197 protein-coding genes, 2 tRNA genes, 1 rRNA gene and 1 pseudogene are annotated in these 212,439 nt (G+C 65.8%); 133 read left to right on the top strand and 68 right to left on the bottom strand.

All coding sequences use genetic code 11. The annotated features are described in order from the left end of the window. Positions 1-448: 448 nt before the first annotated feature. From CKJ85_RS06295 to CKJ85_RS06285, 3 genes are all read left to right on the top strand, one after another. Positions 449-658, top strand: coding sequence for a helix-turn-helix domain-containing protein (locus CKJ85_RS06295; protein WP_095276254.1), 210 nt, complete (start codon positions 449-451; stop codon positions 656-658). Between the two features lie 104 nt (positions 659-762). Then, positions 763-2,436, top strand: a complete 1,674-nt coding sequence (locus CKJ85_RS06290; RefSeq protein WP_233126972.1) for an FAD/NAD(P)-binding protein — start codon at positions 763-765, stop codon at positions 2,434-2,436. Then, positions 2,423-3,616, top strand: coding sequence for a YbfB/YjiJ family MFS transporter (locus CKJ85_RS06285; protein ID WP_095276256.1), 1,194 nt, complete (start codon positions 2,423-2,425; stop codon positions 3,614-3,616). The genes CKJ85_RS06290 and CKJ85_RS06285 overlap by 14 nt, the downstream gene beginning before the upstream one ends. A 385-nt stretch (positions 3,617-4,001) precedes the next feature. Here CKJ85_RS06285 and CKJ85_RS06275 read toward each other — a convergent pair. Then, positions 4,002-4,391, bottom strand: a pseudogene (locus tag CKJ85_RS06275) (DDE-type integrase/transposase/recombinase); the annotation flags it as partial. Between CKJ85_RS06275 and CKJ85_RS06270 the strand changes: the two are divergent. Together CKJ85_RS06270 and CKJ85_RS11845 are read left to right on the top strand one after the other, a co-directional pair. Beyond that, positions 4,300-4,713, top strand: a complete 414-nt coding sequence (locus CKJ85_RS06270; RefSeq protein ID WP_133065213.1) for a hypothetical protein — start codon at positions 4,300-4,302, stop codon at positions 4,711-4,713. The pseudogene CKJ85_RS06275 and the gene CKJ85_RS06270 overlap by 92 nt on opposite strands. A 40-nt stretch (positions 4,714-4,753) precedes the next feature. Beyond that, positions 4,754-5,191, top strand: coding sequence for a hypothetical protein (locus CKJ85_RS11845; RefSeq protein ID WP_133064687.1), 438 nt, complete (start codon positions 4,754-4,756; stop codon positions 5,189-5,191). A 103-nt stretch (positions 5,192-5,294) separates the two neighbouring features. On the opposite strand, the gene CKJ85_RS06265 is transcribed toward CKJ85_RS11845, so the two are convergent. Then, positions 5,295-5,813, bottom strand: a complete 519-nt coding sequence (locus CKJ85_RS06265; RefSeq protein ID WP_095276260.1) for an antirestriction protein ArdA — start codon at positions 5,811-5,813, stop codon at positions 5,295-5,297. 131 nt (positions 5,814-5,944) lie between these two features. Here CKJ85_RS06265 and CKJ85_RS12290 point away from each other — a divergent pair, with 131 nt between their 5' ends. The 22 genes from CKJ85_RS12290 (at position 5,945) to CKJ85_RS06160 (ending at position 29,554) form a co-directional block, all read left to right on the top strand. Next, a complete protein-coding gene (locus CKJ85_RS12290) occupies positions 5,945-6,067 on the top strand; it encodes a hypothetical protein (protein WP_255396001.1) in 123 nt (40 codons plus the stop codon). A gap of 272 nt (positions 6,068-6,339) precedes the next feature. Then, complete coding sequence (locus CKJ85_RS06260; protein WP_095276262.1) at positions 6,340-6,915, top strand: copper resistance protein CopC; 576 nt, start codon at positions 6,340-6,342, stop codon at positions 6,913-6,915. Positions 6,916-6,925: 10 nt separating this feature from the next. Continuing rightward, a complete protein-coding gene (locus CKJ85_RS06255; RefSeq protein ID WP_095276264.1) occupies positions 6,926-7,552 on the top strand; it encodes a copper chaperone PCu(A)C in 627 nt (208 codons plus the stop codon). Positions 7,553-7,574: 22 nt separating this feature from the next. Further along, positions 7,575-8,759 (top strand): Dyp-type peroxidase, encoded by a 1,185-nt coding sequence (locus tag CKJ85_RS06250; RefSeq protein ID WP_095553765.1) that lies wholly within the window; start codon positions 7,575-7,577, stop codon positions 8,757-8,759. 166 nt (positions 8,760-8,925) lie between these two features. Next, on the top strand, positions 8,926-11,016 hold the full coding sequence (gene thrS / locus CKJ85_RS06245) for a threonine--tRNA ligase (RefSeq protein ID WP_095545809.1): 2,091 nt from the start codon (positions 8,926-8,928) through the stop codon (positions 11,014-11,016). Beyond that, entirely contained in the window at positions 10,997-11,632 is a 636-nt protein-coding gene (locus CKJ85_RS06240) for an HIT domain-containing protein (protein ID WP_233126971.1), read from the top strand. The genes thrS and CKJ85_RS06240 overlap by 20 nt, the downstream gene beginning before the upstream one ends. Continuing rightward, the gene (gene pgsA / locus CKJ85_RS06235) at positions 11,610-12,245 is read left to right on the top strand and encodes a phosphatidylinositol phosphate synthase (protein ID WP_095553763.1); all 636 of its coding nucleotides are present in this window, start codon (positions 11,610-11,612) and stop codon (positions 12,243-12,245) included. The genes CKJ85_RS06240 and pgsA overlap by 23 nt, the downstream gene beginning before the upstream one ends. Then, positions 12,246-13,202: a phosphatidylinositol mannoside acyltransferase gene (locus CKJ85_RS06230; RefSeq protein ID WP_095553762.1), complete on the top strand. Its 957-nt coding sequence runs from the start codon at positions 12,246-12,248 to the stop codon at positions 13,200-13,202. Positions 13,203-13,214: 12 nt separating this feature from the next. Beyond that, on the top strand, positions 13,215-14,327 hold the full coding sequence (locus CKJ85_RS06225; RefSeq protein WP_276289691.1) for a glycosyltransferase family 4 protein: 1,113 nt from the start codon (positions 13,215-13,217) through the stop codon (positions 14,325-14,327). Next, positions 14,324-14,824 (top strand): hypothetical protein, encoded by a 501-nt coding sequence (locus CKJ85_RS06220; RefSeq protein ID WP_095276279.1) that lies wholly within the window; start codon positions 14,324-14,326, stop codon positions 14,822-14,824. The genes CKJ85_RS06225 and CKJ85_RS06220 overlap by 4 nt, the downstream gene beginning before the upstream one ends. Before the next feature lie 11 nt (positions 14,825-14,835). Then, positions 14,836-15,741, top strand: coding sequence for an acyl-CoA thioesterase II (locus tag CKJ85_RS06215; RefSeq protein WP_095553761.1), 906 nt, complete (start codon positions 14,836-14,838; stop codon positions 15,739-15,741). 88 nt (positions 15,742-15,829) lie between these two features. Then, positions 15,830-16,582 (top strand): YebC/PmpR family DNA-binding transcriptional regulator, encoded by a 753-nt coding sequence (locus tag CKJ85_RS06210; protein WP_095276283.1) that lies wholly within the window; start codon positions 15,830-15,832, stop codon positions 16,580-16,582. A 123-nt stretch (positions 16,583-16,705) separates the two neighbouring features. Continuing rightward, entirely contained in the window at positions 16,706-17,263 is a 558-nt protein-coding gene (gene ruvC / locus CKJ85_RS06205; protein WP_095548135.1) for a crossover junction endodeoxyribonuclease RuvC, read from the top strand. Next, on the top strand, positions 17,260-17,859 hold the full coding sequence (gene ruvA, locus CKJ85_RS06200) for a Holliday junction branch migration protein RuvA (RefSeq protein ID WP_095276289.1): 600 nt from the start codon (positions 17,260-17,262) through the stop codon (positions 17,857-17,859). Before ruvC ends, ruvA begins: the two co-directional genes overlap by 4 nt. Positions 17,860-17,866: 7 nt before the next feature. Then, entirely contained in the window at positions 17,867-18,943 is a 1,077-nt protein-coding gene (gene ruvB, locus CKJ85_RS06195; protein WP_095553760.1) for a Holliday junction branch migration DNA helicase RuvB, read from the top strand. A 31-nt stretch (positions 18,944-18,974) separates the two neighbouring features. Continuing rightward, the gene (gene yajC / locus CKJ85_RS06190; protein ID WP_095553759.1) at positions 18,975-19,271 is read left to right on the top strand and encodes a preprotein translocase subunit YajC; all 297 of its coding nucleotides are present in this window, start codon (positions 18,975-18,977) and stop codon (positions 19,269-19,271) included. Positions 19,272-19,466: 195 nt separating this feature from the next. Next, positions 19,467-21,329, top strand: coding sequence for a protein translocase subunit SecD (secD, locus tag CKJ85_RS06185; RefSeq protein WP_095553776.1), 1,863 nt, complete (start codon positions 19,467-19,469; stop codon positions 21,327-21,329). Positions 21,330-21,331: 2 nt separating this feature from the next. After that, positions 21,332-22,549, top strand: coding sequence for a protein translocase subunit SecF (gene secF / locus CKJ85_RS06180; RefSeq protein ID WP_095553758.1), 1,218 nt, complete (start codon positions 21,332-21,334; stop codon positions 22,547-22,549). Between the two features lie 118 nt (positions 22,550-22,667). Beyond that, positions 22,668-24,260: an ABC transporter substrate-binding protein gene (locus CKJ85_RS06175; protein WP_095553757.1), complete on the top strand. Its 1,593-nt coding sequence runs from the start codon at positions 22,668-22,670 to the stop codon at positions 24,258-24,260. Positions 24,261-24,318: 58 nt separating this feature from the next. After that, positions 24,319-24,876 (top strand): adenine phosphoribosyltransferase, encoded by a 558-nt coding sequence (locus CKJ85_RS06170; protein ID WP_095545803.1) that lies wholly within the window; start codon positions 24,319-24,321, stop codon positions 24,874-24,876. A gap of 76 nt (positions 24,877-24,952) precedes the next feature. Next, positions 24,953-27,232, top strand: coding sequence for a bifunctional (p)ppGpp synthetase/guanosine-3',5'-bis(diphosphate) 3'-pyrophosphohydrolase (locus tag CKJ85_RS06165; RefSeq protein WP_095553756.1), 2,280 nt, complete (start codon positions 24,953-24,955; stop codon positions 27,230-27,232). Between the two features lie 162 nt (positions 27,233-27,394). Continuing rightward, entirely contained in the window at positions 27,395-29,554 is a 2,160-nt protein-coding gene (locus CKJ85_RS06160) for a 5'-nucleotidase C-terminal domain-containing protein (RefSeq protein WP_095553755.1), read from the top strand. Between the two features lie 384 nt (positions 29,555-29,938). On the opposite strand, the gene CKJ85_RS06155 is transcribed toward CKJ85_RS06160, so the two are convergent. Then, positions 29,939-30,307 (bottom strand): hypothetical protein, encoded by a 369-nt coding sequence (locus CKJ85_RS06155; RefSeq protein ID WP_095553754.1) that lies wholly within the window; start codon positions 30,305-30,307, stop codon positions 29,939-29,941. Between the two features lie 212 nt (positions 30,308-30,519). Further along, a complete protein-coding gene (locus tag CKJ85_RS06150; RefSeq protein ID WP_095553753.1) occupies positions 30,520-31,488 on the bottom strand; it encodes a peptidylprolyl isomerase in 969 nt (322 codons plus the stop codon). 146 nt (positions 31,489-31,634) lie between these two features. Here CKJ85_RS06150 and tpx point away from each other — a divergent pair, with 146 nt between their 5' ends. From tpx to hisS, 3 genes are all read left to right on the top strand, one after another. Then, positions 31,635-32,132 carry a thiol peroxidase gene (gene tpx / locus CKJ85_RS06145; RefSeq protein WP_095553752.1) on the top strand — a complete coding sequence of 166 codons (498 nt, stop codon included), beginning with the start codon at positions 31,635-31,637 and terminating at the stop codon, positions 32,130-32,132. Between the two features lie 67 nt (positions 32,133-32,199). After that, positions 32,200-32,880 (top strand): MBL fold metallo-hydrolase, encoded by a 681-nt coding sequence (locus tag CKJ85_RS06140; protein ID WP_095553751.1) that lies wholly within the window; start codon positions 32,200-32,202, stop codon positions 32,878-32,880. Between the two features lie 11 nt (positions 32,881-32,891). Then, complete coding sequence (gene hisS, locus CKJ85_RS06135) at positions 32,892-34,175, top strand: histidine--tRNA ligase (protein WP_095553750.1); 1,284 nt, start codon at positions 32,892-32,894, stop codon at positions 34,173-34,175. Here the strand turns inward: hisS and CKJ85_RS06130 are convergent. From CKJ85_RS06130 to CKJ85_RS06110, 5 genes are read right to left on the bottom strand one after another with little or no spacing between them, the layout of a single operon-like run. Further along, a complete protein-coding gene (locus tag CKJ85_RS06130) occupies positions 34,172-35,569 on the bottom strand; it encodes an L-serine ammonia-lyase (RefSeq protein WP_095553749.1) in 1,398 nt (465 codons plus the stop codon). The genes hisS and CKJ85_RS06130 overlap by 4 nt on opposite strands. Before the next feature lie 26 nt (positions 35,570-35,595). Next, positions 35,596-36,258 (bottom strand): FMN reductase, encoded by a 663-nt coding sequence (locus CKJ85_RS06125; protein ID WP_095553748.1) that lies wholly within the window; start codon positions 36,256-36,258, stop codon positions 35,596-35,598. 34 nt (positions 36,259-36,292) lie between these two features. Then, a complete protein-coding gene (locus CKJ85_RS06120; protein WP_095276333.1) occupies positions 36,293-37,435 on the bottom strand; it encodes a CE1758 family FMN-dependent luciferase-like monooxygenase in 1,143 nt (380 codons plus the stop codon). 31 nt (positions 37,436-37,466) lie between these two features. Next, positions 37,467-38,204 (bottom strand): CBS domain-containing protein, encoded by a 738-nt coding sequence (locus CKJ85_RS06115; RefSeq protein ID WP_095553747.1) that lies wholly within the window; start codon positions 38,202-38,204, stop codon positions 37,467-37,469. A gap of 51 nt (positions 38,205-38,255) precedes the next feature. Further along, the gene (locus CKJ85_RS06110; protein WP_095276752.1) at positions 38,256-39,176 is read right to left on the bottom strand and encodes a neutral zinc metallopeptidase; all 921 of its coding nucleotides are present in this window, start codon (positions 39,174-39,176) and stop codon (positions 38,256-38,258) included. Between the two features lie 160 nt (positions 39,177-39,336). On the opposite strand from CKJ85_RS06110, the gene aspS reads away from it, so the two are divergent. The 16 genes from aspS (at position 39,337) to CKJ85_RS06030 (ending at position 56,728) form a co-directional block, all read left to right on the top strand. Further along, positions 39,337-41,127: an aspartate--tRNA ligase gene (gene aspS / locus CKJ85_RS06105; RefSeq protein WP_095553775.1), complete on the top strand. Its 1,791-nt coding sequence runs from the start codon at positions 39,337-39,339 to the stop codon at positions 41,125-41,127. A 103-nt stretch (positions 41,128-41,230) separates the two neighbouring features. Continuing rightward, a complete protein-coding gene (locus tag CKJ85_RS06100; RefSeq protein WP_095545792.1) occupies positions 41,231-42,490 on the top strand; it encodes a phosphotransferase in 1,260 nt (419 codons plus the stop codon). Between the two features lie 11 nt (positions 42,491-42,501). Next, entirely contained in the window at positions 42,502-43,905 is a 1,404-nt protein-coding gene (locus CKJ85_RS06095) for a replication-associated recombination protein A (RefSeq protein ID WP_095536646.1), read from the top strand. A 96-nt stretch (positions 43,906-44,001) separates the two neighbouring features. Next, complete coding sequence (gene alaS, locus CKJ85_RS06090) at positions 44,002-46,671, top strand: alanine--tRNA ligase (protein WP_095545790.1); 2,670 nt, start codon at positions 44,002-44,004, stop codon at positions 46,669-46,671. A gap of 162 nt (positions 46,672-46,833) precedes the next feature. Next, on the top strand, positions 46,834-47,331 hold the full coding sequence (ruvX, locus tag CKJ85_RS06085; RefSeq protein WP_095553746.1) for a Holliday junction resolvase RuvX: 498 nt from the start codon (positions 46,834-46,836) through the stop codon (positions 47,329-47,331). Then, the gene (mltG, locus tag CKJ85_RS06080) at positions 47,328-48,479 is read left to right on the top strand and encodes an endolytic transglycosylase MltG (protein ID WP_095276351.1); all 1,152 of its coding nucleotides are present in this window, start codon (positions 47,328-47,330) and stop codon (positions 48,477-48,479) included. The genes ruvX and mltG overlap by 4 nt, the downstream gene beginning before the upstream one ends. A 12-nt stretch (positions 48,480-48,491) precedes the next feature. After that, entirely contained in the window at positions 48,492-49,346 is an 855-nt protein-coding gene (locus CKJ85_RS06075) for a shikimate dehydrogenase (RefSeq protein WP_095553745.1), read from the top strand. A 61-nt stretch (positions 49,347-49,407) separates the two neighbouring features. After that, positions 49,408-49,881: an A24 family peptidase gene (locus tag CKJ85_RS06070; RefSeq protein WP_095548154.1), complete on the top strand. Its 474-nt coding sequence runs from the start codon at positions 49,408-49,410 to the stop codon at positions 49,879-49,881. 12 nt (positions 49,882-49,893) lie between these two features. Further along, positions 49,894-51,159 (top strand): chorismate synthase, encoded by a 1,266-nt coding sequence (gene aroC, locus CKJ85_RS06065; RefSeq protein ID WP_095553744.1) that lies wholly within the window; start codon positions 49,894-49,896, stop codon positions 51,157-51,159. Continuing rightward, on the top strand, positions 51,149-51,760 hold the full coding sequence (locus tag CKJ85_RS06060) for a shikimate kinase (protein WP_095553774.1): 612 nt from the start codon (positions 51,149-51,151) through the stop codon (positions 51,758-51,760). Before aroC ends, CKJ85_RS06060 begins: the two co-directional genes overlap by 11 nt. Before the next feature lie 90 nt (positions 51,761-51,850). Further along, a complete protein-coding gene (aroB, locus tag CKJ85_RS06055) occupies positions 51,851-52,927 on the top strand; it encodes a 3-dehydroquinate synthase (RefSeq protein ID WP_095553743.1) in 1,077 nt (358 codons plus the stop codon). Positions 52,928-52,929: 2 nt separating this feature from the next. Further along, on the top strand, positions 52,930-53,367 hold the full coding sequence (gene aroQ, locus CKJ85_RS06050; protein ID WP_095276369.1) for a type II 3-dehydroquinate dehydratase: 438 nt from the start codon (positions 52,930-52,932) through the stop codon (positions 53,365-53,367). 34 nt (positions 53,368-53,401) lie between these two features. Then, the gene (locus CKJ85_RS06045) at positions 53,402-54,493 is read left to right on the top strand and encodes an aminopeptidase P family protein (protein ID WP_095553742.1); all 1,092 of its coding nucleotides are present in this window, start codon (positions 53,402-53,404) and stop codon (positions 54,491-54,493) included. An 84-nt stretch (positions 54,494-54,577) separates the two neighbouring features. Then, complete coding sequence (gene efp / locus CKJ85_RS06040; protein WP_095276375.1) at positions 54,578-55,141, top strand: elongation factor P; 564 nt, start codon at positions 54,578-54,580, stop codon at positions 55,139-55,141. Then, complete coding sequence (gene nusB / locus CKJ85_RS06035) at positions 55,141-55,770, top strand: transcription antitermination factor NusB (protein ID WP_095536637.1); 630 nt, start codon at positions 55,141-55,143, stop codon at positions 55,768-55,770. The genes efp and nusB overlap by 1 nt, the downstream gene beginning before the upstream one ends. Before the next feature lie 115 nt (positions 55,771-55,885). Then, the gene (locus CKJ85_RS06030; RefSeq protein WP_095536636.1) at positions 55,886-56,728 is read left to right on the top strand and encodes a PPK2 family polyphosphate kinase; all 843 of its coding nucleotides are present in this window, start codon (positions 55,886-55,888) and stop codon (positions 56,726-56,728) included. Here the strand turns inward: CKJ85_RS06030 and CKJ85_RS06025 are convergent. The 3 genes from CKJ85_RS06025 to CKJ85_RS06015 are packed head-to-tail and all read right to left on the bottom strand — an operon-like array spanning position 56,725 to position 59,083. Further along, positions 56,725-57,183, bottom strand: coding sequence for a YbjN domain-containing protein (locus tag CKJ85_RS06025; RefSeq protein WP_095536635.1), 459 nt, complete (start codon positions 57,181-57,183; stop codon positions 56,725-56,727). The genes CKJ85_RS06030 and CKJ85_RS06025 overlap by 4 nt on opposite strands. Beyond that, complete coding sequence (locus CKJ85_RS06020; protein WP_233125449.1) at positions 57,173-57,724, bottom strand: YbjN domain-containing protein; 552 nt, start codon at positions 57,722-57,724, stop codon at positions 57,173-57,175. Before CKJ85_RS06020 ends, CKJ85_RS06025 begins: the two co-directional genes overlap by 11 nt. Before the next feature lie 24 nt (positions 57,725-57,748). Then, positions 57,749-59,083 (bottom strand): TIGR01777 family oxidoreductase, encoded by a 1,335-nt coding sequence (locus CKJ85_RS06015; RefSeq protein ID WP_095553741.1) that lies wholly within the window; start codon positions 59,081-59,083, stop codon positions 57,749-57,751. A 171-nt stretch (positions 59,084-59,254) separates the two neighbouring features. Between CKJ85_RS06015 and pyrR the strand changes: the two genes are divergently transcribed. The 25 genes from pyrR to secG all read left to right on the top strand — a co-directional run bounded on the left by pyrR (position 59,255) and on the right by secG (position 87,359). Then, entirely contained in the window at positions 59,255-59,863 is a 609-nt protein-coding gene (gene pyrR, locus CKJ85_RS06010; RefSeq protein ID WP_095553740.1) for a bifunctional pyr operon transcriptional regulator/uracil phosphoribosyltransferase PyrR, read from the top strand. A 1-nt stretch (position 59,864) separates the two neighbouring features. Next, positions 59,865-60,785, top strand: a complete 921-nt coding sequence (locus CKJ85_RS06005) for an aspartate carbamoyltransferase catalytic subunit (protein WP_095553739.1) — start codon at positions 59,865-59,867, stop codon at positions 60,783-60,785. Further along, a complete protein-coding gene (locus CKJ85_RS06000; protein ID WP_095553738.1) occupies positions 60,786-62,102 on the top strand; it encodes a dihydroorotase in 1,317 nt (438 codons plus the stop codon). A 9-nt stretch (positions 62,103-62,111) separates the two neighbouring features. Next, positions 62,112-63,305 (top strand): glutamine-hydrolyzing carbamoyl-phosphate synthase small subunit, encoded by a 1,194-nt coding sequence (gene carA, locus CKJ85_RS05995; protein WP_095553737.1) that lies wholly within the window; start codon positions 62,112-62,114, stop codon positions 63,303-63,305. Between the two features lie 33 nt (positions 63,306-63,338). Then, positions 63,339-66,695, top strand: a complete 3,357-nt coding sequence (carB, locus tag CKJ85_RS05990) for a carbamoyl-phosphate synthase large subunit (RefSeq protein WP_095548161.1) — start codon at positions 63,339-63,341, stop codon at positions 66,693-66,695. Beyond that, positions 66,685-67,509, top strand: a complete 825-nt coding sequence (pyrF, locus tag CKJ85_RS05985) for an orotidine-5'-phosphate decarboxylase (RefSeq protein WP_095553736.1) — start codon at positions 66,685-66,687, stop codon at positions 67,507-67,509. Before carB ends, pyrF begins: the two co-directional genes overlap by 11 nt. Positions 67,510-67,811: 302 nt before the next feature. Continuing rightward, on the top strand, positions 67,812-68,135 hold the full coding sequence (mihF, locus tag CKJ85_RS05980) for an integration host factor, actinobacterial type (protein WP_095276401.1): 324 nt from the start codon (positions 67,812-67,814) through the stop codon (positions 68,133-68,135). 2 nt (positions 68,136-68,137) lie between these two features. Further along, a complete protein-coding gene (gene gmk / locus CKJ85_RS05975) occupies positions 68,138-68,731 on the top strand; it encodes a guanylate kinase (protein WP_095553735.1) in 594 nt (197 codons plus the stop codon). A 16-nt stretch (positions 68,732-68,747) separates the two neighbouring features. Beyond that, entirely contained in the window at positions 68,748-69,047 is a 300-nt protein-coding gene (gene rpoZ / locus CKJ85_RS05970) for a DNA-directed RNA polymerase subunit omega (RefSeq protein ID WP_144717015.1), read from the top strand. Between the two features lie 100 nt (positions 69,048-69,147). Beyond that, a complete protein-coding gene (gene coaBC, locus CKJ85_RS05965; protein ID WP_095553734.1) occupies positions 69,148-70,374 on the top strand; it encodes a bifunctional phosphopantothenoylcysteine decarboxylase/phosphopantothenate--cysteine ligase CoaBC in 1,227 nt (408 codons plus the stop codon). Between the two features lie 141 nt (positions 70,375-70,515). Then, positions 70,516-71,730 (top strand): methionine adenosyltransferase, encoded by a 1,215-nt coding sequence (metK, locus tag CKJ85_RS05960; RefSeq protein ID WP_369825027.1) that lies wholly within the window; start codon positions 70,516-70,518, stop codon positions 71,728-71,730. A 19-nt stretch (positions 71,731-71,749) separates the two neighbouring features. Next, entirely contained in the window at positions 71,750-73,759 is a 2,010-nt protein-coding gene (locus tag CKJ85_RS05955; RefSeq protein ID WP_095553732.1) for a primosomal protein N', read from the top strand. 108 nt (positions 73,760-73,867) lie between these two features. Further along, positions 73,868-74,800, top strand: a complete 933-nt coding sequence (fmt, locus tag CKJ85_RS05950) for a methionyl-tRNA formyltransferase (RefSeq protein WP_095553731.1) — start codon at positions 73,868-73,870, stop codon at positions 74,798-74,800. Then, positions 74,797-76,302 (top strand): RsmB/NOP family class I SAM-dependent RNA methyltransferase, encoded by a 1,506-nt coding sequence (locus tag CKJ85_RS05945; RefSeq protein ID WP_095553730.1) that lies wholly within the window; start codon positions 74,797-74,799, stop codon positions 76,300-76,302. Before fmt ends, CKJ85_RS05945 begins: the two co-directional genes overlap by 4 nt. 10 nt (positions 76,303-76,312) lie before the next feature. Then, complete coding sequence (rpe, locus tag CKJ85_RS05940) at positions 76,313-76,990, top strand: ribulose-phosphate 3-epimerase (protein WP_095553729.1); 678 nt, start codon at positions 76,313-76,315, stop codon at positions 76,988-76,990. Between the two features lie 125 nt (positions 76,991-77,115). Further along, positions 77,116-77,601, top strand: coding sequence for a 6,7-dimethyl-8-ribityllumazine synthase (ribH, locus tag CKJ85_RS05935; RefSeq protein ID WP_095536189.1), 486 nt, complete (start codon positions 77,116-77,118; stop codon positions 77,599-77,601). A 78-nt stretch (positions 77,602-77,679) separates the two neighbouring features. Then, a complete protein-coding gene (locus CKJ85_RS05930) occupies positions 77,680-78,213 on the top strand; it encodes a PH domain-containing protein (protein ID WP_095553728.1) in 534 nt (177 codons plus the stop codon). A gap of 36 nt (positions 78,214-78,249) precedes the next feature. After that, the gene (uvrC, locus tag CKJ85_RS05925; protein WP_095536618.1) at positions 78,250-80,322 is read left to right on the top strand and encodes an excinuclease ABC subunit UvrC; all 2,073 of its coding nucleotides are present in this window, start codon (positions 78,250-78,252) and stop codon (positions 80,320-80,322) included. 65 nt (positions 80,323-80,387) lie between these two features. Beyond that, the gene (rapZ, locus tag CKJ85_RS05920) at positions 80,388-81,269 is read left to right on the top strand and encodes an RNase adapter RapZ (RefSeq protein WP_095276437.1); all 882 of its coding nucleotides are present in this window, start codon (positions 80,388-80,390) and stop codon (positions 81,267-81,269) included. A gap of 94 nt (positions 81,270-81,363) precedes the next feature. Continuing rightward, complete coding sequence (gene yvcK, locus CKJ85_RS05915; RefSeq protein WP_095536186.1) at positions 81,364-82,338, top strand: uridine diphosphate-N-acetylglucosamine-binding protein YvcK; 975 nt, start codon at positions 81,364-81,366, stop codon at positions 82,336-82,338. A 78-nt stretch (positions 82,339-82,416) separates the two neighbouring features. Further along, positions 82,417-83,427, top strand: coding sequence for a DNA-binding protein WhiA (gene whiA, locus CKJ85_RS05910; protein WP_095536616.1), 1,011 nt, complete (start codon positions 82,417-82,419; stop codon positions 83,425-83,427). A 446-nt stretch (positions 83,428-83,873) separates the two neighbouring features. After that, entirely contained in the window at positions 83,874-84,884 is a 1,011-nt protein-coding gene (gene gap, locus CKJ85_RS05905) for a type I glyceraldehyde-3-phosphate dehydrogenase (RefSeq protein ID WP_095553727.1), read from the top strand. A 106-nt stretch (positions 84,885-84,990) separates the two neighbouring features. Next, the gene (gene pgk, locus CKJ85_RS05900; RefSeq protein WP_095553726.1) at positions 84,991-86,208 is read left to right on the top strand and encodes a phosphoglycerate kinase; all 1,218 of its coding nucleotides are present in this window, start codon (positions 84,991-84,993) and stop codon (positions 86,206-86,208) included. A gap of 26 nt (positions 86,209-86,234) precedes the next feature. Continuing rightward, on the top strand, positions 86,235-87,017 hold the full coding sequence (gene tpiA / locus CKJ85_RS05895) for a triose-phosphate isomerase (RefSeq protein WP_095553725.1): 783 nt from the start codon (positions 86,235-86,237) through the stop codon (positions 87,015-87,017). Positions 87,018-87,122: 105 nt separating this feature from the next. Next, entirely contained in the window at positions 87,123-87,359 is a 237-nt protein-coding gene (gene secG, locus CKJ85_RS05890) for a preprotein translocase subunit SecG (protein ID WP_095276455.1), read from the top strand. 92 nt (positions 87,360-87,451) lie between these two features. On the opposite strand, the gene pgl is transcribed toward secG, so the two are convergent. From pgl to tkt, 5 genes are all read right to left on the bottom strand, one after another. After that, entirely contained in the window at positions 87,452-88,186 is a 735-nt protein-coding gene (gene pgl / locus CKJ85_RS05885; RefSeq protein WP_233126969.1) for a 6-phosphogluconolactonase, read from the bottom strand. Between the two features lie 22 nt (positions 88,187-88,208). Beyond that, positions 88,209-89,153, bottom strand: a complete 945-nt coding sequence (locus CKJ85_RS05880; protein WP_095553723.1) for a glucose-6-phosphate dehydrogenase assembly protein OpcA — start codon at positions 89,151-89,153, stop codon at positions 88,209-88,211. A gap of 16 nt (positions 89,154-89,169) precedes the next feature. Then, positions 89,170-90,717: a glucose-6-phosphate dehydrogenase gene (zwf, locus tag CKJ85_RS05875; protein ID WP_233126968.1), complete on the bottom strand. Its 1,548-nt coding sequence runs from the start codon at positions 90,715-90,717 to the stop codon at positions 89,170-89,172. Between the two features lie 53 nt (positions 90,718-90,770). Further along, the gene (tal, locus tag CKJ85_RS05870; RefSeq protein WP_095553773.1) at positions 90,771-91,862 is read right to left on the bottom strand and encodes a transaldolase; all 1,092 of its coding nucleotides are present in this window, start codon (positions 91,860-91,862) and stop codon (positions 90,771-90,773) included. Positions 91,863-91,970: 108 nt separating this feature from the next. Next, positions 91,971-94,052, bottom strand: a complete 2,082-nt coding sequence (gene tkt / locus CKJ85_RS05865; RefSeq protein ID WP_095553721.1) for a transketolase — start codon at positions 94,050-94,052, stop codon at positions 91,971-91,973. Between the two features lie 236 nt (positions 94,053-94,288). On the opposite strand from tkt, the gene CKJ85_RS05860 reads away from it, so the two are divergent. Beyond that, positions 94,289-95,320, top strand: a complete 1,032-nt coding sequence (locus CKJ85_RS05860) for a heme o synthase (RefSeq protein WP_369825028.1) — start codon at positions 94,289-94,291, stop codon at positions 95,318-95,320. On the opposite strand, the gene CKJ85_RS05855 is transcribed toward CKJ85_RS05860, so the two are convergent. The 5 genes from CKJ85_RS05855 to mptB form a co-directional block, all read right to left on the bottom strand. Next, a complete protein-coding gene (locus CKJ85_RS05855) occupies positions 95,317-96,276 on the bottom strand; it encodes a zinc-binding dehydrogenase (protein WP_095553719.1) in 960 nt (319 codons plus the stop codon). The two genes, CKJ85_RS05860 and CKJ85_RS05855, sit on opposite strands and share 4 nt — an antisense overlap. Before the next feature lie 40 nt (positions 96,277-96,316). Next, positions 96,317-97,180, bottom strand: coding sequence for a heme A synthase (locus CKJ85_RS05850; RefSeq protein WP_095553718.1), 864 nt, complete (start codon positions 97,178-97,180; stop codon positions 96,317-96,319). Between the two features lie 281 nt (positions 97,181-97,461). Continuing rightward, the gene (locus tag CKJ85_RS05845) at positions 97,462-98,163 is read right to left on the bottom strand and encodes an ABC transporter permease (protein ID WP_233126977.1); all 702 of its coding nucleotides are present in this window, start codon (positions 98,161-98,163) and stop codon (positions 97,462-97,464) included. Positions 98,164-98,314: 151 nt separating this feature from the next. Beyond that, a complete protein-coding gene (locus CKJ85_RS05840; RefSeq protein ID WP_233125446.1) occupies positions 98,315-99,259 on the bottom strand; it encodes an ABC transporter ATP-binding protein in 945 nt (314 codons plus the stop codon). Between the two features lie 6 nt (positions 99,260-99,265). Further along, positions 99,266-100,930, bottom strand: coding sequence for a polyprenol phosphomannose-dependent alpha 1,6 mannosyltransferase MptB (gene mptB / locus CKJ85_RS05835; protein WP_233126967.1), 1,665 nt, complete (start codon positions 100,928-100,930; stop codon positions 99,266-99,268). 175 nt (positions 100,931-101,105) lie between these two features. On the opposite strand from mptB, the gene CKJ85_RS05830 reads away from it, so the two are divergent. The 9 genes from CKJ85_RS05830 (at position 101,106) to CKJ85_RS05790 (ending at position 109,451) form a co-directional block, all read left to right on the top strand. Continuing rightward, positions 101,106-101,846 (top strand): metalloregulator ArsR/SmtB family transcription factor, encoded by a 741-nt coding sequence (locus CKJ85_RS05830; protein ID WP_095553717.1) that lies wholly within the window; start codon positions 101,106-101,108, stop codon positions 101,844-101,846. Next, positions 101,833-103,278 carry a Fe-S cluster assembly protein SufB gene (sufB, locus tag CKJ85_RS05825; protein WP_095276483.1) on the top strand — a complete coding sequence of 482 codons (1,446 nt, stop codon included), beginning with the start codon at positions 101,833-101,835 and terminating at the stop codon, positions 103,276-103,278. Before CKJ85_RS05830 ends, sufB begins: the two co-directional genes overlap by 14 nt. A 5-nt stretch (positions 103,279-103,283) precedes the next feature. Further along, a complete protein-coding gene (sufD, locus tag CKJ85_RS05820) occupies positions 103,284-104,456 on the top strand; it encodes a Fe-S cluster assembly protein SufD (protein WP_095536607.1) in 1,173 nt (390 codons plus the stop codon). A gap of 69 nt (positions 104,457-104,525) precedes the next feature. Continuing rightward, positions 104,526-105,281 carry a Fe-S cluster assembly ATPase SufC gene (sufC, locus tag CKJ85_RS05815; RefSeq protein ID WP_095276490.1) on the top strand — a complete coding sequence of 252 codons (756 nt, stop codon included), beginning with the start codon at positions 104,526-104,528 and terminating at the stop codon, positions 105,279-105,281. Then, a complete protein-coding gene (locus CKJ85_RS05810; RefSeq protein ID WP_095548176.1) occupies positions 105,281-106,540 on the top strand; it encodes a cysteine desulfurase in 1,260 nt (419 codons plus the stop codon). Before sufC ends, CKJ85_RS05810 begins: the two co-directional genes overlap by 1 nt. Beyond that, positions 106,537-106,989, top strand: coding sequence for a Fe-S cluster assembly sulfur transfer protein SufU (gene sufU / locus CKJ85_RS05805; RefSeq protein WP_095276496.1), 453 nt, complete (start codon positions 106,537-106,539; stop codon positions 106,987-106,989). The genes CKJ85_RS05810 and sufU overlap by 4 nt, the downstream gene beginning before the upstream one ends. A gap of 3 nt (positions 106,990-106,992) precedes the next feature. Further along, a complete protein-coding gene (locus CKJ85_RS05800; protein WP_095276499.1) occupies positions 106,993-107,433 on the top strand; it encodes a metal-sulfur cluster assembly factor in 441 nt (146 codons plus the stop codon). Positions 107,434-107,541: 108 nt separating this feature from the next. Further along, a complete protein-coding gene (locus tag CKJ85_RS05795; protein WP_095276503.1) occupies positions 107,542-109,170 on the top strand; it encodes an ABC-F family ATP-binding cassette domain-containing protein in 1,629 nt (542 codons plus the stop codon). 32 nt (positions 109,171-109,202) lie between these two features. Then, positions 109,203-109,451: a PLDc N-terminal domain-containing protein gene (locus CKJ85_RS05790; protein WP_233126966.1), complete on the top strand. Its 249-nt coding sequence runs from the start codon at positions 109,203-109,205 to the stop codon at positions 109,449-109,451. Here CKJ85_RS05790 and CKJ85_RS05785 read toward each other — a convergent pair. After that, positions 109,448-110,818 carry a PFL family protein gene (locus tag CKJ85_RS05785; RefSeq protein ID WP_095553716.1) on the bottom strand — a complete coding sequence of 457 codons (1,371 nt, stop codon included), beginning with the start codon at positions 110,816-110,818 and terminating at the stop codon, positions 109,448-109,450. The genes CKJ85_RS05790 and CKJ85_RS05785 overlap by 4 nt on opposite strands. A 10-nt stretch (positions 110,819-110,828) precedes the next feature. Continuing rightward, a complete protein-coding gene (locus CKJ85_RS05780) occupies positions 110,829-111,098 on the bottom strand; it encodes an ACT domain-containing protein (RefSeq protein ID WP_095545754.1) in 270 nt (89 codons plus the stop codon). Between the two features lie 84 nt (positions 111,099-111,182). On the opposite strand from CKJ85_RS05780, the gene CKJ85_RS05775 reads away from it, so the two are divergent. Continuing rightward, a complete protein-coding gene (locus tag CKJ85_RS05775; RefSeq protein ID WP_095545753.1) occupies positions 111,183-111,926 on the top strand; it encodes an NAD(P)H-binding protein in 744 nt (247 codons plus the stop codon). Positions 111,927-111,956: 30 nt separating this feature from the next. On the opposite strand, the gene CKJ85_RS05770 is transcribed toward CKJ85_RS05775, so the two are convergent. From CKJ85_RS05770 to acnA, 3 genes are all read right to left on the bottom strand, one after another. Next, a complete protein-coding gene (locus tag CKJ85_RS05770) occupies positions 111,957-112,712 on the bottom strand; it encodes a hypothetical protein (protein ID WP_095553715.1) in 756 nt (251 codons plus the stop codon). Positions 112,713-112,736: 24 nt separating this feature from the next. Next, positions 112,737-113,303: a TetR/AcrR family transcriptional regulator gene (locus CKJ85_RS05765; RefSeq protein WP_095276521.1), complete on the bottom strand. Its 567-nt coding sequence runs from the start codon at positions 113,301-113,303 to the stop codon at positions 112,737-112,739. A gap of 115 nt (positions 113,304-113,418) precedes the next feature. Then, complete coding sequence (acnA, locus tag CKJ85_RS05760) at positions 113,419-116,199, bottom strand: aconitate hydratase AcnA (RefSeq protein WP_208636479.1); 2,781 nt, start codon at positions 116,197-116,199, stop codon at positions 113,419-113,421. 375 nt (positions 116,200-116,574) lie between these two features. Between acnA and CKJ85_RS05755 the strand changes: the two genes are divergently transcribed. The 3 genes from CKJ85_RS05755 to CKJ85_RS05745 all read left to right on the top strand — a co-directional run bounded on the left by CKJ85_RS05755 (position 116,575) and on the right by CKJ85_RS05745 (position 120,553). Continuing rightward, positions 116,575-117,048, top strand: a complete 474-nt coding sequence (locus CKJ85_RS05755; RefSeq protein ID WP_143340164.1) for a DUF6676 family protein — start codon at positions 116,575-116,577, stop codon at positions 117,046-117,048. A 559-nt stretch (positions 117,049-117,607) separates the two neighbouring features. Further along, positions 117,608-119,455 (top strand): DIP1281 family NlpC/P60 protein, encoded by a 1,848-nt coding sequence (locus CKJ85_RS05750; RefSeq protein WP_095553712.1) that lies wholly within the window; start codon positions 117,608-117,610, stop codon positions 119,453-119,455. Between the two features lie 51 nt (positions 119,456-119,506). Beyond that, entirely contained in the window at positions 119,507-120,553 is a 1,047-nt protein-coding gene (locus CKJ85_RS05745; RefSeq protein ID WP_095545748.1) for a ferrochelatase, read from the top strand. Positions 120,554-120,556: 3 nt separating this feature from the next. Here CKJ85_RS05745 and CKJ85_RS05740 read toward each other — a convergent pair whose 3' ends face one another. Then, positions 120,557-121,342, bottom strand: coding sequence for a hypothetical protein (locus CKJ85_RS05740; protein WP_095276540.1), 786 nt, complete (start codon positions 121,340-121,342; stop codon positions 120,557-120,559). 52 nt (positions 121,343-121,394) lie between these two features. On the opposite strand from CKJ85_RS05740, the gene CKJ85_RS05735 reads away from it, so the two are divergent. The 3 genes from CKJ85_RS05735 to CKJ85_RS05725 are packed head-to-tail and all read left to right on the top strand — an operon-like array spanning position 121,395 to position 123,901. Next, complete coding sequence (locus CKJ85_RS05735; RefSeq protein ID WP_095276543.1) at positions 121,395-122,240, top strand: DUF3097 domain-containing protein; 846 nt, start codon at positions 121,395-121,397, stop codon at positions 122,238-122,240. Between the two features lie 20 nt (positions 122,241-122,260). Further along, a complete protein-coding gene (locus tag CKJ85_RS05730; protein WP_095536160.1) occupies positions 122,261-122,689 on the top strand; it encodes an NfeD family protein in 429 nt (142 codons plus the stop codon). Beyond that, on the top strand, positions 122,690-123,901 hold the full coding sequence (locus CKJ85_RS05725) for an SPFH domain-containing protein (RefSeq protein ID WP_095536159.1): 1,212 nt from the start codon (positions 122,690-122,692) through the stop codon (positions 123,899-123,901). It abuts the gene before it with no gap. A gap of 4 nt (positions 123,902-123,905) precedes the next feature. Here CKJ85_RS05725 and CKJ85_RS05720 read toward each other — a convergent pair whose 3' ends face one another. From CKJ85_RS05720 to CKJ85_RS05710, 3 genes are all read right to left on the bottom strand, one after another. Then, entirely contained in the window at positions 123,906-124,460 is a 555-nt protein-coding gene (locus tag CKJ85_RS05720; RefSeq protein ID WP_095536158.1) for a MarR family transcriptional regulator, read from the bottom strand. A gap of 10 nt (positions 124,461-124,470) precedes the next feature. After that, complete coding sequence (locus tag CKJ85_RS05715) at positions 124,471-125,172, bottom strand: TVP38/TMEM64 family protein (protein ID WP_233126965.1); 702 nt, start codon at positions 125,170-125,172, stop codon at positions 124,471-124,473. A 59-nt stretch (positions 125,173-125,231) separates the two neighbouring features. Beyond that, positions 125,232-125,317 (bottom strand) — tRNA-Leu (locus CKJ85_RS05710). 232 nt (positions 125,318-125,549) lie between these two features. On the opposite strand from CKJ85_RS05710, the gene CKJ85_RS05705 reads away from it, so the two are divergent. Then, on the top strand, positions 125,550-126,086 hold the full coding sequence (locus CKJ85_RS05705) for a YbhB/YbcL family Raf kinase inhibitor-like protein (protein WP_095276558.1): 537 nt from the start codon (positions 125,550-125,552) through the stop codon (positions 126,084-126,086). An 11-nt stretch (positions 126,087-126,097) separates the two neighbouring features. Further along, positions 126,098-126,454, top strand: coding sequence for a hypothetical protein (locus tag CKJ85_RS05700; RefSeq protein WP_095276562.1), 357 nt, complete (start codon positions 126,098-126,100; stop codon positions 126,452-126,454). A 12-nt stretch (positions 126,455-126,466) separates the two neighbouring features. Here CKJ85_RS05700 and CKJ85_RS05695 read toward each other — a convergent pair whose 3' ends face one another. Beyond that, a complete protein-coding gene (locus tag CKJ85_RS05695) occupies positions 126,467-127,618 on the bottom strand; it encodes a quinone-dependent dihydroorotate dehydrogenase (protein ID WP_369825026.1) in 1,152 nt (383 codons plus the stop codon). 2 nt (positions 127,619-127,620) lie between these two features. Further along, the gene (locus tag CKJ85_RS05690) at positions 127,621-128,712 is read right to left on the bottom strand and encodes a hypothetical protein (protein ID WP_233126964.1); all 1,092 of its coding nucleotides are present in this window, start codon (positions 128,710-128,712) and stop codon (positions 127,621-127,623) included. 85 nt (positions 128,713-128,797) lie between these two features. Here CKJ85_RS05690 and CKJ85_RS05685 point away from each other — a divergent pair, with 85 nt between their 5' ends. From CKJ85_RS05685 to CKJ85_RS05645, 9 genes are all read left to right on the top strand, one after another. After that, positions 128,798-129,655, top strand: a complete 858-nt coding sequence (locus CKJ85_RS05685; RefSeq protein WP_095553711.1) for an undecaprenyl-diphosphate phosphatase — start codon at positions 128,798-128,800, stop codon at positions 129,653-129,655. Between the two features lie 67 nt (positions 129,656-129,722). Further along, positions 129,723-130,943, top strand: coding sequence for a cysteine--1-D-myo-inosityl 2-amino-2-deoxy-alpha-D-glucopyranoside ligase (mshC, locus tag CKJ85_RS05680; protein ID WP_095548236.1), 1,221 nt, complete (start codon positions 129,723-129,725; stop codon positions 130,941-130,943). Between the two features lie 9 nt (positions 130,944-130,952). Continuing rightward, entirely contained in the window at positions 130,953-131,357 is a 405-nt protein-coding gene (locus CKJ85_RS05675) for a hypothetical protein (protein ID WP_095553710.1), read from the top strand. Then, positions 131,350-132,036: an HAD family phosphatase gene (locus tag CKJ85_RS05670; RefSeq protein WP_255395999.1), complete on the top strand. Its 687-nt coding sequence runs from the start codon at positions 131,350-131,352 to the stop codon at positions 132,034-132,036. The genes CKJ85_RS05675 and CKJ85_RS05670 overlap by 8 nt, the downstream gene beginning before the upstream one ends. A gap of 11 nt (positions 132,037-132,047) precedes the next feature. Beyond that, positions 132,048-132,311, top strand: coding sequence for a phosphoribosyl-ATP diphosphatase (locus tag CKJ85_RS05665; RefSeq protein WP_095553708.1), 264 nt, complete (start codon positions 132,048-132,050; stop codon positions 132,309-132,311). A 33-nt stretch (positions 132,312-132,344) separates the two neighbouring features. Then, positions 132,345-133,193, top strand: a complete 849-nt coding sequence (gene hisG, locus CKJ85_RS05660) for an ATP phosphoribosyltransferase (protein ID WP_095536152.1) — start codon at positions 132,345-132,347, stop codon at positions 133,191-133,193. A gap of 61 nt (positions 133,194-133,254) precedes the next feature. Continuing rightward, positions 133,255-134,679, top strand: a complete 1,425-nt coding sequence (gene aspA, locus CKJ85_RS05655) for an aspartate ammonia-lyase (protein WP_095553769.1) — start codon at positions 133,255-133,257, stop codon at positions 134,677-134,679. A gap of 187 nt (positions 134,680-134,866) precedes the next feature. After that, positions 134,867-136,174: an anaerobic C4-dicarboxylate transporter gene (locus CKJ85_RS05650; protein ID WP_095546372.1), complete on the top strand. Its 1,308-nt coding sequence runs from the start codon at positions 134,867-134,869 to the stop codon at positions 136,172-136,174. A 50-nt stretch (positions 136,175-136,224) separates the two neighbouring features. Then, a complete protein-coding gene (locus tag CKJ85_RS05645) occupies positions 136,225-137,925 on the top strand; it encodes a formate--tetrahydrofolate ligase (RefSeq protein WP_095553707.1) in 1,701 nt (566 codons plus the stop codon). On the opposite strand, the gene CKJ85_RS05640 is transcribed toward CKJ85_RS05645, so the two are convergent. Next, positions 137,922-138,746 carry a RecB family exonuclease gene (locus CKJ85_RS05640; RefSeq protein ID WP_369801144.1) on the bottom strand — a complete coding sequence of 275 codons (825 nt, stop codon included), beginning with the start codon at positions 138,744-138,746 and terminating at the stop codon, positions 137,922-137,924. The genes CKJ85_RS05645 and CKJ85_RS05640 overlap by 4 nt on opposite strands. A gap of 26 nt (positions 138,747-138,772) precedes the next feature. Between CKJ85_RS05640 and CKJ85_RS05635 the strand changes: the two genes are divergently transcribed. The 4 genes from CKJ85_RS05635 (at position 138,773) to CKJ85_RS05620 (ending at position 143,470) form a co-directional block, all read left to right on the top strand. Beyond that, positions 138,773-139,996, top strand: a complete 1,224-nt coding sequence (locus tag CKJ85_RS05635) for a M18 family aminopeptidase (RefSeq protein WP_095536589.1) — start codon at positions 138,773-138,775, stop codon at positions 139,994-139,996. 15 nt (positions 139,997-140,011) lie between these two features. Then, a complete protein-coding gene (locus CKJ85_RS05630; RefSeq protein WP_095276590.1) occupies positions 140,012-140,845 on the top strand; it encodes a tRNA (adenine-N1)-methyltransferase in 834 nt (277 codons plus the stop codon). Between the two features lie 30 nt (positions 140,846-140,875). Then, positions 140,876-142,426 (top strand): proteasome ATPase, encoded by a 1,551-nt coding sequence (gene arc / locus CKJ85_RS05625; RefSeq protein ID WP_095553706.1) that lies wholly within the window; start codon positions 140,876-140,878, stop codon positions 142,424-142,426. 99 nt (positions 142,427-142,525) lie between these two features. Beyond that, a complete protein-coding gene (locus CKJ85_RS05620; RefSeq protein WP_095553705.1) occupies positions 142,526-143,470 on the top strand; it encodes a bile acid:sodium symporter family protein in 945 nt (314 codons plus the stop codon). Position 143,471: 1 nt separating this feature from the next. Here CKJ85_RS05620 and CKJ85_RS05615 read toward each other — a convergent pair whose 3' ends face one another. After that, positions 143,472-144,836, bottom strand: coding sequence for a PLP-dependent aminotransferase family protein (locus tag CKJ85_RS05615; RefSeq protein ID WP_095553704.1), 1,365 nt, complete (start codon positions 144,834-144,836; stop codon positions 143,472-143,474). Positions 144,837-144,915: 79 nt separating this feature from the next. On the opposite strand from CKJ85_RS05615, the gene pdxS reads away from it, so the two are divergent. Continuing rightward, a complete protein-coding gene (gene pdxS, locus CKJ85_RS05610; RefSeq protein WP_095536145.1) occupies positions 144,916-145,800 on the top strand; it encodes a pyridoxal 5'-phosphate synthase lyase subunit PdxS in 885 nt (294 codons plus the stop codon). 106 nt (positions 145,801-145,906) lie between these two features. Here pdxS and CKJ85_RS05605 read toward each other — a convergent pair whose 3' ends face one another. Beyond that, the gene (locus CKJ85_RS05605) at positions 145,907-147,394 is read right to left on the bottom strand and encodes a peptide MFS transporter (RefSeq protein ID WP_095553703.1); all 1,488 of its coding nucleotides are present in this window, start codon (positions 147,392-147,394) and stop codon (positions 145,907-145,909) included. A 67-nt stretch (positions 147,395-147,461) separates the two neighbouring features. On the opposite strand from CKJ85_RS05605, the gene dop reads away from it, so the two are divergent. From dop to CKJ85_RS05570, 7 genes are all read left to right on the top strand, one after another. Then, entirely contained in the window at positions 147,462-148,973 is a 1,512-nt protein-coding gene (gene dop / locus CKJ85_RS05600; protein ID WP_095553702.1) for a depupylase/deamidase Dop, read from the top strand. Between the two features lies 1 nt (position 148,974). Then, positions 148,975-149,163, top strand: a complete 189-nt coding sequence (locus CKJ85_RS05595) for a ubiquitin-like protein Pup (RefSeq protein WP_186439360.1) — start codon at positions 148,975-148,977, stop codon at positions 149,161-149,163. A gap of 5 nt (positions 149,164-149,168) precedes the next feature. After that, positions 149,169-150,560, top strand: a complete 1,392-nt coding sequence (gene pafA, locus CKJ85_RS05590; protein ID WP_095553700.1) for a Pup--protein ligase — start codon at positions 149,169-149,171, stop codon at positions 150,558-150,560. Positions 150,561-150,592: 32 nt separating this feature from the next. Next, entirely contained in the window at positions 150,593-152,548 is a 1,956-nt protein-coding gene (locus CKJ85_RS05585; RefSeq protein ID WP_095553699.1) for a YafY family protein, read from the top strand. A gap of 83 nt (positions 152,549-152,631) precedes the next feature. Then, a complete protein-coding gene (gene tatA, locus CKJ85_RS05580) occupies positions 152,632-152,919 on the top strand; it encodes a Sec-independent protein translocase subunit TatA (protein ID WP_095553698.1) in 288 nt (95 codons plus the stop codon). Positions 152,920-152,997: 78 nt separating this feature from the next. Then, positions 152,998-153,978: a twin-arginine translocase subunit TatC gene (gene tatC / locus CKJ85_RS05575; protein WP_095276786.1), complete on the top strand. Its 981-nt coding sequence runs from the start codon at positions 152,998-153,000 to the stop codon at positions 153,976-153,978. A gap of 5 nt (positions 153,979-153,983) precedes the next feature. After that, positions 153,984-156,863 carry an RNA helicase gene (locus CKJ85_RS05570; RefSeq protein WP_095553697.1) on the top strand — a complete coding sequence of 960 codons (2,880 nt, stop codon included), beginning with the start codon at positions 153,984-153,986 and terminating at the stop codon, positions 156,861-156,863. Here CKJ85_RS05570 and CKJ85_RS05565 read toward each other — a convergent pair. Then, entirely contained in the window at positions 156,860-157,483 is a 624-nt protein-coding gene (locus CKJ85_RS05565; protein WP_095545727.1) for a trypsin-like peptidase domain-containing protein, read from the bottom strand. The two genes, CKJ85_RS05570 and CKJ85_RS05565, sit on opposite strands and share 4 nt — an antisense overlap. 33 nt (positions 157,484-157,516) lie before the next feature. Here CKJ85_RS05565 and CKJ85_RS05560 point away from each other — a divergent pair, with 33 nt between their 5' ends. The 6 genes from CKJ85_RS05560 to CKJ85_RS05535 all read left to right on the top strand — a co-directional run bounded on the left by CKJ85_RS05560 (position 157,517) and on the right by CKJ85_RS05535 (position 163,812). Beyond that, positions 157,517-158,617 carry a Xaa-Pro peptidase family protein gene (locus CKJ85_RS05560; RefSeq protein WP_095536137.1) on the top strand — a complete coding sequence of 367 codons (1,101 nt, stop codon included), beginning with the start codon at positions 157,517-157,519 and terminating at the stop codon, positions 158,615-158,617. Positions 158,618-158,621: 4 nt separating this feature from the next. After that, positions 158,622-159,398: an SDR family oxidoreductase gene (locus CKJ85_RS05555; protein ID WP_095553696.1), complete on the top strand. Its 777-nt coding sequence runs from the start codon at positions 158,622-158,624 to the stop codon at positions 159,396-159,398. 5 nt (positions 159,399-159,403) lie between these two features. Next, positions 159,404-160,603 carry a lipase family protein gene (locus tag CKJ85_RS05550; RefSeq protein WP_095553695.1) on the top strand — a complete coding sequence of 400 codons (1,200 nt, stop codon included), beginning with the start codon at positions 159,404-159,406 and terminating at the stop codon, positions 160,601-160,603. A gap of 9 nt (positions 160,604-160,612) precedes the next feature. Next, positions 160,613-161,197 (top strand): FxsA family protein, encoded by a 585-nt coding sequence (locus tag CKJ85_RS05545; RefSeq protein ID WP_095553694.1) that lies wholly within the window; start codon positions 160,613-160,615, stop codon positions 161,195-161,197. Next, entirely contained in the window at positions 161,198-162,730 is a 1,533-nt protein-coding gene (gene lnt, locus CKJ85_RS05540; protein ID WP_198947145.1) for an apolipoprotein N-acyltransferase, read from the top strand. It abuts the gene before it with no gap. Between the two features lie 95 nt (positions 162,731-162,825). Continuing rightward, a complete protein-coding gene (locus tag CKJ85_RS05535) occupies positions 162,826-163,812 on the top strand; it encodes a polyprenol monophosphomannose synthase (protein ID WP_095553693.1) in 987 nt (328 codons plus the stop codon). A 67-nt stretch (positions 163,813-163,879) separates the two neighbouring features. Here the strand turns inward: CKJ85_RS05535 and CKJ85_RS05530 are convergent, their stop codons facing one another. Then, a complete protein-coding gene (locus CKJ85_RS05530) occupies positions 163,880-164,251 on the bottom strand; it encodes an RNA polymerase-binding protein RbpA (protein WP_095276641.1) in 372 nt (123 codons plus the stop codon). Positions 164,252-164,726: 475 nt separating this feature from the next. Between CKJ85_RS05530 and CKJ85_RS05520 the strand changes: the two genes are divergently transcribed. Then, positions 164,727-165,461 carry a YceI family protein gene (locus CKJ85_RS05520; protein ID WP_095553691.1) on the top strand — a complete coding sequence of 245 codons (735 nt, stop codon included), beginning with the start codon at positions 164,727-164,729 and terminating at the stop codon, positions 165,459-165,461. Positions 165,462-165,573: 112 nt separating this feature from the next. Here CKJ85_RS05520 and CKJ85_RS05515 read toward each other — a convergent pair whose 3' ends face one another. Continuing rightward, positions 165,574-166,872, bottom strand: coding sequence for a class I SAM-dependent methyltransferase (locus CKJ85_RS05515; protein WP_233126963.1), 1,299 nt, complete (start codon positions 166,870-166,872; stop codon positions 165,574-165,576). 141 nt (positions 166,873-167,013) lie between these two features. On the opposite strand from CKJ85_RS05515, the gene CKJ85_RS05510 reads away from it, so the two are divergent. The 5 genes from CKJ85_RS05510 (at position 167,014) to CKJ85_RS05490 (ending at position 173,378) form a co-directional block, all read left to right on the top strand. Further along, entirely contained in the window at positions 167,014-168,414 is a 1,401-nt protein-coding gene (locus CKJ85_RS05510; RefSeq protein WP_095553689.1) for an NAD(P)/FAD-dependent oxidoreductase, read from the top strand. A 303-nt stretch (positions 168,415-168,717) separates the two neighbouring features. Then, positions 168,718-170,829, top strand: coding sequence for a formate C-acetyltransferase (pflB, locus tag CKJ85_RS05505; protein ID WP_095547060.1), 2,112 nt, complete (start codon positions 168,718-168,720; stop codon positions 170,827-170,829). A gap of 93 nt (positions 170,830-170,922) precedes the next feature. Next, positions 170,923-171,174, top strand: a complete 252-nt coding sequence (gene grcA2, locus CKJ85_RS05500; protein WP_095536570.1) for an autonomous glycyl radical cofactor GrcA2 — start codon at positions 170,923-170,925, stop codon at positions 171,172-171,174. Positions 171,175-171,268: 94 nt separating this feature from the next. After that, positions 171,269-172,144, top strand: coding sequence for a pyruvate formate-lyase-activating protein (gene pflA / locus CKJ85_RS05495; protein WP_095276661.1), 876 nt, complete (start codon positions 171,269-171,271; stop codon positions 172,142-172,144). A 160-nt stretch (positions 172,145-172,304) separates the two neighbouring features. After that, positions 172,305-173,378: a magnesium and cobalt transport protein CorA gene (locus CKJ85_RS05490; RefSeq protein WP_095536569.1), complete on the top strand. Its 1,074-nt coding sequence runs from the start codon at positions 172,305-172,307 to the stop codon at positions 173,376-173,378. A 3-nt stretch (positions 173,379-173,381) separates the two neighbouring features. Here CKJ85_RS05490 and CKJ85_RS05485 read toward each other — a convergent pair whose 3' ends face one another. Next, complete coding sequence (locus CKJ85_RS05485) at positions 173,382-173,834, bottom strand: PaaI family thioesterase (RefSeq protein WP_095536568.1); 453 nt, start codon at positions 173,832-173,834, stop codon at positions 173,382-173,384. Positions 173,835-173,881: 47 nt separating this feature from the next. Here CKJ85_RS05485 and gndA point away from each other — a divergent pair, with 47 nt between their 5' ends. Beyond that, positions 173,882-175,351 (top strand): NADP-dependent phosphogluconate dehydrogenase, encoded by a 1,470-nt coding sequence (gndA, locus tag CKJ85_RS05480; RefSeq protein WP_095276670.1) that lies wholly within the window; start codon positions 173,882-173,884, stop codon positions 175,349-175,351. Between the two features lie 8 nt (positions 175,352-175,359). Here the strand turns inward: gndA and CKJ85_RS05475 are convergent, their stop codons facing one another. Continuing rightward, positions 175,360-176,436: an HNH endonuclease signature motif containing protein gene (locus CKJ85_RS05475; protein ID WP_158221623.1), complete on the bottom strand. Its 1,077-nt coding sequence runs from the start codon at positions 176,434-176,436 to the stop codon at positions 175,360-175,362. Between the two features lie 147 nt (positions 176,437-176,583). Here CKJ85_RS05475 and CKJ85_RS05470 point away from each other — a divergent pair, with 147 nt between their 5' ends. The 5 genes from CKJ85_RS05470 (at position 176,584) to CKJ85_RS05450 (ending at position 182,720) form a co-directional block, all read left to right on the top strand. Continuing rightward, positions 176,584-177,876: a DEAD/DEAH box helicase gene (locus tag CKJ85_RS05470; protein ID WP_095553687.1), complete on the top strand. Its 1,293-nt coding sequence runs from the start codon at positions 176,584-176,586 to the stop codon at positions 177,874-177,876. A gap of 12 nt (positions 177,877-177,888) precedes the next feature. Further along, complete coding sequence (locus CKJ85_RS05465) at positions 177,889-179,283, top strand: hemolysin family protein (protein ID WP_095553686.1); 1,395 nt, start codon at positions 177,889-177,891, stop codon at positions 179,281-179,283. After that, complete coding sequence (locus CKJ85_RS05460; protein WP_095553685.1) at positions 179,280-180,332, top strand: hemolysin family protein; 1,053 nt, start codon at positions 179,280-179,282, stop codon at positions 180,330-180,332. Before CKJ85_RS05465 ends, CKJ85_RS05460 begins: the two co-directional genes overlap by 4 nt. Then, complete coding sequence (locus CKJ85_RS05455) at positions 180,319-181,194, top strand: 3-methyladenine DNA glycosylase (RefSeq protein ID WP_095553684.1); 876 nt, start codon at positions 180,319-180,321, stop codon at positions 181,192-181,194. The genes CKJ85_RS05460 and CKJ85_RS05455 overlap by 14 nt, the downstream gene beginning before the upstream one ends. Before the next feature lie 65 nt (positions 181,195-181,259). Beyond that, positions 181,260-182,720: a VWA domain-containing protein gene (locus CKJ85_RS05450; RefSeq protein WP_095553683.1), complete on the top strand. Its 1,461-nt coding sequence runs from the start codon at positions 181,260-181,262 to the stop codon at positions 182,718-182,720. Between the two features lie 78 nt (positions 182,721-182,798). On the opposite strand, the gene CKJ85_RS05445 is transcribed toward CKJ85_RS05450, so the two are convergent. The 4 genes from CKJ85_RS05445 to secA2 form a co-directional block, all read right to left on the bottom strand. Beyond that, positions 182,799-183,374 (bottom strand): MerR family transcriptional regulator, encoded by a 576-nt coding sequence (locus tag CKJ85_RS05445; protein WP_095536560.1) that lies wholly within the window; start codon positions 183,372-183,374, stop codon positions 182,799-182,801. 299 nt (positions 183,375-183,673) lie between these two features. Then, complete coding sequence (locus tag CKJ85_RS05440; RefSeq protein ID WP_369825025.1) at positions 183,674-184,420, bottom strand: MerR family transcriptional regulator; 747 nt, start codon at positions 184,418-184,420, stop codon at positions 183,674-183,676. Between the two features lie 80 nt (positions 184,421-184,500). Continuing rightward, the gene (odhI, locus tag CKJ85_RS05435) at positions 184,501-184,932 is read right to left on the bottom strand and encodes an oxoglutarate dehydrogenase inhibitor Odhl (protein WP_095276690.1); all 432 of its coding nucleotides are present in this window, start codon (positions 184,930-184,932) and stop codon (positions 184,501-184,503) included. Positions 184,933-185,092: 160 nt separating this feature from the next. Then, on the bottom strand, positions 185,093-187,384 hold the full coding sequence (gene secA2 / locus CKJ85_RS05430) for an accessory Sec system translocase SecA2 (RefSeq protein ID WP_095553682.1): 2,292 nt from the start codon (positions 187,382-187,384) through the stop codon (positions 185,093-185,095). Between the two features lie 218 nt (positions 187,385-187,602). Here secA2 and CKJ85_RS05425 point away from each other — a divergent pair, with 218 nt between their 5' ends. From CKJ85_RS05425 to CKJ85_RS05415, 3 genes are all read left to right on the top strand, one after another. Beyond that, a complete protein-coding gene (locus tag CKJ85_RS05425; RefSeq protein WP_095553681.1) occupies positions 187,603-188,808 on the top strand; it encodes an alpha/beta fold hydrolase in 1,206 nt (401 codons plus the stop codon). 40 nt (positions 188,809-188,848) lie between these two features. Continuing rightward, a complete protein-coding gene (locus CKJ85_RS05420; RefSeq protein ID WP_095553766.1) occupies positions 188,849-189,214 on the top strand; it encodes a YchJ family protein in 366 nt (121 codons plus the stop codon). 85 nt (positions 189,215-189,299) lie between these two features. Then, a tRNA-Pro gene (locus CKJ85_RS05415) sits at positions 189,300-189,373 on the top strand. A gap of 82 nt (positions 189,374-189,455) precedes the next feature. Here the strand turns inward: CKJ85_RS05415 and CKJ85_RS05410 are convergent. The 4 genes from CKJ85_RS05410 to CKJ85_RS05395 all read right to left on the bottom strand — a co-directional run bounded on the left by CKJ85_RS05410 (position 189,456) and on the right by CKJ85_RS05395 (position 192,681). Continuing rightward, entirely contained in the window at positions 189,456-190,043 is a 588-nt protein-coding gene (locus CKJ85_RS05410) for a DUF3558 family protein (RefSeq protein WP_095553680.1), read from the bottom strand. After that, on the bottom strand, positions 190,044-190,622 hold the full coding sequence (locus CKJ85_RS05405; protein WP_095536116.1) for a hypothetical protein: 579 nt from the start codon (positions 190,620-190,622) through the stop codon (positions 190,044-190,046). A 121-nt stretch (positions 190,623-190,743) separates the two neighbouring features. Then, positions 190,744-191,697 carry a diacylglycerol kinase family protein gene (locus tag CKJ85_RS05400; RefSeq protein ID WP_233126975.1) on the bottom strand — a complete coding sequence of 318 codons (954 nt, stop codon included), beginning with the start codon at positions 191,695-191,697 and terminating at the stop codon, positions 190,744-190,746. Positions 191,698-191,730: 33 nt separating this feature from the next. Beyond that, entirely contained in the window at positions 191,731-192,681 is a 951-nt protein-coding gene (locus CKJ85_RS05395) for a PHB depolymerase family esterase (RefSeq protein ID WP_095553679.1), read from the bottom strand. 40 nt (positions 192,682-192,721) lie between these two features. On the opposite strand from CKJ85_RS05395, the gene CKJ85_RS05390 reads away from it, so the two are divergent. Next, entirely contained in the window at positions 192,722-193,522 is an 801-nt protein-coding gene (locus tag CKJ85_RS05390; protein WP_095553678.1) for a class I SAM-dependent methyltransferase, read from the top strand. A gap of 27 nt (positions 193,523-193,549) precedes the next feature. Here CKJ85_RS05390 and der read toward each other — a convergent pair whose 3' ends face one another. The 19 genes from der to rrf all read right to left on the bottom strand — a co-directional run bounded on the left by der (position 193,550) and on the right by rrf (position 212,431). Then, positions 193,550-195,145: a ribosome biogenesis GTPase Der gene (gene der, locus CKJ85_RS05385; RefSeq protein ID WP_095553677.1), complete on the bottom strand. Its 1,596-nt coding sequence runs from the start codon at positions 195,143-195,145 to the stop codon at positions 193,550-193,552. Then, positions 195,142-195,849: a (d)CMP kinase gene (cmk, locus tag CKJ85_RS05380; RefSeq protein WP_095553676.1), complete on the bottom strand. Its 708-nt coding sequence runs from the start codon at positions 195,847-195,849 to the stop codon at positions 195,142-195,144. The genes der and cmk overlap by 4 nt, the downstream gene beginning before the upstream one ends. Beyond that, on the bottom strand, positions 195,849-196,787 hold the full coding sequence (locus CKJ85_RS05375; RefSeq protein WP_095553675.1) for a pseudouridine synthase: 939 nt from the start codon (positions 196,785-196,787) through the stop codon (positions 195,849-195,851). Before CKJ85_RS05375 ends, cmk begins: the two co-directional genes overlap by 1 nt. A 90-nt stretch (positions 196,788-196,877) precedes the next feature. Next, entirely contained in the window at positions 196,878-197,438 is a 561-nt protein-coding gene (gene scpB / locus CKJ85_RS05370; RefSeq protein WP_165765347.1) for an SMC-Scp complex subunit ScpB, read from the bottom strand. Between the two features lie 65 nt (positions 197,439-197,503). Continuing rightward, the gene (locus CKJ85_RS05365) at positions 197,504-198,286 is read right to left on the bottom strand and encodes a ScpA family protein (protein WP_233126974.1); all 783 of its coding nucleotides are present in this window, start codon (positions 198,284-198,286) and stop codon (positions 197,504-197,506) included. A gap of 81 nt (positions 198,287-198,367) precedes the next feature. Then, positions 198,368-199,249, bottom strand: a complete 882-nt coding sequence (locus tag CKJ85_RS05360; protein ID WP_095276720.1) for a ParA family protein — start codon at positions 199,247-199,249, stop codon at positions 198,368-198,370. A 110-nt stretch (positions 199,250-199,359) separates the two neighbouring features. Beyond that, positions 199,360-200,487 carry a hypothetical protein gene (locus CKJ85_RS05355; RefSeq protein ID WP_143340163.1) on the bottom strand — a complete coding sequence of 376 codons (1,128 nt, stop codon included), beginning with the start codon at positions 200,485-200,487 and terminating at the stop codon, positions 199,360-199,362. A gap of 105 nt (positions 200,488-200,592) precedes the next feature. After that, the gene (gene xerD / locus CKJ85_RS05350) at positions 200,593-201,507 is read right to left on the bottom strand and encodes a site-specific tyrosine recombinase XerD (protein WP_095553672.1); all 915 of its coding nucleotides are present in this window, start codon (positions 201,505-201,507) and stop codon (positions 200,593-200,595) included. Beyond that, positions 201,507-202,184 carry an NUDIX hydrolase gene (locus CKJ85_RS05345; protein WP_276289729.1) on the bottom strand — a complete coding sequence of 226 codons (678 nt, stop codon included), beginning with the start codon at positions 202,182-202,184 and terminating at the stop codon, positions 201,507-201,509. Before CKJ85_RS05345 ends, xerD begins: the two co-directional genes overlap by 1 nt. Before the next feature lie 10 nt (positions 202,185-202,194). Continuing rightward, a complete protein-coding gene (locus tag CKJ85_RS05340) occupies positions 202,195-203,070 on the bottom strand; it encodes a copper transporter (protein WP_095536105.1) in 876 nt (291 codons plus the stop codon). A 12-nt stretch (positions 203,071-203,082) separates the two neighbouring features. Further along, positions 203,083-204,279, bottom strand: coding sequence for a putative cytokinetic ring protein SteA (gene steA / locus CKJ85_RS05335; RefSeq protein ID WP_095553671.1), 1,197 nt, complete (start codon positions 204,277-204,279; stop codon positions 203,083-203,085). A gap of 53 nt (positions 204,280-204,332) precedes the next feature. Next, positions 204,333-206,060 (bottom strand): DNA repair protein RecN, encoded by a 1,728-nt coding sequence (gene recN, locus CKJ85_RS05330; RefSeq protein ID WP_095553670.1) that lies wholly within the window; start codon positions 206,058-206,060, stop codon positions 204,333-204,335. Positions 206,061-206,100: 40 nt separating this feature from the next. Further along, positions 206,101-207,021: an NAD kinase gene (locus tag CKJ85_RS05325; protein WP_095547083.1), complete on the bottom strand. Its 921-nt coding sequence runs from the start codon at positions 207,019-207,021 to the stop codon at positions 206,101-206,103. Then, positions 207,018-207,848 carry a TlyA family RNA methyltransferase gene (locus tag CKJ85_RS05320; protein WP_095536542.1) on the bottom strand — a complete coding sequence of 277 codons (831 nt, stop codon included), beginning with the start codon at positions 207,846-207,848 and terminating at the stop codon, positions 207,018-207,020. The genes CKJ85_RS05325 and CKJ85_RS05320 overlap by 4 nt, the downstream gene beginning before the upstream one ends. Before the next feature lie 14 nt (positions 207,849-207,862). Next, positions 207,863-208,030, bottom strand: coding sequence for a hypothetical protein (locus tag CKJ85_RS11840; RefSeq protein WP_233125703.1), 168 nt, complete (start codon positions 208,028-208,030; stop codon positions 207,863-207,865). A 1-nt stretch (position 208,031) separates the two neighbouring features. Next, positions 208,032-209,027, bottom strand: coding sequence for an HAD-IIA family hydrolase (locus CKJ85_RS05315; RefSeq protein WP_095553669.1), 996 nt, complete (start codon positions 209,025-209,027; stop codon positions 208,032-208,034). A 17-nt stretch (positions 209,028-209,044) separates the two neighbouring features. Beyond that, positions 209,045-209,905, bottom strand: coding sequence for a tetratricopeptide repeat protein (locus CKJ85_RS05310; RefSeq protein WP_233126962.1), 861 nt, complete (start codon positions 209,903-209,905; stop codon positions 209,045-209,047). Between the two features lie 161 nt (positions 209,906-210,066). After that, positions 210,067-210,708, bottom strand: coding sequence for a hypothetical protein (locus CKJ85_RS05305; RefSeq protein ID WP_095554852.1), 642 nt, complete (start codon positions 210,706-210,708; stop codon positions 210,067-210,069). Positions 210,709-212,313: 1,605 nt separating this feature from the next. Next, positions 212,314-212,431 (bottom strand): 5S ribosomal RNA (gene rrf, locus CKJ85_RS05295). Positions 212,432-212,439 lie beyond the last annotated feature (8 nt).

Raw genomic sequence — 212,439 nt, 5'->3', positions numbered from 1 at the left:
TGGCTGGAGTGGTGGACCTTCATGTTGCAAGCCAGGAATCCCGATTCGACGAGCACTTTCCCGCCGTAGCCGGAGGTAAGACCGGGAATCTATAGCTCAAAAAGCACACATTTTGTCGCTTAACCCGCGGTTGCCGTGGTACCTACGTGGTACCTCTGCGAGCCAGGGGGTTGTGTGGAGGAGTGGCAATCGCGGGTTAAGCGACAAAATGTGTGCTTTTCTCGGCGTCGTACACCCAGTCGGATCGCGCCTACACACCCGGCGCCTCGGCTGAGTAGTGAATGGTGAAGTCAGCAGTGAATGTCGCCAACTGGGCATGGTGATCTGCTGGGAGAGTTACAGTTGGCGTGCCGCTCCGATATCCGAGTGCGCTTTGCGGGACTAGGCAGACATGCCCCCGCGAGATAGGTAATGGTGCTCATCTCCTAGTCAAAGGAGTTGGGTTTTCATGCCTAATTTATCTTCCGTGGGCTCTACGCACGACGAGCTGCGAGCGCTAACTAAGCAAGATATAGCCGATCGCCTCCAAATCAGCATTCGGTCTGTTGAGCGCCTTATCGAGCAAGGCGAACTGAAAACAGTACGCCCACCTAAGCGCGGTGTGCCCGTGCGCATTCCTGTGGGATCGCTTCGTGCTTACCTCTACGGGGCGGTGTAGTGCGGTGACAAATATCACACCTAGCGATGGTCTGTGGTTCGGGGGGGGGGGAATCGTGTACCATGAATCACGCCGTGAATCTCACTGAGTAAGGATTTTCATTCATGATCACCTTGAAGCGACCCTTGATTTTGGCGCCAATGGCAGGGGGGCCTTCTACTCCTGAACTTTGTGTCGCGGTAACGAATGCCGGCGGTTTGGGAAATATTGCTGCAGGTTACTTAACTCCAGAAAAGCTGATATCGGCAATTCAACAGGTTGAAAGTGAAGCGGACGGCCCGTACGGGATAAATATATTCTGCCCGCCTCCGGATCGAGAGCGTTCTTCTAAGGATCAGGACCTATGGAAGCGGTACCGCGTCTTACTCGAAAAGGATCCCCAGATACTTGCGGAGTTACCTGATCAACCCTTTACGGGGGACGACTTTTATCGGGAAAAGATAGACATTGCTTTAAGCTCGCAGGCTCAAGTAGTTTCTTTTACGTTTGGCTACCCTAATGAAACGTTGATCCATGAGTTTCAAGAAGCGGGGAAAAGTGTTGTTTTAAATGCGACAACGCCTCATGAGATCGACTTTCTTGCAGCCACCTCGTGTGACGCTATATGTGTTCAGGGGGCAGAAGCTGGAGGCCATCGAGCGACTGTGCTCTCTACCGAGAGTGAGGGATCGGCTCATTCTACTTTTGAACTGCTGGAATATGCCTTATCTAAAGTAAGTAAGCCTGTTATTGCTGCAGGTGGTATCGCGACTGCAAAAGAAGCCCTCACACTCCTACGCCGGGGTGCATGGGCCATACAGGTAGGCACCCATTTTCTTCTCGCAGATGAGGCGGGGACGAAACAGACCCACAAGATTGCTCTGAAAGAGTTACGCGGTCGACCGACCACCCTTACTAAGGCGTTCACCGGAAGACCGGCTCGCACCATCACCAATACTTTTACTGAAAAGTACTCCCAGTCCGCTCCGTCGATGTATCCGGAACTTCACCATTTGACTTCAGAGTTAAGAGCAAATGCTAATTCCGCTGGCGATGTAGAAAGCCTTAACCTTTGGGCGGGAGTGAACTACGGGTGCGCCCATTCGGCACCCGCGGCCGATATTGTTGATGAGCTGACCCCATATTCTACTTCTCTAGGCGTCGGTCGAGCCGTTCCTCTGGCTGCCCAGGTAGCTGTTGTGGGCGGGGGGCCGAGAGGGCTGGCGGTCATCGAAAGAACCCTGGACCGGTTGGCGCACAGTAATGATCGAGAAGAAACACCCGTACTGGTCTGGTTTGATGATTCATCCTTCGGATCCGGCAAGGTGTGGAATCCTTATCAGACCCCTGCTCTCCTCATGAATACTGTGGCATCTCAGCTCAGTGGTTTCCCTGATTCCAGCGCCGGTATCGAGGGGAGGTATCTCGAAGGTCCCACATTTTACGAATGGCTGAAATCTGAGAATGCCTCTGCCTTCCTACACTCAGATCCTGTCCTTTTGGAAGAGGCTCTGCAAACGGGGCCAGACACCTATACATCCAGGGCTCTCTATGGTGCTTATCTTCACTGGGCAGCTTCTCAGGTAGTTACTGCCTATCGAGATTATGTAGATATTCACTTAGTGCCCACGCGAGTGCTATCTATTTCCGATCAAGAGGGAGCATACGCTCTCATGGACTCTGATGGGCACACAGTAGTGGTCAAAAATGTTGTGTTGGCGGCTGGAATGCCGGCTGCAGTAGAAGGAGCAAAAATCGGCCAGGGCATTGCACGAGAGGAAAACAATGGGGAAGCCTGAAGGAGACGCTCACTCCGCTGCGACTGAAACTACCCACCGGGATGCTCTTTTGGTGTCGCGTGGTACCGCCGGCCTAGCAGTAGCCATGGGCTTGGGTAGATTCTTTTATACCCCCATTTTGCCTTTGATGGTAGGTTCCCTGGGTTGGTCGGGACAGTCCAGCGCGTGGATCGCCACCTCCAACTACGCCGGGTATTTTGCGGGTTCTTTGGCGGCCTCCCGAGGGTGGGTGCCGATTTCTAGAAGGTTACACAGGGCAGCCCTTGTGTTGACGACAGTGCTTCTGGCGGCGGTTGCTTTCTCTGGCTCACCGTGGTGGCAAATAGCGGTCCGCTTTTTTGCTGGTGCCATCTCAGCTCTAGTTTTCGTCTCGGTGACGCAGAATATTCCCGTGGTCAAACGCCGAGCCCATGATGGTGGAATAATTTACGCTGGGGTTGGGTTAGGCATTCTCATCTCCGGAGGAATTGTCCTCATGGGGGGAAGCGTTATCTCATGGCGGGCACTGTGGCTTATCTGCGCAGCAGTGAGTGCAGCACTTTCGCTTCTTGCATGGAATTGGCCAATACGTGAGAATCGCTCCGATTCTTCTACTCGGCCACGAAGTGACCAAGGACAGGAATCTTCGCTTGAACCATTGCGGTGGTTATCTGCTGGATATCTCTTCCAAGGCGCAGGCTACATCATCATCGGTACATATCTGGTGGTTCTAGCGCAGCCGGTTTTCGGGCAAACAGCCGCCGCCTCGACGTGGCTGGTAGCTGGATGCGCCACCGCTCCATCCCCGTTGTTTTGGTCGTATGCGGCAAACCGGGTGGGAACCTTCAAAGCGCTTGCTGGATGCTATTTCCTGCAGGTTACTGGTGCTGTCGTGGCAGTCTTCAGCTCTGGGCCCGGTCTTTTGTTTGTGTCGGCGTTTTTGTTCGGAGCTACCTTCATGGGGGTAACGATGCTGACTATTGAAGCGGGTCTCAAAGCGGGGAGCCCAGTTGCGGCGGCTTCCCTGACGACATGGTACAGCTTGGGGCAAATTATGGGCCCTGCGGTTATCGCTGTGGTGTTTAGTAACTCAACTACCTTGAGTTTCGCAGTGGCGGCTGGTTCATTGATTGTCGGGATGTTTTTCACGCTGCGCGGCGCCCACCTTACTGTTTCCGGCACCGGTAGAAAGCAGGGGTGAAAATGGATAGCACAGAGCATGCCGATTTTCTTCACGTGAGGTTTTATCTAACTGTCTAACGGCAGGGGAACCGTATAATTGCGAGCCTTTCAGCTTCTCTTTGAGGCTGGTGGCTAAGCTTAGAAGTTCATCTGGGTTATCTTCGGATCGCTGTTGAGACAGATTTCGTTGTGCTGCGCGTACGAACTTGGCGAGTATGCCGGCGTCGCGGGCCAGTGGGGAAGTGGCAGGCAACTCCGCTTGTATTACCTGCAGGTGCTTGGCGGCACTGTTGGCGGGGTCAAGCGCGTACTCGCAGTCTCCACCTGGTGTTGTTGCAAAGTTGGGCGGAGATCAGCGAAGACTCAGTTTCTCATTCCCTGACGGCCGCTGCGTATGGGCGTTGTTAGGCCGTCTCGAAGACCCGGTTGACGATCACCGCATCCGGGTTCGGTTGCCCGTAGGCAAACATCGCGCCTTGCCCTTTCCGCAATGAGTGCATCGCCTCCATCCCTTTCAACGTCCGATATGCAGATGTCCGGTTCTTAAACGCGCCTTTCGGACCGAGGATCCGCTTCAGTCGACCATGGTCGCCTTCCAGGATGTTGTTGAGGTATTTCACCTGCCGGTGTTCCACTGTTGGCGGGCAGATTCCCTCTGACTTCAACTCGGCGATTGCCCTGGCTAGGGAGGGTGCTTTATCAGTGTTGATCACTCTGGGATACCCGGCTGACGCATTGGATCTGACGGCCTTGGCCAGGAAACGCTTCGCTGCGGCCACGTTCTGCTTCGGAGTGAAGCGTCTGCTCAGTCAGGCGCAGCTGAAGCGTGAACAACTGCTTCAAGAGGCACAAGAGATGCGCGATCAGGTCGATGCCGAGGCGCAGCAAATTCGTGCCGAGGCGAGGCGTGCGCGCGATGCTGCTCTGGAAAAGGGCTGGCAGGGGGGATTTGGTCAGGCCTCTCAAGCGGTCGACGAGATCGTTGACGAGTTCCGTAACGACTTGGTTTCTGATCGCCTCCGGGAGCGTTACCAGTCGGTGAGTATGAAGATTCGCAAACGCCAGCAGTCTTCGCCACATCAGCAGGTCCGGCCTAGCTTTCAGCCGGATCTGTAGCCGGATCTGTAGAATGACAATCGAGTAATTAGGAGAAAATATGGCTAACGAAAATCTGCGGCAACCCCACAATTATTCAGCGGGTGTCTACAATGAAGCCGAGAAGACAAGGGCTTCGACCATTCCTGTTGAGAAAAGGTACCTAGAGTTGGAAGACGATAAAAACGTAGAGAACTTTGTGGACTGCCGTGAAATCCGTACGGTTTTCAAACCAACTTGGGTGAGCTGGTGGTTCCACAAGATTTTTACGTTCCCGCGCGTTGAGTGCGATGGGATCGTAAGCAATTGTCACTGGGGAAGAGACAAAGCGTTAGTGAGGGATGGTGGGACGGTTACGGTTGGATTTAGTTATCGTATTTTCCATGATACGAAAATTAGATGTAAGAGCTCCCCTATCGAGGTTTCCCCTTCACATGCTGAGTTAGAAGCCAAGACAGCCATAATTAACAACTCCCCGATGACTGCCGTGCTCTACTAGCATTCGTCTCGAGCCCATCGATGGTTCGGGCGCGTACTTCCCCACGACGTTGTGAACGCGTTGCATAGGAAAATTCCCGCACCGTTATGGTGCGGGAATTTTCCTATGCGTAGGCGTTGTAGATCCAAACGTGCCCGCTGCGGGCTGCAGGGTGGACATGGAAGTCCATCTCGTAATCGCTGGCCCACTGCTCAAAATTGAAGTAACGCGCTTGTTCTTCTGTCATGCCGTCGGTGACTCCGAGTTCTTGGAATTGCTGCCAGGCGAAGTCGCTGAAGTCTACCCATTCTCCCCGCCATGCAATGCGGAATTCCTCGGCATCTGGTGGCGTGGTGGTTTCGTGGAGTACGTCGGTACACCAGCGCAGGTATGGTTCCCACTGGCTGTCTTCGAGTTCTTCATAACGCTCGCCCCATGCGACAGCGTCGTGCGGTGCGATTTCTCCACTCATGGGTAAGCAGTCGTGATCGAAGCACCACAGCTCGTCGTGACTGGCATTGTTGCGATACGCTGCCAGCTCCGGGTGTTTGTGCACCGTGGCTTGGTCAACTTCATCGGCATCAACCGCGTCAACCCAATCGCCGACCAGGCGACCTTCGTTGTAACAAGCAAGGCATCCAATCCATACTTAGGGTTTATTAGCGCTTGTAAGCCTTTGGGTGGGTGAAATGGACATGAGTGTACCTCCTAGAGTTCCAGTCGTTCACACACCGACCTGGGCGCGTTATACGCGCCATTTGGAGATGACACACTGTGGCCCAGATGTCCATCGCGGGCGTTTCCGACTTTGTAGAGAACGTCTCTGCAGATCTGGAGCGTGCAAACTCTCAGATCCAGAGCAACCTGGGCATCCTGAACCCGCAGGAAACCTTGTAAACCGCGGGTAATACCGCGAAGTGCAGCACTGGGGCACCATCCCCGCTGAAGGGGAAGGTGTGCCGGTGCTTTTTCATCTCCTCAGTGTCGGGGAGACAGGGAGACGGGGAGACCGGGTACGATCCTGATGCAACGCTGTGGATCCTTAGCCCCGCATTGGGGTATATCAACCGAAAGTTGGGGTGCCGGGAACCTTATGGCAGCTCTGCGCGACTACTCTCCCATGAACGTAAACAACCCGTTACGTTCGCGTGACGTCAAAAGGAGAGCTTATGCAACGCACCATCACAGCCGCCGCCGCTGTCATCGGAACGTTGGCGCTGGCAGCACCAACCGCCTACGCCCATGACTCGGTGATCAGCGGCACTCCCGACAACGAGTCCACCGTCCAAGCTTTCCCCGACACCATCTCGCTGGAGTTCTCGGGGCAGCCGCAGGAGGGCTTCAACACCGTAGCGCTTTCCCGTGCGTCGGACGGCGAGGTGCTCTTTACCGGCGAGCCGGAGATCGACGGTCGCGTTGTCACCATCGACGTCCCCGACGAGGTTGAAACCAACGCCGAGCCGGGGGAGTACACGGTCGGCTATCAGATCATTTCCTCCGATGGTCACTCGACGAAGGGGATGTCCAGCTTCACTTTCGAGCCGGGCGCGTCCGACGCCGCAGACAACGCCGACAACACCGAAGCCGCCGACGAAGAGGGCGGCAATTCGGGCCTGCTGACCATTCTGGGCATCCTGCTCGGCGTGCTCGTCTGCGCTGGTGCCGCCGTCGCCGCGCTGGCGAAGTCCCGGAAGTTCCGTGCGTTGAATGATGACGGCGCGGCGTCGACAAGCGAAAAGCGATAAGGAGCAGACCATGAAGTTCACGCGTACAGCTGTAGTCGCGCTTGTCGCGGCGACCGCCCTCGGAGTTGCGGGCTGCAGCCCCTCAAACCAGGAGGAGTCGACGCGGCCAAGCACAACTGCGGCGTTGAGCGCGGCGACGGAGCCGAGCATGGCGGATGACGCCGAGGCGCAACTGCAGGGCGCGGGCGACATCAAGCTCGAGGACGCCACGGTGCGCGCGAAGGCGGCGGCCGATAGCGCCGAGGGCTCGGACATGACCGCGGTCTTCGGCACCATCCACAACACCTCGGACCACGACATCACCATCACCGGGTTCTCCACCTCGCTGGGGGAGGCGGACTACCAGATCCATGAGACCGTCGACGGGACGATGCAGCAGAAGGAGGGCGGCATCACCATTCCGGCCGGCGGGTCCGACGAGCTCGCGCCCGGCGGCGATCACCTCATGATCATGGGGTATGCGCCCGAGATCGCTGCAGGTGACACCGTGGACGTGTTCTTTGAAACGTCCGACGCGGAGGGCGGCGAGCAGGGCATCGTTGTCCAAGGCGTGGCCGTGCGCTCCATGCTGCCCGGTGGTGAGGAGTACGGCGACGGCGGCGAGATGACCGCCCACGAGCACGCGGACAGTCACTAGGCAAGAAGGGGCAGGCACGACGATGGAGGTTTCGCGGCGCGGGTTGTTGGTGGCTGGTGCGGGAGGGGTCGGTGTGGCGTCGATAGGCATGCTCTCCTCCTGCGCCGAACAACCGGGGGCCGCGCCGCAGGAGCCCCCGCTGCGCAGCGCCTCCATTGCCTTCGACGGCGCGCACCAGGCAGGCGTGCAACAGCCCGCGCAGGCGAGCCTGAACCTCATCGGTTTCCGCTTGAACCAAGGCGTGGACGCAAAGGCAATCGTGCGGCTCATGCGCCTGTGGACGGAGGACGCGCGGCGGCTGACCGCGGGGCAAAACCCGCTGGGAAGCCTCGAGCCGGAGCTCACCACGTGGCCGGCGAACCTCACCATCACCTGCGGGTTTGGTCCGCGGATCTTCCAGGTCGCGGCGCCGCATGTCGCGCCCGCATGGATTCACGGCATCCCCGCGCTATCTCGCGATCAGCTCGACCCACAGTGGGGGCAGACTGATCTGGTGCTCCAGATCTGCTGCGACGACCCGGTGATGGGCGCGTGGGCGATGCGGCACATGACGCGCGCCGGCGTAGATTACGTGCGTACCGCCTGGGTGCAGCAAGGGTTTGTCAACGCGCACGGGGCAACGCCGGAAGGCGAGACCCCGCGCAACCTCTTCGGCCAGGTCGACGGCACCGTGAACCCGCGCACCGACGAGGATTTCGCGCAGCAGGTGTGGATCAACGAAGGCCCGCTGGCAGGTGGGACCTCGCTGGTGGTGCGCAGGATCGCGATGCACCTTGACACCTGGGAGCTGCTGGACCGCCGCTCTCGCGAAGAGGTCGTCGGCCGCACTCTGGCCACGGGCGCACCGCTTACCGGTGGCGACGAGTTCACCGATCCCGACCTTCAGGCCCGCGACGCCTACGGGCTGCCGGTGATCGACCCGAACTCGCACATGGCCCGCGCCCGCGCCACCGGCGCCAAGATTCTGCGCCGCCCATACAACTACAGCCTGCCGCCGGAGCCGGGTGCGACCGAGCTTTCCAACGTCGGCCTTATCTTCATGGCCTACCAGCAGGACCCGGACGCGAGCTTCACCCCGCTGCTCACTCACCTCAATGAGGCGGACCGCCTCAACGAGTGGATCACCCACATCGGCTCTGCCGTCTACTTCATCCCGCGCGGCACGGCGGCGGGCGAGTACTGGGGCCAGGGCCTGCTCCAGGGCTAGTTTGCTTATCGACGCCCACTTGCACCCCACCCACCCAGTCCAACCAACCCCGGCGGGGTAGTATTACCAACGATGTGCCGGGCCCGCTGCGCCCGGCACAGGACGGAACAAACACGTGGGGTGCGTCCAGGTATGGCGGACCCCTTTGACGCGCAAAGGAGCGCCAATGGCCACCGATGTAACCGACGTAGCCGATGAGGCCGATGAGAATGTACAGGTAGAGTTCGCCCCCTTCGAGGTCCCCGCTGGGACCCCGGTCGGTGCCGCAATGCGCGAGCTAGACCTGCCCAACAAGGGCGACAACGCCATCGTTGTTGTCCAGGACGAGGCGGGGGAGCTCAAGGACCTCTCGCACGTTCCGTCCGAAACCGCCACCTTCACGCCGGTCCCCGCCAACACGGAGCTGGGCCGCTCGGTGATCCGCCACTCTTGCGCGCACGTGCTCGCGCAGGCCGTGCAGGCGGAGTTTCCGGGCACCAAGCTGGGCATCGGTCCGGCGATCAATGACGGCTTCTACTACGACTTCGACGTTGCCGAGCCCTTTACGCCGGAGGACCTGAAGAAGCTGGAAAAGCGGATGAAGAAGATCATCAAGCAGGGCCAGAAGTTTGTCCGCGGGGTGTACGAGTCCACTGACGTGGCGTCGGAAAAGCTCGCGAACGAGCCCTACAAGCTCGAGCTGATCCAGGACAAGGGCAACGTTGACCCGGATTCGGACGAGGCGACCGAGGTCGGGGCGGGCGAGCTGACGCACTACGACAACGTCAACCCGCGCACGGGCGACGTCGAGTGGTTTGACCTCTGCCGCGGCCCGCACGTGCCCACCACCAAGTACATCCCGGCCTTCGCGCTCACCCGCTCGTCTGCGGCGTACTGGCGCGGCGACCAGAAGAACGCTGGCCTGCAGCGTGTCTACGGTACCGCCTGGGAGTCCAAGGAGAAGCTGGCCGAGTACATGACCATGCTGGAGGAGGCGGAGAAACGTGATCACCGCCGCCTGGGCAACGAGATGGACCTGTTCTCCTTCCCCGACGAGGTCGGCTCCGGCCTGCCGGTGTTCCACCCGGACGGCGGCATCGTCCGCATGGTGATGGAAGAGCACTCGCGCCAGCGCCACCTGAAGGCCGGTTACTCCTTTGTAAACACCCCGCACGTGACCAAGGGCGACTTGTTCAAGAAGTCGGGCCACCTGGACTGGTATGCGGATGGCATGTTCCCGCCGATGCAGCTCGACGGCGAAGTCGACGAGGATGGCAATGTGACCAAGCAGGCCGTTGACTACTACGTCAAGCCGATGAACTGCCCGATGCATAACCTCATCTTCGACTCCCGCGGCCGTTCCTACCGCGAGCTGCCGCTGCGCCTGTTCGAGTTCGGCACCGTCTACCGCTACGAGAAGTCCGGCGTGGTCCACGGCCTGACCCGTGCGCGCGGCTTCACGCAGGATGACGCCCACATCTACTGCACCGAGGACCAGCTGGAAGAGGAGCTGACCAGCGTCCTGGAGTTCATTATCTCGCTGCTCAAGGACTACGGCCTTGATGACTTCTACCTGGAGTTGTCCACCAAGGACCCGGAGAAGTACATCGGCGACGACGACATCTGGGATCGCTCCACCAACATCCTGCGCTCCGTGGCGGAGAAGTCTGGCCTGGAGCTCGTTCCGGACCCGGCGGGCGCGGCCTTCTACGGCCCGAAGATCTCCGTGCAGGCGCGCGACGCCATCGGCCGCACCTGGCAGATGTCCACCGTGCAGCTGGACTTCAACCTGCCGGAGCGCTTCAACCTGGAGTACACGGGCCCGGACGGCGCTAAGACCCGCCCGGTGATGATCCACCGCGCGCTCTTCGGCTCCATCGAGCGCTTCTTCGGCGTGCTGCTCGAGCACTACGCCGGTGCGTTCCCCGCCTGGCTCGCACCGCACCAGGTGGTGGGCATTCCCGTGGCCGACGAGTTTGCGGACCACCTCGAGGGCATCGTGAGCAAGCTGCGCGAGTCCGGGATCCGGGCTGAGGTCGACCACTCCGACGACCGCATGCAGAAGAAGATCCGCACCCACACCACCGGAAAGGTGCCCTTCATGCTGCTCGCTGGCGCACGGGACGTGGAGGCCGGCGCGGTCAGCTTCCGCTTCCTGGACGGCACCCAGGTCAACGGCGTGCCGGTGGACGAGGCCGTCGAGCTGATTACCAACTGGGTTGCTGAGAAGCTCAATGCGCAGCCGAGCGAGGAAGCCATTGCAGCGCGCCGAGGGTAGGGACGACGTGGCGTCGGCAAGCTCGAGCCCGCGCGACTACGTGGACTCGGGAGCCGGCGACGCGGACCGGCTGCAGCGACTTTGGGCCCCGTACCGGTCCAACTACATTGCAGCGATGCCGGAGCGCAGCGCGGACCCCTTCGTGGAGATCCCGAAGGGGAGCGACGAGGACGGGCTGATCATCGCACGTGGTGAAACCGTCTACGCGCTGCTCAACCTCTACCCCTATAACGCGGGCCACCTGATGGTGGTGCCGTACCGCAAGGTTGCGGCGCTTGAGGCGCTGACCGACACGGAAACTGCGGAGCTCATGGTGTTTGCCAAGCGCGCCATCCGCACGCTCAAGTCTGTGTCCAACCCGGAGTCCATCAACGTGGGCCTGAACTTGGGCAAGGCGGCGGGCGGATCGGTGAGCGATCACCTGCACCTGCACGTGGTTCCGCGGTGGGCGGGAGACTCGAACTTTATGACTGTGATCGGCGGGACGAAGGTGCTGCCGCAGCTGCTGCGCGAGACGCGCGCAGTCCTCGCGGACGCCTGGGTGGCGCTCGAGCGCGACACCGACTCCGCCGAGGCGCCGGAAGGAGGCGACGATGCTGAGCGTCCACGGGCGTAAACCCGCTGCCGTGGTGGTCAAACCGGTTGCCAAGGCGCTGCTCAAGGTCGGGATGACCCCAAACGTCACCACGCTTGTGGGCACCGCGGCGACCGTGCTCGCCTCCGTTGTGCTCATCCCCGCCGGCCACCTCGTTTGGGCTGCGTTGCTGTCTATCTTCTTCGCCGCGTTCGACATGGTCGACGGCACGATGGCGCGACTGCGCGGCGGGGGCACCGCGTTCGGGGCGACGCTGGACGCCAGCTGCGACCGCATCACGGACGGTGCGCTCTTCGCCGCCATCGCCATGTGGCTCATCTACGTGGACAACGCGCAGCCGTACAATGTGGCCGTCTGCCTTGCCGTGCTGGTGCTCTCGCAGGTGATTAGTTACGTCAAGGCGCGCGGAGAGGCCGGCGGGCTGCGCATCGTCGGTGGGCTCATCGAGCGCCCCGAACGGCTCATCATCGCCCTGGCGGGGCTTTTCCTCGAGGGCTTCGGCGTGCACCACGCCATCGAGGTGTCGCTGTGGGTCCTCCTCGTCGGCTCCGTATTCACGGTGGGCCAGCGCCTGCTGTACGCGGCGCGCGACCCCAAGTCCGACGGCAAGCTGGCACCACCCGCGGGGGCGTAGATGGCAGTACTCGACCCGGTGACGGCGGGGTACCTCGCCGGTTGGAAGCTCGTGGGACGGCTGCCCGAATCCGTCACTGGCCGGGTGTTCGCGCGGGGCGCCGATTGGGCGTCCGGCAACGGGGCGGGGCCGGAGATGCTCCGCCGCAACCTCACCCGCGTCGTCGGCCCCGAGCGCGTGACGCGCGAGCTCGTACGCGATGCGATGCGTTCCTACGCGCGCTATTGGCACGGGGCGTTCCGCTTGCCGCAGCTCGCCGGACAGCCCGGGCTGCTCGCCGAGCTCGATGCAGGCGTGCAGGGGCGGGCGCTTATCGACGCTTCTCTGGACAAGGGCCACGGCTTGATCCTCACCCTGCCCCACACTGGGAACTGGGACATGGCCGGCATGTGGTTAGCGCAGCGCTACGGGGGATTCACGACTGTCGCTGAACGGGTCAAGCCGGAGGCCTTGTTTGATGCGTTCGTGGACTTTCGGGAGCAGCTCGGCTTTGAGGTCCTCCCGCTCACCGGCGGGCAGCGCCCTCCGTTCGCACGGCTGAAAGAGGTCCTCCGCGGGAACGGGATCGTCTGCCTCATGGGCGAGCGCGACCTTACCGGGAAGGGCATCGCAGTGAACTTTTTCGGCGAGGAAACCACCATCCCCGCGGGGCCGGCGAAGCTCGCCCAGGAGACGGGGGCAGCGCTGTGTGTCGCCCACTCGTGGTTCGAGCGAGACCCGACGCTGCCGCGATGGGGGTTCAGCGTCACCGGCATTGAGGTGCCGGAGGCGACGCCGGGCGCCGGCCAGGAGGGGCTCGCGGTCACCGCGCAGCGGGTCGCGGACGTATTCGCCGCGAACATCGCTCAGCACCCGCGGGATTGGCATGCGCTGCAGCCCATTTGGCCCGCGGATGCGGCGTGGCGCAAGCAGGCACACCCGCGGCGGGAGCCTATTGCACAGGGCGGGGAGGCGTAAGTGCGCATTGGCATGGTTTGCCCTTATTCCTTTGACAAGCCCGGCGGGGTGCAGTCGCACGTGCTCGATCTCGCGCGCGTCTTCCGCGCCCGCGGGCACGACGTGCGGGTGCTGGGGCCGGCGTCGGCGAGCACTCCACTGCCAACATGGGTGAGGCGCGGCGGGCTTGCGGTACCCCTGCGCTACAACGGTTCGGTGGCGCGCATCGCCTTCGGGCCGCAGGTGAGCCGAGTGACCCGAGAATTCCTGCGGAACGGCAACTTCGACGTCCTGCACGTGCACGAACCGAACTCTCCCAGCTACTCCATGGTGGCGACCCGACTGGCGCGGGGGCCAATTGTTGCGACCTACCACGCGTCCGCCCGTAGCTCCTACGCGCTGAGGTTCGCGCTGCCCATGCTGCGCGGAAATTTGGAGAAGATCCGCGGCGGGATCGCGGTGAGCGAGCTTGCGAGGCGCTGGCAAGTGGAGCAAGTGGGGACGGACCCGATTGTCATCCCGAACGGGGTGGATACGGCGCTGTTCCGTGGAGCGCGAGAATCGGCGGACAGGTGGAAGGCCAACGCCCACACGGACGCGATGGAAATCGTGTTTCTGGGCAGGCTGGATGAACCGAGGAAGGGGTTGGGGACCTTTTTGGGTGGTGTGGAAAAGCTTGGTCTTCCGGTACGGGTGACGGTGATGGGTGCGGGGCACCACCGGCCGGTGCCGGGGGTGCGGTTCGTCGGCGCGGTGAGCGACGCGGAAAAGGCGGCGATCCTCGGGCGCGCGGACATTTTCGTCGCGCCAAACACGGGCGGGGAGTCCTTCGGCATCGTGCTGGTAGAGGCGATGGCCGCCGGCTGCGCCGTGGTGGCGAGTGACTTGGAGGCATTCGCGCGCGTGTGCGGCGCTGATACTGCGCACCCCGCAGGGGTGCTGTTTCCCGTCGGCGACGAGGACGCGCTCGCAGACTGCCTTCGCGCGCTCGTTGCAAACCCGCAGCTGCGCAGGCAGTTGGTTGCGCGCGGCACGCAGCGAGCCCGCGAGTACGACTGGGCTACCGTGGCCGATCGGATCATGGCGGTCTACGAGACGGTGGCGCCGGTCGGGCCCGGGGCGGCAGAGAAGGTGTCGGTGCGATGACCTGGCTAGCAGTGTGCGCTGCGGTGGCGGTCACCGCGTTCCTTGCCTGGGCGTACTTCACGGCGCAGCGGCTTGACCGGTTGCACATGAGGGTGGACCGCACCCGTGACGCGCTGCAGGCGGCGCTCGACAGGCGGTGCGCTGTCGTCGCGGCGACACTGCCCGCGCTGCGCGATCAGGCGCGGGCAACGGAGGAAGTGCGGCTGGACCCGCGAGACATTGCACACCGTCTCCGGCGGGAGGACGCGCTGTCCGTGGCGCTCACGCGCGTGCAGAAAGAGTGCGCGGGGAGCGCACCGGAGGTTGCACACTCCCTCCGTGACGCGGAGACCCGCGTCTTCCTCGCGCTGCGTTTTTACAACGAGGCGGTGTCAGACACGCGGGCGTTGCGGCTGCGTCCACTTGTGCGCGCGCTGCACCTCGGCGGTACCGCGGCACTGCCGGAATACGCAACGATGACCGAGCTGGAGGGCCCCGCCCCCGCGCGAAATGCGTAAGGTCGTGTCACATGAGCGCTACACTTTCGAACCTTTCGGAGTCCCCGACCTACATCCAGCGCATCCTGGATCTTGAGCGATGTGACGGAAACGAGCCAGACACCTTCCGCGGTGCGGCAATGCACTCGGACCATTTCGTCCGCACGTTTGGAGGACACGTCGCTGGTCAAGCGCTCGTGGCCGCCACGCGCACAGTGGAGGGTAAAAAGGTCCACTCGCTGCACGGATACTTCCTGCGCCCCGGGGACGCGAACGCGGAAACCGAGTATCGCGTCGGCCGCCCGCGCGACGGCCGCAGTTTTGCCACCCGCACCGTCGAGGCACTCCAGGGCGGGGAAGTGCTCTTCTCCATGCAAGCCAGCTTCCACCGCGCCGGCGATGAAGGCCCGGAGCACTCGGACGAGATGCGAGCGGTTCCCGCGCCGGACGAGCTGCCCGCCGAGGCGACAGTGCCCAACCTTGGGCCAGGGTCGCGCCACGACCTCAACGAGTGGGACATCCGCGTGGTGCCGCCGGAGATGTACTCGCCGAACCAATACACCACGAGCCAACAGGTGGTGTGGTTCCGATCGACGAGGAGGTTGCCGGACGAGGACACGTTCCACGCGTGCACGCTGACCTATATGTCAGACATGACGCTGCTGCACTCGGCGCTCGCCGCGCACCCCGGCCACCAGGTCCAGCTGGCCTCGCTGGACCACGCGGTGTGGTTCCTGCGTCCGTTCCGGGCCGACGAGTGGCTGCTCTACGACCAGATCTCGCCGTCTGCGCACGCCGGCCGGGCCTTGACCCACGGCCGCATCTTCGACCAGCAGGGGCGCCTGGTCGCCGTGGTGGTGCAGGAGGGGCTGACGCGCAACCTTCGCGAGGGCGCCCACGCCGTGCCCGAGCGGGATCCTCGCCCGGAACCAAAGTAGCGCCCCAAGCAGGCCCCCGGAACGGGGTGAGCGGGAGACACGTATACTAAGCCAAGTTCATCTACTCGCGACGAAAAAGGGGTGCCAGATGTCGGGCCACTCAAAGTGGGCTACTACCAAGCACAAGAAGGCTGCGAACGACGCGAAGCGTTCCAAGCTGTGGGCGAAGTTGATCAAGGACATCGAGGTGGCCGCTCGTACGGGCGGCGGCGATCCTGCAGGCAACCCAACGCTCGATGACATGATCAAGAAGGCCAAGAAGGCCTCGGTGCCGGGCGACAACATCGAGCGCGCCCGCAAGCGCGGCTCCGGTGAGGAAGCTGGCGGCGCGAACTGGGAGTCTGTGATGTACGAGGGCTACGGCCCGAACGGCATCGCGCTGCTCATCGAGTGCTTGACCGACAACCGCAACCGCGCGGCTACTGAGGTCCGTACCGCGATGACCAAGAACGGCGGCAACATGGGCGATTCCGGCTCCGTTGCTTACATGTTCAAGCGCACCGGCATCGTCACCATGAAGAAGGGCGAGCTGACCGAGGACGATGTGCTCATGGCTGTGCTCGACGCTGGCGCCGAGGAAGTCAACGACCTGGGTGAGGAGTTTGAGGTCGTTTGCGAACCCTCCGATACGCAGGCCGTGCGCGACGCGCTCAAGGCTGAGGGCATCGAGGTCGAAGGCGCGGATCAGGACTTCCGCGCAGACATCGAGGTCGACGCCGACGTCGCCGCCGCGAAGAAGACCCTCAATCTCATCGATGCGCTCGAGGATTCGGACGACGTGCAGAACGTGTACACCAACATGAATATCTCCGACGAGGTCGCCGCCCAGCTGGACGACTAGCCTCCGCAGCGCAGCCCCGCCGCGCGCCCGACTCGTACGGGTGCCCGGCGGGGCTTTCGCGCTTATCGACGCCCTGTGGTAGAACATTTGTGTTAGATGGTTCATTGCTCGTGGGAGGTTGGAATGCAGCTCGAGGGGCTCCGCGTCATGGGGATTGACCCAGGCCTGACCCGGTGCGGCCTTTCCGTGGTGCAGGCCGGGCGAGGTCGCCAGATCTTTCCCATCTCGGTAGGAGTGGTGCGCACCCCGTCCGACGCGGACCTCTCCGAGCGCCTGCTGCGCCTGTCGCGCGCGGTCTCGGAGTGGATGGACGAGTACCGCCCAGACGTGATCGCCATGGAACGTATTTTTGAGCGCGGCAACGTCTCCACCGTCATGCACACCGCCCACGCGGTCGGTGTCCTCGTCCTCGCGGCGGCGGAGCGTGGCATCGCCGTGCATATGTACACCCCGTCCGAGGTGAAGAAGGCCATTTCCGGCAACGGACGCGCGGACAAAAAGCAAATGACGGTAATGATTACCCGTATCCTTGGGCTTTCGGAGCCGCCGAAGCCCGCGGACGCGGCGGACGCGCTGGCCATCGCGGTGTGCCACTGCTGGCGGGCCCCGCTGCTCGCACGGAGCGCGCACGCTGAGCGGCTGGCCCAGGCGCAGCGCACAAGGACAAAGGAGAAGGCATGATTGATTCCCTCAACGGCGAGGTCATCTCGATCGGGTTGGACCACGCGGTCATCGAGTGCGCCGGCGTCGGCTACCGCTTCTTGGCAAGCCCACCCACGCTGGCTGCGCTGACCCGCGGCGAGCAGCGCCGCGTGCTCACCTCCATGGTGGTCAAAGACGACGGCGTGACGCTCTACGGCTTCGCTGACGACGACGCGCGAGAGATGTTCCACCGCATGCAAAGCGTCACGGGACTCGGGCCCAAGTTGGCGCTCGCCGCGCTTTCCGTCTTCAGCCCCGCTGAGTTGGCCACCCACATCGCGGAGCAAAACGCCAAGCGCATCCAAACGATTCCCGGCGTGGGGAAGAAGATGGCGGACCGCATCGTGCTCGAGCTCAAGGACAAAGTTGCCACCCTTGCTGCTCCCGAGCAGGAGGCACCCGCCCCCGCCGCCACAACCTCGTTCGCCACGGAGCAGGTCGTCGAGGCGCTCGTTGGACTCGGATTCCCGGAGCGCAGCGCCCGCCCGGTCGTCGACGCGATCGCGGCAGAGCAGCCGGACGCGGCCAGCTCCGCGCTCCTGCGCGCGGCCCTGACCCAGCTGGGCAAGAAGTGAGGCCCCAATGTCAGATGTAGAAAAGACCGAATTTTCCCTCCCGGATAGCATGGCGCGCCCGGGCAATTCGCTTATCGACGCCACTTCGCAACCCGAAGAGCGTGACGCCGAAAAGTCGTTGCGCCCGAAATCCATCAGCGAGTTCATCGGCCAACCGAAGGTCCGTGAGCAGCTGGGCCTGGTCCTCGCCGGGGCACGCAGCAGGGACGTCACCCCGGACCACATTCTGCTATCCGGCCCGCCGGGCCTGGGGAAGACGACGATGGCCATGATCATCGCGCAGGAACTGGGGACCTCGCTGCGCATGACCTCCGGCCCAGCACTGGAGCGCGCGGGCGATCTGGCGGCGATGCTGTCCAACCTCATGGAGGGCGACGTCCTCTTCATTGACGAGATCCACCGGATCGCCCGCCCGGCCGAGGAGATGCTCTATATGGCGATGGAGGATTTCCGGATTGACGTGATCGTCGGCAAGGGCCCCGGCGCCACGTCGATCCCCCTGGAGATCCCGCCGTTTACCCTCGTCGGCGCGACGACTCGCGCCGGAATGCTCACCGGACCGCTGCGCGACCGCTTCGGGTTTACCGCGCAAATGGAGTTCTACGACGCCGAGGACCTGACCAAGGTGGTCACCCGCGCGTCCTCCATTTTGGGAGTGAGCATCGACGAGGACGCGGCGGTGGAGATCGCCTCGCGCTCGCGCGGCACGCCGCGTATTGCCAACCGCCTCCTGCGCCGCGTGCGGGACTGGGCCGATGTGAACGGCGACGGCCACGTGGACCTCGCGGCCGCGCAGGCGGCGCTGGCGGTGTTTGACGTGGACGAGCGTGGCCTTGACCGCCTCGACCGTGCCGTGCTGGACTCGCTCATCCGTGGCCACGGTGGTGGGCCGGTGGGTGTGAACACCTTGGCCATCGCGGTCGGCGAGGAGCCGTCGACCGTCGAGGAGGTCTGCGAGCCCTACCTCGTGCGCGCTGGGTTGATGGCGCGGACGGGCCGCGGCCGCGTCGCCACGGCGGCAGCTTGGCAGCACCTGGGCATCACGCCGCCTCCGGAAGCGCCGGGCCAGCTCAACCTCTCGTAGGCACACCTGCGGCCTATGAAACAATGGGCGCATGGAAATTGTTTACATCCTCATCGTCCTGGCCATCTTCTTGCTCCCGTCGCTGCTGATGATGCGCAGCCAGAAGAAGCGTCAACGCCAGATGCAGGAGATGCAACGCTCGATTGCTCCCGGCGACCGGATTGTCAACGTCGCCGGTTTCCACTGCACCGTGGTGGAGAACGACGGCGAGACGCTGCAGGTGGAGCTGGCCCCGAACGTCGTGGCCACGATGGAAACCGCGGGCGTGATGAAGCGCGTGGACCCGCAGGGTTCCACCCAGGCAGACGTGCCGGCCGACGCCGAATAGCCAGCGCACCTGGCGCCCAGCCCGACGCCTCCCAAATACCGGGGGAGGGGTCGGGCACCAATTTTTTGCCCTCATGCCGTAGCATAATCCGTTGTGCAAGTGCCGGACACCCGTCTCGGGTGCCCTGGGCAGCAAAGATCAAAGAACAGCAGAGGAGTCAGCTCAGTGTCCTCAAACACTCGGCGTTCCGGCGAAATGAGATCAAAACGTACGTGGCCAGGCAAAGCCCTGGCGCTGTTTTTGCTCATCGTCATCGGCGTGTACGCATTAGTCTTCTTTACCGGCGACAAGTCGGCATCGCCGAAGCTCGGCATTGACCTGCAGGGCGGTACCCGAGTCACCCTCGTTCCGCAGGGTGAGGAGCCAACGCGCGAGCAGCTTAACGACGCCCGCCGTATCCTGGAGAACCGCGTCAACGGCATGGGCGTCTCCGGCGCGACCGTCGTGGTGGACGGCAACACGATCGTCATCACCGCCGCCGGCGACGACACCTCCGAGGTCCGCAACATCGGCCAGACCTCCCAGCTGCTGTTCCGCCCTGTGGAGGAGATGCCGTCCCCAGATGCCGCCGCAATTGGCCCGGCAGTGTTGGACATGGCAAACCAGTGGGTCAAGTACGGCGTGATGACGAAGGACGAGGCGCAAGGGCTCCTCGACCAGTCGATGGGCGGCCAGGACGGCCAGCCGAACCCGAATACGCCGAAGATCGAAGCCGATCCGCTGCCCGAGCCCGAGGGGCCGGTTGAGGCTGCGGACCGCCGCTCCGAGGTGACGGAGATGCTCCGCGAGTCCCGCCAGTCCGACGACCCGACGAAGCAGTTCGCTTCCTACATCCTCCTGTCGCAGAAGTGCGCCACCCAGGAAGTCGACCCGCTCGCGGGTACCGACGCAGAGGACCGCCCCCTGGTCGCCTGCGATTCCTCGACGCGCCAGCCGCTGCTCCTCGGCGAGGTACCGCTGCTTGAGGGCGTGACCGAGGAAGACGGTCCGCGCCTGACCGGCGAGCAGATCGACACCGCCCGCCCGATTACCGGCGGCTACAACCCGCAGAGCTCGCAGATGGAGATCAGCTTTGCGTTTAGCCAGAACGGCGACGTCAATGGCTCTTCTACCTGGGCTGCACTGACCAGCGAGATGATTGGCAAGCAGATCGCCATCACCCTGGACTCCCAGGTCATCTCCGCACCGCAGATCCAGGGCGCGACCCCGGTCGGCTCCGCCACCGCCATCACCGGCGACTTCACGCAGGAAGAGGCCGAGGGGCTGGCCAACAACCTCCGCTACGGTGCGCTGCCGCTGTCCTTTGCCGGTGAAAACGGCGAGCCGGGCGGCACCGCGCTGACCGTCCCGCCGTCACTCGGCCTGGCCTCGCTCAAGGCGGGCCTGTACGCCGGCCTGGTTGGCTTGGCACTGGTCGCCCTGTTCGTGTTTGCGTACTACCGCCTGTACGGCCTGATTTCGCTGGCCACCCTGGCGGTCTCCGGCGTCCTGGTCTATGGGTCCCTGGTGCTGCTCGGTCGCTGGATCGGCTACTCGCTGGACCTGTCCGGCATCGCCGGTCTGATCATCGGTATCGGTACGACGGCCGACTCCTTCGTGGTGATCTACGAGCGCATCAAGGATGAGGTCCGCAAGGGCAAGACGTTCCGCTCCGCCACGGCGTCCGGCTGGGACCGCGCAAAGGAGACCGTGGTGACCGGCAACATGGTCACCCTCATCGGTGCGGTGATCATCTACTTCCTGGCTGTGGGCGACGTGAAGGGCTTCGCGTTCACCATGGGTCTGACCACGGTGTTCGACCTCCTCGTCACCTTCCTGGTCACCGCGCCGCTGCTCATCCTGGCGTCCCGCAGTAAGTTCTGGGGCAGGCCGTCCGTCAGCGGTATGTCCAAGGTGTTTGCCACTGCGAACAGGAAGAAGCACACTGACACAGACAAGGACACTGACACAGCTCGGACCAAGGCCGCCGAATCGACAGGGTCGACGGTGGTTGAGGTCGGCGGGGGAAGCGTCGATAAGCAACTGGCCCCCTCTCGCGACGACTCTGAGGAGAAGTAACCATGACGAGTTCTATTGCGAACACCGCGCCTGCGGCTCAGCTGGACCGGCGCGAGCGGCTGCACACCGAGGACGGCGCGATCGACTTCGTCGGACGCCGGAAGCTCTGGTACTCCATCACCCTCGGCCTGCTGGTCGTCGCCGTCGTGGCGATGCTGGCGCGCGGGTTCAACCTGGGTATCGACTTTGAGGGCGGCACGAAGATGTCCATGCCCGCTGGCGACCTCGTCGCCGAGGAAGTCGAGGACACGTTTGTTGACGCCACCGGGGTGACCCCGGAGCTGACGCAGATCGTCGGCGCTGGTGACGCGCGCACCCTGGAGATCAATTCCGAGCACCTGAGCCAGGAGCAGATCGACCAGGCTCGCCAGGCAATCTTTGAGCAGTACCAGCCGAAGGACGAGAAGGGCGACGTTACCGCGAACGCGATCGGTGACTCAACCGTGTCCGAGTCGTGGGGCGACACGATTACTCAGCGCATGCTGCTGGCAATGCTCGTGTTCGTCATCGCCGCGGCCGTGTACGTGGCAGTGCGCCTGCAGCGCGAGATGGCGTTGGCCGCGCTGGCCGCGCTCGTGGTGGACGCCGTCCTCATTATGGGCTTCTACGCGCTCTTCGGGCTCGAGGTCACCCCGGCGATGATCATCGGCCTGCTCACGGTGCTCACCTTCTCTCTTTATGACACGGTCATCGTGTTTGACAAGGTGAAGGAGAATACCTCCGGAATCCTTGATTCGCGCAGGTCCACCTACGCGGAGCAGGCGAACCTGGCGATCAACCAGACCGTGATGCGTTCTATCTCCACCACCGTGATTTCCGCGCTGCCGATTATTGCGCTGATGATCGTGGCGGTGTGGATGCTCGGCGTGGGTACGCTGCGCGACCTGGCGCTCATCCAGCTCATCGGTGTGATTGAAGGCGTGTTCTCGTCGCTGTTCCTGGCGACCTCGCTGCTGGTGACCTTCATCGAGCGCCGGAAGACGTTCCGCGACCACAACGCGTCGGTGCAGGCGTTCCGCAACGGTGACACCGCCGAGCACGGTGAAGGTGCTGAGGGCGCTGAGGGCCTTGAGGGCACTGTGGCGGAGCATGGGAAGCGCACCGTCGGCTCCATTTCCCAGCGCACCTCCGGCGAAGCTGACGCCGCTGGCAAGGGTGCCGGGGCGGACTCGTTCGGCGACACGCCGGGCGGGGCCGCGACCTGGAGGCCGGGGCGCTAGACAGAAGGGGAGTCACGCAGTGCCACAGCACGGGAGAACACACCGGAAAGCAGACGGAACACGGCGCGCACATCAGGTGGGCCGAGGCGCGGTCGCGTCGCTGAGCGCAGCTTGCCTATTGGCGGGGACGCTCACGGCGTGTAGCGGCGGAGACGAGGACCCGAACGGGAAGCTCGACGAGCAGCACTTCGGGTACCAGGTGTCCGGTCCGCTCCTCACCACCAACGCCGGCAGCCTCGAGGGCACGTCCACGCAGGCGCACCGCCTGTCTGGCCGTCTGTACCCGGGCGTGTTCGTGCCGGGGCCGGGCGGTGAGATGATCCCCAACACGGACCTGATCAGTGCGCAGCCCCTCCCAGGCCCGCAGCGCCGCGTAACCTATACCATCTCGGACAACGCCGTCTTCTCCGACGGAACGCCGGTGACGTGCACCGACTACCTCCTCGCGTTTACGGCGGGACAGCACCCCGAGATCTTCGGGTCGCACCTTCCGCTTTTCGACGACACCGAGTCTCTCGACTGCACCTCGGGCAGTAAGACCTTCACCGTGGTGTTCAAGGAGGGCCGCGGGGACCGGTGGCAGGACCTCTTCGGTGCCGGCACCGTGCTGCCCGCGCACGCTGTAGCGCGGAAAGCGGGGAAGAGCGTCGAGGAGCTCAACGCTGCGCTGCAATCCGAGGATCCCGCACAGCTCGCCCCGATTGCGCAGATCTGGCACCACGGGTTCGACTTTGCGCAATTCGATCCGGAACTTCAGGTTTCTTTTGGCCCGTACGTGATTGAGAGCTACGGCGCTCAGGGAGAAGTGAACCTGATTGCCAACGAGCACTACTACGGCGACCGGCCGGCGATCGATCACCTCGTTATCTGGCCTGGCACCGCGGACAGCGGCGAGCTGTACCGCGGGGGCGGGCTCAAGGTCGCAGACCTGGACGACCCGAACCCGGAGTGGTTTGACGTGAACGCCGAGCACAACCAGGTCGACATCTCCACGGTGGTCGGGCAGCTCTCCGAGATGCTCACCTTCCCTGAGACCGGGGTCTGGGCCATTCCGGAGAACCGGCAAGCACTGTCGCGGTGCCTTGACCCTCGCGGCGTGGCGGCCGTTTCGAGCGAGCACGCCGGCGTGCAGGTTCCGCCCGCCCCGGTCCACGTGCTGCAGCAAGACGATCCGCTCACCTCCCGCGTGGAGGACGTGGCGGCGCCCTTCATGGACGTCAATATCGACGCAGCGAGCGTTTTGAGCGGGACGGAGGTGCGCGTGGCGTACCCGTACCCGAATGCCCGCCAGGCCGCGATGGTCGAGGCAATGCGCCGCAGTTGCGAGCCCGCCGGCGTGAACATCGTGGACGTGACGGGGGAGGGCAAAACGCTGGCGGATCTGCCGCACCTTGCCACCAACGAACAGGGTATGCAGTTTGTCACCGACGGCGAGGTCGACGCGCTGCTGCGCCCGGTCGACCCGATGAAGGAGTACCCCGCCGCAGCAAACCAGGGCAACCAGGTGGGCAGCCTGCGCGCCCAGGAGCACGCGCTGTGGGAGCAGCTGCCTTCGGTGCCGCTGGCCGCGCAGCCCCGCACGTTCGCTGTGAACCGCGGTGTGGGCAACGTCGTGCCGTACACCGGTCTGGCGGGAATCGGCTGGAACATGGACCGATGGCGCATCATGCCGCAGGATGCAATACCATCGTCATCTGGTGGGCAGCAATAGTTCCCGCTGCCAGAATTCACTCCGTACCAACACTCTGAAAACGAGGATGCCCCGGCCCATGGCTAAGACAGACAACAAGTATTCGTCCGCGCAGGAAGCGCTCGCTGATAAGGTGCGCCGCGTACCCGACTTTCCAGCTGAGGGCGTGTTGTTCGAAGATCTCACCCCGGTGCTTGCCGACGCCGACGCGCTCAACGCCGTCATCCGCGAAATGGCTGAGGCCAGCAAGCAGCTCGGCGGTGACCTCATCGGCGGTTTGGATGCCCGCGGTTTCCTGCTCGGCTCCGCTGTCGCCTTTGACATGGGCGTTGGCATCCTGGCCATCCGCAAGCAGGGCAAGCTGCCGCCGCCGGTGATCACCCAGGAGTACCAGACCGAGTACAGCACCGCGGCGCTCGAGATCCCCGAAGACGGCATGCAGCTTGAGGGGAAGCGCGTCGTGCTTGTCGACGATGTCCTTGCCACCGGTGGCACGCTCGTGGCTGCCACCAACCTCATCGAGCGCGCAGGCGGCAAAGTCGTCGGCTACGTGGTCGTGCTCGAAGTCGACGGGCTCGGCGGCCGCGAGCGCCTCGGCGACGCCCCGTTGGTGGTTTTGGACGACGGAGGGCGCTGAAGCGACTAGAATCAGACTCTTACACTGAGTTTCGTTTCGGTGTGCAGTCTGGTTCAGAGTCTGGCGGGAGGCCCCGGTGTCGCAAGAGAAAACTTCTAAGCGCTCAGGTCAAACGGTGCGTAGCGTCTCCGCGCGGCTGGCGCGCTCGCTCACGGGCGGCGGGCGCCCGAAGATTAACCCGGTCCTGGACCCGCTGCTATCTATTCACCGGAAATACCACCCGAAGGCCAGCGTCGAGCTGCTCAACCGCGCCTATGGGACCGCCGAGCGCCTGCACGAGGGCGTGTTCCGCAAATCCGGCGACCCCTACATCACGCACCCGCTTGCCGTGGCGACGATCTGCTCCGAGATCGGCATGGACACCACCACCGTGGTCGCGGCGCTGCTGCACGACACGGTGGAGGACACCGACTACACCCTGGACGACCTCACGGCTGACTTCGGTCCGGAGGTGGCCCGCCTGGTAGACGGAGTGACCAAGCTGGACAAGGTGGAGCTGGGCAAGGCCGCAGAAGCGGAGACGATCCGGAAGATGATCGTCGCCATGGCGAAGGACCCGCGCGTGCTGGTGATTAAGGTGGCGGACCGCCTGCACAATATGCGCACGATGCGCTTCCTCCCACCCGAGAAGCAGGCGAAGAAGGCGAAGGAGACGCTCGACGTCATCGCGCCGTTGGCACACCGCCTCGGCATGGCCTCGGTGAAGTGGGAGCTGGAGGACCTGGCCTTTGCCATCCTGTACCCAAAGAAGTACGAGGAGATCGTCCGCCTCGTGGCGGAACGGGCCCCCTCGCGCGACCGGGCGCTTCAAGAGCTCACGGAACAGATCCAGTCCGAGCTCAAGGCGAACGGGATTGAGGCCGAGGTGATGGGGCGCCCGAAGCACTATTGGTCCATCTACCAGAAGATGGTGGTGCGAGGCCACGAGTTTAACGAGATCTTTGACCTGGTTGGCATCCGCGTCCTGGTGGATACGGTGCACGATTGCTACGCCGCGGTCGGCGTCGTCCACGCCCTGTACTCGGCCATGCCGGGACGGTTCAAGGATTACATCTCCAACCCGCGCTTCGGCGTGTACCAGTCGCTGCATACCACGGTGATGACGGACACTGGTCGCCCGCTCGAGGTGCAGGTGCGAACCCACGACATGCACTACAACGCCGAGTACGGTGTCGCCGCGCACTGGCGCTACAAGGAGACGAAGGGCTCCCACAAGGGCAACCAGAACGAAGTGGATGAGATGGCGTGGATGCGCCAGCTGCTGGATTGGCAGAAGGAGGCGGCCGATCCGGACGAGTTCCTCGATTCGCTGCGCTACGACCTGACCAGCCAGCAGCTGTTCGCGTTCACCCCGAAGGGCGACGTGGTAAACCTGCCAGCGGGGTCGACCCCGGTCGACTTCGCCTACGCTGTGCACACGGAGGTGGGGCACCGGTGCATCGGTGCGAAGGTCAACGGCAAACTCGTGGCCTTGGAGACCGAGCTGGAATCCGGCGACCGCGTAGAGATCTTCACCTCCAAGGACCAGAACGCCGGCCCGAGCCGGGACTGGCAGGACTTCGTGGTCTCGCCGCGCGCGAAGACGAAGATCCGCCAGTGGTTTGCCAAGGAGCGCCGCGAGGAGCACCTGGAGGCCGGGCGCGACGCGCTGACTGCGGAGGTGCAGCGCGGAGGGCTGCCCATGTATCGCCTGTTCACGGCTGAGTCGATGCGCAGGGTGGCCAAGCAGCTGCACTACCCGGATGTGGACGCCCTGTATACCGCGATCGGAGCCGGTCACGTCTCCGCGCAGCACGTGGGCAAAATGTTCGTCGACCTGTTTGGCAACGAGGAGGACGCGGTCGATGCGCTCGCGGACCGCGCCCCGATGTCGGAACTGGTGCGGCGGGAGTCGCGCGAGTCCGCCAGCGGTATCCTCGTGCAGGGGAGCCCAGACGTCATGGCGAAGTTGGCCAAGTGTTGTCAACCGGTGCCAGGTGATGAGATCTTCGGCTTTGTCACCCGCGGCGGGGGAGTCTCGGTCCACCGCACCGACTGCACCAATGCGGCCAAGTTGCGTGAGGAGCCGGAGCGGCTTATCGACGTCGCGTGGTCCACAAAAACCACGGCAGGCGGTGCCTCGCTGGCCACCCTCCAGGTCGAGGCACTGGACCGCCACGGGCTGCTCGCAGAGCTCACCGGCGTCATGACGGACCAGAACCTCCCGATCTTGGCGCTGTCTTCCCAGGCTTCGGACGACCGGATCGCTAACGTACGGTTCACCATCGAGGTGTCCGACACGAAGCAGCTGGGCGCGCTGATGAATCAGTTGCGGAACGTGGAGGGCGTCTACGACATCTACAGGGTGACGTCGTAAAGCACGCTCTGCGTGCCGAAGTTGAACAGCGGGTGAATTGTTGGCGACGTCCGCCTTGAATCTCAAGGTCGGCCTGTCACAGTACGTACGTTGTGCTGCGAGCGAGCTGATTTCGCGCTAGAAAACAATGAGACCCCTATTCCACACGCAGAGGAGTTCCAAGTGTTTTCTTTCCGTCGCGCCGGCGCGCTGATCGCCGCAACCACGTCGACCGCGCTGGTGGTCACCGCTGTCCCGGCTTTTGCAGCGGACGATGAGAAGGTGCAGATTAGCATCGCTAACTTCACCGACTTCCACGGCCGCCTCGAGGCGAACCTGTCCACGGACAAGGAAACGGGCGAGGTCACCCCGAAGAAGGGTGACGAGATGGGTGCCGCAAACATCGCCGGCATCATCAACTACCTGCGAGACAAGAACGCCAACACCATCGTCACCAGCTCGGGAGACAACCAGGGCGGCTCGGCGTTCATCTCCGCGATCTCGGACGACAAATACACCATGGACTTTGTCAAGGCCGTTGGCACCGTGGGCTCCGCTGCTGGCAACCACGAGTTTGATAAGGGCTACAAGGACCTGATTGACCGCATCAACCCGGGCACCGGTGACATCCAGCTCGGCGCGAACGTGTTCAAGGAGGACGGCTCCCGCGACCTGGAGGCCTCGAAGATCGTCGAGATTGACGGCGTGAAGGTTGCGCTGGTGGGCACCACCTCCAACCTGACCAAGAGCAAGTCCAGCCCGGATAATGTTGCCGGCCTGAAATTCACCGACTCCTCCGAGCAGGTGAACAAGGAAGCGAAGAAGCTGAAGGATGAAAAGAAGGCCGACGTGGTCGTCGCCCTCATCCACGACCCGGTCGAGACCGGCGCGCCGAAGCTGGACCCGGAGTACGTCGACTTCATGTTCGGCGGCGACAGCCACGTGAACGCGGTCAACGCCGACGCCCCGGTGCCGAACGCACAGTCCTGGGAGTACGGCAAGGTCGTGACGGACCTGGACTTCACCTACAACAAGACCACCGGAGAGATCGAGGCGCCGGCGTTCGAGCAGTACGACGCCGAGTCCCTGGTCACCCTGGACATCACCCCGGACGCTGAGGTGGAGAAGATCGTCGACGAGGCGAAGGCGGAAGCTGGCAAGCTCGGCGAGGAGGTCGTGGCCAACGTCCAGGACACCTACCTGCGTGGCTCCAACCCCGGAGAGAACACCGGCTCGAACCGTGGTACCGAGTCCACCGCGAACAACATGCTCGCTGAGTCCGCGCGTTACGCGATGGACAAGTCGCTCGACGAGCACATCGACCTGGGCATCATGAACGCTGGCGGCGTCCGCGCGGACCTCGAGGCCGGCGACGTGACCTACCAGGAGGCCTTCCAGGTCCAGCCGTTTGGCAACGACATCTCGGTGGCAACCTTGTCCGGCAAGGCCATCAAGGACGCCCTCGAGCGTCAGTGGCAGAGCAAGGAGGACGCCGAGAAGTCCGGCCGCCCACGCCTGGACATGGGCCTGTCCAACAACGTCGCCTACACCTACAACCCGGAGGCTGAGGCCGGCGAGCGCATCACCTCCGTAACCATTGACGGTCAGCCGCTCGAGGACGACAAGGACTACCGCATTGCAGGTTCCTCCTTCCTGTTCGCTGGCGGCGACAACTTTGTGAACCCGGACGACGTCCGCGACCTGCTCAACGTTGGCTACAACGACCTGCAGGCGTTCGTTGACTACCTGAAGTCCGACGAAGTTGGCGTGCGCAAGGGCCAGAAGGACGTCGGCGTGGTCCTGCCGGAGGAGCTGAAGGCAGGCACCACCGCCTCCATCAAGCTCTCCTCCCTCAACTACTCGTCCGAGGGCGAGCCGATGGCAAAGCAGGCCACCGTCACGCTTGGCGACGCCACCGCGACCGCCGACATCGACGCCTCCACCACCAAGGCGGACAACGGCCTGGGTGAGCAGGGCCGCGCGACTGTGGACATCGCCATCCCGGCCGAGGCCGCAGGCGAGCAGACGCTGAGCATCACCACCGACGCTGGCACCGAGCTGACGGTTCCGGTTACCGTGGCGGCTGCTGACCCGAAGCCGTCCGAGGAGCCGGCGCCGAGCGAGAAGCCTGCGCCGTCCGAGGAGCCCAAGCCGTCCGAGGAGCCCAAGCCGTCCGAGGAGCCGACGCCGGGCGACGAGCAGGGTGCGCAGGACGGCAGCACCGCAAACCTGGGCACCATCATGGGCGCCGTTGCAGGTGTGCTCGCCCTCCTCGGCCTGCTGGCCGTCGTCTTCGCTGGTCCGATCGACCAGGTGCTTGGCCCGATCGCAAAGCTTTCCTAGCAGCCTCCCCGTAGGGGACCCAACCTGCCGCAGCGGCGCCGTCCTTCTCTCGATGTTCTGAGAGGGGCGGCGCTTTCGGAGGATGGCACGCTCAGTCCCAGAAGAACGCTCGATCCTGGGGCGGCAGCAGCGATGCCCTGGGCCTCCAACAGGCTCTACCACCCAATCAGCGCCTACTTGACGAGATTGGGTTGACGAAGATGCGAGAAAAAGGGACCGCGACGTCTTCGTCACCCGATTCTCGTCAAGTAGGTCAAACCCGCTCATGACGCCGAGCGAGGCACTCGTTGAGTCGGCGGGCAGGGCAGAGCATCGCAAGCAAAAAGCCCGGCCGCAGGGGCCGGGCTGTGCTCACGCGCCCAAGGGTGCGCGGTGACTCCGCAATTACGCGCGCAGGTACTTGTCCAGGAACGCGAACAGGGTGCCCAGAGCGCCGATGACGGCGGTGAACACTGCGATCCAGTCGCGGATCTCGGACGGGGACATGTCCTTGACGGAGGAACCCTCGTCCTTCTTGTTGTTGTCGCCGGTGTTGACCTTCGGGCCGTTGGACGGCTTGGAGGTCGTGGTCGGCTTCGACTCGGTGGTCTTGGTCGGCTCGGCCTTGGTGGTTTCGGTCGGCTCAGCCTTGGCGGTCGCCGTCGGGGTGGTGGTGCGGGTGGTGACCGTGGTGTCAGCGGTAGCTGCAACTGCGCCGGTGGACATGACAGCTGCTGCGGTTGCGGCGGCGAGGAGGCCCTTGCGGAACTGCATCTGATTCCCTATCTTTCGGAGATCTTCGATTGAACGTTGATTACCTTAGCCAGACACCAAAGGGTACGCAACAGTTTTCCCGGCATTTCTTCAATGTTCTCGCAACGCAAGATGAACTTTAAATGAACTGATCACGTGCGTTTTGTGTCATGTCGGGTGCGCTCAAGAGTGTCTGGCGGCACGAGCAACGATACCAGAAGGTATCGCGCGCGCTACTTGACAGTAGCGGAATTGATCTTGACCTCTTCGGCGGGCGCGCCGTCCTGGCCACCGTCCTGAGTACCCTTCTCGGCGATCGCGTCGAGGGTGTCAAGGCCCTCCTGGTTGATCTGGCCAAAGTAGGTGTACATCGGAGGCAGGATGGAATCGCCGTAGTTGAGGAAGAACTGCGAACCGTTCGTGCCCACGCCAGCGTTGGCCATCGCGATGGAGCCGCGCGGGTAACGCTTCTGATCCTGCTGTAGCGCCATGGACTTGTACTGTTCCTTCTCCTCGTCGGAGACGCCTTCGGGGATCTGGAGTTGGGATTCGTCGACGGACTCGAGGGCCTCGTCGGTGGGGAACTCATTGGCAAATTGGAAGCCAGGTCCGCCCGAGCCGGTGCCGGACGGGTCGCCGCACTGGAGGACCTTGAGGCCTTCGTTGGTGGTCAGGCGGTGGCACACACTGTCGTCGAAGTACTTTTCCGAGGCCAGGTGCTCGATGGCGTTGACGGTACAGGGCGAGACGCTGCGGTCCAGCTCCATGCCGATCGGGCCTGCGCTGGTGTCCAGCTCGATGTTGACCTTGCCCTCCGTGGAGACGTTGTCGGTCTTCGGCTTGCCAGCCTCTGCCTCGCCTTCGCCAGCCTGTGGGCTGTCGTTGTACGAGCAGGACACGGTCGCGGGCAGCGCCGTCGCGCGCTCGGTGGCCACCGCCTCGAACTGGGAGGGGTCGATGCTGGGCTCGGTCTCGGAGGACTCGGCGGCTTCCGAGGAAGCGGTGGTGTCCTGGGCCGTGACGTCATCGTCACCGTCGTTCTGCGTTGCGGCGAAGTAGATGCCACCGCCGACCACGGCAATCACCACTGCGGACAGCGCCGCCACGGTGAGCGGCTTGGACTTCTCCTTGCGGTCGCGGGAATCAAGCTCGCGCTTGAGGTGGGTGAGGGCTTCTTCGCCCCGTTTTTGGTTGTCGGCCACCTGAGATACCTCACTTGTGTGTTGCGTAGCGTCGCTAAGCGCTGGTGCGCTCGGCAGGTGAATTTCGGGGCTTAAGCCTAGCAGTGCTTGGGCCGCCGCTTGCTCAACCCTTGCGAGGCCTGACTCGCGTCCATAGAATCGCGCCCATGGCTACCGTTACTTTTGAAGGCAATGAGACCACTACTTCCGGCGAGCTGCCCAAGGTCGGCGACGCGCTGTCCAACGCAACGCTCGTCGCGGGCGACCTGAGCGAGAAGTCCCTGGCGGACTACTCGGGCAAGCGCCTCGTCCTGAACATCTTCCCGTCCCTGGACACCGGCGTGTGCGCGAACTCCGTGCGCAAGTTCAACGAGCTCGCCGCGTCCCTGGACAACACCGAGGTCCTGTGCATCTCCAAGGACCTGCCGTTCGCGCAGCAGCGTTTCTGTGCCGCCGAGGGCATCGAGAGCGTCGAGGCGCTGTCCGCGTTCCGTTCCTCCTTCGCCGACGACTTCGGCCTGACCCTCGAGGGCTCCCCGCTCAAGGGCCTGTGCGCTCGCGCCGTCGTGGTGACGGACGCTGACCACAAGGTCATCCACACCGAGCTCGTCTCCGAGATCACCACCGAGCCGGACTACCAGGCAGCAGAGGACGCGCTGAAGTAAGCAAGTCTGCTCCCCGCACGCGGGCGTTTCCGGCCACTGGGTCGGGCGCCCGCTTTATTATTGCCGTATGAAGCTTTCAGGTTTTGCCGCAGGCCCGTTCCAAACCAACTGCTACGTGCTCCTTTCGGAGGAGTCACGCGAAGCGGTGGTGATCGACCCCGGAATGGGCGCCTACGAGCCCGTCACTGAGTTTCTCACCCGCGAGCAGGCGACGCTCACCGCCGTGGTCTGCACCCACGGCCACCTTGACCACACCCGGGACGCCGCCCGTTTCGACGTCCCGGTGTACATCCACCCAGACGACGAGTTCATGCTCGACGGTGGCCTCGGCCTACCGGACTCGACCCGCCAGCTCTTCGACGCCGCGTCGATGCAACCCCCGCGCGAGGTGCGCTCGCTTCTCGACGCCCACTCGCTCACCCTCGCCGACACCACCTTTACCGTCCGACACGCCCCCGGGCACTCGCCGGGATGTGTGCTGCTCGTGGAAGACGCAGGGGAGAACAAGACGGGAACGGCGGGGGAGACCGGCCCGCTGGTCTTCTCCGGCGACGTCCTGTTCCGCGGCGCGATCGGCCGCACGGACTTCGAGCACTCGGACCCCGCCGCGATGCGCACGACGCTGCGCGGCCCCGTGTGGGACCTCGACGACGCTTGCGTCGTGCTGCCCGGCCACGGGCCGACCACCGTGATGGGGCAGGAGCGCGCGACCAACCCGTTCCTGCTGCAGGCCAACCCGGACCGCTAAACTTTGAACCCGTGAGTGAATCGAAGAAGACCGAGAAGTTCCAGCCGCTGTCCGCCCCGAAGGGCCTGCCCGATTACGTGCCGCCGCAGTCGGCGACATTCCACCGCGTCCGCGACGAGTTCGCGCGGCAGGCTCACTTGGCCGGGTACCAGCACGTTGAGCTGCCGGTCTTCGAGGACACCACGCTGTTCGCCCGCGGCGTTGGCGAGTCCACAGACGTGGTGTCCAAGGAGATGTACACCTTTACGGACCGTGGCGACCGCTCGGTCACGCTGCGCCCGGAGGGCACCGCGGGTGTGATGCGCGCCGTCATCGAGCACAACCTGGACCGAGGGTACCTGCCGGTCAAGCTGAACTACTACGGCCCGTTCTTCCGCTACGAGCGCCCGCAGGCCGGCCGCTACCGCCAGCTCCAGCAGGTCGGTGTGGAGGCGATCGGTGTGGACGACCCCCTGCTGGATGCGGAGGTCATCGCGCTCGCGGACCGCTGCTTCCGGTCCATCGGTTTGACCGGGTTCCGTCTAGAGCTGACCAGCCTGGGCGACCGCAACTGCCGCCCCGAGTACCGCCAGAAGCTACAGGACTTCCTGTTCTCCCTTCCGCTGGACGAGGAGACCCGCCACCGCGCTGAGATCAACCCGCTGCGCGTGCTTGACGACAAGCGCGAGAAGGTCCGCGAAATGACCGCGGACGCCCCGCTCATGCTCGACTACCTCGATGACGACTGCCGCAAGCACTTCGACCAGGTGCGCGCCTCCCTCGACGAGATGGGCGTGGAGTACGTGGTGAACCCGCGCATGGTCCGCGGCTTGGACTACTACACCAAGACCTGCTTCGAGTTCGTCCACGACGGCCTCGGCGCGCAGTCCGGCATCGGTGGCGGCGGCCGCTACGACGGGCTCATGGCGCAGATCGGTGGCCAGGACCTCTCCGGCATCGGCTTCGGCCTCGGCGTGGACCGCGCCGTGCTCGCGCTCGAGGCGGAGGGCGTCACTCTCGACGGGGTGGATCGCCGCGTCGACGTGTTCGGTGTCGGCATCGGCGAGGCCGCGCAGGCGCGCATGGCAGTGCTTATCGACGCCCTCCGCGCCGCCGGTGTCTCCGCCGACATGGCCTACGGCGGCCGCGGGCTCAAGGGCGCCATGAAGGGTGCCGACCGCGCCGGTGCCAAGTACGCGCTCGTCCTCGGCGACCGCGAGCTGGAGTCCGGCGAGGTCGCGATAAAGGACCTCGCCGCGCACAGCCAGGAGACCGTGGGGCTCAGCGCCGAGGCGGTTATCGCGCAGCTGCGCTAGCACTCAGTGATGTTGACTGGCAGCCCGAGCTGGACTGCCAGGCCGCCCATCGAGGTCTCCTTGTACTTGGTCATCATGTCGCGGCCGGTCGTCGCCATGGTCTCGACGACGTCGTCGAGGGTGACGATGTTGGTGCCGTCGCCAAGCTTGGCCAGCCGGGCTGCGTTAATCGCCTTTACCCCGCCGATGGCGTTGCGCTCGATGCACGGGACTTGCACCAGGCCGCCGACCGGGTCGCACGTGAGGCCGAGGTTGTGCTCGAGCGCGATCTCGGCCGCGTTCTCAATCTGCGCCGGCGTACCGCCAAGGACCGCGCACATGCCGGCGGCGGCCATCGCGGAGGCTGAGCCGACCTCGCCCTGGCAGCCGACCTCGGCTCCGGAGATCGACGCGTTTGTCTTGATGATGATGCCCACCGCACCAGCGGTGAGCAGGAAGTTTCGCGCCTGCTCCTGGGTGAACGCGCCGTCGGTGAAATCGCGGCAGTAGTGCATCACCGCGGGGATGATGCCGGCGGCACCGTTCGTGGGCGCGGTGACGACCTGGCCGTGGGCGGCGTTTTCCTCATTCACGGCAAGCGCGTAGAGGTTGACCCATTCCATGGCGTCGAGGCCGCGGGCAGTGGATTCCTCGTACTCCGCGGTGAGCAGGCGGTGGAGGCGGTGGGCGCGGCGCTTCACGCCGAGGCCGCCAGGCAGGGTGCCCTCGGTCTTCAACCCGTGGGCGACGCATTCCTGCATGACGTCCCAGACGGCGTCGAGGTGGGCGTCGAGAAGCGCTTTGCCATGCAGCGCCTCTTCGTTGGCGCGCACGAGCTCGGCGATGGACAGGCCGCTTTCTTCACAGAGTGCGACGAGGGTCTTCGCGTCGTTGAACTCGTACGGCGCGGGCTCGTTGTCGCGGACGGTGGCCACACCGGCTTCGTTGCGGTGCTCCTCCATGCCGGTGCGGTCCAGGATGAAGCCGCCGCCGACGGAGTAGTACTCCTTGCGGGTGGCGATGCGGTTGCCGTCGGCGTCCCAGGCGTCAAAGATGAGGCAGTTCGGGTGCTGCGAGACCGGAGTGGGGTTAAACGCCACCTCGTACTCGACCTCGCCGGCAGAGCCCGAGATCATACCGCGTTCGGGCACCGGGTCCCCGGGTTTCGGGGCGATGTCGGCAGACGTGGTCGTGGGGGTGTAGCCAACCAGGCCGAGCAGCGTTGCGCGGTCGGTGCCGTGGCCCACACCAGTGGCGGCGAGGGAGCCGCGCAGTTCTACGCGGACGAATGCGGGCAGTACGCCGAGTTGTTCAACGAACGCGAGGGATGCGCGCATCGGGCCCACCGTGTGCGAAGACGACGGACCGATACCGATGCTGAAAAGGTCAACGACGCTAACAGTATTGTGGGGCATGCGCGCGATGATACCGCATCGTGGGATTAGCTCCGCGTCCCCGTGTGGCCTTCCAACAGCAGGGAAACCGGGGCGAAATCTTCGGCAGGGTCCGTGCCGGTGCGGCGAGTGACGCCCTCCGGCGGGCCGCTCAATCCTTCGACCGCGCCGTTGGTGGTGACGATGAGCGCTGCGAGCTCGCTGGCAGCGCGGCTGATCCGCCGCTGGAACGAGGCGCCGTTGGCATCGCCGAAGTCAGCAGTGGCGGCGAAAAGTGAGGTGGGGACCACCGTCGCGTGCAGGTACGTGAGCAGCGGGCGCAGCGCGTATTCGGTGACGAGGGAATGGCGCTCGGAGCCGGCTGTCGCGGCGACGATGGTGGGCATGTCGGTCAACGCGTTGGGGTCGAGGGCGTCGAAGAACATCTTGAACAGGCCGCTGTAGCTGCCCTGAAACACCGGGGAGACCGCGACGAGGGCGTCGGCGGCGGAGATGTCTCGTTTGACCTGATCAAGCCTGGCGGAGGGCATCCCGGTGAGCATGAGCTGCGTGAGCTCGGTGGCGTACTCGCGGACCTCGATCGTGGTGACCTCGAGGTCTTCGCCACGCCCGCCGACGGCGGAGCGGACCGCCGCCGCGATCTCATCCGCCACCTGTCTCGTGGTGGACGGCTGCGACAGACCTGCGGTGACTACCATGAGCTGCTTCATGCTGTGGTGGGTGCTCCTTCGCTACATTGCCCGGCTATTCGTGCTCGGATTGCTCCTGTGCTTCTCCGGGTGAAACGCGAAAGTGCGCCAGATTCTTCCCATCGCGCTTTGCACGTGCGAGGGACGCAAACGTGGGCGGGTCGCTCGGAACGTGGACCGGGCGGCGCGCTTCCATCCTTCTGCGCAGCTCAGGGACCACTTCCGTGCCGAGGCGCTCGATCTGGTGGAGGACCACCTCGAGTGGGAGCCCGGCGTGGTCAATGAGGAACAGCTGGCGCTGGTAGTCCCCGACCCAGTCAGCGAACTGCATTGTGCGCTCGATGACCATCTCGGGAGTGCCGACGGTCAGCGGGGTGATGTCGGTGAACTCTTCCAGCGAGGGCCCGTGGCCGTAGACGGGCGCGTTGTTAAAGTAGGGGCGGAACTCGCGTTTCGCCTGTTCCTCGGAATCCGCGATGTACACCTGGCCACCGAGCCCGACGATGGCCTGATCCGCCGCGCCGTGCCCGTAGGCGGCGAAGCGCCGACGGTAGATGCCCACCATCTTCGCGGTGTGCTCCTTGTTCCAAAAAATATTGTTGTGGAAGAACCCGTCGCCGTAGTACGCCGCCTGCTCGGCGATCTGCGGCGAGCGGATGGACCCGTGCCACACGAATGGCGGCACGCCCTCAAGCGGCGCGGGCGTGGTGGTAAACCCGTGCAACGGGGTGCGGAACGTGCCCTCCCAGTTGACGTTCTGCTCGCGCCATAGCCTGCGCAGGAGGTGGTAGTGCTCCACCGCGAGCGGGATGCCCTTGCGGATGTCCTTGCCAAACCAGGGGTAGACGGGGCCGGTGTTACCGCGCCCGAGCATGAGGTCCATGCGGCCATCCACCAGGTTCTGCAGGAAGGAGTAGTCCTCGGAGAGCCTGACCGGGTCCGTGGTGGTGATCAGCGTGGTTGCCGTGGAGAGCAGGATGCGGGAGGTCTTCGCACCAATGTAAGCCAGGTGAGTCGTTGGGGAGGACGGGACGAACGGCGGGTTGTGGTGCTGGCCTGTGGCGAAGACATCGAGCCCGACCTTCTCGGCCTTCAGCGCGATCTGCGTCATCGCGTCGATCCGCTGTTTCTCGGTCGGGGTCGCGCCGTTGGTGGGGTCCGCGGTGACGTCGCCGATGGTAAAGACGCCGAACTGCATCCGTGGGTGTCCTTTCCGTTGATCGTCGCGGTTAGCGGGCCGCCAGCAGGGCAGGAATGTCGGTGGCCACCAGTACCGCGAAGGGACGCTGGCTGGACGCGCCTGACTCGGTGATGATGGCCAGGCGGGGGAGCGCGCCGCTGTCCAACGGCGTGGTCAGCGCATCAACGGCCACTGCGGCGGTGACGGAGCGCGACAGGAAGACCGGCTGGTCGTGCTGCCCCGACAGATCGAGCACCTGCTTGACCGTGGTCGGGGTGAGGTGGTTGTTCGCGTCCAGTTCGCCCGCCACCCAGCGAGCCAGCGCGTTGGTGGTGAGCAACCCGACGCAGGCACCGGCGTCGTAGACAGGGAACTGCCTGTGGCCGGTCTCCCGCAGCGCGCGCAGCGGCTCCCGGATGTCATCGTCCGGGGCGAACGTAATCACGGCTTGCGTCTGGACCACTTCGAGGGCCAGCGCCGGGGTGAGCAGCGCGTCGCGCAAACGCTCAATCTCTTCCACCGTCTCCTGCAGCGGCTCTGCAATGGGGCGCAGGTCGCGGTACTCGCCGTGTGAGATCGCGTTGCGCAGCTCCGCGTACTCCACAAGCAGGTCAGCTTGGTCGCGGCTCACCACGCCCTTCTTCGCCGCCTGCCTGGTCATCCACTTGAAGGAGTCCGACTTTTTTGCTCCTAACTCCTCGCGCAGGAAGCCTTCAATGGCGTTGAACGCGGCCATAAACGGCACAGCGCGGTTGGCGCGGTTCTGGGGGGATGACGTTTCGCTCATGCCCACGAGGGTAGCGGTGGTGGCACGTGGGCGTCGATAAGCGATGTGGCTCTAGGCGTCCTGGTAGACGCCGCGGTTGAGCGTGTCGCAGGCGGACATCTGGCCGGTGGTGTAGCCGGACTTGAAGGCCTCGGCGCGCTGCTCGGAGGAGCCGTGGGTCCAGGAATCCGGATCCACATCGCCGCCGGACTTGCGCTGGATGCTGTCGTCGCCGATCGCCTGCGCGGTCTGAATTGCCTGGTTAAGCTGCTCGTCCGTAATCGGCTCGAGCGCCGCGTCCGGCCCCTCGGAGGCGTGCTTGGCCCAGATACCGGCGTAGCAATCGGCCTGGAGCTCGATGGCCACGGCGGCGGAGTCCTCGCCAGGGTTCTTGTAATCGCTCAGGCCCAGGGTGCCCTCGAGGTTCTGGATGTGGTGGCCCATCTCGTGCGCGGTGACGTACTCCTGGGAGAGCGCGCCGTTGGAGCCGCCTAGCTGGCCGAGCTGCTCAAAGAAGGACACGTCGAGGTAGGCAGTGGTGTCGTTCGGGCAGTAGAACGGGCCGGTATCGGCCGTTGCGTACCCGCAGCCAGTGCTGACATCGCTGCGGAACAGGTTGATGTCAGCGGGGGTGTACTCAATGTTCGCCTGTGCTGGCAGGACTTCGGCCCACACCTGGTCGACCGAGCGGGCGGTGGCCTCCGCGCGGCAGTCGTCGTACTCGTTCGCCGCGCCCGGGGCATCGCAGTGGCTCAGGTCGTAGTCGCCCTGGGCGCCGGGGCTTTGCTGGGACTGGCCCTGCGGGTCCGAAGAGCCGCCGGTGAGCCCGCCCAGGCCGCCGTTGAGGAAGAACACAATAGCCAGGAGAATGATCGTGCCGATACCGCCGCCGCCCACGGCGATGGGGATGCCGCCGCCTCCAGCCCGGCCGCTGCCGGAACTCGTCTGCGCGCGGCGGCCTTGGCCCTGACCAAAATCATTCTTAAACGTCATGCTGCAAATCTTGCCAAAAAACCGCGTGCAGCGCTGCATCCCCGCGCCTGTGCCGTGCAGAGAAGAAGCGAAACGGGGCGCTTCAACGCTTGACGACGCCTACGGGTAGAGTTTTTGGCGTTCAAGTTTTGCCCTCACGTGGAAGGACGTGGAAGAGACCGTGCTGCGCACTCACCTTGCGGGTGATCTCCGCAAAGAACTCGATGGACAGACCGTTACGCTCACCGGTTGGGTGGGCCGACGCCGCGACCACGGCGGCGTGATCTTCATCGACCTGCGCGACCGTTCCGGCCTGGCGCAGGTTGTGTTCCGCGAATCCGAGGTGGCGGAGGCCGCGCACGACCTGCGCAGCGAGTACGTCATCCAGGTCACCGGCGTGGTTGAACCGCGCCCGGAGGGCTCGCAGAACCCGAACCTGGCCTCCGGCGAGATCGAGGTCAACGTCTCCGAGCTCACCGTGCTGAACAAGGCGGCCGCGCTGCCGTTCCAGATCGAGGACGCCTCCTCCAGCGAAGTCGGCGAGGAGACCCGTCTGAAGTACCGCTACCTGGACCTGCGCCGCGAGCGTCAGGCGAACGCGCTGCGCCTGCGCGCGAAGGCGAACCAGGCCGCCCGCCGCGTGCTGGATGAAAACGGCTTCACCGAAATCGAGACGCCGACGCTGACCCGCTCCACCCCGGAGGGCGCGCGCGACTTCCTCGTCCCGGCCCGCCTCCGTCCGGGCAGCTGGTACGCGCTGCCGCAGTCCCCGCAGCTGTTCAAGCAGCTGCTCATGGTCGCCGGCATGGAGCGCTACTACCAGATCGCGCGGTGCTACCGCGACGAGGACTTCCGCGCCGACCGCCAGCCGGAGTTCACCCAGCTGGACGTCGAGGCGAGCTTCGTGGACCAGGACGACGTCATCGCCCTGGCCGAGCAGATCGTCACGGAACTGTGGAAGCTGATCGGCTACGAGATCACCACCCCGATCCCGCGCATGACCTACAAGGACGCGATGGAGAAGTACGGCTCGGACAAGCCGGACCTGCGCTTTGACATCCAGCTGCAGGACTGCACCGAGTTTTTCAAGGACACCACCTTCCGCGTCTTCAACGCTGAGTACGTCGGCGCTGTTGTGATGGACGGCGGCGCCTCCCAGCCGCGTCGCCAGCTCGATGCGTGGCAGGACTGGGCCAAGCAGCGCGGCGCCAAGGGCCTGGCCTACATCCTCGTGCAGGAGGACGGCTCCCTGGGCGGCCCGGTGGCCAAGAACATTACGGACGAGGAGAAGGCCGGGATTGCCGATCACGTCGGTGCGAAGCCGGGAGACTGCATCTTCTTCGCTGCAGGTGAGACCAAGTCCTCCCGTGCGCTCCTCGGTGCTGCCCGTGGCGAGATTGCGAAGAAGCTCGACCTGATCAAGGACGGCGACTGGGCGTTCACCTGGGTCGTCGACGCGCCGCTGTTCGAGCCGTCTGCGGACGCCACCGCGTCCGGCGATGTCGCCCTCGGCCACTCGAAGTGGACCGCCGTCCACCACGCGTTCACCTCGCCGAAGCCGGAGTACCTGGACAACTTTGATAAGAACCCGGGCGAGGCGCTGGCGTACGCCTACGACATCGTCTGCAACGGCAACGAGATCGGCGGCGGCTCGATCCGTATCCATCAGCGCGATGTGCAGGAGCGCGTCTTCGACGTCATGGGCATCAGCGAGGAAGAGGCCCGCGAGAAGTTCGGCTTCCTGCTCGACGCGTTCGCGTTCGGCGCACCCCCGCACGGCGGCATCGCCTTCGGCTGGGACCGCATCGTGTCCCTGCTCGGCGGCTTCGACTCCATCCGCGACGTCATCGCGTTCCCGAAGTCCGGCGGCGGCGTCGACCCGCTGACCGACGCGCCCGCCCCGATTACGAAGGAGCAGCGCAAGGAGTCCGGCGTGGACTTCAAGCCGAAGGCCGACGAGAAGGCTGAGTAAGAGCCAATACGGTTCCACGGCCCCGGGTATGGCGGAAACGTCGCGCCCGGGGCCACTGGTATGTCACACTGAGAACCGAGTAACCCGCAAGGAGAGGTTCAGCATGGACCAAGAGCAGATCATCGCCGAGGCGGAGGAGATTCTCACTCGGCGCTACGGCGGCACCCAGACGCTCGGCGAGGTACAGCGTCTGGGGGGCTCCGGCGTTGCCAGCGTGTTCCGTGCCCGCGTGTCCAACAACCCGTTCCTGCAGCACCGGACCGTCGTGGTGAAGTACTCGCCGGAGACCGGCAACGTGCTGGAGGACGCTGCCTTTTTGCGGGAAGTGGTTGCTTACCAGTTCACGACGTCGTTAAGCGAAGATGTCCGGCCAGGCCCGGTCCTCCTTGGCTACGACATTGACCAGCGCATCGTCATCATTTCAGATTCGGGCGAGGGCGACACCCTGGCCACGCTGCTGGACAGCGCGGATGAGGAGCAGCACGTGCAGCTGCTGCGCAACCTCGGCACTGCGCTGGGGCGGATGCACGTCGGCTCGGCCGGCCGCGAGGACGCGTTCGACGTACTGTTCGCACAAGCGGCCCGCCAGCGCAGCGGAGCGGATACGATGCAGCACCTGCGCGAGCGCCTGCTTGCGCACCGCTTCGGCTTCGGTCTGGATATGCTCGAACGCAGCGGGCTCGACGTGCCGACGGAGGTCCGGCTGACCGCCGCCAACGTGCGCAATCGCCTGTTCAAAGGGGGCTCGCGGGCGTTTACCCCCTTTGATCTGTCGCCCGACAACATCATCTACGCGGACCGCACGCAGTTCCTGGACTACGAGTGGGCGGGTTTCCGCGACGTCTCCTTCGACGTGGCGTTCGTGGTCGCCGGGTTCCCGCTCTACGTCTCCGCGTGGGGCTACAGTGACGTGGCCATCGAGGCGTTCATCAGCGCGTGGGTGCAGGAGGTCCGCCGGATCTGGCCCGCATTCCTGCACGAGGACACGCTCCACGCCCGGATCACCGGAGCCATGGTCGCGTGGGCGCTGTCCAGCCTCTCCGTGATGGGGCAGTTCACCGTCGCCGAGCTTGCGGCCAGTGATGCCGAGCTTGCGCAAGAGCTTATCGACGCCGGCGTCGCACCCCACAGCGAACGGCTCACCGCGCAGGGCGAAGCGGCGAGCGGCGCGGAGACGCTACACGGCGGCTCGGACATCCTCCGCCCGCAGAGCCAGGGACCGTTCACCGAGGAGGAGCAGCTCGTGCGCCGCGACCTGCAGGAGACGTTCGAGGCGCTCGCCGCGTTTGCCGGCACCGGGCGCGACACGGCGTACCTCGTGATCGCTGACTTTGCCCGCACCGTGGCGAAGCGGTTTGCGTAGGCGGGGTGGCAATGGCACAAGAAGATTTGTTTGGCGGCGGGCTCGGCGGGCCAACTCCCGGCCCCGGTGACCCCGGTGACCCCGGTGACCCCGGTGGCCCCGCGGCAGGTCTGCGCGGCGCGAGCTTCTTCGAGGCGGGGCAAACCGCCCCGCTGGCTGCGCGGATGCGCCCGCGCTCGCTTGATGAGATCGCGGGGCAGGCGCATTTGCTCAGCGAGGGGAAGCCGTTGCGCCGCCTCGTCGAGGGCTCGGGGGCTGCCTCCGTCATCCTGTACGGGCCGCCCGGAACGGGCAAGACGACGATCGCGTCGCTGATCGCGCAGTCGATGGAGCAGAATTTCGTCGGCCTTTCTGCCCTGTCCAGCGGCGTGAAAGAGGTGCGCCAGGTCATTGACCAAGCGCGGCGCGACCTCATCCGGGGCGAGAAGACGGTGCTGTTTATTGACGAGGTCCACCGCTTCTCCAAAACCCAGCAGGACGCGCTGCTGGGGGCGGTGGAGAACCGCACGGTCCTGCTGGTTGCAGCGACGACGGAGAACCCCTCGTTCAGCGTCGTCGCCCCGCTGCTGTCCCGTTCGTTGCTGCTCAAGCTGGAGTCGCTCTCTCGCGAGGACCTGCGCAAGGTGATTGAGAACGCGGTCGTGGCACAGCGCGGGCTCGCCGGCACGGTGGAGCTTGCGGACGACGCGCGCGAGCAGCTGATCACACTGGCCGGCGGCGACGCGCGGCGCGCGCTGACCTACCTGGAGGCGGCGGCCGAGGCGGTGCCCGCCGGCGGGACGATCACGGTGGATACGCTGCGCGACAACGTGAACCGCGCGGTGGTGCGCTACGACCGGGACGGCGACCAGCACTACGACGTCGTCTCCGCGTTTATTAAATCGATCCGCGGCTCCGACGTGGACGCCGCGCTGCATTACCTGGCACGGATGATCGAGGCGGGCGAGGACCCCCGCTTCATCGCCCGACGCCTGGTCATCCACGCGTCCGAGGACATCGGGATGGCGGATCCGACCGCGCTGCAGACGGCCATCGCCGCGGCGAACGCGGTGCAGTTCATCGGGATGCCGGAGGGCCGGCTCCCGCTCGCGCAGGCGACGATTCACCTCGCCACCGCGCCGAAGTCGCCGTCGGTCATCCAGGGGATCACCCGCGCGCAGCAGGACGTCGCCGCCGGCAACATCGGCGCGGTGCCCCCGCACCTGCGCGACGGCCACTACGAGGGCGCGAAGGCGATGGGCAACGCCGTCGGCTACAAGTACCCGCACGATGACCCCCGCGGCGTGGTGACACAGCAGTACCTCCCCGACGAGTTGCTGGGCGCGGAGTACTACACGCCGACCGATCACGGCGCGGAGAAGCGGATCCGCGATTTCCTCGGTCGGCTGCGCCGCGTGATTCGGGGAAAGGACTAAGCGCGGGCATTGCTTATCGACGCGCACTGTCTCCGGATTCACACGCCGGGGTAGAGTAGTGCGGGACAAATACGAGCTTTGAAAGGACATCACCTCGTGCAGACACATGAGATCCGTGAGCGGTTTACCAACCACTTTGTTCAGGCAGGGCACACGCCCGTGCCGAGCGCTTCGCTGATCCTGGACGACCCGCAGCTGCTCTTTGTCAACGCCGGCATGGTGCCTTTCAAGCCGTACTTCCTGGGCCAGCAGAACCCGCCGTTTGAAAACGGCCTTGCAACCTCGATTCAGAAGTGCGTGCGCACGCTGGATATTGAAGAGGTGGGCGTGACCACCCGCCACAACACCTTCTTCCAGATGGCTGGCAACTTCTCCTTTGGCCAGTACTTCAAGGAAGGTGCGATTACTCACGCGTGGACGCTGTTGACCAACTCGGTTGAGGACGGTGGCTTCGGCCTGGACCCGGAGCGCCTGTGGGTCACCGTCTACCTGGACGACGACGAGGCCCTGGAAATCTGGCGCGACAAGATTGGCGTGCCGGAGTCGCGCATTCAGCGCATGGGGATGGAGGACAACTTCTGGTCCATGGGCGTGCCCGGCCCGTGCGGTCCGTGCTCCGAGATTTACTACGACCGTGGCCCTGAGTACGGCAAGGAGGGCGGCCCGGAGGCGGACGACTCCCGCTACATGGAGATCTGGAACCTGGTGTTCATGGAATCCATCCGCGGCGAAGGCGACAAGAAGGGCGGCTTCGACCTGCTTGGCGAGCTGCCGAAGAAGAACATCGATACCGGCCTGGGCATCGAGCGCGTCGCGTGCCTCCTCCAGGGCGTTGACAACGTGTACGAGACCGACCTGCTGCGGCCGGTGATCGACGAGGCCGTCAGGCTCACCGGCACCCAGTACGACGCAGGGAAGCACGAGGATGATGTGCGCTTCCGCGTCATTGCGGACCACTCCCGCACCGGCATGATGATCATCCTGGACGGCGTGACCCCGTCCAACGAGGGCCGCGGCTACATCCTGCGCCGCCTGCTGCGCCGCATCGTCCGCTCCGCCCGCCTGCTTGGCGCCGAGGGAAAGGTGCTCGAGGTCTTCATGAACACGATCATGGACACCATGACGCCTTCGTTCCCGGAGATCGCGGACAACCGCGAGCGCATCCTGCGCGTCGCCGTGGCCGAGGAGCGCGCCTTCCTGAAGACGCTCGCCTCCGGCACCAGCCGCTTCGACGAGGCTGCGTCCGCGCTGCGCGAGTCCGGCGCCACGACGCTGCCGGGCGAGCAGGCCTTTGAGCTGCACGACACCTACGGGTTCCCGATCGACCTGACGCTGGAGATGGCGCGCGAGGCTGGCCTCGACGTGGACATGGCGGCGTTCGACGCGGCGATGCAGGAGCAGCGTGCGCGCGCGAAGGCGGACAATAAGGCGAAGAAGCAGGGCAACATCGACGAGTCGCTCTACCGCGAGTGGGTTGACGCGCACCCCACCGAGTTCGTGGGCTACGGCGAGCTGTCGCACGAGGGCAAGGTGCTCGGCCTCGTGCGCGACGGCGCGAAGGTGAACGAGGCGACGGCAGGCGACGAGGTCGAGGTCATCCTCGATGTCACCCCGATGTACGCCGAGGCCGGCGGCCAAATGGCAGACCGCGGCCGCATCGTGGTGGGCGACACCGTGCTCAACGTCAACGACGTGCAGAAGGTGGGCAAGAAGCTCTGGGTGCACAAGGCCACCGTGGAGCACGGCGGGCTGGACCTCGGCCAGACCGTGACGGCGGAGGTGGACGAGGCCTGGCGCCACGGCGCGCGCCAGGCACACACCGCAACGCACCTGATCCACGCTGCGCTGCGCCAGGTGCTTGGGCCCACCGCGGTCCAGGCCGGCTCACTGAACAAGCCGGGCTACCTGCGCTTCGACTTCAACTACACCGACCAGCTCACCGACGCCCAGCTCAAAGAGATCGCCACCGTGACCAACCAGGCGGTCGACGCGGACTTTGCCGTCAACACCATCGAGACCTCCCTGGACAAGGCCAAGGAAATGGGCGCGATGGCGCTGTTCGGCGAGAACTACGGCGACCAGGTGCGCGTGGTAGAAATCGGCGGTCCGTTCTCCATCGAGCTGTGCGGCGGCACGCACGTCGCGCACTCCTCGCAGATCGGGCCGGTCGCCGTGCTGGGCGAGTCATCTGTCGGCTCCGGCGCGCGGCGTATCGAGGCCTATTCGGGCATGCACTCCTTCGATTATTTCTCCAAGGAGGCGGCTCTGGCTTCCGGCATCGCCGCGGAGCTGAAGACCCCGACCGACCAGCTGCCCGACCGCATCGCGCAGCTCACCGAGCGCCTCCGCGCCGCGGAGAAGGAGATCGAGGCGCTGCACCGCCAGCAGCTGCTCGCGCAGACGGCGGGCCTGGCAAAGAACGCGGAGCACGTCGGTGCGTTCAAGCTCGTCGCCGTCCACCTTCCGGACGGAGTGTCCGGTGGCGATCTGCGCACCATCGCCCAGGACGTCCGAGGCAAGCTCGGCACCGAGCCTTCCGTGGTGGCCCTGGCGTCCAACGACGGCGGCAAGGTCCCGTTCGCCGTGGCCGCAAACAAGGAGGCCGTCGCCGCCGGCGTGAAGTCTGGGGACCTGGTCAAGCTGGTCGGCGGCTACATCGACGGTAAGGGTGGCGGCAAGCCGGACCTGGCGCAGGGCTCCGGCAGCAATCCGGACGGCATTACGGCTGGCCTGGCCGCGCTGCGCGAGGAGCTCGCCGGCAAGTAAGCTGCAAATGTAACAAATTGGTCAAGGGACACGCCGTCGGCGTGTCCTGGCCTTTTGCGCGTAGACGGTATTTTGGCTGTGAGCGCCGTACGCGGTTTGACGTTAGCGTCGACAAGCGATTGCTCGTACGCATGAGCCCCGACCTGTAGATCGGAGAAACTTTTGAAGGTTGAGCCTGACACACCGGGCGTCGAAGACCCCGGCCCGGGGCGCAGACTCGGTATCGATGTGGGCACGGTCCGCATTGGCGTCGCGGCGTCGGACCGCGACGCAAAGCTGGCTATGCCGGTGGAGACCGTCAAGCGCGTCACCGGATTCAAGGACCGGGACGGCGAGGACATCGAGCGGTTGCTCGAGCTTATCGACGCCTACGGGGCCGTCGAAGTCGTCGTCGGACTTCCCCGCGACCTCAAAGGAAACGGCTCGAAAAGCGTGAAGCACGCCAAGGAGATCGCTTTCCGTATCCGGCGGCGCAACGACGACGTGGCCGTACGGATGGCGGACGAGCGGCTGACGACTGTCGCGGCGACGCACGCGATGCGGGCCTCCGGCCGCAGTGAAAAGGATCAGCGCGCCGTGATCGACCAAGCGGCGGCAGTGGAAATCTTGCAAACGTGGCTTGATGGCCGGCACAACTACCTCAAGGAGAACGAATCGTGACTTCCCGAAACAACGCCCAGCGGCGGACGCGAGGGATCGCGGTCCTTGTCGCCTCAATCCTGCTGATCATCGGCCTGATTGCGTGGATCGCCGTTGCGCACCAAACCGCCTCGCCGGATGACTTCAAGGGCGAGGGCAACGGCGAGGAGCAGGTCGTGGAAATCCCCGAGGGCTCGAATATCTCCGCGCTCGGCCCCGAGCTTGAGGAGCGCGGCATCGTCGGCTCCAACAAGGCGTTCCAGGCCGCGGCTGCGAGCGACCCAGACTCCGACAACATCCAGCCGGGCTTCTACCGCCTGGAAAAGGAAATGAGCGCGGAGAGCGCCGTGTCTGCGCTGCTGGACCCGAACAAGAAGGTCACCCCGCTCCAGGTCTACGGCGGCGCGACGCTCATGGACATCAACGTGGTCGGTGGGCAGAAGCGCGAAGGCATCCTCACCATGATTCAGAACGTGACGTGCGGCAGTGAGATGGCGCAGGGCTGCGTGGACGTCGAGCGCCTCAACCACGTGGCGTCCGATGCGGACGCGGCGAGCCTGGGCGTGCCGGAGTGGGCCGTCGAGACGGTGGACGCGCGGAAGGGCGACGCGAAGCGCCTGGAGGGCCTGATCGCACCGGGCGAATACATCATTGACCCGGGTGCAACGGCTGAGCAGATCCTCACGGACCTGATTACCCGCTCCGCTGAGGTGTACAACTCCACCGACATCGCGTCCCGTTCAGAAAACGTGGGCCTCAGCCCGTACGAGCTGCTGGTTGCCGCCTCGCTGGTTGAGCGCGAAGCGCCGGCAGGCGAGTTTGACAAGGTTGCCCGAGTGATCCTGAACCGCCTCAACGAGCCGATGCGCCTGGAGTTTGACTCCACCGTGAACTACGGCCTGCCCAACGTCGAGGTCGCGACCACAGACGAGGACCGCCAGCGCGTCACCCCGTGGAACACCTACGCCATGGACGGGCTGCCGCAGACCCCGATCGCCTCGCCGTCCGTCGAAGCACTCGACGCGATGGAGCACCCCGCCGATGGCAACTGGCTGTTCTTCGTCACCGTGGACAAGGACGGCACGACCGTGTTCAACGACACCTTCGAGCAGCACCAGGAAGACACGCGCCGCGCGATCGACTCCGGCGTGCTTGACTCCCAGCGGTAGGGGCGGACCAGCATGACGCAGCCACCCACGCACCGCGCGGCGGTCCTTGGCAGCCCGATCGAACACTCGTTGTCGCCCGTGCTCCACACCGCCGGGTACGGGGCCGCGGGCCTCGACGGCTGGGCGTACGAGCGCATCGAGTGCACCGCGGAGACGCTGCCGGCGATTGTGGGTGGGGCCGATCCCACATACCGCGGGTTCTCCGTCACCATGCCCGCCAAGTTTGCGGCCCTGGAGTTTGCTACCACGGCGTCAGAGCGGGCCACCGCGATCGGCTCCGCGAACACGCTCGTGCGCACCGACGACGGCTGGTACGCCGACAACACCGATTGCGAGGGAATTGCCGCGGCGCTCTCCGCGCTGCTCGGCGCGGCGACGCCGCGCACCGCCTTGGTCATCGGCGCCGGCGGCACGGCGCGCCCGGCGCTGTGGGCGCTGCGCCACGCGGGTGTAGCGCGCATCGACGTGGTGAACCGCTCCGACCGATCGGGCGAGATCGCCTCGCTGGTGGAAGGCGTGGACTTCCAATTCCACGGCTACACCGGCGACCTCGAAGCACTTGCAGTTCGCGCCGACGTCATTGTCTCCACCGTCCCGGCTGCTGCGGTCGCACCCTACGACGTGCAGCTTGGCCACGCGCCGGTGCTCGACGTGATCTATAACCCGTGGCCGACGCCGCTGGCAGTGCGAGCCGCCGCGAACGGGTACCCGACGGTCGGCGGGCTCACGATGCTCGCCGGGCAGTCGTACTCGCAGTTCGAACAGTTCACCGGCGTTGCGGCGCCCCGCGACGCCATGCGTGATGCACTGATGCGCCACTGGGACGAGCCGGCCAGTGGTGCCGGGGAAGCGGGGGCATCGCGCTAGCACAGCGCCCGCACAGCGCTCGCTCTGCGGCGCGCGGGGCGGCGGCCTAGACTTTCACCCCATGGGGATTGGGGGAGCGCTCTTCAGCGCGGAATTCGCATTATTTGGGCCAGCCGGCGTCACCTGGCTGGCGCTGTGCACGTTCGTCGGGTGGAGCATCGTGCTCGCGCGCATTGACGCGAGGCACTCACGTTTGCCCAATGGGCTGACGGCCCCGCCCGCGCTCGTTGCCCTGGCAGCCTGCGTCGCCTCGCCGTACCTCGCGTGGGGCCTTGCGTGGCCTGCCGCCTACCTCGCTGGCCCCGGCATGGGCGGCGGTGATGTAAAGCTTGCCGTCCCGCTCGGAGTGCTTCTCGCTGCGCTTGGAGGTCCGTTCGCGGTGCTCGCCGCGGTAGGGCTCGCGGGACTGCTCACGGTTGTGCGCGGGTGGATGGCAGGGCGAGCGGCACTGCCGCACGGCCCCCAGATGCTGGCAGCGGCTTGGGCCGTTGGAACATTTGTTGGGCTAAAGAGCTCGATCGCGGCGACGTTGTGAGACAATGCCTTCATGCTTCGTTGGACTACCGCTGGGGAATCCCATGGACAAGCGCTGATTGCGCTCATTGAAAATATGCCCGCCGGAGTGCCGGTGACCCAGGAGGAGATCGGGCACCACCTCGCCCGCCGCCGACTTGGATACGGCCGTGGCGCGCGCATGAAGTTTGAAGCGGACGAGCTGACGCTGCTCACAGGCATTTTGCACGGCAGAACGCTCGGCAGCCCAATCGCTATTCAAATTGGCAATTCCGAGTGGGCGAAGTGGACGACGATCATGTCGCCGCACCCACTGGACATGGAAGACGACGAGGTGGCAAAGGCGATGTCGTCCGGGCGCGGGGCGCGCCTGACTCGCCCGCGCCCGGGCCACGCAGACTTTGCCGGCATGCTCAAGTATGGGTTCGATTCCGCTCGGCCGGTCCTGGAGCGCTCCTCCGCCCGCGAGACCGCGGCACGCGTCGCTGCGGCGACTGTCGCGCGCTCGCTGCTGCGCGAGACGTTGGGCGTCGAAGTGTTCTCGCACGTGATCTCGATCGGCGAGTCTGCGCCGTACGCAGGCCCCGCGCCCACGTACGCGGACATTGATGCGATTGATGCGTCCCCGGTGCGCGCGTACTCCAAGGAGGCCGAAGAGGACATGGTGTCCTGCATCGAGGCGGCCAAGAAGTCCGGCGACACCCTAGGTGGCATCGTCGAGGTCATCGTGGATGGACTGCCCATCGGGCTCGGGTCCCACATTTCTGGTGACCACCGCCTGGACTCGCAGCTCGCTGCCGCGCTCATGGGGATCCAGTCGGTCAAGGGCGTGGAGATTGGCGACGGCTTCGAGGAAGCCCGTCGTCGCGGCTCCGAGGCCCACGACGAAATGGTGCGCGATGAGGACGGCGTGCACCGTCTGACCAACCGCGCGGGCGGCTTGGAGGGCGGCATGACCAATGGCGAGCAGCTGCGCGTGCGTGCGGCGATGAAGCCGATCTCCACCGTCCCCCGAGCCCTGCAGACGGTCGACATGTCCACGGGCGAGGCCGCGACGGGCATTCACCAGCGCTCCGACGTGTGCGCGGTCCCCGCCGGTGGCGTGGTCGCCGAGGCCATGGTGGCGCTCGTGCTTGCGCGCGCGGTGCTGGAAAAGTTCGGCGGCGACGGCCTTGAGGAGACGAAGCGCAACATCGACGCGTACAACGAAGACGTGCGCCGCCGCCTCAATTTTGCAGACGGCGCGGTGCATGAGGCGGCAGGAGAGAAGAAGGAAGGCAACGCCAATGATGTTCACTGAGTCAGCGCAGGATCGCGACGAAGCGACCACCCCCGAGCTGGATACCGCGCTTGATTCCCAGCCCACTGCGCAGGCCTCCGTCGTTGCGTCCGTACCCAGGGTCGTGCTGGTCGGCCCGCCTGGCGCCGGAAAATCGACGATCGGGCGCCGGATTGCCAGCGCCCTGAACCTGCCGATCGTGGACTCTGATCTGCTCATCGAGCAATCCGAGGGCAAGGCCTGCGGAGAGATCTTCTCCGAGGTCGGTGAGGAGCGCTTCCGTGAGATCGAGGCAGGGTGCGTTGCACGCGCTCTCGCGACCGGCGGCGTAGTGAGCCTGGGCGGAGGGGCAATCCTCACCGCCTCGACGCGCCAGCTGCTGCAGCGCCACACGGTGGTGTGGATCGACGTGAGTGCGGAGGAGGGCATCCGCAGGACCGCGAACGAGACGTCGCGTCCAGTCCTCAACGCGGACGACCCAGCGCAGCACTACCGCGATCTCCTGGCTACCCGCGAGCCGTTCTACCGCGAGGTTGCGGACTACCGCGTTCGCACGGACCAGCGCCCCCCGCAGCGTGTGGTCGCGGAGATTCTGGGGATCATCGAGTCCTCGGAGGAGTAGGCGCGGACAAGCGCGTGCCGGAGCAGGCGCACGAGGGCATTCTGGGGAAGAATCGGACCACACTCGCACCCGTCCACAAAGGAGCACACTATGGCACACGTCGAGGTCACCGGGCCTTCGCCGTACACCATCCACATCGCGCACCGCATTACTGATCAGGTCGCGCCTCGCGCCAAAGAGATTGGGGCGCGCAAGGTGGCGATCGTGCACCAGGCTGCGCTCAAGGCGGTGGCGCGTGGCATCGCGGGCGACCTCGAAGCCGTGGGCGTTCAGCCGGTGATGGCGGAGATCCCGGATGCGGAGGCGGGCAAGTCCCTGGACACGGCAAGCACGCTGTGGGACCTCCTGGGTACGAGCGGCTTCTCGCGCCAGGATGCGGTGATCGGCCTCGGCGGCGGCGCGGCAACAGACATTGCGGGTTTCGTCGCCGCGACGTGGATGCGAGGCATCAAGGTCATCCAGGTTCCGACCACGCTGCTCGCGATGGTGGACGCCGCTGTGGGCGGCAAGACCGGCATGAACACCGAGGTAGGGAAGAATCTAGTCGGCGCGTTCCATGAGCCGGACTCCGTGTTCATTGACCTCGAGCGGATCTTTACGCTGCCGGAGGAGGAGATCGTGTCCGGCTCCGCCGAGTTGGTCAAGACCGGTTTTATCGCGGACCCGAAGATCCTCGACCTCTACCGCGACGGCAGCGCCCGCGGTGAGTGGAACTGGGAGGAGCTCGTGCGGCGCTCCGTCGCCGTCAAGGCGGCCGTGGTTAGCCGCGACCTCACCGAATCCGGGCTGCGCGAAATCCTCAACTACGGGCACACGCTCGGCCACGCCCTCGAGCGTCGCGAGCAATACACCTGGCGCCACGGCAACGCGGTCGGTGTCGGCATGATGTTTGCGGCGCACCTCGCGCACGAGCGCGGGCTTATCGACGCCACCCTGCTGGACCTCCACCGCGAGATCCTCACCCTTGTCGGCCTGCCCACGACGTACGAACCGGGCGCCTTCGACGAGCTATACGAGGCGATGACGCACGACAAGAAGAACCGCGACGGCCGCATCCGCTTCGTGGTGCTCAACGCCCTCGGCTCGTGCACGCGGCTCGAGGATGCAACCGTCGAGGAGATGCGCGCGGCGTATGACGCAATTTCCCAACCCACCCAGGAGGCGTAACTGTGAAAATTCTTGTGCTCAATGGCCCGAACCTCAACCGGCTCGGCAAGCGGCAGCCGGAGGTGTACGGGAGTGAGACGCTGGGGGACGTCGAGAAGCGGCTGCACGATCGCGCAGCCGAGCTCGGTGTGGAGGTCGAGGTGCGCCAGACCAACCAAGAGGGCGAGATGCTGGACTGGGTCCACGAGGCTGCAGACAAACGCTGGCCCGTCATCATCAACCCGGGCGGGTGGACGCACACCTCGGTGGCGCTGCGCGATGCGCTCGTGGAGCTGACGGACCATCGCGGGTTCATTGAGCTGCACATTTCCAACGTGCACGCGAGGGAGGAGTTCCGCCACCACTCGTACCTGTCGCCGATCGCGCGCGGTGTAATCGTAGGGCTTGGCACGCAGGGCTATCTGCTCGCCCTCGAATATTTTGCCAACAACGTAGAGTAGAACTTTCACGTACAACTCGCGTCAGGAGGAAAGAATGTCACTGGCAGATACTCGTTTTGAAACCCGGCGCCGCAAGCTGGCCTCGAGCCTGGCGGCGCAGCGGATCGACGACATGTTGCTGACCCACCTGATCCACGTGCGCTACTTCTCCGGCTTTACCGGCTCCAACGGCGCCCTGCTGGTGTCCAAGGACCGTACCGCGAAGGTGGCGACAGATGGCCGCTACGCCACGCAGATTTCGGAAGAGGTCCCTGACGTCCCGGCAACGATCACCCGCAAGGTGGCTACCGAGCTGCTGGCGGGAGTGGTGGACGGCCACCGCGTGGGCTTCGAGGCCGACTACGTCAGCGTCTCCGAGCTGGAAGCGCTGCGCAAGGCCTGCCCGGAGGGCGTTACGCTGGTGCCCGTCAGTGGCGCGGTCGAGGAGATCCGCCTGCTCAAGGACCAGCTCGAGCTGACCAGACTCGAGGAGGCGGCCGATTTGGCCACGCAGGCGCTCGAGCAGCTTATCGACGCCGGCGAGCTCGCCCCCGGGCGCACCGAACGCGACGTCGCCGCGGACCTGGAATACCGAATGCGCAAACTTGGCGCGGAGCGCCCCAGCTTTGACACCATCGTCGCCTCCGGGCCGAACTCTGCCAAGCCGCACCACGGCGCCGGCGAGCGGACGCTGGAAACGGGCGACCTGGTCACCATTGATTACGGCATGTTCCGACTCGGCTTCAACTCCGACATGACGCGCACGTTCGCTCTGGGGGAGCCGAACGATTTCCTGCGGGAGATCTACGAGGTCACCCTGCAGTCCCAGCTCGCCGGCGTGCGCGCGGCGGTACCGGGGGCGAAGCTGGTCGACGTGGATGCCGCTTGCCGCGACGTGATCGAGGCTGCCGGGTACGGCGAATATTTTGTCCACTCCACCGGGCACGGCGTGGGCCTGGACGTCCACGAGGCGCCGTACGCAGCGAAGACCGGCAAAGGTACGCTGCAGGAAGGGATGACGTTGACCATTGAGCCGGGGATTTACGTTCCGGGGCGCGGCGGCGTGAGGATCGAGGACACCCTGTTCATCACCTCCGGCACGCCGAAGGTGATCACGAAGTTCCCCAAGGACTTGACAGTGCTGTAGCATTGTTGTGTTTGCACACTGTTGAACGCACTGTCTCAACATCGTTGAGCCACGCTTTGTGGCACGCCAGAAGAAAGGTTTCACGTGGCAACTACCGCCGATTTCAAGAACGGCCTCGTACTCAAGAACGAGGGCAAGCTCCAGCAGATCATTGAGTTCCAGCACGTCAAGCCGGGTAAGGGCCCCGCATTCGTGCGCACGAAGCTCAAGGACGTTGTCACCGGCAAGACCGTTGATAAGACCTGGAATGCCGGTGTGAAGGTCGAGACCGCGACCGTGGACCGCCGCGACATGACTTACCTGTACAACGACGGCACGAGCTACGTCGTCATGGACGACAAGACCTTCGAACAGTTCGAGCTGCCCGCTGACAAGTTCGGCGACGCGGCACGCTTCCTGCTGGAGAACATGCGCGTGCAGGTTTCTTTCCACGAGGGTGAGGCGCTGTTCGCCGAGCTGCCGATCTCCGTCGACCTCAAGGTCGAGCACACCGAGCCGGGCCTGCAGGGCGACCGCTCCTCCGGCGGCACCAAGCCGGCGACGCTGGAGACCGGTGCTGAGATCCAGGTTCCGCTGTTCCTGGAGACCGGCAACGTGGTCAAGGTGGACACTCGCACGGGTGAGTACCTCTCTCGCGTGAGCAACTAATGCCTGACTACAAACGCCACGGGGCGCGCTACCGCGCCCGCCGCCGCGCGGTGGACATCCTCTTTGAGGCCGAAACGCGCGACGTGGATCCGGTGGAAATTGTAGAAGACCGGGCGGAGCTGTCCCGAAACCCACAGAACTCGGTGGCGCCGGTGGCGGACTACACCCGCCAGATCATCTCCGGAGCCGCCGAGCAGCTCGACGACCTGGACGATGCCATTGAGCGCTACCTGGTGGATGACTGGGAGCTCTTCCGCTTGCCAGCCGTGGATCGGCAGATCCTCCGCGTCTGTGCGTGGGAGATCATGTACAACGAGGACGTTGACGCGCCGATTTCCATTAAGGAAGGCGTGGAGATGGCGGCGGAGTACTCCGGTGCGGCGGCGTCGCCGTACATCAACGTCGTGCTCGACGGTATCGCGCAGCGCGGCGCCCCGGAGGCACCGTTCGCCGACGACACTGAGGATGCTGTGGGCGCTGAGGGCGCCGAGGGTACCGAGGAAGCTGGTGTCGGCGAGCAGGAGGCAACGTCTGCCGATGATGCGCAGCGCGCCGTCACCGCTGTCGTCGCCGGCGCCGCGGTCCCGCCCGAATCGCGCTCCGCTGTCGCCGAGAAGCTGGAAAACTAGGCAGCAACGAGAAGAACGTGAAAGAACGTGAAGGTGTTCGCCGAAAGGCGGGCACCTTTCGCTGTATCCTGCGTTGACAGATACAGCACCGTAGGGGAGCAACACAGGAGGAACCATGTCCAAGGTGACGATCGAAGACGCGAAGTCGTTCATGGTCGGGCCCAACTTTCAACTCGACGATGTCGACCCGGCCGCCACCCCCGGTGTGTCCGACGTGGACGACGCGTTCAACGCGTACGACGATGAGCTGAGCGAGCTCCACAAGCTGCTCTTTGCCAACGGCCGCGCGGGAAACGAGGACGCCGGTTCGGTCCTCTTGGTGTTGCAAGGAATGGACACGTCCGGCAAGGGCGGCCTCATCCGGCACGTGGTGGGGCAGACAATGGATCCCCAGGGCGTCCACATTCAGGCGTTTGGCAAGCCGACCGAGGAGGAGGCAGAGCACGACTTCCTCTGGCGTTTCTACCCGCACCTGCCCGAGCCGGGCGGGGTCAGCGTTTTCGACCGCTCACACTACGAGGACGTGCTGGTGCAGCGCGTGAAGCAGATGGCGCCGCCGGAGGAAATCGAGCGCCGCTACGGCGCGATCGTGGACTTTGAAAAGGAGGCGGCCGCCCGCGGCACCAAGATCATCAAGGTGATGCCGCACATTTCCCGCGATTTCCAGGCGGAAAACTTGAAAGACCGCATCGAGCGGGCGGACAAGCACTGGAAGTACAACCCGGGCGATATTGATGACCGCAGATTGTGGTCGCAGTACATGGCCGCCTACCAAATCGCGCTGACCAGGACCTCGACGGATGAGGCCCCCTGGTACTGCATCCCCTCCGACAACAAGAAGTATTGCCGTGCCGTGGTCAAAACCTTGCTTGTCGACGCCCTCGCGTCCCTCGACCTCACGTGGCCGGAAGCCACCTTTGACAAGGACGAGGAACTCAAGCGCCTCGCCGAGTCCTAGTCGCGGTTCTCGCGGGCCTGCGTCATTTCGTCGACAAGCGCGCGCATGGCGTCCTGGGCCTGCAAGACGCCGTCGATACTCAGCTTGAGCGCGCTTTGCAGCTGTTCGTCGGTCATGCCGGCTGCGACCTGGGTCTCCGATTCGGTGCGCACGATGAGCGTGTCGGCCTTGTTGACCACGAGCGCGCGTGCGTCGAGGAAGGTCGAGTTCACCTGGTTCGCGGCGAGATAAACCGTGGGGTCGGGGCTGTCCGCCGGGGTCTCGGTCGACGCATCCGCGCGGATGATCGCCACGGAGTCCAGCAGGACGAAGAGGACGTTGAACCCGTTGAGGTTGGCCACCGCGGCGCGGCCGCTGGCGTCGGGTTCGATCGTGACACCGTGCGCGCTCATCGCATCGGCGATGCGATCAATGGTTACGAGCGAGGTGTAGGTTTGTGTGTCTTTAGTGCTCATTGTGCGGGTCCTCCCATGTAACCAGGGTCGGGAACGAGGTGGCCAGGAAATCGAACGCCTGCAGCACGACGTCGATGGAGCTCATGATGAACGCGCCGAGCTGGTTGTGCGACGCGCCGTGGGTAATGTCCATCGAGCGCACCGCGCTGATCGCAATGTGGTCCTCGCCCTGCTCGAAGAAGCGGAGCGTGGGGGCGAAGTGGGTCTGGTTGTGCTCGTTGGTGGCGAGCAGGATGTGGGAGGCCATGTCCTTGGGGATCTCGCCGCGCCACAGGGATTCGAACACCAGGTGATCCTGGTCGATCGCCACGACGATCGCGGCGTTGACGAATCCGGACAGCAGGGTGCCGTTTTCTACGCGGTACTCCAGGTTTTCCGCCTTGAAGATCTCCTCCACCGCTTCAATGGTCACGGGGTGCAGCTGGTTGGCGGGGTCTGCCTGCGCGTCGGCGTTGACCTTGGCAACGGTGTCTTCGTCCGGCGTGGGCGGGATCGTCGCCTCTCCGCCGGTCTGGTCGGGTGCGTGTTCGTTGTTAGTCACACGCACGACTGTACCTGGTAGCGCCTACGCCTCGAGGAGGTCCTCGCGTCCCAGCTCGTGGTCCAGCGCGGAGCGCAGCGTGGGGTAGCGCTGCACCCAGCCGCATTGGCGAGCGACCGCCGCGTCCACCCGCTGGTCCGCGAGCGCAAGCTCGTCGGCTCCCTCCGAGCCGAGCAGTAGCTTTGGTCCGAAGGTCGGGATGGGCAGGACGTCGGGGCGCCGGAGGACCTCCGCGAGGGTGGCGGACATCTCCGCGTTTGTGACGGGCTGCGCGGCCGTCGCGTTCACCGGTCCAGACACCGTGTGATCCAGGAGCGCGCGAACGTAGGTGTCCGTGAGGTCGTCGAGGCTCACCCAGGACAGCCAGAACTCGCCGCTGCCAAATCGGGCGCCGAGCCCCGCCGAAACGCTCGCCTTGAGCACGGGAAGGAGTCCGCCCGCTCCAGACAGTGCGAGACCGGTGCGGATCTGCACAGTGCGCAGCCCCTCTACGCGGGCCGCCTCTTCCCACGCCTGGCAGACCTCGGCGAGGAAGCCGGTGCCAACGGGGGCGTCCTCGGTGTGAGGGGAGCCGCCCGCCTCGGTGCCGTAGTACCCGACGGCGGAGGCGGAGATGAACGTGCGCACGCCCGACTCCGCGGCGAGTGCGGCGAGCTTCCGCGTCGGCGCGACGCGCGAGTCCCAGATCCGGCGCTTCTTCGCATCGGTGAAGCGGCCCATGATCGATTCGCCCGCCGGGTGGATCACCGCGTCGACCCCCTCGAGCAGGTCGGGGTGCGGGTTGTCCGGGTCCCACTGGCGCTCGCCGGGGCCGGCGGTGTGGCGGACCAGCGGGATGACGGTGTGGCCCAGGGTGGTCAGTTGCGTGTGGAGGTGGGTACCCACCAGCCCGCTCGAGCCGGTGAGGGCGATGACGAGGGGCGCCGAAGCGGGCAGTGATTGCGCGAAGGCGAGGTCGCCGACCAGCTGCCGCTGGCGGTAGGCAAACGCCGGGGTGAGCAGCGGGGCGGGGGTGGGGGTAGACACGGCGTCGAGAAGCACTGTGCTGCCAGCGTCCTCGACTGAGTCCCGGAACGTGTGACGGTGGCGCCATTTGGTCAGTGCGCGCACCGACTGGTTGGTGGCGACATCCTCAAACGAGCGGGCGAACTCGTACCCGGCGCGTTGGTGCTGCGCCACCCACCGCTGGCCTGCGGGGAGGGCAAAGACGGTGGTTCCGGAGCGAAGCGATGCGGCCTCGGACGCCACTGTCATGGGCAGAAACGGCGGGGTGAGCCGGGTGACCGCCCCCGGGCGCGCGTGCCAATTCCACACCTCGAGGCGGGGTGCGGGGACGGTGTGCTCTGCGGTGATTCCCATGGTCGCTGCTCCGTGCCTGTGTGTGCGGATCTGGTGCTAGACTGAGTGTCAGTCTCCACCCTAGGCGCTGACGCGCCCAGGGGTATCTGAGAAGACGGCACATTGTGAATATTGCATGCACCAGACAAGCATCCTTTAAATTCCGCACTGTGAGGCGGGGAAGGAGGCATGATGAGTGAAGACAACCGCGCGACCGTAGAGCTGCTGACTGCAGACGACGTCGCGCGCACAATCGCACGCATCGCGCACCAGATCATTGAAAAGACGGCGCTGGATTCGGCGCTGAAGTCAGAGGCGAGCGACGCAACGGCGTCGCCAGTATTGCTCCTTGGCATCCCCTCCGGGGGCGTGCCGTTGGCGCAGCGGATCGCCGCGTCCGTCGAGGAATTCTCTGGCGTAGAGGTCCCCGTTGGAAGTCTCGACGTGACCCTATACAGGGACGACCTGCGCGACAAGCCGCACCGCGCGCTGCGCCCCACAAGCATCCCCGCGCCGCTTGACGGCGCGACGGTGATCCTCGTGGACGACGTCCTCTATTCCGGCCGCACCATCCGGGCAGCGCTCGACTCGCTGCGCGACATTGGCCGCCCGGCCGCGATCCAGCTCGCGGTGCTGGTGGACCGGGGGCACAGGCAGCTGCCCATCCGCGCCGACTACGTGGGCAAGAACATTCCGACCGCGCTCACGGAGGACGTGACCGTCACGCTCACGCCGATTGATGCCCGCGACGCGGTCACGCTGAGCCGGACCGCACCGGCCGCCGAAGGAGAGGCGAAGTAACATGAAACACCTCGTTGACATCGCGGATCTCACCCGCGACGACGCCATCGCGATCATGGATGAGGCCGACCGTTTCAAGGAAGCCCTGGACGGCCGCGACATCAAGAAGTTGCCCACACTTCGTGGGCGCACCATCTTCACCCTGTTCTACGAGAACTCCACCCGCACGCGTTCCTCGTTCGAGACCGCGGGCAAGTGGATGAGCGCGGACGTGATCAACATTTCCGCTTCCAGCTCCTCGGTGAAAAAGGGCGAGTCCCTCAAAGACACGGCGCTCACGGTGCAGTCGGTCGGCGCCGATGCCATCATCATGCGACACTCCGCATCCGGTGCCGCGAAGCTGCTCACGCAGTGGCTGCCGGAGACCAGCATCATTAACGCCGGCGACGGCAAACACCAGCACCCGACCCAGGCCCTGCTGGACGCGGTGACCATGCGCCAGCGCATCGGCGAGATCGCCGGGCGCAAGGTGGTCATCGTGGGCGACATCGTGCACTCGCGCGTGGTCCGCTCCAACGTTGACCTGCTCACGCTGCTCGGCGCGGAAGTCGTGCTGGTCGCGCCGCCAACCCTGCTGCCCACCGGGGTCGAGCACTGGCCAGCGCGCGTGGCTTACGACTTGGACGCGGAGATTGCGGACGCGGACGTGGTGATGATGCTCCGCGTGCAGGCCGAGCGCATGCACGGCGGCTTCTTCCCCTCGCACCGCGAGTACGCCTCGCTGTACGGGCTGAGCGCGGCTCGCGCGGAACGCATGAAGGACGGCGCGATCATCATGCACCCGGGCCCGATGTTGCGCGGAATGGAAATCAATTTTGCTGTTGCGGAGCGCCAGAACACGGCGGTGTTGCAGCAGGTAACCAACGGTGTCTACACGCGCATGGCCGTGCTGTTTACGCTGCTTGCGGGAGAGGAAAAGTAAATGGCAAAGATTCTGTTGAAGAACGTGCGCCCGTACGGCGAGGACGAGGTGCAGGTGCTTATCGACGGTGGCGTGATCACCGCCATCGGCACCGAACTCGACGTCAACGACGCCGAGAGCGTCAAGGACGCCGAGGTCATCGACGCGAAAGGGAAGGTGCTTCTGCCGGGCCTGGTGGACATGCACGTCCACTTGCGCGAGCCGGGCCGCGAGGACACCGAGACCATCGCCACCGGCTCTGACGCCGCCGCGAAGGGTGGGTTCACCGCCGTGTTCACCATGGCGAACACTAGCCCGGTGATTGATCAGCCGTTTTTGGCTGACGCCGTGTGGGAAAAGGGCCAGGCCTACGGGAAGTGCGACGTGTACCCTGTTGGCGCGATCACGCAGGGGCTTCAAGGTGAGCAGCTCAGCGAGATCGGCCTGATGAGCCGCGGCCACGTGCGGATGTTTTCCGACGACGGAAAGTGCGTCAACAACCCGCAGGTGATGCGCCGCGCGGTGGAGTACGCGAAGGCGTACGACGTCCTGCTGGCTCAGCACGCCGAGGACCACCGCATGACCGCGGACTCGGTCGCGCACGAGGGCGAGGTGGCCGCACGACTCGGTTTGGGCGGCTGGCCGCGCGTCGCCGAGGAATCGGTGGTGGCACGCGACGTGATCATGACGCGCGACTACGGCGGGCGCCTGCACATCTGCCACGCCTCGACCGAGGGCACCGTGGAACTGCTGCGGTGGGCGAAGTCCCAGGGCATCGCGGTAAGCGCCGAGGTTACCCCGCACCACCTGCTCCTCACGGACGAGAAGCTGGAAACCTACGATGGCGTTTTCCGCGTCAACCCGCCGCTTCGCGAGTCCCGCGACACAGTCGCGCTGCGCGACGCGCTGCTCGACGGCACCGTGGACGTCGTGGCCACTGACCACGCGCCGCACGGCTCCGAGGACAAGTGCGTGGAGTTCGAACACGCGAAGCCGGGCATGCTCGGGCTGGAGACCTCGCTGGCCATCATTGCCAAGGTCTTCGTCGAATCCGGCCTGGCAGATTGGCGCTTCGTGGCCAAGGTAATGAGCGAGCGCCCCGCGGAGATCCTGCGCCTGGCCGACCAGGGCCGGCCGATTGCGGAGGGCGAGCCAGCCAACCTGGTGCTCGTGGACCCGGGTGCCGCGTGGACCGTACACGGCGACGAGCTCCGCTCGAAGGCCTCGAACACGCCCTACGAAGGCACCGAGTTTTCCACTAGCGTGGCACTGACGCTGCTGCGCGGCGAGGTGACCTACCGCGCCACCCCAAGCGACACCACAACCAGCACGAAGTAAGGAACCACCATGACTGAATCTCGAATCCCTGCGGCACTCGTGCTCGGAGACGGCAACGTCTACCGCGGAACCGCCTTTGGCGCCGTCTCGGCTGATTGCGACTCGCAGGACTCCGCGACGAGCGAGCCGGTGTACGGCGAAGCCGTCTTCACCACTGGCATGAGCGGCTACCAGGAGACCATGACGGACCCGTCCTACCACCGCCAGATCGTCGTGATGACGGCACCGCAGATTGGCAATACCGGCTGGAACGACGAGGACAATGAGTCCCGCGGCAACCGCATCTGGGTCGCCGGCCTGATCATCCGCGACCTGTCCAAGCGGGTCTCTAGCTGGCGCGCGGAGCGTTCGCTGGAAGAGGAGATGCGCAACCAGGGCATCGTGGGCATCAGCGGCATTGACACCCGCTCCGTGGTGCGCCACCTGCGGAATTTTGGTTCCATTCCGGCTGGCATTTTTGTGGGGGAGGACGCCGCACAGAGCGTCGATAAGCTTGTGGCGCTGGTGAACGAGCAGCCGAGCATGGCTGGAGCCGACCTGTCCGCCGAGGTCAGCGCGGACGAGCCGTATACGGTCAAGGCGCAAGGGGAGAAGCGCTTCACCGTCGTGGCGTACGACATGGGCGTGAAGACGGCGACCCCGAACCACCTGGCCAAGCGCGGGGTGGAGACCATCGTCGTGCCTGCGAACACTCCCTTTGAGGAGATCACTCAGTACAACCCGGATGGCGTATTCATCTCCAACGGTCCGGGCGACCCGGCGACCGCCGATGAGATGGTGGACATCACCCGCAAGGTCCTCGAACAGAAGCTGCCGCTGTTTGGCATCTGCTTTGGCAACCAGATCCTCGGCCGCGCGCTGGGGCTGGAGACCTTCAAGATGAAGTTCGGCCACCGCGGCATCAACGTGCCGGTGAAGAACCACCTGACCGGCAAGATCGACATCACCTCGCAGAACCACGGCTTCGCGCTGAAGGCGCCGGACGGCGTTGGCGTGGGCGAGAAGTTCGACACCGACTTCGGCCCGGCCGTGGTGTCGCACACCTGCCTGAACGACGACACCATGGAGGGCGTCGCGCTGGAAAACGGCATGGCGTACTCGGTGCAGTTCCACCCGGAGTCTGCCGCCGGACCGCACGACGCGAACCCGCTGTTTGATCAGTTCATCGAGCTCATGCAGCAGCACAGCCCGAACGCACAGTAACCAGGAACCAGGAAACACAAGGGAGAATTCACGATGAAACGCAACGACATCAACCACGTCCTGGTTATCGGTTCCGGGCCAATCGTCATCGGTCAAGCCTGCGAGTTTGACTACTCGGGTACCCAGGCGTGCCGCGTGCTCAAGGAGGAGGGTCTGCGCGTGACCCTCATCAACTCCAACCCGGCCACCATCATGACCGACCCGGAGTTCGCCGACCACACCTACGTCGAGCCGATCGAGCCCGAATACATTGACAAGATCCTCGCCCGCGAGGCCGAGCAGGGCAACCCGGTGGACGCCATCCTGGCAACCCTCGGCGGCCAGACCGCCCTCAACGCTGCGATCCAGCTGGACCGCCAGGGCATCCTGGCCAAGCACGGCGTGGAGCTCATCGGCGCAAATATTGACGCCATCGAGCGCGGCGAAGACCGCCAGAAGTTCAAGGACATCGTTGCCAAAATCGGCGGCGAGTCTGCGCGCTCCCGAGTCTGCTTCAACATGGACGAGGTCCACGAGACCGTCGCCGAGCTGGGACTGCCCGTCGTCGTGCGCCCGTCCTTCACCATGGGTGGACTCGGCTCCGGCCTGGCGTTTTCCATGGAGGACCTGGACCGCATCGCCGGTGGCGGCCTAGAGGCCAGCCCGGAGGCCAACGTGCTCATCGAGGAATCCATCCTCGGCTGGAAGGAGTACGAGCTGGAGCTCATGCGCGACGGCGACGACAACGTCGTGGTCATCGCGTCCATCGAAAACGTTGACGCGCTCGGCGTGCACACCGGCGACTCCGTCACCGTGGCGCCCGCGCTGACGCTCACCGATCGCGAGTACCAGACCATGCGCGACCAGGGTATCGCGATCATCCGCGAGGTCGGCGTGGACACCGGCGGCTGCAACATTCAGTTCGCGGTCAACCCGGACGATGGCCGCATCATCACCATCGAGATGAACCCGCGCGTCTCGCGCTCGTCCGCACTGGCGTCGAAAGCCACTGGCTTCCCGATTGCAAAGATCGCCTCGCTGCTGGCCATCGGCTACACCCTCGACGAGATCACCAACGACATCACCGGCGAGACCCCGGCGGCGTTCGAGCCGACCCTGGACTACGTTATTGCCAAGATGCCGCGCTTTGCCTTTGAGAAGTTCCCGGGCAGCGACGACACCCTCGGTACCTCCATGAAGGCGGTCGGCGAGGCCATGGGCATTGGCCGCAACTACATCCAGAGCCTGAACAAGGTCATGCGCTCGATGGAGGACAAGCCGAACGGTTTCTGGACCAGGCCCGACGAGTACTTCGCGGAAGGCCGCGAGCAGGACCTCAACGCCGTGCTGGATGACCTGAAGACGCCGACGGACAAGCGCATGTACGACGTCGAGCTGGCCCTGCGCCTCGGCGCGTCGATCGAGCTCGTGCACGAGGCCAGCGGTATCGACCCCTGGTTCCTCGCCGAGCTGCAGGCGCTTGTGGACTTCAGGAGCACGCTTGCCGACGCCCCCGTGCTCGACGCCGACCTCCTCCGCGAGGCCAAAACGTACGGGCTGTCCGACGCCCAGATCGCCGCGCTGCGCCCGGAGCTGGCCGGCGAGGACGGCGTGCGCTCCCTGCGCTGGTCGCTGGGCATCCACCCCGTGTTCAAGACGGTGGACACCTGCGCGGGTGAGTTCGAGGCGCAGACGCCGTATCACTACTCGGCCTACGAGATGGACCCGAACGCGGAGTCCGAAGTCGCCGAGACCGGCCGCGAGAAGGTCATCATCCTCGGTTCCGGCCCCAACCGCATCGGCCAGGGCATTGAGTTCGACTACTCGTGCGTGCACGCGGCCCTTGAGCTGTCGCGCATTGGCTACGAGACGGTGATGGTCAACTGCAACCCGGAGACCGTCTCCACCGACTACGACACCGCAGACCGCCTCTACTTCGAGCCGCTGACGTTCGAGGACGTCATGGAGATCTACCGCGCCGAGCAGGCGTCCGGCACGGTGGCTGGCGTGATTGTCCAGCTCGGCGGCCAGACCCCGCTGGGCCTGGCGCAGAGGCTTGCCGACGCCGGTGTGCCCGTCGTGGGCACCAGCCCGGAAGCCATCGACCTGGCGGAGGACCGCGGCGAGTTCGGCGACGTGCTTACCGCAGCGAACCTGCCGGCACCGGCCTACGGCACCGCAACGTCCTTCGATGAGGCCCGCGAGGTGGCCAACGGTATCGGCTACCCGGTGCTCGTACGCCCCTCCTACGTGCTGGGCGGCCGCGGCATGGAGATCGTCTACGACGAGGCGAGCCTGCACGACTACATTGAGCGCGCCACCGAGCTGTCGCCGGACCACCCGGTGCTGGTGGACCGCTTCCTGGACTCCGCGATCGAGATCGACGTGGACGTGCTGTGCGACGGCGACGAGGTCTACCTCGGCGGCGTCATGGAGCACATCGAGGAGGCGGGCATCCACTCCGGCGACTCCGGTTGCGCGCTGCCGCCGATGACACTCGGCCCGGACGACATTGCCAAGGTGCGCCGCTCCGCGGAGGCGCTGGCGCACGGGATCGGCGTCAAGGGCCTGATGAACGTGCAGTTCGCGCTGAAGGACGACATCCTCTACGTCATCGAGGCAAACCCGCGCGCCTCGCGCACCGTCCCGTTCGTGTCGAAGGCGACGGGCGTGCACCTGGCCAAGGCCGCGTCGCGCATCATGATGGGCGCCTCCATCGCGCAGCTGCGCGAGGAGGGCCTGATCCCGTCGGACTACGACGGCGGCTCCCTCCCGCTGGAGCACCCGATCGCGGTGAAGGAGGCGGTCCTCCCGTTCACGCGCTTCCGTCGCCCAGACGGCTCGCTGCTGGATACCATCCTTGGCCCGGAGATGAAGTCCACGGGCGAGGTGATGGGCCTTGCCCCGTCCTTCGGCGTGGCGTACGCGAAGGCGGAGACCGCAGCGTTTGGCGCCTTGCCCACCGAGGGGACTGTCTTCGTCTCGGTGGCCAACCGCGACAAGCGCACCCTCATCTTCCCGATCCAGCGCCTGTACACCATGGGCTTCAAGGTGGTGGCTACGGCCGGCACCGCCCAGATGCTGCGCCGCAACGGCATCGAGTGCGAGGTCGCCCAGAAGGCCTCCGAGGTGCGCGAGGGCGGCGAGGGGACCTCGATTGTGGACCGCATTAACGACGGCGAGATCGACCTGATCCTCAACACCCCGGCCGGTTCCTCCGGCGCCCGCCACGACGGGTACGACATCCGCGCGGCGGCCGTCGTCGCTGGCGTGCCGATCATGACCACGGTGCAGGGCGTGACCGCGGCCGTGCAGGGCATCGAGGCGATCCGGGACAACGAGATCACCGTGATGAGCCTGCAGGAGCTCGAGCACGCAGCCAAGGAAGAGGCGAGCGCCGATGCCGAGTAGCGCCCCGCAGCCCGGGTTCGGCGGACGTCTCGTCGCCGCGGGCGAGCGCCACGGTCGGCTGTGCGTCGGCATCGACCCGCACGCCGCGCTGCTTAAGCAGTGGGGCCTCCCAGATTCCGTCGACGGCTTGCGCCGCTTCGCGGAGATCTGCGTCGAGGCGTTCGCCGGGCACGTCGCCTTGGTGAAGCCGCAGGTCGCGTTCTTTGAGCGCTTCGGCGCGCGCGGCTTTGCGGTCCTGGAGGAGACGCTGGCGTCACTGCGCGAGCGCGGCACCCTCTCGGTGGCGGATGCGAAGCGCGGCGACATCGGCTCGACCATGGCCGGCTACGCGGCCGCCTGGCTGGAGCCGGGCGCTCCGCTGGAGGCCGACGCGGTCACGCTGACGCCATACCTCGGCGTCGGCTCGCTGGAGCCCGCCATCGAGTTGGCCGGCCAGCACGGCAAGGGCGTGTTCATCATGGCCGCGAACTCAAACCCGGAGGCGGAGGCGTTCCAGAGCTCGCTTATCGACGACCGCACGATCGCCCAGTACATGGTCGACGGGTGCGCGGCGTACAACGGCGATGCCGAATCCGGAATCGGTCACGTTGGGGTCGTGGTGGGCGCGACCGTCGGCAAGCCGCCCCTGCTTGAGCGCCTCAACGCGCCGGTGCTCATGCCCGGGGTGGGCGCGCAGGGCGCCACGATGGATGACGTGGCGCGCATCGCCGGCGCGCAGGCGCGGCTGGTGTTTCCGAACGTCTCGCGGTCCGTGCTCAGCGCTGGCCCTGACGTGGGGAAACTTCGCGACCGGGCCGGTGAGCTGGCAAAATAGGAGCTTCGCCGGGGTCGTTTGCGCTTCTGGGCAAAAACCCTGGTAGTTTAGTTCCGTCAACGCGTTGACGTGGTTAAATCCTTTGACGCATCGGGCCGCGGTTGCGGTGCGGTGGCCGGGGCACGCTCCCCGGCGCGCGTCGGCGCGGAGGATCTGACCCAGTGCTACACTTAGCCAGAACTGAGAGTTGCACGGATGGCATTCGGGCTGTTGAACGGCCCTGTGGATTCGTGTGGTGGTCTCGGCTTGACGGCTTCGGTAGAACTGGACCGATACGTACTACTACACACATGGAGGAACCAGTGGCACTTCCACAGTTGACTGATGAGCAGCGTAAGGCAGCACTTGCAAAGGCAGCCGAGGCACGTAAGCAGCGCGCAGAGCTGAAGGCTTCGCTGAAGCGCGGCGACACCGACCTCAAGGACGTGCTGGACAAGGCTGAGTCCGACGAGATCATTGGTAAGACCAAGGTCTCCGCACTGCTCGAGGCGATGCCGAAGGTGGGCAAGGTCAAGGCCCGCGAGATCATGGAAGAGCTGGAAATCGCACAGACCCGCCGTCTGCGCGGCCTGGGCGAGCGTCAGCGTCGCGCCCTGCTGGAACGCTTCGGCTTCTCCGAGGACTAGAGATGGCTGAGACAGCGCCGCGTGGGAGCCTGGTCGTCCTGGCCGGGCCCTCCGCTGTAGGGAAATCGACAGTGGTGCGGCGGCTTGTCAGCGACGTCCCGGATCTTTATTTCTCCGTCTCTATGACCACCCGGGCACCCCGCCCGGGCGAGGTCGACGGGGAGGACTACTTCTTCGTCAGCGCTGATGACTTCCAGCGCCGGATTGACGCGGGGGAGATGCTGGAGTGGGCCGACATTCACGGCGGCCTGCAGCGTTCCGGCACCCCGTCCGGTCCGGTGCGTGAGGCCCTCTCAGCCGGTCGCCCCGTGCTCGTGGAGGTTGACCTCGCCGGGGCTCGCAACATCAAGCAGTTGATGCCGGAGGCAAGAACGGTGTTCCTTGCCCCGCCGTCGTGGGAGATTCTGGTGCAGCGCCTGTCCGGGCGTGGCACCGAGACCGAGGACGTGATTCAGCGTCGTCTCACCACGGCTCGTGAAGAGCTCAACGCTCAGGATGAGTTTGATAGCGTTGTGGTCAACGATGACGTGGATTCGGCCGTCGCGGCAATTGCCAGCATCCTGATGAATACATCGAACAACAACACAAGCGAGTAGGTTTTTAGTGAGCAACATTACTGAGGAACCGTCGCAGGCAGCCCCGGAAGCTACCGAGGACAAGTCCTACGACGCACCCGAAGGCATTACTGCGCCTCCGATTGATGAGCTGCTGACCAAGGTGTCGTCCAAGTACGCACTGGTTATCTTCGCCGCGAAGCGCGCACGCCAGATCAACAGCTTCTACCAGGATTCCGAGGACGGCGTGTTTGAGTTCGTCGGCCCGCTGGTCACCCCGGAGGCGGGGGAGAAGCCGCTGTCCATTGCGCTGCGTGAGATCCAGGCTGGTCTCCTCGAGCACGAAGAGGGCCAGTAACGCCTCGGCGGCCCCGCGTCGCCTGAGACATCGAATCGGCACCACCGAGCAAGCCTGCATTGGGTTTGCGGGTGGTGCCGTTTGCGTAGACTAGGCCACCATGAGTCAACGCAACGTAGTCGTCGGCGTCGCCGGCGGTATCGCGGCATACAAAGCCTGCCACCTGATCAGAGACTTCAAAGAGGCGGGGGACGACGTCCGCGTGGTCCCGACCGCCAACGCGCTCAACTTCGTCGGCGCCGCCACATTCGAGGCGCTGTCCGGGCACCCGGTGGACACCGGTGTCTTCGAGCGGGTCGACGACGTGCAGCACGTTCGCATTGGTCAGGAGGCTGACCTGATTGTGGTGGCCCCGGCGACCGCGGACGTGATCGCGCGCATTGCAGCGGGGCGCGCGGACGACCTCCTGACCGCGACGGTGCTCGTGGCCACGTGCCCCGTCGTCGTGGCACCGGCGATGCACACGGAGATGTGGCACAACGCTGCCACGCAAGCGAACGTGGCCACGCTGCGCAGCCGTGGGGTGACGGTCCTGGAGCCCGCGCACGGGCGGCTGACCGGGAAGGACTCTGGCCCCGGTCGGTTGCTCGAGCCTCAGGCGATTGCGGAGCTTGCGCGCACGGTCGCCACGATCGGGCCGCTGGGCCGCCCGCTGGAGGGCAAGCGCGTGCTGGTCAGCGCCGGGGGCACGCAGGAAAACATCGACCCGGTCCGGTACGTGGGCAATCGGTCCTCCGGGCGCCAGGGCTTTGCACTGGCCGATATTGCCGCGCACAAGGGCGCGCAGGTCACTGTGGTTGCGGGAAACACGGAGGCGCTGGAGACCCCGGCTGGTGCAGACGTGGTACGGGTGACCTCGACCCGCGACATGGAGCGCGAGATGCGCTCGCGTGCTCCCGAGGCGGATGTGGTGATCATGGCCGCCGCCGTGGCAGATTACCGGCCGGCGCACGAGGCGACCTCGAAGCTGAAGAAGGGGCAGGCCGATGCGTCGCTAGAGCGCATCGAGCTGGTAGAAAACCCGGACATCCTGCGTGGGCTCGTTGACATGCGTGACAACGGGGAGACGACGGCGGCGATTATGGGGTTCGCGGCTGAGACGGATAACGCGCTGGAGTATGGGAAGGCAAAGCTGGCACGCAAGGGTGCGGACCTCCTGATGGTCAACGACGTCTCGGGCGGCAAGGTATTTGGGCAAGCCCGGAACTCGGGGTGGTTGCTGTCGCGCGACGGCGGGGTCGCCACGATTGAGGACGGCACCAAGCACGAGGTCGCGGCGCAGATCTGGAGCGCGATTGAGGCCGCGGGGCACGACACGGAAGCATAACGTTGCCAACTTAGACAGCTTGGTCTATCGTGGTGTTCATTCGCGTGGGGCGAGGTGGCGTCGTTAAGCGTTCGCCCCGCTCGCGCTTAGCCTGCACGGCGATGAGATACGAAACAGTGCTGCACCGAAAGCGAGACCATTTTGTCTACTGATCCTTACTACCGTTTGTTCACCAGCGAGTCGGTGACCGAGGGCCACCCCGATAAGATCTGCGATGCCATCTCAGACGCCATCCTGGACGACATGCTCGCGCAGGATCCCGCAGCGCGCGTGGCTGTAGAGACTCTGGTCACCACCGGACAGGTGCACGTGGTGGGCGAGGTCAACACGACGGCGTACTCCAACATTGCGAAGATCGTGCGCGACAAGCTGGTCAGCATCGGCTTTACGTCGTCCGAAGTGGGGTTCGACGGGCGTACGTGCGGCGTCAACATCGCGATCGGTGACCAGTCGCTGGAGATTTCGGAGGGTGTGTCGACCTCGCAGGAGGTCCGCGAGCAGTCCTCCGCGGAGGCGGACGATCAGGCCGGTGCCGGCGACCAGGGCCTCATGTTTGGGTACGCCACGAATGAAACGCCGGAGTACATGCCGCTTCCCATTTCCACCGCGCACCGCCTTGCGCGGAGGCTCACCGAGGTGCGCAAGATGGGCAAAGTGGTGGGCCTGCGCCCCGACGGCAAGACCCAGGTCACCTTTGCCTACGACGGCAACACCCCTGTCGCACTGGACACGGTGGTAATTTCCACGCAGCACGACCCGGACTTCACCGGCGATCCGCTGCGCAACGCCCTGCGTACCGAGGTGCTCGAGTGGGTAGTCAAGGACGCCGGTTTGGAGCAGTACTACACGCCGGACACGAAGCTGCTGGTGAACCCGTCCGGCTCGTTTGTGCTCGGCGGCCCGATGGGGGACGCCGGGCTGACCGGCCGCAAGATCATCGTGGACACCTACGGCGGCATGGCTCGCCACGGCGGCGGGGCGTTCTCGGGCAAGGACCCCTCAAAGGTGGACCGCTCGGCCGCGTACGCAATGCGCTGGGTGGCCAAGAATATCGTCGCCGCGGGCCTGGCGGAGCGCGTCGAGGTCCAGGTGGCGTACGCCATTGGCCGCGCCACCCCGGTGGGCCTGTACGTGGAGACCTTCGACACCGCCGCCGAGGGGCAGACGGATGCCACGATCCAGCAGGCCGTGGAGAAGGTCTTTGATCTCCGACCTGCCGCGATCATCCGCGAGCTTGACCTGCTGCGCCCGATCTACGCCCAAACCGCAGCGTACGGGCACTTCGGCCGCACCGATGTGGAGCTGCCGTGGGAGCAGTTGAACAAGGCGGAGGAGCTCAAGGCCGCCGCCAGCTAGTGCGCTAAACTCGGGCACCATGTCGTCGTCGCCCGCAACCCAGTACCCCGTCGCGCGGGTGCTGCCGATGTTGGGCCTGGCGCAGCTGGACCGCACCTTCGACTACCTGGTCACAGAGGGCGACTCCGAGGCCGCGCAGCCCGGGGTGCGGGTGCGGATCCGCTTTGCGGGCCGACTGGTGGACGCGATTGTGCTCGAGCGCACTGCGGTCTCCTCGCACGAGGGGAACCTTCGCTTCATCGAGCGCGTCATCTCGCCGGAGGTCGTTGCGCCAGAGCAGTTGCGCTTGCTTATCGACGCCCTCGCGCAGCGCTACGCCGGCGTCCGCTCCGACATCTACCGCTCCGCCATCCCGGCGCGCCACGCCAAAGCCGAGGAGACCGATACGTCGACGCCCTGGGACGAGCTGGGGGAGGCGACCGAGCCAGACCTCTCTGCGTGGAGCTCCTATCAATACGGGGAGAGCTTTGTCGACGCAGTCCTGGACGGGAAACTCGCACGCGCCGCCTGGCAGGTCGTGCCTGGCGAGGACTGGGCCGCGACAGTGGGGGCGCTCGCCGCGAAGGTCGCGCTCAGCGGGGGCGGCGCGCTCGTCGTCGTGCCCGACCAACGCGACGTGGACCGGTGCGAAGCAGCGCTGCGCGAGTACGTTTCGGCGCGCCAGGTGACCACGCTCACCGCGAAGCAGGGGCCGCAGGCGCGGTACTCGCGCTACCTCTCGATCTTGCACGGCCAGGGCCGGATCGTGGTGGGGACCCGCTCGGCGGCGTTTGCCCCCGTGCGCAACTTGCGGTTGATAGTGCTCATGCACGATGGGGACGAGAGCCTGGTCGACCCCCGCGCGCCCTACGCTCACGCACGCGAAGTACTCACCACCCGCTCGGCGCAGGAGCAGGTGCCGCTGATCATCGGCGGGCATGCGCGGACCGCGGAAACGCAGCTGTTTGTGGAGCGCGGTTGGATGCACGAGCTGCTCGCCCCGCGGGCGGTGCTCCGGCAGGTCAGCCCACGCATCCACGCGGCGGGGGACTCGGACGCCGCTATGGAGCGGGACCCCCGGGCGCGGCAGGCAAGGATGCCGTCGGCGGCCTTCATGGCCGCGCGCGCTGCGCTGCGCCGCGGGACGCCGGTGCTCTTCCAGGTCCCGCGCACCGGCTACATCCAGTCCCTGGCCTGCGGGCAGTGCCGCGCGCCGGCGCGCTGCAGGTGGTGCAACGGCCCGCTCGGCCTGCCCGCCGGCGGCGAGGCGTCGGCGCCGACGTGTCGGTGGTGCGGCCGCATGGACCCGGCGCACGTTTGTCCGGAGTGCGGGTCGAAACGGGTGCGCGCGATGGTGCTGGGCACCGAGCGCACGGCAGAGGAGCTTGGCAGGGCGTTCGCGCAGTTCCGGGTGCGCACATCGTGGGGCGACAAGGTCCTGGATGCCGTGCCTGCGGAGCCGGCGATCATTGTGGCCACCCCGGGGGCTGAGCCGGTTGCGGATGGAGGCTACGGCGCGGCCGTGCTGCTGGACGTGTGGGCGCTGCTGCAGCGGCCGGACCTGCGGGCGGTGGAGGACACGTACGCCAAGTGGGCGGCCGCTGCCGCGCTCGTGCAGCCGCACGCCGACGGCGGCGAGGTTGTCGTGGTCGCGGAGCCGTCGCTCCCGGTCGTGCAGCACCTGATCCGGTGGGACGCCCGCGGGCACGCGGCACTCGAGCTGGCGCAGCGGCGGGACGCCCGCTTCCCGCCCGCGGTGCACATCGCTGTGGTGGACGCGCCGCGCAAGGCGTTGGACGACTTCTTTGGCAACGTGGAGTTGCCGGACCACGCGGAGGTGCTCGGTCCGGTCGACCTCCCGCCGGGAATCGACGTCCCGGGTGAATGGGACCGGGGCGAGTACGGCCCGGCCCAGCGGATGCTCGTGCGCTCACCGCTCCATGGCCGCGCCGCGCTAGGTTCGGCGCTCCGCACCGGACTGATCAACCGGGCGGCGCGGCGGCAGACCCTTCCCCTGCGCGTTCAGGTCAACCCGATAGACGTGGGTTAGGCGCCGCGGTGGAGCAGTAGACTGGGCGGGCAAACGCTGCCTGCGGCGCACGAGTGGTGCGGGGGCGGTGACGTCGATAAGCCCGGGCGACCGGGGGAGGAGAAAGATATGCGGCTAGTGTTCGCCGGCACCCCGGAACCAGCGGTGGTGGCGTTGCAGCGACTCATTGATTCACAGCACGAGGTCGTGGCGGTGCTCACTCGGCCCGACGCGCGGCGCGGGCGCGGCCGTACGCTGCACCCCTCGCCGGTCAAGGCGCTCGCGGTCGAGCACGGCATCGAGGTCCTGGCACCGGAGAGCTTGCGCGAAAACGAGGAGATTCGGGACCGACTCACGGCGCTGGCGCCGGACGCAATCCCGGTGGTGGCGTACGGCAATCTCATCCCCGAGGACATGCTGGGCATACCGAGGCACGGGTGGGTCAACCTGCACTTTTCGCTCCTGCCACGGTGGCGCGGCGCGGCGCCGGTCCAGTCCGCGATCCTCGCCGGTGATACGGAGACGGGCGCGAGCACCTTCCGCATTGACAAAGGTCTGGACACCGGCGAGGTCCTCGGCACCATCACCGAGACCATCGGCGCGGAGGACACCGCCGACGATCTGCTTACGCGCCTGGCCTACGCCGGCGCGGACCTCCTCGTGGACACCATGACGGGGCTCGAAAATGGCACGATCACACCCACGCCGCAATCGGGGGAGGCCACCTACGCGCCCAAGATCGTGCCTGCCGACGCCCGCGTGGACTGGTCCGCACCCGCCGCCGACATCGACCGCGCCGTGCGAGCCCACACCCCGGGCCCCGGCGCGTGGACGACGGTGGGCGACGACCGTTACAAGCTGGGCCCCGTCGCGCTTACCGGCGAAGACACACTCGCGCCCGGCGCGGTGCGAGTGGAAAAAAACCGGGTTGTCGTGGGCACTGCGACGCAGGACGTGGTGTTGGGCATGATCCAGCCGCCGGGAAAGAAGCGGATGAACGCCGCCGACTGGGGCCGCGGCCTGCAGCCGGCGCAGATTGAGCAGGGAGTGGTGTTCGCATGAGCGGAGGATTCCGATCCCGCTCGGCAGGGCGGCGCAGCCAGGAGACAGCGCGCAACCAGGAGCCCGAGCGCAAGGGGCAGAAAAGCGGCCGCGGTGACCGCCGCGGCCAGGCGAGCCGGCGTGGTGGCGCCAACAAGCGGGGTCCTGCTACGCGCACTGGAGACGCGGCGCGAGAGGCGGCCTTTGACGTGCTGCTCCGTGTGAGCGAGGAAGGCGCGTACGCGAACCTGGCGCTGCCGGCGCTGCTGCGGGAGCGCAAGATCTCCGGGCGCGACGCGGCGTTTGCCACCGAGCTGACGTACGGTGCGCTGCGCACGCAGGGCGTGCTGGACGCGGTGATCGCGGAGAACTCCTCGCGTGAGCTGGACCGGATCGACCCGCGGGTGCTGGCGGCGCTTCGCCTGGGCACCTACCAGCTGCTCTACACCCGTGTGTCCTCGCACGCGGCGGTCGACACGTCGGTGCGGCTGGTCGAGGCCGCCGGCCAAGGCAAAGCGAAGGGCTTTGCCAATGGCATCCTGCGCACGATCGACCGCTCCACGCCACAGCAGTGGTTTGACCGGCTCACGCCCTCCGGCGCGCTGGAGGCGGCGGCGTTCCGCCACGCGCACCCGGCCTGGATCGCACGCTCCTTTTTCGCCGCGCTCGGGCTCGACAGCGAATCCTCGCCCGACCAGCTGGCCGAGCTGGAGCGCGCCCTCGAGTCGGATTCGGCTCGCCCCACCGTGCACCTGGTCGCCCGGCCCGGCGAGCTCTCCGCCGAGGAGCTGGCGCTGAGCATCGGCGGGGAGGAAGGGACATACTCCCCGTACGCGGTGTACCTCGATGAGGGCGATCCGGGTCAGCTCGAGCCGGTTCGTGAGCGGCTCGCCGCCGTGCAGGACGAGGGCTCGCAGCTCATCGCACGCGCCGTTGCCGAGGTGCCCGTCGAGGGAGATCAAGGCAAATGGCTTGACTTGTGTGCGGGGCCCGGTGGCAAGGCGGCGCTGATGGGCGCGCTCGCGCGCATCGACGGCGCGTCGGTCGACGCCGTGGAGAGCAGCGCGCACCGCGCCGAGCTCGTTCGCAAGGCAACCGACGGTCTCCCGGTCCGCGTCCACACCGCGGACGGCCGAGATCCTGGTCTCGCACCGGGCTACGATCGAGTGCTTGTCGACGCCCCCTGCTCCGGCCTTGGCGCGCTGCGCCGTCGCCCGGAGGCGCGCTGGACCAAGTCCGAGCGAGACATCGCCGAGCTGACCACCCTGCAGTCCGAGCTTCTTGCCTCCGCGATTCGCCTGGCGCGCCCCGGCGGCGTCATCGTGTACTCGACCTGCTCGCCGGACCTGCGGGAGACGCGCGGTGTCGTCGACGCGGCGCTGGGTGACGGCGGGGTTGAGGAACTCGACGCCGCCGGGTTCGCCTGCGGCATGGAGCACACCGGCGAATTTCCGAGCGTGCAGATGTGGCCGCACCGGCACGGCACCGACGCGATGTTCTTCGCGGTCCTGCGCAAGAAGTAAGCTCGGTGGCATGATCTACATCGCCCCCTCCATCCTGGCCGCCGACTACGCCAATCTTGGCGCGGACGTGCGGAAAGTCCCCTCGGCAGACCTGCTCCACGTGGACATCATGGACGGTCATTTCGTGCCTAACCTCTCGTTCGGGCCGGACGTGACAAAAGCCGTCAACGGTGTCACCGACCAGTTCCTGGACATGCACCTGATGATCGAGGAGCCGGAGCGGTGGTTCGCCACCTACGTCGAGGCGGGCGGCGACCGGCTGATTTTTCACGTGGAGGCGACCAGGGACCACGTTGCCGCGGCGCGCCAGTGCCGTGAGCTCGGCGTCCAGGCTGGCTTTGCCATCAAGCCTGGCACCCCGATCGAGCCGTACCTCGACTCGGTGTCGGAGTTTGATCAGGTCATGGTGATGAGCGTGGAGCCCGGCTTTGGCGGACAGAAGTTTATGCCCGAGGTGTTGCGCAAGGTGATGACGTTACGCGACCACATTGCCGCGGAGAGCTTGGACACCATCATCGGCATCGACGGCGGGATCAGCAACGCGACCATCGCACAAGCCGCGGAGGCTGGCGTCGACGCGTTTGTCGCGGGCTCCGCCGTGTTCGGCGCCGACGATCCTGCGCAGGCGGTGGAGCGACTGCGCGAATTAGCACAGGAGGCGGCCAGCGGCCCCGGTTCCGCGAGTTGACACGTATCCTGAACCCTGTCAGTCTGTCGCAAAACCCATCTCATTGCAGGGCGCGCGCGTTGCGACGGGCGTCGGCCCGGGACCTACGCGTCGCGCAGTACGCGCGTTGAAGGAGTGTTGTACGCATGACCGCTTCCGGTGCGCCGGAGGATTATTCCCCGAACGCTGAGGGATACACCCTTGCCATTGTGGCGACCCGCTGGAACGCACGCATTGTGGACATGATGCGCGAGCGCGCGCGGGATACCGCGCGCGAGCTCGGGGCGAAGGCAGATGAGTACCTCGTGGATGGGGCGATGGAGCTCCCCGTGGTGACCCAGGCGTGCGCGCGCCGCTACGACGCGGTGGTCGCCCTCGGGTGCGTGATCCGCGGCAAGACGGCCCACTTCGAGGTCGTGTGCGACTCCGTAACCAGCGGCCTGACCAGGGTGTCGCTGGACGAGGGCACTCCGGTGGGCAACGGTGTGCTCACCGTCGAGGATGAGGACCAGGCCTACGAGCGCTCTGGCGGCGAGGACGCGAAGGAAGACAGGGGAGCGTTGGCCGTACGAGCCGCGCTCAGCGCCGCAGTCGAGCTGGGCAAAGTACGGGCGCTGCGCGAGCGGGACTAGTATCCGAAGGGACCCGTAGCAGGTTCCTGATACCCCAATGCAGCACACCTATAGACGAGGCAGGAAAGGGAGAAGCGAGTGTCGGAGGATACAACCCAATCGAGGAAGCTCAGCGACGAAGAACTCGCGTACCTTAACGCTCTCGACCCCCACGCGGTGACGTCGTCCAAGCCGTGGGAATTCACGGCGAAGTCGCCGTTTCTCAGGCGTGTGGCCATCGTCTGGATCATCGTGGTGATGGCTGTGCACATCTTTATGTCGGCCGTCGTGGACGTGAAGTTCACCGGGGTGGCCATCACCGGCGTGGACAAGTTCGCGTTCATCGGCGTCGGACTCATCATCTCCGCCTTGTCCTGGTACTTCCTGACCCGCCCCCGCGTTCGCGCTAATGAAGACGGCGTGGAGGTCTCCAACATCATCGGGACGAGGTTCTACCCCTGGCTCGTGGTCTACGGACTCTCGTTCCCCAAGGGTGCCCGCATGGCGCGCCTTGAACTCCCGGACTTTGAGTACGTCCCGCTGTGGGCCATCCAATCCGGAGACAAGGAGCACGCGTTGCGCGCCGTTGGCCAATTCCGAGAGCTTGAAGCAAAGTACATGCCGCAGGATTAACCTCCTGTCGCCGATGTGTGAAGGAGGCGCGCCCACGTGGCGAACCCGAAGGACTACCGCCCGGCCCCAGGGACCATTCCGACGGAGCCGGGAGTGTATAAGTTCCGCGACGCGAATGGTCGTGTCGTGTACGTGGGCAAGGCTAAAAGCCTTCGCGCAAGGCTGAACAACTACTTCCAGCCGCCCGAGCACCTGCACCCGCGCACCAGGCAGATGGTGTTCACCGCGGCCTCGGTGGAGTGGACCGTGGTGGCCAGCGAGGTGGAGGCGCTCCAGCTCGAGTACACGTGGATCAAGAGGTTCGATCCTTGGTTCAACGTGATGTATCGGGATGATAAGACGTACCCGATGCTCGCCGTGAGCGTGCGAGAGCGGTACCCGCGAGCCTTCTTCTATCGCGGGCCCAAGCGGAAGGGGGTGCGTTATTTCGGCCCGTATTCCCACGCGTGGGCAGTGCGCGAAACGCTTGACCTGCTCACCCGGGTGTTTCCCATCCGCACCTGTTCCAACGGCGTGTATAACCGCCACGAAACGTTGGGGCGCCCCTGCCTGCTTGGGTACATCGACAAGTGCGCCGCGCCGTGCGTGGGCCGGGTCGACGAGTCGGAATACGAAGACATCGTTGCTGGCTTTATGGGGTTTATGTCCGGCAACACGGACAAGGTCGTGCGCGATATGACTGCGCAGATGGAGTCCGCCGCGGAGCACCTCGAGTTTGAGAAGGCCGCGCGGCTTCGCGACGACCTCGGCGCCGTCAAAAAGGTCATGGAGCGCCAAACGGTCGTGCTCAGCCCGGATACGGATGCGGACATCATCGCCTTCGATACGGACGAATTGGAAGCCGCGGTGCAGATCTTCAATGTCCGCGGCGGCCGCATCCGCTCGCAGCGCGGCTGGGTGGTGGAGAAGTCTGGCGACGAGCCCGGCTCCGCGGAGCGCCTCGACGGGGATGGGCCAGATCCTGCGCTGCCCGTGCTCGTGCAGAACTTCCTCGTGCAGTACTACTCCGACGCGGTGGAGCGCCAAAAGCAGGAACAGGCGGAGGACGCCCGTCGGGCCGCGGAGACCATCAAACGCCGCGGCGTGGACCAGGAATCGCACGCGGAGGTGCGCTCGCCAGTTCCGGTGCCCAAGGAGATCCTCGTGTGCGCGATGCCGGACGAGGAAGAGGAAGTCACGAAGCTGCTCGAGGGCCTGCGCGGCGCACAGGTGAACATCCGCGTCCCGCAGCGCGGTGACAAGGCGGCCCTGATGGAGACCGTGCGCAAGAACGCCGCCGATGCGCTGCACCAGCACAAGCTGAAGCGGGTCGGCGACCTCACCGCCCGTTCCCAGGCGCTCCAGGACATCCAGGACGCGCTTGGCATGGAGGAGGCGCCGCTTCGGATGGAGTGCACGGATATTTCGCACATCCAGGGCACCGACGTGGTGGCTTCGCTCGTCGTGTTTGAGGATGGCCTGCCCAAGAAGCAAGATTATCGACGCTACCGCATCAAGGAAGCCGCCGGCGACGGTCACTCCAACGACGTCGGCTCGATCGCCGAGGTGACCAGCCGCCGCTTCAAGCGCTACAACGAGGACAAGCTGGCCAACCCGGACGAGGAGTCTGCCGCAGTGATGTTCGCGGAGGAAGCCTCCGAGGTGGAAACGACCAATAACAAGCGGTTCGCGTATCCGCCACAGTTGTTCATCGTTGATGGCGGCAAGCCCCAGGTCGATGCCGCGCAGGCAATTTTCGACGAGCTGGGCGTGGTCGATGTCCAACTCATCGGCCTGGCCAAGCGCCTCGAGGAAATCTGGGTCCCGGACGATGACGAGCCGGTGATCCTGCCGCGCAACTCGGAGGGCATGTATCTCCTCCAGCAGATCCGCGACGAGGCCCACCGCTTTGCCATCACGTACCACCGCCAGCAGCGCTCCAAGCGCATGCGTTCCTCCGCCCTGGACGCGATCCCTGGCCTCGGGCCCTCCCGACGGTCGGAGCTGGTCAAGCACTTTGGCAGCGTGAAGAAGATGAAAGCGGCGTCCGTCGAGCAGATCGAAGAGGTCAACGGCGTTGGGCCGAAGCTGGCCGCGACGATTTACGAGCACCTGCACAAGGGAGAATGAGCCCTCGCTGCAAGTTCCTCCGCAGACTGGGACAGGCGCGGTCCGAGTTCCGTTAGGATGGCCGTATGACTCAGCACCAGGACCAACCGCTCCACCCGGTCATCATTACCGGCTTGTCCGGCGGCGGGCTTTCCACCGCTGCGAAGATTTTTGAGGACAAGGGCTACTTCGTGTCTCAGAACCTGCCCCCGCAGCTGATTCTGGAGCTGGTGGGCATGTCGACCGCGAAGGATTCCCCGGTGTCGCGTCTCGCCGTGGTGACGGACGTGCGCGCGAGGAAGTTCAACGGGTCGTTGATGAATACGATCTCGGAGATCAAGAAGCTCGGGTTCGCCCCGTTCATCCTGTACCTCGAGGCGCGTGATGACGTGCTGATCCGCAGGTTCGACTCGGTGCGGCGCACCCACCCGCTCCAGGACGGGGACACGTTGCAGCACGGCATCGAGCGTGAGCGCGAGGCGCTCGAGCCGGTGCGCGACATCGCCGACGTGATCATTGACACGACCAACCAATCGGTGCACGACCTGCGGCGTTCGATTGAGGCGTCGATAGGCGAGCTTGCGACTGGGAAGCAGCACGTCACGCTGGAATCCTTTGGGTTCAAACACGGCTCGCCGCGTGACGCGGACATCGTGCTCGACGTGCGCTTCCTCCCGAACCCTTACTGGGTGCCGGAGCTACGCGAGTTCCGTGGCGTGGACAAGCCGGTGTCGGACTACGTGCTGAGCCGGGAGGACGCGGAACCGTTCATCGACAACTTTGTGCGATTGCTCAGTAGCACGCTCGAGGGCTACCAGCACGAGGGCAAGGACTTCATCACCGTCGGGGTGGGGTGCACGGGCGGGCACCACCGGTCCGTCGCGGTCGCAGAGGAAATCGGCCGGCGGCTGCAGCAGAAGCCACGCCTGGAAGTCAACGTCTTACACCGCGACCTCTGCAGAAACTAGCGCTGCAGCGCAATCACACTGGGTGAGCGGGTCAGAGGGCCCGCCACCTTGCCGTATCCAATTCTTCATAGCTTTCCGTTGAAAGGAGACCGCGATGAGCTCGAGCGAACGCCTTGCGTTCACCTGCCTGGGTGGCGGTCATGGTCTGTACCAAACACTGCTGGCTGCGCGGCGTGCGCAAGCGACGGACATTAACGCCGTCGTGACCGTCGCCGACGACGGTGGCTCCTCCGGTCGCTTGCGCCGTGAATTCCCCATCATCCCGCCCGGGGACCTGCGCATGGCCACGGCCGCGCTCACTGCGGACGATGAGGACGGGGAGCTGTGGCGCGAGGCGCTGCAGCACCGCTTCGGGGGAAACGGTGTGATGGCGGGACACCCGCTAGGAAACCTCATGCTGGTGAGCCTCGTGGAGCGCTTCGGCGACATGCAGACCGCGCTGGACATTGTGGCGAAGTGGACGCGGTCCGCGGGCCGAGTGATCCCGATGTGCTCACAGCCGTTGGACATCGAGGCGGATGTCTCCGGGCTTGATGATGACCCCCGCGTTCTCCGCTCCGTGCGTGGTCAGGCGGCGGTGGCGTCCACCTCTGGTGCTGTCCGGCGGGTTCGCTTGCTGCCCGAGCAGCCCGCTGCTTCCGCGGAAGCCGTGGCGGCGATTCGGGATGCGGACATCGTCACCATCGGGCCAGGCTCCTGGTTTTCGTCCGTGCTCCCGCACCTCCTGGTTCCGGAGATCGTCGCTGCGCTGAACCAGACGGACGCCATGGTCGTGGTGATGCTCAACCTCCTGCCACAGGCCGGGGAGACCCCGGGCTTTAGCACGGAGCGCCACATCCACGTCCTGAGCCAACACGCGCCGGAGCTGCAGGTCGACTACCTCCTCGCGGACAACCACATCAGCCCATCCGAGGGGGAGCGCACGCATCTCCAGCGCGCCGCGGAACGGCTCGGTGCAAAAATCGCGTTCCGTGATGTCCACCAGCCCGTGCCAGAGGGCAAGCAGGCCGAGAAGCACGACCCGGACAAGTTGGCAACGGCAATTTTGGAGTTGTACCGGGCACGCTAGAATCAGGCGTCGGTACACCTGGCCCCGGTGCGAAGCGAGAGGCCTGCGAGACATCAACTGCGAAGGGAAAGGACCACGGTGGCGCTGACCGCGAAAGTCAAAGATGAGCTGCTGAGCGTACGCGCCACCCAGGCAAGCGCGCAGATTGCGGAAGCAACGGCGATGATCCGGTACGCCGGAACGTACGAGCAGACGCCACACGGTACGGTCCTGCGCGTTGAACTTGCCGAGCACCCCGTCGCCGAGCGACTGCAGCAGTTGCTTGACGCGACTACCGGTGTCGCGACCACGCTCGAGGTCATCGCCCCCGGCTCCGCGAGCAAGGAACGCAAGTGCGTGGTGACCGTTTCCGAGGGGTTGCGCGAGGTCGTACGGAAGCTCCGCTTGATCACGGCCTCCGGGCATCCTGTGGAAGGGATGCCGCACACCATCATCTCCGGCCCGATCGCGGATGTGGAGGCTGCTTGGCGCGGGGCGTTCCTTGCCCGCGGCTCGCTCACTGAGCCAGGGCGCACCGCGGCGCTCGAGGTGGCGTGCCCTGAGGAAACTGCCGCCTTGGCACTCGTCGGGTTGGGGCACCGGCTTGACGTGGCGACGCGGACGAAAGAAACGCGTGGCATCGAGCGAGTCTTCGTCCGCGACGGGGAGACGATCGCCATCCTGCTGAGCAGGATGGGCGCACCGCTCGCGCGCCTGGAGTGGGACGAAAAGCGCAAGCGGAAGCAGCTGCGCGCGCGATCGGGGCAGCGGCTGGCAACGTTCGACGACGCGAACACGCGCAGGTCCGCACAGGCGGCGGCCGCGGCCGCGCGCCGCGTGGAGCGCGCGATGGAGATCCTGGGCGACAACGTGCCCGAGCACCTCGCGGAGGCGGGGTATCTTCGTGTGGAGCACCGCCACGCCTCGCTCGAGGAGCTGGGCAAGCTCGCGGATCCGCAGATGACCAAGGACGCCGTCGCAGGTCGCATCCGCCGCCTGCTCTCCCTCGCTGACAAGGAAGCGAAAGAGCTGGGAATCCCGAACACGCAGGCCGCGGTTGAGCAGGCCGAGCGCGGCGCGGCGGACGACGACGTCTCGAACGCGAAGTAAAACGACATCACAACTCGCGCACTCGTCTATTTCCGGGGGGTGTGAGATATGCCATACCCGAAAGTTGTTTCAGTATCACCTTTCTAGAGTTCGATGGGTGGAGGGGGAGCGGTCGCGTTTGCCGTGCTGAAGGCGTGTAGCTGGCAAGGGGAGGGGACGGTCAGAATGTCAACCGGGCGCAAAACCCACACCGGTATTGGGGAAGTTACCCCCGGATTTTCGTCCGATTGTGTCCGGTTGTTGTGGGGTTGACGAGAAGCGGAAAGGCCGGTGCACGGTTGTTGGTCCGTCGCTACACTGGATTTCGACAGGCCAGGAAGTGAGCCAGTGGACGGCATCGGCGCAGGTGAAGCGCCCCGCCGAACGAGGTTCCGCTTCTCAGACCTGACCGTATGAGGTGCGCTGCATCTCAACCGACACGACTCAACAAGAGGAGTAATTTTACAGTGACTACTCGTATTGGCATCAATGGCTTCGGTCGCATCGGCCGCTCTGCATTCCGCATCATCCAGGACAAGTTCCAGGGCGAGCTCGAGGTTGTCAAGATCAACGATCTGACTGACAATGAGACCCTCGCTCACCTGATGAAGTACGACACCGCTTACGGCCAGTTCGGCCACGATGTTGAGTTCGATGAGAACTCCATCACCGTCGACGGTCGTCGCATCGAGGTCTCTGCTGAGAAGGACCCGGCCAACCTGGCTTGGGGCGAGGCTGGCGTCGACATCGTGCTCGAGTGCACCGGCGTCTTCCGCTCCGGCGACACCGCAAGGGCTCACATCGACGCTGGCGCGAAAAAGGTCATCATCTCCGCTCCGGGCAAGAACGTCGACGGCACCTACGTGTGGGGCGTGAACAGCGACTCCTACACCAACGACCAGACCGTCATCTCCGCCGCTTCCTGCACCACCAACTCCCTGGCTCCGCTGGCCAAGGTGCTGGACGAGGAGTTCGGCATCAAGTCTGGCCTGATGACCACCGTTCACTCCTACACCGGCGACCAGCGCCTGCAGGACGCACCGCACAAGGACCTGCGCCGCGCCCGCGCTGCGGCTCAGAACATCGTCCCGACCACCACCGGCGCTGCAAAGGCAGTCGCCCTGGTGCTCCCGAACCTCGAGGGCAAGCTCGACGGCTTCGCAATGCGCGTGCCCACCATCACCGGCTCCGCAACCGACCTGACCGTCCAGCTGAACAAGGACGTCACCGCTGAGGAGGTCAACGCTGCAGTGAAGAAGGCCACCGAGGACGAGGTTCTCGGCACCGCAATGCAGTACTCCGAGGAGCCGCTGGTTTCCTCCGACATTATCGGCAACACCCACGGCGCTATCTTCGACGCTGGTATGACCCGCGTCATCGACGGCAACCTGGTGAAGGTCATCTCTTGGTACGACAACGAGTGGTCCTACACCTCTCAGTTCGTGCGCATGACCAAGCACGTCGCTGACAACCTGTAAAACTAGGTACAGCGGATGAGCCCGGTGTGTGCGCATGCGCATGCACCGGGCTTTTTCAGCACCCGAGAGACCCCTTAACAAACACGACATACTCAAGGAGACAACAATGGCAACGCAGACGCTCAAGCAGCTTCTCGACGAAGGCGTGGAAGGCCGCCACGTTCTGGTCCGCTCCGACTTCAACGTCCCGCTCGACGAGGACGGCAACATTACTGACCCGGGCCGCATCGACGCGTCCCTTCCCACCCTGAAGGCGCTGCTTGACGGCGGCGCCAAGGTGATCGCCATGGCCCACCTCGGCCGCCCGAAGGGCGAGGTCAACCCGAAGTTCTCGCTGAAGCCCGTCGCTGAAGCGCTGTCCGAGCGCCTCGGTCAGTTCGTTGCTCTCGCCGGCGACGTCTCCGGCGAAGATGCGCACGAGCGCGCCAACGGCCTGACCCACGGCGAGATCCTCCTGCTGGAGAACGTACGCTTCGACCCGCGCGAAACCTCCAAGGACGAGAACGAGCGCGGCGAGTTCGCGGCCGAGCTCGCAGCGCTGGCCGCCGACAACGGCGCCTTCGTGTCCGACGGCTTCGGTGTCGTCCACCGCGCCCAGGCGTCGGTCTACGACGTCGCACAGAAGCTCCCCGCATACGCCGGCTACCTGGTGGAGAAGGAAGTGTCCACGCTGTCCTCCGTCAAGGATGACCCGGCCCACCCGTACGTGGTTGTCCTCGGCGGTTCCAAGGTCTCCGACAAGCTCGGCGTTATCGAAGCGCTCGCAGCGAAGGCAGACAAGGTCGTTATCGGTGGCGGCATGTGCTACACCTTCCTCGCAGCGCAGGGCCACAACGTCCAGGAGTCGCTGCTGCAGGAAGACATGATCGACACCTGCAAGGAGCTCATCGAGCGCTACGGCGACAAGCTCCTCCTGCCGGTCGACCTCTCCGCCGCTGAGAAGTTTGACAAGGACGCAGAGACGAAGATCGTGGACCTGGACGGCATCCCGGAGGGCTGGATGTCCCTGGACATCGGCCCGGAGACCGCGAAGAAGTACGCCGCCGCCATTGAGGACTCCAAGACCGTGTTCTGGAACGGCCCGATGGGCGTCTTCGAGTTCCCGAAGTTCTCCGCCGGCACCAAGGCCGTCGCAGAGGCGATGATTGCTGCGACCAAGAACAACGACTCCTTCACCGTGGTCGGCGGCGGCGACTCCGCAGCGTCCGTGCGCACCCTCGGCCTGGATGAGGCGGGCTTCTCCCACATCTCCACCGGCGGCGGCGCTTCCCTCGAACTTATCGAGGGTAAGGAACTGCCGGGCGTCGCAGTCCTGTCCAAGTAACCAAGCCGAAACGATAGGAGAAATCCATGGCACGTAAACCACTCATCGCAGGCAACTGGAAGATGAACCTCGATCACCTCGAGGCAATCTCCAGCGCTCAGAAACTCGCCTTCGCGTTCCCCAAGGACGGCTACGAGCTTGTCGACGTCGCACTGACCGTTCCGTTTACTGACTTGCGCTCCATCCAGACCCTCGTTGAGGGCGATAAGCTGCAGATCACCTACGGTGCGCAGGACGTCTCCGCCAACGACAACGGCGCCTACACCGGAGAGATCTCCGCCACCATGCTGGAGAAGCTCGGCTGCACCTGGGTTGTCGTCGGACACTCCGAGCGCCGCCAGTACCACAACGAGTCGGACGAGCTCGTTGCCGCGAAGGCGAAGAAGGCCCTCGACCACGGCATGTCGCCGATCGTCTGCGTCGGCGAGCCCCTCGAGGTCCGCGAGGAAGGCAAGCACGTCAGCTTCGTCGAGGACCAGACCCGCGCGTCCCTGGCCGGCCTGACCACCGAGGAACTATCGCGCACCGTCATCGCTTACGAGCCCGTGTGGGCCATCGGCACCGGCAAGGTCGCGTCCGCAGAGGACGCACAGGAAGTGTGCCACGCCATCCGCGAGCTCGTGCGCGAGCTTGCCGACGATGCCACCGCCGACGGCATCCGCATCCTCTACGGCGGTTCCGTTAAGGCCAACACCGTCGCCGAGATCGTCGGGCAGGCTGACGTCGACGGCGGTCTGGTCGGCGGTGCTTCGCTCAACGGCGAGGACTTTGCCAAGCTGGCCGCTGCGGCAGCAAACTCGGTCCAGTAGGCGCCGTGCAGCAGACCGCATGGTCGCTGCACGGGGCACGCTCCCCATGGTGTACGATTTAGCAAGTTCACCAACATCCCATTTGAAAGTGGAGGATCGTCCCGCATGACGTTGGCTTTGGAGATCGTGCTCGTAATCGCGTCGGTGCTTGCGACCGTGTTCGTCCTGCTCCACAAGGGCAAGGGCGGCGGCCTGTCCAGCCTCTTCGGTGGTGGCGTGCAGTCCAACCTGTCCGGTTCCACCATCGTGGAGAAGAACCTGGACCGCTACACCATCATCATCTCGCTGATCTGGGTGGCGTGCATCATCGCGCTCAACCTGATCCAGACCTACTCGGCGTAGCGCGCACAAGCACGTAGCAATACGGCACAGACCTCGGGCCCCTTCCGGCAAACAATGCTGGGAGGGGCCCGCGGCGTCGGTAAGTGCTCTGCTTAAAGCATCGAGGCGGCGTCGTCTGTGATAAAGAGCACCGTCTCCGTGCGGCCCTGCGCGCCGGCGGCCGCCCACTCCTCGGCCGACGCACCGTGCGCGACGTGGGAAGCGGCCTCCGCCTTCTCCGCTCCAGCAACGAGCAACCACACCCGCTCGGCGCTGCGCACTGCCGGCAATGTGAGTGTCGCGCGCTCGGCCGGCGGCTTGGGCGAATCGGTGACGGCGAGCGTGGTGCGCGTGTCCTCGCGCACGGCGTCGGTGTGGGGGAAGAGCGAATTGATGTGGCCCTCGCCGCCCATGCCGAGGAGGTGGAGATCGAACCCTCGCGGGGCGTGCTGGGCCACCGTTGACGCGTACTCGCGCACCTGGTCCGACATGTCCCCGCCGTCCAGGCCCCAGCCGTGGATACGCTCGGCGGAGACATTCACCTTGCTCAGCAGCGCGGCGCGGGCCTGTCCCTCGTTGGAGTCGGGGTGCGTGGCGGGGACGTTGCGTTCGTCGCCGAAGAAGAACTCGACGCGGTTGAAGTCGATGCCCTTCAGCGTTGCCATGGCGCTGAGCAGCTCGATGCCTGCGGTACCGCCGGTCAGGACGACGCGCGCCACACCGTCGCCGTGGATCCCGCCGGCGGGGTCAGCCTGAATACCCCGCAGCAGAGCGGCGAACTGCTCCGCGGCCGCGGCAACGAGGGCAGGACGGTCGGGAAACTGGGAAACGGTCACGTGTGCTGGCACAATCGGCCTCCTTCTGATGTGGTTACTGCTCTGTTGCGCGAGTCACGCCGGACAGCCCCCGGAGAGCGCGCGCGTAGGTGACATCGTTGTCCAGGTGGCGCAGCTCCTCAGCGAGGCACTCCGCGTCGGTCCGCGCACTCAGCGCCACGTAGGAGTCGGGGCTTCCCGGCACGGTGATGCGGGCCGTGTTGTCGTCGACGACCTCGATCGTTACGTCGCCCCCGACACAATGCAGCGCGAGCCGCGTGATGGGTGCGCCGTGCGCTGCGGAGTCGTTTGTGGAGTCGCTGATACCGCGCGTCACGTCGACGTTGAGGCACGCGGCGAGCCAGCCAGCGGCGATGTCCACGGAAGGATCGTCAGCAGGACCGTCAATGTGGACGGATTGCACCGGGTCGTCGTGGTAGCGGTCCAGCGCGGAAGCGACGGCCCCGCGCCACGGGGTGATGCGGGACCACGCGAGGTCGGAGTCGCCGGGCTGGTAGCCGTCCGTGCGGGCGCGGAGTTGGTCCCCGGAGGCATCGGAGTGGGCGTTGGTGATGCGGCGCTGCGCGATGCTGCCCAGCTCCGCCTCCTTCGGGCAGGAGGGTGCCTCGTTTGGCCACCAGGCCACAATCGGCGTGTCCGGCAGCAGCAGCGGGGTGACCACGGCGCCGAGGTGATGCGTGAGGTCACCGAAGAGGCGCATGACGACCATTTCAGACGCGCCCGAATGCGCAGCCACGATGAGATCGGCGTTCATGCTGGTGGGCGCGGTTTCGTCGCCAAGCAAAAGCACGAGCACGCGGGCGGGGTGCTCGCGGGTCGCGGCGCGCACCGTCTCAAGGATCTTGTCGGAATCCTCGGTGTCGCGCGCGGCGACGAGGAGGGTGAGCACGCGGCCCGAGGACAGCGAGAAGTTTTCTTGCGCTTGGATCAGCGCGTTCGCGATCTGGCTGGTAGTGGTGTCCGGGAGTGAGATGATCACAGCCGCAAATCCTTTCTTAGGGGCGCCGCCAGACGCGGCCGTCCTTTTCCAACATGTGGTTCGCCGACGCCGGACCCCAGGTGCCGGCCTCGTACTCGTCGGGGCGGCCTTGTTGGGCCCAAAAGTCGAGGATCGGGTCGAGGATCTCCCAGCTCCGCTCCACCTCGGCGTTGGTGGGGAAGAGGCTCGATTCATCCAGCAGCGCGTCCAGGATGAGTCGCTCGTAGGCTTCGGGCGACTGCTCGGTGAACGCCTCCGAGTACGCGAAGTCCATGTTGACGTCGCGGACTTCCAGGCCCACGCCCGGCACCTTCGAACCAAAGCGCATGAGCACGCCCTCGTCCGGCTGGATGCGGATCACCACGGCGTTGTTGGTGAGCAAGTTCGTCTGGTCCGGGTAGAAGGGCTGGTACGGCGGCCGCTTGAACACCAACGCAATCTCGGTGACGCGTCGGCCGAGACGCTTGCCGGTGCGCAGGTAGAACGGCACGCCGGCCCAGCGGCGCGAATTGATCTCCAGGGTGCAGGCCGCGAAGGTCTCGGTCTCGGAGTCCGGGTCGAAACCCTCCTCGTCGCGCAGTCCCACGACCGGTACGGAGCCCTGCAGCCCGGCGGTGTACTGGCCGCGGGCGGTCGTTTCCTCGAACGGTCCGGTGGGCGAGGTCGCCCGCAGCACCTTAAGCTTCTCCGAGCGCAGCTGGTGCGGGGAGAAAGACGTCGGCTCCTCCATCGCAACGAGCGCGAGGAGCTGGATGAGGTGGTTTTGGATCACGTCGCGCGCCGCGCCGATGCCGTCGTAGTACCCGGCGCGGCCGCCCAGCCCGATGTCCTCGGCCATGGTGATCTGGACGTGGTCGATGTAGTGCGAGTTCCAGATCGGCTCAAACATCTGGTTGGAAAAGCGCAGCGCCATGATGTTCTGCACCGTTTCCTTGCCCAGGTAGTGGTCGATGCGGAACACGGCGTGCTCGGGGAAGACGGTGTTGACCACCTTGTTCAGTTCCTTCGCCGAGGCGAGGTCGTGACCGAACGGCTTCTCAATGATCACGCGGCGCCACTGCCCGTCTCCGGGGTGGGCCATGCCGCAGCGGTCCAGCTGGTGGACCACGTTGGCAAAGAACTCCGGCGGCACGGACAGGTAGTACGCCCAGTTTCCGGCAGTGCCCTGGCTCCGGTCCATCTCCGCGAGGACGGTGGCGAGCCGATCGAAGGCGGTGTCGTCGTCAAATGCCCCGGAGACGAAGTGGATCCCTTCCGCCAGGCGGTTCCACACGTTGGTGTTGAACTTGGTTCGCGATCGCGCCTCGACCGCCTCGCGGACGTAGTCTTCGAAGTCCTGCTTGCTCCAGTCGCGCCGACCGAACCCGACGAGGGCGAATCCGGCGGGCAGGAGGCCGCGACTTGCAAGATCGTAGACGGCGGGAAGGAGTTTCTTCCTGGCCAGGTCACCGGTGACCCCGAAAATCACCAGACCAGATGGTCCGGCAATACGGGGCAGCCGCTTATCGACGGCCGACCGCAGCGGATTCCCCCGCTGTACTTGCGCGTCTCTCTCTTCGATCACCTTTGTTGCGTCTCCTTTTGCGTACCGCTTCCGGAACAATGAACCCTTAGAGGTTAGCTGTTGAGCTTCGTTTCAGTGGAGTCGAGCAGGTCCTGCCACGCGGTGACGAACTTCTCCACGCCCTCGCGCTCCAGCACCGCGATGACATCGTCCATGTCGATGCCGACCTGCTCCAGGCCGTCGAAGACCTGCTTCGCCGCCTCGTCGCCGTGCGTCAGGGTGTCGCCCTTGAGCTCGTCCATATCGTTGACGGCATCAATCGTGCCCATCGGCATAGTGTTGACCGTGTCCGGGCCGGCGAGCTCGACTACGTACATGTTCTTGGGGTACTCGGGGTTCTTCACACCGGTCGACGCCCACAGCGGGCGCTGCTTGTTTGCCCGCGGCGGGAGCTCGTCCAGGTCGTTGAAGGAGTCGAGGAAGAGGCGGTAGGCCAGGCGGGCGTTGGCGATGCCCGCCTTACCGCGCAGCGCGAGGGCCTCGTCGGTACCGATGGTCTCCAGGCGCTTATCCACCTCGACGTCCATGCGGGAGACGAAGAAGGACGCGACGGAGTGGATGTGCTCCACGTCGTGCCCGTTCTGAGCGGCCAGCTTGATGCCCTCCTTGTAGGCGTCGATGACCTGCTTGTAACGGTCGACGGAGAAAATCAGCGTGACGTTGACGCTGATGCCCTCGGACAGGGCCGTCGTGATTGCCGGCAGCGACTCGTCGGTGGCCGGGATCTTGATCATGGCGTTGCGGCGGCCGACCTGCTTCCACAGCTCGCGCGCTTGCGCAATGGTCTTCGCCTCGTCGTGGGCGTAGCGAGGGTCGACCTCGATGGACACGCGGCCGTCTCGGCCGTTGGTGTCCTGGTAGATGGGGTCAATAACGTCGCAGGCCTGCTGGACGTCCGCGATGCTCATACGGTACACGGCCTCCTCGGCGGAGACACCCTCCTTGCGCAGCTCCTCGAGCTGGCGGTCATAGTCGCCGCCGGCGGAGATTGCCGCGGAGAAGATCGCCGGGTTCGTAGTGATCCCGAGGATGTTTCGCTGAAGGAGGAACGTCTCGAAGTTCCCCTGACCGTTGAGAAGGTCGCGGGAGAGATCGTCCAGCCAGACGGAAGTGCCGATGTCATAAATGCGGTTGGTTGCAACCATGTTGTCGTGTGCCACGGTGCGGTCCTTTCTCCAGGGCGCCAGGTCGAAAGATATGACTGCGACCTGGCGTAACGGATGTGTGCGATGTGGGTGGGTAAAGAGGTAGAGCTACTGTGCAGACTTCGCGGACTCGATCGACTCGCGGGCCGCGCGCAGCACGTGCTCGGTGGTGAAGCCGAAGCGCTCGAAGAGTTCCGCGCCCGGTGCGGAGGCGCCAAAGTGCTCGAGGGAGACGTTGCGGCCGTGGTCGCCCGTGAAGCGGTGCCACGGCATCGCGGTACCGGCCTCGACGGACACGCGTGCCTTGACCTCCTTGGGCAGGACCTGCTGCTGGTACTCCTCGGTCTGCTCGAGGAACCAGTCGATGGACGGCATGGACACCACGCGGGCGGCGACGCCATCCTCGGCCAGCAGCTTGGCTGCCTCGACGGCGTACTGCACCTCCGAGCCGGAGGCGATGAGGATGACGTCGGGGGTCGGCGCGGTGGCGTCGACAAGCACATAGCCGCCCTTGGCCACGCCCTCGAACGCCTTCTCCTTCGTGCCCTCGAGCACCGGGAGGTTCTGGCGCGACAAGGCGAGTGCCTTCGGTTGCTCGCGGCCTTCCAGCGCGGCGATCCACGCAGCCGAGGTCTCGTTGGCATCCGCCGGGCGGATGACGGCGAGGTCCGGGATAGCGCGCAGTGCGGTGAGCGTCTCTACCGGCTGGTGGGTCGGGCCGTCCTCGCCGAGGCCGATGGAGTCGTGGGTGAACACGTAGTAGCCGTCGATGCCGGACAGGGCGGCCACGCGGATGGCGGGGTAGAGGTACTCGGAGAAGATCAGGAAGGTACCGCCGTAGACACGGGTGCCGCCGTGCAGGGCGATGCCGTTCATGATGGCGCCCATCGCGTGCTCGCGGATGCCAAAGTGGAGGTTGCGGCCGTACGGCTCGGCAGTGAACTTGTTCGTGGTGATCGCCTCAGGGCCGAAGGACGGCGCGCCCTTGATCAGCGTGTTGTTGGAACCGGCCAGGTCAGCGGAGCCGCCCCACAGCTCCGGGAGCGCGGCCGCAGCGGCCTGGATCGCCGCCTCGGACGCCTTGCGGGTAGCCAGGCCCTTGGCGTCGGGCTCCCAGGTGGGGAACTCGGCCTTCCAGTTCACCGGCAGCTCGCGCGCGGAGAGACGGTCGAACAGTGCCTTGCGCTCCGGGTTGCGAGCAGCCCAGTCATCGAAGCCCCGCTGCCACTCCTCGCGCACTGCGGCGGAGCGCTCGGCGAGCGCGCGGGTGTGGGCGATCACGTCCTCTTCCTCGGGGAAGTCGACGTCGGTGTCAAAGTCGAGCTCTTCCTTGACCAGCTTGATCTCCTCGGACCCGAGCGCGGCACCGTGAGCGGCGCCGGTGTTTTGCAGATTCGGGGCCGGGAAGCCGATCACCGTCTTGAGGCGGATGATGGTCGGCTTCGCGGTTTCCGCCTTAGCCTCTTCGACGGCGCGCTCAATTGCTGCGACGTCCTCTCCGGACCCTACGGTGAGGGTTTGCCAACCGTAGGCCTCGTAGCGGGCGAGCACATCCTCGGTGAACGCGATCTGGGTGTCGTCCTCGATGGAGATGCGGTTGTCATCCCAGAAAAGGATGAGGTTGCCCAGCTGCTGCGTGCCCGCGAGCGAGGACGCCTCGGAGGTCACGCCCTCCTGCAGGCAGCCGTCACCGGCCACGACGTAGATGAAGTGGTCGAACGGGCTCTGGCCGGCCGGGGCCTCGGGATCGAACAGCCCCCGCTCGCGACGCGCGGCCATCGCCATACCCACAGCGGAAGCGAGGCCCTGGCCCAGCGGTCCAGTGGTGATCTCGACGTGCTTGGTGTGGTTGTACTCCGGGTGGCCGGGGGTCTTGGAGCCCCAGGTGCGCAGCTGCTTCAGATCATCCAGCTCCAGGCCGAAGCCGCCGAGGTAGAGCTGCACGTACTGGGTCAGCGAGGAGTGGCCGTTTGACAGGACAAAGCGGTCGCGGCCCACCCAGTGCGGGTCGGTGGGATCCAGGCGCATGATGCGCTGGAAGAGCGTGTAGGCCAACGGAGCAAGCGACATAGCGGTGCCGGGGTGGCCCGATCCGCAGCGCTCAACAGCATCCGCAGCGAGGATTCTGGCGGTGTCCACCGCGCGCGTATCAGTCTGCGTCCAGTCGTCCGGGTAGTTCCGGACGGTCATAGCTTGAAGTTCCGGGGGCAGCGTCGACTGTGTCACAGTTTCCTCATTCATTGGATTGGCATTACGTCTCGGCTCCGGCGATGGGCCGGGCACCCGCCTTAGTGTAGTCGCCAGGCGGTGCGCCGTGTGCGGGCAGTGTATTTTGAGTCACCGCAGTGAGCGTCCACCAATCCGCCCACACCGGCCGCAAGGAGTGCGTGTCCGATTGGGCGCAGTGCAAGGTTAGGGCTAACATCATCCAAAGGAATGATACGGGTGGCAAAACCGCAGGACGCTTGCGAGCGTATCCCAACACGGCCGCCCACGAAGCAGTTGCGCCGACGGCGGCGCGGACAACACGCTGTAAGGAGAAGTTTTTGGAGACCGTGAAGGCGTATTTCGCGTTGACGAAGCCGAGGGTCATTGAACTTCTCTTGGTAGCCGCCATCCCCGCGATGCTGCAGGCAGATCGCGGCACCGTCCACGTGTGGCTGATCCTGGCGACCCTGCTCGGTGGATGGATGGGCGCGGGCGCTGCCAACGCCTTCAATATGGTCGCTGACTACGACATTGACCAGAAGATGGGTCGTACACGCGCGCGCCCGCTCGTGCGCGCCAAGGTGACCAAACACCGCGCTGCGGTATTCGCCTGGGTCTTGCTCATCGTCAGCGTGCTCTGGCTCGGGCTCGTGTGCGGGTCGTGGTTGGCAGCGCTGTTCATCATCTTCACCAACTTCTTCTATATCTTCGTCTACACGAAATGGCTGAAGCGTAAGACCTGGCAGAACGTCATCTGGGGTGGCGCTGCGGGCTGCATGCCGGTCCTCGTCGGCTGGGCCGCGATTCGGGACAACGTGCACGACGGTTCACCGGACCGCTGGTGGCAGGCGATCGTCATGTTCCTCATCATCTTCTTCTGGACCCCGCCGCACACCTGGGCGCTGGCCATGAAGTACAAGGACGACTACGCCCGCGCAGAAGTCCCGATGCTGCCGGTCATCGCGTCCCCGCAGGAGACGACGCGCCAGATCGTCATCTACTCCTGGTGGACGGTCATCGTCTCCCTCGCGCTCGTCCCGGCGACGTCCTGGATCTACCTCGTCGTGGCAGTGGCGTCCGGCGCCGCGTTCCTCGTCATGGCCACGCGCCTGCACAACGGCGTGCGCCGCGGCGAGAACGTCAAGCCGCTCAAGCTGTTCATCCTGTCCAACAATTACCTCGCCGCGCTCTTCCTCGGCCTCTCTGTGGACGCCGTGCTCGGTCTGCCGACGATCGGCGGCCTCTTCTAAGCGCGCAGCAGCACACTCCCAACGCGCTGGGCATCCGCGAGCGCCTCGTGCGCGGCGTCCGCCTCGGCGAGCGAGAACACCCCGCCGATAGGGAAGCGCAGCGTCGCATCCTCGACGGCACGCGTGACCGCTTGGGACCGCAAGCGAAACTCGTCCGCAGTGCGCGTGTACCAGTCCAACGAAGGGGCGGTAAGGAACAGCCCCCCATGCTCGTCGAGTTCGTTCAGGAGCGCGTCTGCGCTCCTCCCCGCCGCGAGCTCCGAGCCGCCGACGGCGCAGATCAGGCCAAGCGGTCGGCAGGCCTGCAGCGTCAGGTCGAAGGGGTGGAGCGCCTCGGGCAGAGGCGGTTGTGACGCCTCGATAACGACGTCGACGCCGCTGCCGCTGTTGGCCTCGCAAATACGTTGCGCCGCGTCAGGGAAGTAGCGGAAGACGCCGGTCGCGCCGGCGTCGTACGCGATTTCCTCCTCGTGGGCCGTTGAGACCACTGAAAACACCGTGCCGCCCAATCCCGCTGCCAGCTGGGTCACGGCGAGGCCGAGCTCGCCGCCTCCGCCGGTGACCACCATGGTGTCGCCGTCCGCGGTGTCGCGGACGCCGTGCAGGAGTGCGTGCGCCAGTATGCCGGGAGCGAGCATGCACGCGGCGACCTCATCGTCGATGGATTCCGGGACGGCGGCGATCCGGTCCCGGTGGACGACAGCCTGCTCCGCGTACGCGCCCTGCGCGTCGCAGAAGGCGACGAGCGTGCCAGCGGCGATCTCACCGACAGGGTCGTGGGCCACGCGCCCGCATCCTGCGGCGCCCGGGATGCCGGTGCCGCGGGCGGGAGTGGGGTCGCGCTGGACGTGGGCGTAGGTGACGTCGATAAGCACTTGCTCGGGTGTGGGAACTGGGGGATCGACGCGAGTGAAACGGAACGGCCCGCCGGGGGAATCGCTGATAATGGCGTGCATAGCCAAAGCGTACCCCGGCGGGCGCGGTGTGCGTGGGAGGTTAGACGAGTGTGGGGAGACGGCGCGAACTGTGTGCCCACAGGAAGGCGGTAAACGCGACGACGGTGGACGACATAGCGATGTGCGCCGGGATGGTCCAGCGCGGGACGCCGAGCCTGAACTGGATGACGCCGATCGCCCACTGGATCAGGATGAGCACGATGAGGACGAGGGCGGTGCGCATCGCGTCGCTCGGCGCCTTGTGGCGGCGCAGCATGTACACGGTGACCAGCGTGGCAATGAGGTAGAGGTACAGGCAGATTGCGTGGACGTACGCAAGGACCCTGGTGTCCATCTCGAGGCGGCCCTCCAAACCGGCGGTGGCGTCGCCGGCGTGCGGACCGGAGCCGGTGACCATGGTGCCCGTCACCAGGACGAATACTAGCGCGATGGCGGCGATGATCGCCCAGGTCACGGCGGCCTTGGGGACGCGCCTCGTCGGGGCGACATCATCCGGCTCCGCAATGCGCATGTAGAGCACGGCGGCGACGGCGACCAGCACCATCGAGGGCAGGAAGTGCACGGCGACGGCCCACCACTTCAGGTCTAGGAGGACGGAGATGCCGCCGATGACGGCCTGCAGGACGACGCCGCCGAGTGAGACGGCTGCGAGCGACTTGATACCGGAGCGACGTCCCGCGCGGACGACCGCGACGAGGACGGCGATGGATGCTGCGGCGACGACGAAGGTGAGCGTGCGGTTGCCAAACTCGATGAGCTGGTGGATCCACGGCGCCGAACCCGCGACGGGGACGAGCGAGCCCTCGTGGCACATCGGCCAGGTATCGCAACCCAGGCCTGAGCCGGTGACGCGGACGAGCGAACCAGTAACGGTGATGCCGCCCTGGCACAGCAACAGGATCATGGCCAGAACGCGCTGTACCTTGAGCGACGCCCCCTTTGGTGCATCCACGGCCTGTGCCGCATCGCCGGCATTGTGGCTGGCATTGTGGCTGGAGTTGTGCTCAGTCTGGGGAGACCCCAACTGCGGAGAAGACACGAGACGCGCTCCCTTTCACGTGTGCAGTTTTGCAGTGCAACTTTAGTTTGAGAAATGACTGCTTCAGCTTAACGCATGACGCCCCAAACTCCGAGATCCGATTGGGCGTGGAGCGAGTTGAGCTCCGCAGCGGTGCGCCACAGGAGCTACCCCTCGAAGCGGAACCATCGGGCCGCGGCCGCCATGGCCGCCCCAGCCCAGCACACGAGCGACAGCCACGCCTGCCAGTGGAAAGAAAGCTCGAGCGCCTTGGTCAGGGCGCCAGCCAGCGCCACCGTGGGGACCGCGTTCCACCAGCCGGCGTCCCCGACGTCACCGCTGTACTGCACCCACCCGAGCACGCCCATGAGGACGAGCCAGATGAGGTTTGCCAGAGCAAGGACCAGCTCGGAGCTGAGCGTGCCTCCCATGAACAGCCCCATTGCTGTGAACGCGGCGACGCCGACCAGCAGGGTGATCAGGCCACACAGGGCGCCGAGCGCACTGACGCGCCATCCCAGCGCAACGGCGAGCGCGCCCAAGACGACGATCTGCACCGCAACGGTGGCCAGGACGCCGATGATCTTTCCAGCGATGATGGTCCACGGCGGCACCCCGGAAGCGCCGGTCCGCTTCAGCGCACCGTAGCGACGGTCAAACGCTAGCGCGATAGCCTGGCCGGTAAAGCCCGCGCTCGTGGTGGCGACGGCGAAGACCATCGGCACCAGCTGGTGGAAGTCGGTATCGCCGAAGACTGGAACGATCGCTGCCGCCACGAGCAGCGCCGCGGGGATGACCAGGTTGAGCAGCAGCTGCTCGCCGTGGCGCAGCATGAGCTTCGCCTCGATCCGCCCCTGGGCGAGCGCCATTGCGGCCACGGAGGCGCGCTGCGGGCGGGGAGCAAACGTGCCCGGCGCGAGCTTGGGATTGGGGGCTGCACCGTCCTGGGATCGGTGCAGCTGTGCATCATGGGCTGTCGTCATGGTGTACCTCCTTCAAGTATTCAAGTAAGGGTCTGCGCTAGCTGCGCAGCTCTCGGCCGGTGATGTCGAGGAAGACGTCCTCAAGGTTTCGGTGCGACACGCTGAGTTCGCGCAGCAGGACATCCTGCTGGGCCGCGGCGTGCGCGATTGCTTCAACCAGCTGGGGGCTGCCGTCGCCGCGCACGCGGTAGGAGAGCGGCCTGACGTTTTCCGCTTCCCTGTCCGCAGCGCCGAACGCGCGCAGCGAGTGGTTGAACGTTTCCAAGTCCAGCGCCTGTGCCGTCCCGAACGATACGAGCGGGTAGTCCTCGTGGGAGGTGAGCTCCGCCGGCTCGCCGGTGGCAACGACTCGCCCCCGATCCACAATGACAACGCGATCCGCCAGCGATTCGGCCTCGTCCATCAGGTGGGTGGTCAGCACGATCGTCGTGCCATCGCGCTTCATCGCATTGACCAGCTCCCACACCGCGAGCCGGGACTGCGCGTCCATGCCTGCGGTGGGTTCGTCGAGGAAGAGGAGCTCGGGCCTGCCGATGATGGCCAGGGCGAGCGAGAGTCGCTGCTGCTGCCCGCCGGAAAGTCTGCGGTACGTCGTCGACGCCACCCCCTCGAGGCCGAGCAGCTCGATGAGCCAGTCGGGGTCGTGCGGGTCCTCGTTGTAGGACGCCGCGAGGTGCAGCATCTCCCGCACCTTGACCCCGGAGTATGATCCGCCGCCCTGGAGCATGATGCCGATGCGGTCTCGAACCCGCTGTGGCTCGGTCGCGGGGTCGTACCCTAATACTCGGATGGACCCGGAGGTCGGCTGCGTGAACCCCTCGCACATCTCGATGGTGGTGGTCTTGCCTGCCCCGTTTGGCCCCAGCAGCGCGAGAAGCTCGCCGCGTCGAGCGGTGAATGAGACCCCGTCGACAGCGCGCTTGGGCCCGAATTGCTTGACTACCTCGTTGAGCACGAGGGCTTCAGGTTCCATGCTTGGCATGGTTGGTTAGTGTAGACCTCTCCCGGCCGTACGGCGGTACCAGAACCACGCGGCGGCGCACATGACCGCAAACCACACCGCGGCAGCGAGATAAATCGTCGCGACGGTCCCCGGCGGCAGCGCGAGCCCGCGCGGCAGCACCAAGAAGCTAAAAAGCGCAGAGTAAATCGCGACGGCAGCCCGGAAGAAGAAGCGATTCGCCCACGCCGCGAGCGGCAGGATCCCCCAGAGTGGGTACCAGGGGTGGACCACTGGGAAGAGCAGGACGAGGACGAGCGTGGCCACACCCAGCCCGCCGACAGGGTGGATGGAGCCGCGGAACGTCGCCCAGAGCATGCGCACGAGGAACGCGCCGGCGACGAGGAGTCCCACGCCGCGCGTGATGCTCAAGATCGCCTCCGTGTGGTCGCCCAGCTGCAGCAGCATCCCCGTAAAACCGCTGATCACGCCGATGTCCGTGGTCAGCGACAGCCAGCTGCGGATCGCTGCCGCGCCGCCCTGCCCGGTGACCCACCCAAGCCCGATCCCAGTGAACCAGGAGATCAGCCCAGCCGTCACCGCAAGGCACCCCGCCTGGATAAGGGCCGCGGTGCAGATTGCGCTTATCGACGCCCGCTTGCCCCCGCCTTGCGCCCGCACCCGCGCCAGCGCCATGCCCGTAAACCCGAGGGCGATGAACCCGGTGACCTTGACCAGCCCGCCGCACGACAGGAGCGCCCCCGAGAGGAGGAACAGCGCCCACCCCCGACGCCGCTGCCGGCCGGCCGCAAGCGCGTCGATACCCCGTAGCCCTACCTCCATACCGACGAGGAGGAACCCGAGCATGATCGACTCGTTGTGAATACCTGCAATGAGGTGCAGGATTGCCAGGGGGTTCAAGACCCCCAGCCAGAGCGCGGTCGCGCCGTGGACGCCGCACCGTCGTGCCAGCGCGCGGATACCCCACGCCGCGGCCACCACGCCGGCGAGGGACAAGACCCGGTGGCACAACACCCCGAAATAGATCGAGTCCTGAGTGATCCATGACACCGCGGAAGCAATCCCGAGCGCAACGGGGCCGTACGGGCTGGGGGAGTGCGCCCAGATGAACGGGACGGACCGTGCGAGCCGGTTCTCGGTGCCCAGCAGCTCGACGGGGCCCGCGGCGTAGGGGTCCAGCCCCTGCCGAACGATGGATCCCTGCGCCAGGTACGAGTAGATGTCCTGGGTAAACAGGGGCGCGGTGAGCAGCAGGGGCGCCGCCCACACCAGGAAGGTCCGAAACACCACCCGGGCGCTGATTCGCGCATGGTTGGTCCCGGCACCGACGAACGGTCCCATGAGCAGCCACGCGACCACGAGGCAGCCGACGCCGATGAGCACGAGTGAGGAAGAGGCCTGCAGCATCCTCCCCATGAACGCGCCGCCGGGAAGGTCGAACCAGGGGTTGTCCACCACGGGCAGCGCCCCGCCACCGAGCCCGCCGAGGCCGATCAGGAGCGTGCCGACCGCGCCCAACCAGCGCAAAAGCGCGAATCGATTGAGCTCGACGACGGACGCGCGAACCCCCTCGTCCGAAATCCCAGCGCGGTGCAGCGCGGCTGAGCGGGAGCCGGGCGCACCGAATCGGGGCAGGGCGTCGACAAGCGTGGACGGCCGCGTGGTCTCGGGGATGTGGCGTGCAGGGGTCACATCACGCATTCTAAGGCCCGGGCGCTCGCAGAGCGGCAATGCTTTGCGACACGCTGGGGACCCGCCGCAGCGGAAATATTTTGGAAACACTAGTGTTGTGTAAAGGCGAAAGGATCGTCCTTTTGTCCGCGGATTTCGCGGAGACGTCGAGCGACACGGAAGCTGAGGTGAAGCAATGGCCGAGCAGCACCACGCTGCGGGGAGCGATACCCGCACCGAAGTCATGCGCGCGCTTCTCACGCTTGGCCCGGTGACCGCCACCGACATAGCCGCGCAATTAGGCCTTTCTGCCGCCGGTGTGCGCCGCCACCTTGACAAACTCATTGAGTCGGAGCTGGCGGAGACGTGCGGTCCGCGCGCCATCGCCGGAGAAGAAGCGACGCGGGGGAGACCCGCCAAGCACTTCCGGCTCACTGACAGCGGGCGGCGCTCATTTGGCACGCAATATGACGACCTCGCAGTCGAGGCCGTCGAAATGATTAAGACACTCGGGGGTGAGGCGGCCGTGCGCGATTTTGCCCGCGCCCGGATTGACAAGATCCTCCAGGGTGTCGACGGGGCCCACGGGACCGACACATCGCCGGAAGGAGACAGCGAGGCGGCGCGCACGCAGGCTACCGTTGAAGCTGTCGCCGAGGTGCTTGATCAACATGGGTACGCGGCAACGGTGAGCGCCGTTGGCAACGGAATCCAGTTGTGCCAGCACCACTGCCCAGTCTCCGAGGTTGCGTCCGCGCACCCGGAGATCTGCGAGGCAGAGCACGAGGCGATCTCGGCTCTGGTCGGCAAACACGTGCAGCCGCTCGCGCTGATCGCAGACGGCAACGGCATCTGCACAACCAACATTCCACTCGCCGCTACCGCTACGGCGGCGGGAACCATAAACGAAAGGAGCGGAGACTATGACGAAAGCTAACCCCGCACCCGGCCTGGACAAGCCGATGAATGATGATGAGATCATCGACTCCATCGGCGCCTACAGCTACGGCTGGCACGACTCCGATGTGGCCGGCGCCTCCGCACGGCGCGGTCTGAACAAGGACGTTGTCAAGGACATCTCCGGGATCAAGAACGAGCCGGAGTGGATGCTTAACCAGCGTCTCAAGGCGCTCGACATCTTTGACAAGAAGCCGATGCCGACCTGGGGCGCAGACCTCTCCGACATCGACTTCGACAACATTAAGTATTACGTGCGCTCCACGGAGGAGCAGGCGGCCTCTTGGGACGATCTTCCGGAGGACATTAAGCACACCTACGACAAGCTCGGTATTCCTGAGGCGGAGAAGCAGCGCCTCGTCGCCGGCGTCGCGGCTCAGTACGAGTCCGAGGTGGTCTACCACCAGATCCGCGAGGACCTAGAGGAGAAGGGTGTTATCTTCGTCGACACCGATACCGCGCTGCGCGAGCACGAGGAGCTGTTCAAGGAGCACTTCGGCACGGTGATTCCGGCCGGCGATAACAAGTTCTCCGCGCTGAACTCCGCTGTCTGGTCTGGTGGCTCCTTTATCTACGTTCCGCCGGGGGTCCACGTGGACATCCCGCTGCAGGCCTACTTCCGCATCAACACGGAAAACATGGGCCAGTTCGAGCGCACCCTGATCATCGTGGATGAGGACGCGTACGTCCACTACGTCGAGGGCTGCACCGCCCCGATCTACAAGTCGGACTCCCTGCACTCCGCGGTCGTGGAGATCATCGTGAAGAAGGGCGGCCGCTGCCGCTACACCACGATCCAGAACTGGTCCGGCAACGTGTACAACCTGGTGACCAAGCGCGCGAAGGCCGAAGAGGGCGCCACCATGGAATGGGTCGACGGCAACATCGGCTCGAAGGTGACCATGAAGTACCCGGCCGTGTGGATGACTGGCGAGCACGCGCGTGGCGAGGTCCTTTCCGTCGCGTTTGCGGGTGAGGGCCAGTTCCAGGACACCGGCGCGAAGATGACCCACATGGCACCGCACACCTCCTCGTCCGTGGTGTCCAAGTCCGTGGCTCGCGGCGGCGGACGTTCCGCGTACCGCGGCCTGATTCAGGTGAACGCGAACGCGCACCACTCCACCTCCAACGTGGAGTGTGACGCCCTGCTGGTGGACGACATCTCCCGTTCCGACACGTACCCCTACAACGACATTCGTAATGACCGAGTCACCCTCGGCCACGAGGCGAAGGTTTCCAAGGTCTCTGAGGAGCAGCTGTTCTACCTCATGAGCCGCGGCATTCCGGAGGAAGAAGCAATGGCCATGATCGTGCGCGGCTTTGTCGAGCCGATCGCCAAGGAGCTCCCGATGGAGTACGCCCTTGAACTGAACCGTCTCATCGAGCTGCAAATGGAAGGATCGGTGGGCTAACCCCAATGACCGTCTCTGTTGATCCCGTACAAAACGCCACCCCGCACAACAACAAGGGTGACCTCTTCCAATCCTTCACCGTCGACGACTTCCCGGTCCCGGGCGGTCGCGACGAGGTCTGGCGCTTCATCTCCCTGCGTCGCCTTCGTGGTCTGCACAACGGCAAGTTCGCCGACGCTGCAAAGGCGCAAATAAAGATCGACGCCCCCGAAGCGGTCAGCGTCGAAGAGGTCGCAATTGACGACGATCGCCTCAAGGTCGTTGGCGGCGCCGTCGATCGCGTCGCAGCGCAGGCCTGGTCCTCTGCGAAGTCCGGCTACATCGTGTCCATCCCGGCAGATACAGAGTTGGACGAAGACGTGACCATCACCGTTAGCGGTGCAGGTGAGGATGTCACCACGTTCGGCAACATCCTGGTTGAATCGGGCACGCACTCCAAGGCGAACGTCATCCTGCGCTACGAGGGCACCGGTACCCACGCCGACAACGTGAACTGGCACATCGGCGAGGGCTCCCGCGTCCACGCGATTGTGGATGCGGAGTGGAACTCCGACGCTGTCCACATCGGACAGCAGTCCGTGCTGGTCGAGCGCGATGCCACGCTGCGCCACCACGTCGCAACGTTCGGCGGCGAGGTTGTCCGCATCACCCCGCGCGTGAAGTTCGCAGCGCCGGGCGGCGACGCGGAGCTGACCGGCGTCTACTTCGCGGACGCGGGCCAGTACATCGAGAACCGCATGCTCGTTGACCACTCCGTCCCGAACTGCCGCTCCAACGTCCTGTACAAGGGCGCACTGCAGGGCGACAAGCAGTCTTCGCTGCCGGAGGCCCGTACCTGCTGGGTTGGCGACGTCCTGATTCGCTCCGACGCGAAGGGCACCGACACCTACGAGACGAACCGCAACCTGGTGCTCACCGACGGCGCACGAGCCGACGCGATTCCCAACCTGGAGATCGAGACCGGCGAGATCGCCGGCGCCGGCCACGCAGCGACCGTGGGACGCTTCGACGACGAGCAGCTGTTCTACCTGCGCTCCCGCGGCATCCCGGAGGACGAGGCGACCCGCCTGATCATCCGCGGATTCTTCAACGAGGTCCTCAACCAGATCCCTGTCGAGTCCGTCCGGGACGAGCTCATCGCCCGCGTTGCCGGCGAGCTCGAGCGGAGCAACTCCTAAGCGCCCCAGCCACGTCGCTGAACACCTGTAACACCCGCGTCACCGAATAAAGAAAGCTGAAAACACCGAATGTCTACGCTTGAAATTAAGAACCTGCACGCCAACGTCTTGCCCACGGAGGAAGGTCAGGAGCCGAAGCCGATCCTCAAGGGCGTGAACCTGACCATCAAGGCGGGCGAGACTCACGCAATCATGGGCCCGAACGGCTCCGGCAAGTCCACCCTGGCCTACACCCTTGCGGGCCACCCGAAGTACGAGGTCACCGAGGGCGAGGTGCTGCTCGACGGCGAGAACATCCTGGAGATGGAGATCGACGAGCGCGCTCGCGCCGGCCTCTTCCTGGCAATGCAGTACCCGGTTGAGGTCCCGGGCGTGTCTTCGTCCAACTTCATGCGCTCCGCCGTCACCGCGGTGCGTGGCGAGTCCCCGAAGCTGCGCGAGTGGGTTGCTGAGCTCAACGCCGCCCGCGAGTCCCTGCAGATGGACGCCTCCTTCTCCGAGCGCTCGGTCAACGAGGGCTTCTCCGGCGGCGAGAAGAAGCGCCACGAGGTCATGCAGCTCGCGCTGATGAAGCCGAAGTTCGCTGTCATGGACGAGACCGACTCCGGTCTTGACGTTGACGCGCTGCGCATCGTCTCCGAGGGCATCAACAAGTACCAGGAGGAAACCAACGGCGGCGTCCTCATGATCACCCACTACAAGCGCATCCTCAACTACGTCCAGCCGCAGTTCGTGCACGTGTTTGCTGACGGCAAGATCGTGCAGACCGGCGACGCATCGCTGGCAGACCAGCTCGAGGCAGAAGGCTACGAGAAGTTCATCTAATGGGATACGTCAACGACAACGGAACACTCAACGTGGAGGCGATCCGCGCGGAGTTTCCGATCCTGTCGCGCACCGTGAGGGACGGCAAGAAGCTCGTCTACCTCGACTCCGGTGCGACGTCGCAGCGACCGGAACGCGTGTGGAACGTCGAGCGAGACTTCGTCCTCAACACCTTCGCGCCGGTGCACCGCGGCTCCTACCAGCTTGCTGAAGAAGCCACGGATGCCTACGAGACGGCACGCGACGCCATCGCGGCGTTCGTCGGCGCGGACGGGCACGAGATCGCGTTTACAAAGAACGCAACTGAGGGACTCAACCTCGTCGCCTATGTGCTTGGCGACGAGCGCGCGGGCGATCTCGCGGTACGTGAAGGCGACACCATCGTCATCACCGAGCTTGAGCACCACGCCAACCTCGTGCCGTGGCAGGAACTCGCCGAGCGCACTGGTGCGACCCTGAAGTGGTACACGATGACGCCGGACGGGCGGATCGATCTGGACTCGCTCGAGCTGGACGAGACCGTCAAGGTCGTGGCGTTTACGCACCAGTCGAACGTCACCGGTGCTGTCGCTGACGTTGACGAGCTGGTGCGCCGCGCGAAGGCCGTCGGCGCCTTGACGGTGCTCGACGCGTGTCAATCGGTGCCGCACATGCCGGTCGACCTGCACGCGCTCGACGTCGACTTCGCTGCCTTCTCCGGCCACAAAATGTGCGGGCCATCGGGCGTCGGCGCCGTGTACGGCAAGGGCGACATTCTCAATCAGCTGCCGCCGTTCCTCACGGGCGGCTCGATGATTGAGATTGTGAAGATGGAAAAGACCACCTTCGCGCCGGCACCGCAGCGATTTGAGGCGGGCACCCAGATGACCAGCCAGGTCGTGGGGCTAGGTGCCGCAGTCGAGTTCCTCAACGAGGTCGGCATGGACGCCATCCACGCCCACGAGCAAGAGCTCACCGCGTACGCGCTCGAGCAGATGCAGGGCATCGAGGGGCTGCAGATCGCGGGGCCGCTCACCGCCGAGCAGCGTGGCGGTGCGATCTCGTTTACCGTCGACGGTGTGCACCCGCACGACCTCGGTCAGGTGCTGGACTCCGAAGGCGTGGCAATCCGCACCGGGCACCACTGCGCGTGGCCTGCCCACCGCGGCCTGAACCTGCAATCCACCTCGCGCGCAAGCTTCTACCTGTACAACACGAAGGAAGAAGTGGATACGCTGGTGGCAGCGATTGGCAAGGCGAAGGAGTTTTTCGCACGATGAACCTTGAATCGATGTACCAGGAAGTGATCCTGGACCACTACAAGAACCCCCAGTACGCCGGGCTGCGCGAGCCGTACGAGGCGGAGGTGCACCACGTGAACCCGTCCTGCGGCGACGAGCTGACGCTGCGCGTTCACCTGTCCGAGGATGGGAAAACGGTGGAGGATGTTTCCTACGATGCGGCCGGTTGCTCGATCTCGCAGGCGTCGACAAGCGTGATGGCGGAGGAGCTGAAGGGACTCCCCGTCGAGCAGGCGATGGAGAAGCTGGGGTCGTTCGAGGAAATGATCACCTCGCGCGGCACCATCGAGGGCGATCCGGCGTTGATTGGCGACGGCGTTGCGTTCGGTGGCGTGGCGAAATTCCCGGCGCGCGTGAAGTGCGCACTGCTCGGGTGGAAAGCCTTCGAGGCGGCAACGCACGAGGCCCTGGAGAAAAAGGAGAGCTAGGACATGGCTGAAGACAACGTCAACGAACAGACCACTGCGGCCGACGCTGACGCTGCCAAAGGCGGCTCCGCGTCGAACTTCGGCGGCGCGGGCGAGCGTCCGCCCCAGACCGATGCACAGCTCAAGCTGGCCGGAGAGGTGGAGGCGTTCCTCCGCGACGTGATCGACCCGGAGCTGGGGATCAACGTCGTCGACCTCGGCCTGGTCTACGACCTGTGGATTGAGGAGCGCGACGGCAAGACGATCGCGTGCATCAACATGACGCTCACCTCGCCGGCATGCCCGCTGACAGATGTGCTCGAAGAGCAGGCGCAGCAGGCCGTGGTGGGCAACACCGAGGCGGACGACATCGTGCTCAACTGGGTATGGATGCCGCCGTGGGGCCCGCAGATGATTACTGAAGAGGGCCGCGAGCAGCTCCGCGCTCTCGGGTTCGCGGTGTAGCACCCCTCGGTGTCCCCCTCACGGTTCGCGCCGTGAGGGGGACCTTTTGCATTGCTGACCCGGCTGACCCTGCGGTGTCGATTTGGGGGTGCTTGCTACAGTGATCCCGTGATTGTCACCAATGATCTCGAAGTCCGCGTCGGCGCACGCACGCTCCTGTCTGCGCCCGGTCAGCACCTGCGCGTGCAGCCGGGCGACCGTATCGGGCTGGTGGGGCGAAACGGCGCGGGCAAGACGACGACCATGCGCATCCTCTCGGGGGAAACGGAACCGTATGGCGGTTCGGTGACGCGTTCGGGCGAGATCGGCTACCTGCCGCAGGACTCCAAAGAGGGTGACATCGAGCAGACCGCACGCGCGCGAGTGCTTTCCGCTCGCGGCCTCGACCAGATCCAGCGCTCGATGGCCAAGCAGCAGGAGATCATGGAGACCACCGACGGGGCGGAGCGCGACAAGGCGATTGCCAAGTTCTCCCGCCTGGAGGAGCGGTACCAGGCGCTCGGCGGCTACGAGGCGAACGCGGAGGCGGCGCAGATTTGCGACAACCTCGGTCTGCCCAGCCGAGTCCTGGACCAGCAGCTGAAGACCCTGTCCGGCGGACAGCGCCGCCGCGTGGAGCTTGCGCAGATTCTCTTCTCCTCGCGCCAGGGGTCGGGCAAGTCGCAGACCACGCTGCTTCTCGACGAGCCCACGAACCACCTCGACGCCGACTCGATTAGCTGGCTGCGCAACTTCCTGTCCAAGCACGAGGGCGGGCTCATCATGATCTCGCACGACGTCGAACTGCTCGACGCCGTGTGCAACAAGGTCTGGTTCCTCGACGCCGTCCGCGCCGAGGCGGACGTGTACAACATGGGCTTTGCCAAGTACAAGGACGCACGCGCGCTCGACGAAGCGCGCCGCCGCCGCGAGCGCGCCAATGCGGAGAAGAAGGCGTCTGCGCTGCAGAAGCAGGCGGCAAAGCTCGGTGCGAAGGCCACGAAGGCAGCTGCGGCGAAGCAGATGCTCGCGCGCGCCGATCGCATGATGGAGCAACTCGATGAGGTCCGGGTGGCGGACAAGTTTGCGTCGATTAGCTTCCCCGAGCCAGCGCCGTGCGGCAAGACTCCGCTGTACGGCAAGGGGCTGACCAAGATGTACGGCTCGCTCGAGGTCTTTGCCGGGGTTGACCTGGCGATTGACAAGGGTTCGCGCGTGGTCGTGCTGGGCACCAACGGCGCGGGTAAGACGACGCTGCTGAAGCTGCTGGCCGGTGTGGAGCGCACTGACGGCGAGGGCGGCCTCGTGTCCGGGCATGGGCTGAAGATCGGGTACTTCGCGCAGGAGCACGACACGATCGACGGCGACAAGAGCGTCTGGGAGAACACCATCGAGGCCTGCCCCGACGCCGGCCAGCAGGATCTGCGCGGCCTGCTCGGCGCCTTTATGTTCTCGGGCGACAAGCTCGAACAGCCGGCTGGCACTCTCTCCGGCGGTGAGAAGACGCGCCTCGCGCTCGCCACGCTCGTTTCCTCCCGCGCCAATGTGCTGCTTCTCGACGAGCCCACGAACAACCTGGATCCGCAATCTCGCGAGCAGGTGCTTGACGCGCTCAAGACCTACACCGGGGCCGTCGTCCTGGTCACCCACGACCCGGGGGCAGTGCGCGCGCTCGAGCCGGAGCGCGTGATCATCATGCCCGAGGGCGACGAGGACCTGTGGAGCGACGAGTACATGGAGATCGTGGAGCTGGCGTAGCGGGTTGAGTTCGCCCGGCTAGACTCGCTGGTATGACGAAGAACAACGACCTCATCACCATGTTCCGCGACGCGTGGAACGCCATGTCGAGCGACCAGAAGACCATCGTCGGCGTTCTGGCCGCCATTGACGCGCTCGGCAAGGCGCTTGCGCTGCGCGACCTGGCGCGTGCGAAAGACGGCAGGGTGCGCGGCCCGAAGTGGCTGTGGGCGCCCATCATTGGCGCGGTGAACACGCTTGGCTGGGCGGCCTACTTCCTCGTCGGGAGGAAGCGCCACTAGTTCCTAAAACCGTGCACCGGCGCCGGGATGAAGCCGCCGCGCCGGATCATCTCGGCGCTGCCCTTCGTGTTCACCGGAATGACTGGCGCGTAGCCGAGCAGTCCGCCGAAGTTCACCTCGTCGCCCGGCTTGGTGCCCGGGACTGGGATGAGGCGTGCGGCGGTGGTCTTATGGTTCATGATGCCGATCGCGGCTTCGTCGGCAATCATGCCCGCGATGGTTTCGGCCGGGGTGTCGCCGGGGATGGCGATCATGTCGAAGCCGACGGAGCAGATCGAGGTCATCGCCTCGAGCTTGTCCATGGAAATTGCGCCGGAGTGCACGGCGTCAATCATGCCCTGGTCCTCGGAAACCGGGATGAAGGAGCCGGACAGGCCACCGACGCGGGAGCAGGCCATCATGCCGCCCTTTTTCACCGCGTCGTTGAGCAGGGCGAGCGCCGCCGTAGTGCCGTGGGTGCCCACCTGCTCGAGCCCGATGTGTTCGAGGATGTGCGCCACGGAGTCGCCGACCTCCGCTGTCGGGGCGAGCGAGAGGTCGACGATGCCAAACGGCACGCCGAGTCGTTCGGCGGCCATGTTGCCCACGAGCTGGCCGGCGCGCGTGATCTTAAACGCGGCCTTCTTGATCTCCTCGGCGATCTCGTTGAGCGACGCACCCTTGAGCGGGGTGATCGCATTGTCCACCACGCCCGGGCCGGATACGCCGACAGAGACGACGGTGTCCGGCTCCTCAATGCCGTGGAATGCGCCAGCCATGAACGGGTTGTCTCCCACGGCGTTGGCAAACACGACGAGCTTCGCGCAGGCGATGGAGGACTCGTCCTTGGTCAGCTCGGCGGCCTCCTTGACTACCTCGCCCATTCGCGCCACGGCGTCCATGTTGATGCCGGCGCGCGAGGTACCCACGTTCACGGAGCCACAGACCGCCTGGGTCACGCTCAGCGCCTCGGGGATCGAGTCGATGAGCCGGCGGTCCGAGGACGTCGCACCCTTTTCCACGAGCGCGGAGTAACCACCGACGAAGTTCACGCCGAGCTCCGACGCCGCCTTGTCCAGGGCTCGTGCGATGTCGACCGGCTTTCCATCCACGCCGGCGGCGACGAGCGAGACGGGGGAGACGGAGATGCGCTTGTTCACGATCGGGATGCCCAGCTCGCGCTCGATGCCCTCGCATACCTCGACGAGGCGGGCGGCGCGTGCGGTGACGCGGTCGTACACCGCCTGGCAGGTGGCGTCCATGGTGGAGCGGGTGCAGCCGATGAGCGAAATGCCCATGGTTACGGTGCGGATGTCTAGGCGGTAGTCCTCGATCATTTTGATGACGTCGAGGATGTGGCCGGATTTGAAGTCGAAGTCTGTAGCCATCGCGCCGCCCCTAGACTTCGTTCATCGCGGTGAACAGGTCCTCGGACTGAATGCGCACGACCACCCCGAGTGCGTCGCCCACTTGGGCCAGGTGGTCCTGGAGCTCGCCCATATCTGGGGTGTCGTCCGGCAGCGCGACGCGCATGACCATGGTGAAGTAGTTGTCCATGAGCGTCTGCGAGACGTCGAGAATGTTCAGGTTGCGCTCTGCTGCGGCGCCCGCGACTGCGGCGATGATGCCAACACGGTCCGGGCCGGTAGTCGTAATAATTGCGTGCATGAGGGACCATCATAGTGGCACGTACGGACACGGGTGAGAGTTGCGCCACAGCGAGTCCGCGCCGAGTTGGTTACGGTGGGCCGCATGACTGATTCAGCGAACACGCCCAATGCTTCTGCACCCCAACCTTTTGCCACCACGGCGTCGGAAACGCCTGAGCGCACCGCGCGTGTGCTCGTCATCGGCGCGGGCGGTCACGTGAGCCGCCACTCGGTGCCGCTGCTGGTCCAGCAGGGCCACGAGGTCACCGGCCTTGTGCGCAATCCCGATCACGTCGCCCGCATCGAGCAGGCGGGCGCGCAGGCAATGGTGCGCGACATCACGGACCTCACGGTAGAGCAGTGGGCGGCGCTGCTGTCCAAGTTTGATGTGGTGGTGTGGTCCGCTGGCGCGGGCGGAAGCTCCGCCGAGGCGACCTACGCTGTGGACCGAGACGCGGCGCTGCGCGTCGTGGAAGCGCTTGAGCAGCTCACCGAGCACACGCCCCGACTTCTCATGGTGTCCTACGCGGGCGCGCGCTTCGCCACCACGGATGATGACGGCGCGTGGTACGCCTACGTCGAGTCCAAAAAGACGGTCGATGTGCGCATCATGGACAGCGACCTCGAGCAGGTCATTCTTGGCCCGGGCATGCTTGTCGACGGCCCCGTGCCCGGCTACGCCACCATCGATCTCGAGGGGGACGACGCCCAGGGCCACCCGCAGACCTCGCGCGAGCTCGTCGCTGAAGTGATCGTCGAGCTGGCTGGTCGCGACAGCGTCGCGGGCATTGCGAACCCGTTCGAGTTCCAGAACGGGCAGACCCCGGTGCGCGAGATCGGGCGCTAATCTGCCACGGAACTCTCTCCAGGGTTCCTGCTACGCCTTCGGCGCGTGGGCCGGGCTGCGGTCGAAGCAGTACTGTGCAAAGTCCCGCAGGATCGCGTTGGCCCAGGCGACGTCGTGGTTGGGCAAATCGGCGACGATACGAGCGTAGTCCTCGGCGGGGAAGTACCCGTAGTTGTAGAAGAAGTCCATCCGGGTGTGCATCGCGGCGGCGTCCATTTCAGCGTGGAACTGGGTGGCCCACACGTGGTCGCCGTAGCGGACCATCTGGACGGGGCAGGTAGGTCCGGTGGCGAGGACGGTAAGCGTCTCCGGGAGGCTGTCTTCGTCCGGGTTCTCGGTGTGCCCGGTCAGTGCGGTGAACCGCTCCGTGGCGCCGCGCAGCAGCCTGTCGTCGCGGCCGGCGGCCGTCAGCGCAACGCTCGTCGGGCCTGAGTTCTCCGGGTGTGTGTGGCCGACGGTGCCACCGAGGTGGTCAACCAGCCACGAGATGCCGAAGCAGACGAAAAATACGGGCAGGCCCGATTCGACGACGCCCGCGAGCACGTCGTTAATGTGGCGCTGCCACAGTGAGTACTCGGCGTTGCTGACGTTGAGCGAGCTGCCGCCGATGATGATCCCGCTAATGGTCTCCAGCGAGCCAACTTCCTCGTCAACGCGGTCCAGGATCTTGAGCTCGACGTCAACCTCGCTTAGGCCGGCGGCGTTGAGGACGTCGTGGTATTCGGCACGCGCGATCTCGGGTGCGAGCTCGCCTTGTCGGAGGGAGAGGAAAAGCAGCTTGGACATAGCGGTAATTCTATACCGCTTGGTCTATTTTTCACTAACCGGCTTACGGACCGACTGCTCGACGAGCGAGAGCATGGCCTCCAGGCGCTCGACTGGCTCGCCCGCAGCAAGCTTGACCACGAATCCTTCGAACACTGTCTCCAGGTAAGTCTGGACGACGTCGATGGACACGTCCTCTCGCATGGCTCGGTTGGACACGATGCGATCATGGACAGCTTGGTCCAGAACCTCTTGGTGAGCGCGCCACCGTTGCTCAAACTCCGGGTCGGTGCGGAGCTTGCGGACGATCTCCGCGCGGGTGACAAACCAGTCGTTCTTTTCGCGGTGGTGGAGCATGTCGCGCATCACCTCGACCAGGCCCTGGTTGCTCACCACCGCCGCCTGCCGCTCCGCGTCCTCGCTCGCGATGGCGAGAAACAGCGCTTCCTTATCCGCAAAGTGGTGGAAGATTGCCCCGCGCGTCTTGCCCGTAGCCTGTTCGAGCTTGGCCACGGTAGCGCCTTCGAAGCCGTAGTGGGCGAAGCAGAGCCGAGCGGCATCAATGATTTCTTGGCGCCGACGTGCGAGTTCGCCTTCGCTGACGATGGGCATGCGCGGTGCAATCCTTCCTGTAATAGGGGGTGTGTATTGAATAATTCGGTGGTGAGAAAACGAAGAGGGGCACCCGGGCGGGAAGCCCGGGTTACCCCTCTCCAGGGTCAAGGAGTTAGTTCTTGACCATCTGGCGCAGCACGTACTGCAGGATGCCGCCGTGGCGGAAGTACTCTGCCTCACCAGGCGTGTCGACGCGGACAACTGCGTCGAACTCGACCTTCTCGCCGCCGTCCTTCGTTGCTGCAACGTGGACGGTCTCTGGGATCGTGTCGCCGTCGTTAAAGGCGGTGATGCCCGTGACCTCGAAGGTCTCGGTGCCGTCGAGGCCCAGGGAGCCGTGCGACTGGCCCTCGGGGAACTGCAGCGGCAGCACGCCCATGCCGATGAGGTTCGAGCGGTGGATGCGCTCGAAGGACTCCGCGATGACGGCCTTCACACCGAGCAGGTTGGTGCCCTTTGCGGCCCAGTCGCGGGAGGAACCGGTGCCGTACTCCTTGCCGGCGATGACCACGAGCGGGATGTTCTTCTCTGCGTAGTTCATCGCGGCGTCGTAGATGTACGCCTGCGGTGCGCCCTCCTGGGTGAAGTCGCGGGTGTAGCCGCCCTGCTCGTCCACCAGCTCGTTGCGCAGGCGGATGTTGGCGAAGGTACCGCGGACCATGACCTCGTGGTTACCACGACGGGAACCGAAGGAGTTGTAGTCGTGGCGTGCCACACCGTGCTCGTCCAGGTAGTTCGCCGCCGGGGTGCCCGGCTTGATGGAGGAAGCAGGGGAGATGTGGTCGGTGGTCACTGAGTCGCCGAGCTTGGCCAGCACGCGTGCGCCGGCGATGTCCTCGACTGCCTCCGGCTGCTCCGGCATACCGTCGAAGTACGGAGCCTTGCGGATGTAGGTGGAGTCCTCGTTCCAGTCGAAGGTCTTGCCCTGCGGGATGTCCAGGTTCTGCCACTGCTCGTCGCCCTTGAACACGTCGGCGTAGTCAGCCTCATACATTTCGCGGGAGATGATGCCGGAGATGGTGCTTTCGATCTCCTCGGTGGACGGCCACACGTCCTTGAGGAAGACGTCGTTGCCGTCGGCGTCCTGGCCGAGCGGCTGGGCGTCGAAGTCGAAGTCCATGGTGCCGGCAATGGAGTACGCGATGACCAGCAGCGGGGAGGCCAGGTAGTTCATTTTCACGTCGGGGGAGATGCGGCCCTCGAAGTTACGGTTACCGGACAGGACCGCGGTGGCGGTCAGGTCGTACTCGTTGATGGCGTCGGAGACCTCGGTCGGCAGCGGGCCGGAGTTACCGATGCAGGATGCGCAGCCGAAGCCGGTGAGGTAGAAGCCGACTGCCTCAAGGTCCTTCCATAGGTCGCCGCGCTCGTAGTAGCCGTCGACAACCTGGGAACCCGGAGCCATGATGGTCTTGACCCACGGCTTGGCGTGCAGGCCCTTTTCAGCAGCCTTGCGCGCAAGCAGTGCGGCGCCGACCATGACGGACGGGTTGGAAGTGTTGGTGCAAGAGGTGATTGCAGCGATGGCAACCATGCCGTGGTCGAGGGTGTACTCGCCGCCCTGCGGGGACTCGACGATGACCGGCTTGGAAGCGCGGCCCTCGGCGCCGTCAGCGGCGGACTCGCCGTGACCCGGCCAGGACTGGTTGTAGTCCACGGTCTCGGACTTCTCGGCGCGCACCGGCTCGGTGACGTCGTTGCCAGCGGTGTTGTAGTCCGGCAGCTGGGTGCGGAAGGTGCTCTTGGCCTCGGAGAGCAGGATGCGGTCCTGCGGGCGCTTCGGGCCGGCGATGGACGGCACGACGGTGGAGAGGTCCAGCTCGAGGTACTCGGAGTACTCGGCCTCCTCGGCGTCCTGCTCCAGCCACATGCCCTGCGCCTTGGCGTATGCCTCGACGCGGTCGATGTCCTCCTGGTCGCGGCCGGTCAGCTCGAGGTAGTTGATGGTCTCCTCGTCGATCGGGAAGATCGCGCAAGTGGAGCCGAACTCCGGGCTCATGTTGCCGATGGTGGCGCGGTTTGCCAGCGGAATCTGCTTGACGCCGTTGCCGTAGAACTCGACGAACTTCTGCACCACGCCGTGCTCGCGGAGCATCTCGGTGATGGTCAGCACGACGTCGGTAGCGGTCACGCCGACCGGGATCTCACCGGTGAGCTTGAAGCCGACAACGCGGGGGATGAGCATGGACACCGGCTGGCCCAGCATGGCCGCCTCTGCCTCGATGCCGCCGACGCCCCAGCCCAGGATGCCCAGGCCGTTCTCCATGGTGGTGTGGGAGTCGGTACCAATGCAGGTATCCGGGTAGGCAAGGCCCTCGTTGTCAAAGACGACGCGGGAGAGGTACTCAATGTTGACCTGGTGGACGATGCCGGTTCCCGGCGGAACGACGCGGAAGTTGGAGAAGTTCTCAGCACCCCAACGCAGGAACTGGTAGCGCTCCTCGTTGCGCTGGTACTCGATCTCGACGTTCTTATCCAGTGCAGCGTCGGAGCCGAATGCCTCGATGATGACGGAGTGGTCAATGACCATCTCGGCCGGGTTCAGCGGGTTGACCTGGTCCGGGCTGCCGCCGAGGTCGCTAACTGCCTCGCGCATGGTTGCAAGGTCGACGACGCAGGGCACGCCGGTGAAGTCCTGCATGAGGACGCGGGCCGGGGTGAACTGGATCTCGATCGACGGCTCGGCCGACGGATCCCAGTTAGCGATTGCCTTGATGTGGTCTTCGGTGACGTTCTTGCCGTCCTCGGTGCGCAGCAGGTTCTCGCCGAGCACCTTCAGGGAGTAGGGCAGCTTCTTCATGCCGTCAACCGCATCGAGGGCAAAGTAGTCGTAGGACTTACCGCCGACCTCGAGGGTCTGCTTAGCGTTGAAGGAGTTCTTGCTTTCAGCCACAGTGAGCTCCATTTCTCGTCGTAATGCAAATCTGGGAACTATGACACGTGATGGTCAACCAATAATGATATGCGACCTCTCACGGTTCCGTCGCCATAATAACAGTACGGTCGTTATGTTTTGCGCTAGGGCGCACTTATCGACGCCCCCGAGCACCCAAATCCCCTCATCCGCGGGGGCAAACACGCTCGGATAACCACAGCACCTGGGCAAACGCAGCGACGGTGAGGGCGGACCGTGCTCACTCTGACCGCACTGCCTACCCCCAAACGCGTGGTAGGTTTCCGGTCGCGCATTGGACGACCGGAGCGCCAAGCGCGACGGCGAGCCGATTACACTTCGAAACGACGGCGAATGAGAGCGGAAAGGGACGACGTGATTCCAGTAGACGTTGACATGGCGAGTCTGGAAGCCCAGCTCCAGGAGGATGGGATCGCCTTTGGGACGGAAAACCCCGTCAACGTACCGCTCGAAGCCGCAATGCGCGACGCGCTGACGCAAGCACCGTCCGACGACATGGGGGCGGCCGGGCTCGTTGTGCTTGAGCAGACCCCACCGCAGATTGCAGACCTTCGCGACGTCGCACAGGACCTCCTCAATGGCACCGGTTACGACACGGTCGTGGTCCGGACGCCGAACGCCGCTATCGCGGTGAGTGATTCGCTCAGCCGGGCGGCGATCGAGCGCGGGCAAACCGCAATGGTGGCCCAGCCTGACTACCCGCAAGGGGTCGTCGCGTTCGTGGAGGCGGCGCAGGGGCACTCCGTGGCGTGGGGGATTGCCGTTGGATCGGTGGTGCTCGCGCTTGCGTGCATCGCGGCGTTGTCCGCCTGGCGCGCACGCCGTTAGCCACCCCCTCGTTAGCCACCCCCTCAATAAGTTAAGTCGTTCGCCTTGACGGTTTTGTCTTGCATCAAGGGATACGCAGCCGCATCGCGATCCCAGCGCAACGGCCATGGCGACTTGTCCCCCTGCCGGTAACTGTGTCGAACTTCACACTACTTGTTCGTATCGGCTATATCTGCTGTACCTGGCGCTATCGGGTTATGTGAAAAGCCTTGACTGCTGTGGTTTTTGGTAAAGATTGTGCAACAAGTTGATTACGTGTCGTATGGTCTTGCTGTCGGCTCGTGAGCTGAATGCAACACCAATCGTTTCAGGCCTTACTCCTTGACTGAACTCGTCATTCGGTAAAGGCCCCGGTTCGGGCATGTGGGGAAGCACGCCAAGAACCAGGCCGGTAACGAAGGTGGGGCTGAAGGCTCGCGTGCCTGCATCAGTAGTCAACCCATTAGGGCTGCGCGTCAAGGCTGCAGGCTAGTCACCTGTGGCGGTGAATCGTCGAGAAGCACTTTGCTCCTCGCTTGATTTGTCATGCCTGGGCGCGCGGCGTGAGGAGCCCCATTCCGTGGTAGAACCATCGAGGTTCACCCGGTCGGGTCGCGCGCGCATTGCGCTCGGCACGATCGCGTGTTCCACAACTCTGTCTCTCGCGGCGACGCTGGTCACCCCAGTGGCAACCGCGCAACCTGCGTCCATGACGGAGCTGGTCACCAGCATTTCGCAGGCGCAGTCCAACATCGATGACCTGAATTTGAACATCGGCGACCTGCAGGAAAAGGTCAATCAGGCGCTCGTGGACCTCAAGGACGCCCAAGGCCGCGCCGAGCAGGCTCGCCAGGGTGCAGAGGAAGCGAAGAAGCGCCTGGAAGCCTCGGAACACGCCGTCGAGGAGGCGCGAGCAGCGCTCGACGAGGTCACGCGGTCGCAGTACCGCGGCGCCGGCCAGAGCGGCGGGCTCGACATGGCCACCAGCGGTGACGCCCAGAAGGACGTGCTCGACCGTTCGCTGTACCTGCGTCAGCGCAGCGACGAACGCCGGGCGAAGCTCGACGAGGTCGAGCGCGCACGCACCGAGGCAGCCAACGAGGCGTCGATCCAGCGCAAAGCGAGCCAGCTCGCCGAGTCGACCGCTAGCGAAGCGGAGGCCGCGGAGGCCGAGGCCCGCGAGCTGCTCGACTCCACCAGCGAGGCCCTGGCCGAGCAGCGTCGGGAGCGTGATCGGGCGCAGTCCGAGTTGGACAGCGCTCAGGCGTCGTTAGCCGAGCAGCGCCAGGCGTCGGGATCGGCCCCCCAGACCGATGCGAGCGGGTCCTCCGGCGTGACTGAGGCGGCGGAGTCAGGCGAGACGGCGGCACCTGCTGCGACCTCCCAGACGGCCGAGTCGGAGGGGGCGCAGCAGCAGTCCGCGCAGAGCCAAGCTGCGCAACCGAGCATCGAGGCGTCCGCTGCCGCCCCCGAGCAGCAGGTCACTGCTGATGAGGTCCCCGAGGACGTGGTGCTTCGCGTCGAGCAGCACGCGGCGAACATCGATCCCTCGGTCGCACAGCTCAGCTCGGAGACGGTCGCGCAAGCCCTCACCAACGCCGCCGCAGCGAACGGGGAGAGCCTGCAATCCGAGCCGGAGGCAGGCGCAGTCGGCGCACCCGACGCGGCAGCGCCGTCCTTCAGCGGCATGTCCAGTGACCTGAACATCTCCGAAGACACCATCGCCGCGGCGGCAGGCATCATCGCCGCCGCCGCGATGGTTGGCGCGACCCAAGCCAACCACACAAGCCTGGAAAGCCCGTACGGCTCCTCGAGCGACAGCGAGGTCATCGCGGCGTTCGCCGGCGGGCTGAGCGACGCGCTCGGTGCCGGTGGGGCCGCGCAGGTGAACCAGACCTCGGACGAAGAATCCGCATCCACTGGCACCACTGAGGATCTCAACTCCGTGCTCCCGGAGGTCGACTCCGCAGCAACGGTCTCGGACACGATTCAGAGCGCCGTGAGCAAGGCCAGCGGCTCGCAGAGCGCCTCTAGCTCCGGCTCCATCGAGACCGTGATCGCCCGCGCCCAATCCGCCATCGGCACCCCGTACGTGTGGGGCGGCGGTGACGCCAACGGTCCGACCACGGGCGTGGACGGCGGCAGCCAGGCGGGCTTCGATTGCTCGGGCCTCGTGCTCTACGCCTTCGCTGCGGTGGGCATTTCGCTGCCCCACTACACCGGGTACCAGTACCAGCGCGGCACCCAGGTGCCGGCGAGCGAGGCGCAGCGCGGCGACCTCCTGTTCTGGGGTCCGGGCGGCAACCAGCACGTGGCCATCTATCTTGGCGACGGCACCATGATCGAGGCCCCGCAGGCCGGGCAGAACGTGCAGATTTCCCCGGTGCGCTACTCCGGAATGGCCCCGAACGCGGTGCGTTTGCTCTAGGCGGCGAAGCGGTGTGACGCCGCGGATCGCCACCGCACTACCATCAGTGGCATGAAGCTATCTGACTACGATGCACTCCTCGTCCTTTCCTTCGGCGGCCCCGAAGGAAAGGACGAGGTTATTCCGTTTTTGGAGAACGTCACGCGCGGCCGGGGCATTCCCAAGGAACGGCTGGCTACCGTCGGCGAGCACTACTTCCACTTTGGCGGTGTGAGCCCCATTAACCAGCAGAACCGCACGCTGATCACCAACATCAACGCCGAGCTGGAGCGCCGCGGGATCAAGTTGCCCGTCTATTTTGGCAACCGCAATTGGCACCCGTTTGCCGAGGACACCGCGAAGCAGCTCGCCGCAGACGGCGCGCGCCGCGTCCTCGTCTTCGCCACGAGCGCGTGGGGCGGCTATTCCGCCTGCAGGCAGTACGACGAGGACATACAGCGCATGCGCGAGGTGGCACCCGAGGTCGAGTTCACCAAGCTGTGGCAGTTTTACGGCAACGAGGCGTTCATCGACCAGGTGGCGGCAGGCCTCAAGGAGGCGCTCGCGCAGGCGCAGGGGAAGGACTACCGGGTGCTGTTTACCGCCCACAGCGTGCCCACGGCGGCCGATGTTGCCTCGGGTGGCCCCGTTAACGCCAACCTCTACTCCCGGCAGGTTGCGGAGGCCGCGCGGCTCGTCGCGGAGCGCGCTGGCGCGCCCGACTACGAGGTGGTCTGGCAATCCAGGTCGGGGAACCCGGCCACGCCGTGGCTCGAGCCGGATGTGGTGGACCGGGCGGAGGCGCTTGCCGACGCCAACGTGCAGCACCTCATCTGCGTCCCCATCGGGTTTATTACGGACCACATGGAGGTTGTGTGGGACTTAGACACCGAGCTCCGGCAGGCCTGCGAGGAGCACGGGGTCACGCTGGACCGCGTCGCGACCGTGGGGCTGACCCAGGAGTTTGCGTCCATGGTCGTCGACATCGCGGAGGCGGTCGCCCGGGGCGAGCAGCCAGCGAGCCTGTCGACGCTCACCGTCCAGGGTTGCACCCGCAACGGCGCCCCGTGCTGCGAAGGGTGCTGCGAGCCGCGGAAGCGGCCCGCCCGCGCGCACTAGCAACTAAGCGCCGCCGGTGGACGCCGCGTACTCGCGCTGGTAATCCACCACCGCGTCGGCGACGCCTGCCATGCGGGCGGTGCGGATATGGCGCCACAGCGCGAAGAGCTGGGGGTCGAAGGAGTGATCGTCTAACCGGTCGGTCACCGTCTCAATGATCGCCGCCACCCGGTCAGCGCGGGCGAACAGCTTCGCCGCGCGCGGCGTGACGCCCGCAGGCAAGCCGGGTGTGTCGTAGAAGTCCGCGAGCGTCCCCACAGTCAGGCGCGGGTGGGGGAGTTCGCGAAGTACTTGGTTTGCGGGGTTGGCGGAGCGGGTGGCGTCGATAAGCACTGCTGCCTGGTTGGTTGCCTGGGACAGGAGCGCATCGGCCTCGCCGGGGCTGAGCCACGCGGGCTCCGGGAGCCGGCGGGACTCCTCGAACCACCGCCAGTGCACGGACGCGCCCGTGTAGTCGGGGACGAGGATGTGCGATTGGTCCGCGCCACGGACGACGATCGCGCCGGCCGGGGTGAGAGCTTCCATAGCGGGGCTGCCTGCGATGAGTCCGGCGGCCTGGCCCGGTCCCCAGAGGATGAGGCGGACCGCTGGACCCGGGGTGTCCAGGTCGGCTGCGGCGCGGACGTCGCGAAGCAGCGGCAACAACGGGCCGCCGAGGTATTCGTGGGTGCCGCCGAGGTCGCGCAAGGCGTCCATGGTTTCGTCGCTGGATTCGACGTTGTACAGCCATGCGGCGAGCCACACGGCAGTGTTCTGGAGCGGTGAATAAACCTCGGCACGAGTTTGCATCCGGGGTATCCTAACAGGAACCGGGGGTTGGGGAAGATACACTCTGGTCACTATGAGCTATGACGACCGCTACGGAGCAGACATTTTTCAGGGTCATGCGCGACGCAAGCGCCCGACCTACCCGGAGATGCCGGCAAAGCCCGGGATCATCGTCGAGATCGTGGGCAACGACTTCGTCGGGGCGGTCATCGGCTTCGAGCGCACCTACGACGGCGACTTCGTCCGCCTCGAAGACCGCTACGGCACCGAGCGACTGTTTAAGATGCTCCCCGGCGCGTTCATGGTGGAGGGACAGCGCGTCACGCTGACCCGCTACGTACCCAAGCAGGACTCCGGGCCGAAGCGCTCCAACTCGGGCTCCCGGAAGGTTGAAAATGTCCGCGCGAAGGTGGCCATGCCGAGCCGGATCTGGGTCGAGGGCATTCACGACGCCGCGATTGTGGAAAAGGTCTGGGGCCACGACCTCCGCGTCGAAGGCGTCGTCGTGGAGTACCTCGAAGGGTTGGACAACCTCCAGGCGCGCCTCGACGAGTTTCAGCCGGGGCCTGGGCGCCGAATCGGTGTGCTCGCAGACCACCTCATCGAGGGCACGAAGGAGTCGCGCCTGGTCCGCAACGTCGGCGAACACGTGCTCGTTACGGGGCACCCATACATCGACATTTGGGCCGCGGTAAAGCCGGAGAAGCTGCGGATCCCCGCCTGGCCAGACGTGCCGTACGGGGAGGACTGGAAGACGGGCGTGTGCAAACGCCTCGGCTGGTCGGACCCGAAGGATGGGTGGCGCCGCGTGTACTCGGCGGTGGAGACGTTCCGCGATCTCGACTCCACCCTGATCGGCGCGGTAGAACGGCTCGTCGACTTTGTCACCAACCCAGAGTTATCCAAAGAGGATCTGTAAGTTCCTGTAACCTTGAGCACGTGGGAGCACTCATTTGGTTTGTCGCAGCAGCTGTCCTCGCCGGCCTTGAATTGGCGGTGGGTGAGTTCACGCTACTCATGCTCGGGGCCGGCGCACTCACTACCGCCGGCGTGGCACTGGCCGGGGTTCCGCTGTGGGCGGAAGTCCTCACGTTCGTCGCCTCCTCGGCGGCGTTCTGGTTTTTCTTGCGGCCTTACCTGCACAAGCGCTACCACCAGCCGAAGGTGTACGACGATTCCCCGCGAGCCCTGGTAGGGCAGCGCGCGGAGGTGCTCGAGGCCTTCGGCCCCACGGGCGGCCAGGTCCGGATGGACGGTTCCATCTGGTCCGCGAGGTCGCTGGATCCGGCGGACACGATCGTCGCCGGCGATATTGTCACAGTGGCAGACATTGACGGCCCTGTCGCGGTCGTCTGGAAGGAACGTTAGATGGGCCCAACTATTGTCCTCGTCGTCATCATTGCGCTGGTGGCGGCGCTCCTCTTCGCATCGGTGAAACTGATTCCACAGGGTGAAGCCGCGGTGATCGAGCGGCTTGGCCGCTACACCCGCACGGTCTCCGGTGGCTTGACCCTCCTCATCCCGTTCATTGACTCCGTCCGCGCACGCGTGGACACCCGCGAGCGCGTCGTGTCCTTCCCGCCGCAGGCCGTGATCACGCAGGACAACCTCACCGTCGCCATCGACACGGTGGTCACGTTTCAGATCAACGATCCCGCCAAGGCCATCTACGGCGTGGACAACTACCTTGTCGGCGTGGAGCAGATTTCTACCGCCACACTGCGCGACGTGGTTGGCGGCATGACGCTTGAAGAGACGTTGACCTCCCGCGAAACCATCAACCGCCGCCTGCGCGGCGAACTTGACGCGGCCACCGGCAAGTGGGGCCTTCGTATCAGCCGAGTTGAGCTTAAGGCCATTGAACCGCCGCCGTCGATCCAGCAGTCCATGGAGATGCAGATGAAGGCGGACCGAGAAAAGCGCGCAATGATCCTCACCGCAGAGGGCAGGCGCGAATCCGACATCAAAACTGCCGAGGGCGAGAAGCAAGCACGCATCCTCTCCGCCGAGGGCGAGAAGCACGCCGCCATTCTGAACGCGGAGGCGGAGCGTCAGGCTATGATCCTGCGCGCAGAGGGCGAGCGCGCCGCGAAGTACTTGGCCGCACAGGGCGAGGCCCGCGCGATCCAGAAGGTCAACGCGGCCGTGAAGTCCTCCGGCGTCACACCGGAACTCCTGGCGTACCAGTACCTGGAAAAGCTGCCCAAGATCGCGGAGAACGAGGCAGCCACGATGTGGATGATCCCGTCCCAGTTCGGCGACTCGCTGCAGCAGTTTGCGCAGGCGTTCGCGGGCAAGGGCGAGGACGGCGTGTTCCGCTACGAACCTGCAAACGTGGACGAGGAAACCAAGGAGATGGCGGAGGCGGAAAACACGGACTCCTGGTTCGACACCTCGACCGACCCGGAGCTGGCTAAGGCGCTCGCCGAGGCCCGCGCGGTAGCCAACAAGCATGTCGACGACCCGGATCCGACGCAAGACGCCCCGCAGGTTGCCCCGGGAAGCAGTCGCCGTGAACTCGGTGCGGGCCCGCAGGATCCGCTGCCGGCCGACGAACCGAATCGCCCGTACCAGGGGTAGCGCATTAAGCGCTTTGCGACGCCTGCGTGAGCAGGTTCAGCGCCAGCTTCCACCCCGACTGCTCCGCCTGCCAGCCGGCGGCCTGCAGCCGCTGGCTTATCGCCTGCTTGGAGATGCCTAGCTCCGCAGCCGCTTCGTTCTGATTGAGGCCACCTCGCACCAGCGAGGTGGCCTCTCGGCCTTCCAGGGTGCGCTTGTGCAGCACGTAGCCCAGAAGCGCGAACGTCGCCTCGATGTCGTTTGCGGAGGTGCCCGGGTCCGGCGTGTCCACTACGACCTTCACCTGCGCGGGTCGCGTGCCCACTGCGTCCGTCGCCGCGAAGACGGCGCGTCCGTGTCCCGTGATCCCCAGGCCGATGGCCCAGTCGCCGTCGGAGAGTAGCGCCATGATCACGTTGAGCGCGTGCTCGGGCCCGACGACATCGGCGCGGATGTCCTCCACGCTGCACAGTTCAAACTCGCCGACGCCAGGCAGCGTCGCGAGCGCCTCAGCCGAGCGCCGCACGACCTCGGCGCGCGCCTTATCCCTTCCCCGGTACCTCGCGTGGACTGCAATCATGACCGAGATGTTACGCCTGGTCTACGTTCAGGCCTTTACTCTTCGGGGTGGGCGTGTCGCGGGTGGGCATGGTGGCGTCGATAAGCAAGCCCCCGACACCCAGCACTGCTAACACGACAACGGCGACGATGACCCACGGGTTGGCGTGGCCCGTGAGCGTGTCTCCGAAGACTGCGACGAGCACGGTGTTGGGCGCTGAGCCGAGGAGCGTGGCGATGGCGAAGGGAAGGACGCGTACACGGGTGAGTGCTGCGGCATAGTTCATGATGGAGAAGGGGACTCCAGCGATCATGCGCAGGCTGGTCACGGCCAGCCAGCCGCGCTGCTCCAGGCGCGCGTTGATCTTTTGCACGGCGGGGTGGGTGAGGCGGGGCTCGACCCAATCGCGCAGCAGGAATCGCACGATGAGGAGCGAGATGACCGCGGCGACCGTGGTCGCCGTCAGCGAGAGCGCGATGCCGAGCCCGGTGCCGAAGAGGATGCCTGCAGACAGTGTCATGACCGTCCGCGGGATGGGGAACTGCGTGATGAGTACGTAGAGCAGCCAGAAAACGAGCGGGAACCAGGGGCCGGTCGATTCCGCCCACGTGCGGAGCGTGGCGAGGGAGGGGACGTCCAGGAGCCACCACGCCGCAACGAACCCCACCGCAGCGAGCGCGAGCAGCGCGATCCGACCGGTTGAGGGGCGCGCTGTAGGTTGACGCTGCGCCACCGCCAAACCTCCTTGTACAAAAAGAAAACCGGCCTCCATCGTAGGAGGCCGGTCGGTTGTGCCCGAGGGGGGACTTGAACCCCCACGTCCGTTAATAGGACACTAGCACCTCAAGCTAGCGCGTCTGCCATTCCGCCACCCGGGCCGGGTGTTTCAACCTCTCGGCTGGGCACTTGAAACACTATAAGGTGCACGGCGTAAAACACACAAATCGCCTGCACAACGCCGCTTTTTAGGGTGCAATGGACACAATTGCGCTTCCAAACCACACCCTTGGCATTCTGCCGCTCCCGCCCATCACGCATCACGCCGTGATCCCACAGAATTTTTAGTGAAAATCATGGCGAAAGTCACAGCGCTGGGGTAGAAATATCTGTATGACTGCTTCCTACGTTTCAGACCGTTTTCCCGGCCCGGACCCGTACGCAGCGTTGAAGGACCTGCCGTCGTTCCCGCTTAGCTCCACCGACTTCGAGGACGGCGCCGAGCTGCCCGACTCCCTGGTCGGCGACGATGCCACGTCGCCTCAGCTGGCCTGGTCCGACCTTCCGGAGGGGACCAAGTCCCTGGCCATTACGTGCTACGACCCAGACGCGCCGACGACCTCTGGCTTCTGGCACTGGGCCGCGTTCAACATTCCGGTGAGCACGCAGTCCATTGCGACCGGCGATGCGTCCAAGGAGGACTTGGGCGTCGGTGCGATCCAGCTGGTTGGTGATTCGGGCGCGCCTGGCTTCTACGGCGCGAACCCGCCCGCGGGGCACGGCCCGCACCGCTACCTGTTCGCGGTGCACGCGGTCGACGTGGAGGAGCTGCCGGCGGACCAGATCGCGAACCCGACGCAGCTCGGCTTTAACCTGTACTTCCACAGCGTGGGCCGCGCGATCGCGTGGGGCTGGACCGAGACCAAGTAGACCGATCCGTCATGGCCCCGCTTCAACTTCGCGTCGGCGGAGCGTTTATCACGCTCGCCGCCGCGCTCTTCCTCTTTACTATTCTCTCGGTCTTGCGTGGTGAGGAGCTCTTTGCCCTCACACTCCAAACCCTGACCGTCCTCATCGCTGCGGTGATCATCGGCGCGTTCGCTACGGTGAGCACCTCACACGAGGGTTCGCGCACGCAGGTCGCCGCGCTTATTATCGCGCTCGTGCTCATCGGCTTGGGCGTCGCGTTGCCTACGCACACGCTCTTCTACACGCAGACGTACTGGCCCGCCCTGTGGGGCGTCGCAGCGTTACTCTGCGCCATCGTGCTGCGACGCACTACGCGCCCACGGGCGTAAGCGGGGGAGCGACTACCGCAGGTAGGGCAGCTCGCTGCCCACCGCCTGCGCGATGTTTTCCAGCCCGTGGGCGCGCACCTGCGCCGCGATCCCGCGGTGAATACGGCTGATCCAGGCCGGACCGCCGTAGATGAACCCGGTGTAGCCCTGGAGAAGGCTGGCGCCTGCGGCGATGCGCTCCCACGCCTGCTCCGGCGTGGAAATACCCCCAACGCTCATGAGCGTCAGCTGGTCGCCCACGCGCGCGTGCAGCCGGCGCAGGACCTCAAGGGCGCGATCGTTCAGCGGCGCGCCTGAGATACCACCGGCGCCCATCGCTTCCACCTCATCCGCGGGGGTGCGCAGGCCCTCGCGCGAAATGGTCGTGTTGGTGGCCACGATGCCGGCGAGCCCCAGCTCCACGGCCAGGTCGGCGACCGCGTCGATGTCCTCGTCGGAGAGGTCCGGGGCGATCTTGACCAGCACCGGAGTGGCGGTGGACTCTGCAACGACGGAGAGGATCGGGCGCAACTCCTCAACCGCCTGGAGGTCGCGCAGGCCGGGCGTGTTTGGCGAGGACACGTTTACCACCAGGTAGTCGGCGTGTGGCCCCAGCACGGTGGCGCCGGCCCGGTAGTCCGCCACCGCGTCGGTCGCCGTCTTGTTCTTGCCGATGTTGATGCCCACAATGTCGTCCGACTTCCGGGCGTCCAGGTTCAGCGCGGCGGGCAGGGCGCCGTCGTTGTTGAACCCCATGCGGTTGAGGATCGCTTTGTCCGCGGGGAGGCGGAACAGGCGCGGAGCCGGGTTACCGGGCTGCGCCTTCGGCGTGACCGTCCCGACCTCCGCGTAGCCAAAGCCGAGCGCGCCCCACGCGTCGAGGGACGACGCGTTCTTGTCAAAGCCGGCGGCAAGGCCCAGCGGCGCGGGGAAACGAACGCCAAAGCACTCCTGCTCGAGCGCGGAGTCGTGCACGCGCACGACGCGCTCCGCGAGTCGGTTCACCGGGCTCGCCACGTGCAGCGCGCGCAAGCCTGCGTTGATGATCCCGTGGATGCGCTCGGGCGGAAGGAGGAACACCGCCTTCAGCGCGGCGGCGTACGCCGCGTCGTAGGCCGCTTCGGAAGCCTTCGTCAGTTGCGTACCGTCGGGCAGGGAGTGCATTGCTTTTTGGAGAAACGTCATGATTAACCCTCGTTGTGCTGGGAGGAAGGAGACTGTTGGGTCGGGGCGTCGGCCGCTGCGGTCGCCGCCGGCAGTTCGTCGAGGTGGAGCTCGTCCGGCTCAACGACCTGGAGGCCGCCGCCGGAGGCGGAGGCGATGAGCAGCGTGGCGTCGTCAAGCGTGGCAATGCTCTGCGCATCGCCCACCGTGGCCAGCTCACCCCGCTGAAGCGGAACGCCGCGCGAGATGTCGTAGCCGGTGGCGGTGTTCGTCGCCGTCGAGGTGACCCACGCGACCTGGTTGCTGTTGTCCCAGGCGGCGTCCCACGGGCTCTCCGGGACCGGGGCCATCTGGTGCAGACGGATGATGTCGTCGGTGGTGTAGACGAGGAGCTGGTCGCCCGTGGCGTCGGCGGCAAGCAGCAGACCATTCGCCCCGGCGGCGATCTTGCCCACACCGAGACCTGCGCGCAGTGTGCCGCCCTGGCGCCCGTTGCCCCAATCGATGTCCTGGACGGTGGTGTCGAAGCGGTTGGTACGCACGACGCTGTCCGCCTGGCCGTCGACGGGTACGGCCTGGAGCTGGTCGGTCTCGCGCGCCACCGAGAAGGTGTCCGCGAGCTCACCGTCGCGGTAGAGCCAGACATCGCGCTCGCTGTTGCTGCCGGCGAGCACGTCACCACTGGAAGTCACCGTCGCGGACGTTACGCGCTCATCCACATCGAGCGTGTCCGCCTGCCCGGGGTCATCGGCGCGCACCAGCATGATCGAGGTGCCGCAGCCCAGCGCGAACGTGCCCGCGTTTGCAGAGACATCGCCGCACTCGCCGGAAAGCGGATGCGCGGCGGCGCTGCCGTCCCGCAGCTGGTCGAGGGTGCCCACCGTGAGTGCATTGGCGGTGCGGACGGCGATCACGCCGTCGGTGGTGTCGAGGTCTTCGATGGCGTCGAAGGGGAAGACCGTCCCGGCGGGGTCCGCGGCCTGCGGCGACGGATCGGGCGTCGCGTTGCCCATGCTTTCTTCCAGCTGGTCACCCGTCACATCCGAACCGCAGGCGACGAGCGCCAAGGACGTCGCGGCCGCGAGCGCAACGGCAAATCTCTTTCCGTATTTCACAACCCCTAACCCTAGCAACCTGCCAGCTTCGCTCCGGCCGTGTGTGTTCGGTCCCTGCAGCCACTCGCGGGTAGTGTGTTCTGCCATGACTGATCCGACACAGTTGGCCGAATCCATGTCCTGGGTTCAGGTCATCGTCCTCTCTATCGTGCAGGGGCTCACCGAGTTCCTTCCGGTCTCTTCGTCCGGGCACCTCCGCATCGTCTCGCAGCTCTTCTGGGGCGAAGACGCCGGCGCGAGCTTCACCGCCGTCATTCAGCTGGGGACCGAGCTCGCGGTCCTGGTCTACTTTGCCAAGGACATCTGGCGCTACCTCTCCGGCTGGTTCGTCGGCCTTGCAAACAAGGACAAGCGCGGTTTTGACTACCGCATGGGCTGGATGGTCATCGCCGGCACCATCCCCGTCGCTGTGTTGGGCGTCCTGCTCAAGGACCTCATCCGAGACAACTTCCGCAACCTCTGGATTACCGCGACGGTGCTCATCATTTTCTCGCTCGTCTTCATTCTTGCGGAGCGCCGCGGCACCAAGACCCGCGGCTTCGAGGACCTGACCATGAAGGACGCCGTGCTCATGGGCTTCTGGCAGTGCCTCGCGCTGATTCCGGGCGTCTCCCGCTCTGGCGGCACCATCTCCGGCGGCCTGTTCCTCAACCTCGAACGCGAGGTGGCCACCCGCTTTAGCTTCCTGCTCGCCATTCCCGCAGTGCTCACGTCGGGCCTCTTTTCGCTTCCCGACGCCTTCAACCCCGAAAGCGGACAAGCCGCCAGCGGCAGCCAACTCCTCATTGGTTCCGCCATCGCGTTCGTCCTTGGCTACGTCTCCATCGCCTGGCTGCTGAAGTTCGTGTCCAACCACTCCTTCGCCTGGTTCGCCGCGTACCGCATCCCGCTCGGCCTCGTGGTCATGCTGCTGCTGGGAACCGGCGTGATGGCGGCAGGCTAAGAGCCATGGGGCCAGCGCACAGCGTCGATTAGCGGAGCCCCCGGCAGCAGTGGGTAGGGTAGTGGCCATGCAATCCTGGCCTACTCCTCATGTCGCTGCTGTTGCTGGCATCCCTCGCCCCCTGCAGCTGTACGACACCGCGGATCAACACGTTCATGCCGTCGACGTCACGCCGAACGCCAACGGAGAGGTGGGCATGTACGTCTGCGGCATTACCCCGTACGATTCCACGCACCTCGGGCACGCCGCGACCTACCTGACCTTTGACCTGGTGCACCGACAGCTGCTGGCCAACGGCCACAAGGTGCACTACGTCCAGAACGTCACCGACGTGGACGACCCCCTCTTCGAGCGCGCGGATCGTGACGGCGTGGACTGGCGCGAGCTCGGCCGCAGCCAGATTGCCCTGTTCCGCAGTGACATGGAGGAGCTCTCCGTGATCCCGCCGCGCGACTTCATCGGCGCGATGGAAGCTGTCGACGAAGTTGCCGCCATGGTGCAAACGCTGCTGGACAACGGTTCCGCATACCGCCTCGACCAGGGCGACGTGTACGCGTCCATTCACGCCACCGAGCAGTTTGGCTACGAGTCCAACTACGACCGCGCCACGATGGAAACCTTCTTTGCAGAGCGCGGCGGCGACCCCGACCGCGAAGGCAAGCAGGATACGCTCGACGCACTGGTGTGGCGCGGCCCCCGCAAGGGCGAGCCCGCGTGGCAGACCAAGATCGGCCCGGGGCGCCCCGGATGGCACGTCGAGTGCTCCGCAATTGCCACGAACCGGCTGGGGCGCACCTTTGCCATCCAGGGCGGCGGTTCAGACCTCGCTTTCCCACACCACGAGTTCTCCGCCGCGCACGCGGAGGCGGCCTACGCGGAACCGCGCATGGCGGGCCACTACGTGCACTCGGGCATGATCGCCCTCAACGGCGTGAAGATGTCCAAGTCGCTGGGCAACCTCGTGTTCGTGCACAAGCTGACCGCGCAAGGGCACAGCGCCGCCGCGATCCGACTCGCCGTGTTTGCCGGGCACTACCGCGAGGACCGTGACTTTTCCTACCGCGGCCTCGAGGCCGCAGAGCAGCGCCTGGCCCGCTGGCAGGAGCGACTCGCGCAACCCGTCACGGAGGCGGAAGCACTGGCCAACGTCAACGAGCTGCGCACCGCGCTGGCGGACGACCTGGACACCCCGCGCGCCCTGCGGGTGTTGGACATGGCCCGCGGCGACCACGACAACATCCTGGTGAACGCGATCGACGGCCTGCTCGGGGTGCGCGTTTTCGCGTAGTCGATCACAATGGGAAGCATGACGCAACCAGAGACCTCGATTCGCGCCCGACTGCAGCCGGACGTTGACCAGTTCATCGATGACCTCCGCACCTTTGCCACCGGCTCCTACCTGCAAGAAAGCGACAAGGAGCTGTGGGAGCAGCCGTTCGACCCGGAGGCGCTGCCGGAGCTCAAGCAGATCATCGAGATGTTCCTTGACGCATTCGACCTCATTGAGCCTTCCCCGGACGGAGAGCGGTTGAAGGCCCTCGTGCAGCCGTTCTACGACAACCTGGAGCAGTTCAACGCCAAGCACGAGTACGCGGTGCTGGAACCGGAGGAGAAGTCGGAGCTTGCGGACGTGGTCCGTCGCGCCGCAATCGCTTCCGGCGCGGACGACGAGGCCCTCGGGGAGCTGCCCGACTTTGAGTAGCGCGAACGCCGCTCCAGCAGCCATCTTCTGGGACATGGACGGCACTCTCATCAACACCGAACCCCTCTGGGCGGAGGCCACGTTCGAACTCTCGGAGAAGCTCGGACGCAGGCTGTCCCCTGAAGAGCGCAAGAAGACTGAGGGCGCGAGCTTCGCGGAATCCCTGGGCATCTGCGCGCGGTGGGCGGGCTACGAGCTTGCCAACGGCGAGCAGGACGAGCTCCGCGCCTGGATGTACCAGCGCATGGCCGAGAAGTTGGCCGGCGGTATCGAACTCAACCCGGGCATCCGCCCCCTGCTCGAACAGCTGTGCGCTGCCGGGGTGCCCATGTTTGTCACAACGAACACGGAGCGCACTCTGGCGGACCGTTGTATCGCGGCCATCGGCGCGGCACTGTTCACGGACTCCATCACGGGCGACGAGGTCACCCGCCCCAAGCCGGCACCCGACATGTACGAAGAGGCAGCGCGCCGGGTTGGTGCTCCCACCGCGGAGTGTCTCGTGGTGGAGGACTCCTGGACTGGCATGTCCGCCGCCGCGGCGTCCGGGTGCCGCGTCCTCGGGCTCGGCGACCCGGTCCCGAGCGGGGTCTACCAATTCGACCCGGCTCGCTTTGTTGGCGCCACCGCGGAGGATCTCTTTTCCTGGTTTGCCACGGCGGCGCGCGAGGTCCACTAAGGTTTGAAGGCGTGAAATCCTTCGATGACCTTTTCGCAGAACTGACCCAAAAGACCGCGGACCGCCCGGCTGAGTCCGGTACGGTTGACGCCTTGGACAAGGGCGCGCATTTCATTGGGAAGAAGATCATCGAGGAAGCCGGCGAGGTCTGGATCGCCGCCGAATACCAGTCGGACGAGGAGCTGGCCGAGGAGATGAGCCAGCTGCTCTATTGGACGCAGGTGATGATGCTCAAGCGCGGCCTCACCCCGGACGACCTGTACAAGTACCTCTAGATCCCCAGCGGAGAACCACCCATGGAGAAATCGTTGATCAAGCTCGCCGTTCCAAATAAGGGTTCGCTCTCGGAGCACGCGCTGCAGGTGCTCAAGGAGGCCGGGTACAAGGGCCGCGGCGCGAACAAGGCGCTCAATATTGTTGACGAGCCCAACGGCGTCGAGTTCTTCTTCCTCCGCCCGAAAGACATCGCCATCTACGTTGCCCAGGGCCACCTCGACCTGGGAATTACCGGCCGCGACCTCGCCGCAGACTCCCGCGCGCAGGTCGAGGAAGTCCTGGACCTCGGGTTCGGCTCCTCCACCTTCCGCTTTGCCGCGAAGCAGGGCGAGCAGTGGGCGGTCGAGGACCTCGCAGGCAAGCGCATCGCCACCTCCTACCCACACCTCGTGGAGGACTACCTCGCCCAGCGCGGGATTACCCCCAGCCAGGTCATCCGCCTCGACGGGGCAGTGGAGATCTCAATCAAGCTCGGCGTCGCCGACGTGATCGCGGACGTCGTCTCCACGGGCGCCACCCTCCGCCAGCAGGGGCTCGCTCCGTTCGGCGAGCCGATTATTTCCAGCGCGGCGGTCGTCGTGAAGCGCCAGGGCATGCAGCTTGACGACGCCCACGTGAAGGTCCTCAACCGCATCGAGGGCATCCTCAACGCGCACAACTACCTGATGATCGACTACAACGTCTGCCGCGATAACCTCGATGCGGTACTGGCGCTGACCCCGGGCATCACGGGGCCGACGGTCTCGCCGCTGTCGCGCGAGAACTGGGTTGCGGTCCGCGCGATGGTCCCGCGCGCGACGGCTAACCAGGTGATGGATCAGCTGGCTGAGCTGGGCACAGAGGGCACGATCGCCACTGAGCTGCGCATCGCGCGCCTCTAGTTTTCACCCCCGAAGCGGGCAAATGATGAGCGGTAAAAGTCCGTTCCGTACGATGGTCCGCATGACGACTCGCAAAGAAGAAGACCTGCTCGGCACGATGGACGTCCCGGCGGACGTCTACTACGGCATCCACACCCTGCGCGCCATGGAGAATTTCCAAATCTCCGGCGAAACGATCAATGATGTGCCCGATTTTATTCGCGGCATGGTGCAGGTGAAAAAGGCTGCGGCGCTGGCCAACCGCCGCCTGCACGCGCTGCCCAAGGCAAAGGCGGAGGCGATCGTGTGGGCCTGCGACCAGATCCTGGAAGAAGGGCGCTGCATGGACCAGTTCCCGATCGACGCGTTCCAAGGCGGCGCCGGCACCTCGGTGAACATGAACACCAATGAGGTCGTGGCGAACCTTGCGCTGGAGCACATTGGCAAGGACAAAGGCGAGTACAGCGAGATCAACCCGAACGACGACGTGAACATGTCGCAGTCGACGAACGACGCGTACCCGACCGGCTTCCGCCTCGGCTTGTATTACGCCGTCCAGGGCCTCATCGAGGAATTCGACCTCTTGCAGAAGGCGTTCCGCGCCAAGGGCGATGAGTTTGCGGACATCATCAAGATGGGACGTACGCAGCTCCAAGACGCCGTCCCGATGACGCTGGGCGAGGAGTTCACCGCCTTCGGCGAGAACCTGGGCGAGGAGAACCGCACGCTGGTCAACGCGGCGAACGTGCTCCTGGAGATCAACCTGGGTGCGACCGCCATCGGCACCGGCATCAACACGCCGAAGGGCTACCGCGACCAGGTTGTTGCGGCGCTGCGCGAGGTCACCGAGCTGGAGATCCAGGCGTCCCCGAACCTGATCGAGGCGACCTCGGATACCGGCGGCTACGTCATGATGCACGGCGCGATCAAGCGCGCTGCGATGAAGATGTCCAAGATCAGCAACGACCTGCGCCTGCTGTCCTCCGGGCCGCGCGCCGGCTTCAATGAGATCAACCTGCCGGAGCGCCAGGCCGGCTCGTCGATCATGCCGGCGAAGGTCAACCCGGTCATCCCCGAGGTAGTCAACCAGGCCTGCTTCAAGGTGTTTGGCAACGACCTCACCGTCTCCATGGCGGCGGAGGCCGGCCAGCTGCAGCTCAATGTGATGGAGCCGGTGATCGCGCAGTCACTGTTCAGCTCTATTTCGCTGCTCTCCAACGCGGCGCGCACGCTGCGCGAGAAGTGCGTCACCGGGATCACCGCCAACAAGGAGGTGTGCGAGGCCTACGTTGCCAACTCGATCGGCATCATCACCTACCTCAACCCGGTGATTGGCCACCACAACGGCGACCTGATTGGCAAAGAGGCCGCGGCGACCGGCCGCGGCGTCCGCGAGCTCGTCCTGGAGAAGGGGCTGCTCAGCGAGGAGGAGCTCGACGCGGTGCTAAGCAAGGAAAACCTCATGCACCCGGAGTACCGCGGGAAGCTCTACGTCGACGAAGACTAGGCCGACATCAAGCACGCCACATTGATCGGGGGTGCGCGGGTGCCGGTGGCGTGGCGTCTATAGGCGCAGGCACCCGCGTTGCAGGGGAGGGGCACGCACCGCGAGTTGGAATGGTCGTACCATCCGGGCGATAATGGTACGCGATTTATATTCGTTGAACTCGTGAGGGGAATGGTCTGTGTCGCTGCTGCTCGTCGTGCACATCATCATCCTGTTCGGTGCCATTGTGCTGGGCGCGCGGATGGGGTCCATCGCTATCGGTTTCGCCGGCGGGCTCGGGGTGCTGCTCCTCGGCGCGACCGGCATCCCGGTGAGCGCGGAAGCGATCCCGTTCGACGTCATCGGCATCATCATGTGCGTGATCGCGGCGATCTCCGCCATGCAGCTCGCCGGCGGAATGGACTATCTGGTGTACCTGGCGGAGAAGTTCCTGCGCAGCAACCCGAAGCGGGTGACCGTGTATGCGCCGGTGGTCACCTGGCTGATGACGGTGCTGGCGGGCACCGGCCACACCGCCTTCTCTACGCTCCCCGTGATCGTTGAGGTGGCGAAGGAGGGCAAGGTGCGTCCGTCGCGGCCGCTTTCTGTCGCGGTCATTGCCTCGCAGATGGCTATTGTGGCCTCGCCGATCTCCGCGGCCGTCGTGTTCATGGCCTCTCTCCTGGAGGATCACGGGGTGGGCTATCTGCAACTACTCGCGGTGATGCTCCCGGCGACGCTGCTGGCCATCTTCCCCACGGCGTGGCTGGCCAACCGCCTGGGCAAGGATCTCGAGGACGACCCCGTGTACCAGCAGCGTGTGGCTGACGGGCTCGTCGCGCAGCCGCAGGCGTCCGCGGAGTTCGCACCGAAGGCGGGCGCGAAAACCTCGGTGGGCATCTTCGTCGCCGCGATCCTCATCGTGATGGCCTACGCCACGTTGATCTCGGACCAGATCGGGCTCATTCCGAACCCGACGGTGCCGCGCAACGAGGCCATCATGGCGATCATGCTGTCAGCCGCCGCCATCATCCTCTGGGTGACCAAGCACGCAGCGGCCGAGGTGCTCACCACCCAGGTGTTCCGCTCCGGGATGTCCGCCTGCGTGTGCGTCCTGGGCGTGGCGTGGCTCGGCACGACGTTTATCAACTACTACATCGACGACATCCAGGCGGTCGCCGGCACCGTTTTGCAGGCGCAGCCGTGGCTGCTGGCCGTGGTCCTCTTCTTCGCCGCGTGCCTGCTGTACTCGCAGGCGGCGACGGCGAAGGCGCTCATGCCGGCAGCGCTCGCCATCGGAGTGAGCCCGCTCACCGCCGTCGCCGCCTTCCCGGCGGTCTCGGCGCTGTTCGTGCTGCCGACCTACCCGACGCTGCTCGCGGCGGTGGAGATGGATGACACCGGCAGTACCCGCATCGGCAAATACGTTTTTGACCACCCGTTTATCGCCCCCGGCGTCGTCTGCATCTCCACGGCGATCCTGCTGGGGTACGGCATCGGCGCCCTCGTGCTCTAACGACACATCGCACGGGGGGTGGCGTCCCTGGCACCGGGTACTGTGGTGGTATGTCAGACACCACAGCAACGCAATCTGCGTCCCAAAACCACACCCCGAAATCCGACGTTGAGATCGCGCAGGCGCACCAACTCGCGCCCATCTCGGACATTGCGGCGAAGGCCGGCGTTTCGGCCGACGCGCTCATCCCGTACGGCACGCACATGGCCAAGGTCGACGTGACCAAGCACCCGGGTCAGCCGAAGGCGAAGCTTGTCCTGGTCACCGGCGTGTCCCCAACCCCCGCCGGGGAGGGCAAGTCCACGGTGCTCATCGGGCTTACCGACGCCCTCTCGCTCCTCGGCCACAACGCCATGGTCGCGCTGCGTGAGCCCTCCCTCGGCCCCGTCATGGGGATCAAGGGCGGCGCGGCCGGTGGCGGCTACGCGCAGGTCGTGCCGATGGAGGACATCAACCTCCACTTCACCGGTGACTTCCACGCCATCACCTCAGCCAACAACACGCTCGCGGCGCTGATTGATAACCACATCCACCAGGGCAACGAGCTGGGCATCGACCCACGTCGCGTCACTTGGCAGCGCTGCCTGGACGTGAACGACCGCTCCCTGCGCAACGTGGTCACCGGCCTCGGCGGGCCGACCAGCGGTGTTCCGGCACAGACGGGGTTCACCATCACCGCCGCCTCGGAGATCATGGCCATCCTCGGCCTGGCCACGGACCTGCAGGACCTCAAGCGGCGCCTGGCCAACATCACCATCGGCCTCACCTACGACCAGAAGCCGGTCACCGCGGGCGACCTCGGCGCGGAGGGGGCGATGGCGGCACTGCTCAAGCAGGCGATTCACCCGAACCTGGTACAGACCCTCGGCGGCACGCCCGCGTTTATCCACGGCGGCCCCTTTGCCAACATCGCGCACGGCTGCAACACGCTGCTGGCCACCCGCACCGCGATGCAGTACGCGGACATCGTGCTCACGGAGGCCGGCTTCGGCTCCGACCTTGGCGCGGAGAAGTTCTTTGACATCAAGGCACGCTACGGCGACCTGGACGTCGCCGGTGCAGCCGTCGTCGCCACCGTGCGCTCGATCAAGTACAACGCCGGCATCGCGCGCGAGGAACTCAAGCAGGAAAACGTCGATGCGCTGGAGCAGGGGATTGCCAACCTGGAGCGCCACGTGGACAACATCCGCAAGTTCGGCGTAACCCCGGTGGTCGCCCTCAACCGCTTCGACACGGACACGCCGGCGGAGCTTAAGTGGGTCCGCGACTGGGCGGAGCGCACCGGCGTGGCCATCGCGGAGGCCGACGTGTGGGCCAAGGGCGGTGAGGGGGCCACGGAGCTGGCGACCACGCTGCTGGACAACTTGACCGAGGGCACGTCCACGCAGCTCTACGACCCGGCCAACGGTATAGAGGCCTCTATCGAGACCATCGCGCGCGAGATCTACCGTGCAGACGACGTCCAGTACTCGGCGGCCGCCCTGCGCGACCTCAAGATGCTCAAGGACAACGGCTTTGACACGCTGCCGGTGTGCGTGTCCAAGACGCAGTACTCGTTCTCGGACGACCCGCAGCAGCTCGGCGCCCCGGAGGGACACACGCTGCACGTGCGCAACCTCATCCCGCGCACCGGTGCCGGGTTCGTCGTCGCGCTGACCGGCGACGTCATGACCATGCCCGGCCTGCCCAAGAAGCCGGCGGCGAACAACATCGACGTCGACAACGAGGGTCGCGTCTCCGGGCTGTTCTAATCCTCTGGCGAGGTGGTGCCGTCCGCCGCGGAGCCCGGCCAGCCCGGGTACTCCGGCGGCGTTCCGCCGAACTCGGGGCACAGGTCCTGGAATGCGCACCAGCCGCACAGCTTGGACTTCTTCGGCCGGAAGTGACCGTCCTTCCCGTCCGCCTCGATCTTCGCCCACAGGTCCGCGAGGTCGCGCTCGAAGTACTCCAGCTCCTCGCGCGACGGGGTGAGGATCATCGAGTCCATAACCTTGAGGTACATCAGCCGCAGCTGGGTGGGGATGGTCTGGAACAGCCGCCAGTACACGAGCGCGTAAAACCGCATCTGGAACTGCGCGTCCTGCGAGTAGCGGGGCAGTGGCTTCTTCCCGGTCTTATAGTCCACCACGCGAACCTCGCCCGTGGGCGCGATGTCCACACGGTCGATGAATCCGCGCACGGGCACCCCATTGGGCAGGACGGTGTTCACGTACATTTCCTGCTCGTGCGCGTCGAAACCGAGCGGATTTTCCATGTGGAAGTACCCGCGAAGCAGCTCGCGTGCGGCTTGGAAGAGCGCCAGTTCGTTGTCAATCGGCTCCGCGCAGCTCGGGTCCTTCTCGCACATTTCCTCCCACGCCGGCTTGATGCGCTTGACGGCGGCCGGGAACGTGCGCTCCGCACGCGGCCAACCGAACATTTCCTCGAGCACCGCGTGCACCAATGTGCCTTTGACCTGCGCTTCCGTGGTCGGCTCCGGAATCTTGTCAATGGTGCGCAGCCGGTATTGCAGCGGGCAGCGCTGGTAGTCGGAGGCGCGGGACGGGGAAAGTGCGAGCGGTCGTGGAGTCATCGTGTCCCACATTTTAGAGTGGAGGTATGCACGCTCGCTTCATCGACTTCCTCCACACCAGCCCCAGCGCCTTCCACGCCGCGCACAACGTCGCGCAGGCACTCACCGCGCAGGGCTTTTCGCTTATCGACGCCACGTCGCCCGCCCCCGCCGACCCGGCCGCACCCGGCGGCCACGTCCTGGTCGACGGCGGCGCCGTCATCGCGTGGTGGGTCCCCGAGCACCCGCGCCCGCGCTTCCGCATCGTCGGCTCCCACACGGACTCGCCGGGCCTGATGGCCAAACCGCAGCCGGACTTCCAGCGCGAGGGCCTGCGCCAGGTGGCGGTGGAGGTGTACGGCGGACCAATCCTGCAGACGTGGCTGGACCGAGACCTGCGATTTGCCGGACGGGTGGTCACCGATGATGGCGCGCAGCATCTCGTGGATACCGGCGCCGTCGCCCGCGTGCCCAACCTGGCAATCCACCTCTACCGCGCCGACGCGCCCACCGTGGAGCGCCAGGCGCACACGCCGCCCGTCCTCGGCGGGGATCGACCGCTCATGGAGCTCGTCGGTGAATCTGCCGGCGTGGACCCGCAGCGCATCGTGTCCCACGAGCTCATCACCGCCGACGCGCAGCGCGGCGAGCTGCTCGGGGACATGCTCGCCGCCGGGCGCCTGGACAACCTTTCCAGCGTGTGGGCATCGCTCGAGGCGCTGCTGGCCGCGAAGAACGCCGCCCAGGACATCCTGGTGCTCGCCGCATTCAACCACGAGGAGGTCGGCTCCGCGTCGACCACCGGTGCCGGCGGCCCGCTCCTCGAGCGCGTGCTGACCCGCATCGCCCGCGAGGTCGGCGAGCCCTTCGACGTGTTTGCTGAATCGTTCCAGGTCTCCGCGGATGCCGCGCACGCCGTCCACCCGAACTACCCGGAGAAGCACGACCCAACGCACCGGCCGCGCCTCAACGGGGGGCCGGTGCTCAAGATCAACGCGAACCAGCGCTACGCCTCGGACGCGGTCACCGAGGCGGAGTGGCTCCGCGCCTGCCGCGCGGCCGAGGTGCCCTCGCAAACCTTCGTGGGCAACAACAGCGTGCCCTGCGGATCCACGATCGGGCCGATCTCATCGACGCGCATGGGCATCCGCACCGTCGACGTGGGCGTGCCGCTGCTGTCGATGCACTCGGCGCGCGAGCTGTGCGGCGCGCGCGACATGGAGTACTTCGTCCGCGCGCTCACCGCGTTTTACGGTGCGCGAGCCGAGTAGGGCATACTTAGGCGCATGTATTCAGGCCCGTTCCAAGCAGGAGACAAAGTCCAGCTCACCGACGCGAAACGCCGTCACTTTACGATCCAATTGGTCGAGGGCGGCCAGTTCCACACGCACAAGGGCATCGTCATGCACGATGACATCATCGGCGCGGACGAAGGCTCGGTGGTCAAATCCACGCTGGGCAGTGACTACCTGTGCTTCCGCCACCTCCTGGTCGACCACGTGCTGTCCATGCCGCGCGGCGCCGCGGTGATCTACCCCAAGGACGCCGCGCAGATCCTGGTGGAGGGCGACATCTTCATGGGCGCGCGCGTGCTGGAGGCGGGCGCGGGCTCCGGCGCGCTGACCATGTCGCTGTTGCGCGCGGTCGGGCCCGAGGGCCGGGTGTTCTCCTACGAAATCCGAGACGACCACCTCGCCTTTGCTAAGGACAACGTGGCCGATTACTTCAACGGCACCCCGGAGTGGTGGACCCCGCGCTTAGGCGACTTCGGCGAGATCACCACCGAGGACCTCGACGGCCCGGTCGACCGCGTCATCCTGGACATGGTCGAGCCCTGGCACTTCATCGACACGGTGAAAAACGTACTCATCCCCGGCGGCGTGTTCATGACGTACGTGGCCACCGTGCCGCAGCTGATGAACATCATGGAAGCGATCCGCGAGGCGAAGTGCTTCACCGAGCCGCGCGCCTGGGAAACGCTGCTGCGTGAGTGGAAGGTGGAGGGCCTGGCCACCCGTCCGGAGCACCGCATGAACGCGCACACGGCATTTCTCGTGTGGACCCGCAGGCTTGCCGACGGCGTCACGCCGCCGCGCCCGCAACGCCGGGCACGCAAGTAGCTGTTACCGGCACCCACTAGTGTGGTGGGTATGGCTGGCAACACAATCAACGACGACGCATTCGGCCCCGAGCTGCGGGAACTCAAGCGCGAGAATCAGGCGATGAGCTCGCGGAACAAGAAGTTGGCGGAGCTGCTTAAAGCGAGCCGCGACAAGCTCAACGACCTGTATGCGCAGGTGGAAGCACTCGGCGAGCCGGCGTCGACGTACGGGGTGTTCCTCGAGGGATCCCCGCGCGGCCACGAGGCCGAGGTGTTTACCTCCGGACGCCGCATGCGCGTCAAGGTCGCGCCGACCGTGTCGCCGGACGCGCTGCGCCCGGGCACGCTGGTCCGCCTGGGCGACGGCGCCATCGTCGTCGAGTCCTGCGGGTACGAGGCCGTCGGCCAGCTCGCCACCCTGTCCGAGAAGATCAACACCGAGCGCGCGATCGTGGCGGACCAACAGGGTGCCGAGCACCTGGTCTACCTCGCGCAGCCACTCCGGGAGCACGCACGCGCAGGCGATACGGTCCTGGTGGACACCCGCGCCGGGTACGCCTTCGAGCGCGTCCCTAAGACCGAGGTCAACCAGCTTTCCCTCGACGAGGTTCCGGACGTCACCTACGCCGACATCGGTGGCCTGAGCTCGCAGATTGAGATGATCCAGGACTCGGTCGAGCTCCCGTTCTCGCACCCGGACCTCTACCGAGAGTTCGACCTCACCCCGCCGAAGGGACTATTGCTCTACGGCCCGCCCGGGTGCGGCAAGACGCTTATTGCCAAGGCCGTGGCCAACTCGCTGTCGCAGCGCATCGGCGACGGGGGACAGGCCCACTTCATCAACGTCAAGGGCCCCGAGCTGCTGAACAAGTTCGTCGGTGAGACCGAGCGACGCATCCGCCTTATCTTCGAGCGCGCCCGCGAGCTGGCCGAGGGCGGCCGCCCCGTCATCGTGTTTTTCGACGAGATGGAGTCCATCTTCCGCACCCGCGGCTCCGGGGTCAGCTCCGACATGGAAACCACCGTGGTGCCGCAGCTGCTCACCGAGATCGACGGCGTCGAGGGTATCGCCAATGTGATCGTCATCGGCGCAACCAACCGCGAGGAGCTCATCGACCCCGCCATCCTGCGCCCCGGACGCCTGGACATCAAAGTCCGCGTCTCGCGCCCGAACCGCGCGGAGGCCGAAGACATTCTCGCCCGCTACATCACGCCGGCTATCCCGCTCGCTGCGGCACCCGAGGAGCTCATCGCCGCGGCCGCCGACGCCATGTTCGCCCCGCGTCCGTTTGTGCGCTTGGAGCTTGTCGACGGCACGTCGCAGCTCCTCCACTATTCCGACTTCATCTCCGGCGCGATGATCGCCAACGTGGTGGACCGCGCGAAGAAGCTGGCGATTAAGGACTGGATCGGGGCGGTGGGCGTCGATAAGCAGCCCGGCGCGGTGCAGAAGGGGATTACCGCGGAGCATCTCCGGGCGGCCGTGCGCGCTGAGCAGGACGAGAGCGAGGATATGCCAAACACGGCGAACCCCGATGAGTGGGCACGCATCTCGGGCCGGCAGGGCAAGCGAGTGGTGGCCGCGGAGGTCGTCGGGTAGCAATCGGGCGAAACGCCCAAAAGTGTGCGCGGTATCACTTATACTCACCCATATTTCGTTATGCGGAATTTCATCCCACAGAGTGAGTAGGAGTTCGCCATGAGCACACAGGAAGATCGCTCGGCAGCCATCGCCGTCGCCGCGTTCCCGGCCTTTATTCTACTCGGTTCGGTGCTCGCGTTTGTCGCGCCAGGGCCGTTCCTCCCGCTGACCAGCTTCATCACGTACTTCCTGATGATCATCATGTTCGGTATGGGGCTCACGCTGACCATCCCGGACTTCAAGGAGGTGGCGAAGCGGCCCGTCCCGATCGCCATTGGCGTCGTCGCGCAGTTCGTGATCATGCCGCTCGGCGCGGTCGCGGTGGTCAAGCTCCTGGGCCTGAGCCCTGCGCTTGCGGTGGGGCTGCTCATGCTGGGCTCGGTTCCCGGCGGCACCTCCTCGAACGTGATCGCGTACCTGGCCAAGGGCGATGTGGCGCTATCCGTGGCGATGACGAGCGTTTCCACGCTGCTCGCCGGCGCTGACGTGGCGGTGGACGGCGCGGGGATGGCCTGGTCGCTCGCGCAGACCGTGCTCATCCCGGTGATCGGCGGGATCGCGCTGCGCTACGCGCTCGATGCGTGGATGGGCAAGATCGCTCCGGTGCTGCCGTGGATCTCCATCCTGGGCATTGGCGGCGTGGTCTTCCCAACCGTGGCGAAGAACCGCGAGGCGCTCATCGAGGTCGGGCTGCTCGTGTTCGCGGCAGTGCTGCTGCACAACGCGCTCGGCTACCTGCTGGGCTACTCAACGGCGAAGGTGACAGGGCAGCCGGAGAGCTACCGCCGGACGGTGGCAATCGAGGTGGGCACGCAGTCGGCGGGCCTTGCAAGGGGCATGGCCGGCAAGTTCTTCTCCCCGGAGGCGGCGCTGCCCGGCGCGGTCGCCGCGGTACTGCACAACATCACCGGCGCGATCTTCGCCTGGGCGGTTCGCCGGAAGGCGGGAGCCCCTGCCGGCGAGCCTCCGCGTCGCGCTGAGGTCGCGGCCGCAGGGGGCTGAGTCAGGCGGTCTTTCCCTGGTGGATGGCCCCGAGCGCGTACTCGAAGTCCTCATCCGTCAGGTGCGAAAAGCTCAGGACAAGCCCATCCCCACCGCCCGACCACAGGCTGGACTCGTGGCCGCACTCCACGCCGCTGGCGGCAAGTTGGTCCTCGAACTGTTGCCGCAGTGCAACGGTGGGAAACTCGGCGGTGACGTCTGCGCCGCCTGCTTCCGGCACGGTCACTCGCGCGCCGCGCGCTTCCAGGGCGGGGACCACCGTGGCGGCAACGGCTTTGCGACGTCGCGCGAGCCGGTTGTGCGCTGCACGCGCGTTCCGGCGCACGTAGCCGCGGTCGAGGAGGTGCGCGATGGCGCGCTGCGTCACCGTGGCCACCGGCATTCCCAGGAGCTCTCGGGTCTCCCGCAGCGCGGGAGCGAGCGCGGGGGAGGCCACGACATACCCCGCGGCGAGCTCGCGGGAGAGGAGCGTGGAGAACGTGCCGAGCGTGAGCACGTCGGCCCCCGGCGACAGCGCCGCGAGTGGGGGCTGCGGCGAGATGAGGTAGCGCAGCTCGGTGTTGAAGTCGTCCTCGATGAGCACGGCGCCGGTCCGCGTCGCCCAGTTGAGCAGTGCGGAGCGGCGCGATGCGCTCATCGCACCGCCAAAGGGGTACAGGTGGGACGGAGTGACCAAGAGCGCGTTGAGGCGGTCTGAAAGCTCGCCGACGACCACCCCACCGGGATCGGTGGCGCAGGGGACCACCTCGTGTCCGCCGAGGGGGATCACGCGACGCAGGCCGGGGTGACCCGGGTCTTCAACGCCCACGCGCAGCCGCGACCCCAGCGTGTACAGGATGAGCTGCAGCCCTTCGCGCGATCCTCCGGTGACCACCACGTGTGCGGGGTCGACCTGTATGCCGCGCGCGAGGCGCAGGTGCTCGGCGATGGCGGCTCTGAGTTCTGGTTCTCCGGTCTTATCCAGGCTGGCACCGTCCGCGTTGAGGGCGTCCCTCCAGGCCTTGCGCCACGCGGCCGGTCGAACTGCTCCGGCGCTGCCCGCAGACGGCCGCAATGAGACCCGGGCCCGGGGTGTCGTGCTTGGGCGCGTGTCGCGCTGCGGCCCCTGCGCCGGTGGCGCAAGCGTGAGCGCCGGGTGGATCCGCGTCGGTGCGCCCTGCGCGGCGAGGAGGAAGCCCTCACTGATGAGTTGGTCGTAGGCGGTAACGACCGTGCCGCGGGAGACTCCGAGCTGGCGGGCGAGTGCGCGTGTGCTGGAGACCGTGTCTCCGGGCTGCAGCGTGCCGTTGGTAACCGCGAGCCGAATCTGCTGTGCGATCTGCGTGGGCAAGGGGATAGGCAGCTCGGGGGAGACGCTGAGGAGCACATGATCACCAACTGGTACAAGGAATGAAAATGATACTGGACCTTGGAATCTACCAGTTGCGCCCAGACAATGGAGCACTATGACAGATTTCACCAAGTTTGCAGAACTCACCAACTCGTTCAAAGGCGGCGTGATCATGGACGTCGTCACGCCGGAGCAGGCGAAGATCGCCGAAGCGGCCGGTGCCGTGGCAGTCATGGCGCTCGAGCGCGTTCCCGCGGACATCCGCGCCGAAGGCGGCGTTGCCCGCATGTCCGACCCCGACCTCATCGAGGGCATCCTGAACGCCGTGAACATCCCGGTGATGGCGAAGGCCCGCATCGGCCACACCATGGAGGCGCGCGTCCTCGAGCACCTGGGCATCCACTACATCGACGAGTCCGAGGTGCTCAGCCCCGCCGATTACGCCCACCACGTGGACAAGCGCGCCTTCGACGTCCCCTTCGTCTGCGGCGCCACCAACCTCGGCGAGGCGCTGCGCCGCGTCAACGAGGGCGCCGCGATGATCCGCTCCAAAGGCGAGGCCGGCACCGGTGACGTCTCCGAAGCCACGAAGCACATGCGCGCCATCCGCAGCGAGATCGCAGCGCTGCAAGCCACCTATAACGCCAACCGCGACGAGCTCTACGTCGCCGCAAAGGAGCTCCAGGCACCCTACGAGCTGGTGTGCTACGTCGCGGAACACGGCAAGCTGCCGGTACCGCTGTTTACCGCCGGCGGCGTCGCAACGCCTGCCGACGCCGCGCTGATGATGGAGCTCGGCGCCGACGGCGTCTTCGTCGGCTCCGGCATCTTCAAGTCCGGGAACCCGGAGGCACGCGCCAAGGCAGTGGTCAAGGCCGTGCGCAACTGGGACGACATCGCCGTCGTCACCGAGGCGTCCCGCGGCCTGGGCGAGGCGATGGTGGGCATCAACGTTGCTGACCTGCCCGCACCGCACCGCCTTGCAGAGCGCGGCTGGTAGCGCACGCCCCGTTCGTCGCGGAACTGAGGTAACGAGGAAAGTCGGCCCCGAGGGGCCGGCTTTGTGGTTGGGATGGGGACGCGGTGGCGTCGTGAAGCGAGGCGCGCTAGCGCACGTCGACGAACTTCTTCAGCACCCAGCGACGAATCGAGATCAACACTACGCCAAGCACAATGGTGATCACCGACAGCGTAATGAAGAACGTCCGCTCGGCGGAGGCATCATCAGGGTTGTACAGCGAGCCGAGCACGCCAGATAGCGCCGTGCCCATAGACAGCGACATCAACCAGGCAGCAAACAGCCGAGATTTAAACGCCTCAGGTGCTACCTTCGTTGCCAGCGAGTTGCCCACAGGAGACAACAGCAGCTCGCCCATCGTGAACATAAAGAGGATAAGCACCAAGACCAGCAGCGGCGTCGACTTCGGACCACCACCCGCGTACGGCAGGAAGAAGAAGAGCGCGCTACCTGTAACCAAGTTTGCCACACCAAACTTCACCGCAGATGACCACTGGCGCTGCCCCAGCGCAGTCCACATGGCTGCAAAGATGGGGGAGAAGACCACGATGAAGAAAGGGTTAAACGCCTGTACCTGGGCCGGCGTGAGCTCCCACATCAAGAAATTCAGGTTAGCGCGCTGATCGGAGTAGACCGCGACCACAGTGAATTGGGATTGAAAGATCGCGAAAAACGCCACAGAACCAAACAGGAGCGGAATGTAGCCGGTTAGACGCGACTTCTCAGCAGGGGTAACTTCATCAGAGTGGAACATTTCCCACAACAGGTAAATCGTGGCGATAAGAGCGATAGCAAACACGATCCACGACAGCGATCCGAGCGGAACAATGCCGGTGACCAGCAGCGCGACTACGACAACAACGACAGCAATTGCACCAATCACCCACACACCACGCCGCTCGCGCGGCAGTGGATTTGGAACTTCAGATCCGACAGCGCCGATGGAAGACTTCCGCATAATGATGTACTGCGTCAGTCCCATTGCCATTCCGATCGCGGCAAGCCCAAAGCCCCAGTGGAAACCGGCCTTGCCCCACACTAGGCCAGTCAACGCCGGGCCAAATAGGGAACCAATATTGACCGACATGTAGAAGATGGAGAAGCCAGCGTCTCGGCGGGGATCCTCACGCGAGTACAAATCACCGAGCACCACCTGCGAGGACGTTTTGACTCCACCGGAGCCTATACCGATGCACACCAAGCCAGTGGCAAGGCCTAGACCGCCAGGCACAAGGGCGAGGACGATGTGTCCGACCATCACCAGGATCGCGGAGTAGAACAGTGTGCGCTCCGCGCCAAGCAACCGGTCACCCACAAACGAGGCGACCAGCGCCATCATGTAGACGAAGCCACCGTAGGCGCCCACGAGGTTCAGCGCCGTGGTCTGGTCAATGCCCAGCCCGCCTTCGGTGGCGGAGTAGTACATGTAGAAGGCCAGCAGGGCCTGCATGCCGTAGAAGCTGAAGCGCTCCCACAGCTCAATGCCAAAGAGGTTAGCGAGTCCCCAGGGCTGCCCGAAGAACTTGCGTTCCTTGGGTGCTACACCTGGGTCGTTTGCGAGGGTGTCAGAACTCATATAGATAAAATACGCTCGCTCGTATTTTTTACACAATCCGGCCTACCAGCAGGTACGGTAGTGCGTTATGAAACGTTACATGGGCACTGAGACCGAGTACGGGATCACGACCCCGGACGACCCGTCGATAAGCCCGCTGCTCACCTCGACGCACGCGGTGGTGGCGTATGCCGCAATGAATACGGCCGCCCGCTCCCGCTGGGACTACGAGGAAGAAGCACCGCTCAAAGACACCCGCGGGTTCGATCTGCAGCGCTACCGCACGGTTCCCGTGGTGGACCCGAACGCGATGGGCGTGGCCAACGTGGTGACCACCAACGGCGCGCGCTACTACGTCGACCACGGACACCCCGAGTACTCCTCGCCGGAGGTGTCCAACGCATGGGACGCGATGATCTATGACGCTGCCGGGGACTACGTCCTCAACAAGGCCGCGGCGGACATCCGCGAGCTGTGGGAGCAGCAGGTCAGCGTGCTGGACAAGACCGCGCCGTGCCCGCCGCTGAAGTTTTACAAAAACAACGTTGATGGCAAAGGCCAGTCCTACGGCAGCCACGAGAACTATCAGTACTCCCGCCAGACCGACTTCTCGCGGCTCACCCAGGCGCTCGTCCCGTTCTTTGTCACCCGCCAGGTCATCATCGGCGCAGGCCGCGTGGGCATTGGCCAGGAATCCGAGTGCGACGGCTTCCAGATCTCGCAGCGCGCCGACTACTTCGAACAGGAAGTCTCCCTGGAAACCACGCTGAACCGCGGCATCGTAAACACCCGCGACGAACCGCACGCACTGGCCACGAAGTTCCGCCGCCTGCACGTCATCGTTGGCGATGCGAACATGAGCCAGTTCTCCAACTTTCTCAAGTTGGGGATGACCAAGCTCGTGCTCGACTGCATCGAGGCTGACGTCGACTTCAGCGACCTGCGGCTGACCAACGCCGTCGACGAGATCAAGCAGGTCTCCCACGACCCAACGTGCACGCATCGCCTGTTGCTTGTCGACGGGCGCCGGCTCACCGCAATCGACCTCCTGCGCGAGTACCGCGACCGTGCCGCAGCACTCCCGGACCTGGACGAGGTCGATGCAAAGGTCCTGTGCCTGTGGGGCGAGGTGCTCAATGACCTCGAGCGCGACCCGCTGTCTACCGCAGACCGCCTGGATTGGACGGCGAAGTGGGCCCTCATCAGCCGGTACCTGGAGCGCGGTGTGCCCATCTCGGACCCGAAGCTCAAGCTGATTGACATCCAATACGCCGACATTGACCCCGCGAAGTCGCTGTACCACGCCCTCGTGCGCAAGGGACAGATGCGCACGCTCGTGGGCGAGGACGCAATCCGCCGCGCAGTGACCGTGCCGCCGGAGGACTCCCGAGCGTGGTTCCGCGGCAAGGTGAGCGAAAAGTTCGGCGAGGTCATCATCGCGTCGAGTTGGCAGTCCGTCCTCTTTGCGGTGGGCGACCAGCCGATCCGGTTCCCCATGGACGAGGTCGACGGCTTGACCAGGGCGGAGGTCGGCGAGCTTATCGAGCGCGCCGAGACCGTCGAATCACTACTGAAAGGATTAGAATCGCACCATGTCTGACATGTCTAAGCAGCAGATTGTACAAGGTGGCAACCACGGCGACGACGGCGCGGACGAGGGCGCCGTTGATGCCGGGCAGGCCCAGCTGAACACCTCTGGCACCGACGACATCCTCGACGAGATTGACGCCCTGCTGGACACCAACGCCGAGGAATTCGTGCGCTCGTTCGTGCAGAAGGGCGGGCAGTAACCCGCATGGCCACCGTCTACCCCCGCCGCATCATGGGCGTGGAGACCGAGTTCGGCGTCACCGCGTTTGAGCACGGCAAGGTCGTGCTGACGCCCGAGGAAATCTCCCGCTACCTCTTTCGCCCGGTCGTCGCCGAGCACCGCAGCTCCAACATCTTCACCGACAACGCCTCGCGCCTCTACCTCGACGTTGGCTCGCACCCCGAGTACGCCACCGCCGAATGTGACTCGATCACCCAGCTGCTCAACTACGACAAGGCTGGCGAGGTCATCTTCAGCGACCTCGCCACGCAAGCAGAGCAGGCGCTCGAGCGGGACCGTGTGGGTGGCAAAGTCTTCCTGTTTAAAAACAACGTGGACTCGAAGGGCAACTCCTACGGCACGCACGAAAACTACCTGATCAGCCGCGAGCTCGCCCTGAAGTCGTTCGGCATGCAACTGCTGCCGTTTCTCATCACCCGCCAACTTCTCTGCGGGGCCGGGATGATCAAGAAGGGGCGCTTCGTCCTCTCGCAGCGCGCGGACCAGGTGTGGGAGGGCGTCTCCTCGGCCACCACCCGTACCCGGCCGATCATCAACACCCGCGACGAACCCCACGGCGATTCCCACCGCTTCCGGCGCATGCACGTCATCGTCGGCGACTCGAACATGGCGGAGCCCACGTTCGCGCTCAAGGTCGGCTCGACACTGTTGGTCATTGAGATGCTCGAGGCTGGTTTCGACCTCCCGGATTTCACGCTCGACAACGCCATCGATCACATCCGCGACATCGCGGCGGACCCCACGGGCCAGACGCCACTCGCGCTCAAGAGCGGGGGCACAGTCACCGCGCTCGAGGTCCAGCAGGCCACGTTGGATGCCGCACGGCGCTGGTTGGAGTCCCGGCCGGACGAGGGCACGCCGAACGAGGAAATGGCACGCGTCATTGACTTGTGGCAGCGCACCCTGGACGCGATTGCGTCGCAAGACTTCTCCGGCGTGGACCAAGAGATTGACTGGGTAATCAAGCGAAAGTTGTTGCTCCAGGTCAAAGACAAGCTTGGGGCTGAGTGGGACCATCCAAAGCTCGCGCAGATCGACCTGACCTACCACGACATCAACCGCGAGCGCGGGCTGTTCTACCTCCTGGAGCGCAAGGGCCTCGTGCGCCGGTGGACCACCGACGAAGCGATCTCCCACGCCGCGACGGCACCGCCGGAGACGACGCGCGCGTCGTTGCGCGGCCGGTTCCTCAGCGCTGCGCGCTCGGCGGGGATGGACCACAATGTGGACTGGGTCCACCTGAAAACCAACCGCCCGGAACCCCGCACCTTGGAGCTGCTCGACCCCTTCGCTACCGAGGACCAGCGTGTCGACGAGTTCATCGCACAGATCCGCGCGATGGGCGCCGCCGACTAGCCGGACCGGGGACGAGGGAGAAAGGCAGTTACGTGGCAGAGCTCGAACCGGAAGTCCGGCAGGCGAACCTGGCCTTTGCCATGCTGGGGTCCTCGCACGACCGCGAATCGGAGTGGGTTGCCCGCAACGTGGACGGCTACCAGGACCTGGAGACCGAAGCGCTACGCGTGAAGATCCGGCGCGATGTTGAGGCGCTGCGCCGGGCAGGAGTGCCTATTTCGTATTCCGGCGGGACCCTCACCATGGACCGGGACCGCTACGAGCTGGAACCCGTTGACCTCACCGAAGAAGAGGCAAGCGCCGTGGGCTTGGCGGTGGATCTCAGCACTGGCGGCTCTCTCGGCGCGTTTGCCCGCTCCGGCTGGACCAAGCTCGCGGCGTCCGGCGCGACCCGCGTGTTTGACAGCGCGCCGTTGACCTCTGCGGCCAGCGACGCCAACCGCATCGACCCGCAGGCATTCCACAACCTCCTCGCCGCGATTGAGCTGCAGAAGCGAGTCTCGTTCGACTTCACCCCAGCCGGCGGAGGGCACCCGCAGCGCCGGACGTTGGACCCGTGGGACATCGTCTCGCTGAACAACCGCGCCTACCTCGTAGGGTGGGACATCGAGCGCGACGCCGACCGCATCTTCCGGCTGGTCCGCGTCGCCAACGTGACCCTCGTGCGCGAGACCGAGGACTTCCACCAGTCGCCCGAGAACACCGGGGAGCTGGTTCGCGACGTGCTGCGCGGACCGGTCACCGACGCCATCGTCACCGTGCGCCGCGGCACCTGCGAGGAACTCGCCGCCGCCGGCACTCGCGCACCCGGTGCCCGGGGCGACTCCAGTGCGGACCGCGACGAGATTCGTCTGCACGACGCCGAGCTCGACTGGGTGGTGCGCACATCGGCGGCCCACGCCGCCGACCTGGTCGCCGTGGAGCCGGAAGCGGTCCGCGAACAGGTCATCGCCCTACTCAAACAATCCGCCACGCCCCACGACGCCCCGCTCCGCAGCGCAACGAGCGCCAAGACCCCGTCGCCGGAGGATTCGGGGAGCCAGCGCCCCGCGGGTCACGCAAACTCCACCGGGTCAACCAGGCTCGTCCGCCTCCTCAACCTCCTGCCGTACATCACGCGGCACCAGGGGAAATCACTCATGGAGATCGCTCGCGACCTCGGGTCCAGCGTGGACGAGGTCCGCGACGACCTCAACCGGCTCCTGCTCTCCGGGGTCGGGCGCGGCCCGGGCGAGATGTTCGACCTCGAGCACACCTGGCGCGGTGTGACCGTCCTGGATGACCAGGGTCTCACCGCGCCACTCCACCTCAAGCCCACCGAGGCCCACGCACTGCTGCTCCTGCTAGAATCGCTCGAGACGCTGCCCGGCCTGGTCAACGTCGACGCCGTGCGCTCCGCCGCGGACAAGATCCGCCGCGTCAACCGGAAGCGCGGGGTAGCGGACGTGGACCAGGTCGGCGGCCTGGGGTCCGTCGCGCAGGAGATCCGCCAGGCAATCGACGCCGGCAAGCAGCTCGAGCTCCGCTACTATTCCGCTTCCTCGGACCGGGTGACCGAGCGAACCGTTTCCCCGGTCGGCGTGTTTCAGCGCGATGAGCAGGCGTACCTGCAGGCGCTCGACGGCGACCGCGTCAAGTCCTTCCGGCTCGACCGAATTCGTGAGGTCAGGCAGGGGGAGGGGGACGCGGAGGCGTCGATAAGCGTCGCGCCCCTTGACCCCGAAAACCCTTTCGGACTGGCCGATGCGCCACTCGCGCAACTGCTGGTGCGCAGCGACGCGACGTGGATGGCCGACTACTGGGAACTGGAGATCGACGAGGTGGGCGGCACCGGAGCGTGGGTGCCTGCGACGTTTCGCTTTGGCAGTGAGGACTGGCTGGTGAGGTTCTGCCTGGCCCACGCGGACCGACTGCGCCTGGTGGAACCGGAAAGCTTGGTGGACACGGTGCGCGAGCGTTCACTTCGCGCGCTCGACGCGTTAAGATGACGCGTGAGATATTCAGAAATTCAAACATTCGATGTCGATGTTTTCGTTGCAGGGCATCGCCGATACCCGTGGAAAGAGAAACCATGCCAAACATTGGTTGGACCGAGCTCATCATCATCCTGGTCATCGTGTTACTGCTGTTCGGCGCAAACAAGCTGCCGGACCTCGCGCGATCGATGGGTCGCTCCGCGCGCATCTTCAAGTCCGAGGTCGATGAGATGAAGCACGACGACGCGGGCGAGGCGCCCAAGGCTCAGCCGAACGCGATCGAGTCCGGCCGCAACGCGGAGACCCAGTCCGTTGCGCAACCGGAAAGCTTCTGGGACAAGCCGGAGCACCAGCGCAACCAGACCCCGCCCGCGCAGCAGTAACCGCTCGCGACAGAGAGGGGAAAAGCGTTGGCGCTGAAGCTCAAGCGCGCGAGGAAGCCGAAAAACCCGACCGGTGAGATGAGCCTGGTGGAGCACCTCCAGGAGCTACGCCGGCGCGTCATGGTGTCCATGGCCGCAATTTTGGTGGGCACCATTGTCGGCTTCATTTGGTATCAGAATTCTCCACCAGGTGTGATGCCACTTGGAGAAATCATCCGTGGGCCCTACTGCAACCTCCCAGAAGATCTCCGTGCAGATTTCTCGGGTGACGGCGAGTGCCGCCTGCTTGCCACCAGCCCGTTCGAGATGTTCATGCTGCGCCTGAAGGTCGGCGCCCTCGCCGGCCTCGTCCTGGCCTCCCCGGTGTGGCTGACGCAGATCTGGAACTTCATCACCCCCGGGCTGCATAAAAACGAGCGCCGCTACACGTTCTCTTTCGTCACACTCGCCGCCTTGTTGTTCGTCGCCGGCGCTGTCCTGGCCTATTTTGTCTTGGACAAGGGTCTCCTTGTGCTGATGTCCATCGGCAAAGAGTTCCAGGTCGCCGCGCTCACCGGTGGCGAGTATTACAACTTCGTGCTCGCGCTTATCGTCATCTTTGGCGTGAGCTTCGAGCTGCCGCTCATCATCGTGATGCTCAACCTCATCGGCGTGCTGCGCTACGAGCATGTTCAGGACAAGCGCCGCATGATCATCGTGCTCATCTTCATCTTCGCCGCCATCATGACGCCGGGCCAAGACCCGTTCTCCATGGTCGCGCTCGCGCTGTCCATCACCGTGCTAGTGGAGATGGCCTTCCAGTTCTGCCGCATTCATGACAAGCGCACGAACCAGTCGCGCCCGGAGTGGATGGACCTTGACGACGAGCAAGCGTCCGGCCCCGTCACCTCCTCCGGCTCCATCGGGCGCGCACAGCCCGTCGGCGCGACCTCCCGGCCAAGCGCGCCGTCGAGGGTTTCCCCGTCGGCACCGCCGGCGGCCCCGAGCGCCCCGCCCGCCCCGGGCCGCGGTGGCTCGCACACCTACGGTCACGGGGATCCGTTCAACGACGTACTGTAAGGGGCATGGATTCCAGCGTTACCCCCTCACAGTCAGACAACCAAAGTCTTTCGGAGGACAACACCGCCGAGACCACAGGGGCCACTGAGGCTTCCGCACCCTTAGCGTTTCTGCCGGAGTTCCGCGACGCTAAGCCCTTCCCACTCGACGACTTCCAGGTGGAGGCCTGCGCAGACATCGAGCGCGGCCACGGCGTCCTCGTGTGCGCACCGACCGGCTCCGGCAAGACGATTGTGGGCGAGTTCGCCGTTGCGCTGGCCCTGCACCAAGGCACGAAGTGCTTCTACACCACGCCCATCAAGGCGCTGAGCAACCAGAAGTACCACGACCTCGTCGCCGAGCACGGCGAGCACGCCGTCGGCCTCCTCACCGGCGACACCTCAATCAACGGGTCCGCCGAGATCGTCGTGATGACCACCGAGGTGCTGCGAAACATGATCTACGCGGACTCCCGGCAGCTTGATCGGCTCTCGCACGTGGTGATGGATGAAATCCACTACCTCGCCGACCGGGACCGCGGCGCGGTGTGGGAGGAAATCATCCTCAACCTGGACGAGTCCGTCAGCCTCGTCGGGCTGTCCGCCACCGTGTCCAATTCCGAGGAGTTCGGCGAGTGGCTCGACGCGGTGCGCGGTGATACCCGCGTGATCGTCTCCGAGCACCGCCCGGTCCCGCTGAGCCAGTACATGATGGTGGGCCGCAAGATCTTCCCGCTGTTCGAACCCGGCACGGGCGGCGGCGCATACGGCACCGACAGCACCGACGGCGGGAAAGTGAACCGCGCCCTCGTCCACGCAATCGAGCGCATCGAGTCCGGCTCCCGCGACGAGGGCCGCAGCGACTTCAAGGAGGGCCGCGGCTTTCGCGCCCGCTCCACCGGCCGCCGCAGCGGTAACCAGCGCGCCCAGGACAAGGTCAAACCCGTCGGCCGCCCGCAGGTCGTCGCAGCACTGGGAAGCCGCGACATGCTCCCGGCCATCGTCTTCATCTTCTCCCGCGCGGGCTGCGACGGCGCCCTCTTCCAGTGCCTGCGCACCCGCAAGGAGCTCACCACCCCGGAGGAGCAAGAGGAGGCAAGGGCTATTATCGACGCCGGCGTCGAAGGCATCCCCGACGAAGACCTCGACGTGCTCAACTTCCGCCAACTCCGCACGGCGTGGCTGCGCGGCTTCGCCGCCCACCATGCCGGCCTGCTCCCCGCGTTCAAACACATTGTGGAGCAGCTGTTCGTCCGGGGTCTGGTCAAAGTAGTCTTCGCCACCGAAACGCTGGCGCTGGGCATCAACATGCCGGCGCGCACCGTCGTGTTGGAGAAGCTGGTCAAGTTCAACGGCGAGGCGCACGTCGACCTCACGCCGGGGCAGTACACGCAGCTTACCGGCCGCGCGGGCCGCCGCGGCATCGACCATATCGGCAACGCGGTGGTGCAGTGGTCTCCGGCGATGGACCCGCACGAGGTGGCAGGCTTGGCGTCCACGCGCACCTACCCACTCATCTCGCAGTTCCAGCCCGGGTACAATATGGCGATCAACATGCTGGGCATGAACGGTTACGACGACTCCATCCGGCTCATCGAGCAGTCGTTCGCCCAGTTTCAGACCAACCGCTCCGTGGTGGGCGAGGTGCGTGACATCGACCGCCTGCGCTCCAAGGTACGCAGCCTGCGCGCGCAACTGGAACGAGACGTGGCCGGCTTTAACCCGCCGGGCACGGACCCGGCGGCGGCCCTGGAGGAGTACCTGCAGTTGCGCCGCGACCTCTCCGAGGCTGAGAAGGACGCGCGCCGCCACGCGCTGGAAAACCGCCAGGCGGAGACGGAGACGATCCTGGGGCGGCTGCGCGTCGGCGAGGTCATCGCCTTGCCGGGGAAGAAGAAGCCGGAGCTAGCCGCCGTCGTGCAGGTGGCGGGAAAGAAGCGCGATCCTCGCCCGTGGGTGACCACGGAACGCGGCTGGTCCGGGCGCATCGACGCCGGCTCGTTCCGCAACGCGCCAGTCGTCGTTGGGCAGATCAAGGTACCCCGCCACGTGCAGGACCAGCCGCGCAAGCACACCCGCAAAGTGGTAAACATGCTGCACAGCGGGAGTTTCAACGCGCCGCGCAAGCTCAAGGACAAGGTGCGGGTTCGGCCCAGCAAGAAGGTGACCGCGCTGCGCGAGGCCATGCACAACCACCCGGTGCACGCGTGGCCGCCGCATGACCGCGAGGTGCTCGCGCGTGTCGGGGAGGAGCTGGTGCGCAACGAGCGCAAGCTGCGCCGGCTGACCAACAGCGTGGATCGTTCGACCGATTCGTTGGGCCGCACCTTCGAGCGCATCATCGGACTGCTCACGGAGATGGACTACGTCGAGCTCATCGGCGGCGAGCCGCGCGTGACCGACGAAGGCGAGCGCCTGGCGCGCATCCACAACGTCTCCGACCTGCTCGTCGCGCAGTGCCTCAAGCGCGGTATTTGGGACGAGCTGGACCCCGCGGAGCTCGCCGGCGTGGCGTCCATGGTGGTGTTTGAAAACCGCAAGGCCACGCACGGCGAACCGGAGGCTGCCACGGACCGAATGGCGGAGGCGATGGGGGAGACCATGCGCGTCTACGGCGAGCTCTCCTTTGATGAGCAGCGCCACCAGCTGCCGGTGACGCGACTCCCGGATCCCGCGTTCTCGCTCGCCATGCACCAGTGGACCGCCGGCGCCCCGCTCGGGTACGCGCTGGCGGCCGCCGCGGAGTCCGGCACCGAGCTGACCCCCGGCGACTTTGTGCGCTGGTGCCGCCAGGTCATCGACCTGCTCGAGCAGGTCAAAAAGACCGGGTACAGCGACGAGGTCCGCGATAGCGCCAACCGGGCCATTGACGCTATTCGACGCGGCGTCGTCGCCATCGGCAACTAGCAGGCGGCCCGTGCCGCCTCGATGGCGTCGCGCACTTCCCGGTTCAGCAGAGAGACGGTGGCGAGGTGCAGGTTGACGCGCCACGGGTCGAGGATGAGGGACTGGATGCCGGCGAGGTGGGCGTCGATAAGCACTGGGCCCCCGGAGTCCCCCTTGATCGCGGGGGCGGCGTTGGCGACGATGCCCGCCGGGCGCACGATGGTGCGCATGCTGCGCGAAAAGGCGAGCGGAAGCGTGATGAGGAATCGCCCGTCGCGGGCCGCGGGGGAGGTGGCGCCGCCGCCGAATCCGAACGTGACCGTGCGTTTCAGCGCGCTTCCAAGCAAGCGCGCGGGCGGGGCGAGGGGCGGGTACGGGCCAGGCGGCGCGTCGTCGGCGGTGCGGACGCGATTGAGCGTGATGAGTGCCACGTCGGTGCCTTCGAAGATGCGCACCTCGCGGGCGCGACGGCGGGTGCCCCGCAGGCGCACTGTGATGCGGGACGGGGCGGGGCGCTCTGGAAGCAGGAAATGGGCGCAGGTGAGCACCGTGTCCTGAGCAACGAGGATGCCCGAGCAGTAGCGCGCGCCCACGGAGCAGCGGACGATCAAGTCGGGGTAGCAGGGGACAGGGTCGGTCACGCGCTCGAGTGTAACTGGCCTATCATTGCCAGCATGACGCGTATAGATCAGTCCACGTTCGCACACCGTCGATCCCGTGCCGCCGAGCTCGTTGCGGCGCACAAGCTCGGGGGCCTGGTTGTTGGCACCGGCCCGGAGTTTGCCTACCTCACCGGCTCCTGGGCCTCCTCGCACGAGCGGCTCACCGCCCTGGCCATCGGGCCGGACGGGCGGGTCGTGCTCGTCGCTCCGGTGACGGACATTGGCAGCCTGGGCGTTGCCGGCGACGATGTGGAAATCCGCGGCTGGCAGGACGGGCAGGACCCGTACCAGCTGGCAACTGAGGCGCTCGATGCGTCCGCACCCGTGGCGCTGGGCAGCTCGCTGACCGCCAACCACGTCTTCGCGCTGCAGGCCCTGCTCCCGCAGACCCGTCTGGCAACGGACACGCTCGCCGAGCTGTTTATGGCTAAGGAACCGGCCGAGCTGGCAGAGCTCAAGCGCGCCGGCGAGGCAATCGACCGCGTCCACGCCCGCGTGCCGGAGTTCCTGGTGGCGGGCCGCACCGAGGCGCAGGTGGCCGCCGAGCTGGACCGCCTGATCATGGACGAGCACGAGTCCGTCGACTTTGTCATCGTCGGCTCCGGCGAAAACGGCGCCAACCCGCACCACGACTTCTCCGAGCGTGTGCTGGAAGACGGCGACGTAGTTGTCGTGGACCTGGGCGGCACGCTGGATTCTGGCTACCACTCGGACTGCACCCGCACCTACATCGTGGGCGGCGACCCTGCGAAGGCGGATCCCGAGGTGGTCAAGGCCTACGAGGTACTGTTCCGCGCCCACCAGGCGGCGGTCACCGCGGCACGCCCCGGCATCACCGCCGGCGAGCTGGACGCGGTGGCGCGCGGCGTGATCGAGGAAGCCGGGTACGGCGAGTACTTCACGCACCGCCTGGGCCACGGCATCGGCCTGGCGGGCCACGAGGACCCGTTCATCATCGCCGGCAACGACACCGCATTGCAGGCCAACATGGCGTTCTCCATCGAGCCGGGCATCTACGTGCCGGGCAAGTGGGGCATGCGCCTGGAAGACATCGTTTACCTGGACGAGGACGGCGCAGTCTCGCTGGATAACGTCTCCCGCGACCTCCGCTAAAGCCATGTCTCGACGCATCCGCGGCGGGAGGACCGTCGAACCGCCCACCACCGGCACCGTGCTCGTGTTCGGCGGCACCAGCGACATTGGCACCGCCATCGCCCTGCGCGTCTGCTCCGGGCGGAGGGTCGTGCTGGCCATGCGCGAGCCCGAACGCGCTGACGCTCGCGCCATCGCGGAGCGTCTGCGCGAAGCCGGCGCCGCCAGCATCGAGTGCATCCGGTTCGAGGCCACGGAGCTCGAGTCCCACCGCCGGATAGTGGAATCCGTGCACGCCGCGGAGGAGATCACCACCGCGGTTGTCGCGTTTGGCGTCCTCGGCGATCAGTCGCGCGCCGAGCGCGACGAGTCCGAGGCCGTCCGCATCGGCAGCGTGGACTACCTCGCACAAATCAGCGCGCTGACCGTGCTGGCGGACGTCATGGGTCGCGGCAACATTGTCGCGTTCTCATCCATCGCCGGCTGGCGGGCCCGCCGCGCGAACTACGTCTACGGCTCCACCAAGGCGGGGCTCGACGCGTTCTGCCAGGGTCTGGCGGACCGGCTCCACGGCTCGGCGCTGCACTTGATCACCGCGCGCCCCGGGTTTGTTATCGGCTCGATGACGGAGGGGATGACGCCCGCGATCATGTCGGTGACTCCGGACGAAGTCGCCGATGCGGTCGTCGACGCCGCCCAGCGGGGCCGCAGCACAACCGTGTGGATCCCGCGCCGCCTCGCCGCGCTCGCGCTGGTCATGCGCCTCGTCCCGCGCCCGATCTGGCGTCATATGCCGAGGTAGGACGCATGTTTCCTCTCACCCGCACAATCGCGGGGCTGCTTGTCGACGCCCTCCACGACCCCCGCCGCACCGAGCCGGAGCACACCACGCCGACGTGGGTGACGGGCATGACTCCCGGATCCCTCCTCAACGCCCGCGAAATCAAGGCCGTAGGCCTGACCAAGCGTCTCAACCCCGCCGACGTTTGGGGGATCGACTACGTTACTGCGGACGAGGACGGCCGCGCCCTCACCGCCACCGGGGCGGTCTTCCGCTCGCGCACCCCTTGGCCGGGCCACGGCCCGCGCCCCACCATCGCGTTCGCCCCCTCCACGCAGGGCGTCGCCCCGCGCTGCAATCCCTCGTACTCCTGCACCGTCGGCCTCGCCCCGCGCCGCGCGCCGTGGGACCTCATCGCCGCCTACGAGCAGCCGGCGATCAACCTGCTGCTCGCGGCCGGCGCCAACGTCGTGCTCACCGACTACCCCCGCAACCCGGCGGAGAACGTGCAGCTGTACTGCGACCATGTCGCCGCCGCGCAGTCGCTCATCGACGCCACCCGCGCCGCTTCATCCCTCTCCGTCGACACCACCGTGCTCGGCTTGTGGGGCTTCTCCCAGGGCGGCGGGGCAGTGGGCGCCTGGCTCGAACGCCCGGAGTACGCCCCGGAGCTCCAGCCGCAAGCCGCCGTCGTCGGCGCGCCCCCGGCCGCGCTCGTGCCGATGCTCGACCACGTCGACGGCGCCATGCCTTCCGTAGTGATCCTTTACGCCGTCGCGGGCCTCATGGCGCACCACCCGGACCTGGCGGATGAGATCCTGCCGCACCTCAGCCCCGAAGGTGCCGCGACGATCCTGGCGGACTCGGACCTCTGTGCCGTCGGGGCGTCGCTTCGCCGCCCCTGGGCGCACACGACCCGGTGGACTCGCAGCGGCCTCAGCATGGCGGAGCTCCTCCACTCCCTCCCTGGCACCTCCGAGCACCTCGAGTCGATCGCGCTCGGACGCAGGCGGCCGCTGCGCATCCCGACCCGGTTCTGGGGCTCGCTCCACGACGACATCATCCCGTACCCGCAGCTCACCGCGCTCGCGGACGCGTGGGAGATTCCGTTGCAGACGCGCCGCATGCCGCGTGTGCCGGGCAGGACTGGCGTCAACCACTATGGCCCGTATTTCCAACATCTGGCTGGTGACGTCAAATGGCTCGTGCGACAGCTGGACAGGTAGTCTGGCCGCATGCCGCTGTTTATTTTCGCCTACTTTCTCATTGAGGCACTCGCGTTCTTCGGCGTTGCCAAGCTCATCGGCGTCGGCTGGGCACTGCTCGCCATCTTCGCGCTGATGTTTCTCGGTGGTGCGCTCGCCAGCCTCGCGCTGCGGGGCACGCTAGTCAACGCCGCCGAGGGGCGCTCGTCGCTCGGCAGGGTAGCGGGGGACTCCGCCCTGTTGATGACGGGATGGCTGCTGTGCATCATTCCCGGCTTCGTCAGCTCCCTGCTCGGGTTCCTGCTCATCTTCGGCCCCACCCGCGGGTTCCTGCGCCGTTTCATCAGAACGCGGACGATCCGGAGTATGGAGAACTTCGGTGTCCGCGTGTACAACACCTCGCCGCTGTCGCAGTTCCAGACCAGCTACGGCAACTTCGGCACCGGCCGGCAGGCAGGCAGCCACCAGGCGCACGAGCAGGACACGGAGCACGACGTCATTGATGCCGACGAGCTCGAGGCCATGTTCCGCGCCGAAGGCCCGGAGGGTGATCGTTTCGACGGAGACGGAGGGGCATCGACAAGCAAAGGGCCCGACGGCGGAAAGGACAAGTAGGTGCAGGGAGTGCTGCGACTGCTGCTGGCTGCGGGGGCGGGCGCGCTGGCGTACTTGTCCTACGAGCCGCACGGGCTCTGGTGGGCGGGCGTCCTCGCGATGACGCTGCTCTTTGGCGCGCTTGCGCCGTGGGGGAGCGCGCGGCCAGGGGTGTGGACGGGCGCTGGTCTCGGCCTGGTCCAGGCGCTGGTGTGCTACCTCCTGCTGCTGCCGTGGATCGGTGAGTTCGTGGGCGCAATGCCGTACGTGGCGCTCTCCGTCTTCCTGGCGCTGTACGCGCTGGCCACCGGCGCCTTCGGCACGCTCGTTGCCCGCTGGCGCTACGGCTTCGCCGCATTCGCGCTGGTCTACGTAGCCGTGGAGTTCTGCCGCTCCTCGTTCCCGTTCGGTGGGTTCGCCTGGGTGCGGCTCGCTTGGGGGCAGATCGGCGGTCCGCTTGGAAACCTCGCGCACTTCGGCGGGCCCGCGCTCGTGACGCTGGCGGCGGTGCTCGCCGGCGCAGGGCTGGCGGCGCTGGTGGTCGCCCGCGGGCGCGCACGCGCTGCGGGCGGGGTCGCGGTCGTGGCGCCGCTGGTCTTGGGGCTGGCGGCGTCGGCTGCGGTCAACACGCCAGCCCACGAGGTTGGGACGGCCCGCGCGGCGACAGTGCAGGGCAACGTCCCGCGGCTCGGTCTGGATTTCAACGCGCAGCGCCGCGCGGTGCTGAGCAATCACGTGGAGGAGACCAAGCGGCTGGCGCAGGACGCGAAGGATCAAGGACAGCCGCTTGACCTGGTGATCTGGCCGGAGAACGCCTCGGACGTCAACCCGTTTACGGACCCGGAAGCGGGCGCGCTGGTCAAGGAGGCCGCTGCGGCCGTCGGCGTCCCCGTCCTAGTGGGCACGCTCACGCGCGACCAGGTCGGGGAGCGCAACACCATGGTGGTCATCAACCCGGACGGCTCGGTGGGCGAGCGGCACAATAAGCGCTTCCTCCAGCCGTTTGGCGAGTACATGCCCATGCGCGACTTCTTCCGCAACTTCTCCGACATGGTGGATCTGGCCGGGGACTTCAAGCCCGGCGATGGCCCGGGCGTGGTCCGGATGGGAACGACTGTCGTCGGCGTGGCCACGTGCTACGAGGTCGCGGAGGACCCGGCTTACCGCATGGCGGTGCGCAACGGCGCGCAGCTGCTGGCCACCCCGACGAACAACGCGACCTTCGGCTTCACCGACATGACCTACCAGCAGCTGGCCATGAGCCGCATGCGCGCGATCGAGACCGACCGCGCCGTGGTCGTCGCCGCGACCTCCGGGGTCTCTGCGATCGTGCACCCAGACGGTTCCGTCTCCCAACAAAGCGAGATTTTCCAGGCCGCGCACCTGCAGGAGGAGCTCCCGCTCAAGGACTCCATCACCCCAGCCGTGCGGTTCGGCCAGTGGCTAGAGTGGCTGTTAGTACTCGGCGGTGCCGCGGTCGCGCTCGGTGCCGTGGCGCGCCCCAAGCGCGAGTATGCTGCTAAGAGTCCCGCGGAGAAGGAGCGTATGGCTTAGCGACGCCCACGCGGCCCCACCACAGGCCCGCACCCACTTCCGCGAACCGAAACGAATACCCAACAAGACGTATCTGCAAAAGGAGTCAATCGCCCATGGCGAACGCAACGCTGGTGATCATCCCCACCTACAACGAGCTGGAGAACATCCCGCTGATTACGGAGCGCGTACTGACGGCGAACCCGGAGGTCGACCTACTGATCGTGGACGATAACTCTCCGGACGGCACCGGCGACAAGGCTGATGAGCTGGCGGCGAAGCACGATGAGGTCCACGTCCTGCACCGCGCCGGCAAGGAGGGCCTGCTCGCCGCCTACCGCGCCGGCTTCCGCTGGGGCTTGGAGCGTGACTACGCCGTGCTGTGCCAGATGGACGCGGACGGCTCCCACAAGCCGGAGGAGCTGCCGCGACTGCTCACCGCGATTGAGCGCGGCGGCGACCTGGTGATCGGCTCCCGCTACGTCGAGGGCGGCGAGGCGAAGAACTGGCCCCGCCAGCGCTACCTGCTGTCCAAGCTGGGCAACCAGTACATCTCGCTGGCGCTCGGTGACGACGTCGCCGATATGACCGCCGGCTACCGTGCGTTCCGCCGCGAGGTCCTCGAGGCCATCGACCTGGACGCGCTGTCCAACAAGGGCTACATCTTCCAGGTGGACCTGGCGCACAAGGTCATCGACGCCGGCTTCGACGTGCGCGAAGTACCCATTACTTTTGAGGACCGCACGCTGGGCGAGTCCAAGCTGGACGCGAGCTTCGCCGGCCAGTCCCTCGTCGAGGTGACGAAGTGGGGCGTGAAGGAGAAGTCCTGGAAGGTCAGCGAGATGGCCAAGGAGGGCGGCAAGCTGCTTCAGTACGAGTTTGATAACTCGAAGCTCTCCCGCCTCGGCGCGAAGGCCGACCAGCTGCCGGAGCAGGTGGTCAACATGATCGCCGAGGGCGCGAAGCTGGGCGACTACGAGCTGAACAACAGCCCCCTGCGCAAGGTACCGGGCAAGGTCACCGACATGGTGAGCCAGGCGACTGAGATGATCAGCGAGGGCCTCGGTCTCGTGCGCTACGAGGCGACCAAGAAGCAGCGCTAAGCACCAACGACCAACGGCCCGGACCACAGTGGACTCACTGTGCCGGGCCGTTGCGTATGTTCGGGGCTTACTTCTCGCCCTGCTGCTCCTTTGCCAGTCGCGCGGCGGCGCGGCGGCGCTTGCGCAGGTGCTCGAGGCGCTCCTCGAGCAGGACGTCAAGCTCCTCGATGCTGCGGCGCTCCCGCAGCATGTCCCAGTGGGTGCGCGGTGGCTTGGCCGGCTTGGACTCCACGCCCTCACCCTCAATCAGGGTGCCGAGCTGGCCGTTCTTGCACATCCACTCCTCGGGGATCTCCGCATCATCAGCGAAGGGGACCTCAAAAACCTCCCCGTCGGGGGTACGGTACTTTGCCATCTGACGCGGGGCCAGGTCGTGGTCCCTGTCGGTTTCGTAGCTCACTGCACCCATGCGGCTTCCACGGAGCACACGATCAGCCATGCTGTATCAATCCCTTCATTGCGAGTCACTGCAAGCCATTGCAAGCATTCCCAGTCGATACAGTATAACGGTCAACCTGCCCGCATTGTTCCCGCGGATGGGGTTTGGCGCGGCGCGTGTATTAGGCTTGCCGTGTGGCTAGCGAAGGAAAGCAGGCGCCCACTTGCGCCTGGTGCGGAGGGCAGATGCCCGAGCAGCAGGGTAGGGGCCGCCGGAGGAAGTTCTGTAACGCCTCGTGCAAGCAGCGCGCGTACGAGCAGCGGCACTCGCTCTCCGGCACCCAGATCCCGGCGGACGCGGTCATTCTCTCGCCGAAAAAGGTTGCTGACCTGCGCGATCAGCTATATCAGCTGCGGTGCGCGGCGGAGGACGTCCAGACCGCGGCAAGCGAGGGCGCAACCCCGGAGGAATTACGTCACTTATGTGACGAAATGGTGAATCTGTCCCACAGCATCGAGAGGTTAAGGTAACAGGTATGCACAACGGCACTGAAGCTGGCAAAAGTTTCGACGAGGCCGCACTGAAGCGCAGGCGGACGCTGCTCATCGTCGCCGGGTCGATCATCGTGGTCATTCTGCTTGCGGTCGCGTTCGTCCCGCTCGCGCTCGGGGGGCTGTTTGGAAACGGCGTGAAGACCGAAGGCATTGATGAGTCGCGCCTCAAGGCCGCCGATACGCCTCTCGACGGACACTGGGAAGTCTCGTCTCGCCCGGGCCCAAACGGCTCGTCGGCGGGCTTTACGTTCTTTGAGATCCTCCCGGGCCAAGAGAAGGTCACCTCGGGCTCAACGGAGGGCGTGAGCGGCTCGGCGGATATTGAGGCCGGCACGCTCACCGCCGGCGAGATCACCGTCGACATGACCAACCTGACGAGCGATAGCGACGTCCGCGATTCCAACGTCCGCCGCAAGATCCTACACACGGACCAGTTCCCGGAGGCGACGTTCCGCGTCACGGAGCCGGCGGACGTATCCCAGGTGCCGGATGACGGCTCCGTGGACAAGGTGGAGCTCACCGGCGAGATGACCATCCACGGCGAGACAAACACGGTGACGCACGAGTTCGACGTCGCGCGCTCCGGCTCGTCGCTGATCGTCGCGGGCGATGTCCCGATCAACCGGGCGGATTACGGCGTCGAGTCGCCGGAGTTCGTGGCGGCCAAGATTGACGAGCAGGGCGAGGTCAACATCCGCCTCAACATGCACCAGTAGCCACCCTATATTACGTCACTTGACGTAATATATACGCGTATTTGTCCGATAATGTACATTATGTCAACTAACGCGCGGGCCCACGCTTCTCGACGCCACCACGCCCCTCCATCTACCGCCGCCCCCGCCGGTTCCGCGCCGTGAGCGTCAGTTGCGTGAGATCAATCATCCGCAGCTCCGCGAGCGCCTGACGCAGCGCGAGCTGCCACACCCACAGCCGCCGATACACCGGATCGAACCCGTCCGCGGCTGCGTCGCGCCGGTGCGAATCGAAGGTCGCACGCTGCAATCCCAGCGACGTCGCCAGGTGCTGTGGCGCGTGCGTCTCCGCGATGATGCGCAGCCCGGTCTTGCGGTCCACGATCCGCGCCAACGTCTCCGTGGATACGTAGCTCAGGCCCGGCCACACGTACGCCCTCAACGACGCCAACGCCGCCCGCGCCGCCTTATTCATCTCCGGCCCTGCCACGATCGTCTGGATCGCCACCTTGCCACCCGGCGCAACCGCAGACCCGAGCTGCGTGAGAAACTCGGCTTTGTCGTCGTCGCTCAGCGTCTCGAGGTGCTCGAGCGACACCGCCGCGTCGTACCCGCGCCCGAGCCGCTTGACCCTGACCTGACCCGGTACGCCCGCGAACGTGAGCTGCTCGCGCAGCGCGTCCGCGGACTCCGGCGAATTGGTCACGCACTCGACCTTGTCCCCGGCCGCCAGCGTGACCGCGGGTCCGGACGCCGGATACTCCAGCACGCGGGACCGGTCGCGCACACCAGCCGCCTGCAGGAGCATTGCTACGGATCGCGCCTGCGCGTCCGCCAAATCCGAGCGGGTCGTCCCCTCGTCCTGGGGCGCGGCGATCTCGGTCACGTCCACGAAGTGTCGCGCAGGCTCGTTGCCATGCCCCGCGCCACGCGCGTACGACTTCACGCGCACCCGCTCCCGCGTCGGCACGCCGGTGGCGAAGTGGCCCTGGAACGGGCTCACGCCGTCGCCCGCGTAGTGCTGAATCAGGCTGGGCGGCACTTCCCCGCTCTCGTGCGACCTCGCCGGCGCGACGCGCAGCGTGGACGGCACGTAGCCGGACTGGACGAGCTTGCGCAGCACCTGCACGAGCCGCTCAGAGTCCGGCGTGTGCCACTCCCCGGCCAAGTACCCCTCGGCCAGCCCGACCCAGCCGTTGGCGGCGACGCGCTGGAACACCTCGGCGTAATCCACCACGACGTCCGGGGCAGCCCCGTCGACGCGGATGCCGGCGTTGGCGCACGCCGCCGCAAAGCGCGCCTCTGCCCGGCCCGCCCGCCACCTATCGAGTCGCCCTCCGGGGACTGCGGCCACGCTTGGCCACGCGGTGGCGTCGATAATTGCCAAATGCTCGGGGACGCTGGACGCGTTCATGTCGTGTGGGGAGGTCACTCGGCTGATGGTAGCGGGTGCGCGCCGGATCCCGGCGATGCCACGTCGGCACCCGCCTGTGGAGCTTCAGGGAATTCGGCGTAGTATGTGCAGGGGAAATTTCCAGACTTGTCTTTAAATTAGATACAAGGAGTCTTACCTATGACAGAAGCGCCGTACCGTCCCGCAGGCAACCGCCACCACGTCGTCATTATTGGCGCTGGTTTCGGTGGCCTGTTCGCCGCCCGCGAGCTCGCGGATGCGGACGTGGACATTACGCTGATCAACCGCACGAACTACCACCTCTTCGCCCCGCTGCTCTACCAGGTGGCAACCGGCCTGCTTTCCAGCGGTGAGATTGCCACCTCGGTCCGCCAGATCCTCGCGGGCCAGGACAACGTGAGCGTCGTACGTGGCGACGTCACCGACGTCAACGTTGAGGGCCAGACCGTTACCGCCAACGAGGGCGCGTTCACCCGCACCTACGCGTACGACTCCCTCGTCGTCGCCGCGGGCGCCGGCCAGTCCTACTTTGGCAACGACCAGTTCGCCGAGTTCGCTCCCGGCCTGAAGACCGTGGACAACGCCCTCGAAATCCGTGCCCGCCTCGTCTCCGCCTTCGAGCGCGCAGAGCTCGCCGAGACCGAGGAAGAGCGCAACGAGCTGCTCACCTTCGTCATCGTCGGCGCAGGCCCGACCGGCGTCGAGCTGGCTGGCCAGGTGGCCGAGATGGCCCACCGCTCCTTCAAGGACCAGTTCAAGAACTTCGTTCCGTCGCAAGCAAAGATCGTGCTTATCGACGGCATGCCGCAGGTCCTCCCGCCATTTGGGAAGCGCCTGGGCAAGAAGGCGCAGCGCGAGCTGGAGCGCAAGGGCGTCACCGTCGTCCTCAATGCCCTGGTTTCCAACGTGGATGCCGGCAGCGTCACCTACAAGGACACCAATTCCGGCGAGGAGACGACGCTGCGCGCGGCGACCAAGATCTGGTCCGCAGGCGTGCAGGCGTCCCCGCTGGGCAAGCAGATCGCCGAGCAGGTCGGCGTCGAGGCAGAGCGCAACGGCAAGGTTCCGGTCAACGCGGACCTCACCGTGGGCGACGAGGACAACCTGTTCATCATCGGCGACATGATGAACCGCAACCGTCTCCCCGGCGTTGCTCAGGTGGCGATCCAGTCCGGCGAGTACGTCGGTCGGATAATCAAGGAGCAGGTCGAGCACGACGTTGCGCCGTCCGCCCGCGACGAGTTCGAGTACTTTGACAAGGGCTCTATGGCGATCGTCTCCCGCTACAACGCCGTGGTGAAGATGGGCAAGGTCGAGGTCGCAGGCTTCCTCGGCTGGATGATTTGGCTGGCAGTTCACGTCTCCTTCCTCGTCGGCGTGCGCAACCGCCTGGTGTCCATGTACACCTGGACCAACAACGCGCTCACCCCGAACCGCTACAATCTGGCCACCACGCTGCAGCAGCAGCACGGCCGCAACGCGCTGGACAAGCTGCGCGCCAACGTTGACGGCGCTGAGGACACCTTTGAAGAGGTTCGCGATACCAACGGCGAAAACTAAGCACTCCCCCCCGTCGGGTGCAGTAGCGTACCCCCGCCTACACCCGCGATTCGAGGCCCGGTCCACACGACCGGGCCTTTTGCTGTGTCGGCGGGGGTAATTCACCCCCGGTGGCCAAGGTCACACGGTTGAAAGTAACGGGTTCGCAATGGTCTCACCTTATAATTGGGACACAACGATGGTAGCGCTTCAAATCATCGGCCGGAACGACTTCCGGTGGCAGATGTTGAACGGGAACCTGGGAAAGTGCTAGCGCGTCCCCATCGTGGAAAACCCTCGAGACTAGAAGGATCGTTTTTCAAAGTGACTGCTACAACTGCTGCATCGCAGAACACCGCATGGGACGGCTTTGCCGAAGGCCCGTGGACCGACGAGATCAATGTTCGCGATTTCGTCCAGCGCAACTACACCCCCTTCGACGGCGATGCATCGTTCCTCGCCGGCCCGACGGAAAAGACCCTCCGCGTTTGGGACACGCTGGACAAGAAGTACCTCTCCGTCGAGCGCGAGCGTCGCGTCTTCGACGTTGACACCGAGACCCCGGCAGACATCGACGCCTTCCCCGCCGGCTACATCTCTGAAGACGACAACGTGATCGTCGGCCTGCAGACCGACGTCCCGACCAAGCGCGCGATGATGCCGAACGGTGGCTGGCGCATGGTCGAGCAGGCCATCAAGGAGGCCGGCAAAGAGGTCAACCCGGACGTGAAGAAGATCTTCACCTCCTACCGCAAGACCCACAACGACGCTGTCTTTGACATCTACACCCCGCGCATCCGCGCAGCTCGCTCCTCCCACATCGTCACCGGTCTGCCCGACGCATACGGCCGCGGCCGCATCATCGGTGACTACCGCCGCGTCGCTCTCTACGGCGTGGACAAGCTCATCGAGGACAAGCTCGCCGCCAAGGACGCTTCCCTGGACAAGGGCTTCTCCGAGCACTGGGCACGCTACCGCGAGGAGCACGCTGAGCAGATCAAGGCGCTGAAGAAGCTCAAGAAGATGGCAGCCGATTACGGCTTCGACATCTCCGGCCCGGCGACCAACGCTCACGAGGCCGTGCAGTGGACCTACTTCGGCTACCTCGCCTCCGTGAAGAGCCAGGACGGTGCCGCAATGTCCATCGGCCGCCTCTCCCCCTTCTTCGACATCTACTTCGAGCGCGACCTGGCCAACGGCACGCTGACCGAGGAAGACGCACAGGAGATTATTGACGCCCTGGTGCTCAAGCTCCGCATCGTCCGCTTCCTGCGCACCGAGGACTACGACCAGATCTTCTCCGGCGACCCGTACTGGGCAACCTGGTCCGACGCTGGCTTCTCCTCCGACGGCCGCCACCAGGTCACCAAGACCTCGTTCCGCCTCCTGCAGACCCTGCGCAACCTGGGCCCGGCACCGGAGCCGAACATCACCATCTTCTGGGACCCGGCGCTTCCGGAGGGCTACAAGGAGTTCTGCTCCGCCATCTCCATCGAGACCTCCTCCATCCAGTACGAGTCTGACAAGCAGATTCGTGACCAGTGGGGCGACGACGCCGCCATCGCATGCTGCGTCTCCCCGATGCCGGTGGGCAAGCAGATGCAGTTCTTCGGCGCCCGCGTCAACGCGGCGAAGTCCCTCCTGTACGCCATCAACGGCGGCCGCGACGAGGTCACCGGCAAGCAGGTCACCGAGGGCCACACCCCGATCACCGGCGACGGCCCGCTGGACTTTGACGAGGTCTGGCAGAAGTACGAGGAGATGCTGGATTGGGTTGTCGGCACCTACGTCGAGGCCCTGAACATCATCCACTACTGCCACGACAAGTACGCGTACGAGGCCGTCGAGATGGCGCTGCACGACTCCGACATCGTTCGCACCATGGGCTGCGGCATCGCCGGCCTGTCCATCGTCGCCGACTCGCTGTCCGCCATCAAGTACGCGAAGGTCACGCCGATTCGCGACGAATCCGGCCTGGTCGTCGACTACAAGACCGAGGGCGAGTTCCCGTTCTACGGCAACGACGACGACCGCGCTGACGACATCGCCGCCACCGTGGTCCACACCGTGATGCAGAAGATCAAAGAGATCCCGATGTACCGCGACGCGATCCCGACCCAGTCCGTCCTGACCATCACTTCCAACGTGGTCTACGGCAAGGCCACCGGTTCGTTCCCGTCCGGGCACAAGGCCGGCACCCCGTTCGCACCGGGCGCAAACCCGGAGAACGGCGCCGACAACCACGGCATGGTCGCCTCCATGCTGTCCGTGGGTAAGCTCGACTACAACGACGCGCTGGACGGCATCTCGCTGACCAACACGATCACCCCGTCCGGCCTCGGCCGCAACAAGGACGAGCAGGTCAAGAACCTGGTCGGCGTCCTCGACGCGGGCTTCATCATGGACAACGCGGACGCAGAGATCCACCCGGCATAAACCCGGGCCCGCCCGGTCGGCCCACCGGCCGACCGGCAACGGACAACTCAATACCCCACTAATCACCACTTCCCCGAAAAGGAGCACACCACAATGTCTACCCACACCTTCGAAGACCGTATGGCTTCCATGAAGGCCTCCCGCGAGGCCAACAACATGAACTCCGGTCTGTACCACGCCAACATCAACGTGCTGGACCAGAACACCCTCGAGGACGCGATGGAGCACCCGGAGAACTACCCGAACCTGACGGTTCGCGTCTCCGGCTACGCGGTGAACTTTGTCAAGCTCACCAAGGAGCAGCAGCGCGACGTGATCTCGCGCACCTTCCACCGCGGCGCATAACCAGCGGCATAACCAGGACGTAGCGCCCCACTGACTCGCCCTTCCGGGTGGGCGGTGGGGCGCGTCGATAAGCACACAGCACAGGAGGCCAGCCATGGCGCAAGATGGCACAACCGGCGTAGTCACACTCGAACCCCAGCAGGGCGAACGCATCAGAGGCGTCGCCGCGGGCCTTGGCGGCACCGCCGACGCCGACATGGAAATCACCCGACCCGAGCTGCTCGAGGCGCGGCGCACCGGCGACATCGGGCTCGTCCACTCGTGGGAGCTCGTCACCGCCGTCGACGGCCCCGGCACCCGCATGACCATCTTCCTGTCCGGCTGCCCCCTGCGCTGCCTGTACTGCCACAACCCCGACACGATGGAGATGAAGGAAGGCACCCTCGAATCCGTCGAGTCTGTGGCGAACCGCGTGAAGCGCTACAAGCGCATCTTCGACGCCACCGGCGGCGGCCTCACCCTCTCCGGCGGCGAGCCGCTGTTCCAGATCGCGTTCACGCGCCGCCTGCTGAAGATGGTGCACTCCGCGGGCATCCACACCACGATCGACACCTCCGGCTACCTGGGCGCGCGTCTGCGCGACGAGGACCTGGACAACATCGACCTGTTCCTCCTCGACGTGAAGTCCGGCGACGAGGAGACGTACCAGCGCGTGACCAAGCGCCAGCTGCAGCCCACCATCGACTTCGGCGACCGCCTCAGTGAGAAGGGCAAGCGCGTCTGGATTCGCTTCGTTGTCGTGCCCGGCTACACCGACTCCGAGGAGAACGTGAACAACGTCGCCGACATCGTCGCCCGCTGGACCAACAACGTCGAGCGCGTCGAGGTCCTCCCCTTCCACAACATGGGCGCCGACAAGTGGAAGAAGATCGGTATGCCGTACGAGCTCGACGACGTCACTCCGCCGTCGCCCGAGCACGTCGAGCACATCCGCGACATCTTCCGCTCGCGCGGCCTCGAGGTTCACTAGCGCCCCGGGCTCGTCGCTTATCGACGCCACGTCTTCCCCTCCGCCGCGAGTTCGCGCTCGCGCGGAGGGCGTAGTATTTTTTAAGGGCTTCGCTTCGGCCAAGCCACGATCTGCCCGTTGCAACCGGCCCGGCCGGTTCGTCACACGAAGGGAGGCTGCTATGCCGCCTCGGATTCCACTTCCACGTCAACGGCCGAAGAAGAACTTCGCACCAGTTGCTCAACACGTCCCGGTGCCGATAGAACGCTCGATTGATTTCTGCCGCATCTTCGTCGACGGCAAGCGCCAGCCCGGCAACGCGCGGGTGGCGCAGGCGCTCGAGCACGTCAACCAGCATGACAACGCCTTCGTGTGGCTATCGCTCAAGGAGCCCACGACGACGCAGATGGAGCGCATCGCGGAGCTCTTCGACCTGCACGACCTCATCGTCGACGACGTCATCGACGCCCACCAGCGCCCCAAAGTGGAGCGCTACGACGACCAGCTCTTCCTGGTCATCCGCACCGTCTACTACCGCGACGACGAAGAGGTCTCCGACGCCCGCGAGATCATTTCCACCGGCGAGGTGCAGATCGTGGTCGGCCCCAACTTCGCCATCACGATCCGCCACAACGCGCCCCTCCCCGACCTGACCGGCCAGCTGGAGGAGGACGAGGAGCTTGCCATCCTCGGCCCCGCGGCCGTGGCGTGGAAGGTCTCCGACTACGCGGTGGACAACCACCTGCGCGTCGCCCAGGCGCTGAGCATCGACGTCGACGACCTGGAAAACGAGGTGTTCACTCCGCGGCGCGACATCAACATCGACAAGATTTACATGTACAAGCGTGAGGTTTTGGAGATGCGGCACGCCATTGACCCGCTCGCGCCGGCGCTGAAAAACAGCCTTGTCAGTCACAAGGACTTGCTCCGCAAGACGCTGCGTTCGTACTTCCGCGACGTCGTCGACAACGCGACCATCGCCAGCGACCACCTCTTCGGCTTCGACGAGCGCCTCTCGTCGCTTCTCGACGCCTCCGTGGCCAAAGTCAGCATGCAGCAAAACAGCGACATGCGCACCATCTCCGCCGTCGTCGGTATGGCCGCCGCCCCGACCATGATCGCCGGCATCTACGGCATGAACTTTGAGAACATGCCCGAGCTGAGCTGGGCGTACGGCTATCCGGTCGTGCTCATCGTCATGTTTGCGTCGATGGCCATCATGTACTGGTGGTTTAGACGAAATAACTGGCTGTAGGTGTTACGTGGCGTCGACAAGCATGAGCTTAAGGTTCGTCACCGCAACCAGCTTGTCGCCGTTTCGCTGCTCCACGCGCCACAGGTGCGTGCGCTTGCCGGTGTGCACCGGGCGCGCGACCGCTTCGATCCGCCCGCCGGAAACGCCGCCCAGCAGGTCGGTGTAGTTACTCATCCCTAGCGCCGGGCGGCCCGCCGCCGCGATCGCCGCCATCGAGCCGATCGTTTCGCCTATCGACGCATACACGCCCCCATTCACCACACCCGTGAGCTGCAAGTGCTGCGGCCCCACTTCGACGTAGCCCTCGGTGCGCTCCGCCGAACACGCGGTGATGACGAGCCCGATGTGCGGGCCGAACCCGATGTCGTGCGCGTTGAGGTCGCGCAGCTCGTCCGCGCTCAGCGGCTCGACCAGCGGCTCTCTGGCAAAGCGGCTGCGGTAATCGTGCGTCTCCATGTGCACACTCTACCGCCCGCCCGAACGCGGCGCGTAGAATCGAGCGCATGACTGATGCATCCCCCGCTACCGGACTCGCCCAGATCGGCGTCGTTGGCATGGCCGTCATGGGCTCCAACCTCGCCCGCAACTTCGCCTCCAAGGGCCACACGGTGGCCATCTATAACCGCTCGCCGGAAAAGACGCGCGCCGTCATGGCTGAGCACGGCGCCGAAGGGAATTTCGTCCCCTCGGAGACCATCGAAGATTTCGTGGCTTCCCTCGAGCGCCCGCGCAAGGCCATCATCATGGTCCAGGCTGGCGCCGCGACCGATGCGGTGATCGACCAGCTCGCAACCGCGATGGATGACGGAGACATCATTATCGATGGCGGCAACTCTCTGTTCACCGACACGATCCGCCGCGAGAAGGAGGTCGCCGCGCGCGGCCGCCACTTCGTCGGCGCCGGCATCTCCGGCGGCGAGGAGGGAGCGCTGCGCGGCCCGTCGATTATGCCCGGCGGCCCGAAGGAATCCTGGGAGACGCTCGGTCCCCTGCTCGAGGACATTTCCGCGAAGGTCGACGGCTCCCCGTGCGTCACCCACATCGGCCCCGACGGCGCCGGCCACTTTGTCAAGATGGTCCACAACGGCATCGAGTACGCCGACATGCAGGTGATCGGCGAGGCCTACCATCTCCTCCGCTACGGCGCCGGCCTCACGCCCGCCGAGCTTGCGGACATCTTCAGCACCTGGAACGAGGGCGACCTGGACTCCTACCTCATCGAGATCACCGCCGAGGTGCTGCGTCAGACCGACGCGAAGACGGGCAAGCCGTTCATCGACGTCATCCTGGACGCCGCCGGCCAAAAGGGCACCGGCCGCTGGACCGTCAAGGAGGCGCTCGACCTCGGTGTGCCGGTCACAGGGATCGGCGAGGCGGTGTTTGCGCGCGCGTTGTCGTCGGCAATTGCCCAGCGCGAGGCCGCCCAGCGCATCGGGCTGCCCGCTGGCGAGGTGACCACGCTCGATGACCTCGGCGTGGACAAGGACGCCTTCGTCGAGGACGTGCGCCGCGCGCTCTACGCCTCCAAGCTCGTCGCGTACGCGCAGGGTTTCGACGAGATCAACGCCGGTTCGCAGGAGTACGGCTGGGATCTCGAGCCGGGCGCGCTCGCGCGCATCTGGCGCGGCGGCTGCATCATCCGCGCGAAGTTCCTCAACCGCATCACCGAGGCCTACGAGAACGACCCCAAGCTGCCCTCCCTGCTGCTCGACCCGTACTTCAAGCAGGAGCTCGAGGGCGGGCTTATCGACGCCTGGCGCCGCGTCGTCATCACCGCCACCCAACTCGGCCTGCCGGTCCCGGTCTTCGCGTCGTCGCTGTCGTACTACGACTCGCTGCGCTCGAACCGCCTCCCGGCAGCGCTGATCCAGGGCCAGCGCGACTTCTTCGGCGCGCACACCTACAAGCGCGTCGACATGGACGGCACCTATCACACCACGTGGTCGGGAAGCCGCGAAGAAATCGACGCGTAAGCAAAAACCTACTTATCGGGCGGGCCGGTAGCCGCTGTGGTGGCCAACCGTTTTGCGCGCACCCACGGATCGCCGTGGTTTCTGCCCCGGGGCGTGACGTAGCCTCCGGGGCTTTTCCATACGATCTGCCCGTCGACGCGCTCCATCCGGCCGCGGTGCGGGCGGCCGTTTTGCCGATTGTGGTACGTGCACAACCAGCAGAGATTGTCAATCGTCGTCGTCCCGCCTTTCGACCACTCGTGGATGTGGTGCGCCTCCGAGAAGTCCGCGGGCTGGTTGCAGTCTTTCCACGCGCAGGTGGGCGCATCCGCGCTCATGAGGAGGCGCATCTCGCGGGACGCGTGGCGCAGCGTGGTGCCGTAGAGGTTGATCGGCCCGTCGGTTGGCGAGATCAACGCGATGTACCCAGACTCCCGCAGCTTCCGGTTGATCAGCTCCGCGCCGGTGAGCCATTCGCCGTTGGTGAGCTGCACCTCGATCTCGTCGGTGCGCTCGGGGTGCTTGCGCCACTGCGCAAAGTCGCCGATGTCCATGTTGAGCACCGTGGTCAACGCCGCCGCGGGGGCCGCGGTCGCGCCTCCGCCCTTCGCCCAGCCCGCCGGGTCGCCCTTCGCCGCCTCAAACAGCGGCAGCACGTCGCTGGTGCGCGCGGTGAGGTGCATAGTGGACCAGCCCTGGTCGTGGAACGTGATGGTCGCCTTCGGCTCCCGCGGCCGCGCCGGCTGCAGTTCCTTCTTCAACGCCCTGGCCCGCCGTGTGATCGCGCGGAGGTCGCCGCGCGTTTCGCACAACGTGGTGCGGTATTTCCACCGGTCCGCGTCTGTCTCCAAGCTTCTCGACGACCGCGCAATAAACGCCAGCGTCTCCAACCGGTGCTGATTTTCGCGCGCCGCCGCGACGCACGCGTCCTGCGCCCGGCGGTTGCGCACCTGCCCGAAGTAGACCTCGGCCGCGCCCATCAGTTGTTCGGCGCGATCGCGCTCCATCCCGCGGTCGACCAGCGCGTCGACGCTCGACTCCGCCGCATCGGCGATGATGGCAATGCCGTTGCGGTCGTGGTGGATGAGGGCGTCGATAAGCGTCATGCCCCAGAGCATAGCCGCACCACAACGCGCTGAACAGCGTAAACGGCAAAGTGTGAGAAGTCTTCCAAAACCTGACGCGGAGGGAACCGCAGGCCCGCCGCGTGCGTCTAATAGGGTTTGGGGTTTTCGCGCGCTAAAGTGGTCGCAATGACATCGTCGACACCGTCTCCCACAACTTTCGCCGAACTCGGCCTGCCACAACCCGTGGTCACAGTGCTCACACGCCAGGGCATCGAGCACCCGTTCCCCATCCAGGAGGCGGCGATCCCGGACGCGCTCGCCGGCCGCGATGTCCTCGGCCGCGGCCCCACCGGATCCGGCAAAACATTCACGTTCGGCCTGCCCATCCTCGCCCGCCTCGCCGGCGCTCCCAGCCGCCCGGGCCATCCACGCGGCCTCGTGCTCGCGCCCACCCGAGAGCTCGCCGCGCAGATCCGCGAAAGGCTTGACGACGCCGCCGCAGCTCTCGGCCTCCGCATCCTCGAAGTCGTGGGCGGCGTCAACGTGAACAAGCACATCCGCGCGCTTGCCGCCCCCGTCGACCTGCTCGTGGCCACGCCGGGGCGCGCGCAGGACCTCATCGGCCAGAAGAAGCTCTCCCTCGACGCGGTGGAAATCACAGCGCTCGACGAGGCCGACCAGATGGCCGACATGGGCTTCCTCCCCCAGGTACGCAAGCTGCTCGACCGCACGCCCGAGAACGGGCAGCGGCTGCTGTTCTCGGCGACGCTTGACGGGGACGTCGAGAAGCTCGTGGCCCGCTACATGCACGACCCGGTGACGCACTCGACCGCGCCCGTCGAGGCGGCGGTGGACACGATGGAGCACGTCCGGCTGCTCGTCGGCGGCCGCGAGGAGCGCAACGAGATCGTCCTCCAGATCGCCGCTCGCGACGGCAAAACGATCATGTTCATGCGCACGAAGCACGGCGTGGACCGCCAGGTGAAGAAGCTGCGCCGCGTCGGCATCAACGCGCAGGGCCTGCACGGCGACAAGGGCCAGGGCGCGCGCACGCGGGCGATCGAGGGCTTCGGCGACGGTTCCACGCCCGTGCTCGTGGCCACAGACATCGCGGCGCGCGGCATCGACATCAACGACGTCTCGCTCGTCGTCCACGTCGACCCGCCCGCCGAGCACAAGGCGTACCTGCACCGCGCCGGGCGCACCGCCCGCGCGGGCACGTCCGGCACCGTCGTCACGCTCGTCATGGACGACCAGCGCCAGGAAGTGGAAAAGTTGCTCAAGAAGGCGGGTGTCGACGCGCGCGAGGTCCGCGTCACCCCGATGTCTGAAGCGTTAGTTAAGATCACGGGTGCACGCAAGCCGGAGGGCGCTCCCCTGCCGCCGCCGGGACAACCTGCGCGTGGGCGTCGTCAAGCGAAGCCCTCCGGCCGCAACAAGCGGCGCGGGAATCGAACACGAAGGAGTCACGGGCGCTAACGCGCAACCATAATGGACATACTCATATCCATCCTCTCCCTTGCGGGTTTCATACTGCTCACCGCCTCAACGGGCCTGTTCGTGGCGATCGAGTTCGCCATGACCGGGCTGGAGCGCTCGGCGGTCGACGCACACGTGAGGGAAAAAGGTGACAAGCGCGCCAAAGCCGTCGCGCGCGACCACGCCAACCTCTCGTTCGCGCTCTCGGGCGCACAGCTCGGCATCACGCTCACCACCCTTGCATCCGGCTTCCTCGCGGAGCCGGTGCTGGGCAAGTACTTCGCCCCGCTGCTTGAGCTGGTGGGCTTGGACAAGGACGCATCCGGCGTCGTGGCGATGGTGGTCGCGCTGATCGTCGCGACGCTGCTGTCCATGGTGTTCGGTGAGCTTGTGCCCAAGAATATCGCGATCACCAACCCGCTGGGCACCGCCCGGTTCGTGGTCCCGCCGGTCAACGCGTTCAACCGTTTTTTCCGTGGCTTCATCAATTTCCTGAACAGGTCGGCGAACTTCGTCGTGCGCAAGCTCGGTATGGAGCCTGCCGATGAGCTTGCGTCGGCGCGCTCCGGCCAGGAGCTGACCGCGATGGTGCGCAGCTCAGCCGAGGCGGGCGGCCTGGACGCCGAGACCGCCGCGGTGATCGACCGCTCGCTGCAGTTCGGCGACACCACCGCCGAGGAGGTCATGACGCCGCGCTCCACCATCGACGCGCTCGATGCCGACGACACCGTTGCCGACCTCATCGCCTTGGCGCGCCAGTCCGGCCACTCGCGCTTCCCGGTGCGCCGCGGCGACCTGGACGACACCATCGGCGTGGTGCACATCAAAGACGCGTTCTCGGTGGACAAGGCCGACCGCGCAACCACGAAGCTGGCTTCCCTCGCCCGCGAGGTGCCGTTCGTGCCGGGCACGCTCGACGGCGATTCGGTGCTCAACCGGGTCCGCCAGGCCGGGTCGCAGGTCGTTCTCGTCGCCGACGAGTTCGGCGGCACGCAGGGCTTGGTCACCATCGAGGACGTCGTGGAGGAGATCCTCGGCGAGGTCTACGACGAGTACGACGACAAGGAGCAGGAGCGCGACTTCCAGCGCATCGGCACCTCGTGGGAGGTTTCGGGGCTCGTGAGGCTTGACGACGTCACCGCCACCACCGGCTACACCGCGCCGGAAGGCCCGTACGAAACCCTCGGCGGCCTGATCATGTCCGTGCTGGGGCGGATCCCCAAGCTGGGCGACAAGGTCGTGCTGCCCAACGCCGCGGAGAACTTCCAGGAGGGGTTCGAATCCGGCGGCGCCGGAACGTGGGTCGGGCGCGTGTCCGCCATGGATGACCGCCGCGTGGACCGGGTGCTGCTCAGCCCCGTCTCCCCCGCGCAGGCTGAGGAAGTTGCTGGAGGTGAGCGTCGATGAGCATTTGGGTCGCAATTCTGCTGATCATTTTCCTCCTCGCGGCCAACGCGTTCTTTGTCGGCGCCGAGTTTGCGCTGGTGTCGTCGCGCCGCGACCGCCTTGAAAACTTACTCGCCCAGGGAAGGAAGGACGCAAAGGGCGTGCTCGACGCCACCGAGCACCTGTCGATCTACCTGGCGGGCGCGCAGTTCGGCATCACGATCGCCTCGCTGGTGTTGGGTAAGGTCGCCGAGCCGGCGATCGCGCACTACATCGAGGTGCCGTTCCTGTCGCTCAACCTGCCCGAGAACCTGCTGCACCCGGTGAGCTTCGCCATCGCGCTGGTGATCATCTCCTACCTGCACATCCTGCTTGGAGAGATGGTGCCAAAAAACATCGCTATCGCCGGCCCCGAAACCACGGCGATGTGGCTCACCGGCGCGATGACGGTGTGGATCAAGCTCACGCGCCCGGTCATTGAGCTGCTCAACTGGATCGCCCGCAAGACGCTTGCGGCGTTCGGCATCGTGCAGCGCGACGAACTGGATTCCACGGTCGACCAGGAGCAGCTAGCCAACATGATTCAGGAGTCGCGCGAGGAGGGCCTGCTCGACGCCGAGGAGACCGCCCGCCTGGCCAAGGCCCTGCGTTCCGAGACCCGCAATCTGAAGGAAGTGATGATCCGCCTGCCGGATCTGAAGACCATCACGCTGCAGCCGTCCGGCATCCGCCTCTCCGCCGTGGAGGAAGCGGTGCGCGAGACCGGGTACTCCCGCTTCCCCGTCCAGACGGAGCCGGGCGTGCTGGTCGGCTACATCCACGTCAAGGACATCTTGGACCTCATGGAGTCCGACGACGCCGATCCCTTGGTGCCCAAGAAGCGCATCCGCCCCCTCTCCATCGTCGACGGTGCGCAGACGCTTGACGACGCCCTCACCTCCCTCCACCGGCGCTCCGCCCACATGGCACAGGTCCGGGACAACGGCGAGCTGGTCGGCGTGCTGGCGCTCGAGGACCTCATCGAGGAGTACGTGGGCACCGTCGCAGACTGGACGCATGAGGACGAGTAGCCCGGAGGTGCTCCAGCCGCGCGAGTACGAAGCGCTCATCGCGGCGCACGAGGCCCGCGCGGACCGGTGGATCACCCCGCACCTGGAGCGCCGCACGCACGGCGTCGCGCACCCGGTGTGGGACTTCCTCTTCGAGTACTACCCGCTCCGCCCCGCCCACCTGCGCCGGTGGCACCCGGGCGTGGGGCGCACGCTTGCCGACGCCACCGCCCTCCCCCACGCGACCTGGCGCGATTACCGCGTCAACGCTGATGGCACGGTTGGCGTGGACGTCGAGGCGTTTGTTGCCCACCGCGGGAGGGACGCGGAGGCGGTTGGGCGGGTGCTCGGGGGCGTCGAGAAGCGTCCCGCGCACTTTGACTGCTTCGGCCTGCACGAATGGGCAATGGTCTACCGAACGGACACCCCGCGCCACGCGTTGCCGCTGCGACTGGGGCGCGCCGGGACCGATGCTGTGGTTGAGGCGCATCAGCTCAAGTGCACGCACTTTGACGCGTACCGATTTTTCACGCCGCCGGCGCGCCCGCTGAACCTGACCGTGCTCACGCGCGAGGGGCAGGCGGCGAACGACCAGGCAGGCTGCGTGCACGTGGCGATGGACCTGTACAAGTGGGCGACCAAGCTCGGCCCGCTCGTCCCCGGCGAGCTGTTGCTGGACACGTTCGCGCTCGCGCGCGAGGCGCGGAGGCTGGACATGGAGGCCTCGCCGTACGACTGCCGCGAGCTCGGGTTTGGAGTCGTGCCGATCGAGACAGCTGAAGGCAAGGCGGAGTACGTCCGCCGGCAGCGGAAATTGGCGGAAGACGCCGCGCCGCTGCGCCATCGGCTTGTCGCGCTCTTAGAACGCGTGCAGCACGGATAAGATTGCGGCAAGGCGCTACCTGCGCGCTGCGCATCCAAGCAGACTCGGCTGACAAGGCGGTATACATGGCACGGCATTCCAACGGTAAGAACAACTACAGGCTGTCCGGCGAGGCGTTGATTGCGCTGCTCGTGGTCCTGCTGCTCATCGCCGGGCTGCTGTGGTTCATCTTCGGTCGCGGTACCGACGCCGACGAGGCGCAGGGCGGCGGCGAGTGCGTCGCCGGCGACGTCACGCTCCCGGTCGCGGCGTCGGACCACGCGGTCGCCGAGCAGCTGATGAAGACTTACCAGGAGAGCGCGCCCGTGGTCCGTGACCACTGCGTCAAGCCGCAGCTGGTGGACAACGTTGCGGATGCGGCGGTCTACCTCGCGCCGAACACGCCGGTCACGCAGCAGCAGCTGGCGAACGCGAAGCGCACCGCTGCCGTGGCGGAGCCGTCGGTGGTGGCCAACCAGCCGGTCGGCCTGGCCGGTACGGCCGAGGCGAAGCTGGACCAGGTCGGATTGGACAAGGTGCGCTTTGCAGCGAGCGACGAGCCGTCGGCGTCAGCCGTCGTCGCCGGGACGCTGGCGAAGGGCGACGACCAGGCGGCGGTGAAGGCGCTGACTGATCAGCGCGTCGACTCGCTCGACGGCTTCGACGGTGCTGACGACACTTTCCTCGCGACGTCCGAGAACGCCGTCCCCGAGGGACTCACGTTCACCCCGATCGATGCCGCCGTGTCCTACGCGGCGATCCCGCTCAACGCGGCCGGCGACGTGACCGAGGACCAGTCGCGGGCGGGTCAAGACTTGGCGCGCTTCTCGGCCGACAAGTTCGATGGGCAGGACCCGCAGCAGCCCGTGATCGCGGAGATGGTCTGGGCCGCGGCGCTCCCCGAGGGTGGGGCCGCGCTTACCGACGGCACCGCAAACGACGGCGCCGACGCCGCGGGCAGCGACGCGAAGGCGAGCGCGAAGAAGGACGCTCCGGAGTCCGATTCCGCGGCCGGCCAGGTGCAGAACACGCTGTTCCTGCTCGACACGTCGGATGGCATGGCACCGTACATCGAGCCGGCGAAGGACGCGGTCGGCGCAGCAGCAGGTGCGGTCGGCGAGCGGGGCAAGATGGTCGGCCTGTGGAACTACTCCTCGCCGCTCAACCCGGGCGTGACCCGCGGTTACCGCGACAACGTCGCCCTGACGGGCAACGCGGGCGACGTCGACCAGGCGGTGCACCGCTTCCTCACCGGCGGCGTGCCGCAGACCCGCGAGGCGGTCCTCGCCGCGGCCGGCGCCGCTGCGCAGTGGGGCGACCCAGTGCGGATCGTCGTGGTGACCACCGGCACCGCTGACGCCGGAAACGACGAGGAGTTTGCCAACGCGGTCAGGCCGTTCACCGACCAGGGCGTCGACGTCACGGTGGTGCACGTCGGCGGCGAGCCGCAGGACCAGGGGCTGCGCAATGTCGCGTCATCCGACCACCACGTCGATGGTGCCGAGGGGCTTACCGACGCCGTGAAGTCGGCCGCCGGCGTGAAGTAGGCGCGGGGACGCCCTCGGGCGTAAAAAATCGCGCCCCGATCAGTGCGGGGCGCGATGGTGGGAGTGGAGCAGAACCGGCTAGGAGGACTTGCGGCGACGGCGCGCGGCGAGCTCGTCAATCCCGGTGACCTCTGCGACCGGGGCGTCGTCCTCGGTAATCACGCGCTCCGCCGGGAACGCGGAGATGGTGCCCGAAAGCTCCTTCATAATCTGCGGCACGGCGATGCCGAACACGCCCTGGCCGCCGCCGAGAAGGTCGATGATCTCCTCGTTGCTGCGGCATTCGTAGACCGTTGCGCCGTCCGAGACCAGGGTGATCTCCGCGATGTCGTTCACACCGCGGTCGCGCAGCTTCTCCACCGCGAGGCGGATGTTCTGCAGCGAGATGCCAGTGTCAAGCAGGCGCTTCACAATCTTCAGCACCAGCACGTCCTTGAACGAGTAAAGGCGCTGGGAGCCGGAGCCTTTTGCGCCGCGGATCGACGGACGGACGAGCTCGGTGCGCGCCCAGTAGTCGAGCTGGCGGTACGTAATGCCGGCAACCTGGCAGGCGATGGGCACGCGGTACCCCACCTCATCCGACGGTCCGATGTCAAAGAGCGACTCCTGGATGGGGGCGTCGCCGGTAGTGCCGTGTCCGTTGTGTGTAGTCACGTAATTACTCCCATGAAGTTTGGCGTAGTGCCTATGTGCTTTATTAAATGCCAAGCATAGGCTTTCGGTCAACCTTTGCTCGCGCAACACGCCGAACTCTAACCCTCAACTTCACGTTGAGACTCCCCTCGCCCCACCAACCACATGCGCCCCACCAGCCGCAGCAGTCGCGTGGCGTGCGGATTCCGCGTCCGCACGCGGGCCGAGCCACGCCCCTCCCCCGAAATTGGGTAGCGCACAGGAACGCCCCCGCGGCGCACCTGGATGGAGGCGGGCGGGGGCGGTGGCGTCGTGAAGCGCTAGTGGCCCAGTCGGTGGCGGAGCTGATTCTTCACCAGCGACGCGTGCAGCGAGACGACGAGCGCGGACATCTGCTGGCCGGTCTCCTCGGCCTGCTGCTGCGCGGTGTCCTTGCCGGACTTCGCAATCGGCTCCGCGACGCGGGCGATGAGGTCGACCTGGCGCGCTGCGGCGGTGCGCAGCGTCTTCAGGTGGCGGATGTCCACGCCGAACTCGCCGAGGGAGAGCGCGGTCGTGACCACCTGGACGTCGTCGGCCGTGTAGTGGCCGGCCGCGTCCGGGCTAATCAGCCCGGCTTTGGTCAGCTCGGCGACGGTTGCCGCGTCGGTCTCGGCCTGCGCGGCCACGTCGGTCTCGGTGAGCTTGGTGGATGCGGGCGCCCGGAAGTTCTCCGGCGACACCATCGGCGCGCCGCTTTCCGCGTCGGGCGCCATCAGGGCGGCGACCTCGCCCGAATCCATCGCCTCGAGCTGCTCGCGGATCACCTTCAGCGGCAGGTAGTTGTCGCGCTGGGTGACCAGGATGTAGCGGAGGCGCTCCACGTCCGCGTCGGTGAAGCGGCGGTAGCCGGACGCGGTGCGCTGCGGGGTGATGAGCCCCTCGGACTCCAGGTAGCGAATCTTGGAGACGGTCACGTCCGGGAACTCCTCGCGGAGGCGTTCAAGGACCACGCCGATCGACATGGTTTTCGCCTGCTGGGTCGTGCCCGTCGGCTTCAGCGGGGAAGTTTTGCGGAGTGCGCTCACTGGTGGTGGATCTTTCGTTGCGTAAAGAGCGCCCCGTTGTCAGGGGCGCGGGTACGTGGGGGGCTCTGGTCGGAGCGAGTCTACTTCTCGTCCGCGATAAAGACGAGGCGGAACTTGCCGATCTGGATCTCGTCGCCCGTGGACAGCGTCTGGGAGTTGCGCGGCTCGCGGTTGACGTAGGTGCCGTTGAGCGATCCCACATCGACGACCTCGAAGGAGTCTTCGGTGCGGCGGAACTCTGCGTGGCGGCGGGACACGGTGACGTCGTCGAGGAAGATGTCTGCCTCCGGGTGGCGGCCCGCGGTGGTCGAGTCCTGGTCCAGCAGGAAGCGAGCGCCGGCGTTCGGGCCGCGCTTAACTACCAGCAGTGCCGCGCCCTCGGGGAGGTTTTCCGCGCCGGTGATGCCGTCCTTGGAGGCGGACGCGCCAGACTCCATCTCCTTCAGCAGGTCCGCACGGAACACCGACGTCGTTTCCACCTGGTTCTGCGGGTTACCGGTGTTATCGCTCATCACTTACTCCTGACTATGTGTGAAATCGGCGCACCCCGCGTGCACGGGCCAGCGAGGCGCACCAATGTCGAGGTTTTCAGTTAGCTGCCTGTCATACTACCGGCTCGCGGCTCCCGCGGGGGTGTTTGCCACCACTCCACAGGATTTCCCCACCACTCGCCTACCGGAAAATATTGCCAATGCCGGAGATCACGCTGTTGCCCGACCCGGCCAGCGGGTTATCCGAGACCATGTAAGTCCAGGTGGCGCTGGGCCGCTTCCAGCCGGCGTCGGCGAGGTGGGCGCCGTTGGCGTCGATAGGCACCTGCTCGAACGTGTCGACTGCCTGGTCGACGGCCCGGTTTGCCAGCTCCTTGAACTCGCGCACGGCGATGCGGTGGTACTCGGTGATCGGGGTTTCGCGGGCGATGGCGCGCAGGTGGATGGACTCGCGTACGTCGTCCATGAGCCCGAGGTACTCCGACCACTCAGTGTCGAGGTGGTAGAGCATGATGTCGCGGGCCGCCTGCTCCCGGACCTCCTGCGGCAGATGCTCCAGCTCCGCGGCGCGCTGCGGGCTACGCTCGGCGAGCTCGCGCCACGCGGTGTCGGTGTCCAGGAGGACCGCGCGGCGCTGGTCAAGGATGTCGCGGTGGTCGGCGAGCAGCTTGTTGTACTTCCAGGTCTGGGAATGGATCTCCAGCAGCTGGCCTTCAGTGACGCGCTGGCAGTGCTCGACAAACTGCTGGATGCGGTTGGATTCGATCCGGCCGGTCTCGTCCGGGTGGGCGGTGACCTGTTCGTCCGCGCCGCCTGTGGCCACGACGTCATCCTCCAGCGAGACGAAGAACAGGCTCAGGCCCGGGTCGCCCTGGCGGCCAGCGCGCCCGCGGAGCTGGTTGTCCAGGCGCGCGGAGCGGTGGCGCGCAGTACCGATGACCGCCAGGCCCCCGAGCGCCGCGACCTTGTCGTGATCCGTCTCGTCCGCACCGCCGAGGCGGATGTCGGTGCCGCGGCCAGCCATCTGCGTCGAGACGGTCACGCGGCCGAGGTCGCCCGCCTCTGCGATGATGCGGGCCTCCTCTGCGTCGTTTTTCGCGTTGAGCACGTTCACGGACACGCCGCGGGCCTCCAGCGCCTCGGCGAGCGCCTCGGATTCTGCGACATCGTGGGTGCCCACGAGCACCGGCTGGCGGGTCGAGTTCAGGTGCGCAACCTCGTCGACGATGGCCTTGTTCTTCTCCTCCATCGTGGCGTAGATGCGGTCCGCCTCGTCGAAGCGCTGCAGCTCGTTGGCCCGGTCAATCACAGCGACGTGGAGGTCGTAGAACGAGCGGAGCTGGTCGGTAGCTTCGACCGCGGTGCCGGTCATCCCGCACACGGTTGGGTAGCGACGCATCAGCGCTTGGAGCGTAATGGAGTCCAGGATCCGGCCGCCCTCAGAGACGGTGAGGCCTTCCTTGGCTTCCACGGCCGCCTGCAGGCCGTCCGGCCAGCGCTGCAGTTCGGCGACGCGGCCGCGGGAGGCGTCGACAAGCGCGACCTTGCCGTCCTCCACGATGTAGTGGACGTCGCGGATCAGCAGCGCCTTCGCGTGCAGGGCGAGGTTGACGCGCACGAGGGTGTCGCCAATCTGCCCGTCGCCGTAGAGCGAGTCGATGCCCAGCAGGCGTTCCACGTGCTCGGCGCCTTCGTCGGTGAGGAAGACGTTGCGCCCCTCGGCGTCGATCGCGTAGTCCTTGCCCTCGCGCAAGTGGGAGACGGCCTCGGTGATGCGCCCGGTGGTCTGGGTCGCTCCTTCGGAGCCGGCGAGGACGAGGGGGACAAGGGCTTCGTCGACAAGCACGCTGTCCGCCTCGTCGACCAGGGCGACGTCCGCCGGGGCCTGGACGGTCTGAGCGCGCGAGGTGATCTGGTTGTCCCGCAGGTGGTCGAAGCCGATTTCAGTAACGGGCGCGTAGACGATGTCGCTGCGGTAGGCGGCGGTGCGCTCCTCGCGGGAGCTGTTCTCCGTCACGGAGGCGACGCGCAGGCCGAAGAATTCGACGAGCGGGCGCATCCATTCCGCATCGCGGTCCGCCAGGTAATTGTTCACGGTGATGACGTGGACGCGCTTGCCGGTCAGCCCGAACCCCGTGGCCGCCATCGCGCCGACAAGCGTCTTGCCCTCACCGGTGGCCATCTGGATGACGTCGCCCTCGAGCAGACGCAGGACCGCCTGGTTCTGCACGTCGAACGGCAGCAAGCCGAGCGTGCGTTTGGAGGCGACCGACAGGATGGCAAGGAAGCGCTGCTTGTCCTTGATCGCGCCGCCGGAGACGGTGTCTCGGATGGCGGCGGCCAGCGCGGCGTCGTCAAGCTGCTCAATGCTCGGGATCAGCTCGTGGGCGCCGGCAACGATGCCCTTGGATTTCTTGTTGTTGCGCTCAGATGTTGAGCCCATGGCCTTCCAGAACCAGTCGAATGCTCCCATGCGCTTAACCGTCCTTCCTCGTCGCACTGTATCGCTCTGTAACGCTCTGTCGCCGCAGTATTGCCTCAAAGTCTAGGCGCAGCGGTTTTACCCCCGCGATGCAGGTCGCGGGAGGACTGTTGTTGCTAGCTTATTTGTGCCTTAGATTGTATTGAAGCCAGTCTCGCAGCAGCCTCGAAGCAGCGCGAATCAACCACACACAAGGGGAAGTCCGCGACATGAAATCTCTCAACCTGAAAATTCCGTCCTCCACGGGCGTGGAGCTTGCCGCAACGATGGACCGTCCGGACGGCCCGGCGAAGGCGTACGCCATCTTCGCGCACTGCTTCGCGGGCTCCCGCCACACCCCCGGCGCATCGCGTATTTCCAAGCGCCTGACGGAGCACGGGATTGCCACCGTGCGCTTCGACTTCCCCGGCCTGGGTCAGTCCAAGGGCGAGTTCGCCGAGACCTCGTTTAACCAAAACGTTGATGACATCGTGGCCGTGGCGCAGTGGATGGAGGAGAACTACACCGCCCCGCAGCTCATTATGGGGCACTCGCTCGGCGGCGCGGCAACGCTCAAGGCCGCGACGCGCCCGGAGCTGAAGAAGATGCTCAAGATGGTGGCCACCGTCGGCGCCCCCTTCGATCCCGCCCACTCCGTGTTGCACTACGCCGACAAGATCGGCGAGGCGGACCGCAGCGGCTCGGTGCACGTCACGCTGGGCGGCCGCGACCTGGTCATCTCGCGCCACTTCCTCGAAGACCTCGCGGAGACGAACCCGGAGGAGTACCTGGGCAAGATCCGTAAACCGCTGCTGCTGGTGCACTCGCCTATCGACGTCACCGTGGGCATCGACAACGCCCAGACCATCTTCCAGCTCACCCGCTACCCCAAGTCGCTCATGGCGCTTGACAAGGCCGATCACCTGCTCACGCGCCAGGGCACCGCGCAGCGCGCCGCCGACATCATCGGCTCGTGGGCCCAGCAGTACATCGTGCCGGAGTTCACCCCGGAGCCGACTGGCGATTCCAACGCGATCTCCTACTCCGCCCGCGGCACCAAGTACGGCGATGTGGTGCGCACTTCGAACCGCGAGATCACCACGGACCGCGCGAAGAACGCCGGCGGCAAGGGCCAGGGCGTCACGTCCACCGGCCTGTTCATGTCCGCGCTCGCGGCCTCGTGCTCGCAGGCCATCAGGAGCGCGGCCAAGGGCATGAAGCTTGACGACGTCCGCGTGGAAGTCACCCACGACGCCGACACCACCTTCACCCGCCACATCACGCTCTACGGCGACCTCACCGACGAGCAGGTCCAGACGCTGCGCGCCGCCGGCGCCGCGTCCACCGTCGACGGCTACATTGCCGCAGGCGACATCACGACCACGGTAGATACCGCCACCGTCGAGCAGCGCCGCGAGCGCGACAAGCAGCGCTAACGTGGCGGGCGTCAGGCGGCAACAGCCGCGCATCGCGGACATGCAACCGTGCCCCTGCGGCACCGGTAAGCCCTACGCGGCGTGCTGCGGCGCGCTCCACCGAGGCGCCAAGGCACCGACCGCCGAGGCGTTGATGCGCTCGCGCTACACCGCCTTCGTGGGCGGCCTCGCGGACTACCTCCACTCCACCTGGGCGAAGGCAACGCGCCCGGCGTTGTCGAAGCTTCCCTCCGAGGGCCTTGAGTTCAATCGCCTGCAGATTGTGCGCACCAAGGGCGGCTCACTCTTCGATTCCGAGGGCGTGGTCGAGTTTGCGGCCTACTCCCCCGCCGGCGTGCAGCGCGAGGTCTCACGCTTCGTCCGCGAGGACGGCGCGTGGGTCTACCTGGACGGCGATGTGCAGTAGCAAGGTTTGCCCGCTGACCTGGCAATTTTCCGTTTCGAGTGACAGTGTTGTAATCTAGCCGAGTTACCGCGAATGCAGTAACGGACGGGCTGTGGCGCAGTTTGGTAGCGCACCACACTGGGGGTGTGGGGGTCGCAGGTTCAAATCCTGTCAGTCCGACAATTTTCTTTACGGGGGTTCGGGGGTTCTGAGCCCCCTTGCGGGAACTGTTTCCTTCCACATGCCGCGGAAACATCCACTGCTACGACGCCTGCTGCGTGGCGTCGTAAAGCTCCTCGAGCTCTTTCTGCGCCGCGCGGCACACTTCGTCCTCCCGGCCCTGGGCATTGTACTTCCAGCGACTTATCGAGAGCGCTCCCCGCTCGGTATCCACCTGCGCAGCGCAGCCGCCGTTTGCGCCTTCCGTCACCGTATAGAGCCCCGGCACCGTGGAATCTGGGTGTTCAATCTGGCTGCCACCCAGCGACTTGATTGTGTTCTCTCCTACCGTCGAGATCATGATTCGCCGAGTCTCTTGCGCGGACGGGTCGGCGGTGTTGCACGACATGACGACGCCCGGGTCGCCAAACTCGCTATCAAAGGCCTCGACGCCGGTAATCCCCGCGGCCGCGTATTCCTCTGCTGAGATACCCGTGCAGGGGTCGAAAAGGTTACCTTCTACCTCATCTGAGTAGAACTCGCCGATTGCGAGGTCTCCGCTGGCAAAATGGAATACCGGCGGCGCGTCGGGTGCCGATTGTTCCTCTGTATCGCTACTGCACGCCGAGACGGCGAGGAACGCCTGCGCGATCATGAGGGCTGCGAGTACTCGACGATCGTTGGCGCTCATTTACTGCTCCTCCTCATCGGTGTTCACAGCCTTGTAGAGGTTTTCGATTGTCTCCCGCGCGACTTGGCAGCTATCAACATCTTCGCTCCCGAGTCCCTGGGCCGACATCTGCACTTTCAGTCCGCCCCGTTCCGTATCGACTTGTGCGATGCACACTCCAGACAAATCACTGGTGATGGTGTACAAACCGGGAACGACCGATTCTGGGTACTCCAGGTGGTTATCCGAACTTGTCTTGTATCCCGCTTCGCTCCTGCTCCCGCCGGAAATTACGAGGCGTTGTCCGACCTTGTCCTCGTAGAGGCCGGTGTCGCACGAGTTGTACCCGGGCACTTGTTGATCGGCCGGCACCGGCCTCACATCCGGAATGCCAGCCGCCTCGTACTCCTCCGGGGAAATCTCCGTGCACGGGTCGAACAGATTGCCCTCGACAGAACTGCTGGAAAACTCCCCGATCGCCAACGTCCCGCTCTTAAACTGAAACTCCGGCACCGTCGGAACTTCCTCCGACGCGCTACACGCGCTCAGCGAGAGCCCGACGACAACCGCTCCCGCATAACTACCAACCGATGCTCGCATAAGCATCTCCTTACTGCTGAGGCTGAACCAAGTTCGCACACAGTATCCCGTAGGAGAGGGAGCACCGCCACTTATGTCACACACCGTCCGCGGGAGCGATCCGCGACACAACAGTAGGCGGCTACACGCACACCTTCAGCGCGCCCGCGTCGACGGAGATCTCCACCGCCGTCACCTCACCCACGGGGTCCCCGTCCACTTCGAAGATTTCCGGCTCTGCAAACGAGGCCCGCGCGTAGCTGCCCCGCGAATACAGCAGGTCCGCGAATTCCACCACCGCCGGATCAGGCTTCCGCCCGCGGAGTTTCGCCGCCTTGTTGACCACAAGGTTGAGGCCGATTTTCGCCCACCCGACGGGACCGCGCGGCGCCATGCCGACGGCATCGAGGACGCCGTCGTCCGGCCTGGCCTCAGGCAACAACGGCACCTGATTGATCAGCTCTCCGCAGTTACCAAAGATCAGCGTGTGCAACCGCTGCGAGTGAGTATGGTCCCCGTCCACCACGAAGGACGCCTTGATCCGGTTGCCGCCGCGCAGCGACTTCGCAATGCCGGAGACGTACGCCAGCGGACCGATCTTCTTCTTGAGCCCCTCGTCGGTGTACTCGATCATCTGCGCGTCCAGGCCGACGCCAGCCATCACCACGAAGCCGAGACGCTCGTTGGAGCCGTCGGGGCGTGAAAGTTTGGCGCGGCAGACGTCGATAAGCTTGTGCTCCCCGCGAAACGCCCGCCGCACGGACTCCTCGAGGCCGAGGTCGAGGCGCAGGTTGCGCGCGAGCAAGTTGCCGGTGCCGGTCGGCACGATGCCCAGCGCGATGCCGGATCCCGCAAGCGACGTGGCGATCTCGCGCACCGTCCCGTCGCCGCCGGCCACCAGTACAAGCTCGACGTCCGGGTGGTGCGCCGCGGCCACCTCCGCCTCGCCGGAATCGTCCGGTGTGGTGCGCACCCACTCGATGTGCCAGCCGTCCGGCGCGTAGCGCTCGACCTGGGAGCGCAGCGTCGTCTCATCGATCTTGACCGGGTTGTACACCACAATGGCCGTCCTGGTCGCGTCGTCAGAGTTCTGCATCACAATGCCCAAGCATAGGGCACCTGGCGCACATTACGGGTCCGACACTGAGCCAAACGGCACGCCGAAAAACGCCAGCTGCGTTCGTGTGGCAAATCCTGCAGAGGTCGTCCGCGACGAATCCACCGTGCCGCCCTGCCAAATGTGCGGGCCGCCGTCCACGCGGTAGTGCACCAACGGCGCGTCGCAGCCGTCCCACCGCAGCTCGGTCACGGTGTCTGAAAGCGGCTTTTCCACGTACTCCGCGTCGCAGTGGTTGCGCTCCGCCGCCTCCGCCAGCATTGCCTCGACGGACTCGTACGCCGTGTCGTGGCGCTGGCCGCCGAAGTAGCTCATCACGGAGTCGTTCGTGCCGTGAAAGTCCACGTGCTTAATCGGGATGGAGGAACACCCCTGCGAGACGCGCTGGTAGAACGCCGCCGACACCGACGCCACCGCAGTAAAATCCTGCGGGCGCTGGCAGCCCACGTAGGAGGCGAACCCGCCCCCGTTGGACAGCCCCGTGGCAAACACTCGCGCCTTGTCCACCGAGAATTCGCCTGTCACCTGCTCGCGCACGGCGTCCACGAACGCCAGGTCGTCCCCGCCGGTCGTCTTGGCGTACGGGGCGGGCGCCCACGCCCGGTCCACGCCATCCATGTACACAACGATGGCATCTGCCCCATCGAGCTGCGAGTACTTCCGCATCGACGCCGCGTCCTCCATGTACCCGTGGAACGCAAAGATCAGCGGGAGCCGCGAGCGCTCCCGCGCGCCCGCCGGCAGGCTCAAGAGGAAGCTCCGGTCTCGCTGGCCCACCTTAATGGTGCGCCGCTGCGTCTCCGGCTTGCTCCACGGCTGCACCTCGGCAACCTCGTCCCGCGGAATGGAGGGCGCGATCAGGTCAGCGTCGGCGGCGTCCAGCTGCTCGCCGCTCCCGCAACCAGCGCTGCTCAGCGCCAGGCCCGCCGCGACGAGCAGCGCCACGAGGCGCCGTGCTGCCATAGTTCCTCCATCAAGATTCGTATCGGTAGATTAGTCCATTATGAAGCCGAGTGGGAAGCAGCAGCCAGCGTTCCGCGACGCACAGCATCGCAGCAGCTCAGCCAGTGCGTTCAACAGCGGTGCAGTGCTTTACGACGCCATCCGTCCCTCCTACCCGCCCTCAGTCCCAGCCCTCATCGCGGACCCTCCCCAGCGCGCCGGCGGCACCCGCATCGTGGACATCGGCGCCGGGACCGGCAAGCTCACCGAGCTCCTCGGCGCCGGGGCCGACTCCGAGTCCACGCGCCAGGTCCTCGCCTGCGACCCGTCCGCGGACATGGTCCGCGTCCTGCGGGACAAGCTCCCCAACGTCCCCACCTGGCGGGCGACGGCCGAAGCAACCGGGCTGGCCGACGGTGCCGTCGACGCCGTCACTTGCGCGCAAACCTGGCACTGGGTGGACACCGCGACGGCGAGCGCGGAGGCCGCGCGGATCACGAGCCCGGGCGGCAAGCTCCTGCTGTGCTGGAACACCCTTGCCGTCAACCACCCGTGGGTGCTGCGCTTAAGCCGCATCATGCACTCCGGCGACGTCCAGCGCGCCGGGTTCTACCCCGACGTAGCAACCCCGTGGACGCTGGAGGGCGAGGTGCGCGACACCTGGGCACAGATTGTCACTACGGACCAGTGCTTCGAGCTCATGGCCTCGCGCTCGTACTGGCTGCGCGCCAACGAGAAGACGCGCGCGAAGATGGTGGCCAACCTGGACTGGTACCTGCACGACCGCCTCGGTTTCGAGCCCGGCCAGCGCATCCCTCTTCCCTATCGCACGGACGCGTTTGTGTACGGGAAGGAGGGGTGAGCGGGGGCGTCGATAAGCCAGCGGCCCCTACTTGCGGCGGCGAGGGTTGCGCTCGCGCACGCGCACGGCGATGCGCACCGGCGTGCCGTGGTAGCCGAACTGCTCGCGGAACTTGCGCTCCAGGTAGCGGCGGTAACCGGCGTCCAGGAAGCCGGTGGTAAACAGCACCAGTGTCGGCGGGCGCGTGGTCGCCATCGTGGCGAAGAGCAGCTTGGGCAGGCGGTTGTTCTTCATCGGCGGCGGGTTCGCCGCGATCGCCTCGCGCAGCCAGTTGTTCAGCTGGCCGGTGGAGACGCGCTTGTCCCAGTTCTCCAGCGCCTGCGCCATCGCCGGCTCGAGGCGGTGCAGGCCGCGACCCGTGTCTGCGGAGATGTTGAGCTTGGTCACCCACGGGAGGTGCCCCATCATCTCGTCGAACTCGCGGTCAAAGTAGTAGCGGCGGTCCTCGTCCATGAGGTCCCACTTGTTAAAGCAGATGACCATCGCCTTGCCGGCCTCCAACACCATCGAGATGACGCGCTGGTCCTGCTCGGAGATCTCCTCGGAGGCGTCGATGAGCACCACGCAGACCTCCGCCGCGTCGATCGTGCCGCGGGTGCGCAGGCTGGCGTAGTACTCGTGCCCCTGCGCGTTCTTCACCTTCTTGCGCAGGCCAGCGGTGTCGATGAACTTCCACAGGTGCTCATCCAGCTGGATCATCTCATCCACCGGGTCCACCGTGGTGCCAGCGACGTTGTCTACCACCGAGCGGTGCGACTTGGACAGCTTGTTCAGCAGGCTGGATTTGCCCACGTTCGGGCGGCCCACCAGCGCGACTCGGCGTGGACCGTCCGTGATGGAGGATTTCGCGCGCGGCTCGTCCGGGAAGAGGCGCAGAATCTCGTCCAACACGTCGGCGCCTCCGCGGCCGTGCAGCGCGGAGACGGGCCACAGGTCGCCCAGGCCGAGCCCGTAGAACTCCGCCGCGTCACCCCACTGGGATTCTGACTCAAACTTGTTCGCCACCAGGATCACCGGGACCGGAGAGCGCTGCAGGTTGCGCGCCATCACGGAATCCGTCTCCGTGATGGCGGTCTGCGCGTCCACCACCATGACGATCACATCGGCCGTTTCCATCGCGGCCTCCGCCTGGCGGGCGATCGCGCCGTGGATGCCGCGGGCGTTCGGGTCCCAGCCGCCGGTGTCTTGCACCCAGAAGCGGCGCCCGCCCCAGTCGGCCAGGTAGCTCACGCGGTCACGAGTCACACCCGGGTGGTCCTCCACCACGGCCTCGCGGCGGCCGAGGAAGCGGTTGACCAGGCTGGACTTGCCCACGTTCGGACGGCCGACGATGGCCACGGTGGGCAGGTTCTCCTCCACCACGTTCGGGCGCATGATGCCGAAGGCCTCTTCGACCTCGGCCCAGTCCTCGTCGGTGTAGTCGTCCGTGTTTTCAGGGCCCTCGCTGTCCTCGCCGTAATCGGGGGCTGCGAAATCGGCGTCGTCGAAATCATGGACGTCAAAGTCGGCGTCGTAGAACTCCGCGTCGTCGGCACCTACCTCGGCGGGGTCCAGGTCGTCGTAGCCGGACGCGTCGATCCCAGGCTGAATGAACTGGGTTTCCGGTTCCTCGCGGTGTGTCATTTCGCGCTCCTTTCAATCAGCCCGGTCAGGGCGTCAAGCACCTGCTCGGGGGTCATCTCGGAGGTGTCGATGACCTCCGCGTCCTCCGCGGGCTTCAGCGGGCTGGTCGCACGGGACGAGTCGAGCTCGTCGCGGCGCTGCACGTCCGCGAGCACGGTGTCAAAGTCGGCGTTGCGTCCCGCGGCGATGTCCTGGTCGTAGCGGCGCTGCGCGCGCACCTGGGCCGAGGCGGTCATGAAGGCCTTCGCGGGGGCGTCGGCAAGCACCACCGTCCCGATGTCGCGCCCCTCCACGATGGCGCGGTGGGCCTCGCGGGCCAGCTTGCGCTGGAGCTCGACCAAGTTCACGCGGACTTGCGGAATGGCGGAGACCGCCGAAACGTTGCGGGTGACCTCTGGGCCGCGGATCTCGCTCGAGACGTCCTCGCCGCCGAGGAGCACCTGCTTAGAATCTGGGTCGTCCGAGACTTCGAGCGGCAGATCGGCGGTCGCCGCCACCACCGCGTCGGTGTCGGCCGGGTCGACTCCGGCGCGGAGCACCGCAAGCGTGGCCACGCGGTACATCGCGCCCGTATCCACGTACTTCGCGCCCAGCGACTTCGCCAGCGCGCGGCAGGTGGTGGACTTGCCGGTCCCGGAAGGGCCGTCGACGGCGAGAATGAGCCCGCCGTCCGGCATGTTCGAAAGCTGCGTTGCGTCAGCCATTACATATCCACCACCTTGTACAGGGAGGCCAGCTCGGCAGAGTTCAGCACGCGCATGGAACCGGGCTTCATGTCTCCCAGCTGAACGGTGTGCACCTTGGTGCGCACCAGGCGCTGCACCGGGAAGCCGCACTCCTTGAGCATGCGGCGCACGATGTGCTTGCGGCCCTCGTGCAACTCCACGCGGACGATGGACTGGCCGTTGTGCACGTCGACGATCTGCGCGTAGTCGACGGTCACGGTGCCGTCGTCAAGCACGACGCCCTCCTTCAGCTTCTTCACCAGGTCGCCCTTGGCCTCGCCCAGCACCGTTGCCAAGTAGGTCTTGGTCACCTTGTACTTCGGGTGCGTGAGGCGGTTGGCCAGCTCGCCGTCGTTGGTCAACAGGAGGAGCCCCTCGGTGTCGGCGTCGAGGCGGCCCACGTGGAACAGGCGCTGCCCGGCCGCGGTGCGCTCGGACAGGTAGGAGCCGACGGAGATGCGGTCCATCTCGTCGCGCATCGTGGTGTGCACCCCGCGCGGCTTATTAAACGCGACGTACTCCAACTCCTCGTTGACGTTGATGCGGGTGCCGTCGACGCGGATGATGTCCACATTGGGGTTCACGCGCGTTCCCTGGACGGTGATGATCTTGCCGTTGACCTCCACGCGGCCTTGGTCAATCATCACCTCCGCGTGGCGGCGCGACGCCACGCCGGCCTGCGCGAGCACTTTTTGCAGGCGAATGCCTTCGGACTTCTGCTTCCGAGCCTTCGTGCCATTCGTGTCATCGTCGTCCCACCAGTTGTCTTCCAGCGGGTGGGGCTCGTTCTTGCGGGCGTTCTCACGCCGCTTGTCCAATCGGACGTGCTGCTTCTTCGCTGGCTTTGCGTACGAAGGGTAGAACGTTTCGTCCTTCCCCTTGTCCGGTGTGCCGTCTCGGCGAGCGGGAGGAGTCATGCTGAATCCTTTGCAAACGTATTGGGGTTGTGCGGGCCACCGAAAACGGTGCGCCCAAGTTCGTGGCAGAGTCTACCAGGACTTGGTGTTCTACCACGCATCCTCGATCGCGTCTACCTCTGGCAACAGCGGCGCCAGGTCCGGCAGGCGCGACAGCGAGTCGATTCCCAGCAGCTCCAGGAACAGTTCCGTGGTGACGTAGCGGTGCGCGCCAGTGGCGTCATCGGGGTCGACCTCCGCAATCAACCCGCGCAGCGTCAGCGTGCGCATCACCCCGTCCACGTTGACACCGCGCACGCCAGCGACCTGCGCGCGGGTCACCGGCTGGCGGTACGCCACCACTGCGAGCGTCTCGAGTGCGGCGCGACTCAGCTTCGTTTGCGTACCGTCGAGCACGAACGCCTCGACCGCATCGGCGTTGTGCGGCCGCGTGTAGAGCCGCCACCCCTCCTGCGTTTCGCGCAGCTCGATCCCGCTGCCCCGCGCGTCAAGCTCGCCGGCCCACTCGCGCAGGACCGCGTCCACGTCTTCCCGCGTCGCGTCCAGCACCCCCGCCAGGTCCTCTGCCTCGACGGGATTGTCCACCACAAGCAGGATCGATTCCACGCGCGAGCGCAGCTGTGAGACCATCGGCATGTCCATGTCGCACATTGTAAGGGGCCGAGTGCTTATCGACGCCTCCCCGCCCCCACCCATCGCGCACTACCTAGCACCGCCTAGCTCCAGTTGCTTGCCGCGACCACCGCGGGGTCCACGTCGAGCCCGGTCCACGACACTTCCAGCGGCCCCAGCGCCTCCTCCTGCTTCGTCTCCACTGCGCGCGCCTTGTACAGCTCGAGCAGCGCGAGGAACCGGCCGACGATCTCCATGGACAGCGCGCAATCCTTGGTCAGCGACGCGAAAGAAAGCCACTGCGTCGCCCCGACCAGCTTCAGCGTTTCCAGAATCCGCCCGGCCTGCTCCGGCACGGAGACCTGCACGGCGTGCAGGTGGTCAACGCCGACCTCCTCGGGCGGCTTCGGCCGGAAGACGCTGGCGGCAAGCTCCGCAAAACTGGCCGGGGTATGTCCCAGGCGCACGGGCGGCAGCAGGTCCACGAACTGTGGCTCCATGGACACCGCGCGCGGGTACCGGCGCCTGGCATGCTTCTGCCACTGCGCAAACTGGTCGGCGACCTGCTGGTACGCGCGGTACTGCAGCAGGCGGGCGAAGAGGAGGTCGCGCGACTCCAGCAGTTCGAGGTCCTCGATCTCGTCGGCGTCGCCACGCGGCACCAGGCGCGCCGCTTTGAGGTCCAGGAGCGTGGCCGCGACGAGGATGAACTCCGTGATCTCGTCCAGGTCGGCGGTCTCTCCAAGCGCCCGCGTGTACGCGATGAACTCATCGGTCACCTCTGCAAGCGCCACCTCGGTGACGTCCAGCTTCTTCGAGCTAACCAGGTTGAGCAGCAGGTCGAAGGGGCCCTCAAAGTTGTTGAGCACGAGGCGGAACCCGGTGATCTCGGGCTGCTCGCCCGCCTGCCCACTCGCTTGCGCTCCGTCGCGCGCTTCTGCCCCGGTGTGCGGGTCGCTCACGCCGGCCTACGAGGTCCTGGTTTCGGTGCGCTCCAGCAGCTCCTTGGCCAGGTTGCGGTACTGCTCCGCTCCCTGCGAGCGCGGCGCCCACGTGATGATCGGCTCACCGGCGACCGAGGTCTCCGGGAACCGGACGGTCCGCGTAATCACGGTGTCAAAAACGCGGTCCCCGAAGACCTCCACGACGCGATCCATCACCTCGCGGGCGTGCGTCGTGCGCCGGTCAAACATGGTAACCAGGATGCCCACGATGTCCAGGTCGAAGTTGATGCGGTCGCGCACCTTCTCCACCGTGTCCGTCAGCAGGGCCAGTCCGCGCAGCGAGAAGTACTCGCATTCCATCGGGATGATGACCCCCTGCGAGCAGGCCAGAGCGTTGACCGTGAGCAGGCCAAGGGACGGGCCGCAGTCGATGATGATGATGTCGTACTCGTTGCGCACCGGGCGCAGCGCTCGCGCGAGCGTGTGCTCGCGCCCCACCTCGTTGACCAGCTGGATTTCCGCGGCCGAGAGGTCGATGTTTGCCGGCACGAGATCGAGCCCGCTGACGTTGGAATGGCGAATGGCGCCGTGGATGCTCGTGGTGTTGTCAAAGAGCAGGTCGTAGACGGTGACCTGCTCCTCGTCGTGCGATACCCCGAGCCCCGCAGACAGGGCGCCCTGCGGGTCGAGGTCCACCAGCAGCACCTTGCGGCCCTGCTCCGCCAGGCACGCACCCAGGTTAATGGTGGAGGTCGTCTTGCCCACGCCACCCTTCTGGTTGACCATGGACAGCACTGTGGCCGGGCCGTGCTTGTCCAGCGGAGCCGGGTCCGCAAACTCGCGGAACGGACGCCCCGTGAGGAAGGTCTTCTCCTCGGAAGCGTCGAACAGTGCGTCGTCTGCCATTGTCGGTCCTCTCCGTGCCTTTCCGTCGCCTGGCACCGTCTCTGCGCCAATCGAGCCCGTCACGCCGTAACGCTTGACGCGCCCATCTTACAACACTGTTGTTTCGCCGTTTAGGCCCGCGCGCGCCGCCGTACAAAGAACACAATGATCAACGCAATCGCCGCCAGCAGCGCAACCCCGCCGATAATCAGCGGAACAATCGAGCCGCCACCGTTCGAGTCAGTGTTGGGGCCTTGATCGCTTGCCGACGCCTCCCCATACGGACTCTCCCCGTCCCCGCTCGCCTCTTCCGTGGGCGCATTGGTCGCGGTGATCACGGCGACGAACTCGGCCTTGCCGTCCCGCACCACTTCCATAATGAACGGGTTGTCCGGTGTCTCGCCTTCCGGGTACGTCAGGGTCAGCGTGCGCTTCGCCACGTCGACGTCGCGCTTGACCCCCTTGATCACCTGGCCGTTGACGTCCAGGTAGCGCAGCGTTGCGCCCTCGGTATCGGTCTTGGTGTACTTCATCAGGTCCGCAGCGCGCGACAGCGGCACCTTCACCACGAGCGTGTTGCCGTCAATCTCGCCGTCGAACTCGAAGCGCTTGGCGCCCGAAGTGTCCACCTCCTCCGCCTTCGTGCGGTCCGGGTGGGACACGCTGCCGGCCGCGCCGCCGGACTTGCCGCTGCCGCCGCCGTTCCTGCTGTGCCCGCTACCGGCGCTGCCTGCTGAATCCCCTGAGTCCCCTGAGTCTCCTGAGTCCTCCGTATCCCCAGCATCCCCAGCGCTTTCGCCGTCCCCATCCTCGCCGGACCTGCCAGACTCGCGCGCACCGCTGCCGCCTTCGCTGCCGGAAGCATCATCGCCGGCGCTGGCTGCACCGCCTGCCGACGACGCGTCGTCGGCAATTGCTTCCTCGTCATCGCCCACGGCGACCAGATTGACGGTCGCGTTCATCCCTCCAGAGCTGGCGGGCACGCTCGCAGTGGCGCCAGGGTCATCGGGTGCGGTGACCGAGACCTGAGTGCCGTTGGAAGTGACGGTCCATCCGCCGCCGGAGTAATTCGCATCCACGGGCACGCCGAGGTCCACGGTGGTGGTCTCGCCGGCGCGGACAGTGACCTCGGACGGAATCATCGATTGCACCTCCGCAGGGTCGATGCCCTCGGGAAGCTGCGCTGACGCGAGCGGCGCACCAACGGCGCAGAGCGTGGCGACGCCACACGCGGCAAATGTACGGCGAGCTAGATTCACGGGTCGTGGACCTCCTTGAGTATCGTGCAAAACGCTCAATCTACACGGTTATGCTGGCAACCACTGCCACTGCATCCACAGGCAACGGTGAGATCCGCCCCCGACTCACGCACGCGGATGGGCCTGCCGCCACACCTCGCGCAGATTCTCCGCCGTGACGTGGGTGTAAATCTGCGTCGTGGTCACCGACGCGTGTCCCAGCAGCTCCTGCACCGTCCGCACGTCCGCCCCTCCCTCGAGGAGGTGCGTGGCAAACGAGTGGCGCAGCGTGTGCGGGGAGATGTCTTTGTGCACGCCCGCCCGCTCGGCGGCCTGCTTGATCGCCGTCCACGCGCTTTGGCGCGACAAAGCTCCGCCGCGGGTGTTCAGGAACAGGGCGTGAGACTTTCCGGTGGCAAACGACGGGCGCACCCGCACAAGGTATGCCTGCAGCGCGTCCTGCGCGTGACTGCCCACCGGCACCAGCCGCTGCTTATTGCCCTTGCCGGTGACGGTGAGAACCCCTGCGCCGTGCTCGAGCTCGGACGCGTCGTCGACGTTGAGTGCAAGCACCTCGGAGACGCGGGCGCCCGTGGCGTAGAGCAGCTCCAGCAACGCGCGATCGCGCACGCCAACCGGGGTATCGCCCGCGCACGAGTCAAGCAGCGACTCGACCTCCGCGACAGAAAGCGTGTCCGGCAGCTGCTCGCCCTGCTGCGGCGGGGCCACCTCGGCGGCCACGTCGCGCGGCAGGACCCCCTCCGCCACGCCGAACTTGTGCAGCCCCCGAGCCACGACCAGGGCCCGCGCTACCGAGGAGGTGGCCAGCGGCTTCGTCCCGTCGACGCCGCGGCGGAGGTTGGCCACGTACGCCTCGACGTCCAGCGCGCTGACTGCCGCGAGATCGGTGATGCCGGCGCGCTCCAGCCAGGTGAGGTAGCGGTTGACGTCGCGTCGATAATTGCTCTCCGTGTGCGTGGACACGCCGCGCTCGACGATGAGGTGGGTCAACCAGCGCTCGGCGAGGGTGCGAGCCTGCACTAGATGCGCTTCATGTCCGGGGTGATCCCTGCGGCGACGCGGCGCTTTGCCAGCGAGGTCGGGCGCAGCTCGAACGGTGCTTCGGTGCTGCGCGGTGTCGCGCGACCGGCTTGAACCTCGCTTGCTGCGAGCACGCCCGCGATCGCGATGGAGTTGACGATCTCACCGCGAAGCACCGCCTCGCGCGCCTGTTCCAGCGGCATCCAGGTCAACGCCATATCCGCCTCTTCCTCCTCGGCGGGCGGGCGAGGGACCTCGCGGAGCTCGCGGGCGAGGAAGACCCGGACGGCCTCTTCGGCGAAGCCGGGCGAGGTCACCAGGTCCACAAGCACGGACCAGTTGGCGGCCTCGAGCCCGGCTTCCTCGACAAGCTCGCGCTTGGCGCCGGTCAGCTCGTCCTCACCGGCGACGTCGAGCAGCCCGGCGGGGAGCTCGAGCAGGCGGTGGCGCACAGCGTGCCGGTACTGCTTCACCACGGCCACCTCGTTGCGATCGTTCAGCGCAACGACGGCGACTGCGCCGAAGTGCTCGACGACCTCGCGCGACGCCTGCGCCCCGCCGGGCATCGTGACCGTGTCTCGGCGCATCGCCAAGATGGGCGATTCCTGCAGCAGTTCCGAGTCAACGACCGTGAACTCGTGCGCGTGCGGCGAAGTGTGTTCCATCTGTTCAGCCATAGGTGTAAGCCTAGGACGTTGCCGAGCCTGCCGCACCAAGCGTCGCGCGGATGCGGCCCGCCTCCGTCTCCACGGCCTGCACAAAGGTCGCGTGCTGGAGCTCCGGTGCGTGCCACGCGTCAATTTCGCGCACGCCTAACACGGTCGGCTCAGTCTTGCCCAGTGCGTCGGCGAAGTCTGCAAGCAGCTGTTGGCCGAATTCGTCCGGGGCGCCCTTGCCTGCGCCCACGCCGCCTTCCTCATCGGTGTCGTCTCCGGCGGCCCCGGTCACGATCACGATCGCGTCAGCGGGCACAAGGTCGCCGCTGTAGTGCACAAACCCCGCCTGCTTGAGCGCATCGAGGACGAACTGCCGGTCGCCCGCGGGCGCGAGCGGCTCCCCCGTCTCCGCATCAACCAACAGTGCCGCGGACAGCGATTCACCGGCGTGGACGCCTGGCCGTCGATCTTCCACCGACAGCTGTGCCCCGGCGGGCAGGGTGTTTGCGATCAGTGACGACAGCGCGTCCGCCGAGTCCTGATCCGTGAACTTTGATGCCAACTCAAGCTCGCCGGAATCCTTGGCGCCCGCCTTTCCCAGCAGCCAGCGCACCGCCTTCACGTCCTCATCGGAGGCGCCCTCGGTGCGGATCACCGTCACGTGCTTATCTTTCAGCGCGTCTTTCACAATTGCCGCCGACTGCTCACCGAGCAGCGTATCCGAGTTATCGGCGTACGCCTCCGCGCGCTGCGCCTCCTTCGAGGTCGCGGAGTTGTCCTGGCCAAGCGGCTGGCCGTCGTTATGCATCGCGGGCGCGATGAGCAGCGCGCCGGCGGCCACGCCGAGCGCAATGCCCCACCCCAGGCCGGTCACCACGAGCCCGCTTGTGCGTCCTCCATCAGACATGTTCAGGCTCCTTTACTTGGTCAGGCGGTCGATCAGGTCCTGGAAGGACAGCGCAATGCTGTTCCAGGTATTGACCAGGTTGTCAGAGAAATCCCCCGGCCCATACAGGCCGACGACGAGGACGATGGTCGCGATCGCCACCAGGATCCCCAGGATCGCCCACGCCCACGCGACCCCGCCACTCGACGGCACCGCGTACAGCTGCTCCACCACCGTGGAATCAACCAGCTTGCGTCCCGCCTTCATGCGGGTGAGCAGCGCCTCGGGCGGCGTCGACTCGGGCGCAGCGAAAATCTGGTCAAGCTCCACGACCTGACCAACGGTCACGATCATCTCCGCGTCGTGGAACACCGCCAACAGGATCGCCAGGTCCGTCGGGGATTCCGTCGCCGCCGGAAAGGTCATCGCCCCCACTCCCAGATCCTGGATGCGCTCCAGCCCCGGAGCAAAACCGTCCGGCTCGGCGGGGAGGATGACGCGCGCGCCGCTGCGCAAGCTTTCCGACGCCACGTCAGTCGGATCTCCGACAATGTAGTCAGGTTCGAAACCGAGCTCCACGAGGACGTCCGACGCCTGGCCAACGCCCACGATCACCGGGGTGAACTCGGACATGAAATTCTTGATCCCCTTGAGCCGATCGCGGAGGTCCGGGCAGGGCGACACCACCACGACCTTTCGCTCCGCCATGGACTCGCCAAGGTCCGGGGCGCCGAGGCCGTCGATGAGCAACGGGGCTTCCGCGTGCACGAACTCGATGGTGTTGCCAAAGTAGGCCTCCATCTGCTCGACCAGGTTGCGCTGCGCCTCGGCGAACGTGGCGTCGAGGTCGCCGCGCGTCACAGGCACTGCGGTCCCCGCCGGCTTCTTGCCCACGGTGAGGCTGCCGTCCTCGCCGAGACGGACCTTCTTGCCGTCGCGTAAGGCGCCGTCGGCTCCGGTTGCTTCGAGGAGGGTGACGTTGGCGTCGAGAAGCAAATGCGGGCCGTAGTTGGGCATGGCGCCGGTGGAAAAGCGGGACAGGTTGATCACGGCGCTCGGCCGGTGCGCAAGCAGCGCCTCAGCCTGGCGGCGAGTCATGTCCGCCGAATCAACCAGCGCGATGTCGCCCTCGCTCATGCGGGACGGCCCCTTGCCTTTCGGCCTGCAGTCACGCAACGTGCCCGTCAGCGCGGGCTGCGCGGATTCGGAGTTCCGGGAAGCAACAGTCATGCGTCATATTGTGCACGCGTGACCTGCCCGAACCTGGTAGGCGCGCGGGAGCGCTACTGGCGCAATTCCTCCACTTCGCGCTGCGCCCTTGCGAACAGCTCCTTCGCGTGGGCTTTGCCGGTATCGGAGTCGTCCAGGCCGGCCATCATGCGGGCCAGCTCGTCGATCCGCTCGGCGGAGCTCAGGCTCAGCACGCCCGAGGTGACGGCCTCGTCGCTGACATCCTTTGCCACGTGCAGGTGGGTATCCGCGTAGGCCGCGACCTGCGGGAGGTGGGTGACCACGATGACCTGGTTGCGCGCGGCGAGCCGGGCAAGGCGGCGGCCGATCTCCACCGCTGCGCGCCCGCCGACGCCGGCGTCGACCTCGTCGAACACCATCGTCGCTCCCCCGCTGGTGCCGGACAGCACCACCTCGAGGGCGAGCATGACGCGCGAGAGCTCACCGCCGGACGCGCTCGTCGCCAGCGGCTTCGGCTCGAGCGCGCTGTTCGGGGCAAGCCGAATCTCCGCCGCATCGGCGCCGCGCGGGCCGAAGTCGGTGCTGTCAATGGATACGGTCAGCTGCGCCTTCGGCATCGCCAGGCCGTGGAGTTCTTCGGTCACGGCCTTGCCCAGCGCCGCGGCGGCCTTGGCCCGCGCTTTCGACAACGCGGTGGCGCGGGTGCGCATCTGGGCTTCCGCCTCCGCGACCTGCTTCTTCAGCTGCTCGATGGCCTCGTCGGAGGTGTCGATGCGCTCGAGCCGCTTCGCAGCCTTGGCGCGCCAGGCCAGGACGCCAGCAATGTCGGGGGCGTATTTCCTGGTCAACCCCTTGAGCTGCTGCTGGCGCTGGAGGAGCCGCTCAAGCTCGTCCGGGTCACTCGGGAGCTCCGCGACGTAGCTGCCAAGTTCCGCGGAGACGTCGCCAAGCATGCTCGCCACCTCGTGCAACCTGGCGCCGAGCTCCTGCAGCGTCTTGTCACTCGCGCCGTCCAGCGCGGTCGCCGCGCGGCCGACGAGCGTGGAGGCAGCTTCCTCGTCGTCGCCGTACCCGCCAGCCGCCTCGGCGCCGTCGATGGCTACGAGCGCGGCGTGCGACGCCTCGCGCAGCGCGTCGACGTCCTGGAGGCGATTAATGGTGTCGACGAGGACTGTATCCTCGCCGTCCTGCGGGGCGACCTCGTCGATCTCCGAGATGGCGAACTGCAGCCGGTCCAGCTCCTGGGCCAGCTCCTGTCGCCGCTCCGTGCGCTCGCGGAGTTCGCTCGCCGCCTTGCGCCACGCCGTGTACGCGGTGCGGTAGGTCTCCAGCTTGCCGGCGATTTTCGGGTCGAACCGGTCCACCGCCGCGAGCTGCTGATCTGGCGACATGAGGCGCAGCTGGTCGTTTTGCCCGTGGATTGTGAGCAGCTCATTGGAAAGCTCGCCCAGCGTTGCCGCGGGCACCGTCCGGCCGCCGAGGTGCGCCTTCGACCGCCCGGTCGCCTTGACTGAGCGGGAGACGACGTACTCGTCGTTCTCGTCGGCGGCCGCGCCGGCCCCCTCCGCGATCTCCGCGATGCGCACGCGGACGTCCTCCGGAAGCCCGTCGGTGCTGAACGCGCCCTCGACCACGGCCTCCTTGGCGCCGGTGCGCACGCGGGACGCGTCCGCGCGGCCTCCGGTGAGGAGCCGCAGACCGGTGACCACCATGGTCTTACCGGCGCCGGTCTCACCTGTGAGCACCGTGAGCCCCGGAGCCAGTTCCGCAGAGGCGTGCGAGATCACGCCCAGGTTGCTAATGGCAATCTCTGCCAGCATGGCTTCTCCCTTTCCTCACATCCGTCCCGTGCAGCCGCGGCTACGAGTAGCGCGGGCCGCGCCAGCCAGACACCGGCAGCTGGAACTTGTTCACCAGCCGGTCGGTGAACGGGCGGTCGTCGATACGCACCCACCGTACCGGGCGCGCGCCGCGGATCACTTCCACGCGCGAGCCCGGGGGCATTGCAATCGAGCGGAAGCCGTCCATGACTACCACGGCGTCGCTCGTCGTCGGTTCGGATTCGACGGCAACCGTGGACCGCGGCGAGACCACCAGTGGCTTAGCAAACAGCGCGTGCGCGTTGTTCGGCACGACGAGGATGGCGTCCAGCGCGGGCCACATGACGGGACCGCCCGCGGAGAAGGCGTACGCGGTCGAGCCGGTCGGGGTGGAGATGAGCACACCGTCGCAGCCAAACGAGGACACGGGGCGGAAGTCGATCTCCAGCGTGGCGTCGAGCACCTGCGTGCGGTTCGCGTTTTCAATGCTGCACTCGTTGAGCGCCCAGCTGCGCCCCAGCTCGTTGTCGTCTGCGTCGCGCACCATGACGTCGATAGTCATGCGTTCTTCGACACGGTAGGTCTTGTCGATGACGTGCTGGATCACCGCCTCGAGGCTCTCCGACTCGCCCTCTGCGAGGAATCCGACGTGGCCCAGGTTGATGCCCAGCACCGGGATGTCCTGTGCGTGCGCGAAGCTCGCGGCGCGGAGGAAGGTGCCGTCGCCGCCGAGGACGAGGACAAGCTCACAGCCTTTCGCGGCGTCTGGCCCGGGCTGGACGTGGTCCAGGTCGCGCAGCACCGCGTCCTCATCGACGGGACTGTCCTCCCGCAGCGTGAGCAGCCGAACCCCGATACCGGCGGCTGTGAGCAGGCGCGCCGCGACCGCAGCGGAAGAGATGTTTTCGGGCCGGTAGTAGTGCGGGACGAGCAGGATTGTCCGGTGCGCGGTCTCAGTCACGTGTGTGTCGGTCCTTCCTCAACTGCTGTGTCCACCATGGCCCGCAGCGCCGCAGCATCCAGTGCTCCGGCGCCGCCGTCTTTGACCAGCCATAGGAAGTATTCTACGTTGCCGCTCGGGCCGGGAAGACCAGAAGCGGTGACGCCTTTCACGCTGAGCCCCAGCGACTGCGCGTACGCGGCCACGTCCGCGGTCACCTCGGCGCGCAGCTCGTTCGAGCGCACGACACCGCCATGGCCGAGCCGGTCCTTGCCCACCTCGAACTGCGGTTTCACCATGGGAAGCAGGTCGGCCCCCGGCGCCAGGCAGGCCGCGATCGCGGGCAGCACCAGCTTGAGGGAGATGAAGGAAAGATCGCCCACCATGAGGTCGGCGGGTTGCCCGATCTGCTCGAGCGTCAGGTTGCGGATGTTCGTCCGGTCCAGCACCCGCACGCGCGGGTCATTCTGCAGCCGCCAGATCAACTGCCCGTACCCCACGTCCACGGCGATGACTTCCCGCGCCCCGCGCTTGAGCAGCACGTCGGTGAAGCCGCCGGTCGACGCGCCCGCGTCGAGCGCCACTTTGCCCGCCACGTCGAGCCCCTGCGGTCCGAACGCCTCCAGCGCGGACAGGAGCTTGTGCGCGCCTCGCGACGCCCACTCGTCCTCCTCCGCCACATCCACCTTGATGGAAACGTCGGGTTCCACCACGGTGGCGGGCTTCGTCGCGGGGAAGCCGCCGACGATGACTTTGCCTTCCTTGATCCACGTCTGCGCCTGCTCGCGCGAGCGCGCGATTTTGCGGCGGACGAGTTCGGCGTCGAGTCGCCTCCGTCCAGGTGCCACGTCTGAGTCTCCTTCTACTGGTTGCGTAGGGCGTCGCTTAAGACGTCGTGGGCGCGGGTGAGCTGCGACGCTTCGTCGACAAGCGATTGCACGGGCTCGGCGAGAATCTCCTGCACGCGCTGCGTGACTTCGGCGGGGCTGTGCTGCGTCGTGCGCGGGTCGTGTGGCTTCGGCGCGGGCACGCTACCACCACTTCGCCAGCGCGGCCTCGGCCTCCGTGGACGCCGCCCGCACATTCCTCGGCCCGGTGGGCTGCGCCCAGGCGACCTCGAGGGCGGTACGCAGCGCCTGAACGCTTGTCGACGCCTCCTCGCCCCCATCCACGACCAGCTCGTCGCCCTCCATCCGCGCCTGGAAGCCGCCCTGCGCACCGGGCTGCAGCGTGGCGGGATCCGCCGCCAGCGCGCGCATATCTTCGCCGATGTACGTCGGGCGCTGCTGCGGCGGGGCCTGGAGCAGCGCGAGCGGCCCGGAGACGCCGGTGAGCACGTGGAGCGTGGGCATCCCCGCCGCGACGCCGCCAGCTAGGTCGGTGTCCAGGCGGTCGCCGATGCCCAGCGGCGACTTGGCCCCGAAGCGCTCGGCCGCCTGGTGGAACATCGCGGGCTCGGGCTTGCCCGCCGACCGTGGCGTCACGCCGGTGGCTGAGGTGACCGCAGCGATCATCGATCCGTTGCCTACCATCAGGCCCCGCTCCATCGGCAGCGTCGTGTCCATGTTGGACGCGAGGTAGACGGCGCCGGCGCGGATGGCCAGCGCGGCTTCGGACAGTTCCGCCCACCCGGTGTCCGGGTTGTGCCCGTGGAGCACAGCCTTCGGTGCGTCGTCGGCGGAATCCGTGACCTGGTACCCCGCGTCACGGACGAGATCCTTGAACGGCTGCGCGCCGAGCACGAGCACCGGATCCCCCGGTTCGAGCACGTCCTCCGCCAGCCCGAGCGCGGCCTGGGCCGAGGTGAGCACGTCGGCCTCGGCGGCGTTGAGCCCAATGTCTTGCAGCATCGCTGCGACCCTGCTCGCCGCTCGGGAGGCGTTGTTCGTGATGTAGATTGCCTTGCACCCGGAGGCGTTGATCGCTTCGACGGCGTGCGGGATCGCCCGGCCGCCCTCCCAGACCGTGCCGTCCAGGTCCAGCAGAAGCGCGTCGTGCTGCGCTTGTAGCGTCGTGTTTCCGTCCATGTGTCGTCGCGCTCGTTCTAGCTCAGCTCGCGGACACGCTCGTCCGCGTCCGTGATGCCGTCTTCGTCTGCCCTGGCCACAGCGGCGAACCACTCCTTGGCCTCGTTCTCCCGCTGCACGGAGAGCAGCGCATCTGCGTACGCGTAGGCCAAACGCAGCTCGGAGAAGGTTTCAGGATGCAGCGTCGGGTCAAGGCGAGACAGCGTTGCCAGTGCGGAGTCGTGCTGCCCAAGATCGTGGCGCGCACCTGCGAGCACGATGGCCAGCTCGACGCGGTCTTCCGGCTCCAGCTGCCGAGCCTCCGGCGTCCGCCCCAGCTCGAGTGCCTTTTCGGGGCGGCCAAGGCCGCGCTCCGCGTCTGCCATGACGGCCAACAGGCCGGGGCCGCCGCTCATGCGGCGTGCCGCCCGCAGCTCGGAAAGCGCTTCCTTCCATTCGCCGGCGTGGTACGCCACGATTCCGTTGGTCTCGCGCACCACGCCCACTCGGCCTGCGCGGTTCTTCGCGGCTCGCGCGTGGCGCAGCGCGAGCTTCGGGTCGTCCTCCAGCATCTCGATCGCCATCACCATGTGCTGCGCTACGCGGTTAGCGTTGTCCTTGGACAGCACGCGCAGGTCCTGCAGCACGGAACGATCAAGCTCATTGATGTCGATGCCATCCGGCAGATCCGGCTCGGAAATCTTCTGCGCCATCCGGTCCTCGCGGAACCCCTGCCGTGACGGGTTCGACCGATCATGCCGGACCTTTTTCTCAAACCTGTCGCCGCGGCCACCGCGACGCTTGTCATCGCGGCCACGCTTCGGCTTGCCACCATACGGCTTGCCACCACGGCCATTCTGGCCACCACGCTTATACGACCGGTTATCGTTTTCCGACATCAATGCCCTTTCTTTCGCGTTCAACTCATTATAGGGTCTGTTGCTCTCGGACACCGCCAGGGGCGAAGTGCTTATCGACGCCACCGCCACACCAAAGGCCGCGAACCCTCACGAGCTCGCGGCCTCCTACTGAGCCCCTACTCCAGGCGAGGCGAACCTCACTACGGCAGCATCGCCGCAATCTCAGCGGGCAGCATCGGCTTCAGCGAAGGAAGCGCAGCTGCAACGCCGCCCAGCACCAACAGGATCACGCCGGCCGAGACGACTCCGATCCCCGCCCCGTTGAGCTTGCCGTCCTCATCGCTCAGTGCGTTCTTTCCCTCGGCATCTCCGGGCTTACCGCCGTCCTGAGAGCTGGAACCGCCGTCGGTGCCCGGAGTTCCCGGCTTTGGCTTCGGCTTGGGCTTCGGCTTGGGTTTCGGCTTTTGTGGCGCATTGGAGCCACCACTGCCCGCGCACTTTTGAAAAGCTGGAAGGAAAGTCTTCTCGTAGGCCTCAACCCCAACCTTGAACAACTTCTCGCGCTCTGCCGCGGCGGCGGGATCGGTCTTCTTCAGCTCCGCAATAGCTTTTCGCTCCTGCGCTTGTGCTGCCTTTGTCTCCTTGATGGCCTTCTTCGCCTCCTGCGGCGTTGTCGTGTTTGAGCTTGGCATCATGTACCGCTCTTGCTCCTGAGCAGTGAAGGTGAAGTGGCAGGTGCCACCGCTCACCTTGACGGATACCGCATTGGCCGAAGGCGCGACAATTCCGGCGGTGATCATGCAGCCAGCAACAACGCTGGCCGCGAAACGCTTATTCAACATAGCTTAAAACTCCAATTGGTAGAGGATGTGTGCTGGCTTCCGACAATCGCATTGTTAACTGACTGTCAATTGTCAATCTACAAAAGGTGCAAGGCGTGTGCGAGACAAATCACGTCTGAATCGATTCAGTGCGTTGCCACACTGCCAATATTGTGGGAGCGCACCAGTGGACGTAGCGTGCAATCCGTGCTCGTGAAAATCGGCTGGTTTCCCACTCCGCGGATATCGCAGTCCTCCTTTTCGCGCGGGTGCGACGGCGCCGCGTCGGGGCTCTGAGCTTCTCGTGCGGGTTCGGCGGCGAGTTGTCTGTCTGATACGGCGTGGTTCCGTGTGTTTGACGAGAAGACCATGTGTTTGATGGCAGCTGTGTGTTGGACGAGAAGGGGGTGACGAATTCACGGACCTCGTCTCGCATCTTCGTCACGGAGATCTCGTCAGATAGCCGCCCTACTGACTGCACGCGGGGTTGGGCGGTGCGCCAGCACGCGTGAACCGGGTGGCAACAGCAACGCCAGGCGATCATGCGGTGAGGATAACCGTATAGCCTTTGCCCGGGTGTTCACCCGGGTTGCGCTCTGCGGCCGCAGAGTAGAACCCGGGAATCCTCGGGTACACGATGGGCTCATTCTCTTCGGGCGCAGAGTAGGCACGCGGGCTTCCCAACTCGTGAACGTCTGGCGGCTGTTGAGCGCGTGCATTTTGTAACACCGTGGTGAGTATCGGGTAACGCGATGGTGAGTCTCGAGTAAAACTGAATCTTCGATACTTCGGGAGAAACATTTTGGTGACCGCGTGACTTCAGGGCACGGCGGCTGTGCCGAAGGAACCCGATTGTGACTGGCCACAGGACGATGATCCTCCTTGTGATCAATGGCTGGGTCTAGGCCGTTTTCCCAGAACAGGGACAACACCAGCGATGGGTGCATTGGTGGAACGCCAAGCGGCTTCACGAAACATTGGACTACGACACCCCACAAGAAGTAGAAGCCGAGTACTATCTCACCCAGACCATCAACACAGGGCCGTAAAAGAAGCGGAACTAAACCCAGGACGCTTCAGTAGTAGATTGCCAACCGCCATAATAAAACTATGGATACAGCGCAAAAGATTAAAACCGGTGCCCTAGCCGTGCTATCAGTTTTCGCGATAGCACTAATCGTTTTATGGGCAACCCACTCGATAGGGCTTGGACTATTGGCCACATCTCTAGTACTCCTAGTTTTTCTTTCCGTGGGGATAAGGATATGGGCGGAGAACTCTCGTCCATCAGAAGCAACTGACTCCATGCCCCGCTCAGAGCACCTCTGAAGTCTTATGTTCGGACACCTGAAGAGCAGGGGTTCACCCCAGAGTTACCCGCCTGACCCGATCACCGCCTGAGCAGGTTCAGCATGTTGCTCATCAAACAAGCACACCTAACCTCATACAACACAGACGGGCTAGTTTTCCCTCAGCAACCCTCGACGCGCCCGGGCGTGCACCACCGGCCCCGCACTGCACCCCACCCCGCGCGGGAATAGAAAAAGCGCCCCGCCGGGTAGGGACCAACAACAGGTCCCACGCGACGGGGCGCACAAACAGTATTCAATTATCTCTCATGTTTAGGGTCGGCGGTAACCTACTCTCCCACACCCTCCCGAGTGCAGTACCATCAGCGCGGGCGGGCTTAGCTTCCGGGTTCGGAATGGGACCGGGCGTTTCCCCGCCGCCATCAACCACCGACACACCCAA

This window comes from Corynebacterium sp. NML 150383 (assembly GCF_002285085.1).
GTDB classification, from domain to species: domain Bacteria; phylum Actinomycetota; class Actinomycetes; order Mycobacteriales; family Mycobacteriaceae; genus Corynebacterium; species Corynebacterium gottingense.
The sequence above is the reverse complement of the archived record's forward strand: the minus strand, read 5'-3'. Positions and strand labels throughout refer to the sequence as shown.

Bases quoted from the DNA above. Each gene is read 5' to 3' on its own strand.
- CKJ85_RS06295 (WP_095276254.1), top strand. From the start codon at position 449: ATGCCTAATTTATCTTCCGTGGGCTCTACGCACGACGAGCTGCGAGCG.
- CKJ85_RS06290 (WP_233126972.1), top strand. From the start codon at position 763: ATGATCACCTTGAAGCGACCCTTGATTTTGGCGCCAATGGCAGGGGGG.
- CKJ85_RS06285 (WP_095276256.1), top strand. From the start codon at position 2,423: ATGGGGAAGCCTGAAGGAGACGCTCACTCCGCTGCGACTGAAACTACC.
- CKJ85_RS11845 (WP_133064687.1), top strand. From the start codon at position 4,754: ATGGCTAACGAAAATCTGCGGCAACCCCACAATTATTCAGCGGGTGTC.
- CKJ85_RS06260 (WP_095276262.1), top strand. From the start codon at position 6,340: ATGCAACGCACCATCACAGCCGCCGCCGCTGTCATCGGAACGTTGGCG.
- CKJ85_RS06255 (WP_095276264.1), top strand. From the start codon at position 6,926: ATGAAGTTCACGCGTACAGCTGTAGTCGCGCTTGTCGCGGCGACCGCC.
- CKJ85_RS06250 (WP_095553765.1), top strand. From the start codon at position 7,575: ATGGAGGTTTCGCGGCGCGGGTTGTTGGTGGCTGGTGCGGGAGGGGTC.
- thrS (WP_095545809.1), top strand. From the start codon at position 8,926: ATGGCCACCGATGTAACCGACGTAGCCGATGAGGCCGATGAGAATGTA.
- pgsA (WP_095553763.1), top strand. From the start codon at position 11,610: ATGCTGAGCGTCCACGGGCGTAAACCCGCTGCCGTGGTGGTCAAACCG.
- CKJ85_RS06230 (WP_095553762.1), top strand. From the start codon at position 12,246: ATGGCAGTACTCGACCCGGTGACGGCGGGGTACCTCGCCGGTTGGAAG.
- CKJ85_RS06225 (WP_276289691.1), top strand. From the start codon at position 13,215: ATGGTTTGCCCTTATTCCTTTGACAAGCCCGGCGGGGTGCAGTCGCAC.
- CKJ85_RS06220 (WP_095276279.1), top strand. From the start codon at position 14,324: ATGACCTGGCTAGCAGTGTGCGCTGCGGTGGCGGTCACCGCGTTCCTT.
- CKJ85_RS06215 (WP_095553761.1), top strand. From the start codon at position 14,836: ATGAGCGCTACACTTTCGAACCTTTCGGAGTCCCCGACCTACATCCAG.
- CKJ85_RS06210 (WP_095276283.1), top strand. From the start codon at position 15,830: ATGTCGGGCCACTCAAAGTGGGCTACTACCAAGCACAAGAAGGCTGCG.
- ruvC (WP_095548135.1), top strand. From the start codon at position 16,706: ATGCAGCTCGAGGGGCTCCGCGTCATGGGGATTGACCCAGGCCTGACC.
- ruvA (WP_095276289.1), top strand. From the start codon at position 17,260: ATGATTGATTCCCTCAACGGCGAGGTCATCTCGATCGGGTTGGACCAC.
- ruvB (WP_095553760.1), top strand. From the start codon at position 17,867: ATGTCAGATGTAGAAAAGACCGAATTTTCCCTCCCGGATAGCATGGCG.
- yajC (WP_095553759.1), top strand. From the start codon at position 18,975: ATGGAAATTGTTTACATCCTCATCGTCCTGGCCATCTTCTTGCTCCCG.
- secD (WP_095553776.1), top strand. From the start codon at position 19,467: ATGAGATCAAAACGTACGTGGCCAGGCAAAGCCCTGGCGCTGTTTTTG.
- secF (WP_095553758.1), top strand. From the start codon at position 21,332: ATGACGAGTTCTATTGCGAACACCGCGCCTGCGGCTCAGCTGGACCGG.
- CKJ85_RS06170 (WP_095545803.1), top strand. From the start codon at position 24,319: ATGGCTAAGACAGACAACAAGTATTCGTCCGCGCAGGAAGCGCTCGCT.
- CKJ85_RS06155 (WP_095553754.1), bottom strand. From the start codon at position 30,307: ATGCAGTTCCGCAAGGGCCTCCTCGCCGCCGCAACCGCAGCAGCTGTC.
- tpx (WP_095553752.1), top strand. From the start codon at position 31,635: ATGGCTACCGTTACTTTTGAAGGCAATGAGACCACTACTTCCGGCGAG.
- CKJ85_RS06140 (WP_095553751.1), top strand. From the start codon at position 32,200: ATGAAGCTTTCAGGTTTTGCCGCAGGCCCGTTCCAAACCAACTGCTAC.
- CKJ85_RS06130 (WP_095553749.1), bottom strand. From the start codon at position 35,569: ATGCCCCACAATACTGTTAGCGTCGTTGACCTTTTCAGCATCGGTATC.
- CKJ85_RS06125 (WP_095553748.1), bottom strand. From the start codon at position 36,258: ATGAAGCAGCTCATGGTAGTCACCGCAGGTCTGTCGCAGCCGTCCACC.
- CKJ85_RS06120 (WP_095276333.1), bottom strand. From the start codon at position 37,435: ATGCAGTTCGGCGTCTTTACCATCGGCGACGTCACCGCGGACCCCACC.
- CKJ85_RS06115 (WP_095553747.1), bottom strand. From the start codon at position 38,204: ATGAGCGAAACGTCATCCCCCCAGAACCGCGCCAACCGCGCTGTGCCG.
- CKJ85_RS06110 (WP_095276752.1), bottom strand. From the start codon at position 39,176: ATGACGTTTAAGAATGATTTTGGTCAGGGCCAAGGCCGCCGCGCGCAG.
- CKJ85_RS06100 (WP_095545792.1), top strand. From the start codon at position 41,231: ATGGACCAAGAGCAGATCATCGCCGAGGCGGAGGAGATTCTCACTCGG.
- CKJ85_RS06095 (WP_095536646.1), top strand. From the start codon at position 42,502: ATGGCACAAGAAGATTTGTTTGGCGGCGGGCTCGGCGGGCCAACTCCC.
- CKJ85_RS06075 (WP_095553745.1), top strand. From the start codon at position 48,492: ATGACGCAGCCACCCACGCACCGCGCGGCGGTCCTTGGCAGCCCGATC.
- CKJ85_RS06070 (WP_095548154.1), top strand. From the start codon at position 49,408: ATGGGGATTGGGGGAGCGCTCTTCAGCGCGGAATTCGCATTATTTGGG.
- aroC (WP_095553744.1), top strand. From the start codon at position 49,894: ATGCTTCGTTGGACTACCGCTGGGGAATCCCATGGACAAGCGCTGATT.
- CKJ85_RS06060 (WP_095553774.1), top strand. From the start codon at position 51,149: ATGTTCACTGAGTCAGCGCAGGATCGCGACGAAGCGACCACCCCCGAG.
- aroB (WP_095553743.1), top strand. From the start codon at position 51,851: ATGGCACACGTCGAGGTCACCGGGCCTTCGCCGTACACCATCCACATC.
- CKJ85_RS06045 (WP_095553742.1), top strand. From the start codon at position 53,402: ATGTCACTGGCAGATACTCGTTTTGAAACCCGGCGCCGCAAGCTGGCC.
- nusB (WP_095536637.1), top strand. From the start codon at position 55,141: ATGCCTGACTACAAACGCCACGGGGCGCGCTACCGCGCCCGCCGCCGC.
- CKJ85_RS06030 (WP_095536636.1), top strand. From the start codon at position 55,886: ATGTCCAAGGTGACGATCGAAGACGCGAAGTCGTTCATGGTCGGGCCC.
- CKJ85_RS06025 (WP_095536635.1), bottom strand. From the start codon at position 57,183: ATGAGCACTAAAGACACACAAACCTACACCTCGCTCGTAACCATTGAT.
- CKJ85_RS06015 (WP_095553741.1), bottom strand. From the start codon at position 59,083: ATGGGAATCACCGCAGAGCACACCGTCCCCGCACCCCGCCTCGAGGTG.
- pyrR (WP_095553740.1), top strand. From the start codon at position 59,255: ATGAGTGAAGACAACCGCGCGACCGTAGAGCTGCTGACTGCAGACGAC.
- CKJ85_RS06005 (WP_095553739.1), top strand. From the start codon at position 59,865: ATGAAACACCTCGTTGACATCGCGGATCTCACCCGCGACGACGCCATC.
- CKJ85_RS06000 (WP_095553738.1), top strand. From the start codon at position 60,786: ATGGCAAAGATTCTGTTGAAGAACGTGCGCCCGTACGGCGAGGACGAG.
- carA (WP_095553737.1), top strand. From the start codon at position 62,112: ATGACTGAATCTCGAATCCCTGCGGCACTCGTGCTCGGAGACGGCAAC.
- carB (WP_095548161.1), top strand. From the start codon at position 63,339: ATGAAACGCAACGACATCAACCACGTCCTGGTTATCGGTTCCGGGCCA.
- pyrF (WP_095553736.1), top strand. From the start codon at position 66,685: ATGCCGAGTAGCGCCCCGCAGCCCGGGTTCGGCGGACGTCTCGTCGCC.
- gmk (WP_095553735.1), top strand. From the start codon at position 68,138: ATGGCTGAGACAGCGCCGCGTGGGAGCCTGGTCGTCCTGGCCGGGCCC.
- coaBC (WP_095553734.1), top strand. From the start codon at position 69,148: ATGAGTCAACGCAACGTAGTCGTCGGCGTCGCCGGCGGTATCGCGGCA.
- CKJ85_RS05955 (WP_095553732.1), top strand. From the start codon at position 71,750: ATGTCGTCGTCGCCCGCAACCCAGTACCCCGTCGCGCGGGTGCTGCCG.
- fmt (WP_095553731.1), top strand. From the start codon at position 73,868: ATGCGGCTAGTGTTCGCCGGCACCCCGGAACCAGCGGTGGTGGCGTTG.
- CKJ85_RS05945 (WP_095553730.1), top strand. From the start codon at position 74,797: ATGAGCGGAGGATTCCGATCCCGCTCGGCAGGGCGGCGCAGCCAGGAG.
- rpe (WP_095553729.1), top strand. From the start codon at position 76,313: ATGATCTACATCGCCCCCTCCATCCTGGCCGCCGACTACGCCAATCTT.
- ribH (WP_095536189.1), top strand. From the start codon at position 77,116: ATGACCGCTTCCGGTGCGCCGGAGGATTATTCCCCGAACGCTGAGGGA.
- rapZ (WP_095276437.1), top strand. From the start codon at position 80,388: ATGACTCAGCACCAGGACCAACCGCTCCACCCGGTCATCATTACCGGC.
- yvcK (WP_095536186.1), top strand. From the start codon at position 81,364: ATGAGCTCGAGCGAACGCCTTGCGTTCACCTGCCTGGGTGGCGGTCAT.
- pgk (WP_095553726.1), top strand. From the start codon at position 84,991: ATGGCAACGCAGACGCTCAAGCAGCTTCTCGACGAAGGCGTGGAAGGC.
- tpiA (WP_095553725.1), top strand. From the start codon at position 86,235: ATGGCACGTAAACCACTCATCGCAGGCAACTGGAAGATGAACCTCGAT.
- secG (WP_095276455.1), top strand. From the start codon at position 87,123: ATGACGTTGGCTTTGGAGATCGTGCTCGTAATCGCGTCGGTGCTTGCG.
- tal (WP_095553773.1), bottom strand. From the start codon at position 91,862: ATGGTTGCAACCAACCGCATTTATGACATCGGCACTTCCGTCTGGCTG.
- tkt (WP_095553721.1), bottom strand. From the start codon at position 94,052: ATGACCGTCCGGAACTACCCGGACGACTGGACGCAGACTGATACGCGC.
- CKJ85_RS05855 (WP_095553719.1), bottom strand. From the start codon at position 96,276: ATGCACGCCATTATCAGCGATTCCCCCGGCGGGCCGTTCCGTTTCACT.
- CKJ85_RS05850 (WP_095553718.1), bottom strand. From the start codon at position 97,180: ATGATCCTGTTGCTGTGCCAGGGCGGCATCACCGTTACTGGTTCGCTC.
- CKJ85_RS05845 (WP_233126977.1), bottom strand. From the start codon at position 98,163: ATGGCGCTCGCCCAGGGGCGGATCGAGGCGAAGCTCATGCTGCGCCAC.
- CKJ85_RS05840 (WP_233125446.1), bottom strand. From the start codon at position 99,259: ATGCCAAGCATGGAACCTGAAGCCCTCGTGCTCAACGAGGTAGTCAAG.
- CKJ85_RS05830 (WP_095553717.1), top strand. From the start codon at position 101,106: ATGGCCGAGCAGCACCACGCTGCGGGGAGCGATACCCGCACCGAAGTC.
- sufB (WP_095276483.1), top strand. From the start codon at position 101,833: ATGACGAAAGCTAACCCCGCACCCGGCCTGGACAAGCCGATGAATGAT.
- sufD (WP_095536607.1), top strand. From the start codon at position 103,284: ATGACCGTCTCTGTTGATCCCGTACAAAACGCCACCCCGCACAACAAC.
- sufC (WP_095276490.1), top strand. From the start codon at position 104,526: ATGTCTACGCTTGAAATTAAGAACCTGCACGCCAACGTCTTGCCCACG.
- CKJ85_RS05810 (WP_095548176.1), top strand. From the start codon at position 105,281: ATGGGATACGTCAACGACAACGGAACACTCAACGTGGAGGCGATCCGC.
- sufU (WP_095276496.1), top strand. From the start codon at position 106,537: ATGAACCTTGAATCGATGTACCAGGAAGTGATCCTGGACCACTACAAG.
- CKJ85_RS05800 (WP_095276499.1), top strand. From the start codon at position 106,993: ATGGCTGAAGACAACGTCAACGAACAGACCACTGCGGCCGACGCTGAC.
- CKJ85_RS05790 (WP_233126966.1), top strand. From the start codon at position 109,203: ATGACGAAGAACAACGACCTCATCACCATGTTCCGCGACGCGTGGAAC.
- CKJ85_RS05785 (WP_095553716.1), bottom strand. From the start codon at position 110,818: ATGGCTACAGACTTCGACTTCAAATCCGGCCACATCCTCGACGTCATC.
- CKJ85_RS05780 (WP_095545754.1), bottom strand. From the start codon at position 111,098: ATGCACGCAATTATTACGACTACCGGCCCGGACCGTGTTGGCATCATC.
- CKJ85_RS05775 (WP_095545753.1), top strand. From the start codon at position 111,183: ATGACTGATTCAGCGAACACGCCCAATGCTTCTGCACCCCAACCTTTT.
- CKJ85_RS05770 (WP_095553715.1), bottom strand. From the start codon at position 112,712: ATGTCCAAGCTGCTTTTCCTCTCCCTCCGACAAGGCGAGCTCGCACCC.
- CKJ85_RS05765 (WP_095276521.1), bottom strand. From the start codon at position 113,303: ATGCCCATCGTCAGCGAAGGCGAACTCGCACGTCGGCGCCAAGAAATC.
- CKJ85_RS05745 (WP_095545748.1), top strand. From the start codon at position 119,507: ATGAAGCTATCTGACTACGATGCACTCCTCGTCCTTTCCTTCGGCGGC.
- CKJ85_RS05740 (WP_095276540.1), bottom strand. From the start codon at position 121,342: ATGCAAACTCGTGCCGAGGTTTATTCACCGCTCCAGAACACTGCCGTG.
- CKJ85_RS05735 (WP_095276543.1), top strand. From the start codon at position 121,395: ATGAGCTATGACGACCGCTACGGAGCAGACATTTTTCAGGGTCATGCG.
- CKJ85_RS05725 (WP_095536159.1), top strand. From the start codon at position 122,690: ATGGGCCCAACTATTGTCCTCGTCGTCATCATTGCGCTGGTGGCGGCG.
- CKJ85_RS05720 (WP_095536158.1), bottom strand. From the start codon at position 124,460: ATGATTGCAGTCCACGCGAGGTACCGGGGAAGGGATAAGGCGCGCGCC.
- CKJ85_RS05705 (WP_095276558.1), top strand. From the start codon at position 125,550: ATGACTGCTTCCTACGTTTCAGACCGTTTTCCCGGCCCGGACCCGTAC.
- CKJ85_RS05700 (WP_095276562.1), top strand. From the start codon at position 126,098: ATGGCCCCGCTTCAACTTCGCGTCGGCGGAGCGTTTATCACGCTCGCC.
- CKJ85_RS05695 (WP_369825026.1), bottom strand. From the start codon at position 127,618: ATGACGTTTCTCCAAAAAGCAATGCACTCCCTGCCCGACGGTACGCAA.
- CKJ85_RS05685 (WP_095553711.1), top strand. From the start codon at position 128,798: ATGACTGATCCGACACAGTTGGCCGAATCCATGTCCTGGGTTCAGGTC.
- mshC (WP_095548236.1), top strand. From the start codon at position 129,723: ATGCAATCCTGGCCTACTCCTCATGTCGCTGCTGTTGCTGGCATCCCT.
- CKJ85_RS05675 (WP_095553710.1), top strand. From the start codon at position 130,953: ATGGGAAGCATGACGCAACCAGAGACCTCGATTCGCGCCCGACTGCAG.
- aspA (WP_095553769.1), top strand. From the start codon at position 133,255: ATGACGACTCGCAAAGAAGAAGACCTGCTCGGCACGATGGACGTCCCG.
- CKJ85_RS05645 (WP_095553707.1), top strand. From the start codon at position 136,225: ATGTCAGACACCACAGCAACGCAATCTGCGTCCCAAAACCACACCCCG.
- CKJ85_RS05640 (WP_369801144.1), bottom strand. From the start codon at position 138,746: ATGACTCCACGACCGCTCGCACTTTCCCCGTCCCGCGCCTCCGACTAC.
- CKJ85_RS05635 (WP_095536589.1), top strand. From the start codon at position 138,773: ATGCACGCTCGCTTCATCGACTTCCTCCACACCAGCCCCAGCGCCTTC.
- CKJ85_RS05630 (WP_095276590.1), top strand. From the start codon at position 140,012: ATGTATTCAGGCCCGTTCCAAGCAGGAGACAAAGTCCAGCTCACCGAC.
- arc (WP_095553706.1), top strand. From the start codon at position 140,876: ATGGCTGGCAACACAATCAACGACGACGCATTCGGCCCCGAGCTGCGG.
- CKJ85_RS05620 (WP_095553705.1), top strand. From the start codon at position 142,526: ATGAGCACACAGGAAGATCGCTCGGCAGCCATCGCCGTCGCCGCGTTC.
- pdxS (WP_095536145.1), top strand. From the start codon at position 144,916: ATGACAGATTTCACCAAGTTTGCAGAACTCACCAACTCGTTCAAAGGC.
- CKJ85_RS05605 (WP_095553703.1), bottom strand. From the start codon at position 147,394: ATGAGTTCTGACACCCTCGCAAACGACCCAGGTGTAGCACCCAAGGAA.
- dop (WP_095553702.1), top strand. From the start codon at position 147,462: ATGAAACGTTACATGGGCACTGAGACCGAGTACGGGATCACGACCCCG.
- CKJ85_RS05595 (WP_186439360.1), top strand. From the start codon at position 148,975: ATGTCTAAGCAGCAGATTGTACAAGGTGGCAACCACGGCGACGACGGC.
- pafA (WP_095553700.1), top strand. From the start codon at position 149,169: ATGGCCACCGTCTACCCCCGCCGCATCATGGGCGTGGAGACCGAGTTC.
- tatA (WP_095553698.1), top strand. From the start codon at position 152,632: ATGCCAAACATTGGTTGGACCGAGCTCATCATCATCCTGGTCATCGTG.
- tatC (WP_095276786.1), top strand. From the start codon at position 152,998: ATGAGCCTGGTGGAGCACCTCCAGGAGCTACGCCGGCGCGTCATGGTG.
- CKJ85_RS05570 (WP_095553697.1), top strand. From the start codon at position 153,984: ATGGATTCCAGCGTTACCCCCTCACAGTCAGACAACCAAAGTCTTTCG.
- CKJ85_RS05560 (WP_095536137.1), top strand. From the start codon at position 157,517: ATGACGCGTATAGATCAGTCCACGTTCGCACACCGTCGATCCCGTGCC.
- CKJ85_RS05555 (WP_095553696.1), top strand. From the start codon at position 158,622: ATGTCTCGACGCATCCGCGGCGGGAGGACCGTCGAACCGCCCACCACC.
- CKJ85_RS05550 (WP_095553695.1), top strand. From the start codon at position 159,404: ATGTTTCCTCTCACCCGCACAATCGCGGGGCTGCTTGTCGACGCCCTC.
- CKJ85_RS05545 (WP_095553694.1), top strand. From the start codon at position 160,613: ATGCCGCTGTTTATTTTCGCCTACTTTCTCATTGAGGCACTCGCGTTC.
- CKJ85_RS05535 (WP_095553693.1), top strand. From the start codon at position 162,826: ATGGCGAACGCAACGCTGGTGATCATCCCCACCTACAACGAGCTGGAG.
- CKJ85_RS05530 (WP_095276641.1), bottom strand. From the start codon at position 164,251: ATGGCTGATCGTGTGCTCCGTGGAAGCCGCATGGGTGCAGTGAGCTAC.
- CKJ85_RS05520 (WP_095553691.1), top strand. From the start codon at position 164,727: ATGCACAACGGCACTGAAGCTGGCAAAAGTTTCGACGAGGCCGCACTG.
- CKJ85_RS05510 (WP_095553689.1), top strand. From the start codon at position 167,014: ATGACAGAAGCGCCGTACCGTCCCGCAGGCAACCGCCACCACGTCGTC.
- grcA2 (WP_095536570.1), top strand. From the start codon at position 170,923: ATGTCTACCCACACCTTCGAAGACCGTATGGCTTCCATGAAGGCCTCC.
- pflA (WP_095276661.1), top strand. From the start codon at position 171,269: ATGGCGCAAGATGGCACAACCGGCGTAGTCACACTCGAACCCCAGCAG.
- CKJ85_RS05490 (WP_095536569.1), top strand. From the start codon at position 172,305: ATGCCGCCTCGGATTCCACTTCCACGTCAACGGCCGAAGAAGAACTTC.
- CKJ85_RS05485 (WP_095536568.1), bottom strand. From the start codon at position 173,834: ATGGAGACGCACGATTACCGCAGCCGCTTTGCCAGAGAGCCGCTGGTC.
- gndA (WP_095276670.1), top strand. From the start codon at position 173,882: ATGACTGATGCATCCCCCGCTACCGGACTCGCCCAGATCGGCGTCGTT.
- CKJ85_RS05475 (WP_158221623.1), bottom strand. From the start codon at position 176,436: ATGACGCTTATCGACGCCCTCATCCACCACGACCGCAACGGCATTGCC.
- CKJ85_RS05470 (WP_095553687.1), top strand. From the start codon at position 176,584: ATGACATCGTCGACACCGTCTCCCACAACTTTCGCCGAACTCGGCCTG.
- CKJ85_RS05465 (WP_095553686.1), top strand. From the start codon at position 177,889: ATGGACATACTCATATCCATCCTCTCCCTTGCGGGTTTCATACTGCTC.
- CKJ85_RS05460 (WP_095553685.1), top strand. From the start codon at position 179,280: ATGAGCATTTGGGTCGCAATTCTGCTGATCATTTTCCTCCTCGCGGCC.
- CKJ85_RS05455 (WP_095553684.1), top strand. From the start codon at position 180,319: ATGAGGACGAGTAGCCCGGAGGTGCTCCAGCCGCGCGAGTACGAAGCG.
- CKJ85_RS05450 (WP_095553683.1), top strand. From the start codon at position 181,260: ATGGCACGGCATTCCAACGGTAAGAACAACTACAGGCTGTCCGGCGAG.
- odhI (WP_095276690.1), bottom strand. From the start codon at position 184,932: ATGAGCGATAACACCGGTAACCCGCAGAACCAGGTGGAAACGACGTCG.
- secA2 (WP_095553682.1), bottom strand. From the start codon at position 187,384: ATGGGAGCATTCGACTGGTTCTGGAAGGCCATGGGCTCAACATCTGAG.
- CKJ85_RS05425 (WP_095553681.1), top strand. From the start codon at position 187,603: ATGAAATCTCTCAACCTGAAAATTCCGTCCTCCACGGGCGTGGAGCTT.
- CKJ85_RS05420 (WP_095553766.1), top strand. From the start codon at position 188,849: ATGCAACCGTGCCCCTGCGGCACCGGTAAGCCCTACGCGGCGTGCTGC.
- CKJ85_RS05410 (WP_095553680.1), bottom strand. From the start codon at position 190,043: ATGAGCGCCAACGATCGTCGAGTACTCGCAGCCCTCATGATCGCGCAG.
- CKJ85_RS05405 (WP_095536116.1), bottom strand. From the start codon at position 190,622: ATGCGAGCATCGGTTGGTAGTTATGCGGGAGCGGTTGTCGTCGGGCTC.
- CKJ85_RS05400 (WP_233126975.1), bottom strand. From the start codon at position 191,697: ATGCAGAACTCTGACGACGCGACCAGGACGGCCATTGTGGTGTACAAC.
- CKJ85_RS05395 (WP_095553679.1), bottom strand. From the start codon at position 192,681: ATGGCAGCACGGCGCCTCGTGGCGCTGCTCGTCGCGGCGGGCCTGGCG.
- CKJ85_RS05390 (WP_095553678.1), top strand. From the start codon at position 192,722: ATGAAGCCGAGTGGGAAGCAGCAGCCAGCGTTCCGCGACGCACAGCAT.
- der (WP_095553677.1), bottom strand. From the start codon at position 195,145: ATGACACACCGCGAGGAACCGGAAACCCAGTTCATTCAGCCTGGGATC.
- cmk (WP_095553676.1), bottom strand. From the start codon at position 195,849: ATGGCTGACGCAACGCAGCTTTCGAACATGCCGGACGGCGGGCTCATT.
- CKJ85_RS05375 (WP_095553675.1), bottom strand. From the start codon at position 196,787: ATGACTCCTCCCGCTCGCCGAGACGGCACACCGGACAAGGGGAAGGAC.
- scpB (WP_165765347.1), bottom strand. From the start codon at position 197,438: ATGTGCGACATGGACATGCCGATGGTCTCACAGCTGCGCTCGCGCGTG.
- CKJ85_RS05360 (WP_095276720.1), bottom strand. From the start codon at position 199,249: ATGGCAGACGACGCACTGTTCGACGCTTCCGAGGAGAAGACCTTCCTC.
- CKJ85_RS05345 (WP_276289729.1), bottom strand. From the start codon at position 202,184: ATGGCTGAACAGATGGAACACACTTCGCCGCACGCGCACGAGTTCACG.
- CKJ85_RS05340 (WP_095536105.1), bottom strand. From the start codon at position 203,070: ATGTCTGATGGAGGACGCACAAGCGGGCTCGTGGTGACCGGCCTGGGG.
- steA (WP_095553671.1), bottom strand. From the start codon at position 204,279: ATGACTGTTGCTTCCCGGAACTCCGAATCCGCGCAGCCCGCGCTGACG.
- recN (WP_095553670.1), bottom strand. From the start codon at position 206,060: ATGCTGGCAGAGATTGCCATTAGCAACCTGGGCGTGATCTCGCACGCC.
- CKJ85_RS05315 (WP_095553669.1), bottom strand. From the start codon at position 209,027: ATGGACGGAAACACGACGCTACAAGCGCAGCACGACGCGCTTCTGCTG.
- CKJ85_RS05310 (WP_233126962.1), bottom strand. From the start codon at position 209,905: ATGTCGGAAAACGATAACCGGTCGTATAAGCGTGGTGGCCAGAATGGC.
- CKJ85_RS05305 (WP_095554852.1), bottom strand. From the start codon at position 210,708: ATGTTGAATAAGCGTTTCGCGGCCAGCGTTGTTGCTGGCTGCATGATC.